This window comes from Deefgea salmonis (assembly GCF_020531905.1).
GTDB classification, from domain to species: Bacteria; Pseudomonadota; Gammaproteobacteria; order Burkholderiales; family Chitinibacteraceae; genus Deefgea; species Deefgea salmonis.
On the sequence record NZ_JAJAWG010000001.1, the window covers coordinates 173015 to 403700 of the forward strand.

The 230686-nt window shown below is 49.2% G+C and carries 198 protein-coding genes, 1 tRNA gene, 3 pseudogenes and 1 riboswitch (1 of these 203 only partly in view); of the genes and pseudogenes, 124 read left to right on the forward strand and 78 right to left on the reverse strand.

Going from position 1 to position 230686, the window contains the following annotated elements; all coding sequences use genetic code 11:
• Positions 1–104: 104 nt before the first annotated feature.
• Positions 105–2150, reverse strand: coding sequence for a methionine--tRNA ligase (metG, locus tag LG219_RS00750; RefSeq protein WP_226762643.1), 2046 nt, complete (start codon positions 2148–2150; stop codon positions 105–107).
• Positions 2151–2276: 126 nt separating this feature from the next.
• Between metG and LG219_RS00755 the strand changes: the two genes are divergently transcribed.
• The 3 genes from LG219_RS00755 (at position 2277) to typA (ending at position 9296) form a co-directional block, all read left to right on the forward strand.
• Positions 2277–6557: a PAS domain-containing hybrid sensor histidine kinase/response regulator gene (locus LG219_RS00755; protein ID WP_226762644.1), complete on the forward strand. Its 4281-nt coding sequence runs from the start codon at positions 2277–2279 to the stop codon at positions 6555–6557.
• Positions 6558–6634: 77 nt separating this feature from the next.
• The gene (locus tag LG219_RS00760; RefSeq protein WP_226762645.1) at positions 6635–7252 is read left to right on the forward strand and encodes a CoA pyrophosphatase; all 618 of its coding nucleotides are present in this window, start codon (positions 6635–6637) and stop codon (positions 7250–7252) included.
• A 235-nt stretch (positions 7253–7487) separates the two neighbouring features.
• Positions 7488–9296: a translational GTPase TypA gene (gene typA / locus LG219_RS00765; RefSeq protein ID WP_226762646.1), complete on the forward strand. Its 1809-nt coding sequence runs from the start codon at positions 7488–7490 to the stop codon at positions 9294–9296.
• A gap of 205 nt (positions 9297–9501) precedes the next feature.
• On the opposite strand, the gene trxB is transcribed toward typA, so the two are convergent.
• Positions 9502–10455 carry a thioredoxin-disulfide reductase gene (gene trxB / locus LG219_RS00770; protein WP_226762647.1) on the reverse strand — a complete coding sequence of 318 codons (954 nt, stop codon included), beginning with the start codon at positions 10453–10455 and terminating at the stop codon, positions 9502–9504.
• 253 nt (positions 10456–10708) lie between these two features.
• On the opposite strand from trxB, the gene LG219_RS00775 reads away from it, so the two are divergent.
• The 24 genes from LG219_RS00775 to LG219_RS00890 all read left to right on the forward strand — a co-directional run bounded on the left by LG219_RS00775 (position 10709) and on the right by LG219_RS00890 (position 32865).
• The gene (locus LG219_RS00775) at positions 10709–11404 is read left to right on the forward strand and encodes an ABC transporter permease (RefSeq protein WP_226762648.1); all 696 of its coding nucleotides are present in this window, start codon (positions 10709–10711) and stop codon (positions 11402–11404) included.
• Complete coding sequence (locus LG219_RS00780) at positions 11401–11967, forward strand: hypothetical protein (RefSeq protein WP_226762649.1); 567 nt, start codon at positions 11401–11403, stop codon at positions 11965–11967. Before LG219_RS00775 ends, LG219_RS00780 begins: the two co-directional genes overlap by 4 nt.
• Positions 11957–12937 carry an MlaD family protein gene (locus LG219_RS00785; RefSeq protein WP_226762650.1) on the forward strand — a complete coding sequence of 327 codons (981 nt, stop codon included), beginning with the start codon at positions 11957–11959 and terminating at the stop codon, positions 12935–12937. Before LG219_RS00780 ends, LG219_RS00785 begins: the two co-directional genes overlap by 11 nt.
• Positions 12934–13716 carry a hypothetical protein gene (locus tag LG219_RS00790; protein WP_226762651.1) on the forward strand — a complete coding sequence of 261 codons (783 nt, stop codon included), beginning with the start codon at positions 12934–12936 and terminating at the stop codon, positions 13714–13716. The genes LG219_RS00785 and LG219_RS00790 overlap by 4 nt, the downstream gene beginning before the upstream one ends.
• A 172-nt stretch (positions 13717–13888) precedes the next feature.
• Positions 13889–14614 carry a 30S ribosomal protein S2 gene (gene rpsB / locus LG219_RS00795; RefSeq protein WP_226762652.1) on the forward strand — a complete coding sequence of 242 codons (726 nt, stop codon included), beginning with the start codon at positions 13889–13891 and terminating at the stop codon, positions 14612–14614.
• 91 nt (positions 14615–14705) lie between these two features.
• Entirely contained in the window at positions 14706–15590 is an 885-nt protein-coding gene (tsf, locus tag LG219_RS00800; RefSeq protein ID WP_226763188.1) for a translation elongation factor Ts, read from the forward strand.
• An 86-nt stretch (positions 15591–15676) separates the two neighbouring features.
• Positions 15677–16396 (forward strand): UMP kinase, encoded by a 720-nt coding sequence (gene pyrH, locus LG219_RS00805; protein WP_173534352.1) that lies wholly within the window; start codon positions 15677–15679, stop codon positions 16394–16396.
• Between the two features lie 70 nt (positions 16397–16466).
• Entirely contained in the window at positions 16467–17024 is a 558-nt protein-coding gene (gene frr / locus LG219_RS00810; protein ID WP_226763189.1) for a ribosome recycling factor, read from the forward strand.
• Positions 17025–17052: 28 nt separating this feature from the next.
• Complete coding sequence (gene uppS, locus LG219_RS00815) at positions 17053–17811, forward strand: polyprenyl diphosphate synthase (protein WP_226762653.1); 759 nt, start codon at positions 17053–17055, stop codon at positions 17809–17811.
• 10 nt (positions 17812–17821) lie between these two features.
• Positions 17822–18649 carry a phosphatidate cytidylyltransferase gene (locus tag LG219_RS00820; RefSeq protein WP_226762654.1) on the forward strand — a complete coding sequence of 276 codons (828 nt, stop codon included), beginning with the start codon at positions 17822–17824 and terminating at the stop codon, positions 18647–18649.
• 18 nt (positions 18650–18667) lie between these two features.
• The gene (ispC, locus tag LG219_RS00825; protein ID WP_226762655.1) at positions 18668–19876 is read left to right on the forward strand and encodes a 1-deoxy-D-xylulose-5-phosphate reductoisomerase; all 1209 of its coding nucleotides are present in this window, start codon (positions 18668–18670) and stop codon (positions 19874–19876) included.
• Entirely contained in the window at positions 19870–21213 is a 1344-nt protein-coding gene (gene rseP, locus LG219_RS00830) for an RIP metalloprotease RseP (RefSeq protein ID WP_226762656.1), read from the forward strand. The genes ispC and rseP overlap by 7 nt, the downstream gene beginning before the upstream one ends.
• A gap of 26 nt (positions 21214–21239) precedes the next feature.
• Positions 21240–23534: an outer membrane protein assembly factor BamA gene (gene bamA / locus LG219_RS00835; protein WP_226762657.1), complete on the forward strand. Its 2295-nt coding sequence runs from the start codon at positions 21240–21242 to the stop codon at positions 23532–23534.
• Between the two features lie 13 nt (positions 23535–23547).
• Positions 23548–24033 carry an OmpH/Skp family outer membrane protein gene (locus LG219_RS00840; protein ID WP_226762658.1) on the forward strand — a complete coding sequence of 162 codons (486 nt, stop codon included), beginning with the start codon at positions 23548–23550 and terminating at the stop codon, positions 24031–24033.
• Between the two features lie 20 nt (positions 24034–24053).
• Positions 24054–25076, forward strand: coding sequence for a UDP-3-O-(3-hydroxymyristoyl)glucosamine N-acyltransferase (gene lpxD, locus LG219_RS00845; RefSeq protein WP_226762659.1), 1023 nt, complete (start codon positions 24054–24056; stop codon positions 25074–25076).
• On the forward strand, positions 25060–25542 hold the full coding sequence (gene fabZ / locus LG219_RS00850) for a 3-hydroxyacyl-ACP dehydratase FabZ (RefSeq protein ID WP_226762660.1): 483 nt from the start codon (positions 25060–25062) through the stop codon (positions 25540–25542). The genes lpxD and fabZ overlap by 17 nt, the downstream gene beginning before the upstream one ends.
• A gap of 7 nt (positions 25543–25549) precedes the next feature.
• Complete coding sequence (gene lpxA / locus LG219_RS00855; RefSeq protein ID WP_226762661.1) at positions 25550–26326, forward strand: acyl-ACP--UDP-N-acetylglucosamine O-acyltransferase; 777 nt, start codon at positions 25550–25552, stop codon at positions 26324–26326.
• Between the two features lie 5 nt (positions 26327–26331).
• On the forward strand, positions 26332–27516 hold the full coding sequence (gene lpxB, locus LG219_RS00860) for a lipid-A-disaccharide synthase (RefSeq protein ID WP_226762662.1): 1185 nt from the start codon (positions 26332–26334) through the stop codon (positions 27514–27516).
• The gene (gene rnhB, locus LG219_RS00865; protein WP_226762663.1) at positions 27510–28085 is read left to right on the forward strand and encodes a ribonuclease HII; all 576 of its coding nucleotides are present in this window, start codon (positions 27510–27512) and stop codon (positions 28083–28085) included. The genes lpxB and rnhB overlap by 7 nt, the downstream gene beginning before the upstream one ends.
• A gap of 76 nt (positions 28086–28161) precedes the next feature.
• Positions 28162–29022 (forward strand): flagellar motor stator protein MotA, encoded by an 861-nt coding sequence (gene motA, locus LG219_RS00870; RefSeq protein ID WP_226762664.1) that lies wholly within the window; start codon positions 28162–28164, stop codon positions 29020–29022.
• A 25-nt stretch (positions 29023–29047) separates the two neighbouring features.
• Complete coding sequence (motB, locus tag LG219_RS00875; protein WP_226762665.1) at positions 29048–29971, forward strand: flagellar motor protein MotB; 924 nt, start codon at positions 29048–29050, stop codon at positions 29969–29971.
• A gap of 37 nt (positions 29972–30008) precedes the next feature.
• A complete protein-coding gene (locus LG219_RS00880; RefSeq protein WP_226762666.1) occupies positions 30009–30698 on the forward strand; it encodes a class I SAM-dependent methyltransferase in 690 nt (229 codons plus the stop codon).
• Positions 30686–32083 carry a hypothetical protein gene (locus LG219_RS00885; RefSeq protein WP_226762667.1) on the forward strand — a complete coding sequence of 466 codons (1398 nt, stop codon included), beginning with the start codon at positions 30686–30688 and terminating at the stop codon, positions 32081–32083. Before LG219_RS00880 ends, LG219_RS00885 begins: the two co-directional genes overlap by 13 nt.
• 5 nt (positions 32084–32088) lie before the next feature.
• Positions 32089–32865 (forward strand): TrmH family RNA methyltransferase, encoded by a 777-nt coding sequence (locus LG219_RS00890; protein ID WP_226762668.1) that lies wholly within the window; start codon positions 32089–32091, stop codon positions 32863–32865.
• A gap of 116 nt (positions 32866–32981) precedes the next feature.
• Here LG219_RS00890 and LG219_RS00895 read toward each other — a convergent pair whose 3' ends face one another.
• Positions 32982–34691 (reverse strand): glycoside hydrolase family 18 protein, encoded by a 1710-nt coding sequence (locus LG219_RS00895; RefSeq protein WP_226762669.1) that lies wholly within the window; start codon positions 34689–34691, stop codon positions 32982–32984.
• Positions 34692–34912: 221 nt separating this feature from the next.
• On the opposite strand from LG219_RS00895, the gene LG219_RS00900 reads away from it, so the two are divergent.
• Positions 34913–35143 (forward strand): DUF2789 family protein, encoded by a 231-nt coding sequence (locus tag LG219_RS00900; RefSeq protein ID WP_226762670.1) that lies wholly within the window; start codon positions 34913–34915, stop codon positions 35141–35143.
• Positions 35144–35225: 82 nt separating this feature from the next.
• On the opposite strand, the gene LG219_RS00905 is transcribed toward LG219_RS00900, so the two are convergent.
• The 3 genes from LG219_RS00905 to LG219_RS00915 form a co-directional block, all read right to left on the reverse strand.
• Positions 35226–35978 (reverse strand): competence/damage-inducible protein A, encoded by a 753-nt coding sequence (locus LG219_RS00905; RefSeq protein WP_226762671.1) that lies wholly within the window; start codon positions 35976–35978, stop codon positions 35226–35228.
• An 83-nt stretch (positions 35979–36061) separates the two neighbouring features.
• Positions 36062–37741 carry a DUF2813 domain-containing protein gene (locus LG219_RS00910; protein ID WP_226762672.1) on the reverse strand — a complete coding sequence of 560 codons (1680 nt, stop codon included), beginning with the start codon at positions 37739–37741 and terminating at the stop codon, positions 36062–36064.
• An 81-nt stretch (positions 37742–37822) separates the two neighbouring features.
• Positions 37823–38731, reverse strand: coding sequence for a LysR family transcriptional regulator (locus LG219_RS00915; RefSeq protein ID WP_226762673.1), 909 nt, complete (start codon positions 38729–38731; stop codon positions 37823–37825).
• Positions 38732–38846: 115 nt separating this feature from the next.
• Here LG219_RS00915 and LG219_RS00920 point away from each other — a divergent pair, with 115 nt between their 5' ends.
• Together LG219_RS00920 and LG219_RS00925 are read left to right on the forward strand one after the other, a co-directional pair.
• Positions 38847–39851, forward strand: coding sequence for a YeiH family protein (locus LG219_RS00920; RefSeq protein ID WP_226762674.1), 1005 nt, complete (start codon positions 38847–38849; stop codon positions 39849–39851).
• 494 nt (positions 39852–40345) lie between these two features.
• Positions 40346–40771, forward strand: a complete 426-nt coding sequence (locus tag LG219_RS00925; RefSeq protein ID WP_226762675.1) for an ion channel — start codon at positions 40346–40348, stop codon at positions 40769–40771.
• Between the two features lie 56 nt (positions 40772–40827).
• Here LG219_RS00925 and LG219_RS00930 read toward each other — a convergent pair whose 3' ends face one another.
• From LG219_RS00930 to LG219_RS00945, 4 genes are all read right to left on the reverse strand, one after another.
• On the reverse strand, positions 40828–41520 hold the full coding sequence (locus LG219_RS00930) for an aspartate/glutamate racemase family protein (RefSeq protein WP_226762676.1): 693 nt from the start codon (positions 41518–41520) through the stop codon (positions 40828–40830).
• Positions 41521–41611: 91 nt separating this feature from the next.
• Entirely contained in the window at positions 41612–42193 is a 582-nt protein-coding gene (locus LG219_RS00935; RefSeq protein ID WP_226762677.1) for a DUF4442 domain-containing protein, read from the reverse strand.
• 65 nt (positions 42194–42258) lie between these two features.
• The gene (locus LG219_RS00940; protein WP_226762678.1) at positions 42259–42594 is read right to left on the reverse strand and encodes an antibiotic biosynthesis monooxygenase family protein; all 336 of its coding nucleotides are present in this window, start codon (positions 42592–42594) and stop codon (positions 42259–42261) included.
• Positions 42595–42682: 88 nt separating this feature from the next.
• Complete coding sequence (locus tag LG219_RS00945) at positions 42683–44515, reverse strand: ABC transporter ATP-binding protein (protein WP_226762679.1); 1833 nt, start codon at positions 44513–44515, stop codon at positions 42683–42685.
• Positions 44516–44693: 178 nt separating this feature from the next.
• Here LG219_RS00945 and LG219_RS00950 point away from each other — a divergent pair, with 178 nt between their 5' ends.
• The 4 genes from LG219_RS00950 (at position 44694) to recD (ending at position 56645) form a co-directional block, all read left to right on the forward strand.
• Complete coding sequence (locus tag LG219_RS00950; RefSeq protein WP_226762680.1) at positions 44694–47327, forward strand: DUF1631 family protein; 2634 nt, start codon at positions 44694–44696, stop codon at positions 47325–47327.
• Positions 47328–47524: 197 nt separating this feature from the next.
• A complete protein-coding gene (gene recC / locus LG219_RS00955) occupies positions 47525–51052 on the forward strand; it encodes an exodeoxyribonuclease V subunit gamma (protein ID WP_226762681.1) in 3528 nt (1175 codons plus the stop codon).
• The gene (gene recB, locus LG219_RS00960; RefSeq protein ID WP_226762682.1) at positions 51049–54819 is read left to right on the forward strand and encodes an exodeoxyribonuclease V subunit beta; all 3771 of its coding nucleotides are present in this window, start codon (positions 51049–51051) and stop codon (positions 54817–54819) included. Before recC ends, recB begins: the two co-directional genes overlap by 4 nt.
• Positions 54816–56645: an exodeoxyribonuclease V subunit alpha gene (gene recD, locus LG219_RS00965; RefSeq protein WP_226762683.1), complete on the forward strand. Its 1830-nt coding sequence runs from the start codon at positions 54816–54818 to the stop codon at positions 56643–56645. Before recB ends, recD begins: the two co-directional genes overlap by 4 nt.
• Positions 56646–56694: 49 nt before the next feature.
• On the opposite strand, the gene LG219_RS00970 is transcribed toward recD, so the two are convergent.
• Complete coding sequence (locus tag LG219_RS00970; protein WP_226762684.1) at positions 56695–57483, reverse strand: pseudouridine synthase; 789 nt, start codon at positions 57481–57483, stop codon at positions 56695–56697.
• Positions 57484–57587: 104 nt separating this feature from the next.
• On the opposite strand from LG219_RS00970, the gene LG219_RS00975 reads away from it, so the two are divergent.
• A complete protein-coding gene (locus LG219_RS00975; protein ID WP_226762685.1) occupies positions 57588–58082 on the forward strand; it encodes a hypothetical protein in 495 nt (164 codons plus the stop codon).
• Between the two features lie 122 nt (positions 58083–58204).
• On the opposite strand, the gene glnE is transcribed toward LG219_RS00975, so the two are convergent.
• The gene (gene glnE / locus LG219_RS00980; protein WP_226762686.1) at positions 58205–60889 is read right to left on the reverse strand and encodes a bifunctional [glutamate--ammonia ligase]-adenylyl-L-tyrosine phosphorylase/[glutamate--ammonia-ligase] adenylyltransferase; all 2685 of its coding nucleotides are present in this window, start codon (positions 60887–60889) and stop codon (positions 58205–58207) included.
• 244 nt (positions 60890–61133) lie between these two features.
• Here glnE and LG219_RS00985 point away from each other — a divergent pair, with 244 nt between their 5' ends.
• The 5 genes from LG219_RS00985 to LG219_RS01005 all read left to right on the forward strand — a co-directional run bounded on the left by LG219_RS00985 (position 61134) and on the right by LG219_RS01005 (position 68302).
• Positions 61134–64991, forward strand: a complete 3858-nt coding sequence (locus LG219_RS00985; protein ID WP_226762687.1) for a YhdP family protein — start codon at positions 61134–61136, stop codon at positions 64989–64991.
• A 50-nt stretch (positions 64992–65041) separates the two neighbouring features.
• Positions 65042–65887 carry a carbon-nitrogen hydrolase family protein gene (locus LG219_RS00990; protein WP_226762688.1) on the forward strand — a complete coding sequence of 282 codons (846 nt, stop codon included), beginning with the start codon at positions 65042–65044 and terminating at the stop codon, positions 65885–65887.
• Between the two features lie 200 nt (positions 65888–66087).
• A complete protein-coding gene (gene tldD / locus LG219_RS00995) occupies positions 66088–67524 on the forward strand; it encodes a metalloprotease TldD (RefSeq protein ID WP_226762689.1) in 1437 nt (478 codons plus the stop codon).
• The gene (locus LG219_RS01000) at positions 67525–67968 is read left to right on the forward strand and encodes a GNAT family N-acetyltransferase (protein ID WP_226762690.1); all 444 of its coding nucleotides are present in this window, start codon (positions 67525–67527) and stop codon (positions 67966–67968) included.
• Between the two features lie 4 nt (positions 67969–67972).
• Positions 67973–68302 carry an antibiotic biosynthesis monooxygenase family protein gene (locus LG219_RS01005; protein ID WP_226762691.1) on the forward strand — a complete coding sequence of 110 codons (330 nt, stop codon included), beginning with the start codon at positions 67973–67975 and terminating at the stop codon, positions 68300–68302.
• Here LG219_RS01005 and LG219_RS01010 read toward each other — a convergent pair.
• Positions 68299–69162, reverse strand: a complete 864-nt coding sequence (locus LG219_RS01010) for an HDOD domain-containing protein (protein ID WP_226762692.1) — start codon at positions 69160–69162, stop codon at positions 68299–68301. The two genes, LG219_RS01005 and LG219_RS01010, sit on opposite strands and share 4 nt — an antisense overlap.
• Before the next feature lie 180 nt (positions 69163–69342).
• Between LG219_RS01010 and rlmB the strand changes: the two genes are divergently transcribed.
• The gene (gene rlmB, locus LG219_RS01015; RefSeq protein ID WP_226762693.1) at positions 69343–70086 is read left to right on the forward strand and encodes a 23S rRNA (guanosine(2251)-2'-O)-methyltransferase RlmB; all 744 of its coding nucleotides are present in this window, start codon (positions 69343–69345) and stop codon (positions 70084–70086) included.
• Positions 70087–70181: 95 nt separating this feature from the next.
• On the opposite strand, the gene LG219_RS01020 is transcribed toward rlmB, so the two are convergent.
• Both LG219_RS01020 and fnr read right to left on the reverse strand, forming a co-directional pair.
• On the reverse strand, positions 70182–70868 hold the full coding sequence (locus tag LG219_RS01020) for a hypothetical protein (RefSeq protein ID WP_226762694.1): 687 nt from the start codon (positions 70866–70868) through the stop codon (positions 70182–70184).
• Positions 70869–70915: 47 nt separating this feature from the next.
• On the reverse strand, positions 70916–71662 hold the full coding sequence (gene fnr / locus LG219_RS01025; protein ID WP_173534312.1) for a fumarate/nitrate reduction transcriptional regulator Fnr: 747 nt from the start codon (positions 71660–71662) through the stop codon (positions 70916–70918).
• A 159-nt stretch (positions 71663–71821) separates the two neighbouring features.
• On the opposite strand from fnr, the gene hemN reads away from it, so the two are divergent.
• Positions 71822–73231, forward strand: coding sequence for an oxygen-independent coproporphyrinogen III oxidase (gene hemN, locus LG219_RS01030; RefSeq protein WP_226762695.1), 1410 nt, complete (start codon positions 71822–71824; stop codon positions 73229–73231).
• 16 nt (positions 73232–73247) lie between these two features.
• Positions 73248–73904 (forward strand): sulfite exporter TauE/SafE family protein, encoded by a 657-nt coding sequence (locus LG219_RS01035; RefSeq protein ID WP_226762696.1) that lies wholly within the window; start codon positions 73248–73250, stop codon positions 73902–73904.
• A 47-nt stretch (positions 73905–73951) separates the two neighbouring features.
• On the opposite strand, the gene nadB is transcribed toward LG219_RS01035, so the two are convergent.
• Positions 73952–75538: an L-aspartate oxidase gene (gene nadB, locus LG219_RS01040; protein ID WP_226762697.1), complete on the reverse strand. Its 1587-nt coding sequence runs from the start codon at positions 75536–75538 to the stop codon at positions 73952–73954.
• Between the two features lie 163 nt (positions 75539–75701).
• On the opposite strand from nadB, the gene rpoE reads away from it, so the two are divergent.
• The 14 genes from rpoE to LG219_RS01110 all read left to right on the forward strand — a co-directional run bounded on the left by rpoE (position 75702) and on the right by LG219_RS01110 (position 87235).
• Positions 75702–76304, forward strand: coding sequence for an RNA polymerase sigma factor RpoE (gene rpoE, locus LG219_RS01045; RefSeq protein WP_226763190.1), 603 nt, complete (start codon positions 75702–75704; stop codon positions 76302–76304).
• A 49-nt stretch (positions 76305–76353) separates the two neighbouring features.
• Entirely contained in the window at positions 76354–76827 is a 474-nt protein-coding gene (locus LG219_RS01050; protein WP_226762698.1) for a sigma-E factor negative regulatory protein, read from the forward strand.
• The gene (locus tag LG219_RS01055; protein ID WP_226763191.1) at positions 76827–77789 is read left to right on the forward strand and encodes a MucB/RseB C-terminal domain-containing protein; all 963 of its coding nucleotides are present in this window, start codon (positions 76827–76829) and stop codon (positions 77787–77789) included. Before LG219_RS01050 ends, LG219_RS01055 begins: the two co-directional genes overlap by 1 nt.
• Before the next feature lie 26 nt (positions 77790–77815).
• Positions 77816–78283 (forward strand): SoxR reducing system RseC family protein, encoded by a 468-nt coding sequence (locus LG219_RS01060; protein WP_226762699.1) that lies wholly within the window; start codon positions 77816–77818, stop codon positions 78281–78283.
• A gap of 64 nt (positions 78284–78347) precedes the next feature.
• Positions 78348–78587, forward strand: a complete 240-nt coding sequence (locus LG219_RS01065) for a glutaredoxin family protein (protein ID WP_226762700.1) — start codon at positions 78348–78350, stop codon at positions 78585–78587.
• Between the two features lie 86 nt (positions 78588–78673).
• Positions 78674–80467, forward strand: a complete 1794-nt coding sequence (gene lepA / locus LG219_RS01070; protein ID WP_226762701.1) for a translation elongation factor 4 — start codon at positions 78674–78676, stop codon at positions 80465–80467.
• A 30-nt stretch (positions 80468–80497) separates the two neighbouring features.
• The gene (lepB, locus tag LG219_RS01075; protein ID WP_226762702.1) at positions 80498–81457 is read left to right on the forward strand and encodes a signal peptidase I; all 960 of its coding nucleotides are present in this window, start codon (positions 80498–80500) and stop codon (positions 81455–81457) included.
• A gap of 10 nt (positions 81458–81467) precedes the next feature.
• Positions 81468–81833, forward strand: coding sequence for a DUF4845 domain-containing protein (locus LG219_RS01080; RefSeq protein WP_226762703.1), 366 nt, complete (start codon positions 81468–81470; stop codon positions 81831–81833).
• 17 nt (positions 81834–81850) lie between these two features.
• Positions 81851–82561: a ribonuclease III gene (gene rnc, locus LG219_RS01085; protein WP_226762704.1), complete on the forward strand. Its 711-nt coding sequence runs from the start codon at positions 81851–81853 to the stop codon at positions 82559–82561.
• Positions 82558–83490: a GTPase Era gene (gene era / locus LG219_RS01090; protein ID WP_226762705.1), complete on the forward strand. Its 933-nt coding sequence runs from the start codon at positions 82558–82560 to the stop codon at positions 83488–83490. Before rnc ends, era begins: the two co-directional genes overlap by 4 nt.
• 3 nt (positions 83491–83493) lie before the next feature.
• Positions 83494–84225, forward strand: a complete 732-nt coding sequence (gene recO, locus LG219_RS01095) for a DNA repair protein RecO (RefSeq protein WP_226762706.1) — start codon at positions 83494–83496, stop codon at positions 84223–84225.
• Positions 84226–84298: 73 nt separating this feature from the next.
• Positions 84299–85042: a pyridoxine 5'-phosphate synthase gene (gene pdxJ, locus LG219_RS01100; RefSeq protein ID WP_226762707.1), complete on the forward strand. Its 744-nt coding sequence runs from the start codon at positions 84299–84301 to the stop codon at positions 85040–85042.
• A gap of 71 nt (positions 85043–85113) precedes the next feature.
• Positions 85114–85473: a SpoIIAA family protein gene (locus LG219_RS01105; RefSeq protein ID WP_226762708.1), complete on the forward strand. Its 360-nt coding sequence runs from the start codon at positions 85114–85116 to the stop codon at positions 85471–85473.
• A gap of 46 nt (positions 85474–85519) precedes the next feature.
• Positions 85520–87235, forward strand: coding sequence for a cyclic-di-GMP receptor FimW-related protein (locus LG219_RS01110; RefSeq protein WP_226762709.1), 1716 nt, complete (start codon positions 85520–85522; stop codon positions 87233–87235).
• Positions 87236–87301: 66 nt separating this feature from the next.
• Here the strand turns inward: LG219_RS01110 and mog are convergent, their stop codons facing one another.
• The 3 genes from mog to yjgA are packed head-to-tail and all read right to left on the reverse strand — an operon-like array spanning position 87302 to position 89131.
• The gene (gene mog / locus LG219_RS01115; RefSeq protein WP_226762710.1) at positions 87302–87883 is read right to left on the reverse strand and encodes a molybdopterin adenylyltransferase; all 582 of its coding nucleotides are present in this window, start codon (positions 87881–87883) and stop codon (positions 87302–87304) included.
• The gene (locus LG219_RS01120; RefSeq protein ID WP_226762711.1) at positions 87880–88545 is read right to left on the reverse strand and encodes an HAD-IA family hydrolase; all 666 of its coding nucleotides are present in this window, start codon (positions 88543–88545) and stop codon (positions 87880–87882) included. The genes mog and LG219_RS01120 overlap by 4 nt, the downstream gene beginning before the upstream one ends.
• A gap of 4 nt (positions 88546–88549) precedes the next feature.
• Positions 88550–89131 (reverse strand): ribosome biogenesis factor YjgA, encoded by a 582-nt coding sequence (gene yjgA / locus LG219_RS01125; RefSeq protein WP_226762712.1) that lies wholly within the window; start codon positions 89129–89131, stop codon positions 88550–88552.
• 77 nt (positions 89132–89208) lie between these two features.
• Between yjgA and pmbA the strand changes: the two genes are divergently transcribed.
• From pmbA to LG219_RS01140, 3 genes are read left to right on the forward strand one after another with little or no spacing between them, the layout of a single operon-like run.
• Entirely contained in the window at positions 89209–90540 is a 1332-nt protein-coding gene (gene pmbA, locus LG219_RS01130; RefSeq protein WP_226762713.1) for a metalloprotease PmbA, read from the forward strand.
• Positions 90537–91163, forward strand: a complete 627-nt coding sequence (locus tag LG219_RS01135; protein ID WP_226762714.1) for a DNA-3-methyladenine glycosylase family protein — start codon at positions 90537–90539, stop codon at positions 91161–91163. Before pmbA ends, LG219_RS01135 begins: the two co-directional genes overlap by 4 nt.
• Positions 91164–91187: 24 nt before the next feature.
• Positions 91188–91649, forward strand: coding sequence for a polyhydroxyalkanoate granule-associated phasin (locus LG219_RS01140; RefSeq protein ID WP_226762715.1), 462 nt, complete (start codon positions 91188–91190; stop codon positions 91647–91649).
• Here LG219_RS01140 and LG219_RS01145 read toward each other — a convergent pair whose 3' ends face one another.
• Together LG219_RS01145 and LG219_RS01150 are read right to left on the reverse strand one after the other, a co-directional pair.
• On the reverse strand, positions 91650–92597 hold the full coding sequence (locus LG219_RS01145) for a dihydroorotate oxidase (RefSeq protein ID WP_226762716.1): 948 nt from the start codon (positions 92595–92597) through the stop codon (positions 91650–91652).
• 84 nt (positions 92598–92681) lie between these two features.
• Positions 92682–93116: a MarR family winged helix-turn-helix transcriptional regulator gene (locus LG219_RS01150; protein ID WP_226762717.1), complete on the reverse strand. Its 435-nt coding sequence runs from the start codon at positions 93114–93116 to the stop codon at positions 92682–92684.
• A 65-nt stretch (positions 93117–93181) separates the two neighbouring features.
• Between LG219_RS01150 and LG219_RS01155 the strand changes: the two genes are divergently transcribed.
• From LG219_RS01155 to LG219_RS01175, 5 genes are all read left to right on the forward strand, one after another.
• A complete protein-coding gene (locus LG219_RS01155) occupies positions 93182–94327 on the forward strand; it encodes an aminotransferase-like domain-containing protein (protein WP_226762718.1) in 1146 nt (381 codons plus the stop codon).
• A 121-nt stretch (positions 94328–94448) separates the two neighbouring features.
• A riboswitch (TPP riboswitch) is annotated at positions 94449–94594 on the forward strand.
• A gap of 30 nt (positions 94595–94624) precedes the next feature.
• On the forward strand, positions 94625–95461 hold the full coding sequence (gene thiM, locus LG219_RS01160; RefSeq protein WP_226762719.1) for a hydroxyethylthiazole kinase: 837 nt from the start codon (positions 94625–94627) through the stop codon (positions 95459–95461).
• Positions 95458–96129, forward strand: a complete 672-nt coding sequence (gene thiE / locus LG219_RS01165) for a thiamine phosphate synthase (protein ID WP_226762720.1) — start codon at positions 95458–95460, stop codon at positions 96127–96129. The genes thiM and thiE overlap by 4 nt, the downstream gene beginning before the upstream one ends.
• Positions 96126–96923 carry a bifunctional hydroxymethylpyrimidine kinase/phosphomethylpyrimidine kinase gene (thiD, locus tag LG219_RS01170; RefSeq protein ID WP_226762721.1) on the forward strand — a complete coding sequence of 266 codons (798 nt, stop codon included), beginning with the start codon at positions 96126–96128 and terminating at the stop codon, positions 96921–96923. The genes thiE and thiD overlap by 4 nt, the downstream gene beginning before the upstream one ends.
• 456 nt (positions 96924–97379) lie before the next feature.
• A complete protein-coding gene (locus LG219_RS01175; protein WP_226762722.1) occupies positions 97380–97976 on the forward strand; it encodes a PEP-CTERM sorting domain-containing protein in 597 nt (198 codons plus the stop codon).
• A gap of 344 nt (positions 97977–98320) precedes the next feature.
• On the opposite strand, the gene LG219_RS01180 is transcribed toward LG219_RS01175, so the two are convergent.
• From LG219_RS01180 to radC, 5 genes are all read right to left on the reverse strand, one after another.
• A complete protein-coding gene (locus LG219_RS01180; protein WP_226762723.1) occupies positions 98321–98656 on the reverse strand; it encodes a hypothetical protein in 336 nt (111 codons plus the stop codon).
• A 45-nt stretch (positions 98657–98701) separates the two neighbouring features.
• A complete protein-coding gene (locus LG219_RS01185; protein WP_226762724.1) occupies positions 98702–100243 on the reverse strand; it encodes a serine hydrolase domain-containing protein in 1542 nt (513 codons plus the stop codon).
• 63 nt (positions 100244–100306) lie between these two features.
• The gene (locus LG219_RS01190) at positions 100307–101311 is read right to left on the reverse strand and encodes an AraC family transcriptional regulator (protein ID WP_226762725.1); all 1005 of its coding nucleotides are present in this window, start codon (positions 101309–101311) and stop codon (positions 100307–100309) included.
• 79 nt (positions 101312–101390) lie between these two features.
• Complete coding sequence (locus LG219_RS01195; protein ID WP_226762726.1) at positions 101391–102635, reverse strand: branched-chain amino acid ABC transporter substrate-binding protein; 1245 nt, start codon at positions 102633–102635, stop codon at positions 101391–101393.
• A gap of 387 nt (positions 102636–103022) precedes the next feature.
• Positions 103023–103697 carry a RadC family protein gene (gene radC / locus LG219_RS01200; RefSeq protein WP_226762727.1) on the reverse strand — a complete coding sequence of 225 codons (675 nt, stop codon included), beginning with the start codon at positions 103695–103697 and terminating at the stop codon, positions 103023–103025.
• A gap of 50 nt (positions 103698–103747) precedes the next feature.
• Here radC and coaBC point away from each other — a divergent pair, with 50 nt between their 5' ends.
• Entirely contained in the window at positions 103748–104941 is a 1194-nt protein-coding gene (coaBC, locus tag LG219_RS01205; RefSeq protein ID WP_226762728.1) for a bifunctional phosphopantothenoylcysteine decarboxylase/phosphopantothenate--cysteine ligase CoaBC, read from the forward strand.
• Positions 104942–105086: 145 nt separating this feature from the next.
• Complete coding sequence (dut, locus tag LG219_RS01210; protein ID WP_226762729.1) at positions 105087–105536, forward strand: dUTP diphosphatase; 450 nt, start codon at positions 105087–105089, stop codon at positions 105534–105536.
• A gap of 122 nt (positions 105537–105658) precedes the next feature.
• On the opposite strand, the gene LG219_RS01215 is transcribed toward dut, so the two are convergent.
• Positions 105659–106342 carry an HAD family hydrolase gene (locus LG219_RS01215; protein WP_226762730.1) on the reverse strand — a complete coding sequence of 228 codons (684 nt, stop codon included), beginning with the start codon at positions 106340–106342 and terminating at the stop codon, positions 105659–105661.
• Between the two features lie 57 nt (positions 106343–106399).
• Between LG219_RS01215 and LG219_RS01220 the strand changes: the two genes are divergently transcribed.
• From LG219_RS01220 to LG219_RS01270, 11 genes are all read left to right on the forward strand, one after another.
• Positions 106400–106798 (forward strand): YchJ family protein, encoded by a 399-nt coding sequence (locus tag LG219_RS01220; RefSeq protein WP_226762731.1) that lies wholly within the window; start codon positions 106400–106402, stop codon positions 106796–106798.
• Positions 106798–108126 carry a leucine-rich repeat-containing protein kinase family protein gene (locus LG219_RS01225; RefSeq protein ID WP_226762732.1) on the forward strand — a complete coding sequence of 443 codons (1329 nt, stop codon included), beginning with the start codon at positions 106798–106800 and terminating at the stop codon, positions 108124–108126. Before LG219_RS01220 ends, LG219_RS01225 begins: the two co-directional genes overlap by 1 nt.
• Positions 108127–108235: 109 nt before the next feature.
• Positions 108236–108880 (forward strand): TetR/AcrR family transcriptional regulator, encoded by a 645-nt coding sequence (locus LG219_RS01230; RefSeq protein ID WP_226762733.1) that lies wholly within the window; start codon positions 108236–108238, stop codon positions 108878–108880.
• A 19-nt stretch (positions 108881–108899) separates the two neighbouring features.
• The gene (locus LG219_RS01235) at positions 108900–111356 is read left to right on the forward strand and encodes an acyl-CoA dehydrogenase (RefSeq protein ID WP_226762734.1); all 2457 of its coding nucleotides are present in this window, start codon (positions 108900–108902) and stop codon (positions 111354–111356) included.
• Between the two features lie 65 nt (positions 111357–111421).
• Complete coding sequence (locus LG219_RS01240; RefSeq protein WP_226762735.1) at positions 111422–112744, forward strand: OmpP1/FadL family transporter; 1323 nt, start codon at positions 111422–111424, stop codon at positions 112742–112744.
• Between the two features lie 87 nt (positions 112745–112831).
• Positions 112832–115222 carry a 3-hydroxyacyl-CoA dehydrogenase/enoyl-CoA hydratase family protein gene (locus tag LG219_RS01245; RefSeq protein WP_226762736.1) on the forward strand — a complete coding sequence of 797 codons (2391 nt, stop codon included), beginning with the start codon at positions 112832–112834 and terminating at the stop codon, positions 115220–115222.
• Positions 115223–115403: 181 nt separating this feature from the next.
• Complete coding sequence (locus tag LG219_RS01250) at positions 115404–116606, forward strand: acetyl-CoA C-acyltransferase (RefSeq protein ID WP_226762737.1); 1203 nt, start codon at positions 115404–115406, stop codon at positions 116604–116606.
• A 71-nt stretch (positions 116607–116677) separates the two neighbouring features.
• Complete coding sequence (locus tag LG219_RS01255; RefSeq protein WP_226762738.1) at positions 116678–117244, forward strand: chalcone isomerase family protein; 567 nt, start codon at positions 116678–116680, stop codon at positions 117242–117244.
• A 288-nt stretch (positions 117245–117532) separates the two neighbouring features.
• The gene (locus tag LG219_RS01260) at positions 117533–117751 is read left to right on the forward strand and encodes a hypothetical protein (RefSeq protein ID WP_226762739.1); all 219 of its coding nucleotides are present in this window, start codon (positions 117533–117535) and stop codon (positions 117749–117751) included.
• 234 nt (positions 117752–117985) lie between these two features.
• Positions 117986–119701, forward strand: coding sequence for an autotransporter assembly complex protein TamA (locus LG219_RS01265; protein ID WP_226762740.1), 1716 nt, complete (start codon positions 117986–117988; stop codon positions 119699–119701).
• A complete protein-coding gene (locus LG219_RS01270; protein ID WP_226762741.1) occupies positions 119698–123564 on the forward strand; it encodes a translocation/assembly module TamB domain-containing protein in 3867 nt (1288 codons plus the stop codon). Before LG219_RS01265 ends, LG219_RS01270 begins: the two co-directional genes overlap by 4 nt.
• A gap of 60 nt (positions 123565–123624) precedes the next feature.
• On the opposite strand, the gene LG219_RS01275 is transcribed toward LG219_RS01270, so the two are convergent.
• Both LG219_RS01275 and LG219_RS01280 read right to left on the reverse strand, forming a co-directional pair.
• The gene (locus LG219_RS01275) at positions 123625–124689 is read right to left on the reverse strand and encodes a type II asparaginase (protein ID WP_226762742.1); all 1065 of its coding nucleotides are present in this window, start codon (positions 124687–124689) and stop codon (positions 123625–123627) included.
• A gap of 153 nt (positions 124690–124842) precedes the next feature.
• The gene (locus LG219_RS01280; RefSeq protein WP_226762743.1) at positions 124843–125529 is read right to left on the reverse strand and encodes a ComF family protein; all 687 of its coding nucleotides are present in this window, start codon (positions 125527–125529) and stop codon (positions 124843–124845) included.
• Between the two features lie 98 nt (positions 125530–125627).
• Here LG219_RS01280 and bioB point away from each other — a divergent pair, with 98 nt between their 5' ends.
• Complete coding sequence (gene bioB, locus LG219_RS01285; protein ID WP_226762744.1) at positions 125628–126623, forward strand: biotin synthase BioB; 996 nt, start codon at positions 125628–125630, stop codon at positions 126621–126623.
• Between the two features lie 206 nt (positions 126624–126829).
• Here the strand turns inward: bioB and LG219_RS01290 are convergent, their stop codons facing one another.
• From LG219_RS01290 to LG219_RS01310, 5 genes are all read right to left on the reverse strand, one after another.
• On the reverse strand, positions 126830–127135 hold the full coding sequence (locus LG219_RS01290; protein ID WP_226762745.1) for a metal-sensitive transcriptional regulator: 306 nt from the start codon (positions 127133–127135) through the stop codon (positions 126830–126832).
• Positions 127119–127328, reverse strand: a complete 210-nt coding sequence (locus LG219_RS01295) for a heavy-metal-associated domain-containing protein (RefSeq protein WP_226762746.1) — start codon at positions 127326–127328, stop codon at positions 127119–127121. The genes LG219_RS01290 and LG219_RS01295 overlap by 17 nt, the downstream gene beginning before the upstream one ends.
• 9 nt (positions 127329–127337) lie before the next feature.
• On the reverse strand, positions 127338–129629 hold the full coding sequence (locus tag LG219_RS01300; protein ID WP_250647127.1) for a heavy metal translocating P-type ATPase: 2292 nt from the start codon (positions 129627–129629) through the stop codon (positions 127338–127340).
• A 321-nt stretch (positions 129630–129950) separates the two neighbouring features.
• Complete coding sequence (locus LG219_RS01305) at positions 129951–130277, reverse strand: RnfH family protein (RefSeq protein WP_226762748.1); 327 nt, start codon at positions 130275–130277, stop codon at positions 129951–129953.
• Positions 130278–130395: 118 nt separating this feature from the next.
• Positions 130396–130824, reverse strand: coding sequence for a type II toxin-antitoxin system RatA family toxin (locus LG219_RS01310; protein WP_226762749.1), 429 nt, complete (start codon positions 130822–130824; stop codon positions 130396–130398).
• 48 nt (positions 130825–130872) lie between these two features.
• Between LG219_RS01310 and dnaB the strand changes: the two genes are divergently transcribed.
• The 4 genes from dnaB to LG219_RS01330 all read left to right on the forward strand — a co-directional run bounded on the left by dnaB (position 130873) and on the right by LG219_RS01330 (position 135950).
• The gene (dnaB, locus tag LG219_RS01315) at positions 130873–132321 is read left to right on the forward strand and encodes a replicative DNA helicase (protein ID WP_373314787.1); all 1449 of its coding nucleotides are present in this window, start codon (positions 130873–130875) and stop codon (positions 132319–132321) included.
• A gap of 125 nt (positions 132322–132446) precedes the next feature.
• A complete protein-coding gene (locus tag LG219_RS01320; RefSeq protein WP_226762750.1) occupies positions 132447–132809 on the forward strand; it encodes a cupin domain-containing protein in 363 nt (120 codons plus the stop codon).
• Positions 132810–132814: 5 nt separating this feature from the next.
• Positions 132815–135565 (forward strand): DNA translocase FtsK, encoded by a 2751-nt coding sequence (locus LG219_RS01325; protein ID WP_284691487.1) that lies wholly within the window; start codon positions 132815–132817, stop codon positions 135563–135565.
• 67 nt (positions 135566–135632) lie between these two features.
• Positions 135633–135950 (forward strand): DUF805 domain-containing protein, encoded by a 318-nt coding sequence (locus LG219_RS01330; protein WP_226762751.1) that lies wholly within the window; start codon positions 135633–135635, stop codon positions 135948–135950.
• 58 nt (positions 135951–136008) lie between these two features.
• On the opposite strand, the gene LG219_RS01335 is transcribed toward LG219_RS01330, so the two are convergent.
• On the reverse strand, positions 136009–136974 hold the full coding sequence (locus LG219_RS01335; RefSeq protein WP_226762752.1) for an imelysin family protein: 966 nt from the start codon (positions 136972–136974) through the stop codon (positions 136009–136011).
• A 182-nt stretch (positions 136975–137156) separates the two neighbouring features.
• On the opposite strand from LG219_RS01335, the gene LG219_RS01340 reads away from it, so the two are divergent.
• From LG219_RS01340 to LG219_RS01350, 3 genes are all read left to right on the forward strand, one after another.
• Positions 137157–137528 carry a hypothetical protein gene (locus LG219_RS01340; protein WP_226762753.1) on the forward strand — a complete coding sequence of 124 codons (372 nt, stop codon included), beginning with the start codon at positions 137157–137159 and terminating at the stop codon, positions 137526–137528.
• 93 nt (positions 137529–137621) lie between these two features.
• Entirely contained in the window at positions 137622–139349 is a 1728-nt protein-coding gene (locus LG219_RS01345) for a proline--tRNA ligase (RefSeq protein WP_226762754.1), read from the forward strand.
• A gap of 243 nt (positions 139350–139592) precedes the next feature.
• Positions 139593–140210, forward strand: a complete 618-nt coding sequence (locus LG219_RS01350) for a lytic transglycosylase domain-containing protein (protein WP_226762755.1) — start codon at positions 139593–139595, stop codon at positions 140208–140210.
• 121 nt (positions 140211–140331) lie between these two features.
• On the opposite strand, the gene LG219_RS01355 is transcribed toward LG219_RS01350, so the two are convergent.
• The 3 genes from LG219_RS01355 to LG219_RS01365 form a co-directional block, all read right to left on the reverse strand.
• Positions 140332–141009: a Crp/Fnr family transcriptional regulator gene (locus tag LG219_RS01355; protein WP_226762756.1), complete on the reverse strand. Its 678-nt coding sequence runs from the start codon at positions 141007–141009 to the stop codon at positions 140332–140334.
• A 9-nt stretch (positions 141010–141018) separates the two neighbouring features.
• Complete coding sequence (xth, locus tag LG219_RS01360) at positions 141019–141786, reverse strand: exodeoxyribonuclease III (protein ID WP_226762757.1); 768 nt, start codon at positions 141784–141786, stop codon at positions 141019–141021.
• Positions 141787–142026: 240 nt separating this feature from the next.
• Complete coding sequence (locus LG219_RS01365; RefSeq protein WP_226762758.1) at positions 142027–142809, reverse strand: carbonic anhydrase; 783 nt, start codon at positions 142807–142809, stop codon at positions 142027–142029.
• Between the two features lie 240 nt (positions 142810–143049).
• Between LG219_RS01365 and LG219_RS01370 the strand changes: the two genes are divergently transcribed.
• The 8 genes from LG219_RS01370 (at position 143050) to LG219_RS01405 (ending at position 148842) form a co-directional block, all read left to right on the forward strand.
• Positions 143050–143559 (forward strand): hypothetical protein, encoded by a 510-nt coding sequence (locus LG219_RS01370; protein ID WP_226762759.1) that lies wholly within the window; start codon positions 143050–143052, stop codon positions 143557–143559.
• Complete coding sequence (locus LG219_RS01375; protein ID WP_226762760.1) at positions 143556–144236, forward strand: uracil-DNA glycosylase; 681 nt, start codon at positions 143556–143558, stop codon at positions 144234–144236. The genes LG219_RS01370 and LG219_RS01375 overlap by 4 nt, the downstream gene beginning before the upstream one ends.
• Positions 144233–145111, forward strand: a complete 879-nt coding sequence (locus LG219_RS01380; protein WP_226762761.1) for an ROK family protein — start codon at positions 144233–144235, stop codon at positions 145109–145111. Before LG219_RS01375 ends, LG219_RS01380 begins: the two co-directional genes overlap by 4 nt.
• A gap of 19 nt (positions 145112–145130) precedes the next feature.
• Positions 145131–146837 (forward strand): glycoside hydrolase family 9 protein, encoded by a 1707-nt coding sequence (locus LG219_RS01385; protein ID WP_226762762.1) that lies wholly within the window; start codon positions 145131–145133, stop codon positions 146835–146837.
• Between the two features lies 1 nt (position 146838).
• A complete protein-coding gene (gene rfaD / locus LG219_RS01390) occupies positions 146839–147840 on the forward strand; it encodes an ADP-glyceromanno-heptose 6-epimerase (RefSeq protein WP_226762763.1) in 1002 nt (333 codons plus the stop codon).
• Positions 147841–147971: 131 nt separating this feature from the next.
• Entirely contained in the window at positions 147972–148397 is a 426-nt protein-coding gene (locus tag LG219_RS01395; protein ID WP_226762764.1) for a DUF4124 domain-containing protein, read from the forward strand.
• Between the two features lie 48 nt (positions 148398–148445).
• Positions 148446–148601: a hypothetical protein gene (locus LG219_RS01400; RefSeq protein ID WP_226762765.1), complete on the forward strand. Its 156-nt coding sequence runs from the start codon at positions 148446–148448 to the stop codon at positions 148599–148601.
• A 40-nt stretch (positions 148602–148641) separates the two neighbouring features.
• The gene (locus LG219_RS01405) at positions 148642–148842 is read left to right on the forward strand and encodes a hypothetical protein (RefSeq protein WP_226762766.1); all 201 of its coding nucleotides are present in this window, start codon (positions 148642–148644) and stop codon (positions 148840–148842) included.
• Here LG219_RS01405 and LG219_RS01410 read toward each other — a convergent pair.
• The 6 genes from LG219_RS01410 to phbB form a co-directional block, all read right to left on the reverse strand.
• Positions 148809–149327, reverse strand: coding sequence for a YgjP-like metallopeptidase domain-containing protein (locus LG219_RS01410; RefSeq protein WP_226762767.1), 519 nt, complete (start codon positions 149325–149327; stop codon positions 148809–148811). The genes LG219_RS01405 and LG219_RS01410 overlap by 34 nt on opposite strands.
• 85 nt (positions 149328–149412) lie before the next feature.
• Positions 149413–149486: transfer RNA gene (locus LG219_RS01415), tRNA-Gly, on the reverse strand.
• Positions 149487–149629: 143 nt separating this feature from the next.
• Positions 149630–151024 carry an efflux transporter outer membrane subunit gene (locus LG219_RS01420; RefSeq protein ID WP_226762768.1) on the reverse strand — a complete coding sequence of 465 codons (1395 nt, stop codon included), beginning with the start codon at positions 151022–151024 and terminating at the stop codon, positions 149630–149632.
• Positions 151017–154145, reverse strand: a complete 3129-nt coding sequence (locus tag LG219_RS01425) for an efflux RND transporter permease subunit (protein WP_226762769.1) — start codon at positions 154143–154145, stop codon at positions 151017–151019. The genes LG219_RS01420 and LG219_RS01425 overlap by 8 nt, the downstream gene beginning before the upstream one ends.
• Before the next feature lie 11 nt (positions 154146–154156).
• Complete coding sequence (locus LG219_RS01430; RefSeq protein WP_226762770.1) at positions 154157–155314, reverse strand: efflux RND transporter periplasmic adaptor subunit; 1158 nt, start codon at positions 155312–155314, stop codon at positions 154157–154159.
• Positions 155315–155591: 277 nt separating this feature from the next.
• Entirely contained in the window at positions 155592–156326 is a 735-nt protein-coding gene (phbB, locus tag LG219_RS01435) for an acetoacetyl-CoA reductase (RefSeq protein WP_226762771.1), read from the reverse strand.
• Between the two features lie 585 nt (positions 156327–156911).
• Here phbB and pyrG point away from each other — a divergent pair.
• The 5 genes from pyrG (at position 156912) to LG219_RS01460 (ending at position 162932) form a co-directional block, all read left to right on the forward strand.
• A complete protein-coding gene (gene pyrG / locus LG219_RS01440; protein WP_226762772.1) occupies positions 156912–158567 on the forward strand; it encodes a CTP synthase in 1656 nt (551 codons plus the stop codon).
• 173 nt (positions 158568–158740) lie between these two features.
• The gene (gene kdsA, locus LG219_RS01445) at positions 158741–159580 is read left to right on the forward strand and encodes a 3-deoxy-8-phosphooctulonate synthase (RefSeq protein WP_226762773.1); all 840 of its coding nucleotides are present in this window, start codon (positions 158741–158743) and stop codon (positions 159578–159580) included.
• Positions 159581–159637: 57 nt separating this feature from the next.
• Positions 159638–160933 carry a phosphopyruvate hydratase gene (eno, locus tag LG219_RS01450; RefSeq protein WP_226762774.1) on the forward strand — a complete coding sequence of 432 codons (1296 nt, stop codon included), beginning with the start codon at positions 159638–159640 and terminating at the stop codon, positions 160931–160933.
• 97 nt (positions 160934–161030) lie between these two features.
• Entirely contained in the window at positions 161031–161378 is a 348-nt protein-coding gene (ftsB, locus tag LG219_RS01455) for a cell division protein FtsB (RefSeq protein ID WP_226762775.1), read from the forward strand.
• A 90-nt stretch (positions 161379–161468) separates the two neighbouring features.
• On the forward strand, positions 161469–162932 hold the full coding sequence (locus LG219_RS01460; protein ID WP_226762776.1) for an aminotransferase-like domain-containing protein: 1464 nt from the start codon (positions 161469–161471) through the stop codon (positions 162930–162932).
• A 20-nt stretch (positions 162933–162952) separates the two neighbouring features.
• On the opposite strand, the gene LG219_RS01465 is transcribed toward LG219_RS01460, so the two are convergent.
• From LG219_RS01465 to LG219_RS01480, 4 genes are all read right to left on the reverse strand, one after another.
• Positions 162953–163231: a hypothetical protein gene (locus tag LG219_RS01465; RefSeq protein WP_226762777.1), complete on the reverse strand. Its 279-nt coding sequence runs from the start codon at positions 163229–163231 to the stop codon at positions 162953–162955.
• Positions 163232–163392: 161 nt separating this feature from the next.
• Positions 163393–163659, reverse strand: coding sequence for a DUF2917 domain-containing protein (locus tag LG219_RS01470; RefSeq protein ID WP_226762778.1), 267 nt, complete (start codon positions 163657–163659; stop codon positions 163393–163395).
• Between the two features lie 114 nt (positions 163660–163773).
• Positions 163774–165633 (reverse strand): FAD-dependent 5-carboxymethylaminomethyl-2-thiouridine(34) oxidoreductase MnmC1, encoded by a 1860-nt coding sequence (gene mnmC1, locus LG219_RS01475; RefSeq protein ID WP_226762779.1) that lies wholly within the window; start codon positions 165631–165633, stop codon positions 163774–163776.
• 12 nt (positions 165634–165645) lie between these two features.
• Positions 165646–166872: an MFS transporter gene (locus LG219_RS01480; protein WP_226762780.1), complete on the reverse strand. Its 1227-nt coding sequence runs from the start codon at positions 166870–166872 to the stop codon at positions 165646–165648.
• Positions 166873–167042: 170 nt separating this feature from the next.
• Here LG219_RS01480 and LG219_RS01485 point away from each other — a divergent pair, with 170 nt between their 5' ends.
• On the forward strand, positions 167043–167360 hold the full coding sequence (locus tag LG219_RS01485; RefSeq protein ID WP_226762781.1) for an HU family DNA-binding protein: 318 nt from the start codon (positions 167043–167045) through the stop codon (positions 167358–167360).
• Between the two features lie 106 nt (positions 167361–167466).
• Here LG219_RS01485 and lysS read toward each other — a convergent pair whose 3' ends face one another.
• The 3 genes from lysS to LG219_RS01500 form a co-directional block, all read right to left on the reverse strand.
• Positions 167467–168987: a lysine--tRNA ligase gene (lysS, locus tag LG219_RS01490; RefSeq protein WP_226762782.1), complete on the reverse strand. Its 1521-nt coding sequence runs from the start codon at positions 168985–168987 to the stop codon at positions 167467–167469.
• A gap of 69 nt (positions 168988–169056) precedes the next feature.
• Entirely contained in the window at positions 169057–170160 is a 1104-nt protein-coding gene (prfB, locus tag LG219_RS01495) for a peptide chain release factor 2 (RefSeq protein WP_226762783.1), read from the reverse strand.
• A gap of 79 nt (positions 170161–170239) precedes the next feature.
• Positions 170240–174967, reverse strand: a complete 4728-nt coding sequence (locus LG219_RS01500; RefSeq protein ID WP_226762784.1) for an NAD-glutamate dehydrogenase — start codon at positions 174965–174967, stop codon at positions 170240–170242.
• A gap of 196 nt (positions 174968–175163) precedes the next feature.
• Between LG219_RS01500 and LG219_RS01505 the strand changes: the two genes are divergently transcribed.
• From LG219_RS01505 to LG219_RS01515, 3 genes are all read left to right on the forward strand, one after another.
• On the forward strand, positions 175164–177335 hold the full coding sequence (locus LG219_RS01505) for a DUF1631 family protein (RefSeq protein ID WP_226762785.1): 2172 nt from the start codon (positions 175164–175166) through the stop codon (positions 177333–177335).
• 355 nt (positions 177336–177690) lie between these two features.
• Positions 177691–179622: an ATP-binding cassette domain-containing protein gene (locus LG219_RS01510; protein WP_226762786.1), complete on the forward strand. Its 1932-nt coding sequence runs from the start codon at positions 177691–177693 to the stop codon at positions 179620–179622.
• Positions 179623–179682: 60 nt separating this feature from the next.
• Positions 179683–180168 (forward strand): retropepsin-like aspartic protease family protein, encoded by a 486-nt coding sequence (locus LG219_RS01515; protein ID WP_226762787.1) that lies wholly within the window; start codon positions 179683–179685, stop codon positions 180166–180168.
• A 127-nt stretch (positions 180169–180295) separates the two neighbouring features.
• Here the strand turns inward: LG219_RS01515 and LG219_RS01520 are convergent, their stop codons facing one another.
• The 11 genes from LG219_RS01520 to pnuC all read right to left on the reverse strand — a co-directional run bounded on the left by LG219_RS01520 (position 180296) and on the right by pnuC (position 190588).
• The gene (locus LG219_RS01520) at positions 180296–182176 is read right to left on the reverse strand and encodes an MFS transporter (protein WP_226762788.1); all 1881 of its coding nucleotides are present in this window, start codon (positions 182174–182176) and stop codon (positions 180296–180298) included.
• Positions 182177–182326: 150 nt separating this feature from the next.
• Positions 182327–183088: a flagellar brake protein gene (locus LG219_RS01525; protein ID WP_226762789.1), complete on the reverse strand. Its 762-nt coding sequence runs from the start codon at positions 183086–183088 to the stop codon at positions 182327–182329.
• 22 nt (positions 183089–183110) lie between these two features.
• Positions 183111–183677 carry an SCO family protein gene (locus tag LG219_RS01530; RefSeq protein ID WP_226762790.1) on the reverse strand — a complete coding sequence of 189 codons (567 nt, stop codon included), beginning with the start codon at positions 183675–183677 and terminating at the stop codon, positions 183111–183113.
• Positions 183678–183686: 9 nt separating this feature from the next.
• Positions 183687–184400, reverse strand: a complete 714-nt coding sequence (bioD, locus tag LG219_RS01535) for a dethiobiotin synthase (RefSeq protein ID WP_226762791.1) — start codon at positions 184398–184400, stop codon at positions 183687–183689.
• Positions 184397–185293, reverse strand: a complete 897-nt coding sequence (gene bioC, locus LG219_RS01540; protein ID WP_226762792.1) for a malonyl-ACP O-methyltransferase BioC — start codon at positions 185291–185293, stop codon at positions 184397–184399. The genes bioD and bioC overlap by 4 nt, the downstream gene beginning before the upstream one ends.
• Entirely contained in the window at positions 185290–185931 is a 642-nt protein-coding gene (locus tag LG219_RS01545) for a DedA family protein (RefSeq protein ID WP_226762793.1), read from the reverse strand. The genes bioC and LG219_RS01545 overlap by 4 nt, the downstream gene beginning before the upstream one ends.
• Before the next feature lie 165 nt (positions 185932–186096).
• Positions 186097–187032, reverse strand: coding sequence for a protein translocase subunit SecF (gene secF / locus LG219_RS01550; RefSeq protein WP_226763193.1), 936 nt, complete (start codon positions 187030–187032; stop codon positions 186097–186099).
• Between the two features lie 17 nt (positions 187033–187049).
• The gene (gene secD / locus LG219_RS01555; RefSeq protein WP_226762794.1) at positions 187050–188873 is read right to left on the reverse strand and encodes a protein translocase subunit SecD; all 1824 of its coding nucleotides are present in this window, start codon (positions 188871–188873) and stop codon (positions 187050–187052) included.
• A 45-nt stretch (positions 188874–188918) separates the two neighbouring features.
• Positions 188919–189245, reverse strand: coding sequence for a preprotein translocase subunit YajC (gene yajC / locus LG219_RS01560; RefSeq protein ID WP_173534178.1), 327 nt, complete (start codon positions 189243–189245; stop codon positions 188919–188921).
• Between the two features lie 279 nt (positions 189246–189524).
• Positions 189525–190043 (reverse strand): AAA family ATPase, encoded by a 519-nt coding sequence (locus tag LG219_RS01565; RefSeq protein ID WP_226762795.1) that lies wholly within the window; start codon positions 190041–190043, stop codon positions 189525–189527.
• On the reverse strand, positions 190040–190588 hold the full coding sequence (gene pnuC, locus LG219_RS01570) for a nicotinamide riboside transporter PnuC (RefSeq protein WP_226762796.1): 549 nt from the start codon (positions 190586–190588) through the stop codon (positions 190040–190042). Before pnuC ends, LG219_RS01565 begins: the two co-directional genes overlap by 4 nt.
• Before the next feature lie 181 nt (positions 190589–190769).
• Between pnuC and LG219_RS01575 the strand changes: the two genes are divergently transcribed.
• Positions 190770–193058, forward strand: coding sequence for an HDOD domain-containing protein (locus LG219_RS01575; protein ID WP_226762797.1), 2289 nt, complete (start codon positions 190770–190772; stop codon positions 193056–193058).
• A 94-nt stretch (positions 193059–193152) separates the two neighbouring features.
• Positions 193153–193689 (forward strand): phasin family protein, encoded by a 537-nt coding sequence (locus tag LG219_RS01580; protein ID WP_226762798.1) that lies wholly within the window; start codon positions 193153–193155, stop codon positions 193687–193689.
• A 116-nt stretch (positions 193690–193805) separates the two neighbouring features.
• On the opposite strand, the gene bamC is transcribed toward LG219_RS01580, so the two are convergent.
• Together bamC and dapA are read right to left on the reverse strand one after the other, a co-directional pair.
• Entirely contained in the window at positions 193806–194870 is a 1065-nt protein-coding gene (gene bamC, locus LG219_RS01585; RefSeq protein ID WP_226762799.1) for an NlpB/DapX family lipoprotein, read from the reverse strand.
• Positions 194871–194985: 115 nt separating this feature from the next.
• Positions 194986–195861: a 4-hydroxy-tetrahydrodipicolinate synthase gene (gene dapA, locus LG219_RS01590; RefSeq protein ID WP_226762800.1), complete on the reverse strand. Its 876-nt coding sequence runs from the start codon at positions 195859–195861 to the stop codon at positions 194986–194988.
• Between the two features lie 532 nt (positions 195862–196393).
• Between dapA and nagE the strand changes: the two genes are divergently transcribed.
• The 3 genes from nagE (at position 196394) to LG219_RS01605 (ending at position 200551) form a co-directional block, all read left to right on the forward strand.
• Positions 196394–197896 carry an N-acetylglucosamine-specific PTS transporter subunit IIBC gene (nagE, locus tag LG219_RS01595; RefSeq protein ID WP_226762801.1) on the forward strand — a complete coding sequence of 501 codons (1503 nt, stop codon included), beginning with the start codon at positions 196394–196396 and terminating at the stop codon, positions 197894–197896.
• Positions 197896–198417: a PTS sugar transporter subunit IIA gene (locus LG219_RS01600; RefSeq protein ID WP_226762802.1), complete on the forward strand. Its 522-nt coding sequence runs from the start codon at positions 197896–197898 to the stop codon at positions 198415–198417. The genes nagE and LG219_RS01600 overlap by 1 nt, the downstream gene beginning before the upstream one ends.
• 103 nt (positions 198418–198520) lie before the next feature.
• A complete protein-coding gene (locus tag LG219_RS01605; protein ID WP_226762803.1) occupies positions 198521–200551 on the forward strand; it encodes a prolyl oligopeptidase family serine peptidase in 2031 nt (676 codons plus the stop codon).
• Between the two features lie 67 nt (positions 200552–200618).
• Here the strand turns inward: LG219_RS01605 and LG219_RS01610 are convergent, their stop codons facing one another.
• The 3 genes from LG219_RS01610 to LG219_RS01620 are packed head-to-tail and all read right to left on the reverse strand — an operon-like array spanning position 200619 to position 203374.
• Positions 200619–200873: a DUF2164 domain-containing protein gene (locus tag LG219_RS01610; RefSeq protein WP_226762804.1), complete on the reverse strand. Its 255-nt coding sequence runs from the start codon at positions 200871–200873 to the stop codon at positions 200619–200621.
• A gap of 55 nt (positions 200874–200928) precedes the next feature.
• A complete protein-coding gene (locus LG219_RS01615; RefSeq protein ID WP_226762805.1) occupies positions 200929–202023 on the reverse strand; it encodes an anhydro-N-acetylmuramic acid kinase in 1095 nt (364 codons plus the stop codon).
• A 16-nt stretch (positions 202024–202039) separates the two neighbouring features.
• Entirely contained in the window at positions 202040–203374 is a 1335-nt protein-coding gene (locus LG219_RS01620; protein ID WP_226762806.1) for a M23 family metallopeptidase, read from the reverse strand.
• A 325-nt stretch (positions 203375–203699) separates the two neighbouring features.
• Between LG219_RS01620 and LG219_RS01625 the strand changes: the two genes are divergently transcribed.
• Positions 203700–204524 carry a class I SAM-dependent methyltransferase gene (locus tag LG219_RS01625; RefSeq protein ID WP_226762807.1) on the forward strand — a complete coding sequence of 275 codons (825 nt, stop codon included), beginning with the start codon at positions 203700–203702 and terminating at the stop codon, positions 204522–204524.
• A gap of 131 nt (positions 204525–204655) precedes the next feature.
• Complete coding sequence (locus LG219_RS01630) at positions 204656–205315, forward strand: hypothetical protein (RefSeq protein ID WP_226762808.1); 660 nt, start codon at positions 204656–204658, stop codon at positions 205313–205315.
• A gap of 48 nt (positions 205316–205363) precedes the next feature.
• Here the strand turns inward: LG219_RS01630 and LG219_RS01635 are convergent.
• A pseudogene (locus tag LG219_RS01635) lies at positions 205364–205963 on the reverse strand (recombinase family protein).
• A gap of 215 nt (positions 205964–206178) precedes the next feature.
• Here LG219_RS01635 and LG219_RS01640 point away from each other — a divergent pair.
• The 7 genes and pseudogenes from LG219_RS01640 to LG219_RS01670 all read left to right on the forward strand — a co-directional run.
• Positions 206179–206403: pseudogene (locus LG219_RS01640) on the forward strand (helix-turn-helix domain-containing protein); the annotation flags it as partial.
• A gap of 42 nt (positions 206404–206445) precedes the next feature.
• The gene (locus tag LG219_RS01645; protein ID WP_226763203.1) at positions 206446–206865 is read left to right on the forward strand and encodes a PAAR domain-containing protein; all 420 of its coding nucleotides are present in this window, start codon (positions 206446–206448) and stop codon (positions 206863–206865) included.
• Positions 206858–207382 (forward strand): PAAR domain-containing protein, encoded by a 525-nt coding sequence (locus tag LG219_RS01650; RefSeq protein WP_226762809.1) that lies wholly within the window; start codon positions 206858–206860, stop codon positions 207380–207382. Before LG219_RS01645 ends, LG219_RS01650 begins: the two co-directional genes overlap by 8 nt.
• The gene (locus tag LG219_RS01655) at positions 207379–207987 is read left to right on the forward strand and encodes a hypothetical protein (RefSeq protein WP_226762810.1); all 609 of its coding nucleotides are present in this window, start codon (positions 207379–207381) and stop codon (positions 207985–207987) included. Before LG219_RS01650 ends, LG219_RS01655 begins: the two co-directional genes overlap by 4 nt.
• Positions 207984–208643, forward strand: a complete 660-nt coding sequence (locus LG219_RS01660) for a hypothetical protein (protein ID WP_226762811.1) — start codon at positions 207984–207986, stop codon at positions 208641–208643. Before LG219_RS01655 ends, LG219_RS01660 begins: the two co-directional genes overlap by 4 nt.
• A 112-nt stretch (positions 208644–208755) precedes the next feature.
• Positions 208756–210329: pseudogene (locus LG219_RS01665) on the forward strand (IS3 family transposase).
• A gap of 134 nt (positions 210330–210463) precedes the next feature.
• Positions 210464–213457 carry a Tn3 family transposase gene (locus LG219_RS01670; RefSeq protein ID WP_226762812.1) on the forward strand — a complete coding sequence of 998 codons (2994 nt, stop codon included), beginning with the start codon at positions 210464–210466 and terminating at the stop codon, positions 213455–213457.
• A 301-nt stretch (positions 213458–213758) separates the two neighbouring features.
• Here the strand turns inward: LG219_RS01670 and tyrS are convergent, their stop codons facing one another.
• The 5 genes from tyrS to LG219_RS01695 all read right to left on the reverse strand — a co-directional run bounded on the left by tyrS (position 213759) and on the right by LG219_RS01695 (position 220848).
• Entirely contained in the window at positions 213759–215033 is a 1275-nt protein-coding gene (gene tyrS, locus LG219_RS01675; protein ID WP_226762813.1) for a tyrosine--tRNA ligase, read from the reverse strand.
• A gap of 64 nt (positions 215034–215097) precedes the next feature.
• The gene (lolD, locus tag LG219_RS01680; RefSeq protein WP_226762814.1) at positions 215098–215772 is read right to left on the reverse strand and encodes a lipoprotein-releasing ABC transporter ATP-binding protein LolD; all 675 of its coding nucleotides are present in this window, start codon (positions 215770–215772) and stop codon (positions 215098–215100) included.
• Positions 215765–217006, reverse strand: coding sequence for a lipoprotein-releasing ABC transporter permease subunit (locus LG219_RS01685; protein WP_373314791.1), 1242 nt, complete (start codon positions 217004–217006; stop codon positions 215765–215767). The genes lolD and LG219_RS01685 overlap by 8 nt, the downstream gene beginning before the upstream one ends.
• A 108-nt stretch (positions 217007–217114) precedes the next feature.
• The gene (adhE, locus tag LG219_RS01690) at positions 217115–219751 is read right to left on the reverse strand and encodes a bifunctional acetaldehyde-CoA/alcohol dehydrogenase (RefSeq protein ID WP_226762816.1); all 2637 of its coding nucleotides are present in this window, start codon (positions 219749–219751) and stop codon (positions 217115–217117) included.
• Between the two features lie 374 nt (positions 219752–220125).
• Positions 220126–220848 carry a hypothetical protein gene (locus tag LG219_RS01695; protein ID WP_226762817.1) on the reverse strand — a complete coding sequence of 241 codons (723 nt, stop codon included), beginning with the start codon at positions 220846–220848 and terminating at the stop codon, positions 220126–220128.
• A 185-nt stretch (positions 220849–221033) separates the two neighbouring features.
• On the opposite strand from LG219_RS01695, the gene LG219_RS01700 reads away from it, so the two are divergent.
• Both LG219_RS01700 and LG219_RS01705 read left to right on the forward strand, forming a co-directional pair.
• Positions 221034–222116 (forward strand): class I SAM-dependent methyltransferase, encoded by a 1083-nt coding sequence (locus LG219_RS01700; RefSeq protein ID WP_226762818.1) that lies wholly within the window; start codon positions 221034–221036, stop codon positions 222114–222116.
• Positions 222117–222233: 117 nt separating this feature from the next.
• On the forward strand, positions 222234–222527 hold the full coding sequence (locus LG219_RS01705) for a RepB family protein (protein WP_226762819.1): 294 nt from the start codon (positions 222234–222236) through the stop codon (positions 222525–222527).
• Here LG219_RS01705 and LG219_RS01710 read toward each other — a convergent pair.
• On the reverse strand, positions 222524–223570 hold the full coding sequence (locus LG219_RS01710) for a tRNA dihydrouridine synthase (protein WP_250647130.1): 1047 nt from the start codon (positions 223568–223570) through the stop codon (positions 222524–222526). The two genes, LG219_RS01705 and LG219_RS01710, sit on opposite strands and share 4 nt — an antisense overlap.
• Before the next feature lie 37 nt (positions 223571–223607).
• On the opposite strand from LG219_RS01710, the gene LG219_RS01715 reads away from it, so the two are divergent.
• The 5 genes from LG219_RS01715 (at position 223608) to dapD (ending at position 227806) form a co-directional block, all read left to right on the forward strand.
• Positions 223608–224195, forward strand: coding sequence for a LexA family protein (locus LG219_RS01715; RefSeq protein ID WP_226762820.1), 588 nt, complete (start codon positions 223608–223610; stop codon positions 224193–224195).
• A gap of 59 nt (positions 224196–224254) precedes the next feature.
• Positions 224255–225082 carry an NADPH-dependent 7-cyano-7-deazaguanine reductase QueF gene (gene queF / locus LG219_RS01720; protein ID WP_226762821.1) on the forward strand — a complete coding sequence of 276 codons (828 nt, stop codon included), beginning with the start codon at positions 224255–224257 and terminating at the stop codon, positions 225080–225082.
• 9 nt (positions 225083–225091) lie between these two features.
• On the forward strand, positions 225092–225616 hold the full coding sequence (gene msrA / locus LG219_RS01725; protein ID WP_226762822.1) for a peptide-methionine (S)-S-oxide reductase MsrA: 525 nt from the start codon (positions 225092–225094) through the stop codon (positions 225614–225616).
• Positions 225617–225703: 87 nt separating this feature from the next.
• A complete protein-coding gene (gene dapC, locus LG219_RS01730; RefSeq protein WP_226762823.1) occupies positions 225704–226894 on the forward strand; it encodes a succinyldiaminopimelate transaminase in 1191 nt (396 codons plus the stop codon).
• A gap of 90 nt (positions 226895–226984) precedes the next feature.
• Positions 226985–227806, forward strand: a complete 822-nt coding sequence (gene dapD / locus LG219_RS01735) for a 2,3,4,5-tetrahydropyridine-2,6-dicarboxylate N-succinyltransferase (protein ID WP_226762824.1) — start codon at positions 226985–226987, stop codon at positions 227804–227806.
• A 117-nt stretch (positions 227807–227923) separates the two neighbouring features.
• Here dapD and rpoS read toward each other — a convergent pair whose 3' ends face one another.
• The 4 genes in view from rpoS to surE are tightly spaced (at most 39 nt apart) and all read right to left on the reverse strand, a layout consistent with a single transcriptional unit that may run on beyond the window.
• Positions 227924–228883, reverse strand: coding sequence for an RNA polymerase sigma factor RpoS (rpoS, locus tag LG219_RS01740; protein ID WP_226762825.1), 960 nt, complete (start codon positions 228881–228883; stop codon positions 227924–227926).
• 7 nt (positions 228884–228890) lie between these two features.
• Positions 228891–229868, reverse strand: coding sequence for a peptidoglycan DD-metalloendopeptidase family protein (locus LG219_RS15355; protein WP_226762826.1), 978 nt, complete (start codon positions 229866–229868; stop codon positions 228891–228893).
• A 39-nt stretch (positions 229869–229907) separates the two neighbouring features.
• Positions 229908–230537 carry a protein-L-isoaspartate(D-aspartate) O-methyltransferase gene (locus LG219_RS01750; protein ID WP_226762827.1) on the reverse strand — a complete coding sequence of 210 codons (630 nt, stop codon included), beginning with the start codon at positions 230535–230537 and terminating at the stop codon, positions 229908–229910.
• Positions 230538–230557: 20 nt separating this feature from the next.
• Positions 230558–230686: the end of a 5'/3'-nucleotidase SurE gene (gene surE, locus LG219_RS01755; protein WP_226762828.1), read on the reverse strand. The gene runs 615 nt beyond the window's last position; the window shows 129 of its 744 coding nt (coding positions 616–744); the start codon falls outside the window, past its right edge; it ends in the stop codon at positions 230558–230560.

Here is a 230686-nt window from a genome sequence, read left to right on the forward strand (position 1 = left end):
CTGGCTTAAGCTCGGTTGGTCTTCGGTCGCTGTTGACATTAACGTTGGCGCGGCACAAAAAAGCCGCGCCATTGGGCGCGGCTGTTGATGCGGGTGCTGCTCGCTTATTTCACGCGCATGCCCGGTTTTGCGCCTTCGTGCGGCTCTAAGATATACAGACCGCCATCACCGCCAGCCGCCAATACCATGCCTTCTGACAAGCCAAACTTCATTTTTCTCGCCGCTAAATTGGCCACCATCACCGTGTGCTTGCCGATCAAATCTTCGGGGTTGTACGCCGATTTAATCCCTGCAAATACATTGCGTGTTTCATTACCTAGATCGAGCGTCAGTTGCAGGAGTTTTTCTGCGCCGGCAACGTGCTGCGCGTCAGCGATGCGGGCAATGCGTAAGTCCACCTTCATAAAATCATCAATGCTAATGGTTTCGCTGATGGCGGGGATTTCGTAAGCGGGCGCTGTCGGTGCTGGTGTGTCGAGCACTTGGACATTGGCTTCGATCATGGCGGCAATGTTTTTCGGGTCGATTCGCACCATCAAATGGCTATAGCTGTTAATGGTGTGATCGAGCAATAAATGCTGAGCATCCGACCATTGCAGTGGCGCGATATTCAAGAACGCTTCAACGTCATTGGCTAGCTTTGGCAATACAGGCGATAGATAAATCGTCAAAATGCGGAAGGCATTGATCAAGAAGCTACATACCGCATGCAAATTGCCACTTTGCTCTGGATGCTTGGCCATTTCCCATGGTTTAACAGTATCGACGTATTGATTAACTTCGTCGGTCAACGCCATGATTTCACGGATGGCGCGGCTGTATTCTCGTGCTTCAAACAGGCTGGCAATGCTGTCGCTCGCGCCTTGTAGTTTCTTTTGTAGCGCGACAATGGCTGGCATCAAGGCATAGGTTTCTGCTTCAAACACACCGCTGTGCAAGCGGCCGGCAAAGCGTTTACTGATAAAGCCTGCGGCGCGGCTGGCGATATTGACGTATTTACCGATCAGGTCTGAGTTCACCCGCGCAGTAAAGTCTTCGAGGTTTAAGTCAATGTCTTCGGCGGTGTTAGAGAGTTTGGCCGCGTAGTAATAGCGCAACCACTCTGGGTTCAGGTGGTCTAAGTACGATTCGGCGGTGATAAACGTGCCACGCGATTTGCTCATTTTTGCGCCGTCTACGGTCAAAAAGCCGTGGCTGTAAATGGCGGTTGGCGTGCGGTAGCCCGAGTATTCGAGCATTGCTGGCCAAAATAGCGAGTGGAAATACAAAATATCTTTGCCAATAAAATGATACAGCTCGGCGTCAGAGTCTTTGCGCCAGTAGCTATCAAAATCCAAGCCTAAGCGATCACATAAGTTTTTGTGGCTGGCCATATAGCCGACCGGCGCATCGAGCCAAACGTAAAAATACTTGCCCGGTGCATCAGGGATTTCAAAGCCGAAATACGGTGCGTCGCGGGAAATATCCCAGTCAGTCAGGCCTGATTCAAACCATTCCTGCATTTTATTGGCGGCTTCTTGCTGCAACTTGCCCGGCGTGGTGGTCCATGACTTTAAAAAGTCTTCGCATTCGCCCAGCTTGAAGAAGAAGTGTTCTGAGTCACGCAGTACCGGTGTTGCGCCTGATACGGCAGAGTATGGGTTTTTAAGCTCGGTTGGCGCATATGTTGCGCTGCATACCTCACAGTTGTCGCCGTACTGATCTTTTGCGCCGCACTTTGGGCATTCGCCTTTCACAAAGCGATCGGGCAAGAACATCTGTTTTTCTGGGTCAAATAATTGCGAAATGGTTTTTTTGGCAATTTTGTTGTTGGCTTTGAGCTTGGCGTAAATGTCGTAAGCAAAGTCGCGGTTTTCTGGACTATTGGTGCTGTAGTAATTATCAAACGCAACGTGAAAACCGGTGAAATCACGTAAATGTTCACCGTGCACGCGGGCAATTAGCGCCTCGGGTGTAATGCCTTCTTTTTCTGCGCGCAGCATGATGGGTGTGCCGTGTGTATCGTCTGCACAAACATAATGGCACTGGTGACCGCGAGATTTTTGAAAGCGAACCCAGATGTCGGTTTGGATGTATTCAACCAAGTGACCAAGGTGAATCGCGCCATTGGCGTAAGGCAGGGCAGAGGTAACGAGAATTTTTCGGGTCATGGTCGGCCAAAATATGCAAGAAAATGACCTCGATTATAACGCAGAGTCAGCAATGACGGTTTGACAGAAAAATAGAAAGGCCTCGACTATAGTATTTTCAATATCCATACAAAAACTTGTCAACCAATGTCAACAATCAAGCAAAAAATTCAGCATTTGAATGATTTTCGCTTACTGGCGGTGGTGATCGTTGGCGTGGTGCTGTCGATTTTTGTTTGGCAATTTGCTGCAATTAAGCTCAAACAGCAGACCGATATTCAATTTGAGCGGCAATCTGAGCCCTTGGTCAACGCTTTAAAACTGCGGGTACAAAGTTTGGCTTTGGGTCTGTATGGCGCACGCACCGTGCCTTTAATGGCGCATGGCGAATTAAAACCGCAGCACTTTAAGCAGTATGTGGCGCAGTTAAATTTAGATGATGTATTTCCAGGGGCGCTGGGGGTTGGTTTTATTCGCCGCGTTGAGCTGCAGGATGTGGCGGCCTTTGTGCTCGATCAGCAGCACTACCGACCTGAGTATCAATTGCGCGCCAAAGGCCCGAATGCGGGAACAAAGTATGTCATTCAATTTATTGAACCACTCCAAGGCAATGAGGTCGCGATTGGCTTGGATATTGCCAGTGAGCCGATTCGTAAGGCTGCCGCTGTCAATGCGATGAATTCGGCCGAAATGGCGATGACTGCGCCGATTCAATTGGTGCAAGCGGGTAAGAAATCGCCAGGATTTTTGATTTTGTTGCCTTATTATTTGCCATCGATGACGGGGTATGAGACTGCTGCGGTAAAGCGTCGTGCTGACTCACTCATCGGTTGGGTGTATGCGCCGGTGCTGATGTCTAAGTTGGTTGCCGGTTTAAATGATTATCAGAAAAAAACCATCAATTTTGAGGTGTATTCGGGTAAGGAGCTCAAGCCGGAGTTTTTATTGTATGACGACGATTCACACCATGAGTTAGGTGCCAGTCAACCCGAGTATCGTAATCTGCGGCGACAGGTCGAGCTGGCGCTCGGTGGTCAGACGTGGACGGTGGTGATGAGCTCAAACGATAGCTTTGCTGCGCGCTTAGAGAGCTGGTTGCCCTTGGGATTGTTGCTGTTTGGCTTGGCCATTACTGCGCTGATTGCCGCCACTTTGCTCAATGCCGCTCGGTTAAAAGAGAAGGCGCAGTCTTTGGCTGAGGCGATGTCTTTGCATGCGCGGCAACGCGAAATTCAGCTTGATGCGGTGATTGATAGCACGCCCGATGTCATTGTGACCGCGGATCAGCAAGGGACGATTTTGGGGGTGAATCGCTCAGTCACTGCGATGTTTGGTTTTGCTGCTGATGAGGTGGTGGGAAAAAACATTAAGATCTTTATGCCAGCAGATTTGGCGCTCAAGCATGATGATTTTGTGGCGCAATATCATTATCAAAATGGCGCTTCGGTCATGGGCAAGGGCCGCGAATTGTGGGCCAAACATGCAGATGGTCATTTAATTCCCATTGAGGTCAATCTGAATCAATTTCACATCGATGAAGCTACGTTTTTGGTGGCGCAAATTCGAGATGTGAGTAAACGTTTGGCGAGTGAGCAGGCCTTGCGTGCCAATCAGCGACAGTTGTCGATGATTGTTGAGGCGTCAGGCTTGGGGATTTGGGATTTAGATTTACGCACCGGAGAGTCATTTTTTGGGGGTATGTGGGGCGAGATGTTGGGTTTTGTTACTCAGGAGTTGATACCCAGCGTAGAAACTTGGAGAAGCTTATTGCATCCCGATGATTTGCCATTGGCCGAAGCTTCGTTGACCGCTCATTTGGCGGGACAATCGGTGATTTATAGTTGTGAATTAAGGATGAAAACTGCGCAAGGCACTTGGAAATGGGTGCATGCGATTGGTCGGGTGTATGAACGCGACGAGCAGGGCGCGCCGATTAAAATTGCCGGGATTCATCTGGATATTGATGCGCGTAAGCACAATGAATTGATGTTGATTGAACAAGATACGGCGTTGACGCATTTGCAGCAGCAGCTGCGCAGCGTGGTGAATTCTGCCACCGAAATTTGCATTATCGCCACCGATATTGCCGGAGAGATTCAGCTGTTTAATGTTGGTGCAGAAAAAATGCTTGGTTATTCTGCTGAATCGGTGATGGGTATTTTGACGCCCGAGGTGTTTCATGATGCGGGCGAGCTGGCGAGTCGAGCGCAAAGTATTGCCGCGCAAACCGGGCAAAGTGTGAGTGGTTTTGATGTGCTGGTGTATATGGCAAGACAGGGCGGCAGTGACACCCATGAATGGACCTATGTGTGCCAAAACGGATCGCGTTTGACGGTTAATTTAATCGTCACTGCTCGCTACGATGATGCGGGGGGATTGATTGGCTATTTAGGCGTTGCCACCGATGTGACCGAGCAAAAACACATTAATGCCGCTTTAGAATTGGCGATTGATCAGGCGGTGGCCGCCAGTCAAGCCAAAAGTGATTTTTTGGCCAATATGAGTCACGAGATTCGCACGCCGATGAATGCGGTGATTGGCTTTTCAACCTTGCTTGCGGACACCCCTTTGAACGCAGTGCAACTAGAATTTGTTGGTGCGATTCAGCAATCAGGTGATGCTTTGTTAAGTTTAATTAACGATATTTTGGATTTTTCCAAGATTGAAGCAGGGCACTTGCAGCTAGAACAAATTGAATTTGATGTGCGCTATTTGCTAGAAGGAGCTTTAGATATTGTGGCGGAAAAAGCCGCCAAACAAGCACTTGATTTGGCCTGTATTATCAATCCGAATGTGCCTTTGCGACTGATTGGCGATCCGAGTCGTTTGCGGCAGGTGGTGCTTAATTTACTCAATAATGCCATTAAATTTACTGCGCAAGGTGAGGTGGTGGCCCGTTTGGTCGCCATGCCAAATTCAAGCGCTGCGCGCTGTGTTTTACGGTTTAGCGTTAAAGATACTGGCATTGGCATGAGTGAGTCGGCGCAGGTTTCTTTGTTTCGGCCGTTTTGTCAGGCGGATGCGTCGACGACGCGCCGGTTTGGCGGGACAGGGCTGGGTTTGTCAATTTGCAAGCGCTTAATCGAAGCGATGGCGGGCGAGGTGGGTGTCGTCAGTGTGTTGGGCGAGGGGTCAGAGTTTTGGTTTGAGGTGGTTTTGCCTGTGGCCAAAATAGAAGCCCCGCCACCGAGTACTTCGCTGGCCTTACAGGGTTTGCGGGTGCTGGTTGTTGATGATTTTGCGGCCAATCGTGAGCTGATTGCTTTGCAGCTAACGTCTTTTGGTATGCTGTCCGAGTGTTTTCATTCACCCCATGAGGCGCTGGCTGTTTTGGCGCAAGCACCAACGTATTTTTCATTGGCTTTGATTGATTTGCAGTTGCCCGATCTGGATGGTTTGCAATTGGCGCGGCAAATTCAGGCTATTGTGGGCGAAACGCCATTGCCTTTGGTGTTGTTGACCTCGATGGCGGTGCCAGGACTCGCCGCAGAAGCAAAAGCGGCAGGGTATTCTGCATTTTTAACCAAGCCAGTCCGACAAACGCAATTGCTCCATGTTATTGAAGAGGCGTTGAAAATGCGGCAATTTCCTCGTGGAACGCAGCATCTGGTGACGGCGCATCATTTGGCCGAACAAATCGCGGCAAGCAGGCCTTACTTATTATTGGCCGAAGACAATCCCATTAATCAGAAGGTGGCGGTGTTGATGCTGGAAAAATTTGGCTGTCGAGTCGATGTAGTTGAAAACGGCGCATTGGCGGTCGCAGCCGTTGAGCAGCGCCGTTATGACATGGTGTTGATGGATTGTCAAATGCCTGAAATGGATGGCTTTGTGGCCACGCAAACGATTCGTGCGTTGCCGCCCGAGCAAGCGGGTGTTTATATTGTTGCGTTAACCGCGAATGCATTTCAATCGGATGTTGATCATTGTTATGCTGTGGGGATGGATGATTTTGTTGCCAAGCCGATTCATATGACTGAGATCTCATTGGCTCTACAGCGTGGTTTGGCCAAGTCAGGGCGCTTGGCGCGCCTCGATCCGCAGCAACAAGAGCCGGAGGATGATATGGACGTTGGCATTAGTTTGGAATTGCAACAAGAGTTGCTCGATATTGATCGAATGTTTAATGAACTAAAACAAGCAGTTGGTATGGATATGAAAGAAGAGTTGTTGGCTTTATTTTTTCCGACTTTGGATGAATGTATCAGCGGTTTGTCGCCTGCCATTGTGGTCGGCGATTCAGTTCAAATGGTGAGCTTGGCGCATAAACTGAAAGGCGCTGCCGCGCAGTTGGGGGCTACAAAAATGGCGACTTATTGCAAAGCGATTGAAATGGCCGCCAAAAATAATGATTTTGGGTCGGCAATGACGCAGTTTGCGTTGGTGCAGTCTTTGGGGTTGGGTTTGTCGAAGCAATTGCGGGTTTAAGTGTGGTGCTGGAGAGCTTGTTTTGCTGGGGCCATGAATGATAGGCTCAATAGCCATTAAGTTAGGAATGAATCAATATGTTGCCAGATGTTGCGCAATTACCGCACTGGCTGAGTCAGCAGTTAGCAAGCTCGTCACGGGTCAGTGGTTATGACTATCAGCATCACTCTCGGCGAACTGCCGCCGTTTTGATTCCGATTGTGTTGCATCCTGATGGGGCCACTGTGTTGTTTACCGTGAGAGCCGATCATTTGTCGCAACATGCTGGGCAAGTGAGCTTCCCTGGTGGCGCAACTGAGTCCAGTGACCCAGATCCTGTCGCGACGGCATTGCGTGAAACGGCCGAAGAAATTGGTTTGCCGGGTGATCAGGTGCAGGTGCTCGCTTGTTTGGGGGAGTATCACACTATTAGTGGTTATTGCGTGACACCCGTCGTGGGCGTTTTGCAACCGGGTTTTTCTATTTGTCCTGATCCGAATGAAGTGGCCGACGTTTTTGAGTTGCCCTTGGCCACGTTGCTAAATCGCGCTTTGTATGAAAAGCGCTGGGTGACTCGACAAGGTGTGCGTGGAGCGACACATTTTCTAGAGGTAAATCAGCGGGTGGTTTGGGGTGCTACAGCAGGTATATTGCTCAACTTCGCGCTGGAATTGATGTTGGAAGGCATACCCAAGGATATGACAATTGATTTGTAGGGTGGCTGTCGCACGCCATCTGGCTTGTGCCGGCTCGCAGGACGAGGTGTTTTTTGTGTAAGGCGGGTATTGGTAGGGCTCATACATTCGCATGCGTATGCAAATTAGTCTGCCGTTAATCGGTATTTTCCCAATAAAAATCAGCTTTACTCGCCAAAGTCATTGACGAGTTCACAGTTTTTTCATTAAGGCGTGATACAATCCGCCACTTTCGCAAATAGCCCACAGTCCAAACATGACCCGTGCACTTCGTAACGTCGCCATTATCGCTCACGTCGATCATGGTAAAACCACGCTGGTAGACCAGCTTTTACAACAAGCCGGTACTTTCCGTGCTAACCAAGCGGTTGTTGAACGCGTAATGGATTCTAACGATCTTGAAAAAGAGCGTGGGATTACCATTTTGGCGAAAAACACAGCCATCGAATACGAAGGCACGCATATCAATATCGTTGATACCCCAGGTCACGCGGACTTCGGTGGTGAAGTTGAACGTGTATTGGGTATGGTTGACGGCGTATTGCTGCTGGTTGATGCCGTTGAAGGCCCGATGCCACAAACGCGTTTCGTGACTAAAAAAGCTTTGGCTTTGGGTCTGAAGCCGATTGTTGTTATTAACAAGGTAGATCGTCCAGGCGCACGTCCGGATTGGGTTCACGACCAAGTTTTTGACTTGTTCGATAAACTCGGCGCAACTGACGAACAACTCGACTTTAAAATGATTTACGCTTCAGGTCTGAATGGCTTTGCCAAACTGACTTTGGAAGAAGAATCAGACAATATGCGTCCATTGCTGGACCTGTTGGTGGCGACTGTTCCTAGCCCTCCGGGTAACCCTGATGCGCCGTTGCAATTGCAAATTTCGGCGTTGGATTACTCTACATTTACCGGTCGCCTTGGCGTAGGTAAAGTATTGAATGGCCGCATCAAGCCAGGTCAACAAGTAGTGGTGATGAATCACGACGACCAAGTGTCTAGCGGCCGTATTAATCAAGTTTTGGGCTTTAAAGGCCTTGAGCGCGTGCCAGTTGAAGAAGCTGAAGCGGGCGATATCATTATCATCTCTGGTTTGGATGAAATCGGTATTGGCGTTACCATTTGTGACCGCGATCAACCTGTTGGCTTGCCAGTACTTGGCGTTGATGAGCCAACGTTGACCATGGACTTTATGGTGAATACATCACCACTCGCAGGGACTGAAGGCAAGTTTGTAACGAGCCGTCAAATCCGTGAGCGTCTGACTAAAGAATTGTTGGTGAACGTGGCATTGCGCGTTGAAGATACTGACAACACGGATATCTTCCGCGTTTCAGGTCGTGGCGAATTGCATTTGACCATTTTGCTCGAAAACATGCGCCGTGAAGGCTTTGAATTGGCAGTGGCAAAACCACGTGTCGTTTACAAAGACATCAACGGTGAAAAATGTGAGCCATACGAAAACTTGACCATCGACTTAGAAGATGAGCATCAAGGTGGCGTGATGGAAGAAATCGGTCGTCGCCGTGGCGAATTGACCAACATGGTTTCTGATGGTCAAGGCCGCACTCGTTTGGAATATCACGTTCCTGCGCGTGGTTTGATCGGTTTCCAAGGTGACTTCATGACCTTGACTCGCGGTACTGGTTTGATGAGTCATGTGTTTGATGATTACGCACCGGCTAAGCCAGATATGCCAGGTCGTCATAACGGCGTATTGATTTCTCAAGACAACGGCGAAGCAGTGGCTTACGCATTGTGGAAATTGGAAGATCGCGGTCGTATGTTTGTGAGCCCAGGCGACAAACTGTACGAAGGTATGGTGATCGGTATCCATAGTCGTGACAATGATTTGGTTGTGAACCCAATTAAAGGTAAGCAACTGACTAACGTTCGCTCTTCAGGTACTGATGAAGCCGTTCGTTTGACAACGCCAGTTAAAATGACTTTGGAATCAGCGGTTGAGTTTATTGATGATGATGAATTGGTTGAAATCACACCAAAAACCATTCGTATCCGTAAGCGCTTCTTGACTGATAACGAACGTCGTCGTAATAAAGTAGCCTAATTCGCGGCTTTAAACGCCAACAAAAACGCCAATCGATTGATTGGCGTTTTTTTTATGTCCAGTGTTTGCTCGTGGCAGATTTTGTATGGCTGGGCTTTGAGCGGTGTTGATGGGGTTAAAAAAAGCCACTCGAAAGAGTGGCGTTTTTGTGGGTATATTGCTCTAGGCTTTGTATATAAAGGTTTGTGGCTAAATACCCTGTATTTTATCGCAGTGATTCTAAGTATTTATCAGCATCTAATGCCGCTTGGCAGCCGCTTGCTGCCGATGTCACCGCTTGGCGATAAATATGGTCTTGCACATCACCGGCAGCAAATACGCCAGCAATGCTAGTCGCTGTCGCGCCGCCGTTACGGCCGCCTTGGGTGATGATGTAGCCCGTGTTGTCCATCTCGAGCTGACCTTTGAAGATGTCCGTGTTCGGTTTGTGGCCGATGGCAATAAACACGCCCATCAGGGTTAGATCTTTAGTCGAACCATCGACGGTCGATTTCAAGCGCGCACCGGTGACGCCTGTTGCGTCGCCCAAAACTTCGTCGAGGGTCTGATTGGTTTCAAGGGTGATTTTTCCTTCAGCCACTTTTTCCATTAGATGGTCAATCAGGATTTTTTCTGAGCGGAAGGTGTCACGGCGGTGAACTAAAGTCACGTGCTTGGCGATGTTGGATAAGTAGAGCGCTTCTTCAACGGCAGTGTTGCCGCCGCCCACTACAGCTACGTCTTGGCCGCGATAGAAGAAGCCATCGCACGTGGCGCAGGCCGAAACGCCGCGACCAGAAAATGCTTCTTCAGAAGGTAGGCCTAAATATTGGGCTGATGCGCCTGTGGCGATAATTAGTGCGTCGCAGGTGTATTCGCCGGAATCGCCCACCAAACGGATGGGTTTTTCAGTTAAGTGTGTCGTGTGAATATGATCAAATAGCATTTCGGTGCCAAAACGTTCGGCGTGCTTTTGAAAGCGCGTCATCAATTCTGGGCCTTGCACGCCGTCAAAGTCGGCGGGCCAGTTGTCGACTTCCGTGGTGGTCATGAGTTGACCGCCTTGCGCCATGCCGGTAATTAATACAGGTTTTAAATTGGCACGTGCGGCATAGACGGCGGCAGTGTAGCCTGCAGGGCCTGAACCCAAAATGAGTAAACGGTGATGTTGGCTTGCCATGTCGATTCCTTGCGGTTGGTCTAAATAATGCGGCTCAATGGGCTTGAGTGTAATGGTTTTTTAAGAAAGCTTCTAATCTAGCTTTTAAATCGGCGCCATAGCGTAAGGCTTGTTTTTTAATGTTGGGGGCGATGCTGGGTAATATCAAGTGTTGCTGTCGCTGAGGTTAATAGATGAGTCAGAGGATGAAATTGTTTACAATTGCGATTCAATTTTCTGATGGTGCATGGATCATGCAAAAAAGGAAGGCACGTTGCTGATCATCTTGAGGCGTTTTTTAAGCCATTTTCGTGCTTTGGCGCGCGCGCCAGTGCGGCGGGTGTTGTTAAAACAGATTTATTTTACTGCCAATGAGGCGGTCTGGTTGGTGGCGATTACGGGTTTTGCTTTGGGTGCCACGGTGGTGGTGCAGTTGCATGAAGAATATGGGCAAAGTCGCGATGCGGCGTTGCGGCTTTTGGGTTCTTTGAGTTTTGTTGAGTTGTCGCCCCTATTGGCGTGCTTGATGATGGTGGCGCGCTCGGCTTCGGCGATGGCGATTGAGCTGGCTTCGATGCGAATTTCGGGTGAGGTTGCCGCATTGCGGCGCATGGGGATTTCGATTGAATCTTATTTATTGCTGCCGCGAGTGTTGGGTATGACGCTGGCGGCGGTGGTTTTGGCGGGGGTGATGGCGCTCACGTCGGTGTTGGGTGGCGTATTATTTGCGACGGGTTGGGATGCCAGTTACCAGATTTTTGCTTTGGAGCGCATGCTGCGCTGGCATGAGGTGCTGATTTGCTTATTCAAAGCGGCTAGTTTTGGTTTGGTGGCCGGTGTGGTGTCGATTTATGCTGGGTTTTCGGTGCCGCTGCAGGTGTCTGAAATTCCCAAAGCCGCATCGCGGGCGGTGCTACGGGGGTTGTTGGCTTTGTTTGTATTGGATTTTTGTTGGGCGTTGGTGTTATGACGCAAGCAGTTTTAAGCGTTGATTTAAGCCTTGCATCAGGGCGTTTCTGGCTGACATTGGCTGAGCGTGACGATTTTTCCTTGGCGATTGATCGTATCACGGCAGATTTGAATCGTTCGGTGTTGAGTGCTTGTGGGGTTTTGGAGGCGAGGCCGGTTTTAATTAATAATTTGCGGGTGTGGGAAAATATCGTTTTGCCGTGTTGGTATCATGGTGCGGGCGATTTGACGGACGCCGAATTGGCGTTGCAGGCCATTTTGCAGCGGGCAGAGTTAGATGTTGCCGCGCAGTCGGCCATGCTGGCGATGCTGCCTGATCGATTGGATGTGATGCAACGTAGGTTGGTGGCTTTACTACGCTTGGCTTTGCAGGGTGCGCCAATTTGGCTGGTTGAGGCTGAATGGTGGGCGTGGTGGCATGATCCACATTGCGCTGACTGGCCTTTAGTGAAGATTTTTTTGCAACTGCCCTTGCCTCGGGTGTTACTGGTGGTCTCAACGCAGAGCGCGCCTGCGGGGTTTGAAAGCGTTACCTTGGTAAAGAGTCGGGATAATGAAGAATAAAGTGCAGTTATTAAAAGATGATGACCCTCGATTTCGTTGGCTAACTTGGCGTGTATTGCTGTTGGCGACGTGGGTGTTTATTGCTTTTGCCGTGCTGTTGGTGGTTTTGGGGCAGCGGCAAGGTTTTTTTAGTAGTAAGGAAAAAGTCCATTTTGTCGCTGAAAATGGCAGTGGTTTGACGCCGGGTATGCAGGTGCGTTTGTCTGGTTTTCGCATTGGGGTGACCGATAAAGTGAGCTTGAATGCGCAGGCGAAGGTCGATGTGACTTTATTGATTGAGCAGCAATATATGCAATGGGTGAAGGCCGATTCGATTGCGATTTTGCAGCAAGAAGGCTTGATTGGGGATCATTATATTGAGATTGCGGGCGGTTCGGCGGCCGCCCCGCGTTTGGTTGAGGGCGGGGTATTGGTGTTTGCGCCGGCGCTCGGAATTGCGGATATTGCACAAAATTTGAGTAACCGAACTTTGCCAATGATTGACTCGATGCAGCAAACCTTTGATTACCTGAATGACCCTAAGGGCGATATTCGTTTGGCGCTGGCCAATGTGCGGCAGCTGAGTGTCGAAATGCGTGAAACGCGCAAACGACTCGATCAATTATTGACTCGGGTTGATGGCGTGGTAGATGTTGAGGCGCGCAGCACCTTAAATAGTGCGGATCGCTTGTTGACGCGGGTGGATGGGGTGGCCGCAGAGTTAAATACGAAATTGTCGCCCGTGCTGATTGGAGCGGCGTCGATTGTGGTTAGTGTTGATGCGGCAGCCAAAGATGCGAGTGCGACTGCGGCTGTGATGCGACAGGCGATTGAATTATCTGCGCCTGGCTTGCCTGGGTTGGTGCGTCATTCCGATGAGCTGCTGTATGGTGGTCGGCAAACTCTGGAAGCGATCAATCAAAGTTGGCCGGTTAATACCATGTTGAAGCCTGTACCGTTGCAAGCGCCTGCGCCGGAGAGTCGGCGATGAATCGAGTTTGGATGTTTTTGTTTTGCATGGCGCTTACCGCTTGCGGTACAGTCCCTGTCGTGACTTCACCGGCACGTATAGCCGCTGAGCGCTCGCATCGTATGGCTTTGCAGTCGATACAGGATGGGCGTATTGAAAGTGCTGGGGATGAGTGGCGAAAAGCGTTGCGCGGATATCAAGCCATCGATGATTGGCGTGGGCAGGGTATGGCGCGATTGGGTTTGGCGCAGGTGAATCAGCGCGTGGGGCGCGGTGTTCAGGCTGAGCAGATTTTGATGCCGATGCTCCAAGAAAACGGTTTTTTACCTGATCAGCAAGCGCAGGCTGCTTTACAGTTGGCGCAACTGGTCTGGCGGCAAGATTTACCTCGTGCTGAGCAGTTATTGGCTCAGGCGCGCTTAAATTGCACTGCACCGTGTTTTCTAGCGGTGCAGATGGACAATTTAGCGGCACAGCTTGCACTTGCGCGAGGTGATACGTCTGCTGCGGCGCAGTTTGCCGCGCAAGCGCTTGATTTAGCAAAAGAGAGCCCTACTGAGCGCGCATTTTCGCGGCGCTTATTGGCGGAGGTGGCCTTGCTGCAGGGGCGCTGGCGTGATGCTGAGCATCAGTTGCTGCAAGCGATTGATTTAGATCGTCAAAGTGCTGAACCTATCTGGTTGCTGGATGATTACCGATTGCTATTACGGATAGGCAAGGAAAACGGCGATATTGCATTGCAAAAGCAGGCGCAGGCGCATTTAGATTCTTTGTGTGCGGCAATTGAATGTTCGCCTTGAGTCAACCTTGGATTTCCTATATAATCTTTGGCTTGCTATGTTTGTGTTGTTTTAGAATTGTCATCGTAAACACAGCTAAAATCCCGTTCGCCCTGTCAAGGGTGCGCTTCAAATGGTTTGAAGTGTCCCGTGCGAATGGAAGACCTAACCCTAAGACACATTGGAGAATTAAATGTCTGTAAGTATGCGCGATATGCTCGAAGCCGGTGTCCATTTCGGTCACCAAACTCGTTACTGGAACCCAAAAATGGGTAAGTACATCTTCGGTGCACGCAACAAGATTCACATTATCAACTTAGAAAAAACACTGCCATTGTTTGAAGACGCGATGAAATACATCCGTCAATTGTCTGCAAACAAAGGCAATGTAATGTTTGTTGGTACAAAACGTGCTGCTCGCGAAATCATCGCTGAAGAAGCAGCTCGTGCTGGCGCTCCTTTCGTTGATCACCGCTGGTTGGGTGGTATGTTGACTAACTTTAAAACAGTTAAGCAATCAATCAAACGCCTGACTGAAATGAAAGCGGTTCTGGAAAATGCTGAAGGCAGTGGCTACGGCAAGAAAGAATTGTTGATGATGAAACGTGATGTTGAAAAACTAGAGCGCTCATTAGGCGGTATTAAAGAGATGGGCGGTTTGCCTGATGCGATTTTCGTGATCGACACTGGCTATCAAAAAGGCGCGATTGTTGAAGCCATTAAATTGGGTATCCCTGTAATTGGTGTTGTTGATACCAACAACAGCCCAGAAGGTATTGACTTTGTGATTCCTGGTAACGATGATTCTTCACGTGCAATTCGTTTGTACGCTCGTGCTGCTGCTGATGCAGTACTTGAAGGTCGTAACCAAGCAACACAAGCTTTGGCTGCTGCGGTTGCCGAAGCAGCTGCTGAGTAAGTCACTCATCGCTGAAACCAAGAAAAAGGGGCGTCTGCCCCTTTTTTGTAATGTTTACCGAATAAACTGAAATCCCTATTCAGGAGAATACATAATGTCTATTACTGCAAAAATGGTTGCTGAGCTACGTGAATTAACCGGCCTTGGCATGATGGAATGTAAGAAAGCTTTGGTTGAAGTTGAGGGCGACATCAAAAAAGCAGAAGAACTATTGCGTATTAAGTCAGGGAATAAAGCCTCAAAAATGGCTGGCCGCACTGCTGCTGAAGGTGTTATCACATCGTTCATCTCTGCAGACAAAAAAGTAGGCGCGGTGGTTGAAGTTAACTGCGAAACTGACTTTGTTGCGAAAGACGATGGTTTTGTTGCCTTTGCGAAAGCCATTGCTCAAGCTGCCGCAGAATCAAATGCCGCTGATGTTGAAACTTTGTCTGCCGTTCAATTGGCAACAGGCGAAACCGTTGAAGAAGCACGTAAAGCATTGATCGCTAAACTAGGCGAAAACATGACTGTGCGTCGTTTTGCGCGCTACGAAACTGAAGGTGAGTTGTCAACGTACTTGCACGGCGCAAAAATCGGTGTGTTGGTGAACTTGATCGGTGGCGACGAAGCTTTGGGTAAAGACATCGCGATGCATATCGCAGCGGCAAAACCAAAAGCGTTGGATGCGAGCGGTGTTGATCCTGAGTTGATCGAAACTGAACGCCGTGTTGCGATCGAACGTGCGAAAGCCGATAACAAGCCAGAAGAAATGCTCACTAAGATTGCTGATGGTACTGTGAACAAATTCTTGAAAGACATTACTTTAGTCAACCAAGTGTTTATTAAAGCCGATGATGGCAAACAAACCATTGAGCAATTGCTGAAATCTAAATCAGCCACAGTAGCTGGCTTCACTATGTTTGTTGTTGGTGAAGGCATTGAGAAAAAAGTGGTAGATTACGCTGCTGAAGTTGCAGCAGCTGCACAGCTTTAAGTCTAGTCTTAGGCTTTGAAATGACGCCGCACGGTGACGTGCGGCGTTTGTACGACCACGACCACGCACTGTAAAAGGATAAATACATGAGTCAAACCACAAAATACAAACGCATTTTGTTGAAGCTCTCCGGTGAAGCCTTAATGGGTGATGATAGCTACGGCATTAACCGAGCGACGATCGACCGGATTGTGCAGGAAGTGAAAAGCGTTGTTGATTTGGGCGTTCAAGTGGCCATCGTCATCGGTGGTGGTAATATTTTTCGCGGCGTTGCGCCTGCAGCATCGGGCATGGATCGCGCTACTGCTGATTACATGGGGATGCTGGCCACCGTCATGAATGCATTGGCATTGCAAGATGCGATGAAACGTGCCGGCATTATTTCACGTGTTCAATCCGCGCTGACTATTGCTCAGGTTGCTGAGCCGTATGTTCGCGGTAAGGCTATTCAATATCTAGAAGAAAATAAAGTCGTTATTTTTGGCGCCGGTACGGGTAATCCATTTTTTACTACCGATACTGCAGCTGCGTTGCGCGGTATGGAAATGGGGGCGGATATCGTCATCAAGGCGACCAAAGTGGATGGCGTTTATACCGATGATCCTAAAAAGAATCCGGATGCCGTTCGTTATCAAACCGTGACGTTTGATGAAGTCATTGGTCGTAATTTAAAGGTCATGGATGCGACGGCATTTGCTTTGTGCCGCGATCAAAAAATGAATATTTGCGTATTAAGCATCTTTAAAGCCGGCGCATTAAAGCGTATGGTACTTGGGGAAGATGAGGGTACGCTGGTACACTGCTAAGCGTATTGATTCGCAGGGCGACGGGCGGAGCGATGTTCCGCCTGTTTTTTATTGCAGCAAGAGGTAAATGATGATTGCAGATCTAAAGAAAACCACCGAAGCCAAAATGCAAAAAACGGCTGAAAAACTACGCACGGACTTGGCTAAGGTTCGTACTGGGCGTGCTCATACGGGCTTGCTAGATCATGTACAAGTGGATTACTGGGGCAGTATGGTGCCAGTGAGTCAGGTTGCAAATGTGACACTGATTGATTCTCGTACGATTGGTGTGCAGCCGTGGGAAAAACCGATGGTGGCTAAGGTTGAAAAGGCCATTCGTGATTGTGATTTGGGCTTAAACCCAGCCTCTCAAGGTGATTTGATTCGCGTGCCGATGCCGATGCTGACTGAAGAGCGTCGTAAAGATTTAATTAAAGTCGTGCGCAACGAAACCGAAGAGGCACGGGTTGCAATGCGTAATGTACGCCGCGACGCCAATGATCAAATGAAGCGCGCACTCAAAGATAAAGACATTTCTGAAGATGACGAGCGCCGCGGTCAGGATGATGTACAAAAACTGACTGACAAATATATTGCAGAGCTCGATAAGCAGCTTGCAGATAAAGAAAAAGAACTTTTGACGGTATAAAAGTCGATTTGATTAGGCGGTAAGAAACGTGGCTTTATTCTCTCGCGAACGCGAAGAACCCAAGGTTTTAGCGGGTAAAATTCCTCAACATATTGCGGTCATTATGGATGGTAACGGGCGCTGGGCTAAACAGCGTTTGATGCCCCGTGTGTATGGCCATAAAAAAGGGGTTGATTCTTTGCGTGAGGTGATTAGCACTTGCAAAGAGTTGGGCGTGCAATGCCTGACGGTTTTTGCTTTTTCAAGCGAGAACTGGCGTCGCCCTGAGGAAGAAGTCACGTTTTTGATGGGGCTGTTTTTGCAAGTCTTGCAAACTGAAATTGAGCGAATGTATCGCAACAATATTCAATTAAAAATCATTGGTAATCGCAGTCATTTTTCGGCTGAATTATTAAAGATGATTGAAAATGCAGAAGCTAAAACGGCAGGCAATGATGGTTTAATGCTGACCATTGCGGCTGACTACGGTGGGCATTGGGATGTACTGCAAGCAACGCACCGCTTGCTGACTGAGCATCCTGAGCGAGCTTGCACGTTTTGCGAAGAAGACTTGAAGCCTTATCTGGCGATGGCTTACGCGCCTGATCCTGACCTATTTATCCGTACTGGTGGTGAGCAAAGAATAAGTAATTTCTTGCTGTGGCAATTGGCCTACACCGAACTTTATTTTACTGATTTGCCTTGGCCCGACTTTGGTCGTGAGCCTTTGCTAGATGCCATTGCATGGTATCAAGGGCGAGAACGACGCTTTGGGCGTATCAGTGAACAACTTGATGAATCAAAATAAATAATTATATATGCTGAAAACCCGTGTTTTAACTACGTTACTGTTGTTGCCGCTGGTTTTAGCAGCGCTGTTTTTATTGCCACCAATGGCTTGGACTGTGTTTTGCGCCCTCCTAATGGGTTTGGCCGCTTGGGAATGGAAAAACCTAGTCGGCATGCACGGTCGTTTCGCTTCATGTTATCCCTTGTTGACGTCGGTTTTGTTTTTGCTCTGCGTGCGTTTTGCGCCGATTCATTTTATTTATGGTTTGTTGTTAGCATCCATGCTTTTTTGGCTGTTTTTAGTGCCATTTTGGCTGAAATTTAAATGGCCTTTAAATCCAGTTGGTAACCTAAATGCCTTTAGCGGCTGGGCATTACTGATCCCGGCTGGGCTTTCTATGGTTGTCTTGCGGGGCAATGGCTGGCCATTGCTGTGCGTAATGGCGATTGCCTGGGTTGCAGATTCATTCGCGTATTTTTCTGGTAAGAAATTCGGCAAAAAAAAGTTGGCGCCCAATATTAGCCCTGGTAAAAGTTGGGAGGGGGTATATGGCGGCGCACTAGCTGTTGTATGCTATTGCCTGTTAATACCCAAGCCATTCTTATTGCTGCCAAGTTTTGTTGTTTTGCAAAGCCAAACTGCACAAATGTTTGTGTGGGCTATTTTTGCACTGGTTCTGACTGCTGCGAGCGTGATGGGGGATTTGCTTGAGTCACTATTAAAGCGGCAGCGCGGCATAAAAGACAGCAGTCATTTATTGCCAGGACATGGCGGCATTTTGGATCGTGTAGATAGTTTATTGGCGATCTTACCCATTTCTGCGGCGATTTACTTACTCCACCTTATGCCTTTGTAAAAAAGCGATTGGATAAACATGCAGCAACAAATTGTCACTATTCTCGGAGCGACTGGCAGTATCGGTAGCAGCACATTGGACGTCATTGGCCGTCATCCTGAGCGTTATCGTGTTTTTGCGCTGAGCGCAGCGACGCAAATTGATAAGTTACTTGCTGCGTGTGAAACACATCGTCCCTTGCATGCAGTTGTGCTGGATGAGCCCAGTGCCGAACGCTTAAAAAAGGGTTTAATTGCGCGTGGTTTAAGCACTGAAGTCAGTTATGGTCCTCAGGCGTTGGTGCAAATTTCAACCGCAAACGAAGTCACAACCGTGATGGCGGCCATTGTTGGCGCGGCGGGCATGTCGGCAACGCTGGCTGCGGCACAAGCAGGCAAGCGGGTCTTGCTGGCCAATAAAGAAACCTTGGTTTTAGCGGGTCAGTTATTTATGGACGCCGCGGCACGCTCCGGCAGCGTGTTGTTGCCGATTGACAGTGAGCACAATGCGATTTTTCAATCGCTCCCTCCTTTTTATCGAGAAAATCCTTATGCCTATACCTTGGCAGACGCAGGGATTGAAAAAATTCTGCTGACTGCATCCGGTGGCCCGTTTCGGACTCGTGAGCTCGATACCTTTTCGCAAATTACCGCCGCAGAAGCGGTCAAACACCCAAATTGGTCCATGGGGCGCAAAATTTCAGTTGATTCGGCCAGCATGATGAATAAAGGCCTCGAAGTGATTGAGGCGCGCTGGTTATTTAATGCCCCAGCAGAACAAATCGAAGTGGTGGTTCATCCACAAAGTGTGGTCCATTCCATGGTGCAATACCGCGATGGATCGGTGATGGCGCAATTGGGTTCGCCCGATATGCGCACGCCAATTGCTTATGGCTTGGCTTATCCCGAGCGTATTGCTGCGGGTGTGAAGGCTTTAGATTTGTTTTCAGTCGGCCGTTTGGATTTTTCTGCGCCGGACTTTGCGCGTTTTCCTTGTCTAAATTTGGCTTATGAGGCGCTTAAAACCGGTGGTGCTGCGCCTGCTGTGCTCAATGCTGCTAATGAGATTGCGGTGGCGGCCTTTTTAGAGTCGACGATTTTATTCACCCAAATTCCACATGTGATTGAAAGCACACTGAGCCAATTGGCGCAGCGGCCGGCCGGTAATATTGAAGAATTACTTGATGTTGATGCTCAGTCGCGTTGTGTTGCGCAAGAAGTGGTCTTACAGATGGGCCGTGCATGCTAACTTTATTTGCATTTATTGTTGCGATTGGTCTACTGGTATTTATCCACGAGTTCGGTCACTACTGGGCTGCAAGGCGATGCGGGGTAGGGGTATTGACTTTTTCCATTGGATTTGGTCGGCCAATTTATCAGTGGAAGCGTGGTCTAACCACTTGGCAAATCGCGTTAATTCCCTTGGGTGGCTATGTCAAAATGCTTGATGAGTCCGAAGGTGAGGTTGCGCCAGAGCTACGTCAATTTGCATTTAATACCCAGCATCCAGCAAAAAAAATGGCCATCGCCTTTGCTGGCCCTTTTGCCAATTTATTATTGGCCTCGCTAATTTATGCCGGACTTTATGCTTACGGTGTCGTGACATTAAAGCCAATGGTCGGCACTGTAGCCATAGAGAGCATTGCCGCGAAAGCGGGTTTACGCGCCGGTGATGTGCTACAGCGGGTTAACGGTGATGCGGTGCAAAGCTGGGATCAGGCGCAGGTGAGTGTATTTGGTGCCGCTAGCCAGAGTGAACTTAAACTGGATGTCGACACGCCACAGGGCGAACGATCGATGACTTTGGATTTGCGCTCATTAAGTAGTGAAGATTTTGATCAGCATATTTTAAGTCGTTTGGGTGTGTCGCCGTATGCCACGACCAATCAAATTGCCTATGTGCAGGAAAAAAGCGCGGCAGCGCGTGCTGGCCTTCAGGTGGGGGATATGGTGTTGATGCTCAATCAGCAGCCATTGAGCTCATGGTTAGAATTTCAGCGCTATATTGCGCAAAATCCAAGCCAGCCGTTTGAGTTGCAAATTCGGCGTGGCACACAAACAAAGAACTTAACCATCACACCGGATGTTGTTGATAAAGACGGAAAAAAAATTGGGCGAATCGGCGTCAGTCCCACCAATGATGCCGCTTGGTATCAAAGCATGCAGCAAACCATTCGATTGTCGCCAGTGCAAGCCTTGTTGGCAGGGGTTGAAAAAACCTATGATTTGTCGATTTTGACGGTGAAAATGTTTGGCAAAATGCTAGTCGGTGCCATTTCGCCGAAACAAATTAGTGGCCCATTGGGGATCGCTGAATTTGCTGGTCAGAGTGCGGCAATGGGCTGGGTGGCTTATCTGCAGTGTTTGGCCTTAATCAGTGTCAGCTTGGGCGTTCTTAATTTGATGCCAGTACCGATTTTGGATGGCGGTCATTTGCTGTATCATGGCTACGAATTGCTCACTGGGCGCACTATTGCTGTTTGGCTTACGGTGATTTTGCAAAAAATTGGCATTTTCTTATTGCTCATGTTAATGGCGTTGGCGTTATTTAATGACGCTCAACGCTTCTTGTTTGGCTTAGGCTAATCTCTAACCTGTTGACGAATCGACCGATGAAATTTAAACCTATGTACGTGCTGGTCGCAGCGGCGTTTGCCAGCATCAGCCTTGCTGCTCAAGCTTTTAGCCCTATTACAGTTCAGGATATCCGAGTTGAAGGTTTACAAAGAACCGACCCTGGGACTGTATTTAATTACCTCACGGTTAAAGTGGGTGATAAATTTGATGAAACTCAGGCCAGTGAAGCCATTCGCGCTTTATTTGCCACTGGTTTTTTTGATGATGTTCGTATCGAAGTCGATAAAAATGTAATCGTCATTACGGTTGAAGAGCGCCCGACAGTGGCACAAATTAATGTCAATGGCGCCAAGCTCTTAGAAAAAGAACAAGTAAAAGCGGCATTTAAAGGCCAAAATCTGGCCGAAGGACGGATTTTTCAGCAAGAGGTGTTAGATGCTGCGGTCAATGAATTAAAGCAGCAGTATTATGCCCGAGGCCGTTACTCGGTCGATGTGAAAACCACGGTGACAAAATTAGATCGTAATCGTGTCGGGGTGCAAGTTGATATTTCCGAAGGTGATGTTGCTAAAATTAAATCAATTAATTTTGTCGGCAATAAAGTTTACTCGCAAGATGATTTAATTAGCCAAATGTCACTGACTACGCCAACATGGATGACGTGGTATACCAAAACCGATCAATATTCAAAACCAAAATTTGGTGCTGATTTAGAGGCGATCAAGTCACTCTATCTGGATAACGGCTATTTAAATTTTGCGATTGAATCAACACAGGTGGCTTTGTCTGAAGATAAAGCGGATGTGTTTTTAACGATTAATTTGCGTGAAGGTGATTTATATCGTACGGGTGATATTAGTTTTGCCGGTAATTTTGATTTGCCAGAGGCAGAATTAAAAGCTTTAGTTGCGGCAGAAACCGGTGAAATCTTTTCTCGCGACACCATTAATAAAACAACGGCAGCAATTTCTGATCGCCTTGGTAAAGAAGGACATGCATTTCCGAATGTAAATGCCGTACCAACGATCGATGAAACGAAAAAAACAGTTGCATTTACTTTCTTTGTTGATCCAGGCAAGAAAACATCGGTTCGACGCGTTAATATTTATGGGAATAATTTAACCAAAGACGAAGTGCTGCGCCGTGAAGTACGCCAAATGGAGTCTGCTGAATATAATTTGGCCGACATCAAGCGAACCAAAGAGCGTTTGCAACAGCTCGATTTCTTTAGCGAAGTGAATATTGATACCCCCGTCGTACCGGAAAGTTCGGACTTGGTGGATATGAATATTAATGTGGTTGAGAAGAAAACCGGTAATTTGAATTTTGGTGTTGGTTACGGGCAGGGCGAAGGGGCGTTATTTCAGGCTTCTGTTTCTCAGGCTAACTTCTTGGGCACTGGTAAACGATTCTCTGCTGAAGTCAATACCAGTCAAGCTTCTAAAGTATTGGCATTTGGGATGAATAATCCCTACGCCACACCGGATGGTGTTTCTTTTGGGTGGACGGCTTATTTGCGTGATACCGATCCAGGTGTAATGGACTTAGGACAATATCGAACTGAATCTAAAGGGGTTGGCTTTAATTTTGGGATGCCAACGACTGAATATAATTCGATTGGTCTGGGTATTAATGCTGAGATTATGAATTTTCAAGTTACTGAAGAGTCGCCTGACTATGTACTTGACTATATTAAAGAATACGGTAAAAGCGCCGCGATTTATTCTTTAAATGCGAATTGGGCTACCGATTCTCGTGATTCTGCGGTTTTCCCAACCAAAGGCTTCTTATTTAAAAGCTCTGCTGAGTTAGGTATTCCACCTTCAGATATTAATTACTATAAATTAAACTTACAGAGCCAGTATTTTTACTCATTGCCCACGAAAAAACCATTTACATTTATGTGGAATATGGAAATGGGTTACGGTGGTTCTTATGGTGGCTCGAGTGAATATCCATTTTATAAAAACTTTTATGCCGGTGGTGTTAACTCGGTACGTGGTTATAAATCAGGTAGTTTAGGGCCGATTGATAATACTGATAACAGCATGGGTGGCTCGACGCGTTTTGTAAATAATTTTGAAATCTTTGCACCTGTTCCTGGGATGAAAGATGATAAATCAATGCGTTTGAGTGCTTTTTATGATGCCGGTAATGTTTGGGGTTATGATCAAGACATTACTTTTAGCTCAATTCAACATTCAGTTGGTGTTGGCTTTACTTGGATTTCGCCAATTGGCCCACTGAAACTCATTTATGCACATCCGATTAATCCATCAGCGACCGCAAAAACTGAATCTATTCAGTTCCAAATTGGCCAGCTATTTTAAAGAGATGATAACCATGAAGTTAATAAAATTATGGCCAATATTTTTGTTGTTCGCTGCAGCAAGTGTTTTTGCTGATACCAAAATAGGATTTGTTGATACGCAACGAATTCTACGCGAAGCATCACCAGCAGTTCGCGCTGCAAAAAAACTAGAAAAAGAATTTGAGCCGCGACGCGCTGAAATGCAAAGAGTCTCTGCTCAAGGCAAATCATTGCAACAGATTTTGGATAAAAATAATATTCCAGAAAGTGATCGTCGTATTAAAGAGCGTGAATTGATTAAGTTGAATCAAGATTTTCAGCGTATGCAGCGTGAAATCAATGAGGATTTAAATGCTCGCCGTAATGAAGAATTAGCGGGTTTACAAGAACGCGTTAATTTAGCGATTCGTACGGTCGCCGAAGGTGAAAAACTTGATTTGGTGGTTCAAGATGCGGTTTATCGTAATCCAAAAATTGATGTTACTGATAAAGTCTTGAAATTGTTGGTAGATAAATAATCGTGGTTGAAACAATTAAATTGTATAAATTATCTGTATTAATTAATGCTTTGGGTGGTGAGTTACATGGCGATGATGTAGAAATTTCCGCTATTTCATCGTTAGATTCGGCAGCTAAAGGTTGTTTGTCGTTTTGTTTAGGGAATAAATTTTTAAAGCAAGCGCAAACGTGTCAAGCTTCAGCTTTAGTGCTGAAGAAATTCGAACCTCAATTGCAGTGCTCACAAATTATTATTAAAGACCCGCAGTTATTTATTGCTCGAGCTTTGTCTTTATTGCATCCTGCCCCCAAATCTAATGGGAAAATTCATCCTTCTGCTGTGATTGCGGATGATGTCTTGATTGAGCCAAGCGCTGAAATTGGTCCTTTGGTGGTGATTGAATCGGGGGCCTGTATTGGTGGTAATACGATTATTCAAGCCGGATCGGTCATTGGTCCAAATGTTAAAATTGGCTCGCATTGCTTATTGCATGCGCGCGTTGTGGTTTATGCCGATACCGAAATTGCCGATTACGTTGAGATTCACAGTGGTGCAGTGATTGGTTCTGATGGCTTTGGCAATGCTTGGGCAGGACAGGGCTGGGAAAAAATACCTCAAATTGGTAAAGTTCAGATTGGCTCGCACGTAGAAATTGGTGCAAATACGACGATAGATCGTGGGGCTTTGGACAATACCGTGATCGCGGATGGTGTGCGTTTAGATAACCAAATCCAAGTGGCGCATAACGTCACCATCGGTGCGCATACCGCCATTGCTGCATGCACTGGCATTGCCGGCTCAACAAACATTGGCGCTAATTGCTTAATTGGTGGTGGCGTGTTGATTGCCGGTCATATTAATATTGCGGATCGGATTACTTTATTAGCGGGTAATGGCGTACCGTCTTCATTAACTGAAGCGGGGGTTTATGCCAGTGGCGTGCCCGTAATGCCCTATGCATCATGGGCGAGGAATGTATTGCAGTTTCGGCGTTTAGATGAAATGACTAAGCGTGTTAAAAAAATCGAGAAACAATGCTTAGTGAATGAATCTGAGCAGTAAGGAGAAACACATGGAACCTATTGATATTGTTGGCATCATGAAGCATTTGCCACATCGCTACCCATTTTTATTAGTGGATCGTGTTTTGGAATTAGAAAAAGGAAAATCGGTTGTTGCATTGAAAAATGTATCAATGAATGAGCCATTTTTTCAAGGTCATTTTCCTAAATATCCAGTAATGCCGGGTGTGTTAATTTTAGAAGCACTAGCACAAGCCGCAGGTATTTTAACGTTTAAAAGCATTGAACCAGCCCCGTCAGAAGATACGATTTTGTTTTACGCTGGCATTGATAATGCGCGTTTTAAGCGTCAAGTGGTTCCTGGCGATCAACTGATTTTAAAAGCTGAAATTGTGGCCAGTAAACGTGGCATTTGGAAGTACGTTGCTAAAGCCTATGTTGGCGATGAATTAGCTTGTGAAGCTGATTTAATGTGCGCTCAGCGCGAAGTTACACCTAATACTTAAGAAATATATGCCAAGAATTCATCCTACTGCGCTGGTCGATTCAAATGCTGTTCTAGCTGATGACGTGATGATTGGTCCATATTCTATTATTGGGCCCAATGTTAAATTGTCTGCAGGCACTGTAGTTGAAGCGCATTGCGTGATTGAAGGTCACACTCAAATTGGTGAAAATAATCTATTTCATTCTTTTTGCTCTGTTGGCTGTGTGCCACAAGATAAAAAATATAACGGCGAGCCCACCCAATTAACGATAGGGGATCGCAATACATTTTTTCAAAATGTGACGATTTCAGTGGGAACATCGCAAGATCGTGGTCATACCATTGTTGGTAATGACAATTGGGTTATGGCTTATGCGCATATTGCGCATGATTGTATTGTGGGCAATAACGTGATTTTGGCCAATAATGCAACCTTGGCAGGTCATGTTTCTATCGGTGATTTTGTTATTTTGGGTGGATTAACCGCGGTTCATCAATTCTGTGTCATTGGTGCGCATGCGATGGCAGGTGGTGGCTCTATTATTGTGCAAGATTTACCGCCTTTTGTGATGTGTGAAGGCAATCGGGCCAGTGCTCGTAGTATTAATATTGAAGGTTTAAAACGTCGAGGGTTTAATCCTGAAGCGATTTTGGCGGTAAAAAAAGCGTATAAAATTTTGTATCGTGAAGGCATTGCTTATAGCGATGCAATCATTCAAATTCGTGAAATGGCAAAAAATGAACCGGCTTTAGATTGTTTTGTCGATTTCTTTGATCAAGCCAAACGTGGGATTGTTCGTTAATACTTATGAACGATCAACTGTTTACCGCCACAAAAGGGCCGCGTATTGCAATTGTTGCTGGAGAAGCTTCTGGTGACTTATTGGGCGCGGCTTTAATTCAAGCATTACTTCATCTTTTTCCAACGGCACAATTTTCTGGCGTTGCGGGTCCTAAAATGTTGGCTGCCGGTGCCAAAACGATAGAACCAATGGAAACATTGTCTGTGGGTGGGATTGTTGAGGTGATTCGGCATTTACCAAACCTGCTGAAATTGAGACGCCGCTTAGTCCGTTCGATTAAAAATGAACGGCCTGATTTGTTAATTACAATCGATGCGCCTGATTTTAATATTGGATTGGCGCGTAAAGTAAAACGCTGTGGTATTCCAACCGTTCATTATGTGAGCCCTTCGGTATGGGCTTGGCGTCCAGAGCGCATTAAAGCAATTGGCAAAGCGGTATCGCATATGCTGCTTATTTTGCCATTTGAAAAAACGATTTATCAGCAAGCCAATATTCCTGCTACTTATGTTGGTCATCCTTTGGCAGATTTAATGCCTTTAGTCGATGAACAAATTAAAATGCGTGAAATATTAAATATTGGATCAACTAAAAAAGTAATCGCAGTTTTGCCGGGTAGTCGCCAGCGCGAAGTGAAAGTGATGGCGGCGATTTTTGTAAAAACCGCATTGCGATTGTCTGAAATGCAAACCGACATGGTTTTTTTAGTGCCTTTTATTACGCGCGAAACGCGGCAAATATTTGAAAGTGAAATTTGGCTACAAAATGCACAGTTACTTGATTGGCGTTTGATGTTTGGTCATTCGCATGAAGCGATGATTGCATCGGATGCTATTTTATTGGCATCAGGCACGGCGGCATTGGAGGCTATGCTGGCTAAAAAGCCAGTGGTGGTTGCATATAAAATCAGCCCTTTGACTTATAAAATAGTCAAAAGAAAGTTCTTATTGCCCTATGTCAGCTTACCCAATATTATTGCGGGTCGTTTTATTGTCCCTGAGTTTTTGCAAGATGAAGCTGAGCCCGATAATTTAGCGCAGGCATTAAATAATTATCTACTGGATAAAACCTTATCCTGTGAGTTGGCTGATGTATTTACTCAGCAGCACCAAACCTTGCAATGCAACGCTGCGGTTCGGGCTGCGGCAGCTGTGGCGCTGTTATTACCTAAAAGTGTATTAGTATGCTGATTTGCGGTGTGGATGAGGCTGGGCGGGGCCCATTGGTGGGGTCGGTCTTTGCAGGTGCCGTCATACTGCCCACTGAGCATACGATTAAAGGCCTGACTGATTCAAAAAAACTATCAGAAAAGCAGCGTGATCGTTTAGCTATTTGCATTAAGGAGCAAGCCATTGCTTGGGCGGTGGCCAGTGCAACTGCGGCTGAGGTGGATGATATTAATATTTTACAAGCCACTATGCTAGCGATGCAGCGTGCAGTGAGTGCTTTGTCTATTACGCCCAGTGAAGTCTTGGTCGATGGTAATCGATCCCCTATTTTCATGCTGCCTAGTCGGGCGATTATTAAAGGTGATGCAACTGAAGCGTGTATCTCCGCTGCTTCAATTTTGGCAAAAGTGAGCCGAGATGCCGAAGCGTATGCTTTGGATTTGCTGTATCCGCAATACGGTTTTGCTCAGCATAAGGGCTACGGAACGGCAAAACATTTGGCGGCACTGGCTCAATTTGGCCCTATTTCTGAACACCGTAGTTCATTTGCCCCCGTTCGAGCTGCATACGCGCAACGTCAGCTATTTTAAACGTTGTCGTGATCTGCTGTAACTTCTATGATGTATTGAAGTAATTTATTGTGACCGCTAACTAGGAAGCTGGCTTATGTTTGTCATTATTGGCTACATTTTTATGTGCGTCTGTATTTTGGGAGCATATGTCTGGCATGGTGGTCATTTGGCAGTATTTTGGCAGCCCTCGGAAATTATTATTATTTTCGGTGGTGCAATTGGCGGCATGATTGCGGGGTCAAGCGCGAAAGGACTGAAATTATTTACTAAAGCCCTGCCGACGATTTTCAAAGGCTCGCCATTTAATAAAGCATTTTATATGGATTTATTTGCTTGTCTTTTTGAATTACTCGCCAAAGTACGCAAAGAAGGCTTGATGTCGATTGAAGGCGATGTTGAAGATCCACACGCCAGTCCTATTTTTTCTAAATATCCAAAAATTGCCCACGATCATCATGTTACCGATTTTATCTGTGACTATTTGCGCTTAATGGTAGGCGGGAATTTAAATGCGTTTGAAATCGAAAATTTAATGGATATTGAAATCGAAGCGCATCATAACGAGGCCCATGTGGCCGCAGGCATGATGGCTAAATTGGGCGATGGTTTGCCTGCATTTGGTATTGTTGCTGCGGTGATGGGGGTGGTGCATGTAATGGGTTCTTTGCATTTGCCGCCGTCTGAATTAGGTAAATTAATTGGTGCGGCATTGGTGGGTACCTTTATGGGGATTTGGTTGGCTTATGGTTTTGTTGGGCCATTAGCCAATGTATTAGAAACCAAAATGGCTGAAGGTCATCAAGTGTTCTTAACCATTAAAGTGACATTAATTGCGAGTTTGAATGGTTATGCTCCGCAAGTTGCCGTTGAATTTGGGCGTAAAGTATTAGATTCAACTGAGCGTCCTTCGTTTAAAGAGTTAGAAGAATTTGTAAAAAACGCCAAATCTAAATAACGCAGTCCTTCAGGGTTGATAAATAATGAGCGATGATTCTCAGCGCCCGATTGTTGTAAAGAAAATTAAAAAAGGTGGCGGCGGCCATCATGGTGGAGCATGGAAAATTGCCTATGCTGACTTTGTGACGGCAATGATGGCGTTTTTTTTATTGATGTGGTTATTGGGCTCGGTCTCTAAAGGTAATTTAAAAGGCATTTCTGATTATTTTAATAACCCGTTAAAAGTCGCCAATGCGGGTGGCTCTGGATCGGGTGATGCCGACTCTTTGATTCAAGGCGGTGGCAATGACATTACCAAGCAAGCGGGGCAAGTGAATAAAGGTGCCCCACCGACGCAAACCGAAGCGGCAAAAGATAAAAAAAGACTCAGTGAATTAAAGCAAAGATTTGAAGCTTTAATGAACGACAAAATGAAACAAAACACCAATCTAGGTCAGTATAAAAATCAGATTAAATTGGATATGGTTGCCGAAGGCTTACGTATTCAGATTGTTGATGAACAAAATCGACCGATGTTTAAATCGGGTAGCTCTGAGCTTGAAGAGTATGCGCATGGTGTTTTGCAAGAAATCGCGCAATTACTCAATGAAGTGCCCAATACGGTTTCTTTAGCCGGTCACACCGACGGTACGCAATTTGCGGGCGGGGCTGCAGGGTTTACCAATTGGGAATTGTCGTCAGAGCGGGCAAATTCATCGCGTCGCGAATTGATTCTTGGTGGCTTAGATCCAGAAAAGGTGTTGCGAGTGAATGGGTTTGGCGATGTCATTCCACTGGATAAAGGCAATGTCTATAACCCAGTCAACCGTCGAATTAGTATCGTGGTACTCAATCGCGATGCGGAAACCGATATTCGTCGTCAGGCAGGGCAAAATGAAGATGCTGCTGAGCCTGCTGCAGCGGTGAAAGAAGGCTTTATCAATCCAATAAAAAAACCTACGCAGTAGTATGTCAGTCAGAACTTGGCCACAAAGTGCTATTTTTTTGCTAATTACATTAGTCTCTTTGCTATTACTTTTCCCGCTCAGCCATTTTTTTAGTCCTTTGGCCGCGACGATGGTTATTCCATTGACGGCGTTTATCGCTGCGTATGTCTTGCATGACCGTTTCTGGTGGAAATGGATGCATTTATGCTTTTTACCGCTGTTGATTGTTTGTTCTCAATTTGACATTCAATCGTATTGGTATTTGCTGGCCTTGTTGTTGTGCTGGTTTATTTTTGGCCGAGTGATGATTTCACGCGTGCCTTTGTATTTAAGTAACCGCGCCGCTTTGCAGCAGTTGCAGGGTATCGTGCCAGAGCAGGCCAATTTCTTAGATATTGGCGCAGGTACTGGCACTGTTTTGCATTATTTGGCCCAGCATCGAGCCGATTTAAACTTAAGTGGTGTGGAGTATGCAAAAGGGCCTTGGCTGTTGGGAAAAATACGGTTGCCTGCCAAGGTTGCATGGCTCAATGTGGATTACAAAAATGTCGACTTAGGCGCTTTTGAGTGTGTCTATGCTTTTTTGTCCTCAGCGGCGATGCCTGATTTATGGCAGCAAGCCGTACAGCAAATGCGCCCCGGCACTTTGTTTATTAGCAATACTTTTGTGGTTCCAGAAATTCCTGCGGATCAAGTGATCGATTTAAATGATTGGAAAGACGGTAAGCTTTTCCTATGGCGAATGTAAAATCTGCAAGTCCTGCGTGGCTGCAATTTTGGGAACGGCGCGCCATTCCTATTTTGCAAGAATCACGCAATCAACTCATGGGAATGATCCGTCGCGCGGATTTGATCCGGCCGAGCGAGGTCGCTGAAATCGTCGCGCGTGATCCTTTGCTGACTGCGCAAGTGCTCCGGATGATGAATCAACGGCAAAAAAGCACGATGTCAGCGGATGTGGTAGCAATTGAAGCTGCGATTTTGCTGATTGGGGTAACGCCATTTTTAGACCGGTTTTCTCGCGCGCAAACGGTAGAGGCTGTGATGCTGCCCGCGCATCAGGCCGAATATGGTCAACTATTAAAACGGATTTTTGAAGCGCGTTTGGCGCGGCGTTTGGCGACGGTGTTTGCCAATAAACGCTTTGATGCCAAACTCGGTGAAATTCAAGCTGCCGCTATATTAGCCAATTTATGCGAATCCCTAGCCTTGATTGCGCCGCATCTGGATGAACAAGCACCCGCGGCTTGTTTCGATGTGTTGTCTTTATTGCAGTTGTGGCAAATGCCGCCGCCGATTCTTGATTTGATCCGTGTTGACGCTGAACCGGCGACGCGCAGTGTGTTGCAGCATGCCGTAGTGCCGTTGTCTCGACAGCTCGAGCGCGGCTGGTGGCAAGATGAGATTCAGCAGCGTTTAGTCACCATCGCAGGGGTATTAAATTTTTCTTTGGAACAAGTTTGGCATGTGCTAACAGCGCAGTTGCTGGCTTTTGCGCGCAAAGAGGGTAAAAGTCAGCAGTTATATTCGCCGGCTCGATATTTAGTGATGCTGCCAGGGGATTGGCCTGCGCCAGTAAATACGGCAAAAGCGGTGGTGAGTGCCGCCGCGCTGCCAAGCAAAGACATTCTGGCCGAAAGGATGCAAGCTTTGCATTTGGCCGCCGTGCAAGGCGTGCCGACCAATCAAGTGATGGCTTTGGCGGTACGGGCTTTGGCCGATGGCTTAGGCCTGCAGCGGATTGCATTTACTTTATTGATGGCCGCCGAGAACGCATTGCGCGCGCGCTATGTACAAGGGGTTGCGCCAACGGATCCTTTGCATACTTTGCGTATTGCTTTAGAAAAACAGCATGTTTTTACCAAATTATTACAAAAGCCGCAGAGCTTTTGGCTCAATGCAGATAATTACGCCCAGTTTGCGCCGCATTTGCCGTCTGAGTTGGTCGAGCAAATTGGCGCGAAAAGCTTTTGTGCGATGTCGATTTTTGTCGGTACGCAGCCGGTGGGTTTGATTTATGCCGATTCAGGTTTAGAGGGCACGGTGAATGAATTTCATTACACGCACTTTAAACAAATATGTATTTTAGCGAGCAAGGCCTTAGCGCATAATGCGCGCCGCTCTTCAGTGTGAAACCAATGGAAATTATTACTTCGTCGCAAAACAGTCATTTCAAGCACGCCTTAAAGCTCTCGCAAAATCGACGGGAGCGCAATAAAACCCAGCAAACACTTTTGGATGGCACTCATTTATTGGCCGCATGGCTCGATGCTGGGCATGTGGTTGAAAAAATTATTGTTTCTGAGTCAGGTTATCAGCGCGCAGAAGTGCAAAGCTTGTTGGCCCGCAGTGCGTGTAATGTGCTTTGTTTGGCCAATGCGCTATTTAGCCAACTGACCGAGCTGCCCAGCGCAACCGGAGTATTAACCTTGGTCGGCATCCCTAGCGCACCACAAGCGCAGTGTGCTGGTTTGGTGTTATTGCTGGATGGCGTACAAGACCCAGGTAATGTCGGGGCGATTTTACGTACTGCACAAGCTGCAGGTGTTGAGCAGGTATGGCTCTCTAGTGCCTGTGCTGATGTCTGGTCGCCAAAGGTACTCAGGGCGGGTATGGGGGCGCAATTGGCCTTGCCGATGATTGAAAACGCCGATCTTTGCCAGCTTGCCAGCCAGTTTAAAGGCCCCATTGCCGCAACTTTGCTCGACGGCGCTATTGATTTGTATGACGCGCCACTGCAAGGTGATTTGGCTTTGGTTTTAGGCTCGGAAGGGGCGGGCGTGACCGATGCGTTGGCCGATCTCGCTACGCTTAGAATTAAAATTCCGATGCAAGCGGGAATTGAATCGCTCAACGTTGGCCATGCAGCAGCGATTTGTTTGTATGAAATTAAACGGCAGAATCGAGCCAGCTAGATCGCGCTGATCTAAACCTTGTTTGAATACCATGCGAAGCGGCGCTACATCGCGGATAACAATGTAGCGCCGTATTTAAATCAGTGAAACCGTTGGTTTAACTGAAAAACGCTGGCTTATTTTTTAATTAGCCCTTGGTAAATGGTGTCGACCAATTCCGCCTCCGCGCTGTCTTGAGAAATTTCCCACGCCATAATGCCGCCGAGTTTTTTCTTTTTCACGAAAGCTATTTTTTCTTTTAATAATTGCACGTCGTCATACACCCAAACGTCTTTACCATTCACTTTCCACACCGCACGCGTTTTTTCGTCTCGATGCACTGTGCCGGGCAAGGTTTTTAAGTAGGAGTAGGGGGCGGATCCTGCTTCGAGTGGCCCTTTGGCTTTGGCGATCGCCGGTTGATACAGGCCGTTGTTCTCTAAACTATTGACGGTCCAGCCATAGCCATAAAATGGCACGCCCAACACGATTTTGTTTGAGGGTACACCGCGGCTGAGGTATTCATCAACGGTACTATCCACTGAAACGCGATCTTTTGCCCCGCCGATTAAGGTGGCATGGTGTCCGGTGGTGGCCGACCAAGGACCGGTAAAATCATACGTCATGAGGTTGATCCAGTTTAATGACGGAATGATTTTTTCTAGCTCGATTTTTTCTGATTTTGAGCTGGCCGCAGGCGTGGCAATGGTGAGTAGCAGACCGGGGCGAACGGCGTCGATTTGTTTACGGAACTCAGCGAGTAATGCCGTGTAGTTGGGGGTGTCTTCTTCGCGAACGATATTGCCATCGTTGCCCGCTGAGGCGGGGTATTCCCAATCGATATCAAAGCCATCAAATACCCCTGCGGCAAGGCCAGGTACCACTTTGCCGGTTTGATCTGGCACATTGCCTTTGATGTAGGCGTCAACGCAAGACTTCACAAACGCTTCGCGATTGGCCGGTAGCGCCGCATCTGAAAAATGTTTCGACCACGTCCAGCCGCCTAAGCTGATCACCACTTTTAAATTCGGGTATTTTTTCTTTAATTGCTTGAGCTGGTTCCAATGACCGTATAAGCCTTTGTCGCCTTGATCGGCTAAGCCATTGAGTGTTTTATCTGCCGCTAACGGTAACCAATAATCGTCACCGGCCGTGCCTTCGCCAGCTTGATCAACGCCGACCACACAGCGATTGTTTTTCACATTACCAAAGGCGTATTCAAGGACGGTGATTTTGCCGGCTGCGCCGCTGGTTTCAAGATTCTTGACGTTAAAATCGCTGCTGTGTTTACCCCAAGAGGTAAAATACATCACCGACTGTGGGCTGCTTGGCCCAGCAACGCCGCTAGTATTTGCTTTGACTGCGCTGCTAGCACTGGCTGCAGTATTGTCGGCATCAAGGCGAATGAGTTTGAGGTTGTCAATAAAGGCATCTTTGCCTTCACCTTTGGCCGAATCCCATTGCTCCCACTTCAGATGGAAATCAAATTTAGCTTTAAATTCGATCTCATAATGCTCCCATGTTTTGCTGTCTTTCAGGCGATTGGGAAAGCCATTGGCGGTGCTGGCAATCCATTGCTCTTTGCGACCGGGTTTGCCTTCATCCAAACCGAGCGTTGCGCCGCAATTGCTGCCGCACATCCCCAAATAATCAAAAACTATTTTGTATTGGCCGGCTGGAAACTGCTTACGGCTAAAAATATCGCCAATATTCACCGGCTGATTAAAGCGTGCGGCTTTGTTTTCGGCATTGAGGGGGTCAGGCTCAATTGAGGTGTATATTGGCGAGGTTTCTTCTCCGCCCAAGCCAATCCATTGGCTTAAATCTTGGTTGAATAGGTCTTCCATCACCGGCGTTTCGGCATGGGCCAATGCGGACAGAAGCAGTAATGGTAATAGTTTTTTTTTGCATTATTTCCCCCTCAGTAAGGCAAAAAGCCAGCGCCTAGCTTACTGCAAAGGGCGAAACAGAGACCAATTTATATGCCGCAGTGTTTGATTTGTACCGACTCAAAATGAACTACAACGAGTACTGTTGTTTTGACTGTTTGATTTAGCGGAGAAACATAATGGATACCAATACACATACTTTGGCGGTGTTGTTTGCGCAATTGGGTTTGCCCACTGCGCCGCAAGAAATTGAGCAGTTTTTGGCTGCGCACCCATTGCCGCTGGGAGTACCCATCGCGCAAGCGGCGTTTTGGAGTGCCAGCCAAGCGGCTTTTTTGCGCGAGGCACTCGAGCAAGACGCGGAATGGGCTGAGTCGATTGATGCGCTGGCCAATTTACTAAGTCATTGATTGAGCAATTGATTGAGTCGTCAATCACTTGCGCATTGAATCTCTCGCGTCTTGGCCGTTTAGCATGAGCGCCCGCGTGGGCTTATTGGCTGATCGGGGCTAAAAATACATAGCCCAGTTGACTCAGTTGCTGATGTAAAAATTCAATCGCTGTTTGGCCATCGTGGGCATCACCTTGCACGCTAAACTCAATATGGGCTTGGCTGCAATGGTGGTTGCCAAAGCTAGGCAAGCTAGAAAAAGTCAGTTGCGGCCATTGCTCAACAACGGCTTGCATGATATCAATCAAATCGCCTTCTTTAGCGTCGAGCACGGTCAAGCTGCGGCGCGTGGGCATGGTGCCTGCGGTGTAGTACTGATCGAGCAGCCATTCCACCATCGGCCAAGCCATCGTCGGAAAACCGGGCAGTAAATAATGCTGGGCAATCGCTGCGCCCGCCACTTGGTTGACGGGATTGGGAATGAGGGTTGCGCCTTCTGGGAACAGCGCCATTTTAATTCGATGCGGATACGCATCGACCCCAAAGCGTTGTTCAATCAGTGCCGCCGCTTGCGGTTGCAGTTGTAATGGCACGTTCAGCGCGCTGGCCAATGCCGCGCGCGTATGATCGTCGGGCGTAGCGCCGATGCCGCCGCAGCTAATCACATGGCGCTGTTCGGCCAAGGTGCGTTGAAAGTGGGCGATCAACGTCGCCGGATCATCCGGCAAATAATGCACGCTACTTAAGGTGTGACCGCGCGCCTGCAGCCGCTGCAAAATCGCCGCAAAGTGTTGATCGACTCGCCGACCGCTTAAAATCTCATCACCAATAATCAATACAGTAAATTGCGCCATTGTGTCGTATCCATAAATAGTTGTCTGATGGGTATGTCCATGTGGCTTTTGTATTGTGTGCGCTGCATGGATATACATTGCGATTAACTGCTTTCTTCGCTTAAAGTTTGTAGGATTTGAAACATGCTTTGAAAAGCAGCCGGTATGGCTTGGCGGCCTTGGATCTCAGCGGCTTCGGCGATTTCGAGCGCCATACCCGGCTTTGAGTGATGGCGCAGCGCGCGGCTGATGGTGTCTTCGTCGCTGAGTGGCGGTTGCTGAGCCAGTGCGGCGCGATAATAGTGATTCATTTCGCCGCGCGGTGCGGCGGCTTGGCGATAGGTGTCGGCAAAGCCGTTATCCCACAAAAAATGCTCAATATCGCGGCAATCGAGCATGGTGATGTGCTGATCTTCTGGGCGACTCCCCAGCAGACTGCGGGCGCGTTTTTGGTATTTGATGCCGGCGTCGTCGCCGTCGCAAATCACATGCCAATGAATCCCCAAATGGTCGGCAAATTTAATTAACGGCGCTAAGCCCGCTTGGGCAAATTCAACGCAGCGGATGCCTTCGAGGGGAAAATTCACGCCGCAAATTCGCGCCAGTTCAGGTAGCAGCCAAAACTCGGTTTCCCCTTCAACTAACAGCCAAACTCGGGCAAACATGCTGCTGGCGCGATTGCTGCGAATATGAAAAGCGACTTTTCTCGCGTCGGACAGCGATAGCGCCTGATCGGCCAATTGATAGACGTGAACGTGGTTGCTGCGCCGTACTAAGCGGCGCAGTGCGTGCAGGGCAAAGCTGCCAAGTAAGTCGCCATTGTTGGTGGTGATGATTTTTTGTAAGGTGAGTTGTTCGATTAAACCCCAAATCATCGCCAATTGAATCGGGTGCAAATGGGTTTCGGGGTCTTCCATCACCAAAATCGGCTCGGCGTCAGCATGCAGCGGGTTTTCTCCGCGCGCGGCCAATAGTGCGCCGAGCAAAATCAGCAAGGTAACGCGGCGCGAGCTCGAGCCGGAACGATTGGCGATTTCAATTAAAGTGTCGTCGTCACGAAAATTAAGCGGCGCGGCGGCAATTTGTTCGGCCAGCCGTTGTGGCGGCTCTTTGCCTTGCAATAACTGCGCTTGTTCGTGAAATAACGCTTGCATTGCGGCCAAGCCAGCGGACAACTCTTGTGGGTGTAGTTGATGCGGCAGCGTTAAAATTCGCTCAAATACCGCCCGCACTGCGGCGCTGGCCGGTAACAGCGGGTCGTCATCGTGCGCTTGGCTGGCTAAGCGCGGATGCGTTAGCCAATCAGTGAGTTGCATATCGCGAAAACGGAGTACAGGATGCAACTCAATGATCTCAGTGGCGAGCGCGTCGCTATTGGGGTGCTCAATCTCGTTGCCATCGGCAGCCATAAAGCTGCGTCGTGCGCGAATCTCGGTGTGGCCAAAGCGCTCAGCCGCAAAGCGCAGCGCCAAGGTGGGTTTGCCGTTGGCATCCAGCCATGACAGTGCTTGCCACTGCTCGGGCATCGTGTGGGCTTGAAAAAACAAGGTAATATGCAGCCGCCGCGCAATGCTGGCGCGTGAATTGGCGATGCGATGAAAATCATCGTGGGTAAATAAAGTCGCAATCGGGGCGGGACTAGAGAGGCAACGACACAGGGCGCTAATCAGACTGGTTTTCCCCCAGTTGTTTTCACCAAACAGCGCGGTGGCACTGGCATTGAGCGCTAAATCAATTTGGCTAATACCGCGAAAATTGGTGATTTGAAGCCGAGCCAGTTGCATTGTCGATTACCGAGTCAAGAAAGGGCGTCACGTTGATGACTGCGATCATAACATGCACTTGTCAATGTTCGTCAGCTTGCATCAAGTGGCGTGTGTTGCTGCCTCTTGTTCTTGGTCAAACCATTGGTGGCACGCCAAACGTAAGCGCTCCGCGCCAGCGGTGAGTTGTTTTTCGGCGTGCCACACAATAAAAAATCGCCGCTCCAAAGCATGGTTTTTTAAGTGAATGGTGGCGAAAGTGCCTGTCGCCAATTCGCGCGTGATCGCCCGGCGCGAGCCGCAACTAATGCCCATATTCAGTCGTATTGCTTCTCGAATCGCTTCGCCACTGCCTAATTCAAGCACCACATTGATCGCCCCCAGATGCGGCAACAGCATGGTTTCTAAGCTTTGCCGAACGCCAGAGCCGGACTCGCGCAAAATCCACGCGCATTGCGCGAGTTCAGTTGGGCTGGGGGTCGTTCCCGCCAAGGGATGATCAGGATGGCAAAAAATAACCATTTCGTCTTTAAGCCAGAGCTCACACATTAAATTACTGTGGGTCAGTGGCGCTTCGATCAGGCCAATATCGGCTTTGCAATCGAGCAGCATTTTCATCACTGCGGGTGAATTGCCGATTTCAACTTCGTAGCGGGTATTGGCCACTTGCATTAAAGGCGCGAGCAGCGCCGGTAGCACATAGTTGCCGATGGTGAGACTGGCGGCGATTTTAAGTCGACTTGGCGCGCCTTGCTGGTAAACGGTTTCTAAATCGGTGGCTTGTTGCAACATATTGAGTGCACGCGGCAATAAATAGCGACCGTGCTCATTAAGCGTGACTCGGCGGCCAATGCGATCAAACAAAGTCACGCCTAAACGGCGCTCTAATTCGCCAATCGCGCCACTCATTGCCGATTGCGACAATCCCAATGCCGCGCCCGCTGCGGTAACTTGCCCCGCTTGGCTGATGGCGACAAACACTTCGAGTTCTCTCAGGGTGATTTTTAGCATAATCTTTTCTATATCGGTTTTTCCGATGATTATAGCCTGAAAAACTGGTTTTTAATGATGAAAGGGCAGGGGTAAAGTGGTGTTGTATTCAAATAAAAACACTACTGGATCTCATATGACGCTGACCAATCAAATCAAATCCTGTACCCCAGGCTTAGCTATTGTTCTGGGCTTAACGATTATCTCAACGATTGTTGGGAATGCTTTTCCGCTGATGGGTGGCGCAGTGGTTGGTATTTTGCTGGGGATTATTATTCGCAGCCGCACGACGATTGCACCGCAATTTAATGCTGGAATTCAGTTCTCATCCAAGCAAATCTTGCAGTGGTCAATTGTTGGTTTGGGCTTTAGCTTGCCGATTGCCGACGTGATTAAAACCGGCATGAGCTCGTTAGAAATCACCTTTGCTACCATTACTGCTGCGGTACTCAGTGCGATTATTTTTGGCCGCTTATTAAAAATCCCACTCAAACTGTGTGTATTAATCGGTACGGGGACCGCGATTTGTGGTGGTTCGGCGATTGCTGCGATTACCCCCGTCGTCAAGCCCGATGAGCACGATACCGCGTTCGCTTTATCAACGATTTTCTTATTTAATATTGTCGCCGTGCTGGTATTTCCTGCGATTGGCCATATGCTGGGGATGAGCGATAGTGGCTTTGGCATGTGGGCCGGCACCGCGATTAATGATACTTCGTCGGTGGTCGCCGCCGCGTATTCTTGGAGTGATAATGCCGGTGACTACGCTACGATTGTCAAGCTGACTCGTGCGATGTTGATTATTCCGGTAACGCTGATTTTTGCTTTCTTGTTTGGCATGACCCGTCGTAAAGAAACCATCAGTGAAGAAACCGAGTCAGTATGGAAAGCCGTGCCGTGGTTTATTTTGTGGTTCTTATTGGCTTCTTTGTTTGGCAGTATGTTGCCAGAATGGATGATTAAAACCGCCCAATTCATTGCCCCAGTGATGATTACGATGGCTTTGGTGGCGATTGGTTTATCGACTGATTTGGGCCGGATGCGTCAAACTGGCTGGCGTCCAGTGGCTTTGGGTTTATTAGTGTGGGTGAGTGTCGCCAGCACCAGCTTGGTGGTGCAGCATTTAACAAATCGCTGGTAGTCTTGTGACCAAATGAGTTAACTCAAAAGTATTGATTATTAGGGTATTGCGCTGTGTGCTTTTATATATAAAGCATACAAGCCAATACCCTTTTTGTTTAGGCAATGTTCAGATTACGTGTTGATAGTTTTAAGTGCCTGCGGCACGGCTGTTTACAGTCGCAGTCAGTGGCGGCCCCCTCTTTCTTTGACTCGCCAAAGAAAGAGGGGGAAAGAAAGGCGCCCCGAGCGCGCATCGGTCCCCGATGCCCTCGATCGTCGTGAGCCAAACGATATGGCTGTTTGTCTCGCTCCTCACTCGGTGAGCTTAAACGGGTTTTTAAGCCCCAGCTCGACGAGCGCGGCACAGCATCAACACCAAATCTGAATACTGCCTTTTTATTGGGTGTTTGTTGAGTTAATCCATTGCGCCTAGCGCAAGAATCGCGGAGGCGCGGCAGTCTCATGTAGACTAAGTGAAAGCCGATTGTAATTTGTCGTTTTTTGGGGGTAGAGATGATTTATTTGATCTGTGGGTTTTTACTGGTTGTCGCCACGGTATTGATTCATGTGTTGGGCATTTTTTTGATTACTTATGTTGAAAAATTCTTAATCCAGCAATTTGCCAGCTCGGTCATGGTTGAGGCAATTTTATTTGCCATCGTGACGTACTTATTGATGGTGGTGCATTTGGTATCGATCTTTCTTTGGGCTTTTGTATACGTCCAGATTGGCGCTATGCATAATTTTAGCGATGCATTTTTCTATTCGATTTCTAGTTACTCCACCGTCGGCTTTTATGCCGAAGGCCCCGCTGGGCCCATTGGCCGCTTAAGCGGCGCATTTGAATCTTGCGTGGGCATGGTGATGTTTGGCTTATCCGCGTCGTATTTGTTTGGCCTTCGCGGCAAGTTAAATGCCAATGCGCTTGCGAATAATTAAAGGGTATACGTCTGTAACTTATGTTTATAAATGATTATGAACATATACCCTTATGTTTATGATAAAGCGAATTGAGCAATGGCTTGTGCGTGGAGTTGCGCCGTGTCAAAGAGCGGCACGCTGGCATCTTCTGGTTTAACAAGCAGTGCAATTTCGGTGCAGCCTAAAATAATACCTTCAGCACCTTGGGCGACCAGCTGGGTCATGATGTCGCGATAGATTAATTGTGATTCAGGACGAATTTGTCCCAAGCAGAGCTCGTCATAAATGATGCGGTGCACGCTAGAGCGGTCGGCTTTGTTGGGTGTGAGTACCGTGAGGCCAAACTGTTCGATCAGTCGATCGCGATAAAATGCTTGTTCCATGGTGAATTGGGTACCCAATAAACCAATTTTATTGAAATGGCGCTCACGAATGGCTTCGCCGGTGGCGTCAGCGATATGAATCAACGGAATGCGAACGGCTTGGCTAACGGTAGGGGCGACTTTATGCATGGTGTTAGTACAAATGGCGATGCACTCCGCCCCCGCTATTTCGAGAGAGCGTGCTGCTTGAGCAAGCAATTCACCCGCTTGCTCCCATTGCCCACTGCTTTGTAAGGTTTTAATCTCGTGAAAATCAATGCTGTATAAAATAATTTTCGCTGAATGCAGCCCACCAAGGCGATGTTTGATGGCCTGATTGATGTGTCGATAATAGGGAATGGTCGATTCCCAGCTCATTCCGCCGATAAGTCCGATGGTTTTCATTTGAGTCCCTAAAACTAAAATCAAAAAATGTCGTGTTGATCGAGTTTGCTGTGATCAGCAAATGGCGTGGCATTTGGCTGGGTCTGTTTTTTCAATTTGGCGTTGATGAATTGAGTGTTGATTCGCCACTGGCTGCTTGCGCTAGTCGCTGGCGGCGTTCCAGTTGTTTGGCGTCGTAAGCCGATTTGTGGGCGATATACAATACGCGGTCGACTTCGGCGCAGACGTCGCCCTTGGCGTTCACCAGCGGCACGGCATAGGTACGGGTGATTTCTGGGGTGATGGCGAGTAATTGATGGATTTCAGTCAGTTCTGCTGCATCCAGTCGAAATTCGGCCGTCAGCGTGCTAAGCGCTGGACGTTTAAAGCGGATGGTGCCGCCTTTATCCCAAACCACATAATTTTCGCCCAAATTAAAATACAGCATGCTCATATAAAAAGGGTCGGTGGCGGCAAACATACTGCCGCCAAATAGGCTGCCATTGAGGTTGCGCGTTTTCCAGTTCAGCGGTAATTTCACCGTAATTTGTCGCACATCAGCGCTGATTTGGCTGACTTTGCAACCGGTGCGGCGGATCGCAGGGTAATAGTTAAAGCCGATTTTTAAGAGCGCAGCAGCCAAGCGCGGCCGAGCAAGGATGGCAAAGGCAAGTTTTTTTACTAGGGGCGACATAGTCATCCATCGGTTTGTTATTGAGTTAAACGAGTTAAACCACCATGCCGCGCGTTGATCACAGATTAAAACGCATAATCACGCTCAACTTTAGCGATGCGGGTTTTGTACTGGCTATACCACTGCGCGCGGCCCGTTTTTTGGGCTAGTTGATGCTCGCTATGGGCTTTCCAGTTTTGGATTGATGCTAAATCAGCCCAGTACGACACCGTGATACCAATGCTCGCTCGGGCAGATTCAACCCCTAAGAACCCCGGCTGGTCTTGAGCTAATGCCAGCATTTTTTCCGCCATTTCAGCGTAGCCTTGCTCGTCCTCGGTGCGCGATGAGGTGAAAATCACGGCGTAGTAAGGTGGTTTTGGCGTATTGGCATAGCTGGGGTGCTGGTTTTCAGTTGTCATGGTGCCGTCATTGCCTCGAAGTGTTAATCAGGGAAATCGTCAGTGATATGTCATATTCAGTGCGTGTTGTACCACTGACGATGCAGGTTTAATCGGCTTCTTCGCCTAAAAATCCGCCGCTTTGATGTGACCACAGTCGCGCATACAGGCCACCTTGTTCTAGCAGGCTTTGATGGTCGCCTTGCTCAACAATTCGCCCTTGGTCGAGTACGATCAAGCGATCCATCGCCGCAATGGTGGATAAACGATGGGCAATCGCCACCACCGTTTTGCCTTCCATTAAGCGGTATAAGCTGGTTTGGATCGCCGCTTCCACTTCAGAGTCGAGCGCGCTGGTGGCTTCATCGAGCAATAAAATCGGCGCGTCTTTAAGCATTACGCGGGCAATGGCAATTCTTTGGCGCTGCCCACCCGAGAGTTTGACGCCGCGCTCGCCCACATGCGCGTCATAGCCGGTACGGCCGGCTGGATCGCTTAAGTTCAGAATAAATTCATGCGCTTCGGCGCGTTTGGCGGCGGCAATCATCTCGTCATCTGTCGCGTCTGGGCGGCCGTATAAGATATTCTCGCGCACCGAGCGATGTAGGAGCGACGTGTCTTGCGTCACCATGCCAATGTGCGCACGTAAGCTGTCTTGCGCTACCTTGGCGATGTTTTGGCCGTCAATCGTAATGTGTCCAGACTGAAGGTCGTAAAAGCGCAGTAATAGATTCACTATCGTCGATTTGCCTGCCCCTGAACGACCGACTAAGCCAATTTTTTCGCCGGCGCGAATTTGTAGCGATAGCTGCTTGAGTAGCAAGCGATGCTCGTCGTAGCCAAAATCAACGTGGGCAAATTGGATTTCACCGCGTGATACAGTCAGCTGGGTAGCGTTAGCTGCGTCGTTGACTTCGTGCGGCGTGGTTAGCGTGTTGATGCCGTCTTGTACCGTGCCAATATGCTCAAATAGCGCGGCGATTTCCCACATAATCCATTGCGACATGCCGTTTAAGCGCAGTGCCATCGCCAATGAGGCCGCCACCGCGCCCGCGCTCACTTGACCATGGCTCCATAAATACAAAGCAGTGCCGGCGCTGGCAATAATCAAACACACGCTTAAGGTGTGATTGACCACCTCAAAACAACTGACTAAACGCATTTGACCATGCACGGTGTGCATAAATTCTTGCATCGCGCTGCGGGCAAACGCTGCTTCGCGGCGACCGTGCGAAAACAGCTTCACCGTTGCAATATTGGTGTAGGCATCAGTAATGCGGCCGGTCATGAGCGAGCGAGCATCGGCTTGGTTTTGTGCCGCCTTACCTAAGCGCGGAACAAAATAAAACATCGCGCCAATATACAGCAGCATCCACGACAGCAGCGGCACTAATAACCACAGATCAAAACTGCCAGCGACAGCCAGCATGGTGAAAAAATAAATCGCCACAAACACCATAATGTCGGTGACGATAAACACCGTTTCGCGCACCGCTAATGCGGTTTGCATGACTTTGGCCGAAACGCGCCCGGCAAATTCATCCTGATAAAACCGCATACTTTGACTGAGCATTTGCCGGTGAAAGTTCCAGCGCAGCAGCATCGGGAAATTGCCGGCTAAGGCTTGATGTTTCAGTAATGTTTGCAGGCCAACCAGCAGCGGGCTCAGTAATAACACGCCCGCAATCAGGCTCAGACGAAAATGCTCTTGCACCCAGAGTTGACTCGGTTCGACATGCGCCAACCAATCAACAATATGCCCCAGCAAACTATACAAAATGGCTTCAAAAGAGCCAATGATCGCGGTGCACAGCATCATGCCAAAAATCAGTGGCCGTAGCCCTTTTGTACAGCGCCATATAAATGATTTGAAATTATGGGGTAAGGTTTTGTTTTGCTGTTCTGGGTAGGGGTGAACTATATTTTCAAAAAGTCGAAACACTGAGAGTTAGCCTTGCTGACATTCGGATTAATAGATTGTACCGAATCTGACGCAAGCAGCGCGGGCTATTGTCAGTTATCATGCCTTTTTTATGCGGTTTGAGTGGAAGGATGTTGCGCCACAGATGCCCAGTTATTTCGGCCAAGCCGATTCAATTCGTTGTATGAGGGTGTGCCAGATGGATAGAAATGATTTACTCATTGCGACACGCTCGGTATTTTTGGCCCAATTTAATCAAAGAGTGCCGATGGTGCTGGCCCATTCGATTGGGCAATTATTTAATCAGGCCGATCGAGCCAGCTCAATGCTGGAGCAGCGGCGTTTGTTGGCGGCACGGCAATTGATCATGAGCCACGATCAAAAACTTGAGCAGCAATTATCGCGTCAGATTGAGCAATTATTGCATCGCAGCTTTCAAACCGCGTATAGCCATTTTCGACCGTCGTTTACCGAGGGACTCAATGCCACTTTGTCTTTGGTGGAGTCGGCGTCGTTTGAAGAAGAATTACATATTGATCAAATTACTCTGCGTTTTCGGCAAGAGGCCGAAGAAGCTATTCGTGATTTAAATATTCGAATTGCTTTATTGCTAGAGCAAGACGTGATTAAAGAGCGAGAAAATCCATTTCGCACTTATATTATTTCGCGCAGTTTTGCCAGTGCTTTAGAAGAAACGGTGGCCGAAACGGGGAGCGACAATGAATTAATTCCCGTGTTGTTGGCGCAACTCACCACGTCAATGTGCCCGCATATTGCGCCGTTGTATGCGGCATTAAATGAGCTGCTGGCCCAGCATGGCATTGCGGCGCAATTGCAATTGAAGGTCAGAAAACAAAGTGAGCCAGCGGCATTCGCTGCGGACAATCTGCTGGATCTACCGGATGAATCGCCCTCGGTATTCACGCCCGACGCGCAACACAGCGCAGCCGCATCGGGAGGCCGTGAGCCGCCGCGTGCCGCGTCACCGGCTCGTTCATCGGCGGCTTCATCAGTCGGTTCATCAGCAGGTCCGGTAGGCGCAGCGCCTTGGGGCGCGCGCTCGGAAGATCAATTTTTGGACTTTGTGCAATCTAGACCGTCTGCTTCGCAGGCTTTATCGCAAGGTGCTGCGCCAGCGAGTGCACCCAATGCTATGGCGGGTATGGGGTCTGGTGATTCTGGCGGCTCTGGCATGGTGGATTTGGCGGCGGCGCCGTTCATGGCGTCCAGTGCAGAGGCCCGCGCCAGCATGGCGCGGGCACCGTCATGGCTGAGTCATATTGGGCAAGTGGGTCGAAGTATTCAGCAATTTTTTAGTGGCCACAGCCTGCATCAAGGCGCGCAGGGGCAAGGCCCGGTGTGGGACGACGCCGCATCGCTGGAATTACGTTCGGTGAGTGCGCCGCTGAGCCAATCACTACAAAGTTTGATTGCAGTTGCCACCCCAACGGCCGACGCCATGTGGCGTGGCGACGGCCAATTGCGTAATTTGATTTTAGAGCAGCGCCAACAATTGGGTGCCAGCACCAGCGACGTCAATGAGGCGATGACCATTGATGTGGTCGCCATGTTGTTTGAATTTATTTTGCGGGATGAAAAAGTACCGGCCGAAGTGCGTGCCCAGCTGGGTCGTTTGCAGTTTTTGGTGTTAAAAATTGCGCTGCAAGATCCAAATCTATTTGCCAGAAAAAACCACCCAGCGCGCATGTTGGTCAATCGGATTGGCTCGATTTCTCTGGGGATGCAGCAAAACAGTGAAAGCGCTGCTCGGGTGAATGCCGAAATTTGCCGGATTGTGGCGATTATTTTGGCCGATGAAAGCGAAGATTTGGGCTTGTTTGTACAAATGCTCGACACGCTGGATGCGTGGGTGGCCAATGAATTGGCGCATTGCGAAAAAATGGCCAGCAGTGCGTCGCAAGTACTCGATTCTGCCAAACAGCGCACATTACATTTTGCCCGCATTACCGCGATGATCTCCGACGCCTTGTCGCCTTACACCATCGAGCCGTATTTATATGATTTTTTGGTGACGACATGGGCGCGGGTGATTGAATTGGCTGGGCGCGAAGCGCCGCATAAAGCAACACAGTATCGTTTATTGGTGCCCGATTTGATTTGGAGCTTGGCGCCTAAAGTTGATCGCGATGAATGCAAGATTTTATTGGGTTTGATTCCAACCATGATTACTACCTTGCGCGAAGGGGTGTTAACGCTCAATTGGACTGCCGAACAATTGCAAGAATTAAACTTGCATTTGGTGGATGCGCATCGCTTGGCGATGCGTGTTGGTTCTAGCCCGAGTCAGTTGTTGAATGCGGCACCGCCGCCTTTATCGGTGATGCATGAGGCTTTTGCACCGTTTGTTGACGCGGTGCAGACCCATACGGCCTCAGAGCTTGAAGCGGTGGTGTTAAATCCGCTGTTTGTTCAAGCCGAGATTGATGCTTTGGAAGAAAAACTCAATTTAATTGATCAATTGATTGAGGCGGAATTAGGGCCGCAAACATCGGCCGAAGTTGTGGTTGATGATGTTGATTTGATGGCCTGTTTAAGCCATGGCGTGGGCGTTGAGATTAATTTTGATGGCAGCGCGCGGATCGCGCAATTGAGTTGGCAAGCGCAGCATTCCGATGCGATTGTGTTGACTTGGCCCGACCAATCCGCACCAGCGGTATTGAGTTTGCGGGCGTTTCGCCGGTTATTTGCGCGTGATCGCGTGCGCTTTTTAGAGCAAGCGCCGCTGTTTGATCGAGCCATGAACCAATTACTGGCCTCGGCCGAGCAAGTGGCCAGTACCGAAGCTGCATTGCCAAACATGGCAATGGCTTAAATCAACCCAAACATGGCAATGGCCCAAACCCAAATCCAATCCCAATCCCAAGCATGGGTAGTCTCGCTGGTGCTGGCCTTAGTATTGGCGCAGCGTGACGTGCCGATTGCGGTTAAGACCTACTTTGCGACCTTTTCTGGCAACTGAAGTCAGCTTAACAAGGTAGAATAAGCCTTGCTTCTTACTTCGGTGCCCGCATGTCCAGCCGCTTGCATATCTACCAGTCCAATCGCCTTGAAAATCTGTTCGAATTATTACAAGCGCTGTATGGCGTCGCCTTGAGCGATCCGTTTGCTAGCGAAAAAATCATTGTCTCCAGTAAAGGCATGGAGCGTTGGCTGCGGTTTAAATTGGCCGATCGCGTCGGGATTTGCGCCGGGATCGACTTTCAGCTGCCGGCCAGTTTTGTCTGGTCTTTGCTCAAAGACGCATTGCCGCATTTACAAGCTGATTCGCCATATAGCGCTAGCCCGCTGGCTTGGCGCTTATTTGGCGTATTGCCAACATCGGGCGCCCGCGCCGCTAGCCCGATTGTGGCGGCGTATTTGGATGAAGGCGATGCGCGGCGGCAAATGGCGTTGGCGGGTAAATTGGCCGATGTGTTCGATCAGTATTTGGTGTTTCGCAGTCATTGGATTGCGGCGTGGGAAGCGGGGCAGTTGGTGGGCTTGGGCCCCGATGAAGCGTGGCAGGCGACGTTGTGGCGTGAAGTCAAAGCCAGTATCGACGCCGATTTTGGCGTAATGCCGCATCGTGCCGATATGTTTGTGCAGCTATTTAATGCGTGGCAAAACGAGGGTCCGAGCCGGTTGCCTGAGCGCATTACCGTGTTTGGCGTGGCCGGCATGCCGCCGGCGTATATCGACGTGCTGGGTGCGTTGGCCGAACACATCGACGTGAATTTATTTCTACTTAATCCCTGCCGCGAAGAATGGGGGGCGATTGTCAGCGCCCAAGTGATTGCGCGCCGCCAATTAGAACGCGATCAAGAAGATTTGTATCTCGACATTGGTCATCCGCTGTTGGCGTCTATGGGCAAAGCCGGGCGTGATTTTTATCGCGCGGTAACGGAGGCTTTTCCGTGGAGCGGTGGTGGTGAGCAGTGGTTGTTTTACGACCCGCTCGAGCACATTGCCACCCCCAGCTTATTGCAAACGCTGCAATCGGACGTGCTCAATCTATTCAATCGCGACACGCATAACGCCCAAGTGGTGGCAAAGAACGATCGTTCACTGACGTTTCATAACGCACATAGCGCGATGCGTGAAGTGGAAATCTTGCACGATGAAATCACCGCCATGCTGGTCAATGACGACAGTTTATTGGCCTCCGAAATTGCTGTGTTGCTGCCCGACATGGGGCCGTATGCGCCGCTGATCGAGGCGGTTTTTGGCGGTGCTAAAGCCTCGGGCGCGCCCAATATTCCGTTTAATATCGCCGACTTAACCACGCAGCAAGAATGCCCAGCGGTCGATGTATTAATGCAGTTATTGCAATTGCCGGAAAGCCGCTGCAAAGCCGATGAAATGTATGGCTTACTGGAAACGCCGCAAGTGGCGGCGCGCTTTGACATCAGTAGCGATCAATTGCTAACGATTCGGCATTGGATTGCGGCCGTCGGCATCCGCTGGGGCTTAGATGCGGCGCATCGCGCTGAGTTTGATTTGTCCGATATGGGTGCAGCCAATACCTGGCAGCTGGGTTTGGATCGATTGCTATTGGGACTGACTTTGCCCAATGCTTTAGCTGGCGACGCGGTGCCGCTATGGGGTGAGGCTTCGTTTGCTGAGGTCTCTTCTGGAGAGGAATTGTCTGAAGAGGGATTGTCTGAATGGACCGCGCTAGCGCCGTGGGATGATTTAGAAGGCTCGCAAGCGAGCTTATTGGCTAAATTAACGCGCTTTGTCGCCGCCATCGCCCAATGGCGCAGCGCACTGGCCGCACCGCGCACGCTGCTTGAATGGCGAGATGATATTTTATTGCTGCTTGAGGAATTTATTGTATTTGACGAGCACGACGAAGCTGAGCTCAAGCTGGCCGATGCGATTCGTTCGACCTTGGCCGATTTGGCGCAAGAATCGCAATTGGCCGGTTTGGTCGATGCTGTGCCGCGCGAGGTGGTTGCCGATTGGCTGCAACATCGGTTTGAAAACAGCAGCCGAGGCTCGGGCTTTATGTCGCGTGGGGTGACGTTTTGTACCATGGTGCCGATGCGCGGTTTGCCGTTTCGCGTGGTGGCGGTGTTGGGTTTGAATGAAAATGATTTTCCGCGTAATCCGCCCACGGCGGGGTTTGATTTAATTGCCCAACATCCGCGTTTAGGCGATCGCTCGCGTCGACTGGATGATCGGTATTTATTTTTAGATTTGATATTGGCGGCACGAGAAAAACTCTATTTGTCGTGGGTTGGGCGCAGCTTAAAAGACGACGCGCATTTTCCGCCTTCGGTCTTAGTGAGCGATGTGCTCGATTGTGTGGCGCAGGGGTTTTTTCTGGAAGGCGATGTCCACGCCAGTATTGAGCAACGCCGCGCGCAGCTATTGCAGCATTTAACCCGTGAGTATCCGCTGCAACCCTTTAGTCTGCAAAACTTTGCTGGCCATACCCCGGATCAAGCAGCGAACGCCATGGCGTCATTTAATCCGCTGTGGCGCAGCGCCGCCGAGCAAATTGCCCGAGCGGCGCGCCATTCTGTAGGGCTGGCGGAAGGCGACTCTGGCGCGAACGAGACCGCCGCGAGTGATGGCACCGTGAGCGAGGCCTATCCGCCCTTTGAGATGCCCACCAGTTTACGTTGGGATGAATTGGCGCAATGCTTGGCCAAGCCCGCGGCGTATTTTTTGCGGCACCGCGCGCATTTGTTTTTTCAAAATGACGCCAATGATGGCCACCTTGAAGACGATGAAGCTTTTGACTTAAAAGATTTTCGTGATTACGCCGTGCGCGAATTGGGCTTGAGGTATGGGCTTGAAGCGCATGATTTAGTATTTGCTCGGGGCAATACCCCGTTGGGTGCGCCGGGCAATCTCTTGGTTGATGAGCAATTGTTTGCCGCTTGCGCGCTGCTCGAAGCCTTGCCACGCTATCAAAGTAGCCCGGTATTGCCGCCGCAAATGGTGCAGCTCAATATCCCATTAACCGCTTGTCCTGCGGTGCAAATCACCGGCTGGTTGGATGCCTGTTATGCCGAGGGGCGGATCGTTTTAAAAAGCCAAATTTATCCGCGCGATGTGTTTCGCGCTTGGGTGGAGCATTTGGCATTGTGCGCCATGCAGCCCAGTGGCATGCAAACGGTGACGCGGTGGTTGTCACCGGAGCGGGTGTTGTACTTCGCGGCGATTGCGCCAGCGCAGGCGATGCTGCATTTGAGCGAGGTGTTGGCTTTGTATCAAGCGGCAATGCATGCGCCTTTGGTGTTTTTCCCGCATAGCGCCTTGGCTTGGGGTAAGGCGGCGGACAGTGATGCGGCGGACGATGACGCCACGCAGGCTATACGTTGGGCGGCGCTGATTAAACGTTGGTTGCCGAGTTTTAATGCCGATGGCGAGTGGCAAGAAGTGCAAAATCAATTGCTTTGGCCGCAAGATCCTTTGCAAATGTCGAGCGCCACAGCGGCGCAATGTATCCATTGGGCGGAGCGTATTGTTTTGCCGATGTTGGCGGTAGTGAAAGACCGCAGCTTGCACCTCGATTTTGCCAGTTTGCTCACAGGAGACCCAGCATGATGCCCGCGAGTAATGACAACCTTGTGTTATCGCCCAATGTCCCCGCCAAGGCAGCGAGTGTGTCGCCGATTTTTTCTCCCTTAATGGTGCACGATGTGCCGCTGGGGGGGCGAGTGCTGATTGAAGCGTCGGCCGGTACCGGCAAAACTTTTAATATCACTGGCCTGTATGCCCGCTTGATTTTAGGGGCGGGTATATCGCCAGACGAACCGGCCTATAACGCAGCCAAGGGATTACTCCCTGAGCGTATCTTGGTGGTGACGTTTACCAAGGCGGCAACGGCCGAGCTCAAAGATCGGATTCGTTTACGTTTGGCGCAATTAACGCAGACCTTTGTGGAGCAGATGCCGGTGATGGTGGGCGACGCACCAGAGCCTTTTTGTGCTGAGGTGTGGGCGCGGGTGATGGCCGAAGGTTTAGATCCCGATCCTTTATTGCGGCAATTGCGCTTGGCGCTGGCGACGCTCGATTGCGCGGCGATTTCAACGATTCATAGTTTTTGCCAGCGTTTATTGACTGAGCAAGCGTTTGAGGCGGGCTTTGATTTTGATCGGCAATTATTAGAAGACGAAAGCGAATTACTCGCCGAGATTGCCCATGATTTTTGGCGTAGTCAGGTGTATGCCGCTGATGCGGCGTGGGTGGCGTATTTACGCGAGCAAAAAATCGACGTGCCGTATTTAGAGCAATTGGCTGGCCAAGTCAAAAGCCTAGATCCGGCGTATTTCTTGCCTTTGCCTGCTTTGCCGTCGGCCACGTATCGGGACGAGCGCGCCGCGCAATATGCCGTGCAATGGCAGCAATGCCAGCATTGGTGGGATCAAGGCGAAATTGCCGCATTGCTACTGAATGCCCAAGCGGGTGGGGTTTTTTCTGGTACGTACAAGCTCAGTGATGAAAAGTGGCAAGGCTGGCTGGCGGCCACGCATCGATTGCTGCAAAGCACCACGCCGAGCGTGGCGTTATTTAAAGATTGGGAAAAATTTAGTCAAAGTCATTTACTAAAAATGACTAAAAAAGAATTTAAACCCGTTGCGCCGCAGCATGAGTTTTTTGCCGCCGCCGAGGCTTTATTGGCCAATGCCGACAGTATGGCGGCTGATTTGGCTTTGCAACTGAAATACTGGCGCTTGGATTTTGCCCGTTATGTGCGTGAGCAATTGGCGTTACGCAAAGCGCACAGCGGTAAAATGTCGTTTGACGACAGTATTACTTGCTTAGCTGCGGCGCTCGATGATCCGATTCGGGCCCAAAACTTGGTTGCAAAGGTCAGCCAAAAATACCGTGCGGCCTTGGTTGATGAGTTTCAAGATACCGATCCTTTGCAATTTAAAATTATTGATCGCTTGTTTGGCCAAGCGTTAAGCGACGGCAGTACGCCGCCGTTTTTTATGGTGGGCGATCCGAAGCAAGCCATTTACGCTTTTCGCGGCGCCGACGTGTACGCCTATTTGGGCGCGCGTGGGCAGGCTAAAGCGTGTTATTCGATTGAGACTAATTTTCGCTCTGACGCGCCGATTGTTGAATTTGTGAACGCGCTATTTGCGCCCAAAGATGCTTTTGTTGAGCAACAAATTAGTCATCCGACCATTGCCGCCAAGCAAAGTGGCGATTCCAAATGGCAATGCGCTGATGATCGCGGCGCGGTGCATGCGTTTGTGTTTGATGGATTAAATCCGGACACCGCCGAAAAAATGCTGTTGGCGGCAACCGCCGATGAAATCGCGGGCTTACTCAATGCCGCGAGCCAAGGCAAGGCCACGCTAAGTGGCGGCGCTTTAAGTCCAAAAGATATCGCGGTGTTGGTGCCAAGTCATCGACAAGCGCACGCCATGCGGCACGCTTTGGCCGCGCGCGGCGTGGCGTCGGTGATGCAAACCCGAGAAAGCGTGTTTGCTTCGAGTGAGGCGCAAGGCTTGTGCGCGATGCTGGCAGCGATTGAAGCGCCGGCGCAAACCAGCTTGTTGCGCCATGCTTTGGTCAGCTCGGTCATGGGTTTGAGCGTGGCGCAATTAATGGCCTTGCAATTGGATGATGCCGCTTGGCAGTCCGAGGTGGAAAACCTGCAAAGCTGGCGTGATGAATGGCGCAAATTTGGCTTTATGCCGATGTTTCGGCGCTGGTTGGTCGAGGCCGATATTACCAGCCGTGTCTTAAAGCAAGACGGTGGCGAGCGGCGCTTGACCAATTTATTGCATGTGGCGGAGTTGGTGCAGCATGAATCCAGATCACGCCCCAATCCGGCTTTATTGCTGGCGTGGCTTGAGCGACAAATTGCTGAGCCCAATCAGGGCGCCGAAAGCCAGCAGATGCGCTTAGAAAGCGACGCCGATCGCGTGCGTTTGGTGACGATTCATGCGTCTAAAGGTTTGGAATATCCGATTGTGTTTTGCCCGTTTGCATGGAAAGGCAAGGGGGAATTGGTGCGTAATCCACAGTGGGTGTCGTTCCACCAGCCCAATGCCGGACATGCGCTGCAAATTGACGTCGGCACCGCGCAACTGGAAGAACATCTGGCGCAAGCCGAGCATGAGGCGTATGCCGAGCAAATTCGTTTATTGTATGTGGCCGTCACTCGCGCCAAGCATCGCTTGTATTTGGCGTATCCGGCGTTTGAAAAACTGGCTTGGCAGTCGCTAGCGGGGCTGAAAAACGCACCGCTGACGCATTTATTGCGCACTGAAACGGGCGAGCCGATCGGTCAACAGCTTAAATCGCTCACGCCATCGCTGCTGAGTAGCGCCTTTGCTCGTTTGGGGGCGGTGACGGTGAGTGACTTGCCTGAGCCGACGCGCTACAGCGGCGTTGATTATGCCTTGCCTGATTTGCAGCTGACGCCGCGCTCCAAACGATTTGATTTTGCACCGTGGAGTTTGGCCGCGCCGTGGCGCTTGGCGAGTTTTACTTCGCTGACGCGCAGCCACGCGAGCGAGGCGCTGGCCGAAATCGGCACCGATTACGACGCCGATGGTGTGCAAGTGCAGCGCTTTGAAAGTGAGGCGTTGACGACGCAAATGCGCTTTTGTTTTGCGCGCGGTAGTCGCGCGGGGACTACCTTGCATGCGGTGTTGGAGCATACCGATTTTAGCCGCGCCAATGCCGCTGAGTTGGCACAAGCCGTAACGCAAGCGATGCAAAAATCAGGTCTGCCGATTCGCGATGATGCTGCACCGCAAGTCGCCGCTTGGTTATTGGAGGTATTGGCCGCGCCCATCACGCTTGAGAAGGGTGTGCTGCGCTTAAATCAATTGGCCCAGCGCCAGCGTTTAAATGAATGGTCTTTTTTATTGGGGTGTAAGTCGGTCGATATTGCGGCTTTTTGCCGTGTATTGGCGCAAGCCGAGTTTGGCGTTGAACCGCGCTTTATTGCCGCCGCGCAGCGCTTAAAACCCGAGAAATTCGTTGGTTATTTAAATGGTTTTGTTGATTTGATTTTCTTTTGGCAAGGGCAGTATTTTATTGCCGATTATAAATCCAACTTTTTGGGTGACCGCTTGAGCGATTACGATCAAGGCGCTTTGCGCGAGGTGATGAGCGACTCGCATTATTACTTGCAGTATTTGCTGTATAGCTGCGCTTGGCACCGGCATATGTTGGCGCGCTTGGGGGATGGCTATGATTATGAGCGTGATTTTGGTGGGGTGTTGTATTTGTTCATTCGGGGTATGTCGTTAGAAGCAAATGATTGTGGAGTCTGGCGGGATAAACCCCCTTTAAAACTGATTGAGGCACTCAATCGCGCTTTAGGTGAAGGAGTGGCGCAATGATCAATACCTTCACAACGACACTGCCGCCAATCGCCAACGAGACCAACACCGGTGAAAAAATCGACGTTGAAAAAATTGATTTTTCTAGCGCACTGCTGGATTTACTCCGCCGCAAGAATCCTAACGCCCCTGTCGACTTACTGGGACTGGTCACGCAATTGGCCAAGGCCAGTGAGCGCGGCGATGTCTGCGTTGATATTCCAGCGCAAACAGACTTAGCCGCATGGTTGGCCAGTGGTTTGGTGGGTGAGGCGGGTGATTTTATGCCCCTGATTGCCTCGCATCAGCGGCTGTATTTAGCGCGGTATCATGCGTATGAGTCGCGATTAGCGGCGCAATTGCGTGCCATGGCACTCGATGCACCACCCGCTCCTGATGAAGCGGCATTGGCTGCGCATGTACAGACATTTTTTGCCGAAAGCCATGAAAACCCCGATTGGCAAAAAATCGCCGTCACCGCCGCGCTGCATCAGCGTTTAAGTATTGTCAGCGGCGGTCCGGGTACGGGTAAAACCACCACCTTGATTAAGTTATTGACCTTGCTGCAAATCAGTAGCGATCGCGTGCTCAATATTGCGCTGGCCGCGCCAACCGGTAAGGCGGCGATGCGCATGCAAGCGGCAATTAGTCAGGGTAAGCAAGATTTAGCCAAAAAAGGCTTGTTGAGTGCGGCGTTGGCGGCGCAAATCCCTGATCAAGCCACGACTTTGCATCGCTTGCTGGGTAGCCAATTTAATTCGGTGCAGTTTCGCCATCATGCTGCGCGCCCCTTGGTGCTGGATGTGCTGGTGCTGGACGAAGCGTCGATGATTGATTTGGCGCTGATGAGTAAATTAGTCGATGCTTTGCCGCCGCAGGCTCGCTTGATTTTATTGGGTGATAAAGATCAACTCGCTTCGGTTGAAGCCGGTGCCGTGATGGGGGATTTATGCGAGGAAAGTGGCTTTTCACCGGACTTTGCCGCTAAATTGTCGCGTTTAACGGGGCAGGTGGTTGAACCGAGCTTTTCGGCGTCGGCCATTGGCGAACATGTGCTGACTTTGCATAAAAGCTATCGTTTTTCCGGTGTGATTGGCGAATTGGCGCGGGCGATCAATGCCGGCGATTTACGTAAAATTAGTGCGTTGTTGTTGCCTGCAACTCGCCAGCCGGCGACGCCCGCAGGGGATGAGGCCTTGATTTGGTATCCGAGTAATCCAGCGGCGAGCGGCCAAGACTTATCCGCGCCATTGCTGGCGGGCTATGCGCCATTTTTTGCTGCGGTAGCTGCCAAGGCGTCACCAAGTGATGTGTTTGCTGCGTTTGACGCGTTTCGTGTGCTAAGCCCGGTGCGCCAAGGTGCAGCCAGTGTGGCAAGGGTGAATCATTTAATTGAAGCGCAGTTGGTCAAACAAGGTTTAAGAATGAATGACCAAGTCTGGTATGCCGGTCGGCCGGTGCTGGTGCCGCAAAATCTTTACGACTTAGCGTTGTATAACGGCGATATTGGCCTGACGTTGGCGGATGAACACGGCAAGCTTTGGGTGCATTTCCCCGCGAGTGATGGCGGTACGCGCAAAGTTGCCCCTGCGCGCTTGCCAGCGGTGGAAACCGCATTTGCGATGACGGTGCATAAATCGCAAGGTTCAGAGTTTGCGCACGTATTATTGCTGTTGCCCAGTCCAAATGATGGCGGCAACCGTGTTTTAAGTCGGGAGCTGGTTTACACCGCCATTACGCGCGCGCGCCAGCAAGTGAGTTTGTGGGGTGAGGAAAGCATCATTACTAGCGCCAGCCGCAAAGGCATTACGCGGCAATCGGGTTTGGCGCAGCGCTTGCTGACTTAATTGACTATTGCGGCGTTGGGCACGAATCATCAAATTACCAATTAAACAATTAAACAAAAATTTGCCGATGTGATGTGGTGCTCGCTTGCGGTGTTTGGTAGTCGATTTGATGTGCGTCTAAAGCCGCTAAGCAGCCTATTTCTTGAATTACCCAGCTCATCTCGGCGGCGACGGGCGCAGTAATGCGCAGGGTTTCGCCACTTAGCGGGTGTTTAAACTGCATTTGAGTGCATGCCAATAGCAGGCGATTTACCCCAAAGGCTTGGGCAAAGGCCCGATTGTGCCGTCCTTTACCATAAGTGGTGTCGCCAATAATCGGGTGGCTTAGGTGTTTGAGGTGACGGCGAATTTGATGCCGACGGCCTGTGATTGGCTCGAGCGTGACGACGGCATAACGGCTGCTGGGGTATTTGTCCACGGTCCATGGCAGCTCGACACTGGCAATGCGCCGATAGTCGGTTTGGCTGGCTTGCGCGGCTTTTTCAACGATCCCGCCAAACACTTCAGCGTCGTCTTTACGGATTTCTAGCGGATGATCGATTTGGCCTTGCTCGTCCGGCCAGCCGCGCACCACGGCTAAATAATTTTTTGTTACTTGCCGTTCGGCAAACTGCATCGACAGCGCGCGGGCGCTGTCTGAATTGAGGCCAAACAATAAAACCCCCGAGGTGGCTTTGTCCAAGCGATGTGCCGGGAAAACATGCTGGCCAATTTGATCGCGCAAAAGTTGCACCGCAAAGCGCGTTTCGTAAGCGTCTAAGCTGCTGCGGTGAACCAATAAATCACTCGGTTTGTGAATGGCAACGAGCTGTTCGTCTTGGTACAAAATGGGGAGCATGGCGTTGCTTTGTAACGAGGAGTGGGAAAAGAGTCGACGTTTATGACGAACGACGTCAGTATATGCTAATGTAATGGATGTCTGTTTGTGGTTTAGGTGCGTTTATGTCGATGGTTCAGCAATTGCCGCATTATATTTGTGGTCATCATCATCCGCTTGAGGCGTATCAGCAAGCCGATGATCATTCGCAAACTTTGTGTTGGTCGGCAATGACGTTGCCTTGTCCGCACTGTTGCGCGCAAAGCGTACAAACTTTAGATTTGAACCCACAAGTTTACGTGAATTTACAGCAATTATCACCCAGCATGGCCGCCTTTGTGATTGAAGTGAGCGAGGTAAGCCAGCCTTTAGACGGTGTTTTGTCGCTCACCGGTTATGTGCAGCGTGCCGCGTCGATGGATGAGTTGCACCCCGGTGGTGACATTTTTGACGTGCCAAATGCGGTTTGGCGTAAAGAATACTGGTTTGATAATGACACTGAGCCCATGCACGTCGTGGCTTTACTCCGGCATTTAAAGCAAGAAATGCGCTGGCTAGAAACGTATTTGCCGCAAGGCGTGCGCGCGATTCATTTTGCTGATTTTGTCGGCTCGGCTTAATCGTTATTGGTCTGGTCGTTATTAGCGTAATAACAATAAAGCCCCAACGTGTGTTTGGGCTTTATTGTTTTAGGCTGGCTTTTGGGTTCGCGCTGATTGCAAACCATCATCCGTCCAAACCATTAAGCAAATAGATTATGCCAAGTGGCTTGCACCGATTGCAGGTCAGGTTCAAGTGGCGCAATCATTGCTGCCGTGAGCGGCGTACCATTTAGGCGGTTGATGTGCTGCAAGCGGCGTAGTGCGCGGTAGGCGATGCGGGCGTGCTCAGCCGCGTGACTGCTGATTAAACCATGCTGGGCGGCGGTGTCGAGTAAGGCGATATTGCCCAGATTGGCGGTGAGCGCCGGAATGGTGGCTGAATACGCCAAAATCAAAAATTGCATAATGAATTCAACATCCACAATCCCGCCACGTAAATGCTTGACGTCCACGGCGCTGGCCGGATGGGTTTCAAGGATTTTTTCACGCATTTTTTTGACTTCGGCTTTGAGCGAATCAATGTCACGTTCAAGGCAAATCACCGCATTGCGAATCAGCGTGAATTTTTGGCCGATTGCGACATCCCCAGCGCAATAGCGGGCGCGGGTGAGGGCTTGATGCTCCCAAACCCACGCTGAATTGCGCTGATATTGCTCGAAAGCATCAATACTGGAAACCAGTAGTCCCGATGTGCCATTGGGGCGTAAGCGTAAGTCAATATCGTAGAGCTGACCGGCCGAGGTCATGCTGGTGAGCCAGTTGACCACCCGTTTGGCAAAGCGCGCGTAGATCTCGCCCGCGTTGGGGTGCTCGTCCTCGTATAAAAACACCAGATCTAAGTCCGACGCGTAGCCCAATTCTTTACCCCCTAATTTGCCGTAGCCAATGATGGCAAATTGCGGTGTGTCGCGGTGGGTATTGGGCATTTCGCGCCAGACTTCTTCGATGGCCACCGATAAAATTAGGTCGGCTAAATCAGACAAATGATCCGATAGCGTTTCTAACGGCAATAAGTCGGCCAAGTCTTGCGAGACTAAGCGAAAAATCTGCGTGTGTTGAAAGTGCCGTAAGCAATCCATCTTGGCTTCGGTGTCGTCTTTGAGTTGGCGAATCTCTTGCCTGAGCTGTTCGCCCAATTTGCCCCAGTCGGGGACTTGATGTAGTAAGCGCGAATCGAGTAGTTCATCGAGCAAGATCGGGTGGCGAGTGAGGTATTCAGACACCCAAGGGCTGGCGCTATATAGTGATGCAAGCCGTTTTAACGCCTGTGGATGCTCTGCCAGTAGCGCCAAATAAGATTCTCTACGACCAATGGCTTCGAGTAAGTCAAGTAAGCGCGTGAGGGTAATGTCGGGATTGCTCACTTGGGCGGAGATGGTAATGAGTGACGGTAAGATCGCGTCTAGCCGTTGTCGGCAGCGATCGGGCATTTGCCGGTATTTGCTGCTGTCGTGTAAAGCATTGAGTCGACGTTGGATTTCGAGCGGTTTTGCAAAGCCCAGCGCGCTCAATCGGCTGGTGTCTTCGTCTAGGTATTGGTCGATGTGTGTTTCGGTGTCGTTACTATTGAGTGCGCTGTGCTCAGGTAGCGCAAAAATTTGTTCAAATTGCGCCGTGACTTGCGCGCGGTGCATGTCGAGCGTGGTTTTGAACTGTACCCAATCGCCAACGCCTTGCTTGGCAAATCCCATGCTCAGTGCCAGTCGCGCTTGGTCGTCGCTTTGTGTGGGCAGCATTTGGGTCTGCGCATCGTCTAAATACATAATTCGATGCTCGACATTGCGTAAAAACACATACGCCGCTTGTAGCTGGCTGACGATGTCCGCAGGTAGCGTGCCTTGCTGTTCCAGCTCGTTGAGGATGACTTGCGTTGGTCTTTGTTGTAATGCCTTGGTACGCCCGCCGCGGATCAGCTGGAATACTTGGCCGATAAATTCAATTTCGCGAATGCCGCCGGGGCCCAATTTGACGTTTTCAAAACGATCTTTACGCGCTACTTCACGGCGGATTTGGCTGTGCAGCTCTCGCATAGAGTGATACGCGCCGTAATCGAGGTATTTTCGATAAATAAACGGCGTGACTAAGCTCATTAAGCCGGCGGCGTCGCCACTTAAAGCGCGGCCTTTAATCCACGCGTATCGCTCCCACTCACGCCCTTGGGTGAGTAAGTAGTTTTCTAAAGCCGCAAAGCTAGTGGCCAAGGGGCCTGAGTCGCCAAAGGGGCGCAAACGCATGTCGACTCGAAATACAAACCCATCTGCTGTGGTGTCGCCAATAATGCGAATCAGTTTTTTGCCAATTTGCGCGAAGTACTCGTGATTACTGATGGGCTTAGTGCCATTGGTTTGGCCGTCTTCGGGATAGACAAAGATTAAATCAATGTCGGAAGAGACATTGAGCTCACGACCACCCAATTTACCCATGCCGACAATAATCAGTTCTTGCACCGTGCCGCTGTCTTCGCCAATCGGCAGGCCAATGCGCTCGGTGGCTTGGCTGACAAATTGCAAAGCATGGCTGAGCGCCACTTCGGCTAAGTCGCTGGTGGTGATGACCACTTCATTTAAGTCGGAGAGATGGTTGATTTCGCGGGTGATCAAACGGGCCATGACCGCTTGGCGCAAGCTGCGTAATTGTTGGCTGAGCTGCTCTTCTGTTTGCGGTGCGGGCAGTTGATCGAGCATCGCTTGGCGGCTAAAGGGCTGATCGAGGTGTAGCGTGGTGATCTCGATGAGTTGCGGATGGCGAACAAACAGATTGGTGAGGTAACGGCTATGTTGGCGTGCGGCGACAATGGCGGGATGAATGGAGGTGGTATCGGTCATAGGATCACTTTTAGGCAAATTCGCAAATTTGTATCGGGCGCTATGGGCTTATTGCTTGATATGGGCGACTTAAGGCTGCGTCTAGTGTGATGCGGGGCATAGACGGCGGCAAATCTTTACGAGAAATGCCGAGCGAAGCGAAATGCCGCTTTGGAATCAGGGTAAAATAGCGTTCTTGTGCGTAACCCTAGCATAGCCGAGCCTGTTTGGGCGCTTTCCCCTTTTTGAATTTGGACGTTTTTTAGTGCGCCGCATCAAACTTGCTTTATTTTCTCTTTCGCATAGCCTCTTTCGATGGCTAAAGCGTCTTGCGTTGGCTTTCTTGTTGTTGTTGCTGATTGTGGCGAGTGCTTGGCAGTTTTGGTTTATGCCACGACTGAATGAGTATCGGCCTTGGTTGATGACCCAGTTGACGCAGGCCACGGGTGTGCCGGTGTCTATCGGTCAAGTCAGTGGCAGCTGGCAAGCCGGGCGTCCTCAATTGATGGTGCGTGATTTTGCTGTGGGTAAAAATCGCCAAGTGCCCGATCTGCACTTCGCGGCGCTCAGTGCCATTTTGTCGATGCGTTCTTTGTTTTTAGGGCGAATTCAATTTCAAAAAATTGTGCTGCAATCGCCCTTGCTCGATATTAGTCGCTCTGTGGATGGGCGTTGGTGGATGGGGGGTGTGGTATTAAGCCAACATAGTGAAGCATCGAACGACGCGAGTATGCTCAATTGGCTATTGGCGCAAAATGAAATTGTGATTGAACAAGGGCAACTCCGCTTTAGCGATGCGCTGGGTCAATATCCCAGTTTACTGCTGAGTCAGGTGGATTTTTCTACCGATCAATTTTTAGGGACGCATCGCTTTGATTTGGCTTTAACACCGCCGGCCAGCGTGGGACCACGCATTCAATTGCAAGGACGCTTGAAAGGCGCTGATGTGGGGCAGTGGCAGCAATGGTCTGGTTGGCTCAAATTGCAATTGCCTGAAAGTAATCTCATCCAGTTTATGCCGTGGCTGAATGCCTTAATGCCTAAAGCCTTGCAACTTCAGCGTGGCGTAGGGCATTTAAATTTGCGCGTCGATTTGGCGCAAGGCCAGTTGCAGTCGGTCGAGGCCGATTTGGGCGCGCGCGATTGGCAAATGCGCGATCTAGATACGGGGACTCTGTATCAGCTGCCAAAGCTTGATGCCGTTGTCTTCTGGTCAGATACCCCCAAGGGCAAAACTTTAAAAATCAATGGTCGGCAAATTGTCTCGCCGTCTGGGGTGCTCTGTACCGCGTGTAATTTGACCTATAGCCAAACCAAGGCCGAGTCTGCTTTGCAGTTAAAGCAATGGCAGTTGGCGGGTTTAAATGCGTATTTGCCCTTATTAAAACCCTATTGGGCGCAATGGGGAGTGCCGCAATGGGGTGAGCAAGCCGCTCAAGTCGACGGGCTCATTCAAGCGGCGCAATTGAGTTGGCAAGGCTCATTGCCTACGCCAAAGGCATTGGCCGGGCGTTTTGATGTGCAAGCGCTGGTGCTGCGCCATGCGGATTTGAATCTTGGTCCGCTTAATCTGATCGGGCAGTGGCAAGACCAAGGCGGGCGGCTTGATGTGCAGGGGCGAAATACTGAATTTAATTATCCGGCGCAGTTTGTCGATCCGATGGTGCTCAACGAGCTCAGTACTCGTATAGAGTGGCAAAAAACGGCGCAAAACTGGCGTTTTGACGTGCAGGATTTTTCAATCATGAATCCGGCGATTCAGTTGAAATTAAATGCTCGCTACCAAGGGCCTAGTTCTGGCTTGGGGTCGGTGAATCTGTCGGGTGAAATTGCGCATCTTGCCGCCAATCAAGCGTATCGCTATTTGCCGCGCATTTTGGGCGACGATGTGCTGGATTGGCTGCGGCAGTCATTGTTGGCGGGTGACGCCAGTCAAGGCCGAATTGTTTGGCAGGGTGATGTGGCGGGGTTCCCATATCATAAAGGCTCGGCCGATGAGGCAAGAGGAAAGTTTGCCATTGATGCCAAAGCGGCGGATGTTACGCTGAACTATGTGCCAGGTTGGCCGGTGATTGAGCATATCAATGGTGATTTGGCGTTTGAAGGCTTGGCCATGACCATTAACGCATCGGCTGGCGAAATTTCAAAAACTCGTTTAAGTGGTGTGAGCGTTGAAATTCCGAATCTGGAGCAAGACCAGCATATTTTGGTCAGCGGTCAGGCGAGCGGGCGTACGCATGACTTTTTGTCTTTTGTCGCCAATAGTCCGGTAAAAGACAGTACCCAAGGTTTTTTAGATACCTTGGAAGCCGAGGGCGATGGCACGCTGGATTTAAAGCTCGATATGCCCATGATGCAGATTGACGACACGAAGGTGAGTGGTCGTTATCGGTTTAAGCACAATCAATTGCGCTTTGGCGGCGCGATTCCGGTACTCAATGCCGCCACTGGCGAGGTTGAGTTTTCTGAGTCGGCGATTAAAGTGCCGTATGCGCAGGCCAAAGCGCTGGGCGGTACGGTTAAATTATTGGGCTCGAACGATGTCAATGGCGCGTTGGTGCTGAATTTAACCGGTGACGCAGCAATGGGGCAGATTGCGACGGCCTATTTACCGGCGCTGCAAACGCAGATTTCGGGGCAAAGTCAGTATCAAGCGCAGCTTAGAGTCGCACCTCAGCAATTTGATTTGTCGGTCAGTAGCGATTTACAGGGCGCTAAAGTGAATCTGCCTGCGCCCTTGGGGAAAAATGCCGCGCAAACCCGCGCGCTGTCGGTCAAGGCCAGTGGCGGCGCGTTAAATCATCAATTGACTTTTTCTTTGGGTAATTTGTTATTTGGCAAAATGCAAAGTCAGCAAGCCGATGTGGCGAGCGAGCCTAAAGTGCAGATGGTGATTGGTTTAGGCAATGAAGTTCGCCCACTGCCCGAAAGCGGTGTCGTGGTCACGGGCAGTTGGCCGAAAATTGGCGTGGAGGAATGGTTGGACTTTGTTGAAAAAATGCCGTCCTCAGCGCATGTGACTGCTCGTGGCGCAGGCAGTAATGGTTTGCCGCCGTTGGTGGTGAAAGATTTAAGCTTTAAACAAGTGAATGCATGGGGTCGTTTGTTGAATGGCGTGACCCTCAGTGCTAAGCCTGTGGCGCAGAGTTGGCAATTGGATTTGGAGAGTAAAGAGCTGGCCGGAAAAATCAACTGGCACGCGGCTAATCGCCAGCTTAATGCAAAATTGAGCAAATTATGGCTGCCTTTTGCGACGGAGCAAGTCACTCATCGTCCGCTGCTGGCGCCGGTTCAAAGCAATAGTACGGTGGATGCGCCCAATGCTTGGCCGCAGCTTAATTTAGACGTTGCCGACTTACGCTATGAAAAAATCGAACTCGGTCATTTAAGTGTGATGGCTGCACCGCAAGGCGCGGCACTCAATATTGAACAATTACAACTCAAAAATAACGACGGTGATTTGAATTTAAACGGGGTTTGGTCGCAAAAAGACGGTAAGAACGTCACGCAAGGGCAGGTGCAACTGACTTCGTCGAATCTAGGCCGTTTATTGACGCGCTTTGGTTACCCGGAAGCGATGACGATGGCCCCGCTCAATTTTGGCGGCAATGTTCAATGGCAAGGCCCGCCTTGGTCGCCCAAACTCAATTCAATGCAAGGGCAGTTTAAAATTGACGTTGGCGCGGGGCAGTTTTTAAAAATTGATCCGGGCGCAGGACGGTTTTTAACGGTACTGAATTTGCAGGCGATTCCGCGGCGTTTAAAACTCGATTTTGAAGATTTAATTTCACAAGGCTTTGGCTTTGATCGAATCACCGGGGACGCCACGATGAATCAGGGCGTGGCCAAAACTAAAAACCTGACGATTGATGCGCCATCGGCCAAAGTGCGGTTTAAAGGCGACGCCAATTTTGTCGCTGGGACGCAAGATATTGTGGTGCGTATTGTGCCGGCCGTGGGTGATGCGGTGGCTTTGGGCGTGGCAGCGATTAATCCGATTGCCGGTTTGGCGACCTTTGCCGCGCAGCGCTTGTTTGATCAAAATCCACTAGGCGAATTGGTCGCCTTTGAATATCAAATCAGCGGCTCGATGCGTGATCCGCAGGTGAAAAAATTAAATTAATGGGTATGTCTTGGTAGACAACGTTCAGCCTGTCTTTTATGGCAATACCTATGAAAAACAATACGGAGGTGTCGATGAAGTCGGTTCAGGTTGGTGCAATTCAAATGATTTCCGGCCCCGTGGTGACGGACAATTTACAGCGTGCCAAACTGCTGATCGCCAAGGCCTCAGAGGCCGGCGCACAGCTGGTGCTGTTGCCCGAATATTTTGCGATGATGGGGCAAACCGATCAAGACAAATTGGCAATACAAGAAACCTTTGGCGCGGGGCCGATTCAAGATTTTCTGGCCAGTACCGCGCGTGAACACGGTATTTATCTCGTGGCCGGCACGATGGCATTGCGCTCAGAGCAGGCGGCAAAGGTTAAAAATAGCTGTCTGGTGTTTGATCCGCTCGGGCAGTGTATTGCACGCTACGACAAAATTCATTTGTTTGGTTTTGATAGTGGCATTGAGCAGTTTTGTGAAAGCAATACCATTAGCGCTGGCGATGCAGTGGTGGCGTTTGACACGCCATTTGGTCGCGTCGGTTTGGCAGTTTGTTATGATTTACGCTTTCCAGAGTTGTTTCGCCAAGTGTCCGACGTCGATATTTGGCTATTGCCAGCGGCGTTTACGGCAACCACCGGCCGCGCGCATTGGGAGGTGTTGCTGCGCGCGCGGGCGATTGAAAATCAATGCTTTGTGATTGCGGCCGATCAAGGTGGCGAACATCCAAATGGTCGAGTGACCTATGGGCATAGCATGATTATTGATCCTTGGGGGCAGGTGCTCAACTGCCTACCCAGTGGTGAAGGGCTGGTGCTGGGCGAATTAAAGGCCAGCCAAATGCAGCGGGTTCGCAGTAGCTTGCCGGCTTTGTCGCATCGAGTATTGTCATTGCCGGCAAGCGATTAACCGGCACTCGATGGGCATGTTTTTTCTTTGGTTTGAATTGCCGATCGGAAACAATGAAATTGTTCGTACTTTTTTTGGTCTTTGATGGACAATCGCGGCAACTCAATGTTGTAAAAATGTGCAGGGTTAATTTTGATTGCAAGGCCTTGCCGACTTGCTGCTCCATACAACTTAAACACCCTAATTAAAAGTGAAATCCAATGACCGTTTTTGCCTTAGCTGAACAGCAATTACTAACCCCATTTAATTTGGATGAGGCGGCGCTCAGCCAAGTTTTTAGCGACATCATGACGCACAATATTGATTACGCCGATTTGTACTTTCAGTACAGCCGCTCTGAAGCGTGGAGTTTGGATGAAGGGATTGTGAAGTCAGGCAGCTTTAGCATTGACCAAGGTGTGGGCGTGCGGGCGATTCAAGGCGAAAAAACGGCGTTTGCGTATTCTGACGACATCAGTTTGCCGGCACTGACGCAAGCGGCGTACGCCACTCGGGCTATTGGGCGGCAAGGAGGTGAGGGTATTGCTCGCCATGTCACAAAACATAAAGCGCGTCAGCTCTATACCCCAACAGATCCTATTGCTAGTTTGAACGAAGCGGCCAAAGTGGCGATGTTGGAAAAACTCGAGCAATTGGCGCGCAGTCTTGATCCGCGCGTGGTGCAGGTGATGGCGAGCTTGGCCAGTGAATACGAGTTGGTGTATGTCGCGCGTCACGATGGCCATCGTGCGGCGGATGTGCGCCCAATGGTGCGCTTGTCGATCAATGTCATTGTCGAAGCCAATGGCAAGCGTGAACAAGGTAGCGCTGGTGGTGGTGGTCGTTTTGATTACGGCTATTTTACCGATATGGTGTTGCTCGATTACGCCAAAAAAGCGGTGGATCAAGCGGTGCTCAATTTGGATGCTAGACCGGCTCCGGCGGGTGAAATGACGGTGGTGTTAGGCAATGGCTGGCCGGGTATTTTGCTGCACGAAGCGATTGGCCATGGTTTAGAGGGCGACTTTAATCGCAAAGGCAGCTCGGCCTTTGCGGGCAAAATCGGTCAGCGCGTTGCAGCGCCAGGCGTAACGGTGGTGGATGACGGCACGATTGGTGATCGCCGTGGTTCGCTCAATGTCGATGATGAAGGCAATCCAACCCAGCGCACGGTGTTAATTGAAGACGGTATTTTACAGGGCTATCTACAAGACAGTCTCAATGCGCGTTTGATGGGTCAGCCGGTGACCGGTAATGGCCGTCGTGAAAGCTACGCGCACATCACCATGCCCCGCATGACTAATACCTTGATGGAAAACGGCGATAAAGATCCGCAAGAAATTATTGCGTCGATTAAACGTGGTTTGTATGCGGTGAACTTCGGTGGTGGTCAGGTGGATATCACCAGCGGCAAATTTGTGTTTTCTGCGGCTGAAGCGTGGTGGGTGGAAGACGGCAAAATGCTGTATCCGGTGAAGGGCGCCACGCTGATTGGTAATGGCCCAGATGTACTGACTAAAGTATCGATGTTGGGTAACGATTTGTCGCTCGATCCCGGTGTGGGGACGTGTGGTAAAGATGGGCAAAGCGTCCCCGTCGGCGTGGGACAACCCACGATGCGAATTGATGGCGGCTTAACGGTGGGTGGTACGGGCTAAATGGCGTTAGTGGTTAGAAAAATCTTGGCCAGCGAGTACTCGCTGGCCGCTGCGGTGGTGCAAACGACTTTTGCGCATTTGGCCGTGCACTATCAGCCGCCTGCTGGGGTGGCGACGTTTGCCCGCTTGTCGACTGCTGATGAAATTGCCAGTCGTGATGCGCGGCACTCGGTGACGTATGTCGCTTTGATTCAAGAGGTGATTATCGGCGTATTGCAAGTTCGATCATTGCAGCATATTGCCATGCTGTTTGTGCTGCCAGAAATGCAAAGTCGCGGTGTTGGCCGCGCTTTACTGAAAGCGGCCGAGCAAGAGGCACCACTGCAAACAGTGAGTGCCAGCGTCAATAGTGTGATGGCGTATATGCGCTACGGCTTTATGCCCTGCGGCGCCGACCAAGTTAGCCCGTCTGGGATTCGTTTTGTACCGATGCAAAAAGGATGAAGTTTTGATCTACTCAGCCACTTTTATTTTTGATACCAAACAATTTGACGCTGAATTTCATCAGCTCGACCAGCAGATTGCTCAGGCGGCCAAAGAAACAGAAGGCTATTTGGGCGAGGAGGTTTGGCAAAGTGCGGAAGGTGGGCGGATTTGCAATGTGTATTACTGGGCTTCAGACGCAGGCCTGAAAGCGTTGATGCAGCACCCTTTGCATTTGGCGGCAAAGGCGAGGTATTCCGAATGGTTGTCAGGTTACCAAGTTATTATTTCGCAGGTGTTGAGAAGTTATGGTGATTCGACAATCAATCATCCTTGTGCCGTTGGTTCGGTTTAAAATACCCCCAACATCTCTTGGTAAGCTTCGTTCATTTCATGGCTTAAATCGGTGTATTGCGGGTCATTGAGCTCGGTCGGTATAAAGGGCTCGGGTAGGTCTTGTTTGTTGATTTCATCGAGCCCGCCGGCAAATAAATTGGCGACATAGATTACATCGGTCAGTCGTCTTAATTGGGTGGTCGGAGGGCGTGGTAAGTCGTTGTCTCTGACTGCGTCGATGATGTCTTCGGGTAGCGATAAGGTGTCAAGCAGTACGGTGCCGATGCTGTCGTGCCATTGTGCGACTAAATATTCGACAGTTTTGGGCCTTTCGAGTAGTTCTGGGTTTCTGCCTGCGCGATCGAGCATAAAAAAAGCGCCTAGGTCGTGGACTAAACCGGCTAAAAAAGCGAGATCTGGATTGAGGCGCGGCGCGAGTTGTTTGCACAGTACTCGTGCAATGACGGCGGTTTTTAGGCTGTGTTGCCACCACAGTTTTGATTGCGCTTCAAAAGGGGCTAGTTGCGCCGAGCGTGAAAGTTGATCCATTGCGCAGGCCAGTGCTGCGGAGCGTGCAACCCCCAAACCAAGCCGAGTGACTGCGTTTTCAATGTTTACAATGGTCCGTCCCGATGGATTGTAGCTCACAGAGTTGGCCAGCTTGAGTAGCTTGGTGGTGATGAGGGGGTCTTTTTCTACTTCGTGCGCAATTTTTTGGATCGAGGCGTTGGGGTCTTTCATCGCCGCGCCAATTTGGATTGAAGCGTCAAAGCAAACTGGAAAAATTGTATTGCCATCGAGTTCTTTGGCGATGTCCTCTAGCATTGCGAGGTATTGGTCTCTGAGCTCGGTGCTCGATTTGTTTTCAGTGGCTGTCATGGTCATGGCATGCTGAAACTATGTGGTTGTGGTGGTTGCTTAAGAATAGTAGGTATTTAACTGAATAAAGTCTTTGTTGCTAAAAAAATAAGCGCTTTCTCACGCGAATAATGGCTTATTTACAGTCTTTTTTATGTAAACACCGTAAAATCGCGGATTGTCGCTTTTTAAGGAGTGCGTATGTCGCAAAATAAAATAATTCATGGGTTTCATGCCGTCACTTCGCGCTTGCGGCGTTTTCCGGATTCGGTGCTTGAAGTTTACGTTAATAGTGAGCGCAGCGATCCACGGATGAAAGATTTGCTGAAGACCGTGAAATTGCAAGAAGTGAAGTTGGTTCAGGTTGATGGCGCGCGTTTGGATGGGATTGCCGGTCATGTGCGTCACCAAGGTGTTGCGGCACTGATTGATACTGAAAAAAGCTATTTGTCGATTGAAGATGTGTTGGATGATTTGGATGAGCCGCCATTTTTATTGATTTTAGATGGCATTACCGATCCGCATAATTTGGGTGCTTGTCTTCGTGTGGCCGATGCCATGGGCATACATGCGGTGATTGCCCCCAAAGACAAGTGCGTTGGTGTCACGGCGACGGTGTCTAAGGTGGCGTGTGGCGCAGCTGAAGTCGTGCCGTATGTGATGGTGACGAATTTGGCGCGAACGATTCGTGATTTAAAAGAGCGTGGGATTTGGATTGTCGGTACAGCAGCCGATGGCCAATGCGATTTGTTCCATTACGGCCAAACTGGCCCGATTGCTTGGGTGTTGGGCAATGAGGGCGAAGGCATGCGCCGCTTGACGCGTGAGTTGTGCGATAGCTTGGTCTCGATTCCAATGTATGGTTCGGTCGAAAGTTTGAATGTCTCGGTGGCCGCAGGGATTGTATTGTCTGAAAGCCGTCGTCAGCGCGTAATGGAAAAATAATCGTCGCGATTGGATTGTTGGCGGTTACCGCGAATGATTTTATGGGTATTGCAATGCAGGCTTGATTTAATAAGCACTACATTGCAATACCCATTTTATTTTTTGATTGGCGCGATGGTGTCTTCAGGTTGAAAAGGCAGCAGCATGATGAGTTTGGCCAGTTGATGTGCCGGTGAGAGACGGGTTTCGCTCCACGGCCCAAAGTATTGGCGTTGCTGTGGATGGTAGGGCGTAAACGTTTGCTCTGGATGGCGTTGCAAAAATGCAGTTGCGAGCTGTCGCATCTGTTGGCATTGCTGCGCTTGTGCTTGCGTTTGTTTGGCCAGATTGGCGATCAATTCGGCATGGGTGAGTTGTTGCTGCGTGAAGTGGCGCTGGGTGTTTTGCCAAAAGGGTAGAAAATCATGTGACTCGGTGCTTGAGCCAAGCAGTATTTGCCAGACTTGAGCGGCAAAGTAGGCTGCACCGACGTCGCCGATATGGAGCCAACCCTGTGCGGTTGGTGCGAGTGTATCGAGCAAAGGGGCGCTGCGCTGCAGGGCGCTGATTGAGCCTGCGGCCGCTAAAATAAAACCATGTTCTGGTGCTTGTGGTGTCGGTAGTGCCAGACATTCTATGCCGGTCGTTGCTGCTGACGGATCGGCGGTACTCGTGGTGATAATAGCCAGCGATGTAGGGTGGTGGTCGCTGCCGTGGTTCAGTTGGTAGCGAATGCCTGAATGACTCAGCCGATGAGCAATCAGGGCTTGCAGTGGTTGAGGCGCGACGATGGTGTAATTCATTGCGGCTCCATTGGGCTGCCGTAATTGGTTGGACAGCCCGTATTCACTTATTCGCCTTGGCAATTGCTCAGCAGTTTTTTCAAGCTATCGCCGTCGATAATTTCAATTAAGCGATTTTGAACTTTGATAAACCCTTGATCTTGGAATTTAGATAAGGTCCGGCTGACCGTTTCCAGTTTGAGTCCTAGATAGCTGCCGATTTCTTCGCGTGTCATCCGTAGATGAAAGCTGGTCGATGAGTAACCACGAATGGCAAAGCGTTGCGATAGATTGAGCAAAAATGCGGCCAGGCGCTCTTCTGCTTTCATATTGCCCAGTAACAACATCACGCCATGGTCGCGAACGATTTCTCGGCTCATTACTTTATATAAGTGGCGCTGTAAGAGTGGTACATCACCAGCTAATTCTTCAATTTCGCCAAAGGGGAGTTCACACACTTCACTGTCTTCGAGAGCAATCGCGTCGCAAGTATGAAAATCAGAACTAATGGCATCCATCCCCATTAATTCGCCCGACATATGAAAACCCGTGACTTGTTCGCGGCCGTCTTCAGAGATGACGCTGGCTTTAAAAAAGCCCACGCGGATGGCAAACAGTGATTTAAACGGTTCGCCAGCACGATAAAGGGCTTCGCCGCGTTTGATGGGTCGAGCTTGCGTGATAATGGCATCGAGCTCTTGCATTTCTTCGGGGTTCAGTCCGATTGGGAGGCAAAGTTCACGCAAGCTGCAGTTAGAGCATGATTGGCGAAGGTGGCGAGGAGTCAGTTCGCGGATTTGAATGTTTTGAATCATATAAGGCTCGATGTACGCTTGAATGATAATTTCAGCCGCTGTTGTAAAGCAAAAGCAGCTATCTATAAAGAGGGATGTTATATTTTATCTGATCTAGATCAATCTTTATTCTACAAGTCCATCTTATCCTGCGACTAAAGCAATGTTACTGGGAAAGTCATGATCTCGAAAAAAATAAACATTATTGCGCCAGCTATTGATTTCGATCGTGAGTTAATTGTGCGCTACGATGGCAAAGGTCCTCGATATACTTCTTATCCGACGGCGGACCGATTTGTGGCTGGACTGAGTCAAGAGGTGCATTCGACTTGCTTAAGTCAGCGCATGCCCGGTGCTTTGTCCATGCCTTTGTCATTGTACTTCCATTTGCCGTTCTGTAATACGATATGTTACTACTGCGGTTGCAATAAAATAATCACCAAAGACCAGTCTAAAGCGGATGAATATCTCGATTATCTCACGCAAGAGGTAAAGATGTATGGTGATTTATTGCCGAATCGGCCCAAGGTAAGTCAGTTGCATTTAGGTGGCGGCACGCCGACGTTTTTGTCTCATGCGCAGTTGCAGCGCTTAATGGATGTGGTTAGTACCCATTTTACTTTGCTAGAAAACGGTGAGTATTCAATCGAGATTGACCCGCGCAAAGTTGGTGAAGCGACGATTCAACACTTGGCCAATCTGGGCTTTAATCGAATGAGTGTCGGCATCCAAGATTTCAATCCCGAGGTGCAGGTTGCGGTCAATCGCGTTCAGTCTGAGGCCGAAACGCGCACGGTGATTGAAGCGGCGAGACAGTATGGCTTTCGCTCGGTGAGTGTGGATTTGATTTATGGTTTGCCTAAACAAACGGCGGCATCGCTGGCCGAAACAATTGATCGGGTATTGCTGCTCAAGCCTGATCGTATTGCGCTTTATAATTACGCGCATTTGCCTGAACGATTTATGCCGCAGCGCCGCATCAATGCCGATGAGTTGCCGTCGGCAGAAGTAAAACTCGATATTTTGCAAAATTCCATCGAGCAATTAACGCAGGCTGGGTATGTTCTAATTGGTATGGATCACTTTGCGCTGCCGAATGACGATCTGGCTGTTGCGCAGCGTCGTGGCCGCTTGCAGCGTAATTTCCAAGGTTATTCAACGCATGCCGATTGTGATTTGCTGGCGTTTGGCGTGTCTTCGATTGGTAAAGTCGGTGCAAGCTATTACCAGAATGTAAAAACATTAGAAGCATATTACGCCAAGTTGTCAGTAAATGAATTTCCGATTGAGCGTGGCCTAACCATGAATCGGGATGATGCACTGCGCCGCGCGGTGATTCAGGCTTTGATGTGTCAGTTTGAGCTGTTCTTTCAGACGTTTGAAGCCAGTTATATGATTGATTTTGTCGACTACTTTGCCGAAGAGCTTGAATTACTGAAGCCTTTAATCGCTGATGGCTTGTTGGTGTTGGAGGCAGACTCTATCGTGGTGACGCCGAAAGGGCGGATGTTGATTCGTTCGATTGCGATGGTGTTTGATGCGTATTTACGGACAAAAGCGACTAAAGCAAGGTATTCTCAGCTGATTTAATCGTGTGTGACGCGGTATGCTTGAATTAGATTGGCTGGCTTTGTTTTTAGCAGGTTTACTCGGTGGCGGTCATTGTGCGGGGATGTGCGGTGGCATTGTCGCCGCGTTTAGTGCCAATTTACCCAAAGGCCCAAGGTGGATGTACGACTTGGGCTTTAATTTTGGCCGTTTAGCAGGGTATGTCGCTGTAGGTGCCATATTGGGTGGCGTTGCGAGCTTTACTGCCCTTGGTCAGCTGCAATTATTAAAATCGATATTGTTTATATTGGCCAATATATTGCTCATTGTTTTGGGTTTATATATTGCAGGTTGGTCATTGTGGCTCACTCGGGTTGAGAAAATAGGCCGGCCGCTTTGGCGGGTGATTCAACCGATTTTACGGCGTTTTTTACCCATTCGTTCAGTCTGGCACACCCCCTTAATTGGCTTTTTATGGGGCTGGATTCCTTGTGGTTTAGTTTATACCGCCAGCTTGGCCGCACTATCAACGGCATCGGCACTCAAGGGCGGGGCGGTGATGTTGGCATTTGGCTTGGGGACACTGCCCAATTTGTTGTTGATGGGCTTGTTTGCTGCGCGCTTTTTGCGAATATTAAATTATCCCGGTGTTCGCCCCAGCTTTGGTATGGTGATTATGGGCTTTGGGGTGTATCGACTATTGAGTTTGATTTGAGTTTTGGGTTTAAAAAAGAGCGCCGCAGTGAGTGCGGCGCTTTTTTTTTATTTTTTGATGGGCTTGGGGGTAAGTATGGTCGGTTTGGCTTGCAGGCTCATGTTCGGGTAGTCGCGACTGTAATGAAGGCCGCGACTTTCTTTTCGGGCCATTGCGCAGCGAACGATGAGTTCGGCGGTAATGACCAGATTGCGTAACTCAATTAAGTCGTTTGAAACGCGAAAATTGCGATAAAACTCGTGAATTTCGCTCTTGAGTAGTTCAATCCGGTGAAGCGCGCGCTCAAGTCGTTTGGTGGTGCGTACGATGCCAACGTAATCCCACATAAAGCGCCGCAGTTCGTCCCAATTGTGCGAAATGACCACTTCTTCGTCAGGGTCGGTGACCCGACTTTCATCCCATTCGGCCACGTGGGGTAGTGTGCGTGGTGTTTGTTTTAAAATATGCGCCGCCGCCGATTTGCCCAGCACCATGCACTCGAGTAGTGAGTTGGATGCCAATCGATTGGCGCCATGTAGCCCAGTGCAGGCGACCTCGCCGACGCCATAAAGACCGGCTACGTCAGTCTGGCCATCAAGGTTGGTGACCAAACCGCCGCACGTGTAGTGCGCGGCGGGGACGACGGGGATGGGTGCTTTGGTGATGTCGATGCCCAGCTCAAGGCAGCGTAGATAGATATTCGGGAAGTGCTCTTTAACAAATGCGGCGGGCTTATAGGAAATGTCTAAATAAACGCAGTCAAAACCGCCTTTTTTCATTTCAAAGTCAATGGCGCGCGCCACGATGTCTCGAGGTGCTAGTTCCGCACGTTCATCATGATTGGGCATAAATCGCGTGCCATCCGGTAGGCGCAAGATGCCGCCTTCTCCGCGCACGGCTTCGGTGATCAAAAATGATTTGGCGTGGGGGTGGTACAAGCAGGTTGGGTGAAATTGAATGAATTCCATGTTGGCTACGCGGCAACCAGCGCGCCAGCCCATGGCGATGCCGTCACCCGTGGCGACATCGGGGTTGGTGGTGTACAGATAAACTTTGCCAGCGCCGCCCGTGGCAAGGACGGTGTGCTGCGCGAGGATGGTTTCCACTTGGTCGGCGATTTTGTTGTAAACGTAAGCGCCAATGCAGCGATTTTCTGCTGATTTGTCCGTGATTAAATCGACGGCGATATGTTCTTCAAGGACGGTAATATTGGGGTGTGCAGCTACTTTGATGGCCAAGGTATCAATCACTGCTGCACCTGTCGCGTCGGCGGCATGAATGATTCGGCGGTGACTATGTCCGCCTTCTCTGGTGAGGTGAAAGCCATGGTAGCTGATTTGGCCTTCGTCATCTTTGGTGAAGGGAACGCCCATTTCGATGAGCCAGTCGATGGCTTCTTTGGAGTTTTCGATGATGAATCGAGTGGCGTCAAGATCGCACAAGCCGGCACCTGCCACTTGGGTGTCGTTGATGTGTAGCTCGCTACTATCAGAGCCATCGAGCACGGCAGCGATGCCACCTTGTGCCCAGCCGCTGCCGCCATCGCGCAAAGCACGTTTGGTGATGAGTCCCACTTTTAGTTGGTCGGCGAGTTGAAGTGCGATGGTCATCCCGCCCAGCCCGCTACCCAGAATCAATACATCAAATGTGCGCATGGTGATTTAATTTAGAAAAATGGATGGGCAAATATTAACAGAGCAAACGATCTCTGGTGTGGCTTACAGTCATCCTGCTTGTAATTTTCAAACCGAACCCAATATTAGAAAATTGACCTGTAATAAATGCAATTAACTGTGGGAGTTTTTACCCTTGCTTAAAATCAGTGAGCGCGATTTAGATCATGAATTGGTCTTGCGGGCGCAAAATGGCGACCAGCGTGCTTTTGAACTGTTGGTTGTCAAGTATCAGCGACGCATTGTGCGACTCTTGTCGAGAATGATTCGTGATCAAAATGAAATTGAAGACGTGACCCAAGAGGCTTTTATTAAAGCCTATCGTGCCTTGCCGTCTTTTCGCGGCGAAAGTGCGTTTTATACTTGGCTGTATCGCATTGCGATTAATACCGCAAAAAATTACCTATCGACCTTGGGTCGCCGGCCGATTTTGTCGGCTGAATATGAAGATGAGGACGGCGATACGGTTGATGCGGCTGCATTAGTACCAGACTTTCATACGCCAGAGACTGAACTATCCAATAAGCAGATTGTCTCTACAGTCAATGAGGCGGTCGATGCTTTGCCTGATGAATTGCGCGAGGCGATTACTTTGCGCGAGATGGATGGGATGAGTTATGACGAAATCGCTTTGGCGATGGATTGTCCGATAGGGACTGTGCGTTCGCGTATTTTTCGAGCGCGTGAAGCAATTGCCAATCGCTTGCGTCCTTTGCTGGGCGATGTGGGTAAAGATAAGCGCTGGTAGCCATATCGGGCGTGGCGTACAGCGGCGGTTAGAGACAGGGGTTAGTGGTATGAGTGAAAAAATTTCAGCCTTAATGGATTGCGAAGTTGCACCGCAAGATGTGGTGGCCGTCGTTGATGCATTGCTCGCTTCGGCGGAGCAGCAAGCGCAGTGGCATCGTTGGCATTTGGCACGAGATGCGATTGGGCAGCCGCATTTGGCCGTGTCGCCTGATTTTATGCAAAAATTTTCCGCCAAGTTGGCGCAAGAGCCGGTAGTGATTGCACCTCGGCGCTTGCGTGTGCCTCAATCTCGTTGGTTGCCGTTGGCTGCAGTTGCTTCTGTGGTTTTTGTCGGCTTGGTGGCCTGGCAGTATGCATTACCCACGGTGTTGCCTGCGGATCTATTGGCACAACAAAAAACCATTGAATTAAAGTCTGCTGAGATTAGTCCTTATTTGGCGGCGCATCGGGATGGCTTTTCAAATCCTTTGGCCTCTGAGCAATTTGCGCAGGCCCATTTTGAAGTTGGAGAGCAGCATTGATGGTGGCGAAAGTGTATTGCCGAGTAATGGTTTTATTGGGGTGTTTGTGTGCCTTTAGCGCGCAAGCTATGCCTTTGGATAAGGGCGAGGCGCAGCGTGTGTTGGCGCGCTCAGCATCGGCGGCTGAGGCAGTGGTTTACGCGGGAAATTATATTTATCAATCCGGTGAGAATATTGCTAATTATAAAATCAGCCATATTGTCGAAAATGGTGTGGCAGCAGAACACCGTGAATTATTAGATGGTGAGCCGCGTGAGTATTTGCGAATCGGGGACAAAGTTAGCATGTATCCGGCTCAGGACTATGCGGTGCAATTGGATCGTCGCTATACCTCTAAATTATTTCCAAATCACTTGCCGGATGATGTGGGTGAGTTGCTCCATTCTTATGGCGTATCGAAAGTGGGGCGTGAGCGCGTGGTTGGCCGAGAAGCGACGATTTATCAGCTTGATCCATTGGATGCTTATCGCTATCCACAACGTTTTTGGGTCGACGATGAAAGTGGTTTGATTTTAAAATGGCTGATGATGGGGATGCGCCAAGAAATGGTGCAGTCGTTTAGTTTTACCCAAATTCAGGTGGGCGGAAAAATTGAACGTAAATTGCTAAAGCCGATTCATCCTTTGCGTAGCGTTCAAGTGAATGACGGTGCCGTGCTCGATGTTGCGGAGGATAAAAAATGGCGGATCAAGCCCATTGTGCCTGGCTTTAAGCTGGTTAAAAAGAGCACTCGAAGCTTGCCGCATAAGTCGCGAGAAGTTGTTCATTATTTGTATAGCGATGGTGCGGTGACTTTGTCGGTGTTTGTTGAGCCGATGAATGCCAATATTCCGCTGGGTTTGGCGCATCAAGGTGCGATTCATTTGTATGCGCGCCAAGTCGATCAGTATTTATTGAGTTGCTTGGGTGAGGTGCCTGCCGCAACGGTGGAGCGTTTTGCCAAAGCGTATACGTTACGTTGATTTGAGAATAAGGTTGAAATCTCCGCATGATCATCACTGAAGCACAAGTTGAGCGCTGTGAAGGTGGGCAGGCATGGGTCAAAATTCGCCCCCGCAGTCCTTGTGGCAACTGTGATCCAAAATATGGCTGCAAATCGGTAGCAATTACGCGTTTGTTTGGTCAGGGGCAAGAGAGTTACCCTGTGCAAAATCAATTGGGCGCAAAGGCCAGTGACTGGGTGAGGGTGGCGGTGGATGATGGTGTGCTGCTGCAAAGTGCGCTTTGGGGCTATGGTTTGCCATTAATGCTGTTGCTATTGAGCGCCGCATTGGCTGTGGTGATCGCGCCGGCGGCTTGGTCAGAGCTCGCCTCTTTGTTGGGAGCTGTACTGGGTTTTATCCTGGCTTTTGGCGTGTTGCGTTGGCGCAATGCCAAAATGCATGCATTTCAACCGCGAGTGATCGAGATTCTGTCTGCCACATCGGGCTCGACGATGTGTGCGGGACGTCAGTGACCGTCGTTTTTCATTGTTTATTGTTTATTATTTGAATTTGGCGCAGTGGCGCGCGTAAGGGTTTATGAAATTAAAATTATATGGCCGCGCTTATTGCGGTCTGTGTACGCAGATGCAGGCGCAATTGTTGGCGCAAGCTGCGGGACGATTTGAATTGGAATGGGTCGATATCGATGATGTGGATGAATTGGAGGAAAAATACGGTGAGTGGGTGCCAGTATTGCTCGATTCGGAGGGCGTTGAAATCTGCCATTACCACCTTGATCAACAGGCTTTGGATGCCAGCCTGGCAAAAATCAGTTAAAATAAGCGGTTATCGCTAGTATGGGCACGCGCAGCGTGCCTTTTTCTATTCGCAAATTGTGTAACAGCTTAGTGGCTGCGGGACTCATGGATCACATTCGTAATTTCTCTATTATCGCGCACATCGATCACGGTAAAAGTACCTTGGCCGATCGTTTTATTCAATTTTGTGGTGGCTTGGAAATGCGTGAGATGAGCGCCCAAGTGCTTGATTCCATGGATATTGAAAAAGAGCGTGGCATTACCATTAAAGCGCAAACTGCCTCTTTGAATTACAAGGCACGTGACGGCAAAATATACAATCTCAATTTGATTGATACCCCGGGTCACGTTGACTTTAGCTATGAAGTGAGTCGCTCTTTGGCCGCCTGTGAAGGTGCTCTGCTCGTGGTCGACGCTTCTCAAGGCGTTGAGGCACAAACCGTAGCGAACTGCTATACCGCGCTTGAACTCGGTGTGGAAGTACGTACGGTGCTCAATAAAATTGACTTGCCTGCCGCCGATCCAGATCGAGTAGCGCAAGAAGTCGAAGATATTATTGGCATTGAGGCGGTGAACGCAGTTCATGCTTCGGCCAAGTCAGGTATTGGTATCGAAGACATTCTGGAAGAGGTCGTCAACAAGATACCCTGCCCGAAAGGCGATCCTGATGGTCCATTAAAAGCGCTGATTATTGACTCATGGTTTGATAATTATGTTGGCGTGATCATGCTGGTTCGCGTGATTGATGGCGAAATTCGTCCGAAAGACAAAATTTTATTTATGTCGACTAAAGCGCAGCACTTGTGTGAACAAGTTGGCGTATTTACACCTAAATCAGTGCAGCGTAATGCACTTCGCGCCGGTGAAGTTGGTTTTATCATCGCTGGGATTAAAGAAATTGCCAGTGCCAAAGTGGGTGACACCATCACCACCGTTAAAAATCCAGCGACGGTCGCTTTGCCCGGGTTTAAGGATGTCAAATCACAAGTTTTTGCCGGACTTTATCCAGTAGAAAGCCATGATTATGAAAAACTGCGCGATAGCTTAGAAAAACTGCAGCTCAATGATGCCTCTTTGCATTATGAACCCGAGGTTTCACAAGCTTTGGGCTTTGGTTTTCGTTGTGGTTTCTTGGGTCTCTTGCATTTAGAAATTGTGCAAGAACGCTTAGAGCGTGAATTTGATATGGATTTGATTACGACTGCGCCGAGCGTGGTCTTTGAGTTGGTACTCAAAGGCGGCGAAGTGGTACAAATCGAAAATCCATCCAAACTGCCTGATCCATCAAAATTTGATGAAGTGCGTGAGCCGATTATTACCGCAACGATTTTAGTGCCACAAGATTACGTGGGTCCGGTAATGACTTTGTGTAATCAAAAGCGCGGCATGCAAATCAATATGCAGTATATGGGCCGGCAAGTGATGTTGACCTATGAAATGCCAATGGCCGAAGTGGTGATGGATTTCTTTGATAAATTGAAATCGGTCAGTCGTGGCTATGCCTCGCTGGATTATGATTTTAAAGAATTCCGCGTTGGAGATTTAGTGAAGTTGGATGTGCTGGTCAATAGCGAGCGCGTCGATGCACTCAGTTTGATTGTTCACCGCAGCACGAGCCAATATCGCGGTCGTGAATTGGTTTCCAAAATGCGCGAACTGATTCCACGACAAATGTTTGATATCGCAATTCAAGCCGCAATTGGTAGTCATATTATTGCCCGTGAAACGGTTAAAGCGGTACGAAAAGACGTATTGGCAAAATGCTATGGTGGCGATGTGTCACGAAAACGCAAATTGCTAGATAAACAAAAAGCCGGTAAAAAACGCATGAAGCAAGTGGGGAACGTTGAAATTCCGCAAGAAGCGTTCTTAGCGATTTTACAAGTTAGCGACAAATAAACCATCCACTTCGTGTAAAAGGAACAGTCAATGAATTGGCTCGTAATTGGTATTCTTTCTTTAGTGTTAGGCCCTGTGTTGATTTTGGCAGGGGCCAAGCACGAACGAAAAAATAATGAACCACCTCAGCTGGTGCAATACGGCTATTTATTGGCTGTTGTTGGCTTGTTCATTTTGCTAGTGCAATTTTTTAGTATTAGTGCCGCTATGTTGATTTTTGTTGTGCTGACCGGAGTGGTCTGGGCAATGGATAAATTGGTTTGGGGCAAAACCCGTGGCGATCAACAAGTTGCAGATTGGGTGGAATATGCGCGTGGATTTTTCCCAGTTATTTTGGCAGTGTTTGTATTGCGCTCATTTATTGTTGAACCGTTTCAAATTCCATCGTCTTCAATGCGTCCGGGTTTGGTTGTTGGAGATTTTATTTTAGTGAATAAATTTGCTTACGGACTGCGACTGCCTATTTTGAATAAAGTGGTCGTGCCTGTCGGTGAACCTCAACACGGGGATGTGATGGTTTTTGACTATCCAAATAATCCAAAAATTCAATACATTAAGCGTGTTATTGGTTTGCCGGGCGATGTTGTTGAGTATCAAGGAAAGAAATTAACGGTTAATGGGCAAGTCGTAAAAACGACGGCTGATGGTGAGCATCAATACGTTGAAAATGGCGTTTATTTAGTCAATAACCAACAATTTATTGAGCAACAAGGCGGCAAGCAATATAAAACATTAAATATGGCTGAGGTGCCAGCGCTCAATTTACGTGAAGTGGGTGACTTCCCATTTAGAGAAAATTGTAGCTATGATGAGTCAGGATTTAAGTGCACCGTGCCTGAGGGGCAATACTTTACAATGGGCGATAATCGAGATCACAGCGCCGACAGTCGTTACTGGGGTTTTGTTCCGAGTGATCACATTGTAGGTAAAGCTTTTTTTGTTTGGATGAATTTTAAACATTTTGATCGTATTGGTACTGCTATTAAATAGGGGTGTGGCAATGAAAAAGCAATCAGGGCTGTCTTTTTTTGGTTTTATTATTGTCGCGATGGCGGTAGCCATGGCATTGATTGTTGGCTTTAAAGTGGTGCCAACGTATACCCAATTTTTCTCGATACAAAATACGGTCCAAAAATTAGCAAAAAATAGTGCCGGACAAAGTCCAGATGCGATTCGTGAGTCTTTTGATAAAGATGCCGCAATCGGTTATATCTCTGATGTGACCGGTAAAGATTTGTCGATTACCCAAGTGGGTGGTGTAACGACAATCGCAGCTAATTATGAAAAGGTTGTACCCTTAGTCGCTAATGTGAGTCTTTTGTTTGATTTTCAAATTGAGCAGTCTTCCGGCACGAGTGTTCAATAATTTGAGGGATATTTAATTTGTCAGTCGTCTTACCCGCCGAGCGTTTACAAAAAACGCTCGGTTATGTTTTTTCTGAACCTAAACTACTTAAGCAAGCATTGACGCATCGTAGTTTCTCATCGAAACACAATGAGCGGCTTGAGTTTGTTGGTGATGGTATTTTGAACTCTATTGTGGCTCGCAGCCTGTATTTTGCATTCCCACAATTGAGTGAGGGCGATTTGTCGCGATTACGTGCGCATTTTGTTCGGCAAGAATCGCTGGCGGTCATTGCCAGTGAGTTGCAATTGGGTGATTACCTTTCTCTTGGTGAAGGTGAACTCAAAAGTGGCGGGCATCGTCGGCCAAGTATTCTAGCCGATGCCCTTGAGGCGATCTTGGGCGCGATTTGGCTCGATGGCGGATTTCAGGCGGTAGAAGCCGTGTTGAATCAGTTGTTTGCTGCGCGTATTGCTGCAGTCAATCCTGAAGAAGCAATGAAAGATCCAAAAACTTCATTGCAAGAGTGGTTGCAAGCTCGCAAAGTGGAATTGCCTAGCTATGTGATTGAGCGGCAACAGGGTGATTCGCCTGACCAGATTTTTGAAGTCAGTTGCACCATTGCTGAATTAAAAGTCAGCGCAAAAGCAGAGGGGACGAGCCGGCGAGCCGCAGAGCAGCTTGCTGCTGGCGAAGTACTTCATCAATTGCGTGAGCAATTTCCAGGCAAAAAGGTTGTACGAAAATGAATATTTTAAAGCATGAAGAGAGTACCGCAGTGGATGGTTTTCGTTGTGGTTTTGTTGCCATTGTGGGGCAGCCTAACGTCGGCAAGTCGACGCTAATGAACCATTTGATTGGTCAGAAATTAAGTATTACTTCACGTAAAGCACAAACGACACGCCACCGAATCACGGGAATTTTAACCTCTGAAACCGCGCAGTTTGTCTTTGTAGATACGCCTGGATTTCAAAAACGGTTTAGAAATGCGCTCAATCAAGCGATGAATCGCAGTGTGACGACGACGCTCGCTGATGTTGATGCGATTTTGTTTGTAGTTGAAGCTGGGCGATTTGGACCGGCAGATCAAGCTGTGCTTGAGTTATTGCCGAAAGATCGCCCAGTCATTTTGGTGATTAATAAAGTCGATATGTTGCCGAATAAGTCGGCGTTATTCCCGTTTATTGAAGAGGTCGCTCAGAGCTTTAATTTTGCCGCGATTGTGCCGGTTTCAGCGCAAAAAGGCTTGAAATTAGATGTCTTAGTATCGGCGATCGAACCACTGTTGCCAGAATCTGTGCCGATGTTTGGTGAAGATCAGATTACTGACCGAAACGAGCGATTTTTAGCTTCGGAAATTATTCGTGAGAAAATTTTCCGTATGATGGGCGAAGAGTTACCTTATGTGATGGCGGTAGAAATCGAAAAATTCGAAGAAGAAACGCTGGCTGATGGCCGTGAACTGCGTCGAATTTATGCGGCAATTTTGGTGGATAGAGAAAATCAAAAACCAATTTTAATTGGTAAAAATGGCGCTAAATTAAAGAAAATCGCCACCGATGCCCGTATTGATATGGAAAAATTGTTTGATGCCAAAGTGCATTTGGAAGTTTGGGTTAAAGTAAAAAGTGGTTGGGCTGATGACACTCGCTTGGTACGTCAATTTGGCTACGAATAAAGCATGACGCGATCGTCAAGCAAGCTGCGGGTTAATTTGCAGCCTGCTGTTGTGCTTCACCAGTATGCGTACCGTGAAACGAGCCGCTTACTGGATGTGTTTACTCGCGATCATGGTCGTTTAACGCTCTATGCACGTGGCGTACAACGACCGGGGTCGCAAATTCGCAGTGTTTTGCTTGGTTTTCAACCGCTGTTATTGTCGTGGTTTGGTGGCGGGGAGTTAAAAACACTGCATGCCGCGCAATGGCAGCCGGGTTTGCCCCAGTTGAGTGGCTTGCCACTATTGTGCGGTTTTTATATGAACGAGCTATTGCAGCGTTTATGTCCTAAAGAAGAGGCCAATCCCGCCTTATTTACCGCCTATTTTTCTGCGATTCAAGCTTTAGCTCAACTCGGTAGCGATCGCCTTACTGTTGAACCCATTTTACGTTTGTTTGAACGGCAATTACTTGATAATTTGGGATATGGTATTGATTGGCAGCATATCGCTCGATCGGATCAACCACTCAATTTGCGTGAGTGTTATGAGTTTCATTATGGCGTTGGTTTAGTGCCAAGCCAAAGTGACATAGCTTGTCCCGCTTCGCTTGTTTTGGCATTCGCTGCGGGGGATTTTTCTGACCCGCACGTTTTACCATGGGCAAAAATGTGGATGCGTCAATCGATTGCTGCAGTACTGGGTGATTCCGTATTGCACACACGACAATTGCTGATTGATTTGCAGAAGTTATAATGGGGTATGCTTTACTAGCGCATACTATTGCTATGTTGCTGACTTATACCTTAATAACAGGATTAATTTGCACATGTCTCATTCTATTTTACTCGGCGTTAATATTGACCATGTTGCAACGGTACGCAATGCACGTGGTACGCTTTATCCACAGCCTGTTTTGGCTGCACAGCTGGCCGAACAGGCGGGTGCTGATTTAATTACCTTACATTTACGTGAAGACCGCCGCCACATTCGTGATGAAGACGTGCGTCTAGTTCGTGCGGTATTGCAAACACGCATGAATTTAGAAATGGCATTAACAGAAGAAATGTTGGCGCATGCTTTAGATATTCAGCCACAAGACGTTTGCTTGGTGCCTGAGCATCGAGCTGAGGTGACCACCGAAGGTGGTCTGGATTTGATAGCCAATCCAGTGCATTGCGGCCGATACATTCAGTCTTTACAAGATGCAGGGATTCGCACTTCAATTTTTATTGATCCGGATCACGCGCAAATTAAACTGGCGCATGAGTTGGGTGCCCCTGTGGTAGAAATTCATACCGGCCGTTATGCCGATGCTAGAAATAGAGTTGAGCAGCAGCGTGAGTTAGTGCGTGTTAAAGAAGCTGCTGCTTATGCCGCTTCTTTAGGCTTGGTGGTCAATGCTGGACACGGTCTGCATTATCACAATGTCCAAGCTATTGCTGCTATTGCCGAAATTGAAGAGCTTAATATTGGCCATGCTTTAATTTCACATTCAATTTTTGTGGGTTTAAAGACTGCAATTGTTGAAATGAAGGCGTTAATGCAAGCTGCACGTTGCGGCCAATCGTGAGCTTGAAAATGCCTAGCTGAATTTTTAGGTGACCTGTTTTACCTTTGTTATTCATCCTCGAGGGGATAGCCATGATTAGTATTTCACACGAAGCTAAATATACGCATGCAGTGGTATTTGAACAATTTACGCTGCAAGACTATAAAGAGTTCGAAGATAATGTCTTGTATGACATTCGTTTTCATGGAGCAGCTCGACTTTTACTCGATTTGAGATTAATGGATGGCTACACCATCGATATGGCACTTGAAGAAATTCGGTTTTCAAAGAAAAACCGACAAAACTTCGATCGAGTGGCCGTGGTGAGTGATGATCAGTGGGTGGTGTGGTCCGTGTGGTTGAATCAAGCTATTTCTGAGTCTGAAATAAAAGTATTTGCAGATATTGCGAGTGCACAGCAGTGGCTTGAATATATTAATATTGCCGCTTAAATGTCGTATTTAATCTGTACGACAAAACTGCAGTTTGGATATAAATATGCTTGATCGAATTAGCTCTCTTTTTTCGCGTGACAAATCACCGTTAGCTAACCAAAAAATGGCGCAGCAATGGTGTAAGCAAATCTTGCAATTAGATCCTGCGTCTCGTTGCAATAAAGTGCATGAATTGGTCACAGATTTTATTGCGGCTGCGGATAAGGTGTCGCTTGAGCGTTTGCAAGCTTTGATGTTGATCGATGAGCAAGTCCAAGAAGCATTTGATGCGGTGTGTTATCAGTACGTTTCTAATCCGCGCATGTCTAAAGAGATGGAGCAGCAGCTGTGGAAGTCGGTGGTGAGTTTTGCGACGGATATGGTGGATTCATATCAGCGATTTGTTCAGGCTGATGGCAGTGAAAGTCAACAGCAGTCATTTGATTTGTTGATGCCGATTGTTCTGGCGCGCAGTTTGCGTTATCTCGCGATTCAAGCGAAATGGCATTATTTCCGCTTTGAAAAAGTACCGCCTAAATTGTGGCTGCAAGCCCATCAGATGTATCGCTTATCTGAAATTGGCGGCTTTGATTGTAATTCATTCTCTCTATATCCAACTAGCAAGGATGAGGTTTCATCCTGCGCTGATGAATATATTCAAATGCTCATGCTCAATACCTTGTCGAATAATAACTTATCGGTTCGCCAAATCGATATGATTGACGCTTGGCTTGAACGATGGTCTAAATTCATTCAAATCGGGCGAAAATATCAAGATACGCAACATCATTTTTGCGTTAATCTACAAGAGGCGCAAGGCCCACAAAAAATAAATAACGATTTATTGGGTGAGCCTTATCGCTATTGGGGATTGAATGATTTAATTGGACATATTCAAGAAACGCTCGGCAAGCTTATGACGGGCTCTAGTTACGCTTCTTTGGGTTTAAATTCCGATTCGCGTGGCGCTACGGTGAGTGATTTACTCAAGCATCTGGATGTATTTTGGACCATGTGCATGCGTAATAGTCAGGTAAAACGCAGTGCCAGACAAAAAGTAACCAAATCGGCCGACGTGATTTATGGTTTGGATCGTATTTGTCGATATGTAAAATTAGATAATGATAAATTTAATCGTCAGGGGGCTGAGTCTAAAGGAACGGTAGATTATGATGAAATCATGGATATGCGTTTGTATGGATTTGTTTCGTCAAGAACGAAAGAAAAATTAGCTGCAAATCCGTATAGCTTTACGAGTAATGCCAAACAAGAAATAGATTGGCATAGTTGGGCAATTGATAATGAAAGTGCTGATGGCTTTGGCGCTACTTTGCGTTTTTCTGAAAATGAATGGATACGGCCTAGCTTATTATTGGCTTCACGAGAAAGTAACGAAGCCAATTGGCGAATCGGTATTTTGCGGCGCATTGCCCGATTGAGCGATGATGAAGTTTCGGTCGGCGTGCAAATTATTAGTGTAACACCGGTGATGGTCGGCATGAAGTCAGAGCAAAAAGACCGAGTTGAAACCATTACCGTTGCCGATTTAAATTTTACTGCAGGACTTGAATTACCCAATGTTCGTACTGCACTGTATGTGTCTCATCAAGTGAATGGCAGTAGTGTTAATACTTTGATTATGAATTTGGCCGATTATGGTTTAGATAAAGTGTATCAAGTGAATGCACGCGATAAAAAGTTCTCGGTAAGCCTCGGTGCAGTTTTGGAAAAAGGAGTGGATTGGGCTTGGGTTACGGTGAATGTATTGCGACAAGCATAAATAATTAACAGCAGAATAAAAAATGGCGTGAATTTCACGCCATTTTTGCATTTAAATCGATTTGAATTAACTACGAATTGCCGATTTAGGTCGAAATGATTTGACGACTTTGGGGTCGGTTTCTATATACGGTCCGTTGAGCAATTGTATGCAATAAGGGATGGCGGAAAAAATACCAGAAACCAATGACTGCCCATGCTCGTCTTTTAAGCCTTCGAGTGTTTCTTTGATCGATTTGGGTTGCCCGGGCAAATTTAATATTAAGCTGTTGCCACGAATCACTGCAGTTTGTCGCGATAAAATTGCAGTAGGAACAAACTGCAGGCTGATTTGTCGCATTTGCTCGCCAAATCCGGGCATTTCCTTATCCATCACTGCGCGGGTTGCTTCGGGTGTGACATCGCGTTTGGCAGGGCCCGTGCCGCCCGTGGTGAGTACCAGTTGGCATTGGGCTAAATCAACCAGCTCAATTAAGGTCTGCTCGATGTGCGCTTGTTCATCGGCGATGAGTCGTGTTTCTAAAGTAAAAGGGGTGGTGAGTGCTTGCGCCAACCACTCACCCAGTGCTGGAATGCCTTGATCTTCATAGACGCCGCGGCTTGCACGGTCAGAAATGGAAACCAATCCGATTTTGAAGTCGATGCTCATGCTTGAATACGCACAGTCAGGCCAGATGGCATGTGATCTACTTTGATGCGCGTAAAGTCGCAGGTTTGGTATTGCGCTAAACCGGTTGAGTCTGCGCCTGCCGCGTGGGTGATCGCAATCACCGTTGCGCCAGCACAATGCGCGGAACGAATCCCTGCTGCGGCATCTTCAAAGGCGATGCAATCTGTTGCTGGCAATTGCAATAAGCTCGCGCCTTGCAAGTAAGGGTCAGGGTTGGGCTTGCCGAGTGTGACGTCTTCGGCGCCAATTAAATGCTTTGGCGTAGGCAAACCGACAAAGGCGAGCTTGGCCAGTGCAAGTTGGCGCGGTGCAGATGTCACTACGGCCCATTGTTCAGGGTTTAAAGCTTCGAGAAAAGCTTTCGCCCCCGCAATGGCAACGTTGCCCTCAAGGCTTTGCAATTCTTCGGCAATGAGTCGCGCTGTTTCAGCTTTGGCGTCTAAATGCGGTGCAACCAGCGCAATGGTTTCTTCGCCACGACGGCCATGCATTACTTTTAGAATGGCCGAAAAATCAATTTGTTGACGATCAGCCCAGTTGCGCCAGATTTTTTCAATGCAAAGCGTCGAATCAATCAAGGTGCCATCCATATCAAATAGAAAACCTTGGGCAGAAAGCGTTGGGGCTGAGTCGACTGACATAAATTTAATCCTCGTTGGGGGCTGCAGGGGCTTCTTCTGGATCTTGGTAGCCAGTGGCTGGTTCTTTAATAAATGATTTCATTAATTGAAATAATTCTCGAAATGCTTTAGGTGGTACGTGTTTGCCCGCTTCTTGCTGTTGGCGCTCTTTTTGTGAATTACGAATCAGTTGTCGCAGGTGCTGAATATCAACTTCAGGATAATCGGCGATAAAGCCTTCAACGGCTTTTACATCGGTGAGCATTTTTTCACGTAAACGTTCAATTTGGTGTAGCCAAATATTGTGCGTGTTTGAAATGCCTTTTTGCGCATCCAGAAACGCATAAATTGGCGCTGGATCGATATTTCGCATCAATTTGCCGATATACTGCTTCTGGCGAGCAGTGGCACCATTGGCCGTGATTTTTCGACCTTCTTTGACTGCATCCAAAATGGTTTCAGGCAGGTTCAAAGGGGCGAGTTGTTTTGGCGTATATTCCAGCAAAGTCGCGCCCAATTCTTGCAACGCGAGAGCGTCACGCTTGGCTTGCGACTTGCTGATGATGCCAACGGGTTCATCGCTGTCGTATTGATTTAGGTTGGTCATGGTGTCAAGAGCTTATGCAAAAGCAGTATGATACCAAACGAAACCCTGTTACTGATTGTTCTTCTGGGAAAACTTCTGTGTCTGAATTTAGTTTTAGTGAACAAAACCTGCGTGATTTAGCCGCACAAGTGCTACAAGAAGCGCAAAAACAAGGCGCAACGGCGTGCGACGTCGAGGTTTCCGAAGGCGCAGGCCAAAATGTGTCAACGCGTTTGGACGAAATCGAGACGATTGAATACAACCGAGATAAAGGTGTGAATGTTACCGTTTATCTGGGGCAGCAAAAAGCGCATGCCAGTAGTAGCGACTTTTCGAGTGCCGCCTTAGCTGAAACTGTCAACAAAGCATTAAGTATTGCCAAATACACCGCTGCGGATGAATTTGCCGGTCAGGCTGATCCGGCGCGCTTGTGTACCCACTTTCCCGATTTGGATTTATACCATCCTTGGCCTTTGGCGGTTGAAGGCGCTATTGAGTTGGCGCGCGAGTGTGAAGCTGCGGCGCGGGGCGTGGATGCACGAATTAATAACTCCGATGGCGCCACGGTGTCGACTTCGGGTTCGCGCTGGGTGTATGCCAATTCCTTGGGTTTTATGGGCACGGGTACCAGTACGCGCTACAGTATTTCTGCGGCAGTGATTGCCGAAGATGAAAGCGGCATGCAGCGCGATTATTGGTATAGCTCGGCGCGCGCTGAGGCCGATTTAGATTCGGCCAAACGAATTGGTCAACGCGCCGGTGAGCGCACGATTCGTCGCTTGGGTGCGCGGCGGCTAAAAACTGGCGAGTATCCAGTGTTGTTTGAAGCGCCTGTGGCCAGCTCTTTGATCGGACATTGGATTGCTGCGGTGAGCGGCGCAAGTTTGTATCGAAAATCGAGCTTTTTAGTCGATAGCCTAGGCAAATCGGTGTTTTCGCCGTGCGTAACGATTACTGAAGATCCATTTTTAAAGCGCGGCTTTGCCAGTGGTGCTTTTGATGCCGAAGGCGTGGCTACCGTGGCGCGCACTGTGGTGGATGCGGGTGTGCAGCAGGGGTATTTCCTTGGGAGCTACTCAGCGCGTAAGCTAGGGATGAATACCACCGGTAATGCCGGTGGCCCACATAATCTATTGGTAGCGCCCACCATCGATGCGGCCAGTTTATTGGGCTTGATGGGAACGGGCTTATTGGTCACCGAATTGCTCGGTCATGGCACCAATATGGTGACTGGGGATTATTCGCGCGGCGCAGCTGGATTTTGGGTTGAAAATGGCGTGATTCAATATCCGGTCGAAGAAATCACTATTGCGGGTAATTTGCGCGAGATGTATCAGCAAATTATTGCGGTAGGCGATGATGGCTTGCGCTCGAGTAGTCGCCATGTTGGCTCGATTTTGATCGAAAAAATGACCGTGGCCGGTGAATGACCTCGCAGCTTCCCACTTACTGGCAACAAGCTTGCGGGCATTTAGCGGCGCAAGATCCGGTGATGGCTAAGCTGATTGCGGCGTATCCGGCGGTGAGCCTGCAAAGCCGAGGTGATGTTTTTCATACCTTGGCCAGAGCGATTGTTGGGCAGCAAATCTCGGTTAAAGCCGCTGATACAGTCTGGGCCAGACTCACTGCGGCGTTGGGGGATGTGTCCAGCGCCGCCGTGTTGCGGCAAGATCGAGACGCACTACGCGCCTGTGGCTTGTCCGCCAGAAAGGTCGAGTATCTGAGTGATTTGGCCGTGCATCATCAAGCTGGGCGCTTAGACCCGACTGTGTGGCTCGATTGGGAGGATGAGGCGATTATTCAAGCATTGATCGCCATTCGCGGAATAGGGCGCTGGTCGGCCGAAATGTTTTTATTGTTTTATTTATTGCGCCCTAATGTGTTGCCGCTGGCCGATATCGGTTTGATTAAAGCCATTGCACTGCATTATCACGCAGGTGAGCGTTTGCCGCGTGCGGCGCTGATTGAGCTTGCCGCCGCGTGGCAGCCGTGGTGTAGTGTGGCAACGTGGTATCTGTGGCGCAGTTTAGATCCTGTGCCGGTTGAGTATTAATGCTTTTCTTTGATAAGAAACGATATGTCCCAATTAACGCAAGACCCTTTTGCTACATGGCATGAGTTGGCGCAAAAAACCCAAGAGATGTGGCTAGATTCGGCCTTTGTATTTTCACAGCGCACACAAATGCTCGCGCAAGTGGGGATGAATCCGAGCGCGGCCGACCAAGCTGAAATCACGCAAATGGGGGTAGAAAAGCTTGAGGCAGTCGGTGAGTCGTCTTTGGCGGCATGGCAGCAGATTGGTGTGATGCAGCAGGCTTTATGGTCGAGGGCTTTGCAGCAAAATCAAGCCGCCATCGCGATGTTGACGGCCAGTATGGCTTCACCGCAGGCGGCGTTGGCGGCGCAGCAACAGTATTCAAACCAATTATTAAACCCAGAGCCATTTACACAAGCCAGCGCCGATATGGCACATGCCATTCTGCATCCAGTGCATAAACGCACCACTGAAAATGCAGAACGGCTCAGAGAGAACGATTAATTACAAGGTTTTGAGCTTGCCATGAAACTGTGACAAGCTTGAATAGCCTTTCTTTTCCATGATTTCGCTAAGCTCAGCTTTCACTCGGGCAAAAATACCAGGGCCTTCTTCGTATAGCGCCGTGCCCATTTGCACTAAAGTCGCACCCGCCAAAATGTGCATAAAAGCTTCTTGACCAGATTTCACACCACCACAACCGATAATGGCTTTTTCTGGGCAGCGGCGATAAAACGCATTCACATTGGCCAGTGCCGTCGGCAGCACATAGTCGCCACCCAAGCCACCAAAGCCATCTTTGGGTTTGATGATGACCGATTCACTGTCAATATCAATCGCCAGCGCATTCCCAATTGAATTAATACAAGTCACAAAAGCAACGGTTGGGTAGCGATTTAAAATCGCGGCCGCTTCGTCAAAATGCGCGATGTCAAAATACGGTGGCAATTTAACACCTAAAGAGCGCTGTCCGTAGCCAGAGGTCACTTCGGCCAATAAAGTATCCATGGCATCAAAATCATAACCCAGCTGTGCTTTACCCGGTACATTCGGGCACGATAAATTGATTTCTAAAATCGCCGGTGTCACCGCGTCTTTTAGGCCGTCGATCATCGCTAAATTGTCATCGAGCGTGAGACCGGAAATCGAAATAAATAAAGGCTTGCTCTCATAATCATGGCGCTCGGTATAGCGCAAATAATAAGCAAAGCCTTCGTTGGGTAGACCCATCGAATTAATACTGCCCCACGGCTTATCCCCGTTGAGAACGCGGTAACGCGGCTCGGGATTGCCATCGCGCGGCTGTAAGGTGCAGCTTTTGGTCACCATGGCACCCGCTTCGGATTCTTGCAATGCTTCGAGTTGTGAACCCACGCTGCACCAAACCCCTGAGGCATTCATCAAAGGGTTGTTCAAGGGTAAATCTAAAAATGTTGTAGCTAAATTGGGCATGAGAATGGCTCCCTAAAGACGATTAAATTCATCTTAGCGGCTAGAACGCAAGGGGAATGTGAGCCTAATCAACAAAAGCTTGTTTTAAGATTTTGATGTAATTTGTTGGCTTAGCGTTGACATCATTTGCCGCCATGCCGTTGTCACCTCGGCACCGAGCTCTGATTCAATGCGTAACAGTAGTTCGCGTTGCGGGCTGGTGAGCTCATGTTCTAATTGCTGGCCAAGTGGGGTCAAATATAGGTTTTTTACGCGTTTGTCATGGTCGCCACTTTGACTGGTAATCAATTGCGCCGTTTGTAAGGCTTTGAGTGGGCCGTGCAAGGCTTGTTTGCTTACACCTAATTTGCTTAGTAATTGATGAATGGCTACGCCAGGATGTCTGGCGACAAAATACAACACTCGGTGATGAACGCGTCCCCATTGCCGTTCGGCAAGCAATGCGTCCGCTTGCGCGGTAAAGGCACGGTAGCCATAAAACAAGAGTTCAATATCGGCTTCAATTTTTTGGTCAATCATATTGACTTAATTTTCCTTGATGGGCATGATTTAGGTCTACTTAATTGACCTATATGGCGTATCTTATGCTAGCTAGAAGAATTGAACGTTTAACTTCGTCATTGGTTCGCGATATTTTAGCGGTCGCGCAACAGCCTGGGGTGATTTCATTTGCCGGTGGCTTGCCGGCCAGCGAAGCCTTGTTGTCGCTGGATTTAGCCGCATTGCCTGCCGATGTGGTCAAGAGTGCCTTGCAATATGGCCCGAGTGAAGGCGAGCCGCAGTTGCGTGAGTTGATCGCTCAGCGAATGCAAGCTATCGGTTTGGATTGCCGCGCCGAGCAAGTTTTGATTCTAAATGGCTCGCAACAAGGGATTGATCTTGTTAGCAAATTAATGATCGACGAAGGCACGCTGGTCTTGGTCGAAGAGCCAGCGTATTTGGCCGCTTTACAGTCCTTCCGTTTATTGGGGGCGGACTTACGCACTTTGCCGATTGCCGATGGCGTTGATTTGGCAGCGTTGGCCGAGCGCTTGCCAGAAGTGACCATGGCGTATTTAACGCCGACGTTTCAAAATCCGTCGGGCTATTGCTATAGCCAAACGGAACGGAAAGCGGTAGCGGAGCTGCTCGATACCCATGGTACGTGTTTGTTTGAGGACGACCCCTATCGCGAGCTAGCGTACGATACCCCTGCACCCGCGCCCTTGGTGAGTCATTTAACATCGGCGCCTTGGGTGTATCAAGGCTCGTTCAGCAAAACCTTAGCGCCGGGCTTACGCTTGGGCTATTTGATTGCACATCCAGATTTAATGCCGCATTTAGTGCGCTTAAAGCAAGCGGCTGATTTGCATAGCAATCGTTTAAGTCAATTGATTGTGACGCAGATATTGGCGAATGATCAGCTCGATCCGCATTTAGCCGCCGTATTGCCGCTGTATCGACAACGCCGTGATGCGATGGCCAAGGCGTTGGCAACGCATTTAAGCCCTTATGCCACGTGGTCCTTACCGAGTGGCGGTTTGTTTTTTTGGGTGAAACTCAACACAGTCGATGACACTTTAGCGCTGATGCGCGCCGCTTTAGCGCAAAAATTGGCGATTATGCCGGGCGTGGCATTTATGGCGTCAAATCAAGATGATGGGGCGATTCGCCTCAATTTTAGTCATGCCAATCCCGAGCAAATTGACGCCGGAATTGCGCGCTTAGCGCAGATCTTGCGGGATTTTTGAGCCGAGATTGGACTTGGCACGGATAGCGGACTTGGGTTGACGGTCAGCCATTTCAGACCGATTGGTGAGTCAAAAAGTTTGATCTAGTGCCGCACCGCGCCTGCGCTGAGACGGTACAATAGCCACAGACTCGGGGTGCCGTGAGGGTCTGTTGATGTTTGGTTTGCTAACAGGGAAATCCAACGTCAGCAGGTCGAGACCGGCTGAGAGAAACCCGTTGTACCTGATCCAGATCATACTGGCGTAGGGATGTCTGCTGCGACTTGGCGACTTCCTGCGCTTTACAAGGAAATCGCGATGTCTCAAGTTGATCTTACAATTGCTGAACTGCCATTTCATTTAGTTGCCGATGAGCTAGAACGCTTACGCGCTAATACCCCCCTAGTGCATGTGCTGACCAACGAGGTTGTACAATGCTTTACTGCCAATACCCTACTTGCCATTGGCGCTTCGCCAGCGATGATTGTGGCCGAAGCAGAGGTCGCTGATTTTGCGGCGATTGCCGATGCGCTGCTGATCAATATCGGCACCGTTTACCCAGCCCGACTCCAAGCGATGAACTTAGCGATTGATGCCGCTAACGCCGCAGCCACGCCGTGGGTGCTCGATCCGGTGGCGGTTGGCGTATTGCAATACCGCCGCGATGCAGCGCTTGCGATGTTGGCTAAAAAACCAGCGGCAATTCGCGGCAATGGCTCAGAGATTTTGGCTTTGGCCGCCGCATTGGCTTTAAATGCTGAGGCGACGACGGGCGGGAAAGGCGTTGATAGCACGATGAGCTCAATGTCAGCACTCAGCGCCGCGCAGCAATTGGCGCGCGCCACTGGCGCGATTGTTGCCGTGACGGGTGCGACCGATTACATCACCGATGGCGAGCAAACATGGGCGGTGCCGTGGGGCCACCCAATGATGACGCGCGTGGTGGGAACGGGTTGTGCGTTGTCGGCCGTGGTGGCGGCCTTTTTGGCCGACGCGCCCAATCGACTCAATGCCGTGGCCGCAGCCTGCGCGGTGATGGCGATTGCTGGCGAGCGAGCGGTAGAGTGCTCTGATGGTCCGGGGACATTTGTTGCGCCATTTTTAGACGCTTTACACGTAATTCATCCAGTGCAATTACGGAGCTATAGCCAATGACGACGACAGCGAATCCCATCGATTTAAGTTTGTATTTAGTGCTCGACCCGGATTTGTGTGGTGGATTGGACGAAATGGTCAGCACAGCGAAAATCGCCGCGCAAAACGGCGCCACCGTAGTGCAATTGCGCGCGCCGCAATGGAAAAAACGCCAGTGGTTGTTGGCCGCTCAGGATTTAAAAGCCGCGCTGGCCCCCTACAATGTGCCACTGATTATTAACGATCAGCTCGATATTGCGCTGGCGATGGATGCCGATGGGGTGCATGTTGGCCAACAAGATCTGCCCGCTAGTGAAGTACGGCGATTATTGGGGCCAAATAAAATCGTTGGTTTATCAACCAATGGCTTGGCGCAATTTCATGAGGCCGAAGCGATGTATCAGGCTGGCATCATTGATTATGTTGGGGTTGGGCCGGTATACCCTACAGGAACGAAAAAAGATGCGTCGCCGGTGATCGCGGTGGACGAAATCGCCGCCATGCTGCAAAACCGCATTTTACCAGCGGTCGCCATTGGCGGCATTCAGGCAGGGAAAGTGGCCCACTTGATGGCGCAGGGCTTTGATGGCGTTGCCGTGGTCTCGGCGATTTGCGGCCAAGCCGATGTCGCTGGCGCAACGCAAGGCCTCTTGGCTGAAATTCATGCCGCAAAGGGAGGCACGAAATGACCATTCATACTTTAACCATTGCCGGCTCAGACTCTGGCGGCGGCGCAGGGATACAGGCCGATTTAAAGACTTTTTCCGCGCTCGGCACTTACGGCATGAGCGTGATTACCGCGCTCACCGCCCAAAACACCCAAGGCGTGCACGGCGTACAGGTGGTCTCCCCGGAGTTTATCGCCGCGCAATGCGATGCGGTGTTCAGCGATATTCGCGTTGATGCCGTCAAAATGGGCATGCTCGCCAATGCGGCGACGATTGCCGTGGTGGCCGAACGCTTGGCGCATTACCAACCACCCATTATGGTGCTCGATACGGTGATGATTGCAAAAGGCGGTCATGCGCTGCTTGATCCTGCAGCAGTAAATGCGCTGCGCGAGCAATTGTTGCCGATGGCCAGCATTATTACGCCGAATTTACCCGAAGCGGCGGCATTGCTCGGCTGTGCTGAAGCGCAATCAGAAGCGCAAATGCGATCACAAGGCCACGCATTAATCGCGGCTGGTGCGCAAGCGGTGTTGATGAAGGGCGGGCACTTAGGCGGTGAATCTTGCCCCGATTGGTTGATTACCCCCAATGATGAAGTCTGCTTCCCCGCAGCGCGCATTGCCACACGGCATACCCATGGTACCGGCTGCACCTTGTCAGCGGCGCTTACCGCGCTGCGCCCGCAATGTGCTGATTGGCCGGAAACAGTTGCTAAAGCCAAGTCATGGTTGTTGCTGGCGATTGCACAAGCCGAACGCCTCGAAGTCGGCCACGGCATTGGTCCGGTGCATCATTTTCATCAGTGGTGGTAAAACGGCGCGTTTATTGATCGGCATCCGCGCTTGGATGCGAACTTGAGCGCCTGCGCATGATTAAAACCGCTGCTGATTGGTCGCTGCCGGCTGGTTGCGAAAGCATTGTTGGTCTGCAGTCCCTGCTGCGGTCAACAGAGATTTCGCCGGCCAGCCCTCGGTGGTGGATGCCGTTTGGATGTGGCTATGAAAAAGAATGGGCCTAAAGCAGGCCCAGTATGTTGATGTAAGTCGTCGATCTAAGTTGGCCAGAAAACCTTACTAGTTGTCGCGACAAAGTCCATCACCATGCCATCCAATTAAATTTAAACCATGACAATCTTTCATTAAAATAACAAATTCTTTCCATAAAAATACAAATAACAAACACAAGCATAAGTTAAAGTATGTGTGCAGCATTTTCCCTAGTAGAATTTACTTGCCGAAAGGCATTCAAAACAAAACATAGGGATAATAATGAAACTCAAGCACTTAGCATTTGCAATCACTGCAGCATTAGCCGTATCAAGCGCACAAGCAGCCATCGTTGATATTGATTTTACGAGTTATGCCAATGGCACTGCATTTAGCACGCAGATTCCATATGTAACGTTTAGCTTACAAGGTACAGGTTCAACGGCTGGCTCTCCCGTGATTAACAGCTTATCTTGGCCAGGAAAAGGTTTAAGCAACAGCGCCTCTGGCGAATACCCTACGGCATCAATTTTGGATATCAAATTTGATGGCTTAGCGAATAACGTCAATTTTAAATTTAACAACTATGGTTCGTCTTCTTCAGGTCGAGGCCATACGTTTTACACCGCATTCAATCAATTAGGCGCAGCAATTGAAACTGGATTTGTGGGTGCCGGTGGTAGCTTTTCGCTCGCCTCGACTGGCATTGCTGGACTTCAATTCAACAATGGCACAACCGGCTCTAATAGCTGGTTATTTGCCGTGAATACATTGCAAGCCAATGTCGCCCCAGTCCCAGAGCCAGAAACTTACGCTTTGATGGGGATGGGTTTGTTGGGTTTGATGGCGGCGCGGCGTCGTAAAGCTAAACAAGCTTAATTTGATTGATTTAAGCAGCATGAAAATGGCACCTTGGGTGCCATTTTTTATGATTTAAGCCAACTCAAAAAATCACTACAACTGAAACCTCGGCCAACACGGTGGCGCTAGCGCCCAGATCCATGAGCTTCCCTGCGGCGCGCATTGCTACACGGCAGCGCATGATAAAAACCGCTGCCGATTGGACGGTGTCGCTTCGCTGCGAAAGCACTGTCAGTCTGCAGTCCCTGTTGCTACCAACAGGGACCTCGCGGGTAAGCCTATTCTGGCGAATGGCATTTTGATACAGGTATGGAAAAGAATTGGGCTCAAGCAGACCTAGTTTGTCGATTTTAGTCAGCGATCTAAGTTGGCCAGAAAATAAATGCCGCACACAGTGCGATGCAGCAAAAACCCACAAAATAGCCGAGCGCATGGTTAAAGATGAAAAATTTTCGCCATGTATTGCTCTCTATACGTTTCCAGCCGCCATGTTTGGCCGCATACCTAACCCCATGCATAAAGCCCCCCATAGCTTCTTGATCGTGCATATACAGCTCAAGTCGAGGCGGTAGGGCGTCGCCGTAGTTTTCTTTCAAATAGGTATACAGCGCATGGCTGCACAGCAGGTAAAGAAAACCACCGCCCAGTGTGCCAACGACTAGAAACGGCAAGCTGTAATTAAGGAAAAACTCACGCATTCTGGGTCTCCGAATAGGACTCATTGATCTGATTGGTCGAAACGCTTAACGAATATTACCTTGGCTAGCGATTGAGTCATTCATGTTCAGTAGGGTGGCTTTATTGCCCTTGAATTTGATTTTGAAACTCAATCCCCATGTTTCATCTAAATCTATCGACTCTACTTGTAACGTCTGCTTGTCCAGCCATTGCGCACGTGTGGCACGCATTGATTCTGTACTGGATTTTTGCAATGGATCATCAACGTGGGGTCGTGGTTCGCTGTGCCAAGCGGCTCCTAGACGGGCTTGAACTTTGAAGGGCGACTCACTCCATTTGCGTGGTGACATGCGGATTGCAACGACATCCTGATTAAATTCAAACTGCAGTTGGCTGAGATAGTGACTTGGGTTATTGATATCGATTTTGCGGTTATGGATGATTTTTTCTAGTGGCGAACGCAGCTTTGACGTCGGCGTTGGGGTGGCGAGCTGCGTGATTTTTTCTTGTAATGCAGCTAAAGCGATTGGGTTTTCAGCGCGCTGATCTTTAAGTTTCAAATAGTATTCGCGCAGTGCACTAAATCCAAAGCTGAAATTGTTGCCATTGTTGCGAGAAGTCATGACCATCGTGATATCGTCTTGTGGAAAAACGGCAATAATTTGCCCGCCATAACCTTGGGCGCTATACCATTCGCGATTTTGTCCTACCCACCATTGCGCGCCATAGTAATGAGAGCCTGAAGTGATATTTAACATTGGCGCTGTGGCGTATTGCACCCAGCTAGCGGGCAAGATTTGCGCCCCTTGCCAAACGCCATTTTGCCGATACAGTTCACCGAGTTTCAGCATATCGAGCGGCATGATATAAAGCCCGCGCCCACCACCAAGATGGCCTTGTTGGTCACTATTGATCCAGCGCGTATTGCTAATGCCGAGTGGTTTAAACAAACGTTGTTCTGCGTAATCGGCCAATGAACTACCGAGCGCAGCTTCACCCAAAACGCCGAGCAAATCTGATCCACCGCTGTTGTAGTTAAAATTATTGACCTGATCAGGCTCAAGAGAGCGATTGAGTACAAACTTCACGATATCGATATCGGGTTGTCGTTTTAGCTCACCAAAATCACCAAAATTATCACTACGCCACTCTTGCCACAACAATCCTGACTTCATACCCAGCAATTGCTCAACAGTAATCAGTTTGGCATTTGGCAAGTCGGCGTATTGCGGCAAGATATCGGCGACGGTGTCGGTTAGTTTGAGCTTGCCGTCGTTAATCAACATGCCAATCAAGGTCGCCATAAAGCTTTTGGTGACTGAATTCACTTGATGCGGGATGTCGGCATGAAAGGGCGCAACATAGGCTTCGAGCACCACCTTGCCATGGCGCGCGATAATGATGCTTTCCATATCAAAGCCGGGTGTTTGCAAGTAGTTGAGCATTTTGGTGAGCTGGGCTGAGTCGAGTCCGACCGATTCTGGCGTCGCCGTTTTAAATTGCGCTAAAGTAGGTTCTAGCACTTGTGGAGTGAGTAAGTCGCTGCTTGCGGCTTGACTCAAGCCAAGGCTCAGCGCGATGGCGATGCTAATCATACGATATTGCATAATTATCCTTGGGTATTGGCTTGAGCCAGTTATTGATTAAGGTTTACAGTTAAATACGTCGTGTTATTTCGCTTGCCGTTGCTTTACGGGGATACAGAGCTGATAAGTAAATTTTGTCGTTGCAAGCAGTGTCTCTTGTGGGTCTTTAATTGGCCCAAGCGTATGGCCGGGGCGTTTTTCGTCCAATTCCCATTTGCTGCGTGGCAAGTGGTAGCCAAACACGTACTCGGCCAGAATCATCGAATCGGCGACGGTGCCGCAAAAGTCGACGACTAGATAGTGCCCCGCTGCAATGTCGGCGACGAGGATGTTGCGTTCCGCTTTAAAGTTGGCATCAACCAGCAAGCCGACGGCGTATTCGCAGCGCCGATGGTCGGTGACGTTGGGGTTGTCCATCATCCGTGAAACCAAGCGGCTGTTCGCATTCGTTAAGCCGTGTGCTTGCCCCCATTGCGCTACGCGTTGCCAAAGCGTAAACATTTGTTCGAGCGCAACGCCATTTTGCCAAAAATACACCCAACGATAACTCGGCATTTTTTCGAATTTAAGCGCTGAAATTTGCCTTGGCAATTCGCCGTTTCTGGCCGCTTCCAGTGCGACTTGAAGCTGTGTATCGGGTATTGATTCTATGGGTTTATCTGTATGGGATACTTTGCAATTCTTGCTATCTTGCAAGATATTTTCATTATTCTTGTGAGATTGCTGACGCCAGTTATAGCTTAAACCGTCTAAAGTCCATTGCTCGCCTTTACGCCAGTCGCTGGCGGTCATGCCAAAGTGCGTGCGAAATGCGCGGGAAAACAAGGCTTGCGACTTAAAGCCACAATCAAGTGCAATTTGCTGCATGGGAAAGGGGGGATTAATCAGCAGCAAATTGGCGGCGCGCTCAATGCGGATCCGGCGTAGATAGTTGTTGGGGGTCTCTTGCTGAATCGCGGTAAAAACACGGTGAAAATGATAGGGTGAAAAATGCGCGGCTTGGGCTAAATCAGCGAGGACGATGTGTTGATCGAAGTGGCTGTGAATGTATTGCAGGGCTAAATGAATGCGCTTAACGTAGTCGTCCATATTTGGCGATGGCGGTTTTTATTTGGGGTGAACAATAAAAAAGGGAAGCAGATGCTTCCCTTTTTTTAAGTAAGGCTAATTATTTAGCAGGTGCTGGCGCCGATGCCGTGGCGGATGCCGCTGCTGCTGGAGCACCGCCGCCGACGACTTCAACGATTTCCCACTTGCCATTTTTAACCACATAAACCCCGATGGCACCATTTTTAACGTCGCCTTTTTCGTCAAAAGTGATAGTGCTCGTCAAACCTGGGTATTCCATGGTTTTTAAAACTGGCAAGTATTTCGCTGGGTTGGCAGAGCCGGCTTTTTGCATAGCAGCGACCATCATTTTGGTGGCGTCATAGCAATATGGCGCGTAAAGCTGAACTTCTACGCCAAATTTATTTTTGAATTTTTCTTTAAATTCTTTACCGCCTGGCATGTCTTCCAAAGATTTGCCTGGGCTAGAGGCGTAAGTGCCTTCGGCATCGGTACCGGCCAATTTGATAAATTCGCCAGTTTGGGTGCCGTCAGCACTCATTACGGTGGCTGGGATGCCGAGTTTTTTGCTTTGTTTTTTCAACGGTGCGGCTTGTGCGTCCATGCCACCGTAGAAAATCAAATCAGGTTTCGCGCCTTTGATATTGGTCAGAATGGCGTTGAAGTCTGTTTCTTGGTTAGTGGTGAATTCACGTTTCACGATTTCAGCGCCAGCGGCTTTAGCCGCTTTTTCAAATTCGTCGGCTAAGCCTTGGCCGTAGGCGGTGCGATCGTCAATGATGGCGATTTTTTTGGCTTTGAGTTTTTTAACCGCAAAGTCACCGAGTACCACGCCTTGCTGTGCATCATTGGCCATTACGCGAAATGCGGTTGGGAAGCCTTGTGCGGTGTAAGCAACGGCTGTGGATGATGGCGAGATTTGTACAATGCCAGCATCGTTATAAATTTTTGACGCTGGAATGGTCGTGCCTGAGTTCAAGTGACCGATCACGCCGCTGACTTTTTGGTCAACAAAGCGTTGCGCGACGGTGGTGGCGGTTTTTGGGTCGGCTTGGTCATCTTCGGATACCAATTCGAGCTTCATTTTTTTGCCAGCAATGTCCACGCCGCCAGCGGCGTTGATTTCGTCGATGGCCATTTGCACGCCATGTTCGTTGTCTTTACCCAAGTGGGCGATATTGCCGGTCATTGGCGAGGCTTGGCCAATTTTGATGATGTCGGTCACCACTTCAACCGTAACAGGTGCAGATGCTGGGGCGCTGGCCGTGTCGGCCGGTTGTTGTTTGCCGCAGGCAGTAATCGACAAAATGGCGGCAGCGATGAGGCTGAGGCGAGCGATGGTCATCGTGAATCTCCGAGATTGGGCGTTGTTATTAATTACGGTTGTTTGGGTACTATTGCCATTTAAAGGCAATCAATCTTGCTTTCGCAATCAGCGACTAGAAATCAGTGTTTTCCTGTATCTAGACCGCAACAGTTCTTACTAAAAATCAACATGACAGTTTGTTTGGTGTGGCTTGGGTCGGGCCGATGGCTGCGCCATTGACCGCAATCGGCCAGATGTACGGCGGTGCGTGGCTTTGGCGGTGGCTCGTCGGTGTCGATTTAAAATCGCAACTGCTTGCTGTTTTTGCCAATAGGCGCGCTGATTTTTTAAAATGACTGTTTGAAAGTATGTTGCATTTTTGCTACGAACGCGGCAGAAAGGGCGTTGTTCTGCGGCGGTGGGTGCTTATAAATGGCCGAGCTCGGCCAAGGACACCACGCGGTGGGCGGCGACGATAAAGTGATCGAGTAGTTTGATATCCAGCAGCGCTAAAGCATGTTGCAATTGGCTGGTGAGTAAAATATCAGCAGGTGAGGGTTCGGCGTGGCCTGAAGGGTGATTGTGCGCGACGATCAGCGCAGCGGCATTGAGTTCTAACGCCCGCCGCGCCAGCTCTCTGGGGTAAACGCGGGTTTCGCTGAGCGTGCCTTTAAATAAAGTCTCGGCGGCAATCAGCTTGTGGCTGTTGTCTAAAAATAAGCCATGAAATTCTTCATGATTGAGGCCACGCAGTCGCAGCTTTAAAAAATCCCGCACCGCACTGGGGCTGCTCAGCGTATCGCGCGCTTTGAGCTCTTCGCACAGCGCGCGGCGGCTCATTTCGAGTACCGCTTGCAATTGAGCATATTTGGCGTCGCCAATGCCGTTAATGTGCGCAAAATCATCGAGCTTGGCTTGAAATAAAGCTTGTAATGAGCCGAAATGCTGCAGCAAATCACGCGCTAAATCGACGGCGCTTTTGCCGGCAATCCCGACGCGTAAAAAAATCGCCAGTAATTCAGCGTCATTGAGTGCCACTGCGCCATGGCGGAGTAATTTTTCCCGTGGACGAGAATCTGCGGGCCAATCGGTGATAGACATCGGCGTTTCTTGGTAAACTTCGGATATTCGCTATAGCAGAGGCTTACATTGTGAGTCATAAAAAAATTGTATTGGGCATTACCGGCGGCGTTGCCGCGTATAAATCGGCTGAATTAACCCGGCTGTTGGTGAAGGCGGGATATCAAGTCCACGTGGTGATGACCGAGGCGGCAACGCATTTTGTTGGCGCAGTGACGTTTCAAGCATTGTCAGGCCATCCGGTGTTTGTGGATCAGTGGGATGCGAGGATGCCCAATAATATGGCGCACATTGATTTAACCCGTGGCGCGGCGGCGGTGTTGATTGCGCCGGCATCGGCCGATATGTTGGCCAAAATCGCGCAAGGGCATTGTGATGATTTATTGTCGACCTTGGTTGCTGCGCGGACTTGCCCCTTGCTCGTTGCGCCAGCAATGAATAAGCAAATGTGGGAAAACGCCCCCAATCAGCGCAATGTGGCGCAATTGCGTGCCGATGGCGTGGCGATTTTGGGCCCAGGCGCCGGTGAGCAAGCGTGCGGCGAGGTCGGTGATGGCCGGATGCTGGAAGCGGCGCAAATTTTTGAATTACTCGAAGCCAGTCTGCAGCCGAAACGTTTACTCGGAAAACGGGTGCTCCTCACCGCAGGGCCAACTTTTGAGCGCATTGACGCGGTGCGCGGCATTACCAATAGCAGCTCAGGCAAAATGGGCTACGCGATTGCGCGTGCAGCGTATGAGGCGGGTGCTGAAGTGGTGCTGGTGTCGGGTGAAACGGCGTTGCCAACACCGATCGGTACGCGGCGCATTAATGTGTTGAGCGCGCAGCAAATGCTCACTGCGGTTGAGGCTGAGGTGGCTGCGGCGGATATCTTTATTGCCGTTGCCGCTGTGGCCGATTATTACGTGCTCAATCCGTCGGAGCAAAAAATTAAAAAAGACGCGCATATTTTAACGCTAGAGCTCGCGCCCAATCCGGACATCTTGGCCAATATGACCGCCAAAGCCAATCCGCCATTTTGCGTCGGTTTTGCCGCTGAATCAGAAAATCTATTGGAATACGCCGAAGCCAAACGTAAACGTAAAAAACTGCCGTTATTGGCGGCCAATTTAGTGCAGACGGCGATGGGGCAAGATGATAATGAAATTGTGCTGCTGGATGACAGCGGTGAAACGCGGTTAGCGCGCGCCCCTAAAATCGATATTGCGCGCAAACTGATTGCGCATATCGCCCGTTTGTACGACGCAGCGCAATTAGAAAAATAAAACCGGGTTTTACCGGCTTAAAATTGACTCAGTTGGGAGCTTGTCACCGATTTGGCTCAATCGACTCAGGGTTTGCTGGCTTTGCTCAGGCAGATGCCAACAGACCCTAGGTCATTATTTAATTTAAATGTTTTTAGGAAATACTATGACCACGATCGATGTAAAAATTTTAGACGAACGCTTAAAAGATAATTTGCCGGCCTATGCCACAGCAGGTGCCGCAGGATTGGATTTGCGCGCTTGTTTGACTGCGCCGATCGAATTAGCTCCCGGCGCAACCACCTTGGTGCCGACGGGCATGGCTTTGCATTTGGATGATGCCGGTTTAGCGGCGATGATTTTGCCGCGCTCAGGCTTGGGGCATAAGCATGGCATCGTGTTGGGTAATTTGGTGGGTCTGATTGACTCTGATTACCAAGGGCAAATTTTTGTGTCGGTTTGGAATCGAGGCAATACCACATTTACGATCCAACCTTTAGAGCGCATCGCGCAATTGGTCATCGTGCCCGTGGTGCAAGTGGGCTTTAATATCGTCGATGAATTTGCTGTCAGTGATCGCGGCGAAGGCGGCTTTGGTAGTACCGGCAAGCATTAAGCACCGCTGAACTTAAGGGTGGCTATGGTTGGGTATGTCGCTATAGCGTATATTTAAAATGGCTTTGAAGCCAATACCCATTTTAAAAATCGCACCGTGGTTTCGGTGCGATTTTTTTTGCTTTATCGCTGGGCTTGGCTTTGTTCGAGTATTTGCTTGGCGGTCAGTAGTGAATCCACCATTTCAATGCCCAGTGCTTGGGTTTGCGCGCTGGCTGGGAGTAGATCGGGCACCATGATTACACGGCATCCGGCGGCGTGGCCGGCTTGTGCGCCAAAATTAGAATCTTCAAACACCACGCAATTGGCAACTGGTACGCCCAGTTGGGCGATCACTTTGAGGTAAATGTCAGGGGCGGGTTTGGGGTGGGTGATTTCATCGCCGCAAACGGCAAATTGAAAGTAAGGCCATAAACCGCTAATGGAGAGGTGATGATTCGCCATGGCGCGTTTCGTTGAGGTGGCAACCGCGCAGACAATAGCGTGTTGTTTTAAAAAATCGAGTAATTCGATCACGCCGGGCCGCAAATTGATCGTTTCATGACTGCGGGCAAGGTAGATTTCATGCGTTGCCGCGCGCAATTGAGCGACTGGAAAATGCGGCCCGAGTGCAGCGTGCAAATACGCTTCGGTTTTCGATGAATGCATGCCAATCATGCCCAGCGGGATCTCGGCGGCAATGGAGTGGCCTAATTGTTCGGCAGCATCATGCCAGCAGCTTAAGGCCATCCGCTCACTGTCAATCAATAAACCGTCCATATCAAAGATGGCCGCCGCAATTTTATTGGGGTTGGTGTTTATTTTCATTGCCTTATTTTCGATTTATTTCAACAATACGCCAGTTTACTCGCCTTGAATTGATTTATGACTCTGAAAATGACCGTTTCCGCCCAATCGATTTGCCCTTGTGGCTTACCTGCAACCTATGGCCGTTGCTGTGGCCGCTATCATGCTGGCCTTGCTGCGCCAACGCCAGAAAGCTTGATGCGTTCGCGCTATAGCGCCTATGTGCTTGAATTGGCAGATTATTTAAATGCCACGTGGCATGCTTCAACCCGTCCGGATGATTTGGGTCTGGCTGAAGATGCGGCGGTAAAGTGGCAAAGTTTAAAAGTGAGTTTTGCTGCTGAGCAAGGCGATGAGGGCGAAGTGAGCTTTGTCGCTCGCTACAAAGTCGGCACGGTGGCGTACCGCTTGAGCGAGCACAGCCGTTTTGTTCGCGAAGATGGGCGCTGGTTTTACCTTGATGGTGAAGTGATTTAATGTTCGCGGGATTGAATACCTTGGCGCAATTAAAGGCCGGTGCTTTGCAAGGCTGTACCCGCTTAGATCTTAGCTGTGGTTTGACGGAGTTTCCGCGCGAGATTTTTGCTCTGGCCGATAGTCTTAAAATCCTCAATCTATCGGGTAATCAGCTCTCGAGCTTGCCGGATGATTTGCCACGGCTGCGGCATTTAGCAGTGATTTTTTGTTCTGAAAATTGCTTTACTGAGCTCCCTGCGGTATTGGGGCAATGCCCGTCGCTGACAATGATTGGCTTTAAATCCAATCAAATTGCACATGTCGCCGCCGAAGCATTTCCGCCGCATTTGCGCTGGTTGACTCTAACGGACAATCAAATTACTGAACTGCCTAGCTCGATTGGGCGCTGTCAGCAACTTGAAAAATTAATGTTGGCAGGCAATCGCTTGTCCGCACTGCCCGCTGCGCTGGCGCAATGCCAGCAATTGGCATTGATTCGGCTGGCGGCCAATCAACTGACGGCGTTTCCCGAATGCCTATTGCAGTTACCGCGCTTGGCGTGGTTGGCGATTGGGGGTAATCCATTCAATGCCGCGTTCGAACTGAACGAGATCGCTGATGTGGTGAGCGTGAATGCGGCCGACGTGACGCTAGGGCGGCAGCTCGGCGCAGGGGCGTCGGGCACCATCTATCAAGCGCAATGGCATCTCGCAGAGCCGCGTGCAGTCGCCGTTAAGATTTTTAAAGGTGCAGTCACCAGCGACGGTTGGCCGCACACTGAAATGGCAGTGTGCCGCGCTGCCGGTGAACACCCGCATTTGATTGGGGCTTTGGCGCAATTGAACGGGCATGCAGCGGGACTGAGCTTGATCATGCCTTTGATTTCAGCCGAGTTGAGTGTGTTGGCCGCGCCACCGAGTTTAAGTACGTGCATTGCCGATGTGTATGCCAGCGATTTACGCCTGACTTGGCGCGCAGCTTTGTTGTTAGCGCATGGCATTGCCGATGCGGCGCGGCATTTACACCAGCGTGGCATTTTGCACGGTGATTTATATGCGCATAATATTTTGTATCACCCCGATGGCCGAACTTATTTGGGCGACTTTGGCGCGGCATCGTTTTATCCGCCAGATGCAGCGTGGGCAGCGGCGCTAGAGCAGATTGAAATCCGTGCTTTTGGCCATTTATTGGCTGAACTATTGGCGCGAATCGATTGGCCAGATGACCATGACGATGTGCGGCTTGACTTGCTGCACTGGCAAAAAAGATGTGTTGATTCTGCGAGTGCGACGCAGACGACATTTGCTGATTTGCAGCAAGGAGTGTGGCGAATTTTGCAAAACAACTAGGTATCTTCCCTAGATTGCTGTGACAGGCTTGACAGATGTAGTGGCTCGATTTAATTTTCAAACAGTTGTTTGAAGTTGATGCAAGTCAAGTTATTACATGGGGTCTGGCATGGAAACGGGGAAGGCACTAGAAACATCATTACGCATCTTAAATGCTGCAGAAATCTTGTTTGTTGAGCATGGTTTTTCTGGCACGTCGATGCGGCAAATCACTGGCACGGCACAGGTCAATATTGCTGCAGTGAATTATTATTTCGGCTCTAAAGAAGGCTTGTTTCAAGCCGTTTTTGAACGCCGAGCCGAGCCTTTTGCTCGCCTTTCTCTCGACAAAATCAATCAACTCACCAGCAGTAAAAATAACTTTACCGCCACCGAAGTTGCCGAAGCCTTTGTGTCGGCGGCGATGGAAATGGGCAGTAATCCAGCGCATGGCGGGCTGATTTTCGTCAAGCTGCTGGCGCGTAGTTATGTTGAACCCAATCCAGTCTTAAAAGAAAAATTGCCACAACGCTATGGCGAGCTAACGCGTCGTTATCTTGATGCGTTGGGGCAGGCTTTGCCGCATTTATCTAGTCAAGAAGTGAGTTGGCGTTTTCACTTTATGACCAGCGCCATGTTCAACGCATTCGCTGGCAATAATGTGATGCGCTTATTTATGTCCCAGTCTTTGGTCAATGCCCGTGATCCGCAGTTAGTTGCACAGATGTTATTGCCTTTTATTGCTGCAGGCTTAAATAGCCCTGCAGCCGTTTAGTCGCCACTTGGAGTTAATCATGTCAATTGTTATCTGCATTTTTGCAGTTGTGGCTTTACTCGGGGTACTTGCTTATTCCCGCGCGCCACTATGGTGGAGTTCTTTGCTGATTTTGATTGGGGCAGGCTATGCTTTTTATCAGCAAAATTTAAACCCGATCGTGCTGGGTATCTTGATCGCGCTGTTGATTATCGTGAACTTCAAGCCAATACGTCGCGCTTTAATTACTGGGCCATTGTTTGGTATTTTCCGCAAAATCACTCCGCCGATGTCACAGACCGAGCAAGAAGCGGTTGATGCCGGTACGGTCTGGTGGGATCGCGATTTGTTCTCGGGTAAGCCTGATTTTGACAAATTGCATCAGTATGCCAAACCGACATTAACGGCTGAAGAAGAGGCGTTTTTAAACGGCCCAACTGAAACCTTGTGCGCGATGCTCAATGATTGGGAAATCACGCAAAAAGACAAAGATTTGTCGCCAGAAGCTTGGGATTTCATTAAGAAAAACGGCTTTTTGGGCATGATCATTAAAAAGAAATTCGGCGGTAAAGAATTTAGTAATTATGCGCATGCTCGCGTGGTGACTAAAATCGCGACCCGTTCCGGTTCGGCCGCAGTAACGGTGATGGTGCCTAATTCACTCGGCCCGGGTGAGTTGCTGCAGCATTATGGAACTGAAGCCCAAAAGAATTATTACTTGCCACGCTTGGCCGTCGGTGAAGAGATTCCCTGCTTTGCCTTGACTAGCCCAGAAGCCGGCTCTGACGCTGGTGGCATTCCTGACTTTGGTATCGTGACTCGCGGCAGCTACACCGATCCGCGCACTGGCGTCGCTCATGACAACGTGCTTGGTATTCGCTTGACATGGGAAAAACGCTATATCACCTTGGGGCCAGTTGCGACCATCTTGGGTTTGGCGTTCAAGCTTTACGATCCTGATCATTTATTGGGCAGCAAAGAAGACATAGGCATTACTTGCGCTTTGATTCCAACCGAGCACAAAGGCGTTGAAATCGGTCGTCGCCATTATCCAGGTACTAGCGCGTTCCAAAATGGCCCGAACTGGGGTAAGGACGTGTTTATCCCGATGGATTGGGTGATCGGTGGCCAAGATTACGTTGGTAAAGGCTGGAAGATGTTGGTTGAGTGTTTGTCAGTCGGCCGCTGCATTTCATTGCCAGCGATGTCGGTTGCCACTGGTATGTTGTCGTCGTATACCACTGGCGCTTACGCTCGTATTCGTAGCCAGTTTGGCTTGTCAATTGGTCGCTTTGAAGGGGTGGATGAAGCACTGGGCCGTATTGGTGGCTTTACCTATCAGATGGATGCCGCGCAACGTTTGGCGTTGACGGGGCTCGATTCGGGCGAAAAACCATCGGTGATTTCCGGAATCTTGAAATACCACAATACTGAAAAAATGCGCAAAACGCTGAATGACGCGATGGATGTGCATGCGGGTAAAGCGGTATGTATTGGGCCACGTAACTATCTGGCTCTGGGTTATCACGCTATACCGGTTGCCATTACGGTTGAAGGCGCCAATATTCTGACGCGCAGCATGATTATCTTTGGTCAAGGTGCAATCCGTAGCCATCCGTTTGTACTGCGTGAACTCAAAGCGGCAATGAATAAGGATTTACCTGCTTTTGATGACGCCGTAATCAGCCACATTGGTTTTGCAATATCTAATTTGGTGCGTAGCTGCTGGCTGGGTTTAACTGGTGCGCGTTTTGTCAGCGTGCCGGTGTCAGGTCCAACTGCTCAGCATTATCGCGACATCGTTCGTTTCTCATCGGCATTTGCTTTCTTGGCCGATATGGGGATGGCAACGTTGGGTGGTAGCCTCAAATTTAAAGAGAAACTATCGGCGCGTTTGGGCGATATGTTGTCAAATTTATACATCGCCACTGCCGCATTGAAGAAATTTAACGATGATGGCCAGCCAGTAGAAGATCGTCCTTTGGTACGTTGGGCGGTGGAAACTGCGCTCTACGATTGTCAGGAAGCAATGAATGGCTTCTTGGCGAATCACCCGAATCGGGCCTTGTCATGGTGCGTGCGTAAGTTAGTGTTCCCTTGCGGCATGACCATGCGCCAGCCTGCAGACACGGTTGGTACTGACATTGCCCGTAGCTTGATGGAGCCTTCTGCATCGCGTGATCGCTTGGTGCAATTTATGTATCGCTCTAGCGACGAAACCGATTCGATTGGCGTTTTGGAGCATGCATTGAAAGCGGTGATTGCGACCGAAGCCGTCGAGAACAAATTGCGCCGTGCTCAGCGCGAAGGGAAGTTAAAAGCAATTGTGGCTCAGGCTCGCTTACAAGAGGCCTTGAATCAAGGATTGATTACTGCAGAAGAACACGCTGCCGTGGTGCGTGCTCGTCGTCTCAAGCGGGAAGTGATTATGGTGGATGATTTTGATGCACAGTTAATGCATGCAGATTCTGAGGCCATTCACCGAGTGATTGTGTAATATAAGAGTAAGCTAATAAAAGCTTACATTGTATGTGGTGCAATAAAACCCTTGGAGATATAAAAATGAAGATGCTTGTGCGTTCAATAAAAGTGATCGGTGCAACTAGTTTGTTTCTCAGCTCTGCCTCAGTTTTGGCTTCGGGCTACCACTTCGGTACCCAAAGTGCGAGTAATCAGGGGGTGGCCAATTCTGGCGCCGCCGAAGTCATGGACGCTTCAACCATTTTCTACAATCCAGCCGGTATGAGCCGTCTTGAGGGCACGCAAGTGACGGGTGTGCTCAATGTGGTGATTCCTAAGGGTGAGTACACCAATACCAAAACTACAACCATCACCGGCAAACCGGTAACGGGTGGCAATGGCGGTAGTTTTGGTCAAACCACCGCAGTGCCGCATCTGTATGCCACCTACCAAGTCAATGACAAGGTCAATGTCGGGGTTGGGGTGTTTGTACCGTTTGGCTCGCACACTGATTACGAAGCCGGCTGGGTAGGTCGCTATCAAGCTTTAGAGAGCAAAATTGAAACGATCAATGTCAATCCATCGATCTCGTACAAAGTGAACGACACGGTCGCTCTGGGTGCTGGTGTCAGTGTGCAGTATATTAATGGTCAAATTAGCAAGGCTTTAGATTTAGGTACGGCAACGAGAAACCCAGCGTTTTTTGGTAATTCGGCGTTTGATGGCAAGTCTGAAGTGAAAGGCAATGACATTGGCTACGGCTTTAACTTGGGTGCTTTGTTTAATATCAGTCAAGACACTCGAGTGGGCATGGCGTATCGCTCAAAAATCAAACATACCTTGGATGGCGATTTAACCTTCACCGTACCGAGCGCGCTGCAATCGACGGTGGGTAAATCAGCAGCGTTACAAAATCGCGACGCGACGTTAGCGGTAGAAACGCCAGAATCATTCTCGATCAATGGCTTTCACCAATTTAACCCTGAGTGGGCGATGACGGCTGATTACACCTGGACTGGGCATTCTCGCTTTGACGAAATCCGCATCAAATCACCGGGTAATGCCGATTCGGTCACGGTAACGCGCTGGCGCGATACCAGCCGTTATTCAGTCGGGGGGATTTATACGCCGAATCAAACTTGGACTTTCCGTGCCGGTTTAGCGTATGACCAATCACCTGAAGCCAATGATGCCGAGCGCATTGCCAGTATTCCCGATAGCGACCGAATTTGGTATGCCTTGGGTGCTCGTTACAATATTGACAAAAATAACGCGATTGACCTTGCGGCAATTTATGTTCATCTAAAAAGCTCAACCATCAATCGTAAAGCTTTAGATCCAAGTGAAGCCTCGGGTGGCTCAATGAACGGCAATTACAGCGTTAATTCAGTGACCTTGGGTATGCAATATAACTATCGTTTCTAAGTCAGATTGCGCCCAAAGCGTGAGTTTTGGGCGCAAGAAGAAAATCTAACCGAATAGCTGCAGGGCTGGCCTGCGAAGAGAGTGATTATGAGTGTAAGTTTGACAATGCCAATTCGCAAAGTGGCAGTTTTAGGGGCAGGCGTGATGGGCGCGCAAATTGCAGCGCATCTCTCCAATGCTGGTATTGATACCGTCTTGTTTGATTTGCCAGCAGCTACTGGCAATCCCAATGCGATATCACTCAAAGCTTTAGATAATCTTAAAAAATTAAAACCAGCGCCATTGATGTCTGCCAGCCGGATTGATGGCATTGTGCCAGCCAATTACGGCAGCGATTTGGCTTTATTGGCCGATTGCGACTTGGTGATTGAAGCCATTGCTGAGCGTTTGGATTGGAAGGCCGATTTATACGCCAAAATCGCACCGCATTTGGCCGCGCATGCGATTTTAGCCAGTAATACCTCAGGTTTATCGATTGAAGCTTTGGCGGCGAATGTACCTGCTGCGCTGCAATCGCGTTTTTGCGGCATTCATTTCTTTAATCCGCCACGCTATATGTATCTGGTTGAACTCATTGCCACGAAAGGCTGCCAGCCCGATACCCTAGATGCACTCGAAACATTCCTCACGCTGCGCTTAGGTAAAGGCGTGGTTCGCGCCAAAGATAGCCCGAATTTTATCGCCAACCGAATTGGTGTGTTCTCGATGCTAGCAACGATTGAGCACGCTAAAAACTTCGGCATTCGTTTTGACGTGGTCGATGATTTAACCGGGCCACGCTTGGGTCGGCCAAAATCAGCGACATTCCGCACCGCCGACGTGGTGGGCTTAGATACCTTTGCTCACGTGGTTAAAACCATGACCGATACATTGCAAGCCGATCCATGGCATGCCTTGTTCAAATCACCCGAATGGCTAGAGCAACTGATCGCAGCTGGCGCTTTAGGGCAAAAAACCCGTCAAGGTATTTTTAAGAAGGTCGGTAAAGACGTGTTGATGCTGGATCCGAGCACGGGTCAATACATCGCGGGTGGTCAAAAAGCGTCCGATGAAGTGAAGGCGTTGCTGAAAAATACTGATTTTGCCGCCAAAGTGGCGTCACTGCGCGCGTCTAACTTGCCAGAAGCACAATTTTTGTGGGCTTGCCTGCGGGACGTTTGGCATTACATCGCTGTGCAACTGGAACACATTGCCGACAATGCCCGCGATGTTGATTTTGCTATTCGTTGGGGCTTTGGCTGGGAACAAGGTCCGTTCGAAATGTGGCAAGCTGCAGGTTGGCAAACCATTGCTGCCGCGATTAATGAAGACATCGCTGCGGGCAAAACCTTGTCGAGCACGCCATTGCCAGCTTGGGTGATGGCGCGCGATGGCGTACATACACCAGCAGGTTCACTCAATGCGGTAACGCAAGAGTTGGTTGGTCGTTCAACCTTGCCGGTGTACGAGCGTCAATTGTATCCACCGACCGTGTTGGGCGAAGCTGAACCTAATTTTGGCGACACCATTTACGAAAACGACAGTGTGCGGATGTGGATGCCACCGAGCAATCTAACCACGGCTGGCGTGCCAGTATTGAGCTTTAAAACCAAGGCGCATTGCGTGGGTGCCAATGTATTGGCCGGTATCCAAGAGTCCATCAAGATTGCCGAGCAATACCACCCCGGTTTGGTGATTTGGCACGCTACAGCACCGTTTTCAGTCGGCGCAGATTTGATGAGTATGGGCCCAGCGTTTATGAGTGGCGATTTTGCTGCACTCGAACGGATGGTGTTTGAATTTCAAAAAACCTCGCAAGCGATTAAATACGCCAAAGTGCCGGTAGTGGGCGCTGCGCAAGGTTACGCTTTTGGTGGCGGTTGTGAATTCTTAATGCATTGCGCTCGTGTTGTCGCGCATGTTGAAACCTATATTGGCTTGGTTGAAGTTGGTGTCGGTCTGTTGCCAGCCGGTGGTGGTTGTAAAGAGTTTGCACTGCGCGCTTCGCGTTTAGCCCGTAACGGCAATATTTTGGAAGTGCTCAAAGATTATTACCTCGCAATGGCCATGGCCAAAGTCGGTACCAGTGCTGAAGAAGGCCAGCAAATTGGCTACCTAAAAGAATCTGACGTGATTGTGATGAATGCCAACGAGTTGCTGTTTGTGGCGCAAGCGCAAGTCACTGCGATGGCGGCCACCGGCTACCGTCCGCCAGTACGTCCGAAAGCCTTCGCGGTTGCCGGTCGCTCAGGCGCAGCAACCATTCGTGCGCAATTGGTCAATATGCTTGAAGGCGGCTTTATTAGTAAGTATGACTTCCATATTGGCGTACAAATTGCCGAAATCGTCTGCGGTGGCGACGTCGATGCCGGCACTTTGGTCGACGAAGATTGGATCTTGAAATTAGAGCGTGAACGCTTTATGGGCTTGCTGCAAAAAGGCAAAACCCAAGAACGAATCATGCACATGATTGAATTTAATAAACCACTGAGAAATTGATCGTTGTCGTACCGTGCACAGCGCATGTGCCGGTACGACAAGGCGATCGCCGTTCGTGAACGGTTCACGACTGGCCGTTGGCCAACTGATCGCAAATTAAAAAACCAAACTTGAATCCACGGTCAAAAGAGCGGTTATGCCGGTGGTGGATGCAGGTTTTGCCAAATTTTAGGAATTCAAAATGAGCAAACAGATTCAAGAAGCTTATATTGTTGCCGCAGTGCGCACGCCAGTGGGCAAAGCGCCGCGCGGCATGCTTAAGGGCGTTCGCCCGGATGATTTATTGGCGCATGTATTGAAAGCGGCGATGGCGCAAGTACCGTCGCTCGATCCGGCTTTGGTGTCCGATGTGGTGGCCGGTTGCGCCATGCCAGAAGGCGAGCAAGGGATGAATGTGGCGCGGATTGGTGCGCTACTGGCTGGTCTGCCGAATACCGTGGGCGGCATTACGATTAATCGTTTTTGCTCGTCGGGTATTAATGCCGTGGCGTTGGCGGCCGACAAAATTCGTTTGGGCGAAGCCGATGTGATGATTGCGGCGGGTACGGAATCGATGTCGATGGTGCCAATGGGTGGCAATAAATTATCTTTGGGCGCGAGTATTTTTGACACCGATGAAAACGTCGCCATTGCGTATGGCATGGGTTTGACTGCGGAAAAAGTGGCGCAGCAATGGCAGGTGAGTCGTGAAGATCAAGACGCTTTTGCCGTTGAATCGCACCGCCGTGCTTTGGCGGCGATTGCTGAGGGTAAATTTAGCGCCGAAATCGCACCGATTGAGGTGACGTATCGCATTCCGAATTTGGCGACCGGTGAAGTGGAATTGATCAACAAAACCTTGCTCAATGACGAAGGCCCGCGCGCTGACACTAGCTTGGAAGGTCTGGCTAAACTGAAAACCGTCTTTGCCGCCAAAGGCAGTGTGACTGCCGGTAATAGCTCGCAAATGTCCGACGGTGCTGCGGCGTTGATTTTGGTGTCAGAAAAAATCCTCAAAGAATTTAATCTCACGCCATTGGCTAAGTACGTTTCGTTTGCGGTGAAAGGCGTGCCACCCGCGATTATGGGGATTGGTCCGAAAGAGGCGATTCCTGCCGCTTTAAAACAAGCCGGTTTGAATTTGTCTGATTTGGCTTGGATTGAACTCAATGAAGCATTTGCCGCGCAAGCGCTGGCCGTGAGCCGTGATTTGAGTTTGGATATGTCGATTGTCAATCCACATGGTGGTGCTATTGCTTTGGGCCATCCTTTGGGCGCAACGGGTGCGATTCGTGCCGCAACGGCGATTCATGGTTTGCGCGGTCAAGGCAAATCAGGCTATGCCATGGTGACGATGTGTATCGGCACTGGTATGGGTGCTGCTGGTATTTTGCAAGTTTTATAAGCGTTTCATTTTGAAATTCAATGCATCTAAAGCCCGCTGAGTTGAAAGCGGGCTTTTTTTTGGAGAACGTTATGAAAAAACAAATCTCAGTAATGGCTTTGGCGGTGTGCTTAGCTCATCCGGCGTATGCACTGGAAATGGCGGGCGTGAACTTGCCAGAGAAAGTCAGTGTGGCCGAAACGCCCTTGGTGTTAAACGGCGCGGGGATCCGCAAAAAAATGGTTTTTGACGTGTATGTGGCCGCTTTATATACCGCAGCCAAAAGCAATGACGCCAATGCCATTATTAATGCGGCTACGCCAAGACGGATTCAGTTGGATATGTTGCGTAATGTGGAGTCAGCGGCTTTATACAATGCTTTGCTCGAAGGCTTGCAAGACAACCTCAGTGCGGCTCAATTGAAAGCGCTCGCGCCCAAGGTCGCTGAGCTAGAGAAAATCTTTACCGAAATCAAGGTCGCCAATAAGGGCGACGTGATTGTGTTGGATTTTTTGCCGGGCAAAGGTGTCAAGGTATTGGTGCGTGGGCAGGTGGCGGGGATGGTTGCGGGTGATGCGATTGCCAGCGCGATGCTGTCGATCTGGTTGGGTAAATCACCGGTCAGTGAGAGTTTAAAGGCCGCCTTATTAAAAGCATAAAAAGCTGGCTGTGTTGTTGAGCCGCGTTGTATTGCTTTGCTGAACAAAAGAGGGCAATCGGCGGCGTTTGTGATCACAACGGAACCAGTATTGAGTACGCAGCCCCGACCGGATTTAGGTTGGGGTTTTTTCTTCAGGCTTACTTTGTTTTTAGTTGTTTGTAATATTTTTTCAAAGATAAATGTAGTAATGCTACATTTTAGTTGTTGCTATTTGTTTGTTTGTTACAGGCTAAGTTATTGATAATTATGGAGTATGATCTTATTTTTGTACTTGTAGTTGTTTTAATTGTTCGATAAGTACGTAATTAAAGTACAAAAACACTTGCATGGTCTGGGTAGTTTTGTTAAAGTACGTACATCGAAAGAAACACAGCAAGGCCGGTTGGTGCAACCGGATAACTTAAGGAGAAACACCATGCGTGGCTTACTCAAAATGATCAAAAACTTTGAATTTCAGCAACAATTGCTGGTTAAGTCTTACGGCTGGAAATTGACTCAGCGCTAAGCACCGATTTCATGTAGTAACCGTAGTACCCGCAGCGAAAGTTGCGTTATCGACTCCATCCTCCTGTGCCCGGCTTTGACTTGTGTTTTATTACACAGGACAAGTCGGGATTTTTTTGTTTATCGCACGATAATGCAGCTAACTTGCTTGAGTTTGGGTAAAGTAGCATTTTGCGTGAATCATGGTTTTGTCTTGTTCAATTCATCTCCCCTCTATGCGCTTGGCGCTGGTTTAATGGCTTTTTCTTCCTTACTGATTGCCGCAGAAGCGCCGTTTACTTATCGTGTGGTGCTCAATGCGGATGCTCGTGTCGCCAGTCTGCTGGAGCAATATCTAGAGATCTTCAAGCTAAAAGACAGTCCACGTAATTCGTCCGAGCAATTGAGCCGCTCTTTGGAATTCTTACCCAAGTCGGTCGCCGATCTGCTGGCCACTGAAGGTTATTTCAACACCAAAACGGTGTCAGAAATGAAAGTGGAGCAGGGTAGAACCGTGGTTTATATCACGGTCGATTTGGGCAAGCCGGTGATTATTCATGATGCAAAACTCAACGTCACCGGTGAAGTGCTGGAGAATTTACCGCGTTTAGACATGCTAAAGTCACGCTTTGAAACCCGTAGCGATGAATTAATCGGTGAGAAATTTACGCAAAATGAGTGGGACGATTTAAAAAAACGCACGTTAGCGTCGTTTATGGCCCGCGACTATCCGGCATCGGTGATGAGCTTGAGTGAGGCCATCATTGATCCGGAATTAAAAACGGCGCAATTGAATATCTCGATGGACAGTGGACCAGCGTATGTTTATGGCCCAGTACAGATTCACGGCCTGAGCCGTTACCCCGAAAAACTGGTTCGTGATTTAGTCGATTTGCAAGCAGGCGCGCCGTATCGACGTAATCAGCTGCTCAATTTGCAAACTGAACTGCAAAATTTACCGCATTTTGCCTCGGCGCTGGTGGATGTCTCGCTGCCGTCGAGCCCGCCGTATATCGCACCTGTGCAGATTGACGTGCAAGAGTCGCCACTGAATAAAGTCATCACTAATTTGGGGTACAGCACCAATACGGGCGCGCAAGCTGGGGTGGATTATCGCTATTTAAATCTGTTTGATCGGGGCTGGATTTTTAATTCCAAGCTGGAAATCAAACAAAAAGAGCAGCTGTTTGATATTGCCGTGGCCATTCCCAAAATGCCCAGTGGCTGGGAGCATAACGGTTATATCAATTATGCCAGCTCCGACATTGAAGGCTTGCAGTCCGATAATTATCGAATTGGCGTATCGCGTAATTGGATTGAGCGTAAGCAAGAGCATTATATTTCATTGCAATATTTGGCGGAGCATCGACAAATTAGCAATGGCAGTAGCGATCGTCCGCATTCATTGACCTTAAATTACAAGTCAATTATTCGAGATTTAGATAGCTTAAAAGATCCACGCAATGGTTATTTATTGCACACCGAAATCGGTGGGGCTTCTGAGCGGGTTATGAGTGACGTGAGCTTTGTGCGCGCTTATGGCAACGCCATTCACTACAACAAGATTGGCCAAGAAGGCATTTTGGCTTTACGTTTGGAGCTGGGGCAAACGTTTACCCGTAGTGCGGTTGGCGTACCGACCGAGTGGCTGTTTCGCGCTGGCGGCATGGGCTCAGTGCGCGGTTATGATTATCAATCTTTAGGGGTGGATATTGATGGCGCGGTTGCCCCAGGGCGTGTTTTGGCGACGTCGTCGATTGAATATCAACATTTGGTTTACAAAGATTGGCGCGCGGCTATTTTTTATGATTATGGTGGCGCCGGCGCCGATTGGGGCACTTTGAATCCAGTCCGTGGCACGGGAATTGGTGCGCGCTGGCTCAGTCCAGTTGGCCAAATCGGCGCGGATATTGCCTATGGTATCGATAAATCTCAACTTCGCTTTCAATTTGCGATGGGTCTTGCGTTTTGAATCCCGATTTAATCCCTGAAGAAGTGCCGACGGCGGCGCCGGTGGCTGCAGCTAAACCGGTCAAAAGTGTATTTCGGCGTGTGGTTCGCGGCGTTTTTTGGAGCGTGCTGGGCAGTATGACGCTGCTGGTCGCACTATGCGCTGGGCTGCTGTTTGCGCTGGATTCCGATTATGGTCGAGCGCGTTTGGTAGAGATGATCAATCGCAGCGGCATGGTGTCAATCCAGTCTTTGCAAGGCTCATTTTGGTCGCGATTGGAAGTGAATCATTTAAAGGTGGACACTACCAGCGCGTTAATTCAGCTGGATCATGGGGTATTGGACTGGAGCCCTTATTCATTATTGCTTAGAAAGCTATACATCAATGAATTACGCCTAGGTACTTTGCAGGTAGAAACCAAACCATCCCCACCAATGGCCAAGCCCAGCCCGGTGCCAGAAAGCTTTACTTTACCGCTCAGTTTACAAATCCTTGAACTGCAGATTGCCCAGTTGCAAATCAGCGGCGCGCCAACATTGCGCCAAATTCAAGCGGGATTTGACAGCAATGGCAAAGAGCATCGCATTACGATCAGCCAATTGCATGCCCCGCAAGGCACGCTGAGCGCGGCGCTGAATGTATCAGGCAAGTCGCCATTTCGTACTGCGGGTTCTTTTGTTTTAGCCGGACAGCTTGAAGCGCAAGAGCTGACCGCCGTTGGACAAGTGCTGGGTGATTTGCGTGCGTTGGCGGTGAAGGCGGATTTAAAGTCGGCGGCAGTGCGCGCGAATGTCGACGTTAAACTCGATGTGTTTGCGGCGCATGCGTATCAAATTTTGCAGCATGGCCAAATTGAGCTAAAGCAATTTAATCCGGCCGCGTGGAGTTCGGCCGCCCCTCAAGCCAAAATCGACGCAGATTTACACGTTGAATCGAGCGGGGGCGGCGTGGCGATGAATTTGCAGTTCAAAAACCATCAGCTCGGCACTTTAGATCTGCACGGTTTGCCGTTGGCGTCATTGACGGCGCAATTGCAGTTGACGGGCAATGATTTGCAGGTCAAGCAGTTGGCGATGGCATTTGGCGGGCAAGGGCGATTGAGCGCCACAGGCGGTATTCTCAATGAAGTGCTCGATCTGAATCTGGCATTGCAAGACATCGATCCGGCGCAATTTTGGTCACCGCAAGCGGCCAGCAAAATGAGTGGGCAAATTCACGTCCAAGGCCCGTGGCGCGCGCCTAATGTGCAAGGCGAAATCAAAGATCAGCGCTTAAAAACCGCGCTCAAGCTCGATTTAGGCTGGATAAAGCCAGCTGAGCAGCGGCGAATTGCCGTGCGCCAATTGGATTTGCAGCGTGGTAGCAGTCAATTGGCCGCCAAAGGGGAGTTAAATTTACAAGCACCGTTTGATTTTGCTTTAACGGCGCAATTGCAGCAATTTAATCCGGCCGAATATATTGCGGCATCGCCAGCCGGGCGAATTAATAGCCAAATTAAAGCCAGTGGCCAGATTGAGCCAACGCTGCGTCTGGATGTTGACTATCAGCTGTTAAATAGCCTTTACAATCAGCAGGCTTTGTCCGGATCGGGTCAGCTCAAACTGGATAACGATCGTTTGAAAATCCCGCAACTGTGGTTGGCCTTAGGCAAAAATCGCCTCGATTTGAATGGTGTACTCGGAAAGAATAACGACCAGCTCAATTATCAAATTGATTTTCCTGAACTACAGGTGTTAGGTAAGGGTTTCTCTGGCGTGGTGACTGGTAAAGGTCAGCTCTCCGGTTCAATGCAGCAAGCCAATGTGCAAGGCACACTGAATGTGAAGCAGCTCAATACGCCGTGGGCGCTGGAAGTCGGCAGTGCTGATTTGTTCGCCAATGTGCAGTCCGACTTAAAAGGGCCGATTGAGCTGCGTTTGGCCATCAATCAGTTGGCGATGCCAGGACTACAAATTGCCAACGCCAATGTGTTAATCAACGGGCGTCAAGACCAGCACACGGTAACGCTGACGGCCAAAGGCAACAAAGATCAGCATGAGCTGGCTTTGGATGTGTTACTCAAAGGTGGCTTGAATGCCAGTCGAGTCTGGCAAGGACAAATTGAGCGTTTGAACGGGATGGCTTGGCTGCCTTTTCAGTTGCAAAACGCCGCGTCTTTATCGCTGGCGAGCGATCAATTGCGTTTATCTGGCGCAAATTTGCAAGTAGGGCGCAGTGTGATTGATATTGGCCGCTTTGATTGGCGCAATGGTGCGATCAATACCCAAGGCCAGATTAAGCAGCTGCAGGTGAGCGATTTGCTAAATTTACTCGACAATACGGCAATACAAAGCGATTTGATTTTGGCGGGGCAATGGGATTTAACACAGTCGGCACCTGCGGCGCCGGTGAATGGCCGCTTTGAGCTAGCTCGTCAGCAAGGAGATGTAGTTTGGCGAGGTCATGATGGCCTGCGGCCCTTTTTGTTAGATGCTTTGGCGCTCAAAGGGGCGATCAATCAAAATCAATTGAATGTGAATGGCCAGTTAAGCAGTCCTCGTTATGGCAAGGTGGGATTGACCGCCAGCGGCTTGCTTGACGCGGCGCAGTGGCAGGTTTCTGAGTTGCAAGCGATGAAAGTCGCGTTGGTCGGCGATTTGCCAGATTTGAAAGTCTTTTCGCCGTTTGTGGGGGATGGCGTGGTGTTGGGTGGTCGGGCGCATTTGGATGTAACTCGCGTCGCGTTGGGGGATAAAGTGAGCTTGGCGGGGCAAATTAAAGGCACGGGTTTGCTGTATAAAGATGCCGGTTTGGGGGTACATTTACGCGAGGGCGTGGTGGATATCGGTTTGGATGGCCAGCAAATTACGCTAAAAACCATGAAGTTTAACGGCAGTGGCAGTGGGCTGATTGAAGGCTCGGGCCGGGTGGATTTAAAAGACAGTGCGCAACCTGATATCACCATTCAATTGGCGGCCAAGAAATTCACTTTAATTAGCAAGGCCGATATGCTGTTGGTGATTTCAGGACAAGGTACCTTGGCGATGCACGACGGCGCTTTGGCTGTCAACGGGCAGTTTGTTGCTGATGAAGGCGACATTCAGTTTGTTTCTAATGATGTGCCGCATTTGTCGTCGGACGTGGTGGTCTTGGGCGCTACGCCGAAAAAAGTCCAAAAAGCGATGTCGGCCAGTGTTGAAATTGGCGTTGATTTGGGTAAGAACTTTCGCTTTCGCGGTTATGGGCTCGACGCTGAGTTGATTGGGCAACTGCGTCTTAAAGCCAGCGGCAATCAAGCCTTGAGCGCGCATGGTACGGTGAGTGTTGAAGAAGGTGAATATAAGGCATACGGACAAAAACTTGAGATTGAGCGCGGGGTGTTGTCATTTATTGGGCCGCTGGATAATCCAGGCTTAGATATTTTGGCGGTGCGAACCAATCTCGCGGTTGAAGCTGGGGTGAAAGTGCAAGGTTCAGCGTATTCGCCACGGGTGACTTTGTATTCTGACCCAAATGTGCCGGACTCGGAAAAACTCTCGTGGCTGCTCTTTGGTCATGGCTCTGAAAACATGGAAAAAGCCGATGGGGCTTTGATTTTGCAAGTTTTAAATGCCATGGCCAGTAATAACAATGGTCAAGGCTTAACCGATCAATTGTTTGGTGCCGTGGGGATTGATGAAGTGGGTTACAACACGGTGCGCGAAAAAGACGGCAGTACTACACAAGTGGTTTCGGTGAGTAAGCAATTGGCCAAAAATTTACGCGTGTCGCTGGATAAAAGCTTTAATGGCTTGCGTGATGCGGTACGGTTTACTTGGCAGTTATCCAGAAATTGGGCCGTGGTCTCACGCATCGGGGTGGATGAGAGCTCGCTCAATGTCGATTACACATGGCAGTTTGATTGAGTGATTAACAGGATGTTGCATGACTTAAAATAGGCACGGCTTTTTGCCGTGCCTTTGGTATTAGTAGGTGTAGAACATGCGTTGAATTTCTTGACTGTCTTTGGTTTTGGTGAGCGCCAGCATTAACAAAATACGCGCTTTTTGCGGTGAGAGTGTATCGGCGACGGTAAAATCGGTTTTATCGTCATCATTTTCACCATTGCGAATCGTCGGGCCATTGCTAATGCGGGATGAACGATTGATGTGGATGCCTTTTTGGCGTAGCTCAGTGAGTCGCGCTCGAACGGGGGCGGCTAAGCTGCCATTGCCGGTGCCGGCGTAAACAATCCCCACATCCCCCGCAGCGGCAAAGGCATCAATCGCCAAAGTATTGGCGTTGGCGGAACCATAAGCGATATTCACCGCTGGCAGACTATCAAGTTTTGAAACATCAAACTCGGTATTGCTCGTGTGTTTACGGGTGCTGGTACGGTAAAAATTAGGTTTGCCAGACACGATATAACCCAAGCTGCCCAGTTCAGGCGAGCGGAAGGTATTGGTGGTCATCGTATTGGTTTTCACGACGTCGCGTGCGCCTTGGATTTCATCATTGAGCGCAACCAATACCCCTTGGCCGATGGCTTCTTTGCTGCCAGCGAGTGCCACGGCATTGTATAGATTGATCGGGCCATCAGCGCTGATGGCCGTTGCTGGGCGCATGGCACCGACGATCACCACCGGTTTATTGCTTTTAACCACCAGATTTAAAAAGTATGCCGTTTCTTCAATGGTGTCGGTGCCGTGGGTAATCACCACACCATCAACGTCTTTGCGTTTGAGGGTTTCATTGACCTTTTTGGCTAGTTTTAACCAATGATCATTGGTCATGCTTTCGCTGGCAATTTGAAACACCTGCTCGCCACTTACATCGGCCACTTTGCTCAGTTCAGGCACCGCAGCAATCAACGCGTCAACGCCAATCTTGGCTGCGGTATAGCCCACTGTGGTGGTGCTGGTATTGCCCGTACCGGCAATGGTGCCGCCCGTAGCCAGAATCACGACTTTGGGTTTTTCGGCAGCGATGGCCGTCGCGGCGATTAAGCCGCTGAGCGCGAGCAAGGTTGTGGCTTTTATTGCAATATTCATGGGTTTCTCCGGTGGTGTTGACTGCGCCGTTTTTGTGTGTGGCTGAGATTGGCGTTGAGTGCAGATCATCTCGGATAAACCGCTGGTTACGGTATTGTGACAAATGCTGATGGGGTAAGCACTAGTGGCGAAACAGATTAGCGAAATCGCTTATTAAGGGGTGCGAGCCACCACCCAAGCGAACACTTCACTGGCACCGGCAGTTTTGAGGGCTTTGGCGGCGGCATGCATGCTGGCTCCGCTGGTCATCACATCGTCAATTAGCGCGATACGAAGACCATGCATCGGGGTGTGGCAAACAAAGGCGTTGCGCATATTGCGCCAGCGCGCGTTGGCGCTTAAGCGTGCTTGATGTTCGGTGTTTTTATTGCGGCATAAATGCCCGATATCGAGTGGCAGTTGTAAGCGTTTGGCAATGGGTCTGGCGATTTCAAGCGCTTGGTTAAATCCGCGTTCTTTGAGTCGTTCCGGATGCAAAGGGAGTGGGATAATCAGGTCTGGGCGCTGGGTATGGACAAGTGCAGTGGCCAGAGCGTCACCCAGTGGCGGCAGTAACGACCAACGTCCGGCAAACTTGGCCGCCTGAATCAAGCTGGCAATTGGATCGGCGTATAAAAAGGCGGCGATGGTGGCATCAAATTCGGGCGGTGTTTTGCTGCATGCGCCGCAAAGCAGCCCTTGGGTGGATTGCCGCGCGCAGCACGGGCAACTTTGTGCTGGTTGTGGGCGGACTAAGGAGGCAAAACAAGCTAGGCATACCGCGTCTTGACTACTTGCTGCGCACAGTAGGCACTGCGTTGGGCTGATGTAGTTCAAAAAATGTTCGAATAAATTTGACAACTCAGCGCCTCGTTTGGACAATGCAATTGATGTCGTTGGCCGACGGTGGCTTTTAGCCGTGGCACTATCAGTATTAAAATTATTTGGATAAATAGCGAATGAATTGTTCCAGCTCAGCAACACAAACCATCGAATTTAAGCGCGCCACACCGCATCCGGAGCAAGCGTTATGGTCAGAGGACGCCGTCGCTCAATTGTTTGCGTTGCCGTTTAATGATTTGCTGTTTCAAGCACAAACGGTACACCGACAAAATTTTGACGCTAATCGGGTGCAGTTATCGACGTTGTTGTCGGTTAAAACCGGCGGTTGCTCAGAAGATTGTGGCTATTGCTCACAATCGGCGCGCCACGATACCGGATTAGAAACCGAAAAACTGATGGACGCCGATGAAGTGATCGCCAAAGCGGCGATTGCCAAAGAAAATGGTTCGTCGCGGTTTTGCATGGGCGCAGCATGGCGTGGCCCGAAAAACAAAGATTTGGCTGAAGTTAAAAAAATGATCGCCGGCGTGAAAGCGCTCGGTTTAGAAACCTGTGCCACGTTTGGCATGCTTAAAGACGGTCAAGCAGAGCAGTTACGCGAGGCGGGTTTGGATTATTACAATCACAATCTGGATACCTCAGAAGCCAAATATGGCGAAATCGTCACCACCCACAGCTATGCCGATCGTTTAGATACCTTGGGTAAAGCGCGTCAAGCCGGTTTGAATGTGTGCTCAGGCGGGATTGTTGGCTTGGGCGAAACGCGATTGGATCGTGCCGGTTTGGTGGCGCAATTGGCTAATCTTGATCCGCAGCCCGATTCAGTGCCAATCAATAATCTGGTGCAAATTGATGGCACGCCACTTGATGGCTCAGAACCAGTGGATTGGACTGAGTTTGTTCGTACCATTGCCGTAGCGCGCATTACGATGCCTAAGGCGTATGTGCGTTTGTCGGCCGGTCGTCAGCAAATGCCAGAAGCCATGCAAGCACTGTGCTTTTTGGCCGGTGCGAATTCGATTTTTTACGGCGATAAACTGTTAACCACCGGTAATCCCGATGTCGAAGGCGATCGAACCTTGTTCCGTAAACTAAATCTGCAGCCGCTGTAAGTGGCCTCTAGGTTGCGGCGCTGAGTTGCGCCGCAAAAAAATAAAGGGTATTGCTTGGTAGTCATGATCATTCATGCACTACAAAGCAATACCCTTATTACTTAGGTCTGTTGACGTTTGGTTCTCCGCCGCGCAAACGCGGCTGGCAAACCAAACGTCTACAGACTCTAGCGCCACCGTGATTGCGGCGAGATCGACTCTAGTGTTTAACCGCGCACCTTTTTGACCACTTGCATCAATTGCGCCGCAGCTTCGTCACCTTGACCGCTTTTCAGCGCTTGGGCGATGCAGTCTTGGGTTTGTTGTTCAAGCAAAATCAGACCTAAAGCATCCAGTGCCGAGCGGGCTGCTGCCACTTGGTTGAGGATGTCGCCGCTGTATTTTTCTTCTTCGACCATGCGGGTGATGCCCGAAACTTGGCCGACGATGCGGTTAAGTCGCTTGATCAGTAAGTCGCGATTAGGGCGCGGCAACTGGGTTTTGTCTTGCGTCTTTTTAATGCTTGATGTCATATCCGGCTTCCTCGATGGCTGATTCCAGTGCGGCGCGACTGGTTTGTTGGGCGTCGAACACAATATGTGCCGCGCCTGGGTTGAGTGTGACATTGGCCGACTGCACCCCTGTCACGGCTTGCAGAACACGCGTTACGCCAGCAGTGCAGCCGCCGCACGTCATGCCGTCAATTTGAATATCAATGATTTCCATCGCAACTCCTTAGCTTTTCCAGCGTTTTAATAACAATGCATTACTGACCACCGAAATCGACGACATCGCCATTGCGGCACCGGCAACGATGGGGTTGAGTAGCCCTAAGGCGGCAACAGGAATACCTAAGGCATTGTAAATAAAGGCAAAAAATAAATTTTGTCTGATTTTTCGGATCGTGGCTTTCGATAAGCTAATGGCCGCCGCAATATGCGCAATGTCGTTATGCATCAGGGTGATATCAGCGGTTTCAATCGCCACGCTAGCACCGCTTTGCATCGCAAAACTCACATTCGCTGCTGCTAAAGCAGGTGCATCATTAATACCATCACCCGCCATGGCCACATGCCGGCCTTGGGCTTGCAACTGTGTGATCAGTGCCGCTTTGTCTTTGGGGCTCATCTGTGCTTGAAACGTTGTGATGCCGAGCTCGTTGGCAATCGCTGCCGCCGTGGCCGGGTTGTCACCCGTTAACATAATAATGTTGATGCCGGCAAGTTGTAAGGATTTGACGGCGGCTTTTGCATCAGCGCGTGGCGTGTCTTTTAGGCCGATAAAGCCTTGCAATTGATCATTTTTAGCCAGTGCGATCACGGTTTGTCCGGCTTGCGTCATGGCCTCAAGTTGCGTTTTTTGCGCGTTATTGAGTGGCGTGACCCAGTCTGGGCGACCGACTTTAACTTGATCGTTGTTGATCTGCGCCGACATGCCAAGGCCGACTTCGGTGTGAATCTCGCTGGCGGTCAGTAAAGGCAGTTGCCGAGTTTGCGCTTCGCTGATAAGGGCGTGCGCCAAAGGATGTTGCGAATGGGCTTCAATGCTGGCCGCTTGTAAAATCAAATCCGATTCAGTGCCATTGAATAAATGGATTTGACTGACCTTGGGCTTGCCTTCGGTGAGTGTGCCGGTTTTGTCGACGATCAAGGTGTCGATCTGGCTAGCCAACTCCAAGGCACTGGCATTGCGAAACAATAAGCCATTTTTGGCGCCCAGCCCGACGCCGACCATAATCGCGGTTGGGGTTGCTAAACCCAGCGCGCACGGGCAGGCAATGACTAATACCGCAATGGCGTGAATTAAGGCCGTACTGGAGTCGTGTAATACCAGCCAAGTGGCAACAAAAGTGAGCAGGGCAATACCCAGTACCACCGGCACAAAAATAGCGGCGATTTGATCGGCCAAACGTTGAATCGGCGCTTTACTGCCTTGGGCTTGGCGCACCATACGAATAATGGCGGCCAACTGGGTTTCAGCCCCAATGCTGTTGGCCTGAATCGTAATGCTGCCTTGGCTGCTGCGCGTACCCGCAAACACTGTGTCACCAATGGTTTTGCTGGCAGGGATGGATTCTCCGGTCAGCATGGCTTCATCAACCGCAATGCTGCCACTCAGAATCACGCCATCGACGGCAATGCTTTCACCATCGCGCACCATTAAGGTGTCGCCACGTTGAATGCTCGATATCGGTAGTTCTTGCCATTGCCCGTCGCGCTCAACTTTGGCGGTTTGCGGCTGCAGCGCCAGCAGTTCGCTAATGGCGCTGGCGGTTTTGTGTTTGGCGCGGCTTTCCAGCCATTTCCCCAGCATCACTAAAGTAATAATTGCCGCGCTGGCTTCAAAATACAGATCATGTCGCCCGGCATACCAAGCCCAGCAGCTATACAGCCACGCCATCGACGTGCCGAGCGCGACCAACACATCCATATTGGCGGCACCACCGCGCAGCGCAAAATAAGCGCCGCGATAAAACCGCAGCCCAGGAATAAATTGCACCATGCTGGCGAGCACAAATTGCACCGCAAAAGGCAAGATGCCGTGCTGGCCAAACAGCATGCCGCCCATTTCAATTAAAAAGGGCAGGGTGCAGACGATGGCAATGATAAACAGCCAAGGTGTTTCGGTCGGAGTTGCGGTATTGATGGATGTGCTTGGGCTGGAAAACCCCGCTTTTTCAATCGCCGCTTTGACCATAGTTAAATCAATCAGGCCACGTGGGGCGCTGATTTGGGCGGTTTCATTGGCAAAATTAACTTGGGCGCTTAAATTGGGCAGTCGATTGAGAACTTTCTCTAGCCGCAGCGCGCAAGCGCTACACGTCATTCCTTCGATGGGGAGTTCAACTTGCTGGCGCGGCACTTGGTAGCCAGCGTGTTCAATCGCTTGAATAATGGGGGCGATTTGAATGCTGGGATTGCTGCTATTAATTTGCGCCGTTTCGCTGGCAAAGTTGACGCTCGCTTGAAGTCCTTCTAAGCGATTGAGTACCTTTTCAATCCGCTGAGCGCAGGCAGAGCAAGTCATGCCCTCGATGGGTATATCGATGGAAGTGTTGCTGGCTATTGGGTTCAGGGCTTGACTCATGGGGGTATAGTAGGCTGGATATGACATACCCGCAAGGGGTATATCGCCACCGCTCAGCCCTTAACTGGCAAGGATAGTCAGCTTGGTGTGACTTGGATTTTGGCGAGAAAACGGCTGCCAATGCGCGACTTTATTCGGTTTTTAGCCCATTGCATTCAACTCGGTTTCACTTGCGCTCACCGCACTGGCCTGCCCATGTTTAAGTAAAAACTGCAGCGCAGTTGCGACACCTTGATTCAATCGTGTGCGCTCGTTTTGGGCTTATTGCACGAGTGATTCAGCGTCGCCGCCGCCTTTTTTCATAACCTTGCCTGCTTGCGCCCGTTGCCGGCGGACTTCTTTCGGGTCGGCAATCAGTGGGCGATAGATTTCAACACGATCTTTATGCCGCAGCACGGTGTCGAGCTTGACGGCTTTAGCAAAAATGCCGATTTTTTGTTGGCTTAAATCGATTTCGGGAAACTCAAGCAATAAACCTGATTGTTCGATGGCCTGCTGTGCGGTGCAGCCAACGGGTACTTTAATGCTGAGTAGTTTTTGTTTTTTTGCCGTGGCATAAACCACTTCAACGGTGATGAGTTCACTCATGGCTGTCTTTGTGTTGTGTTCTAAATACAGGTTAAGGCGATTGCCCTGCACGTTAGTGTCTAATGGGTATTGCGCTCGGGCTTAGGCTGTGAGCGCTTTAGCAGCAAATACCTCTGGATTAACCATATTTTCGATCGGCCTCTTTAACAAAAGCATCAACAAAGGTTGAGGTGATTTTGCCAAAAACTGGGCCGATGATGGCGTCCAAAGCCCGATTGGAAAACTCATAATCGAGAGAAAATTCGATTTTGCAGGCGTCTTCCATCAGCGGCGTAAAGCGCCAAACACCGGTGAGCGCCTTAAATGGTCCGTCGACAAAATGCATCACGATTTGGTTTTCGGTTTTGGTGTCACGGGTGCGAAAAAACGTACTGACTTTTAAAAATTCGATTTTGATGGTGACATCTAAGATTTCGGCTGAGCGTTCGTGCACTTCCACGCCGCCGCACCACGGCAAAAATCGTGGGTAATCTTCCACACGATCGACTAAATCGAACATTTCTTGGGCGGAATGGGAGACAAGAACTGATTTGCGTAAACACTGCATGGCTTTGAAGGGGTAAAATAGCGAACTAATCTACCCTGTGATTGAGAAATGACTGATTATCCTGACCAAGTGAACGAGATGCAAGCGAGCTATCGCGCTAATTCGCATGCTGATGATGAAACTGCGGTATATCGGATTCCGCCACACTCGGTTGAAGCGGAGCAATCGGTGCTCGGTGGTTTGATGCTCGACAATCAGGCGTTTGATAAAATCGCCGATATTATTGGCGATCAAGATTTCTACCGCGAAGACCATCGCCGCATCTATCAAGCCATTATTAAATTGGTTGAGCACAATCGCCCAGCCGATGTGATTACGGTGAAAGAGTCGCTCGATACCACCAATGATTTGACGTATGTCGGTGGACTCGCCTATCTAGGCTCCTTGGTACAAAATACCCCCTCGGCCGCCAATATTCGTCGTTACGCCGAAATCGTGCGCGAAAAGTCAGTGATGCGCCAGTTGGCCAGCGTCGCGACCGAAATCGCCGATGCGACGTTTTTCCCCAATGGGCGGGACGCCAAGCAATTGCTGGACGAGGCCGAGTCGCGTGTGTTTATGATTGCCGAGCAATCACAAAAAGGCAGTCAAGGCTTTTTTGCGATGCCACCGATTTTGAAAGAAATCGTCGAGCGCATCGATTACTTATATCAACAAGACAATCCATCTGAAATCACCGGCACGGCGACCGGCTTTATCGATCTGGATAAAATGACCTCCGGCCTGCAAGGTGGTGATTTGATTATTGTTGCCGGTCGTCCGTCGATGGGTAAAACCGCGTTTTCGATCAATATTGCGGAAAACGTCGCCATTGATAGTAAATTGCCAGTGGCGATTTTCTCGATGGAAATGGGCGCGGCGCAATTGGGGATGCGGATGGTCGGCTCGGTCGGCAAGATCGACATGCATAAGCTCAAAACCGGTAAGTTTGAAGACGACGATTGGCTGCGTCTTACGCATGCCGTTGGTAAACTCTCTGAAGCGCCAATTTTTATTGAAGAAACCGGCGCGCTAACAGCGCTGGATATTCGCACCAAATCACGGCGCTTAGCGCGGCAATGCGGCGGCCAGCTAGGGCTGATTGTGATTGACTATTTGCAATTGATGGCAGGGCGTTCGGGGGCAAAAGATCAAAACCGTGCGACCGAGCTCGGCGAGATTTCACGGTCGCTCAAAGGTCTGGCGCGCGAGCTTAAATGTCCGATTATTGCGCTGTCGCAGTTAAGCCGTTCGGTGGAGCAACGGACTGACAAACGCCCAATGATGTCCGATTTGCGTGAATCGGGCGCGATTGAGCAAGATGCTGACTTGATTATGTTTTTGTATCGCGACGAATATTACAACCCAGATAGTCAATTTAAAGGCATTGCGGAATGCATTTTGGGTAAACACCGCAATGGCCCAACTGGCAAAATTCCACTGGTATTCCAAGGGATGCATTCACGCTTTGATAATGCGCTGATGCGGCCGGATGGTTGGTCGAGCGATTTGGAATAACAATTTGGAATAACTGTTTGCTGCGACACGGGTTTGATGCCGCTATGGCAGATTTGTTGCATATCGCAGTGTTTGGTACTGCCGTTTTGCTGTGATGTATGTGTTTTACTGAGTTTGGGGAGCGGGTGTTGATTACTCATTTTAATGTGCCGGTACTGCCGACGTTTGATCAGCCAAGGGCGGATCGCTTGTTAACGGGCAATCCGCAGCGCACCACTTGGTCGCACTACACCAGTGCCGACCGTCAATTGTCCTGTGGTATTTGGGCGTGTGATGTCGGCTCGTGGCGAATTGCTTTTGCGGCAGACAAAGAAGAGTTTTTTTGCGTGATTGAAGGCGAAGTATGTTTGTGGGATCAGAACGATCAGGGTGTGGTTGTTAAAGCGGGCGAGGCTGCGGTGATTCCGGCGGGGTTTGTCGGGCGTTTTGAGGTAATCCATCCTGTGCGTAAATATTTTGTTGTTTTAGACCGTTCGGTTGTTGTTTAGAAAAAATGAAAAAAATTAAAAATTTGTTTACCCGTTTAAATAATCAACTTGATGGTGATATGGATGATGCAGCGCGGCAAGCGGCGATAGCGCGGGCGCGCGCTGAGCCCGAGCAGGACGAGGCTGACAGGCCGGGCATGGATCGATTGTTTGAATTGCCGCTGTCGCCGGTGGTGAATGTCGCCAGCAAAGGCATCGCAGGGCTGCGCAGTGCCGTCAGCAAAATCAAAGGTTTGGCGCATCGAGAGGCGGATGAATCCGAGGTTCACTCATTGGCGGAACGCACAGAGCCAGCGCTTGATCCTTTATTGAGTTCAGTTCATGTAGCGCCTACGCGGCTGAATCGGGCGGAGCCGGTTGCCGCGTCACGCGCAGTGGCCGAGTCGCGTTACACGTCATCCCCCGAGCACGTTGCTGCCACTGGGGCTCGATCACCGGCGCCGCAATCGGCCGTTGCCCCGACACTTCAGTCGACGACGAAGTCTGTGCCCATCGCGGCGCTTCAATCTACGGCATCACCCGTGGCTCAAGCGATGGCTTCGCAGCCTGCTCAACTCTCGCCAATGCCACGCCGGAAAGAGTTGCCGACCATCGGTTTGGAACAAATTCAGCATAACTTAGCGTTAAGTCAGCGCAAATTAGCGGCTGAAGGGGCGAAGATGCCCAGCAAAACAGCGCCTGAAGTACTGCCGATTATTGATGTCGCTGAAATCCGTAGCCGCTTGCAAGAAATCCATGCCAAACCTGAACCGGCGGCACCCGCTCGACGTCAGAGTATCAGCCGCGTGGCTAAGTTAGATAAAGACGGCGGCGGCCAGTCAAGTTTAGCGCCAACCAAGAGTAAGCCTCCGTTAGCACCGCCGACCTTGTTACGAAGAGCTGAGGGTATTGAGGCGCAGCCTTTGTCTAATAAGCCCAAGGTTGATATACCCTCGGCATCTATATCTACATCCGCAGCGAAAAGCAGCATTCGTGTCGAGACAAGCGCGCTAGCGTTAACGCCTGAGCCGGTACTCGATGCGTCGTTACTTGCCGCCCCGATTTTGCCGCCGGTGGATCACCGCTTTAGCCGCGCGCAAGTACCTGTGCCTAGCGACGCGCCTGAATTGCCACCGGCAGCGCCGGTATTGATTGCGGCTACGCCCGCTGTGACTGCGCCGCCCAATCCAGTGGTCGTGCCGCCGGTGGTGCGGCCCACGCACTTTTTGCGCCCCGATGAGTTTGGTGCCGCCCAAGTTGCGCCTAAGCCCAATGCCGCGTGGGGCGCGTGCGAAAATGGGTTGTGCTTGCCGCTGGATTTGTTGCGCCCGCCGTTGGTCAGTGCCCAAACCGTAACGCAAGACGATTTGCTTGAACGCAGCATTTTGATTGAAGAAAAACTCACCGAATTTAAAGTCAAAGTCAGCGTGCTTGATGCGTATGCGGGCCCGGTGATTACCCGTTTTGAGGTCGAGCCCGCGATGGGCGTGCGCGGCGCGCAAGTGGTCAATTTGGCCAAAGATTTGGCGCGCTCATTGGGCGTAGCCGCCGTGCGGGTGGTCGAGACGATTCCGGGTAAAACCTGTATGGGTTTGGAATTGCCGAACCCAACCCGGCAAATGATTCGCTTGTCCGAGATTTTGTCGGCGCCCGAGTACCATCAGCAAGTGTCGCCGATTACCATTGCGCTGGGTAAAGACATTGCCGGTTTACCCGTTGCGACCGATCTGGCCAAAACGCCGCATATGCTGGTGGCGGGAACCACCGGCTCGGGTAAATCGGTCGGTGTGAATGCGATGATTTTGTCGATTTTATTTAAAGCCACGCCCGATGAAGTGCGCTTTATTATGATCGACCCCAAAATGCTGGAATTGTCGATTTATGAAGGCATTCCGCATTTGCTGGCACCGGTGGTGACCGATATGAAACTGGCCGCCAATGCACTCAATTGGTGTGTGGGCGAGATGGAAAAACGTTACCGGCTGTTGAGTGCACTCGGCGTGCGTAATTTGGCGGGCTTTAATCAGAAAGTCGCAGATGCCGCCGCCAAGGGTCGCAAACTGACCAATCCATTTTCATTAACGCCGGACGATCCCGAGCCGCTGGAACATCTACCTTTGATTGTGGTGGTGGTGGATGAATTTGCCGACTTGATGATGGTGGCAGGTAAGAAAATCGAAGAATTAATCGCCCGTTTGGCGCAAAAAGCCCGCGCAGCGGGGATTCATTTGATTTTGGCGACGCAACGCCCATCGGTCGATGTGATTACCGGCTTAATTAAAGCCAATATTCCAACGCGCTTGGCGTTTCAGGTGTCGAGCAAAATCGACAGTCGAACCATTCTCGATCAAATGGGCGCAGAAGCCTTGCTGGGGCAGGGCGACATGTTGTTCTTGCCGCCCGGTAGCGGCTATCCAACGCGGATTCATGGCGCTTTTGTCGATGATGCCGAAGTGCATTGTGTCGTTGAATACTTAAAGCAACTTGGCGAACCCAATTATGTTGAAGGCGTATTGCATCCAGTAGCCGGAGAAGACAATGGCGTGAGTGGCTGGTCTAGCGGCGCAGAGGGCGAAGAGGCCGATCCTTTATACGACGAGGCGGTTGCCTTGGTGCTAAAAAGTCGCCGTGCTTCGATTTCTGGCGTGCAACGACAAATGCGAATTGGCTACAACCGTGCCGCACGCTTAATCGAGCAAATGGAAGCGGCGGGTTTGGTGAGTGCCATGGAGACCAGCGGCAACCGGACGGTTTTAGCGCCACCTTTGGCGGAGTAGCTGATTCACTCCGACCTTTTAAACTAGATCGTGTTTTGTGTTGCTGTTTTACATTGAGGGGAAAATCATGAGATTTGAAGATTCAATTCGCGTCTGTTTTAGTAAGTACGCAGACTTTAAAGGGCGTGCGGTCCGTTCTGAATATTGGTGGTGGCTGTTGTTTACGGTCTTGGCGGGCGCGGTGCTGAGCATGGCGGGTGAAACCATTTCCGGGATTTTTTCCTTGCTGACACTGCTGCCAACTTTGGCCGTCGGTGCTCGCCGATTGCATGACATTAATCGCAGTGGCTGGTGGCAATTGATTTGGTTCTTGCCGATTATTGGCTGGATTTTATTGCTGTATTGGTTTGCCAGTGAAGGGGTTGAGCCGAATCGTTTTGATTGATTCAAACTCGACACCGGTTGGTATGACAATTGGGCCAGCAATATGCTGGCCCAATTGTTTAGTTGCGACGCAGTGCTGTGGCCACGTCGCTGCGTAAGGTGTTATTCAATAATTGAGCGGCAACCCTAATTTGCTTGGCGTTGCGCTCGCTGGCATGCCGAGTCAATTGTTGGCCCGCTTGCTGCAATATGCTGAGCTGCTTTTGTGTTTTTAACCATTGGCTTTGATGTTGGCGCGACAATAAATAATCATCGAGGCCGATGCCATTTGCGCCGGTGATGAGTGCGCTAAGTCCGGCAATATTGGCGTTCACTTCTTGGGCGATATGTGAGTTGGCGCTATTGGGTAGTTTGAAGCTTGCCAAGCGCTGACTGCCAGCTTCAAGCGCGTTCAAATATTCGTTCATCAATTGCCCAGGGTAAGAGATATCGTAAGCCGCACCCCGAATCAAACCCTGCCATTCGTACTGTAATATAGTGACTTGTCTCGATATGGTTTTTGCTTGCCAGTTGGTGTAAGCGCACATTGAATCTTGTTGTAGCAAAGTCAGCGGTGTATCGCTAAATAGGACGCTCGCAATGACCGGCAGTCCTAAGTTGCCGTCGGGGAGCTGCGAGCCATAATAATGCGCTTCACCGTCAGTCATCGGGTGGCTGGGCATGGTTTGGCTTTGCCGGGCGAGCTCGGTGGTGCTTTGGGCGGGTATTTCAAATAGCCGCATCGTCGGCGGTTGTTTGCTAGGCCCCAGAGGGGCAATGCTAATTTGCTGCCAAGCGCTGAAGGTGTTGAGGTAGGCTTGTTGTGCTCGTTGTAAATTAGTGTCGCTGACCTGTTGGCACAGCGCAGTCATCGCTTGGTTTAACTCACCGCTCGCAGTTTGTAGCTGCGCAATGTGTGGTGTGATGACATTTTGCATGATTGACAGCGTCAATTCGGGTGCCGTCACCCTCGTTGTTGTCGGCGTATTTGCCGCCAGCGCGCTACCCAGCCATGTACAAATCAAGAGCAAAGCGTATTTTTTCATGGTCAACCTCCTTTTTATGGCGCATTGATATCACAAGGCGGCTCTTATTGTCAGTCAGTTTGATGTGTTGCTGAACTTTAATCGGTGGCGCGCTTTGGCAATGTTGCTTTTTTTACTGACGAAACGGTGATGGCTTGTATAATCTGCGACTTGTTTAATGAATTGATTGATGGATGCAAAGCATGAGCTTTTATTTTCGCCCAGATGATGTGCCTGAGTTGCAAGGTCTAACGCGCTGGGATCAGCGGGTGTTACTGCGCGGCACGTTTATTAAAGAGCGTGCGATGTCGACCATCGTTTTGTTGATGGCGGTGTTAGGTAGTGTGCAATTTGTGATTAATCCATTGCTTGAGCAATACGCGCCCACGATTCGTGCCGATAATCTGTTTTATGCAGCGATTTTAGTCGGCTGGCTGTTGCTACTGATGTGGGCACGTGATGCCATCATGATGAATGTGTTGCGTCCTAAGTTGGCGCTTAAGCGTGCCGAAATGAAGGCGGCCGAGATTGCGCAATTAGAAGCGGCAAGGGCTAGCGAGCAAGCCGAGGCTTAACGGGGATTTGCGGCGAGGATGCCGCGCTATGGATTGGGATCGCGGACCTTCGCGGCCAATTTTATTTGATTTATTTTTCGGAATTATTTTCTTATGCGTACTTCGCAACTGTTTATTTCTACCAAAAAAGAAGCGCCCGCTGAAGCCGAATTGCTTTCGCACAAATTGATGTTGCGCGCGGGTTTAATTAAGCGTTTGGGCTCGGGGTTATATACGTGGATGCCGCTGGGTTTGCGCGTATTGCGTAAGGTTGAAGCGGTGGTTCGTTCAGAAATGAATGCCGCTGGCGCACAAGAGCTGTTGATGCCTGCGGTGCAGCCAAAAGAGCTGTGGGAAGAAACCGGTCGTTGGGACGTGTTTGGTCCACAAATGCTCAAGATCACCGATCGCCACGAGCGCCAATTTTGTTTTGGCCCAACGCACGAAGAAGTGATTACCGACATCGCCCGCAGCGAGTTGCGCTCGTACAAGCAATTACCGGCTAATTTTTATCAAGTGCAAACCAAGTTCCGTGATGAGATCCGCCCACGTTTTGGCGTGATGCGGGCGCGTGAATTTATGATGAAAGATGCGTATTCATTCCATGCGTCTTTTGAATCGTTGCAACAAACGTATGACGTGATGTACGGCGCTTACTCTAAGGTGTTTACCCGTTTGGGCCTGCAGTTCCGTGCGGTTGCGGCGGATACCGGTGCCATTGGTGGCTCGGGCTCGCACGAGTTTCATGTGCTGGCCGATGCCGGCGAAGATTTGCTAGCGTACTGCCCAACGTCCGATTATGCGGCGAACGTTGAGTTGGCTGAAGCCATTATGCCCGATTCGCCGAGTGCATTACGCGCCGCCGCGACGCAGGCGATGACGGATGTGGATACACCAAAGCAAACTGCGTGTGCCGATGTGGCCGCCTTGCTCGGTGTTGGCGTAGAGCGCACCGTAAAAGCCATCGCGCTGGTGACCGTTGCCGGTGAATTTGTATTGGCACTGCTGCGTGGTGACCACAATCTGAATGAAGTGAAAATCGCCAAGCTCGAAGGTATGGCAGATTTCCGATTTGCTTCTGATGATGAAATCCGCGCTGCGCTATTGTGCCCACCGGGGTTTATCGGCCCAGTTGGTATCAATGCCGATATCCGCGTGATCGCCGATTTGACGGTTGCAGCAATGAGCGACTTTATTTGCGGCGCAAACAAGCCAAAATTTCACTTGTCCGGCGTGAACTTTGGCCGTGATTTGCCAGAACCGCACATCGTGGCTGATATTCGCAATGTGGTGAATGGCGACGTGTGTCCAGATGGCAAGGGCGGCGTGCTGGAATTGTGCCGTGGTATTGAAGTGGGGCATATTTTCCAATTGCGCACGAAGTATTCAGAAGCCATGAATTGCGTGTTTGTGACCGAACAAAATACCCAGCAAGCGATGGAAATGGGTTGCTATGGTATCGGCGTATCGCGCATTGTTGCTGCAGCGATTGAACAAAACCACGATGCCAAAGGCATTATTTGGCCGGCGGCGATGGCACCATTTAGTGTGGCGGTCGTGGCGGTGGGTTATCACAAGTCAGAAGCGGTGAAAGCGGCTGCGGATCAGTTGTACGCACAGCTGGTTGCGGCTGGGGTCGATGTCTTGCTGGATGATCGCAATGAGCGGCCGGGTTCGATGTTTGCCGATATGGAGTTGATTGGTATTCCACATCGCGTCACCATTGGCGATAAAGCCTTGGCTGAAGGCATGGTTGAATACGTGGCACGCCGCGAAGGTGAAATGAAAAAAATCGCACTGAGCGAAGCGCTGGCGTGGATTCAAGCGCAGACGAAAATCTAAGCGGCGATTGCTGTGCGGCCGGCAGTTTGGCCGGCCTTTGGTATGGCTTATTTTAATTTGCAGTTCTTGTTGTCTAATCTCCTTGTCTCGCATGGCTTATTTAATGCACTGACTTGAGATTGGATGCTTGGCCATCAAGTTGGCTGTGAATGCTGACTTGTTGGGTATGTGTCTGTAGGCTATGTATTAATTGCTCTACATGCATATACCCATTATTTTTATTTTTCGGTGAAGGGGTTGCACGTGAAGTACGGCGCATTGCTGGTGACTGGTTTGCTCTGTTGGCCTTTACTGGCGTGGGCTGGCGCGCAAAGAGAAGAGACTTTGTCGTCATCAGTGCAAACGACATTGCAACGCTCAATTAGCGACCGAATGGAACCGCGCTTAATTTTTGCTAACCCTGCAGACGCCGAAGTTTGGCTGTCAGCCATGTCGGAACGACTCAAAAAGCGAATTCCAGATGAGTTTGTTCGCCGCAAATTATTGACAGCGATTCACTATGAAGCTACGCGTGCGGGGCTTGATCCGCAGTTGGTGATGGGTTTGATTCATGTTGAGAGCGGCTTTAATCGTTATGCGGTGAGTGTGGTGGGGGCGCGTGGCTTAATGCAAGTAATGCCATTTTGGCAGCGCAGCATTGGCAGTGCCGAGCATAATCTGTTTGATATGAATACCAATTTGCGTTACGGCTGTACCATTTTGCGGCATTATTTGGATCGAGAAAACGGTGATTATTTCCGTGCCTTGGGCCGTTATAACGGCAGTTTAGGTAAAGCGGAATATCCTAATTTAGTGCATGGCGCGTGGAAGAATGGCTATGACTGGCAAATCCCAAGCAATGGTCTGGTGGCGCAAAAATAAATGAGTTTGAATTAAAAAAGCGGCGTCATGATGACGCCGCTTTTTTTCGTTCCGTAAAAGTGTGTGGCTGGTGGTTAGCCACAATGGCGGTCTGGGCAAGCCAAAAACAATCGAGCGCCCCTTAATGCGAGTGGGGCAATTGATCGATTTGAATGATTTGGATAAAGCCGCTTTTCATTTTAAGAAACCCAGCTTCTTCCCAGTGACTGAGTTGCTTATTGACGCTTTCTCGTGATGCGCCGACAAAATTGGCTAAATCTTGTTGGGTCATTTTTAAATCAATCCGTACGCCATCAGCATTGGCTTGGCCGTAGTTATGCGCCAATTGACGTAGTATTTTCGCTAGTCGCAGGGGCAAAGGCAGAAAGAGCGTGTCTTGTACTAAATCGTTGGCGCTTCTGAGTCGTTCGCACAGTGTGGTGATCAATGAGCGCATCACATGCGGGTGGTGATCAAGGTATTGATCGACTGCGCTGCGCTGCAGGACTAAAAGTTCACCATCTTCTAGCGCTTCGACGCTGGCATTGCGCGGCGCACCATCGAGCATGGCGAGCTCGCCAAAGACTTCGCCGCCTTCTAAAATCGCCAGCGTGATTTCACGGCCTTCTTCATTGCTGCGGGTGACTTTTAAGCGGCCGTGAATCACGGCAAACATTTCATCGCCGCAAACGCCTTGGGCGACGATGATTTGTTTGGCTTTAACGTGTCGGGTTTGGGCTTGCTGCGCTAAATTATCCAGCTCAGTCGGCGTGAGCTCACAAAATAAGCTGCTGCCGGATAGTAATTTGGCTTTGTTCATGATGATCTCTTAGCTGAGTGTGGCAATAACCGGCGTATGGTCCGATGGCCGCTCATTTTTGCGCGGTTCAATGTCGATTTCACAGGCGGTGCACTGGGCCGCGAGCGCTGGCGAGAGCAAAATATGGTCAATACGCAGCCCGGCATTTTTTTTGAATGAAAATCCGCGGTAATCCCACCAGCTAAATGTTTTTTCAGGCTGATCAAATAGCCGAAAACTGTCGACCAAACCCAGTTGCAGCCATTGCGCGAACATATCGCGCTCTTGCGGGGATACCAAATTGCCACCTTGCCACTTGGTGATGTCGTGTACGTCGCGATCTTCAGGGGCGATATTGTAGTCTCCCAGTAGGGCCAATTTGGGATGCAGTGCCATTTGCTCAATTAAAAATGCTTTCATTGCGGCGAGCCATGCCATTTTGTAAGGGAATTTTTCCGAATCTAAAGCTTGCCCGTTGGGAATGTAGGCGCCGATGAGGCGGACGCCCGCTACCGTCGCCGTAATAACGCGTTTTTGCGCGTCGGGGTATTCGGGAAGGTTAATGATGATGTCGGTAATCGGTTCGCGCGCGATGATGGCCACGCCGTTATAGGTTTTTTGCCCGGCAAATTCGACAAAGAATCCCGCGCTTTCGATTTCTTCTTTGGGAAAAACCGGATCATCCATTTTGGTTTCTTGCAAGCAAAGTGCAGTAACGTCAGGATTTGCTGTGAGCCAGTCTAAAACCTGCGGCAAGCGAACCTTGAGTGAATTGACGTTCCAAGTTGCAATTTTCATTGTAAGGCGATTCCTAAATAATCTGTTGAGCGTGAAGGGTGCGGTATTTTCACATAGTTTCATCACTCCGTGACGAAGCAAAAGCGTTCTTGCCTTGATGTTTTGCCTTGTCATGCTCGGGGTATGGCTTAAGGCTGCAGCGTCTTGAAATACAACGTTTGCGCGAGCGCTAATACTTAGGGCTCGATTGAGCGTTGGTGTGCTCTTTGCGCTCAATCGTTACGATTGTCATTATTCGGATTAATTGCTTTCTAGAATCGCGCGTTGTTGTAGCGATTGAATTGGCCGCGCGTTCATGGGGAACTCACGCTCAAAGCGGGCGATTTGTGCGGCAGAGAGCGTTTGCGGTGTTTTTAATACTAACCAACGAACCCCTTCGCTGCATGGTGGTGTCGTGAGCGAGCCCATAAAGGTCCAGTATTGACGATTGCTGGGGAGTAAGTCGTTGATGTTATAGCGAATGTCGTCGTAGCTGCGCGTTTCATTGGGGTTTTGGGGGAATTTATCCCAAAATTGCGCCAGCATGGCTTGGGCGTTGCTGCCTTGATTGAGCAGTACGGCGATGACCGCTAACTGCCCAGCCTCATTTTTATGGACTAAATGCGCCACCATCGGGTAGCGTTGACCGCCAACGGCTTCTTCGCTGGGGGTGTGAAAATGAAATTGCAGTAATTGGTAGCGGTCATTGCCAATGACTAAAAAACTACCCGGGTCATAATTGAGTTGGATGGTGTGGCCGTTATTTTGAATATTGGTTTTTGAATCGCGGTACTGAAATTGCAATGGTTCTAATTCATGGCTATACACTTCGCTAATGTTAATCGGCGATTGCTGTTTACCATCGCGGCATAAATTAAATTCCGATTTCATATCGCCCCAGTGACTCGGGCCTGTTTCACCTTCGTAACTCCAGTGTGATGGATCGTGTTTGGCTTTGTGGGGCTTCTCATTGGCGGGTGTCACATTGGCGGTCAATACTACGAAGGCCAAGGCGATGGCGAGGGTATTTGTTCTTCTCAACATTGCAGTGCTCCAGATATTTAGATTTTTTTATACAAAAATGGATGGACGGTGTCGCATTGGCTGTTGGTTCATTAAGTACAATCAGGCGATTTAACGATAGAAGTATTTTGATTTCGATATTAAATGCAATGGCTATATTTTTATTAGCATACAAAGCTTGCGTTTGTTTTGCGCTGTTTGGTATTCATTGGCATAGTTCACGCTATAATCGCCTGATTATTGATTGTATCAAAGTGGCGCATGCGATTATCTCCATTTGATGGCCCTTGTTTGTTATGCGAGACGATGCCCTTGGCTTGGTCTGTGCCGGGGGATGCGGGCAACGATTGGGAAATGAGTCGTTATTTACAGGTGTTGGCTGACTTTGAATTACCGCGTGATGTACTCGATGATACGCAAACACTACAAGCAGTAAAGGCTGATTTAACCTTGCTGTGGCTGGCTAGAACGTTGAAAACGCCGCTGCCTAGTGACGTTGAGGTGGTGATGGGTTTAGAGTCGGTCGCTTGGTGTAGTGATGTACCTTTGCCAATTGGGCAGCAGGGGGTCGTTACATTTTGTTTATCAAAAGATTTTCCGATGTTATTAAAATTTAAAGCGCAAATTAAACAATGTATTTTTCAATCGTTTAGCTATGTTATTTATGCCGATTGGTTGCCAATGCGGGGTGTTTTGTTGGATAGCTTTGAGAAAACGGTATTTCGTTATCATCGGCGGTATATTCAACAAATACGTGAGCAACAACAATGAATTTGGATTCAGCCATTCCAGTGCCTTGGCAGTTGGCATTATCGGGAATTTGTCAAAGCGCTCAAATTGAGCAATTAACGCAATTTTTAACGCAAGAAATGGCGCAGGATAAACTGATTTATCCCGCGCAAGCCGATTGGTTTCGCGCTTTGGCCTTGCTGGCGCCAGAGCAGGTCAAAGTGGTGATTTTGGGGCAAGACCCTTATCACGGTCATGGTGAAGCGCATGGGTTGGCGTTTTCGGTTCCTTTTGGTGTAAAAACGCCGCCATCTTTACGCAATATCTGGCAAGAACTAGCGAGAGATTTAGGAATTACCCCAGCACAGCATGGCAATCTAACTGGCTGGGCCAAGCAAGGCGTGTTGCTGCTCAATACGTCGTTAACCGTAGAGGCCGATCGCGCAGGGTCACACGCTAAAAAAGGTTGGGAGGCGTTGACTGATGCGGTGATTTCGCACTTGGCGCAAACGCAAACTGGTTTGGTTTTTGTGCTTTGGGGTGCGCATGCGCAAAAAAAACGTCATCTGATTGGCGATTCGCATTGCATTTTAAGTGCGGCCCATCCGTCGCCATTGTCGGCTTATCGCGGATTTATTGGCTGCGGGCATTTTTCAAGTGCCAACGCGTATTTGTTGAGTCAGGGCAAGGGTGAAATTGATTGGAGTCAGGCAGAATGAATATATTGTCGTTTGATGTGGGCGGCACGCAAATTAAATACGGCATTGTGACGCAAGATGGCGAGGTTTTAACCGCCGTCGTGGTTGATACGCCAAAACAAGCCGGTGGTGCCGGCTTAATCGAATGCTTGTGTGAATTAGTTCGGCATATGCAGCAGCAACATCAAATCGAAGGGATTGCAATCAGCACTTTTGGCTTGGTTGATGTTGATAGTGGGCTAATCTTGGGGGCGGCCGAAGCGGTGCCAGGTTACGCGGGCGTGTCGCCTAAGGCGGCTTTAAGTCAAGAATTTGGCCTGCCAGTCAGTATTGATAACGATGTCAATTGCGTCGCTTTGGCCGAAGGCTGGCGCGGTGCGGCTCAAGGGGTTGCGCATTATATTGCGGTGGCCATTGGAACGGGAATTGGCGGTGGCATTGTGCTGAACCATCAAATTTATCGCGGGCATCGCGCGGCGGCGGGTGAATGGGGTTATATGAAAATCGACGGCCTGATTTGGGAAGATCACGCGTCGATGCGCGGCTTGTTGGCTGCCGCCAATGCCGTAGACCCTAACGCATTTACCGATGGGCGTGCTGTTTTTGCAGCCTACGACGCCCAAGTGCCACTCATAGTGCCTGTGGTACAAGATTGGTTTAAGTTGTTGGCGCGAGGCATTGCGAATTTAATTTATGCGCTCAATCCCGAGCGCGTGGTGATTGGCGGTGGAGTGAGTGCCCGTGGGGCAGTTTTTCTTGACGAATTGAATGCGGCAATCAATGCGCAATTATTGCCTGATTTTCAGGGGATGACCGAAGTGGTCTTGGCTAGCGCTGGCAATCATGCGGGCATGATTGGCGCGGCTCGAAACTGGTTGCAAACCAATAAATATTAAAAAGCCAAAGGATTGTATTGTGAATTTTTTATTTAATCATCTTGGGTTTGCCCCCAGCGCCGATAAAATTGCTTTGATTGAAGCACCGGTGGATCAGCTGGCTGGCAAAACATTTACCGTGTTTGATGCCAATACCCGTCATGCGGTGTTGCGTGGTGCAATTACAGCGCAAGGCACTGTAGCAAAGTGGAAAGGCTGGCATTTTTGGTCGGCTGATTTCTCAGCGTTAACCACCGTTGGTGAGTACTTTGTGGTGGTTGATGATGTGCATCCGCCGTTGGTTTCGCATCGTTTTGCCATTGCCGAGGGTTTATTCGCAGGGCAAATGTTATCCGATTTGGTTCACTACATCAAAGGGCAGCGCTGCACTGGGATTTACAATCAAGCGGATTTGTCTCGCCCTAAGTGGGGCTCGGAAGAGCGTCGTGATGTCAGTGGCGGTTGGTATGATGCCTCAGGTGATTGTTCAAAATATTTATCGCATTTGGCTTTTTCGCAATATATGAATCCTCAGCAAACGCCACAAGTGGTGTGGAATTTGATTGATGGTTACTCACGCTTGCCCGCGCAGTTGAAATGGTTTGACGAGCGAATGGTCGATGAAGCGTTGCATGGCGCTGACTTTTTAGTTCGTATGCAAGATCCCGCCGGTTACTTCTATATGACGGTGTTTGATCAGTGGAGCAAAGACGAAAATCGGCGTGATATTTGTGAGTACAAAACCCAGAAAGGGGATAAATACGCCAGTTATCAAGCCGCTTTCCGACAAGGTGGCGGCATGGCAATTGCGGCATTGGCCCGTGCGTCACAATTGTCTCGGGATGGCGAGAGCTTTGGCCGGGCGGATTATTTACTCGCCGCGAGTCGTGGTTTTGCACACTTAGAAGCGAATAACTTAGCCTATTTAGACGATCAAACCGAAAACATCATTGATGATTATTGTGCATTATTGGCCGCATCTGAATTGTGGGATGTGACCGCCGATGGGGTGTATTTGGCTGCAGCCGAGCGCCGTGTGCAGCAAATTTTGGCACGGCAGCAGCCAGAAGGTTGGTTCCGAGCCGATGAACTCGGTGTGCGAAGTTATTTTCATGCGGCTGAAGCGGGCTTGCTGTATATCGCCTTGTTGCGTTTTATTGAAGTTGCGCCAGAGTCAACATGGCTCGACTCAATCCGCGTTGCGTTGCGCTTGGCGTATGCGTTTGAGATTAAAATTACTTATGCAGACGTAAATAATCCATTTGGGTATCCGCGTCAATATGTTAAACATAATGGCTTAGCGGGCAATACCCAGTTCTTTATTCCGCACCAAAATGAATCAGGGTATTGGTGGCAGGGTGAGAACGCACGGTTGGCTTCAATCATTGCCGCAGCGGCTCAGGCGCAATGTTTGTTTGCTGATGATGCGGTATTTGCTGCGCAAATTGCTAAATATGGACAGTCAGCGCTCGATTGGATTTTAGGGGCCAATCCTTATGATGCATGTATGTTGCAAGGTTGGGGCCGCAATAATCCGCGTTATGAACCCGGGTTTTATAATGCGCCGGGTGGTGTGTGTAATGGGATTACCAGTGGCTTTGACGACGAGGCCGATATCGACTTTAAAACGGCAGAAGTGGCCACCATGGCCAATAGCTGGCGCTGGACCGAGCAATGGATGCCGCATGGGGCCTGGCTGTTTTTGGCGCTGTGCTGCCGAGTGAAAAACGAATCAAAAGAGGTGTGAAATGAGTATTGTTGTGACGGGTGCTGCAGGCTTTATTGGTTCGAATATTATTAAAGCGCTCAATGAGCGTGGTGAATTCGATATTATTGCCGTTGATAATTTAACGCGTGGCGATAAATTTAAAAACTTAGTTGATTTAAAAATTGCCCATTATTTAGATAAAAATGACTTTATCGAAGAATTGGCCGCAGGCGCTTTTGATGGTGCCATTAGTGCCATTATTCATCAAGGTGCATGTTCGGACACAATGGAACATAACGGAAAGTATATGATGGATAATAACTATCAATATACTTTGGCATTGTTTGACTGGTGCCAATCAGAGCAAGTGCAATTTCTTTATGCTTCATCTGCTGCAACTTATGGCAATGGGGATAATGGTTTTATTGAAACGCCTGACTGTGAAAGTCCACTCAATGTTTATGGCTATTCAAAATTGCTGTTTGATCAAGTATTGCGTGAGCGTATTGCCAATGGTGAAATAACCGCGCAAGTTGCCGGTTTCCGTTATTTTAATGTGTATGGTTCACGAGAATGGCATAAAGAAAGAATGGCCTCCGTGGCTTTTCATCATTTTAATCAGTATCAGGCAACTGGAAAGGTGAAGTTATTTGGTGAGTACGGCGGTTATCCTGCTGGCGGGCATACCCGTGATTTTGTTTCTGTTGAAGATGTGGTTAAAGTGAACCTCTGGTTTTTAGATAATCCAGAAGTGTGCGGCATTTACAATGTCGGCACCGGGCATTCACAGCCATTTAATGATATCGCGATTACGGCGGTCAATACTTGCCGTGAGCTTGCTGGCTTGCCTGTGCTGAGTTTGGAAGAATTGTTGGCGCAGAGCATCTTGGAGTACACCGAATTTCCTGATGCATTAAAAGGGAAATATCAGTGTTTTACTGAGGCAGATTTAACCTTGCTGCGTGAAGCTGGCTATGCTGAGAAATTTTTAACCGTGCAAGAAGGTGTGCGTCGCTATATACAAGCATTGTTGCGGACTTAAATTGTTTGTTAGGCGAATAAAACGCACATAATGTGTGCGCTAGGTTTTAATTGTGCAGGTTTGGCCCAATGTAATGGGTGGTTTGAGTCCTTTGTCGCTTTGATCGCGTCATAATGAGTTGAGGTTAAATAATGCGTGGTGTGGTGCTGTTATTGTGCGTTTTAAGTCTTGGGGCTCAGGCTGAAGTTTATAAATGGAAGGATGATTCAGGTAAGGTGGTTTATTCGGATCAGCCGCCACCGGCATCGAAAGCCAAGGTCCAGCCATTGGGGTTTAAAGAGACGATTGTGATTACTGAAGTGGTTAAGCCGGTCCCTGCATCTGCCGTAGCGATCAAAGCGTCGGCATCAGCGGTTTTGCCATCGCCCGTTACGACTAAGCCGGCAAAAGACGAGCAGGCTTGCGCTGCAGCAGAAAAGCGATTGGCTTTTTTGAAAGGGGCCAAGCTATTTAAGCAAGTGAGTAACCAAAATGGGGATATGGAATACTTGCCTTACAAACAAAAAGAGCAAGAGATCGCCGAAAAAACAGTTTTTATTGAAAAGAACTGTCGCTAATGCCAACTGGTGTGTTTTTATGATTGTTGTTTTATTTTTGAGTTTAAAATGAATTTAATTAAAAGTATTACCCATCTTTTTTCAAAAAAGTCTAAATTAAAAGACAGCGAAGCTCAGCTTCTTGCTGATAGCTTGCCAAAATCGGTTGAGCTCAATGTGCCCAATAGCAAGGCTAAGCGCCGTAAACAAAAACGTGGTTATTAATTTAACCGCTATTTTTAAAGTACAGGAGTGGATTTAAAAATTGAATTCAGCAGCAGATTTATTCAACACTGAGACTTGGCATATTCTGAAGCAAGAACAAGAGCGCTCGAATAGTCAGCGCATTGCTCGCCAAAGAAAGAAGCGTGAGTTAATGGAATCTTTACAAGCGCAGTTGGCCGCCGCAGGTATTTCTATGGATGAATTTATTCAGGCGTCGATGGGGTCTGCGAGTGATGCTTGATGCTCTAGGTGCGTAAGGTAAAGGCGCAAATCAAATTCAAGCTGCATATATTGTGGCTCAATATGTTGGCATAGCTGATAAAAGGCTTTGTTATGTTCTTTGATTTTAAGATGTGCCAACTCATGCGTTGTAATCATTTTTAAAAATTCTGGCGGTGTATTTTTAAATAGATTTGCAATGCGAATTTCATGCTTGGCTTTGAGTTTATTTCCCTGAATGCGAGAGATTTGTGTGTGCGTGCCCAGTGCATGTTGAATGTCTTTGATTTTGCTATCGAAAATGACTTTCGAAATGGCAGGCGCATTTTTTAAATATTCATTTTTAATTGAAAGTGTATAGTCATACAGCATTTTATCAGTTTGAATGGAATGCCGATGCGGATAACGCTGAGCGAGTAGTGTGCCGAGTTGTTGCTCAGCAATCAGGGTAATGACGCGTTGCTGAATATGCTCAGGATATGCAGTTAGATATTTTAAGGGTTTCATTGTCGACTTCGCACGACGCTGTCGTGATTTTGAAATGTAATAAAAAAGCCAAAGTGCAAATGCGCTTTGGCTTTTTTATTACATATGGAGCGGGCGATGAGAATCGAACTCACGGCTCTAGCTTGGGAAGCTAGGGTATTACCATTATACGACGCCCGCAGAATTGTTTAATTATATCAGAAACTGCATTTCAAATGTGAATGAATTTCAGTATTTTTATTCATAAAGAAAGGCGTGGAAACGAGTCATATTTATTTGCAGTAAAAGCCAATCATTGCGATTGGCTTTTACTGGTTTTCTAATTACTTCGCTGCTTGTGTTTTTGACCAGCCACCACCAAGCGCTTTATACAGCTCAACTCGGGCATTGATTTGATTGCGTTGTGCCTTCACCAAATTCAATTGCGTGTTGAATAAACTACGTTGCGCATCAAGGACTTCCAGATAGCTTGAATAACCATTGTCGTATCGCAATGTGGCTAATTTAAGCTGCTGTTTTAATGCGCTGACCTGAGTTTGTTCAAAACCTGTTTTAGCTTGTACTGTTTGATTCACAATTAAGCTAGATCGGGTTTCAGCAAATGCAGTTTGAATCGCCAATTGATATTGCGCTACGGCTTGTTTTTCTTGTGCTTTCGCTTGATCAATTTGCGCTGCGGTTAGGCCGCCATTAAATAGTGGCATGGCTAAATCACCCGCAAAAGACCAGCCTCGAGTACCTTGATTAAATAAGGTGTCTAGGCTGTTACTTTGTACGCCAAGCAAGCCCGTGAGCGAGATACGTGGGAAGTAAGCTGCACGTGCCACTTGTACTCGGGCGCGTGTCGCTAACAAATTAGCTTCTGCTTGGGCGATGTCTGGGCGTTGCAATAATAACTCTGAACTCAATTGATCTGGAATCTCATTATCAATTTGCAGTTCAGAGATTGATTTGCCACGTTCAATGCCTTGATCCATCATGGCGCGAGGGGACTGCCCGACCAAGACGCTGAGTGCGCTTTCTAGTCGAGCGATGGCCTCTTTAAAGTCAGGCAAGTTACTTCGCGCATTGGCGAGCTCAACTTCTGCTTGTTTCACATCTAACTCTGATGTGACGCCGCCACGATAGCGTTTTTGTTGCAAGTCATACGCTTCAAAGCGTGACTGTACCGTGTGCTTAGTGATTTCTAGCTGAGCATCTAATGCGCGCAGATTGAAGTAGTTTTGCGTCACTTCGGTGGTGAGCGCCAAGATAGCGGCATCACGATTGTACTCAAACGCCATCAGGTCTTGTTGCGCTGCAGTGGCGGTGTTTCGTACCCGTCCCCAGAAGTCAATTTCCCAAGAGGCTTGGCCTGCAAGCTGGAAGTTGTTGCTAGGTGGCAAATCAAGGGTGCTGCTGTTTTGCGATGCTTGTGACCGTGCGCCGCGACCACTCAGGTCGATTCGTGGCAATTTGGCTGAATCTGCAATCCCGAGCCGAGCCCGGGCTTCATCAACTTTAGCGGTGACTAAAGCCAAGTTTTGGCTATTTTCTAGCGCTGTCGTGACCAATTGATTTAAAACTGGATCATTAAATTGAGTCCACCAGTTTTTTTCTACGGTCACCTTGGCTTCCATTGCGGTAGGTAGCTCAGTTTTTGGTAGTACATTGTCTGGCGTGAACGCGCAGCCGGTAAAGGCGAGGGCGACGCTGAGGGAAAGAATGGTTTTAAGCATGATTCTCTCCTTCTGGTTTTGATTTTTTCTCGGTCATTTGCATGATGAGACGGAAAAAGAGTGGGATAAAGAAAATGGCAATAAATGTGGCCGCTAACATACCACCAATCACCGGTACACCCAATGCAAAACGACTGCCTGAACCTGCACCGCTGGATGTTACCAGTGGTACGCAACCTAAGATAAAGGCCAGTGAGGTCATCACAATCGGCCTAAATCGCAGACGAGCTGCCTCTAGTGCCGCATTGAGTAGCGTTTCACCTTCTTCGTATTTCATGATGGCAAATTCAACGATCAGGATCGCATTTTTCGCCGCCAAACCCACCAAGGTGATTAAGCCCACTTGGAAGTAGACGTTATTGGTTTGACCGGTTAGATAGACCGCCAACAGAGCACCAAACAAAGCAAATGGCACGGCGGTAATGACCGCAAATGGCAAGCTCCAACGTTCGTATTGCGCAGCTAGAATCAAGAACACCATCAAAATACCCATTAAGAAGGCTGTGGCTGCAGTGCCACTTGATGCTTGCTCTTGATAGGCCGAGCCGGTCCATTCTAGTTTGTAGTCCGTGGTGCCCATTTCAGCTTCCACTTCTTCTAGCGCTTTAATCGCTTGGCCAGAGCTCACACCTTGCGCTGGTGTTGCCATGATTTTTGCCGCTTGGAATACATTAAAGCGTTCAACCAATTCAGGACCCATTGATGTTTTAACGTGAACCAAACTCGTTAGCGGGATCATTGTGCCTTTGTCCGAACGCACATAGACGTTACGAATGTCGTCTGGGCGAGCACGGAAATCGGCCTCTGATTGCAATTGAACGCGGTAAGTACGGCCAAACTGGTTAAAGTCATTGACATAAACCTGACCAAAAGTGGCCGACATCGCATCAAAAACTTGGTTGACGTTTACGCCAAGTGCTTTGGCTTTTTCTCGATCAAGATCAAGATAAATTTGCGGTACATTGGCACGGAATGTGGTTGAAACACTCGCAAATTCGGGGCGTTTTTTAGCTTGCGCCACAAATTCATTCACTGCAGCCGAGAAGGTGGCAATGTCACCAGTACCACGATTTTGATAGTAACCCTCAATACCGCCAGTCGTTGACATGCCGCTAATTGGAGGGGGATTAAAGGTGGCTGCAAAGCCGTCTTTAATGCCCATATACGCCATACCTTGGAAGGTGTTGGCTAGATCAAATGAGCTATCGCCTTTGCCTTGTCGTTGCGACCAGTCTTTGAGGGTAACGAAAGAAACACCACCGCTGCTAATGACGGCACCAGAGAGCAGGTCGAAACCAGCAAATGAAACGACATTCTCGACGTTTTTATTGCTCATCAGCATTTTGTCAAAGCTGGCGCTGGTGGCTTCGGTGCGATTGAGTGAGGCGGCATCAGGCAGCATCACCGCGCTAAGCAAATAGCCTTGGTCTTCATCGGGTACTAAAGAACTTGGCACGTGTTTGAGTAAAACAAACATTGAAACCAAAATGCCAGCGAAGATTAAAAAGGCAATGCCAACTCGGCGATTTAGAAATGACACACCGCTAACATACCCATTGGTGACTTGGTCGAAGTGTCGATTAAAGGCTTTAAAGAATCGATTCGGCTCGTGGTGCGTATTTTTGAGCATGATCGCGCACAGTGCTGGCGTGAGTGTAAGGGCCACGATGCCGGAGATCACGACTGAAATCGCAATGGTGACGGCAAACTGCTGATACATCACGCCCGTCATACCACCCATAAAGGCGACCGGTAAGAATACGGCACACAACACCAAAACAATCGCCACAACGGGGCCAGATACTTCTTCCATGGCTTTGATTGAGGCTTCTTTGGCTGAGCACTTGGTTTCGCTCATGATCCGTTCGACGTTTTCCAGTACCACAATCGCATCGTCAACCACAATACCAATGGCTAGCACCAAACCAAAGAGCGTCAATAAGTTGATCGAGAAACCAAAAGCTAGCATCCCGGCAAAAGTACCAATCAATGAGATTGGCACGGCAATACACGGAATGAGTGTTGCTCTAAAGTTTTGTAAAAATAGATACACCACCAAAAACACCAATACGATGGCTTCAGCTAGCGTATGGACAACTTCTTCAATCGAGATTTTGACGAATGTTGTGGTGTCGTATGGGATTGAGTATTCAATGCCTTCGGGGAAACGTTTTTTAATCTCATCCATTTTCTTGGTGATGGCATCAGCAACCCCAATTGCATTGGCGCCCGGTTGTAGGTAAATCCCCATTGCAACTGCGGCTTTACCATTAATGCGGGCTTTTAGATCGTAATCTTTGCCGCCGATTTCAACCCGAGCAACGTCTTTCAGTCGTATTGTTGCACCATCTGCTGTTGAGCGAACAATGATGTTGTTGAACTCTTCGACTGATTTAAGCCGACCTTGCGCGTTGACAGTATAAGTAAAGTCAATGGCTTCTGTGGTTGGTTGTGCACCAATTTTACCGGCTGAAAATTGCGCGTTTTGTTCTCGGATCGCGCCGATTACATCGTTTGGCGTTAAGCTGAGCTGGGCTAAACGATCGGGACGCAACCAGACACGCATTGCATAATCGGTGCCGCCAAACATGGTTAAATCGCCAACGCCAGGGATACGTTTTAACTCATCAACAATATTGAGTAGCGCGTAATTCGATAAATACGTTGTATCGTATCGACCGTTCGGTGAGTTGATTGCAATGACGTTCAAGATCGACGTTGATTTTTTTTTCACCGTCACACCTTGGCGCTTTACCTCTTCAGGTAATTGCGCCATGGCAGCAGAAACGCGATTGTTCACGTTAATGGTGGCTTGGTCAGGATCAGTACCAATCGCGAAGTAAACGTTCATATTCATCTGGCCGTTTGAGGCGGAGCCAGACTGCACATAAAGCATTTTTTCTACACCATTGATTTGTTGCTCCAGTGGTGCTGCGACTGTTTGTGCAATGACCTCAGGCGTCGCGCCCGGGAAAAACGCAGTCACTGAAACAACTGGTGGTGTAATACCAGGGTATTGCTCAATCGGTAACGATTTCATCCCAGCAAGGCCAAGGATCACGATGATGATCGATATCACGCTGGCAAAAATGGGGCGTTCAATAAAAAATTTAGAAAACATGCGGACTCCGATTATTTGCTGATCGTAGCAGGTGAACTAGCAGCAATAGGCTTCACAATAGAGCCAGGAGGCGCTTTCATGTGACCTTCGACAATCACTTTGTCGCCAGGATTTAAACCCGTTTTGATGACCACTTGACCTTGGTAGATAGAGCCCAGTGTGACCGGTTTAGGCACGACTTTATTGTCTTTATCCACGGTCATTACGATGTGGTCAGCTTGAGACTGCATTACGGCGCGTTCTGGCACCAAAATTGCATTTTTACGCGTCCCAAGGTCGAGTGTTACGCGAACGAATTGACCAGGCAGTAGCTCGCCTTTAGGGTTGCTAAAAATAGCGCGGGCGCGAATTGTGCCGGTTTTAGGGTCAACTCGATTGTCGGAAAAGTTGATTTTGCCGACTTGGCTATATTGGCTGCCATCAGCGAGCTTTAATTTTGCAAAGACTTCTTTGCCGGGTTTTAGGTCAACCGAGCCGCTGTGTTGGGCTGCGCTAAGTTCTTGTTTGTCTTGCTCGGAGTACGAAAAATTGACATACAGCGGATCAAGCTGCGAAATGGTCGTGAGCTTGCCTGAATCGCCTGTGGCGGTAATTAAGCTACCTTCCGATTGAACCAATTTGCTGGTTGTTCCTGAAATTGGTGCGGTAACTTTGGTGTAGCCTAGATTAAGCTCGGCTTGTCTAACACGAGCTTGCGCGGCGCTATTGCTGGCTACGGCAGTATTGTAGGCGGCATTAGCATCGTCAAAGTCTTTGCGGCTCACTGCGTTTTCTTTAAACAGAGGGACAATGCGGTCACGGTCTGCGCGTGCCTTTTCAAGTTTAGCAACTTCTTGCGATAAGATACCTTTGGCTTGGTCTAACTCTGCTTTGTAAGGTTCTGGGTCAATTTCAAACAAAACTTGGCCAGCTTGAACAATTTGTCCTTCAACATACGTTCTTTTTAATAAAATGCCATTCACGCGCGCGCGCACATCCACATCGCGATAGCCTGCCGTTTCTCCTACCATCTCTGAAGTCAATGGGACATTAGATGGCTTTGCTTCAATGACAGAAACTGGGGCGGGTGGGCGTTCTTTTTTTTCTGGCGCTTTGTCGCACGCCGCTAATGCCGAAACGATGAGTAGGCTGACCGATATTCTTCGAAATGTCGTCGTGGTGTGGTGCATGCAAAGCACTCCAAATGAATTTAAATTGTCTGGGGATTAAAAGAAATATTGCATCTATTTGATTGTATGAAGAGATCAACTTGCGCAAAATGTCGCGTAGTTTAACAGCTTAGGTGAAGCTGATGAGCCCTTAAAATTTTGTAATTGTACACAATTGCGGATGCCTCACCTATATCGCCGACACCTTTGCGTTTAGAAATGTGCGCAATAAATAAACAAAAAACCGGTCATGCAATGACCGGTTTGAAATCGAAAAAATCAATCATAAATATGATATTTAACAGGTGTGCTGCCCGCCATTGATTGCAAGGTTGGCGCCGGTCATAAATCCAGCAAGATCAGATGCTAGGTAGCTAATTAAACCGGCAATTTCTTCAGGAAGACCCAGGCGGCAAACAGGAATATTGGCGATAATTTTGTTTCGAACATCCTCCGGCACGGCCATCACCATTTCAGTGGCAATGTAACCGGGTGAGACGGTGTTGACGGTGACGCCTTTTTTTGCCACTTCTTGTGCTAGTGCCATGCTAAAACCGTGCATCCCCGCTTTAGCTGCCGAGTAATTGGTTTGTCCAAACTGACCTTTTTGGCCATTAATTGATGAGATATTGATGACACGTCCCCAGCCACGATCGGCCATGCCGTCAACAAACTGTTTGGAAATATTAAATACAGAGTTGAGATTGGTGCCGATTACCATGTCCCAGTCCGTTTTACTTAGTTTTTTAAAAGAGGCATCCCGTGTAATGCCCGCATTATTCACTAGAACGTCGACTTGGCCCAATTCATGGGTGATTTTTTCTGCCAGGGCGGTGCATGCCGCATAATCAGTGACGTCGCACTCATAGGCGTGAAAATGATAGCCAGCAGCCTGATTGTCCGATAGCCAACTTGCTTCTTTGCCTGGTTTTGAATAGGTCGTTACCACATGAAAGCCGTCATCGGCGAGTTTTCGACAAATTGCCGTGCCAATGCCACCCATACCGCCTGTTACTAGTGCAACCTTTGTCATACGCAAATATTTCCTAGAGAGTGATGTGCTTGGATTCTTGTGTGGGTGGTCATTGTTTTGCTTGCCACCTTTCAAAGGTTATCATGTAATGTTAATTATTCGTAAGCAAAAGCTGGTACTCATTTGAAATAATGACAATTTTGAGACAGCGCCCGTCTGGCAAAGCGAACACGGTCGATTGCAGTGTCTTTTTTTAGGCTGCGGCGAGAGTAGGCTGATGTGCTGTGCCGTCGTCATGCTGTTGGTGGGTTGATTTACCGGTGCTCAATGGGGGCATGATAAAAAAGTTAGGGCTGTGTGTGGTGAAATGATGGTGTAAAGACGATGGATTTATGCTTTTGAAATTACACTGCTTGTAGTAGGGGTTTTAAGCGATGGCTGCGAAGATTTTTTTATTGCGTCCGTTGAAGTGCCCTGTAGGCCCATTAAAGCGCATTTTTGCTCTGTTTTTTACGTGCTTGGTCGGCTTTGACCAAGCTTTTAAATAGCAAAAATAGTCGCGTTCAGGTTTTTTTGTTCTTGTCCAGAATTGAGGGGGCGCTGTTGTTCAGGTAGAATAGGGGATTCAAACTTGTGCGCACCAACATGACCAAGTACATATTCGTAACCGGTGGCGTTGTTTCTTCCTTAGGTAAGGGCATCGCCGCCGCATCTCTCGCGTCGATTTTAGAATCACGCGGTCTTAATGTCACCATGATGAAGCTTGATCCATATATCAATGTGGATCCTGGCACGATGAGCCCAATGCAGCATGGCGAAGTCTTTGTTACCGAAGACGGCGCAGAAACTGACTTAGACTTGGGTCACTACGAGCGTTTTATTACCGCTAAAATGAAAAAGCGCAATAATTTTACCACGGGTCAAATTTATGACTCGGTGATTAAAAAAGAGCGTCGCGGTGAATACCTTGGTAAAACCGTCCAAGTTATTCCACATATTACCGATGAAATTCGCCATTTTATTAGCCTAGGCGCAGAAGGTGCTGAAATCGCGGTGATTGAAGTGGGTGGAACGGTCGGCGACATTGAGTCGCTGCCATTTCTTGAGGCGATTCGTCAGATGGGCGTTTTGCTGGGTAAAGACAATACCTGTTTCGTACATTTGTCTTACGTACCTTATATCGCCGCTGCGGGTGAAATCAAAACCAAGCCAACCCAACATAGTGTTAAAGAATTGCGCGAAATCGGCATTATGCCGGATGTGTTAATTTGCCGTGCTGACCGGATGGTGCCAGACGAAGAGCGCCGTAAAATTGCTTTGTTTACGAACGTTCAAGAAAAAGCGGTTATTTCTTGTCCTGATGTGGATTCTATTTACAAAATACCGCGTGTTTTGTCTGAGCAAGGTATTGATGAAATCATCTGCAAGCAATTCAATCTGCAGTTGCCTGCCGCTGATTTGTCAGTTTGGGATAAGATTGTCGCTGCAGTTCAAAGCCCACAGCAGACCGTTAATATCGCCATGGTTGGTAAGTATGTTGATTTAACCGAGTCGTATAAGTCGCTGATCGAAGCATTACGGCATGCTGGTTTGCATACCCACTCAGAAGTCAAAATCCACTTTGTAGATTCTGAATCGCTAGAAACAGAAGGCGCTGAGTGCTTGCGTGACATGGATGCCATTTTGGTGCCTGGTGGCTTTGGCAAGCGTGGTGTAGAAGGCAAAATTGTTGCCGTTCGTTTTGCGCGCGAAAACAATATCCCATATATGGGGATTTGTTTGGGGATGCAAATTGCGCTGATTGAATATGCTCGCGATGTAGCAGGCATGGCGGGTGCCAATTCCACTGAGTTTGATTTGGCAACGCAATACCCCGTGGTGGCTTTAATTGATGAGTGGGTTAATCATGATGGCCAAGTAGAAAAGCGTGATGAAAACTCGGACATGGGTGGCACGATGCGACTGGGCTCGCAAGAATGCCGTCTTGAAGAGGGTACTTTGGCGGCAAGAATTTATGGCGGATCTTCAGCGATTGAACGTCACCGTCATCGTTACGAAGTCAATAATTACTATTTGGCGCGTTTGGAAGCGGCTGGCTTAAAAATCAGTGGTAAGTCAATGGGGGCTGAAGCCTTGGTTGAAACCATCGAACTGCCAAATCACCGTTGGTTCTTTGCTTGCCAGTTCCACCCAGAATTTACTTCGACGCCGCGTGATGGTCACCCACTGTTTATTTCTTATGTGCAAGCGGCAATTGCCTATGCCAAAGAAAATGGACGTGAAGGCTTGAGCTGCAAATAAGCAAATAAGTATTTGTAATGCTGCTCGTGTTGTCGTTTGGAAGGCCTCGATTGATTGTGAATGGGTCGAGGTGCTTCCAAATATTTGATGTGTATTTGTGTATTGCTCTAATGGGTATTGGCTGCTAGCCTATATTAAATCATATTTAGAGCGGTATACCCGAGGAGGTTGGCGTGAAGTTATGTGGCTTTGATGTGGGTATTGAGCATCCTTTTTTTCTCATTGCCGGTCCTTGTGTGATTGAAAGTGAACAACTTGCAATCGATACTGCCGGTTATTTAAAAGAACTCACTACTGAGTTAAACATCCCATTTATCTATAAATCTAGCTTCGACAAAGCCAATCGTTCATCTGGTAAATCGTTTCGGGGTTTGGGGATTGAAGAAGGTTTGCGAATTCTTTCGGAAGTGAAGCGTCAGCTAGGCGTGCCTGTTCTGACTGATATTCATACCGAAGCTGAAGCTGCCATTGCGGCGCAAGTAGTGGATGTATTGCAAACGCCTGCTTTTTTAGCGCGCCAAACTGACTTTATTCATGCGGTGTGCGCCACTGGCAAACCAGTAAATATCAAAAAGGGGCAGTTTATGGCCCCTTGGGATATGAAAAACGTGGTCGAAAAAGCCAAAGAAGCCAATGGCGGCCTCGACAATATTATGGTTTGTGATCGCGGCACTTCTTTTGGCTATAACACCTTGGTGAGTGATATGCGCGGCCTAGCCATTATGCGCGATACGCAATGCCCAGTGGTGTTTGATGCCACCCATTCGGTGCAGCAACCCGGTGGTTTGGGTGATAAATCTGGCGGTCAACGTGAATTTGTTCCGGTATTGGCCCGCGCGGCAATCGCCTCTGGTGTGGCCGGTGTCTTTATGGAAACGCATCCTGACCCATGTAAAGCCATGTCCGATGGTCCGAATGTCATGCCAATCGCGAGAATGAAGGAATTGCTGATCGTCCTCAAAGACATTGACCGTGCAGTTAAGGCACACTCCTTTATTGAGCATACATTGTAAAATGTTGTGTAATTTTTTCGCAGTATTAATTCAACCGTTTTAAGGGGTATAGAACCGATGAGCGCAATCGTTGAAGTGATCGCACGTGAAATCTTAGATTCACGTGGCAATCCAACCGTAGAAGCCGATGTACTTCTAGAATCAGGTGTAATGGGCCGTGCCGCAGTGCCGTCTGGTGCGTCAACGGGGGAGCGTGAAGCGCTTGAGTTACGCGATGGCGATAAAGCACGTTACTTAGGTAAAGGCGTATTGAAAGCTGTTGAAAACATCAATACTGAAATCTGCGAAGCCATCATCGGCCTTGATGCTGCAGATCAAGCCTTTATCGACAAAACCATGATCGATTTGGACGGCACTGAAGACAAGCGTAATTTAGGTGCAAATGCAATCTTGGCCGTTTCTATGGCAGTTGCAAAAGCCGCAGCAGAAGAAGCCGGTTTGCCGTTGTATCGTTACATCGGTGGTTCAGGCCCGATGGCTTTGCCAGTACCAATGATGAACGTGATTAACGGTGGTGAGCACGCATCAAACAGCTTGGATTTCCAAGAATTGATGATTGTTCCTGTTGGCGCGCCAACATTCCGTGAGGCAATGCGTTACGGTGCAGAAGTTTTCCATAACTTGAAAAAAATCTTGCACGACAAAGGCATGCCAACTCAAGTCGGTGACGAAGGTGGTTTTGCACCTGACGTTGCAGGCCCTGAAGAAGCGCTAGACATGTTGATGGCAGCGATTGAAAAAGCAGGTTACAAAGCTGGTACTGATTTCCGTATCGCTTTGGATTGCGCTGCTTCTGAATACTTTGATAAAGCCACTGGCAATTATGTATTCAAAAAATCAGGCAATCGCACTTTCACTTCGGTGGAAATGGTTGACTACCTTGAAAGCCTCGTTAACAAATACCCAATCATTTCGATCGAAGATGGTATGGGCGAGCGCGATTGGGACGGCTGGAAAGTATTGACGGATCGTTTGGGCCAACGCGTTCAATTGGTTGGTGATGATCTTTTTGTTACCAATACCAAAATTTTGGCAGAAGGCATCAAGCGCGGCATTTGCAATTCAATCTTGATTAAAGTAAACCAAATCGGTTCTTTGACTGAGACCTTGGCTGCAGTTGATTTGGCGAAACGTCATGGCTACACCTCAGTTATGAGCCATCGTTCAGGCGAAACAGAAGATGCAACGATTGCTGATTTGGCGGTTGCAACGAACTGCATGCAAATTAAAACCGGCTCATTAAGCCGTTCTGATCGTGTTGCCAAATACAACCAAATCTTGCGTATTGAAGAAGAGTTGGGTGATGCAGCTGTGTACCCAGGTATCGGTGCATTTTATCAGTTGAAAGGTTAAGCCTTTATATTGGTAATTATTTCGACGTAAATTAACGTCTGTAGTAAGATGTAAAACCGGAGCCTAGCTCCGGTTTTATTTTGTCACGAAGGTTTGTATGCGCATACTGGCAATTTTTTTTGCGATTGTTATCGCTGCTTTACAGTGGCCGCTGTGGGTTGGCAAAGGAAGCTGGTTGCGAGTTTGGCAGCTGGATTCTCAGTTAAGCCAGCATCGAGAAAGCAATACCAAACTGAAAGAGCGCAATGAAGCGCTTGAGGCCGAAGTGCAGGATTTAAAAAATGGCACTGATGCGATTGAAGAGCGTGCTCGTAATGAATTGGGGATGATTCGGCAGGGCGAAGTCTTTTTCCAGGTACTCGATCAGTCGCCCGTTAATATCAGCGCAATCAAACCCTCTATCAGCAATACAGCCGCATCGAAGTCGTCAACTAAAGCCTATTGATCCGGTACACTATTTTTGATACAGCAAAAAATGTAAAACTGTTTTTATTCTAAGCGCTCAGCTATAGTGTCTTGACCATAGGGGGCCGAGATGAATGACCTGACATTGCTGGATCAATCGCAGCGTAAAAAATCAGAAACACTGTACTTTCAATTGGCCGAAGAGCTAGCACAAGCGATTCATGCTGGTTTATTGCGAGCCGGTGAAAAACTACCTTCCATTCGAAAGTTATCTTCAGAGCGTCATTTAAGTCTTTCAACCATTATGGAAGCTTATCGAGAGCTAGAAGATCGTGGTTTGGTTGAGGCGCGGCCACAGTCTGGCTTTTATGTTCGTGCCATTCGCCATCTCGCATCTCCCGAGCTGACTAAACCACCGCAGCGTCCCTCGCATGTTGTCATTGATCCGCTGTTAACCCCTAGCGTTTTGGCGCGAATTAATACCTTGAAAGTCGACTTTGGTTTGGCCATTTTATCGCCCAAATTATTCCCAAATCAGCAAATTCAGCGCATTTTGTCACAAGTGACGCGTAATGACCCCGATATGATTGCAGATTATGGCGAGCCATTGGGTGATATTCAGTTACGGCGACAAATTGCACGCCGCTCTTTAACATGGGGTGGGCAAATTGAAGCGGATGATGTCTTGATTACCCATGGCGCAATTGAAGGGCTAAATCTGTGCCTGCGTGCGGTTACCAAGCCCGGTGACGTGGTCGCGATTGAGTCGCCGGCGTACTTTGGTTTATTGCAAATTCTAGAAAGTTTTAAATTAAAAGCGTTGGAAATTCCGACGCATCCAAAAACAGGGATTTCAATTGAGGCCTTAGAATTGGCCTCAAGAAATGGGGCCGTGACGGCATGTGTTTTATTGCCAAATTACTCCAATCCTTGTGGCAGTTTAATGCCCGATGAAAATAAAAAAAGATTGGTTGAGTTATTAGAGCAAAGAAATATCCCTTTAATTGAAGATGATATTTATGGTGAATTTTGCTACCAAGGCGATCGCCCACGCCCTGCAAAAGCCTATGACCAAACTGGCAATGTGATGCTGATTGCGTCATTTACTAAATTACTAGCGCCTGCTTTTCGCATTGGTTGGGTATTTGGTGGCCGTTGGCAAAAACAAATTGAGCAACTGAAATTCATTAATACCTACTCAACGTCATTGGTATTGCAAAGAACGATCGCTCATTTTTTAGAAAGTGGTGGTTATGATCATCATTTAAGACGCTTGCGTAAACATTGTGCTGAGCAGGTTAACGATGCGGTCGATGCCATTCAACGGTTTTTTCCTACCGATACGCGTTTGCATGTACCGCAAGGCGGATATGTTTTATGGCTGGAGCTCAATGAAAAAGTAGATACGTTGCAATTATTGCAGCAGGCATTACCTGAAGGCATTAGTTTTACACCGGGGGTGATGTTTTCGCCGAGCCGAAGTTATCGGCATTGCTTGCGTATTTGCTGTGGCGAACCTTGGACAGTGAAGCATGAAAAAGCCATCGAACGGCTAGGTCAGATGGCTCAAGGTTATATCAATCAGTCTGTTTAGTGCATGGTTAGGTTGACGTATTAGTACGCAGTCATTTGTACTGAGGCGTCATTGACTTTGTTTTCTGCGGCTTCATGTTTTTGCATCACATTGAGGCAGCTTTGTGCTTCATTGGATTGAACTTCGATGCAGCGCGCAGAATAGGCCATTAAACAGGGCTCGATTTGCTGGCTTTCATCAACCCAAAGCACAGTAGATCGCTCACCACAGGCTGTGGCCAGAATGCGGTTAACATCGAGAATATTGTCAATGATTTGTGCATGACTGCTGACGGATGTGAATCCGAACAGCAGTGTCATCAGAAGCCATTTTCCGCGCATAGCCCACCTCCCGTGGCGGACGGCGCTTCGATTGAAGTGCAACGATCAGCCTGTCTTCACTATCGGCAGGCTGATCTTTGATTGGCAATCTTAGGTTTCTTAAGCGTTCAGAATGGCAGATTAACGGTTAATTCTATCGCTTACTGAACGAGAGCGGCTGTCGGCATCGCCTTGTTGGTGACTTGGCTCGTGCTGGCTGTGGCCTTGGACTGCACTCGATAACGGCAATCTTGTAACGCTTCGATCACGATTAAATCACCGCTATGCACAAAATATTTTTGCCCCCGTTCGAGCACGACATCTTGCCCATCATGGCTAAGCCAAAGCTGACCGGCCTCGCAATGTATCCAACTGTGTTTGGCTTGGAAGGCGCTGACTTGGGTGCGACTTAGTGGCATGGTTGGCATGATGAAGCCCTCAAAACGGTTTGGGATGAGATCCACTATACGTCGATTTCACTCCGCTGCTCAGAGGCAAACTGTCTGCAAGTTGAGCATTCAATTGCGATGATTTTGCGACTGTTATGCTCGATTTGAGGGCTTTCTGCATTCTTTCGCTGAGTCGTGTGCCTTTTTACGTAGCTCACGCACAGCAAATCGTGCTGGATCGATCGCCGCGACCAGGCTGCGCTCAATCGCTAACGGTTCTTGATTGAGTTGGCAGGCCAACATCTCGGCGATCAAAACATGCCATGTTATGCCGCGCGCGCCCAGACCCAATAGGCCGTATAAGCCGGGTTGACGTGGAATTTGAAATAGCTGGTCAACGGAATGCAGGATGTTGTTTCGCTGTGGGATTTGCCCTGCCAAAGGCAGACGATCCGATGAGTTGGGGCGAAAACATAGCCGAGTTTCAACCGGTTTACTGGTCATGACCGGGGCACCGATAAGCCGACTTAAATCGTCGATGTTTTGTTGTTCAGCCTGCTGTGGATGCTGCGCGTCAACCAAGCTGGCGCCAGCGCACCGCCAACCGGCCAATGCGGGGGTTAAATAACTTTGCCCTGATAGACTGAACGTATTCACGGGAAGATCGTCGCGCCACACTTTGGAGACGCTGCGCAAGCTCGCAGTGAGCGGCAATTGGGCGTCAGGAATCAGGCGAATCGCATCCGTTGCGTTGGCTAAAATTAATGTTTTACTCGAGGCGATCAGTTGCTGCTCCGCATCGTAAAGATGCCAGCATTGATCAATTAATCTAATTTGATTTACATGGGTATTGAGCTGAAGCTCAATGAAATCAGGGTATTGATTAATATACCCATTGCAAATACTGTAGGGATTAGCCCACATTCCTTCAGGAAACCACCAGCCGCCAAATTCGCAGTCGATCGCGAGTTGGGTTAGGCATTGCTGCCGATCTAGCCAGCGAACCATCTGATGGTGTTGCGGTTGCTCGGTGCTAATCAATTGCATCAACGTTGCCGCAGCCTGATCTTTGGCCAATTGCAGGTGCCCATCGACGCCAAAATCAATCCTTAGACCTTGCTGGCTCAGTTGCATTAGTTTTTGTTGTGTCGTGGCAAAGCCCGCGCGTGACAGGCGGGCTTGGAAGTTATCATCGCGGCTTAATGTCGGATGACAAAGACCAATATGATTGCCTGAAGCTTGACTGGCAATGTCCGCTTGTGCGTCGATCAGTTTGACTTGCCAGCCGCGTGCAGCGAGCTGGTTGGCCATGGCGCAGCCCGCCATGCCGGCACCAATGATGATGGCTTCTGGCTCGACGGGTGTTGCGTGGCTTGATTGGCGATGTTGACGCGTTGTGGCCACCCAAAAATCGTCCATGGATGGTGGTGGCAATATAAAGCCAGCTTGCGCTAAATGCTGGCGGTGTGGCGGGTGATTGCATTGTCCGATCAGCACGCTATGAGCGGTGACTAGACGGCGCAATTGCTTGCAGTGCATTAGTGTTAGCGACGCGGGTGTCGCTAAATTTAGGTAAATCAGATCGATTGGCCCGCTGATTTCGCTGAGCTGCGCATAATCGCCAAATACAAGGGTGAGGCTGATTTGCCCTTGTGCTAAATGCAGTCGATGAAATCCCGTTTGCCAGCGCGGCCAGATTGCCTGTAATTGATCAATCAATGCAGCAAATTCGGGGTATTGCTGGGCGATGGCCTGTAGCTGATCGACTTGAAATTCGCAGGGGATCAAGCTTAAAAAGTGCAGTCGTTCGGTGGTCGGGCGCGTGTTTATCCAGTGCTGACACGTGGCCAAGAATACGGCAGCTTGCGCCCAATCGAGGCAGAGAATAGATCGCTTCGCCGGGGTCTGAATGGCAAGATTACGAAGTAATGCCGCCTGCGCTTGGTGTAGCGAGGACTGAAATTTAGATTGCCATTCAGGGCTTGCCTTAATAAAATATGCGCCTTCTTGCATTGATGTACTCAATTAATCCGCTTGTTCGCCAAGCGGGCCACGTAAAAAATAGCGTCTGGCGCTAATCGCACAAGTGCCCATGATTAAGCAGACGACGATAAATCCTCGATTACCCCACAGCTCATGGCCGATTTTGGCGGCCTCAATCGCGATAGAGAAAATCACCATCATAATAATGCCCAGCATGGCAGAAACCGTGCCTTTGCTTTGGTCGCTGGCAAACAAGGCCAATCTAAATTGTGCTGCATTGATAATACCAATCCCAATGGCAGCGATAGAGAGTGACGCAATCAGCCATTGCCAATCCATTGGCGATTTAAATAACCACAGCAGCATCGTTAGGCCGACCATTAGCGGTATGGAGCCTAACTTGATAATGCGGTAAATCGGTAAGCTGGTCACAACTTTGGCCAAAATAAGATTGCCTAAAATCAAGCCAGCAAACACCGGTGTTTGCCAGTAGCCATAGGCAATGGTGGGTAATTGTGCGTCTTGCATCAAAATTACCGGCGCTAAAGCGATCCAAGCTAACAAAGGCGCAGAGGTGCAGCCGATAGAGATTGCGCCCGCCAAGAAGCGACGATTGCTCAGCACTGCCGCGTAGTCTTGCCGCAGGCGATCAATACGCAATGGCGAGTCAATTTTGGGCGAGGTTTCTGGCATAAAGCGCCAGAGGCCCATTGCTGAAAAGCTGGCGACGATGGCAACAAAAATAAAAATCCAATACCAACTGGCCACTTGCAATACCAGCGCACCCGCTAAAGGGCCGATCAGTGGTGCAATCAGCGCCACATTGGCCATTAAAGCGGTGACGCGAATGGCCGTCGCCTCAGCGAAGCTTTCTTGGATTGCGGCATAGCCGACTGCGCCAATAAAGCACATGCCAGTGCCTTGTAAAAAGCGGCAAAACAAGAACCAACTGTAAGACTCTGAAAAGACAATCGCGATGCAGGCCGCGATAAATAGCAGTACTCCAGCCAACATCACTGGACGGCGGCCAATTCGATCTGAAAGTGGGCCCAGTAGCCATTGCAGGCTAGCACCGCCTAATAGGCAAATCGACATTGCCGATGGAATATGAATTGGATCAATTGCAAATGATTTAACGATGATGGGCATTGCCGGCAAAATCATATCGTTTGAAATGTAGGTTGCGAATTCAAACAAGACTAAGGCAAGTGGAAATAAAAGCGTTAATAGCGTGATGCTACGAATTGGCGGGTTGCTGCTTGTGCTCATGTCATCTCTCTGTGTGACATTCGCATTTTCCTCGAATTGTTATTTAAAAGCGAGGTGAATAGTGCATTTTGCATAAATGGAATTCTATGCGCAAAGCTAAAGCATATTTTCTTGGGCTGCGGCATAATGGCTGATCTATTCTATGCGCTGCGCCCATTAAAAGGTCTTTTATGAATAAAACTGAATTGATTGCGATTGTCCATAACTTAGTAGCGATTGATCATCCTGAAGTTTCAAAAAAAGCGGTTGCAGCCACAATCGAGACTTTGTCTGAGGTTATTTTGGCGACTGTCAGTGGTGGTGGCGAAGTGGTTTTGCCTAACGTGGCTAAAGTCGCGTTAAAATCGCGCGATGCACGGGTCGGGCGTAACCCGCGTACCGGTGAAGCGGTGCAGATTCCAGCGAAGCGGGTGCTTAAATTTACCGCAGCAAAAGCGCTTAAAGACGCTGTAGCCCAGCAAGATCAGGCGCAAGAAAAATCACTTTAAAATAAAATTTTTAAAAAATAAAACCGGCCATGGCCGGTTTTATTTTGTCAGTATTGCCCGCTAGACTTTAATTTAAAAGGGCTGGCGGGCAATACGGTCTATTGGCTTAGTCTTCGCGGCGCATCTGTGGAAACAAAATCACATCGCGAATACTTGGCGCATTGGTTAGCAACATAACCAGGCGGTCAATGCCAATCCCGCAGCCGCCTGTTGGGGCTAAGCCATGCTCCAGCGCGCGAACATAATCGGCGTCGTAGTGCATCGCTTCGTCGTCACCCTTGTCTTTGAGGTCAACTTGAGCTTGGAAGCGTGCGGCTTGGTCTTCAGGGTCGTTCAACTCTGAGTAACCGTTGGCGTGTTCACGGCCAACGATGAATAATTCAAAGCGCTCAGTCAGTCCCGCTTGCGTGTCTGATGCGCGCGCCAGCGGCGAAACTTCAGCAGGGTAGTCAACGATAAAGGTCGGCTCCCACAGTTTGCTTTCGGTGTTTTCTTCAAACAAACTCAATTGCAAGCCGCCAATGCCCGCCGTCAGTACCGGTTTGCCGCCAAGACGCGCAATTTCGGTTTTGAGGAAGTCCGCGTCATTCAATTGTGCGTCAGTGTATTCTGGGTTGTAGTGCTGGATGGCTTGGGCAATGGTAAAGCGGGTAAATGGTTTGGATAAATCAACCGGTTTGCCTTGGTATTCAATCATCGTGCCGCCACAGACTTCTTTGGCGCAGGCGCGAATGATGCCTTCGGCCATTTCCATCATACGTTGGTAGTCGGCGTACGCTTCGTAGAATTCGATCATGGTGAATTCTGGATTGTGGCGTGTGCTCATGCCTTCATTGCGGAACGAGCGGTTGATTTCAAATACCCGATCTAAGCCGCCAACAACCAGGCGTTTGAGGTAGAGCTCGGGTGCGATACGCAAATATAAAGGCATATCTAGCGCATTATGATGCGTCACAAATGGCTTGGCCGTTGCGCCACCAGGAATCGAATGCATCATTGGCGTTTCGACTTCGAGGTAGTCCTCGTGTACCATGAATTCACGCAAGCGCTGGATGATTTTTGAGCGTTTGATGAATGTGCTGCGGCTATGATCGTTGGTAATCAGATCAAGATGGCGCTGGCGATAAATTTGTTCTTGATCGGCCATGCCGTGGTGTTTGTCTGGCAGTGGGCGCAATGATTTAGTCAATAGGCGCAATTCAGTCACGTGGACCGATAGCTCGCCGGTTTTGGTTTTCATCAGTGTGCCGCGTGCAGCAACGATGTCGCCCAAATCCCAAGTTTTGAAGTCGTCATACACGGCTTCGCCGACGCTTTCTTTGCTGATGTAAAACTGGATGCGACCAGTGCTGTCTTGAATGGTGGCAAAACTGGCTTTGCCCATTACCCGCTTGAGCATCATACGGCCAGCTACGGCAACCATCACGGCTTGTGACTCAAGGTCGGCTTTTTCGAGTGCATTGTATTGGTCGTGCAGCGGGCCAGAGAGGTGTTCGCGCTTAAAATCGTTGGGAAAAGCAATACCTTTGGCGCGAATGGCGGCCAGCTTGGCGCGGCGTTCTAGGATAATTTGATTTTCATCGACCGCCACTTCGACGGCTTGGCTTGTAACTTGATTTTCACTCATCGTTTTTCCACTCAATACACTTAATGACATCAGGGAGCGAATGATCGCTCCCTGCTTGGGTACTAAAAATTAAACGCCTTGTTTGAGGCTGGCTGCAATAAAGTTGTCAAGATCACCGTCCATGACGCCTTTGATATTGCCCACTTCGAAGCTGGTGCGTAAATCTTTGATGCGGCTTTGATCAAACACGTAAGAACGAATTTGATGCCCCCAGCCGATGTCAGATTTGGTCGCCTCGAGTGATTGCTGTGCTTCCATGCGTTTACGTAGCTCAAGCTCAAACAACTTGGCCCGTAACATTTTCCACGCCTCATCACGGTTTTTATGCTGTGATCGATCGTTTTGGCATTGCACGACGGTATTGGTCGGGATGTGCGTTAAACGAACGGCCGAATCGGTTTTGTTAATATGCTGACCGCCAGCGCCTGAGGCGCGATAGGTGTCGGTGCGCACGTCAGACGGGTTGATGTCAATTTCAAAACTGTCATCCACTTCTGGGTATACAAATACCGAGGCAAATGAGGTGTGGCGACGGTTGTTTGAGTCGTATGGCGAGCAGCGAACCAGACGATGTACGCCGGTTTCGGTGCGTAAAAAGCCATAGGCATAATCGCCCGTCAGTTTGATGGTGGCTTGGCTGATGCCGACGATGTCGCCATCGGACTGCTCCATCACTTCAACGGTAAAGCCTTTGCGCTCGCCATAGCGAACATACATCCGCAATAGCATGCCAGCCCAGTCTTGCGCTTCGGTGCCGCCAGCGCCAGATTGAATATCAATAAAGCAAGGATTTGGATCCATTGGGTTATTGAACATCCGGCGAAACTCGAGCTTGGCGACTTCGGCCTCAAGTAAGGCGTATTCTTGCGCGATCACTTCGGCGGTGCCAAAGTCGCTTTCTTCTTTGGCCATTTCAAACAGCTCAAGCGAATCGTTGACACCATCGGCGACACGATCCAAAACCAGAACGATGTCCTCTAGGGCTTTTCGTTCTCGGCCGACTTCTTGGGATTTTTTAGGGTCATTCCAGGTTTCTGGCGCCTCAGAAAGTCGAACGACTTCTTCGAGTCGATCGACTTTGCCGGGGTAGTCAAGATAGCGCTTAAGTTCGTCTGCGCGTACGCCTAGCTCTTTGAGCTGGTTTTCAATCTGATTAAGCTGTTCCGCTTCCATGCGATAGAATCCGCGTTTGCTATTGCAAAACCGTGAATTATATCAGTCTGTGCGCCTTCGCAGTAGCGGAAATGCATAACTAAACCTCGCTAAGTGCAGTTTTAACGATTAATCGGTGGCGTAGCTCGCGCAGTGCCGCTGAAATCATCGCCAAATCGGGGGTGGCGGCCCGTAGTTCGGTAAACATAGCGCCAACTCGTTCTCGGGCGTTACTGTTTTGCGCTAGCCAATCGCTCAGATTGTCGGGGCTTTGTTGCCATGCTTGCATAAATAGCTCTTTGTGTAGGCGTTGCAAATCATCCCGCACCGCCAAGCGAGCCAGTGTTTGCCAGCGACTTTCGCGTGGCAATTGCTCGATGGCGAGCGCCAACCATTTGAGCTCGAGCGCTTCGCCGAGTGCCAAATACATGCGCATGTGCTCGGCCAATTGCCCGGAGTCATTGCTGCACTGACTGAGTTCAAGCAAAGATTGCGCCTCTTGGATCGCCAGCACCTTCATCGCCAATCCGGTGCTCACGCCCGTGGTTTGCCACTGCAGTGCTTGCGTTTGGTGGCTTGGACTGCTGGCCAACCAAAGTGGCAGCTGGGGTAGGGCCAATGCCGCGCAAGTTCGCATGTGATCGACCGCCGGTTTGCTTAAGGTTTGCTGTAGTAGCCAGCGCGCCACGCGTTCGGTTTGACGGCGAACTTGGAGTAGCAGGGTGTTTTGACCTTCGCTGCTGCATTGATCGGCGTTTTGTTCGATTTCAAGTGCCAGCGCCTCACTGTCGAGCAAGCTTTCGGCGGCGATTAAAGCGTCGACAATATCGCTGCAACTGCGCTCAGTTTCTTCTTGCAAGCGATAAACCGAGTTGGTGCCAAAGCGATTGACAATGTGATTGGTCAGCACAGTGGCAATAATTTCACGCCGTAAAGGATGCAAAGACAATTGTGCCGTAAAAGAATCACGCAAACGACTTGGGAAGTATTGGCTGAGTAACTGATCCCATTTGCTGGCGTCAATTAATGACTCGTCGAGCAGGTTTTGTTTAATGACAATCTTGGCATAGGCCATTAATACTGCAATTTCAGGGCGAGAGAGTCCAAGCCCGAGTGTTTGCCGCTCAATCAGTTGATTGTTGCTCGGTAGATATTCAATGCGGCGTGAGAGCTTGCCCGCCGCCTCCATCGACTGCATTAAGCGCAGATGAACTGAAGCCAACGACAGCGATTGCGAAAACTCCAGCGAGATGGCGAGGGTTTGCAATTCATTGTCACGCAATACCATATGACCGACTTCGTCAGTCATGCTGGCGAGCACTTCATTGCGCTGCTTGAGTGTTAAATCACCATCAGCAACGATGCGGCCCAACAGGATCTTGATATTTACTTCATGGTCAGAGCAATCCACACCCGCAGAGTTATCAATGGCGTCGGTATGAATTCGTCCACCATTGAGGGCGTATTCAATGCGGCCCAGTTGCGTAAAGCCAAGGTTCCCACCTTCGGCAATCACCTTGCAACGTAAGTCGCGGCCATCGACGCGGACGGCGTCGTTGTTTTTGTCGTTCACGTCAGCGTGGGTTTGCGCGCTCGATTTTACATAAGTGCCGATGCCGCCGTTGTAGAGCAAATCGACCGGCGCTTTGAGTAGCGCTTGAATCAGTTGATCGGGCTCAAGTTCGCTGTCTTCAATCTGCAGTAGGTGACGTATTTGCTCAGAGACCTTGATTTTTTTCAGGCTGCGCGCATATACCCCGCCACCCTCTGAAATTAATGCCGGATTGTAATCAGCCCATGAAGAGCGCGGCAGTGCATACATGCGTGCGCGCTCGGCAAACGCGATCGCGGTATTGGGTTGCGGGTCGAGGAAAATATGGCGGTGATCAAAGGCGGCAATTAACTGGATCGTGGGTGTGCGCAGCAAGCCATTGCCAAATACATCGCCCGACATGTCGCCAATACCAACGGCGGTGAACGGGTCTGTATTGGTGTCGATGCCCATTTCGCGGAAGCTGCGCTCGACAGAAATCCATGCGCCTCGGGCGGTAATGCCCATTTTTTTATGGTCGTAACCGACCGAGCCGCCGGAGGCAAACGCGTCGTCCAGCCAGAAGTTATATTCTTGCGAGATGGCGTTGGCGATGTCTGAAAAAGTGGCCGTACCTTTGTCGGCAGCCACCACCAAGTAAGGATCGTCGCCATCGCGGCGCAAGACATCGGCCGGTGGAATAACTTGTCCGTTAATAAAGTTATCAGTTAAATCCAGCAAGCCACGGATAAAGGTTTGATAGCAGGCCACGCCGCTAGCGAGCAAAGCTTCGCGCTCAAGGGGTGGGTTTTTAACGATAAAACCCCCTTTGGAGCCCACTGGCACAATCACGGTGTTTTTTACCATTTGTGCTTTTACTAGGCCGAGCACTTCAGTGCGGAAGTCTTCGCGACGATCTGACCAGCGCAAACCGCCACGTGCTACTTTACCGCCGCGTAGATGCACGCCTTCAACTTGCGGTGAGTACACAAAAATCTCATACAGTGGCACCGGCTGCGGCATCATCGGCATTTGGCCAGAGGCAATTTTGAGCGATAAGTAAGCTTTGTTGCCGTTGTCTTGATAAAAATTAGTCCGCAACGTGGCTTGAATGGCCGATAGTAGGCCGCTAATGATTTTTTCATCATCAATATTGGGCATGGCGCGCGCCGCTTGCGCGATTTCTTCGATTACGATGTCAGCCACAGCGGGCTCGGCCTGTTGTGGGTGGTGTAATAATTCAAAAGCGTGTACCAATTGTCGGGCTTGTGTGCCGTAGCGCAATAAACAATCGGCAATCGTATCCATGTCGTACTTGAGCGCAACTTGTTTTAAAAAGCGCGAATAAGCGCGCAAAATCAGTACGTCGCGCCAAGCTAAGCCGTTATGCAGAATCAGTTGATTGAGTTTGTCGTTTTCGGCCGCGCCTTTGGATAGGGCGATAAATGCAGCCAAAAACCGTAGCCGTTGCTCGGCCGATTCAAGCGACGCTTGTGCGGGCAGACGAATGCCGATATCGACAATCCATGCCGCCTGCGCTTCAAAGTGAATGGTGTAGGGGCGCTCATCGAGAATGCGCACACCAAGACTTTCGAGTAACGGCAAAAAGTCTGACAATTCAATGGCTTGATGTTGATAGAGTTTTAAGCGCCAGACCATTTCGTCCAGCGCGCTACCTGGGGTGAGTGTGGCGACCAGTTGCTGGGTTTGCAGTGCTCGCTCGAGGGCTTCCACGTCGTGGATTGCAACTCGGGCCGAAAAATCAGCGCAGTAAGCGGCAGGAAATGCATTTAAGTATTTCTGCAGCAGCGTGCCGCCTTTTTCTTCGCCAAAGCTTTGGATTAATTGCTGATGCAGACCATCTTGCCAGCGCTGTGCGAGGTGTTCGATTTCGACTTCAATGGCTTTGGCGTCGTACTGAGTATCGCTGGTGGCTGAGCGGCGAACAATGTAATGAATTCGAGCTAGCGGGTTGTCGCTCAATAACACATTAAATTCAGTCGCACTGCCGTTGAGGTGTTGCATTAAGAGATTGCCGATTTTAATGCGAACGTCGGTGCTGTAATTGTCGCGCGGCACAAAGACCATGACCGAGACGTAACGTCGATATATGTCATCTCTAAAAAACGCCCGCACGCGATTTCTTTCGTGCAAATTCACCACGCCATTGGCGATACGCGCCAATTCAGCGGCCTCAATTTCGATGAGTTCGTCGCGCGGATAGGTGTCGAGCACATTGAGCAAGGCTTTGCCGCGATAGCCGGTCAGCTCGGCACCGCAAAGCGCCATGGCACGATCGATTTTTTGCCGCAAAATTGGGATTTGACGCGGCGGTGCGGTATAGGCGCTGGCCGAATACAGGCCCACAATGCGTAATTCACCGATTAATTGCCCCGCAGCGTTCACGTTGCGCAGCAATACCGTATCTAAATACACCGGACGATGGACGATGGAGCGATGGTCCGACTTGGTGAGCATTAATAATCGCTCGGGGGCGTAAGCGATTTGGCGTAAATCGGGCGAAAGCCCGGTCCAAACGTGGGACGGGGCGGCCAGTCCGTTGTCGCGCAGCAGGCCTTTGCCCGAATGCGGAACCACATTGAGTGACTCGTCATTAAATTGGTAGTCGCGCAAACCTAAGAAAACAAAGTGCCCGGACAGTAGCCATTCCAGATAAGCAACGGTTTCAGTCACAACAGCGCGAGGCAGTGGCGGTGGATCGCTGCGCAACTGTTCGAGCGCCGCCATCACACGATCGGTCATGGCGGGCCAGTCGGCAACGGAGGTGGCGATACTATCGAGCGCTTGGTTGATCTCTTGTTCGATATGCGCCATGTCGGCCGCATCGCTGATGCGGTTGATTTCAAAGTGCATCCATGATTCGGCGCAGCCTTGTGGGTCGAGCCGGCTGATTCGGCCCTCTGCGTCGCGCAAAACTTTAAAAACCGGATGTATAACGCTGTGCGCGGTGTATTTTAAGCGGGTCAGAACAATACCTACCGAATCAACCAAAAACGGCATGTCGTCTTGAACGATTTCAATGACGGTGTGCGGGCATTGCCAGCCATGCTCGCTTAAGTTGGGATTGTAAACGCGGACGAGGCGTTGCTGTGGCAAGCGCACCGCAGCCATACGCCAGTGGGCCAGTAGTGCGCCGCCTAAATCTTCGGTCGCACGGGCTTGTAAATCATCTTCAGGTACGTTGGCATAATATTGCTGTAGCGCCACGGCAATATCGCCTGCGGTGTGTTCGGTAGCCCATGTTTGGAGGGCTTGCAAAGGCGTGATTGTGCTCATTTTGACTGGGGCCTATCGACTGGATGCAGGCCTCCACTGTAGACGCTGTTGATGATCCTTCCAACAAGGGTTACCACCTATTTAATGGCTTAATTGCTTTGGTGACAGAGATCTAAGGTGTTGAAGTAATGAACGTTTGAATAAAAGACGCAATTAAAATGACTGACGGGTAATAGTTCTATATCATAGAATTCTAATGTGTGCATTGTTCGCCGCCAACTCAGAGGCCGTAGTTATGAGCCAAGCTTGCTCTATTCTTGCTAATCCAATCGCAGCGGGCATGACCGCATCGGTCGAGGTCGACCCCATGCTGCTCATGTGCCGTGATCTGGCGCTCAACATGTTGAGCCAGTCCATGGATGGTTTTTTTGAGCGACTAGAAGAGACTTATTTTGAACTGGCCGACACCACGTTTGATCGCAAGTTGCGCGATGACTATTTCGCCGCCCGAGAAGCAACGCACCAGAAGCGCGATGTGCTGGCGGCGCAATTTAAGCATCATTTTTTGTCGGGCTTTAATGATCGGATGCGCACAACATCGCGTCTTGATACGTCAGAAACGAGAAGCCCTTTTTATCGGGTTCAAGCCAATTTGGATCAATTGAGTTTGGTGGCCAATGAAGAGTACGAAGAAAACCTCTCCGCCGATTTGGTCGTAAAGGCGTTTAAACATACCGGCGGCGCGGCGCTCACCGAACTTGAACAGCGATTTGCCGGTTTAATGCCTACGCAGGCGGATGGTGCGATTAATCCGCTGTCGCCAGAGGCCATTTGCGACGCGTTTATGCAGGCGTGCAAACAGCTTGAAACGGGGATTGACGCGCGCTTAGTGGCGCTCAAAGCCTTTGAAAATGAACTATCGAGCCAAGTGGCCGACGTGTATCGGCATGTCAATCAATACTTAATTACGCAAAATGTTGATCGAGTCATGCCAAACTCGATCAAGCGTCAAACCCATGCAGCATCGGCAATTGGGCCGCAAGCCAATGTCGACGTAGCGAGTGCCATCACCTCGAGCGTAGCTGCGCCAGTGTCGTTGACGGCACACTTGGCACCGTCGGCACAAACAGCGGTACAACATAGCGAGGCAGATGCCGCGCCGAGTTGGATGTCGGTTTTGGATGTACTGCAACACAAGCCGCCGGTGGCCAGTGCCTTCAATGGTGCCGATGAAGCAGTCTTTGAGCGTAATCTGTTAGGCGTATTGCGGCATTCTGCTTGGGCCAAAAACCTAGCGCAAATGGATGCCATGACACTAGAGCTCATCGCTTTATTGTTTGAACGCATGTTCGATGATGCGCGACTGTCGGTCTCGGTAAAGGGCTTGATTGCGCGGCTGCAAATTCCAATTTTAAAAGTGGCGATGCTGGACGCTGGTTTTTTTGCCAATAAAAAACACAGTGCGCGGGTTTTGCTCGATACCTTGGCCGAGATTACGCTCGACGAGCCCGATATGCGGGCTGGCGATGCGCGTTATGATCAAATTGCGGTGATCGTGACGCAAATTGGCCAGCAATTTACTGATGATGTTGTCGTTTTTGATCAAGCGCTTGCCGCACTAAGCGCATTGCAAGATGCTGAAGCGGCAGCACTTGAGGTTGCTCTGCAAAGCAATGCGCAAGCTTTACTGCAAAACGAGATGGCCGAACTGGCCACCGCCACCAGTGAGGCCTTGGTGCAGTCGCGGCTAAGCCAGCCAGAGGTGCCGACCTTGGTGCGTGATTTTTTAGCGCAATACTGGTCCCTCGCTTTGGCGGGGCGCTTTGGTATTGTCGGTGAAAGTGCGCCAGAGTTTATCGCGGCGCTAAAAACCATGGACGATTTGATTTGGAGTGTTCAAGCCAAGCAAGGGGCAGATGAGCGTTTTGCCTTGGTCAATGTGTTGCCCAGCATGCTTAAGTCGTTAGAAGACATCGCTCGCGAGCAGGGCATGAGCGATGCCGCAGCCAAGGATTTTTTTGCCGAATTAGTGCATTGCCATGCCGCAGCGATTCGTAATGGTTTGCGCCCAGCCGTGGCGCCCGTTGCTACGCCTCCCGAGCTGATTTTGCCGTCGATCGATAATGAGGCCGCCAAAGAAAATAAAGCGGCCTTGCCGTGTGCGTCTTTACCGCCGCACAGTGCCTTTCCGGTTCGGGGTGAGTGGGTGGAATGGCTTGGCGAGCAAGACGTGGTTTTACGTTTACGGTTGTCGTGGATTAGCCCGAAGGCGACACGGTATTTGTTTACCAATCGGCATGGCGGCAATAGTCAGGCTTTTTTACACGCCGAGTTGCTTGAGGCGCTCAGTAGTGGCCGAATTCGCCGTATCCAAACGGGCAATAGTTTGATGGATCAAGCTTTGAATGAATTTAAAGCAGCAATTTAAATAATGTCGCTCGACTAAATTACGCTCGCAGGATCGGTTGTTTGTGCGGTAAAAGCGCGCCAGCGGCGGGAAAGCCAACGTCCACCGAGCTGGCGATTTTGACGCTTTGTTGTTTTGCGGTGGCGTGTTTGCTTTATGCGCCCGCTAGGGCGGTACGGTATGATTGCAGTCACTTACGTCACCCTGAGGTGGCGGTTATTTATTGTCCAGTACGCTGATTTGCCGTGTTGACAGGCATCGATTGCGGCGATCTTCGCGTCAGATGCATTCAAGTGGCATTATTTTTCAGTAAACTGGGTAATTTTCCTGGTCGCAAAGGCAATCAAGGCGGCTAGCTCTGTTAGAATCTTGCCCCATGATCAGACTTAAAACACTCACACTCCGTCGCGGCACCAAGGTGCTCCTTAATCGTGTCGAACTCACACTACAACCGGGCTCAAAAACCGGGGTAGTTGGAGCCAATGGCGCGGGTAAATCCAGTTTTTTTGCCTTATTGCGTGATGAAATTCATGCCGATGAAGGCGATTTAGAAATGCCACCTCGGGTGGCGATTGCGCATGTGGCGCAAGAAACCCCAGCTTTGCCCTGCTCGGCGCTTGATTACGTGCTGGATGGCGATATTGAACTGCGTAAAATCGAAGCCGAAATTGCCGCGATTACTTACGACGCCGATGATGACGGCATGGCGCATGGTGAGCTATTTGCTCGCCTTGAAGCCATTGACGGCTATACCGCGCAAGCGCGCGCGGCCAAATTATTGGCCGGTTTGGGTTTTTCTTTAGAAGAAAATTCACGCCCAGTATCGAGTTTTTCTGGTGGTTGGCGGATGCGTTTGAATTTGGCACAAGCGTTAATGTGTCGCTCAGACCTGTTGCTGCTCGATGAACCCACCAATCACTTGGATTTAGAAACCGTGGTTTGGCTGGAAGAATGGCTCAAAACCTACCCAGGCATGCTGTTGATTATTTCGCATGACCGAGATTTCTTAGACAGCACCATCAAGCAAATTTTGCACGTTGATAACGCGCAACTCACGGTTTACACCGGTACTTACGAAGATTTTGAAAATCAATGTGCTGAGCGCTTAGCGCAGCAATCACAAGCTTTTGACAAGCAACAACGGCAAATCGCCCATTTAGAAAGCTTTATTACCCGCTTTAAAGCCAAGGCCAGTAAAGCCAAGCAGGCGCAAAGTCGGGTAAAAGCCTTGGAAAAGATGGAAAAAATCGCTGCTGCGCATGTGGATTCGCCGTTTAATTTCTCGTTCCGCGAGCCCGATTCAAGCCCAAATCCTTTGGTGCATCTCGAAATGGCGTCGGCAGGTTACAGCGCCGAGCATCCGATCTTATCGGGCATTAATCTGAGCGTCGATAACTCAGCGCGCTTGGGTTTACTCGGGGTGAATGGTGCGGGTAAATCAACCTTTATCCGATCTCTGGCGGGTGAGCAAGACTTGCTGTCGGGGATTCGTACCGAAGGCAAAGGACTGAAAATTGGTTACTTTGCCCAGCATCAGCTGGAATATCTGCGCATCGACGAGTCGCCGCTGTGGCATATGCAAAAAATCGACCCGAATACGCGTGAACAAGAGCATCGCAATTTCTTGGGCGGGTTTAATTTCCACGGCGCGATGGCGCTTAATCCGATTGCACCCTTCTCTGGCGGTGAAAAAGCGCGTTTGGCCTTGGCTTTGCTGATTTGGCAAAAACCGAATCTATTGCTGCTCGATGAGCCAACCAATCACTTGGACATCGAAATGCGTGAGGCGCTGACGTTTGCGCTGCAAGATTTTGACGGCGCTTTGATTGTCGTTTCGCATGATCGACACATCTTGCGCGCCACAGTTGATGATTTTTGGTTGATTGAAGACGGTAAAGTTCAGCCTTTTGATGGCGATTTGGACGATTACACGCGTTACAGCCAAGAAAAACGCAGCAGTGACAAATCCGCCGTGGTGGCAGCAGCGAGTGCAACCAGCAATAGCACTGCGCCAACGGTGAATCGCAAAGAGCAAAAACGCCTCGAAGCTGAAGCACGGCAAAAATTAGCCAATGCGCGCAAACCGCTAGAAAAAGATTTGGCGCGAATTGAAGCTGAAATGGCCAGAATTAGCGCCGAGCAAGCCACCATCACCAGTACTTTGGCCGATGAAACCTTGTATTTGCCTGAGCGTAAAGACGCGTTGCAAAAAATATTGGCCAGCGAAATCAAGCTCAAAGAGAAACTCGCCGAGCGAGAGCTCGCTTGGGTGAGTGTGAGCGAAGAAATCGACAATCTGTCAGTGTGATGATGTATTGCCCGCTAGACTAATTTCTTGTTGGTCTAGCGGGCAATATCCAAAGGTATTATGCGATCGAATTGGGCTATTTTCTGGGTTTGGGCGCTGGTATTGGCGTTGATTTATTGGGTATTTAGTGGCTTTATCGCTCAGCAATATCAGCCAAAAATGCAGATTATCCAAACTGGCAATGCCGCTGAGCTCACTTTGCAGCGAGCCAGAGACGGCCATTTTCGCATCAACGGCCAGATCAATGGTGCGGCGGTCACGCTATTGCTCGATACCGGTGCGACATCGATTACGCTGAGTGAGCGCTTGGCGACACGGCTTAATTTGCCACGCGGCGAATCGTTTATTGCGCGCACCGCCAATGGCGAAGTGGCAGGTTACGAATCTAGGTTGAACGAATTAAGTTTTGGTCCGTATCGCTTTGAAAACGTTCGAGTCGGAGTGCTGCCCAATTTAGGCGATGAAGTCTTACTGGGGATGAATATTATTCGACACTTTGACATTCGCACGCAAGACCAGCAAATGCATTTAAAACTGATCAATTAAAATTGATGGATCGTGAATAAAAAATAGGCCGCTGAGATAGCGGCCTATTTTTTATTTTATCAAGGTAAATTGTTTCGTTTACTGCGGGCCGTGATGCTCGGAATTTAGACCGAACAATACTGCGTGCTTATTGCCAATCACCACGCAATACATGGGTTTCTTGCTCGAGATTGAGTCGGGTAACCGACTCTGGTGCAATGGGTTGGCCAACGACTAATCCGATTTTAGAGAAAATGCCGCGTGGCATTTTGAGCATGGCTGCGCCGTCTTTACGACTAAAAAAACTGCCCCATAAACCTTGTAGCGCCATTGGAATCACCGGCACGGGTGTAGTTTTAATGATTTGCTCAATGCCGGGCATAAAGCGATTAATTTTGCCATTGCTGGTAATTCGGCCTTCGGGAAAAATGGCAACAATTTCGCCATCGGCCAGTGCTTGGGCAATTTGAGTGAACGCAATGTCTTTCATTTGGGTGCTTTCTTTGCTGGGCGCAATGGGAATGGCATTGGCGGTGCGGCAAATGAAATTCATAATCGGTAAATTATAAATTCGATGATCCATCACAAAACGAACCGGACGCCGAATTGCGCCAGCGAGAATCATCGCATCCATGAAACTAACGTGATTGCAGGTTAAAACCACGGCACCCTGCTCGGGAATGTTTTCCATGCCCGTTTTTTTGATTCGATATAAGGTATGGGTCAAAATCCACACCATAAAACGCATTAAAAACTCGGGGATTAAAGTGTAAATATATATCGCGACAAAGATATTTAAAATACCCGCCAGTAATAATAATTGCGACACACTCAAACCGGCTTCAAGCAGGGCAATACTCATTGCTGCTGCAACGACCATAAATAATGAATTTAAAATATTATTGGCTGCAATTGCGCGCGAGGTAAATTCATGCTCGGTACGAATTTGAATCAGTGCATATAAAGGCACAATAAAAAATCCGCCAAAAACACCAATTAATAAAATATCAATAATAATTCGCCAGCTCGACAGCCCAGTTAAAAAGCTGTAGGCGGTATACGTGGCAGGGGTGAGATTTTGGCTGGCAAAAAATAAATCAATGGCAAATACCGAGAGGCCAATTGAACCAAATGGAACTAATCCAAGCTCCACCGCTGAATCGGATAGTTTTTCACACAGTAGCGAACCCATGGCAACACCGAGTGAAAATAGCGTCATTAATAATGTATATACCGAGGCATCGCCATGTAAGGTTTCTTTGGCGAAATTAGGAAATTGCGTTAAATAAATAGAGCCAAAAAACCAAAACCAAGAGATGCCCAGCAAACTATTAAAAACGGTTTTATTTTTGCGGGTATGTGAAATGATTTTTGCCGTTTCAGTAAATATATTCCAGCCAATTTTTAAATCGGGCGCGGTGGGTGGAGCCGCAGGCATGGCGCGGCTGCAAAAGTAGCCCATAATGGCAAAGCCAAGACAGGCGACAATAATATAAATTTCACCGTAAGGCTGCTGCTGAATAATCAAGGTACCCGCAATTTGTCCAAGTAAAATAGCTACAAAAGTGCCCATTTCGATCAGACCATTACCGCCTAAAATTTCGTTTTGTTTTAAATATTGTGGCAAGACCGAATATTTTAATGGCCCAAAAAAAGCCGAATGAATGCCCATTAAAAATAAACAGCCCATCAAAATCGCTGCGTTATGCCAAATAAATCCTAGGCCAGCGAGCAGCATGATGATAATTTCTAAGCCTTTAATCCAACGGGCTAATAGTGCCTTGTCATATTTCTCTGCCAGTTGACCGGCCAACGTCGAGAACAGAAAGAAAGGTAAGATAAAAATCCCAGCGGCCATATTAATTAGCACCGCACTATTGAGCCCCGCAGTGGATAGTCCATAAAATGCAATTAGAACCAAAAATGCATTTTTAAATAAATTATCATTAAATGCGCCGGTAAACTGAGTAAGAAATAAGGGAAGAAAACGCTTCTGACTCATTAAGTCAAACTGATTGGGCTTGTGCATGATGATCCACAAAAGACAACAAAAAAATTGATTGCAATGCGCAATCGATTAAGGCGAGATGCGCGTCGGCTTTGGCAATAAGCAAGAACCAAATTGTGCAAGGGCCGGCTCAATTAGCGGGTAATAAAAAACAACTTAAATCGGCTAAAGCTAGCCAATCAATGCTTTACGTTCGCGCTCTAAATTGGCGAGTAAACGCTGCAAGCTGTTTTCGATGGGGCGTGGCAAATCAACAAAACGAACGCCCAATAGCCAGCGTACTTTACCATCGGCCATCGTCACCGCGTGCGTAGAGCGAATCTCAACGTCTACTTTTGCAAAACCTGCGCTGGCTAAATCAAAATTGACTTGATGTAAAACTAAACCCGATGGAAATCCATCCTTGGGCTCATCTTTAAGCCAAATACCCGCGCCACCTAAAGAAATGTCATGTAGCTCAAGGTGCATTTTTTGCGCGGTAGGTAAATTTAATTCGCAACTTAATGGATTGGTGATGGGGGTGAGTAGGCGGAAGAATTCTCGGCGCTGCAATTTAATCAAATCGCTGGGGAATTGAATCGTAAATGCAGGTTTGCCTTCAAATTGACAGCGTTTGGCATGACCAACTGAAAATTGAATTTTGACGTTATCGAGTGCGGTAACAAACAAGATTTTGGTGACTTGAGTCAGTGCGGTATTACTGGGTTCATGCCCACCAACATCAATAATAAATTGCTGTGCTTTGGTGTCTACATTGAGTACCCGAGACAACATCATGTCTCGTCCAGCATTAAAATATAGCGCTAAATTGGCATTGCTTTGCGCTAAGCTGCGTAATACAAAAGCAATTTCCATAATGGCCGTAATACGAAAGGGCGCTATATCTTCTTGCTCAGCAATTGGGGCAATGCCGCCATTAACTTCATCTGACATCGTATATCCTGTATTGATTTTTTTATTCTGCCAATAGTAAATCTAAATCATGGGCAAATACAGCTGCGCCTGCGCCATAATTAACCATCACTCGGGTATTTCCTTGTGAGTCGATTAAATAACTACCTGCGGTATGATCCATAGTATAGCTATCGCCTTGCGTTTGCTTTTGATAAATGATCCGATATTTTTGTGCAATGTCGGCCAATTGCGCGGCATTACCACGCAAGCCCAAGAATCGAGTATCAAATGCCGGTACATAAGCAGCAAGAACTTGTTGGCTGTCTCTTGCTGGATCGACCGTAACAAATAAAACTTGAACCCGATCGGATTTGTCGCCCAGCATGTGCATTGCGGATTTTAATTCAGACAGTGTGGTGGGACAGACTTCTGGGCATTGGGTGAAGCCAAAAAATAACACGGTGACTTTGCCTTTGAAATCTGGCAATGACCGTGATTTGCCGTGGTGGTCGATAAGTGTAAAGTCGCCGCCAATTGGACCATTACTGATGTCGGCGCCCTTAAATTCGGGTTTGCTACAGCCACCCAGTAAGATTAACAACAAGGTCATCAGCATTATTTTTTTCATGGCGACTTTTTATCGGCGTTTAATTAAATCGGGGCGTGAATTAATTGGTTCAAGCTGCGCGATTGCGGCTGGCGAAATCGCCGCATTGAATGCTTCTGGGCAATAGGTTAGTTCAGCCAATAACGGCGCAGCAAGGTGCTGCTTTAAATAGGCCAAATTGTCGTCATAACGCGCAAATTGCGGATCAACCGGATTGGCGATCCAACCGGCAAGACTTAATCCTTGTTGCATAATGGCGTTTGCCGTCAACATGGCATGATTTAAGCAGCCAAGGCGCATGCCAACGACCATGATGACGGGGGCGTTGAGCAGCCCCGCCAAGTCAGAAATAGTTTCTTTGGCTGAGAGCGGCGCAAACCATCCGCCTGCGCCTTCGATAATGACGCGATCGGCAATGTTTGTCAGCTGCTGCGCACAATTTTTAAGGTGTTGTAAGTCAATGACAACACCTGCCTCTTGGGCGGCAATGTGGGGTGAGATCGCCGGCTCAAACAAATACGGGCTACACAGTGCCGCAGGCGCTTGGATATTGCTGGCGGCTCGATGCATTGCTACATCCGTATTGATGAGTATATCGCCAGACCTGATGCAGCCTGAGGCCGCTGGCTTCATACCCACGGTTTTAAAACCAGCGTTTACAAAGCCGCGAATCAGTTGCGCGCTGGCAACGGTTTTGCCAACGTCGGTGTCGGTGCCGGTAACAAAAAATAGTTTGCCGCTCATGTTAAAGGCGTTCTTGGACGAAAATTGATAATTTGGCTGCCATCTGGCCGCGCATTGTTTTTTGGCGTGGGTTTAAACGCATGGCCATACACGACTTCATAGGTGCACGGTAGTACGCCATCACGGCGAAATGCTTCGTATTGCGCTTGGATTTTTAGCCATGCCGCTTTGCCCAGTAAGCCATTGGGCCGGCCATCCATTTTGTTGCTGGCGCCAATGTGCTTTAAATCTTGCATCACGTCTTTGACTTTGGCATAGGTCATGGTGATGTACTCCATGTCCATTACCGGCATCGTCAAACCATGTTTGACCAGCGCATCGCCTAAATCATGCATATCGATAAACTGATTCACATGCTGATGACCATCAATGCCAGCAAATGCACTACGTAATTCTTTGAGCGTGTCTGGCCCTAGGGTGGCAAAAATAATCACGCCGCCGGGCTTTAAGATGCGATTAAATTCTTTAAACGCGGCATCGGGCGTATTGCACCATTGCAACGTTAAGCTCGACCAAATCAAATCGACAGACTCATCGGCCAGCGGAATGTGTTCAATATCAGCGCAAATCGAGTTGGTTTTGTTTTTGTCAAAGACCGATAGCCATTGCTTGAGGGTGCTGGTTTTGGCTTGCGACGCTTTGAGCATATTGAGCGCTAAATCAAGTTCAATATACTGGGCATCACTAAAACGCTGGCGTAAGAATGAGCGAGCATGACCGGTGCCGCTGCCGGCATCAAGAATGACTTTGGGGGCCAGATTAATGACGGCAAGGCGATCAAATAAACGCTCAACGACTTCTCTTTGCAATACCGCCGCCGCATCGTAGCTGCTGGCGGCTTTATCAAATGCGCTGCGAATTCGGTCTTTCTGATTGTAAAACGTTTCGTTCATGTCGGCGCCTTCGCCATTTTGTGTTTCACGATTTCAATCATGCCCGGCAAGATTGAAACAAAAATAATCCCTAAGATAATTGCGCTGAGGTTTTTTTGAATGATTTCTATGCCGCCTAATAAGTAACCGGCGTAGAGCAGTGAGCCAACCCAAGCGGCGGCGCCGATCACGTTATAGGCAAAAAATTTCCGGTACGTCATTGCCGCCATGCCAGCAACAAACGGTGCAAAGGTGCGCACAATGGGTACAAAGCGCGCAATGATGATGGTTTTTCCACCGTATTTTTCAAAAAAATCATGCGTTTTGCTGAGGTACTCTGGGCGGAATATTTTTGAATTGGGATTGGCAAATAGGCGATGGCCAAAGTATTTACCAATGGTGTAATTGGTCGCATCCCCTAGCACCGCAGCAATAAACAGCAGCGCAACTAAGAGATGGACATTCATTGTGCCACTCGCAGCAATCATTCCAGCAACAAAGAGTAAGGAATCACCGGGTAAAAATGGCGTGACAACCAAACCGGTTTCACAAAAAATCACCGCAAATAAAATGGCATAAATCCAAACACCATACAGGGCGACCCATTGCGCCAGATAGACATCCAGATGCAAGAAAATATTGATGAGATTAAAGTCCATGCAGGGCTCCGGGGTAAGTCGTAGTCAATGTCGATACAAGTCGTAGCAAGTACGGATCCAGTGACGATACGGTAAAGCGACACAACGACGCAATAAAGCGGCCAATGGCGCAAGAAAAACGCCGACGAAGCTTCGTCGGCGCTGATTGTATGCGATTGAAGGCGCTTAAACTACGGCTTCTTCTTTCACTTTGACCGGTTTGATCATATTGTCGCGGGTGATGCCAAACATCAGCAACAGTGGCGATGCCACAAGGACTGATGAATAAATCCCAAACACGATACCGATGGTAAGGGCCATGGCAAAGCCATGCAGCGCCGCGCCACCAAACAACAGCATGGACAACACCATGCACTCGGTTGAGCCGTGGGTAATGATGGTACGGCTAATCGTGGCGGTAATGGCGTTGTCGATGACAGCAGGTACTGACTTGCCACGCAAAGCCGGTTGGCGGAAGTTTTCACGAATCCGGTCAAACACCACCACCGATTCATTTACCGAATAGCCTAATACCGCCAAGATCCCGGCCAATACCGTGAGGTTAAACTCCCACTGAAACAGCGCAAAGCAGCCCAGAATAATCACCACGTCATGCATGTTGGCGATCACGGCCGATACTGCAAAACGCCATTCAAAACGCATCGCCAAGTAAGAAATAATCCCCAAGCACACCAAAATAAGCGCAGTTAAACCATGCGTAAATAGCTCGTCGCCAACGGATGGTCCGATAAATTCGACCTTACGCAATTCCACATCACTACGACTTTTTTGTAGCGCGGTGAGTACTTCATTAGAAAGCTGAGCGCTGTTTTTGTCTTTAATGTTCGGTAAGCGCAGCATGACATCGGTGGTGGTGCCCATCGATTGCACTTGCGCTTCGCCGTACTTTAAAGCATCCACTTGATGGCGAATCTCGCTGAGATTGGCGGCTTTTTGGTAGCGTAATTCCATGACGGTACCGCCAGTAAATTCGATACCAAAATTTAAGCCTTTAGCGACCAAGAAAAATACCGCCAATACAAAGGTCGCCAGTGAAATCGCCGTCGTGAGCTTGCCGTAGCTCATAAATGGGATGTCACGTTTTACATGAAAAAATTCAATCATTTTTCGCTCCCGCCTTAGACTGCTAACGTGTTCACACGACGGTTGCCGTAGATGAGGTTGATCATGGCGCGTGATACAAAGACTGCGCTATACATTGAAGTCAAAATCCCGATGCAATGCACCCAAGCAAAACCACGAATCGCACCCGAACCAAAAATCAATAGCGCTAAACCAGCGATCAAGGTGGTGATGTTTGAATCCAAAATCGTCGCAAACGCATGGTCATAACCGTTTTTGATCGCCAATTGTGGTGTTGCGCCATTGCGTAACTCTTCACGCACCCGCTCATTAATCAAGACGTTGGCATCAATCGCCATCCCCAAGGTCAAGGCAATCGCCGCAATCCCCGGTAATGTCAGTGTTACGCCAAGTAAGGACAGCAAGGCGAGTAAGAACAACAGGTTGGCGCCCAGCGACAGGGTAGAGACCACCCCAAATACGCGGTAATAGAACATCATAAATACGGCAATCGCAAGGAAACCATATAGCGTTGAGTTAAAACCCTTGCTGATGTTTTCTTTACCCAATGAAGGACCGATGGTGCGCTCTTCAACGATATTCATCGGTGCTGCTAACGAACCGGCGCGCAGTAGCAATGCGGTGTCATTGGCTTCAGCAACGCCCATCGAGCCCGAAATCTGCACGCGACCGCCACCAATCTCACCACGAACGACTGGTGCGGTAACCACTTCGCCTTTGCCTTTTTCAACCAAGATCATTGCGACGCGTTTGCCAATGTTGTCGCGGGTTAATACTTTGAAAATCGCTGCGCCGGTTGAATCTAAGCCCAGATGCACTGCAGGCTCGTTTTTGTCATCAAAACCCGCTTGCGCGTCGTTGATGTTTTCACCGGTGAGTTCAACTTCTTTTTTCAACAAGATCGGCACATTACGACCATCAGCACGGCGCTCACTCATCAGCTCGTAACCCGCTGGCACGTTGCCATTAATGGCTTCGGTCAGCAGTGCTTGATCGTCTGCCACCATGCGTACTTCGAGGGTGGCAGTGCGGCCAAGAATGTCTTTGGCTTTGGCGGTGTCTTGCACGCCAGGCAATTGCACGACAATGCGGCCTTCACCTTGCTGTTGAATCACGGGTTCTGCGACGCCCAATTCATTCACCCGATTGTGTAGCGTGGTGATGTTTTGTAATACGGCGTCATTTTTAAGCTTGGTAATCTCTGCCGTTGGATAGGTGATGACGAGTTTGTAACTGCCATTTTCGGCAATATCTTGAACTTTTAGATTGCCCAAGATTTTACGCACCGCCAAATTGGCGGCTTTAAGTGTCGCTTCGTCGCGCAGTTGCACTTCAACGCGATCACGTTCGCGGCTCACTTTGCCGTAACGGATTTTTTTGTCTTTGAGTTCGCGGCGAACGTCGCCTGCGGTTTTTTCTAGGGCTTTATCTACCGCCGCTTTCATGTCCACTTCGAGTAAGAAGTGTACGCCGCCGCGTAAATCCAGACCCAGTACCATCGGCTTGGCGTGTAGCTTAGTCAGCCAAACTGGCGTGTCTGAAATTAAATTTAACGCCACGATATAGTCGTCGCCCAAGGCCGCTTGGATCGCATCTTTGGCTTTGAGTTGAGCGTCGGTATCTTTAAAGCGAACTTTAACTGAGGTGCCTTCGAAATAGCTGTCAACTGGCGTGACATTGATCGCTTTTAAGATGGTGTCGGCACGTGCCACCATGGTATTGCTGACTTTAATCGTTGCACGGGCGCTAGAGATTTGTAGCGCAGGGCTTTCACCGTAGAAATTAGGAATCGTGTAAATCGCTGCAATCAGAATCGACGCAACAATAAGAAGGTACTTCCAAAGAGGATAGCGGTTCATGCTTGGGCCCCAACAAATACGGCAGCAAGGCTGCCGTATCATTGATTATTTATTGTTTTTTAGGGTGCCTTTTTCCAGGCGCTGACCGATGGCCGCACGCTGAACTAAGATCTCAACATTGTCTGACAATTCAAGCGTAACAAATTGGTCGTTTAATTTAACGATCTTACCAACGACACCACCGGTGGTGATGACTTCGTCATTTTTTTGCAGTGCTTCGAGCATGGCACGAAGTTCTTTTGCTTTTTTCTGTTGTGGGCGAATCATTAAAAACCAGAAAATCGCAAAAATAGCGATCATTGGCAAAAATGACATAAAGCTTGCTTCTGCGCCTGGCGCAGCAGCATTAGCGAAAGCAGGTGCAATCAACATATGGGTTCCAGTGTGTAAGCCAAACAAAGGCGGACTATTCTAGCGGGTGTCGCCGCTAAAATCCACCGCTCTGCATTTTATAGGCGGCATTCATCATGACTAAGCTGGGGTAACAAAGTTCTGCGCTGGGTCATAAAGTTCACTGGAAGTTGCTGTTTTGGGGCTAAAAAAGAGCGTGTGTCGTGATTGCCGCGCATCGTCAACAAAGCCCTTTGGCATTCTGTGCAAAATACCAACTGTATATTGCAGTATATTCCGGTGGCTTTTATGCCTCAAAGGCTACAGAACAATACCCATCGTGCTTAATTGTTGTCGTGCACAGGCGAGTCTTTGCTTGCCATGACCAGTCACGATCCGAAACGGGGTGCTACCCGCGCTTAAGTGCTGTAAGTAAATGTCAAATAACGCGGCGCGATTTTCTGGGTTTTCCCGCAATGGATCGGGTTGCCACGGCAAATCGGGCGCGCACAGCAATATGCCGTGATAGCTCACACTCGATTCCAATTGCGCGATCTCTATCGGGCAGTGGCCAAATTTCACTTGCGCCCAAATCCGGCACACCAAAGGTGAAGTGTCGCAAATTAAATGCGCATACTCGGTAGCCATCGCGTTTTCTTGCTGGTATTGCGTTTGCGCGATGCTGATCACATCGTGGATGTCGTAATGTTGATGCGGGTGTATTGCGAAATATTCTCGAGCATATTCAGCGACATAGCCGCATTGAAAATAATCTGCCAAGGCTTTGCCGAGCGTCGATTTGCCACAAGATTCAGGGCCAACAATGGCAATGCGCATCATGCTTTTTTGTGCCAATTAAGCCAGCCGGTGATGGCTAAAACGGTCAAGATAAGATACAGCACCGCCGTAAGATGCAAATCTTTATACCAATAAATGCCGGCTGAAATGATGTCGAGCACAATCCAATACAGCCAGTTTTCGATTTTTTTACGGGCTTGCATCCACTGTGCAATTAATCCAAAAATAAAAATACTGGAATCCAAATAAGGCACGTCAGTGGGCAAAAATTGCACTTGAAATTGCGCCACCAGCAATAGCAGGGCAATACCAATGATATTGATGTAAAGCCATTCTTTGCCACTTAAACGCTCGACTTTAAAGTCATCATGATGGGTTTGGCTCCGCCAATGATAAAAACCATAGGCGGCAATACCGGCGTAGACCAATTGCAGTAAGCTTTCGCCATATAAATTGGCGTTTAAAAATAAATACACATACAGCAAACTGGCGATCATTTGCAAAGGCCATGTTAAACGGTGCTGGCGTGTAGCTAAATAAATGGCCAATAAACTAATTACAAAGCCAATAATTTCAATCGTACTCATTCAATTTACCGGTTAATGCATTGCGTCGTGAATGCGTGGTGCAGGAAGTGGCGCGGCCAGGATTTAAAACATTGTTTTGCTCATTACAGTGCGAAATACTGAAAATCAACAGACGAGCACCCGAGCGCAGCGTTTTTTAGGCCGCAGACTATATTGAATAGAGAAAAAAAGGAAGCCAGAAATGAAAAGCTTTGCCAGTGGCCGCTTTATCGTTGAAAAAAAATTAGGGCAGGGCCAGCACGGCTTAGTTTATTTGGTCAACGATACCCAGCAGCAGCGACGTGTTGCACTGAAGGTGCTGCATAGTCACGCAATTGATCAGCTGCAAGCGGCCCAAGTCTTATGTCAATTCAAGCACCCCAATCGAGTAAATCTGTACGAAATCGTGGAAGACCAAGGCCATCCTTGTGCTGTTTTTGAATATGTAGAAGGCCAGACGATGGTTGCGTATGTGCAATCGACGGGTCCTGTCGCGCCCGTTGTTGCTGTGCAATGGCTGTCACAGCTGCTAGGTGGTGTGATTGCCGCGGCACAGCAGGGCGTAAATGCCGCCGCCAGTGCGTTACATAACGTATTTTTAACCACCAATGGCCAAGTGAAGTTAATGGATTTTGCCATTAGTCCCGGTGTTTTTTATGCTGAGGCGGCTTTGCGCGCTGAAATGACAGCTCGCCGTGCTGAGGGGCCAACAACGCTGGTTTTTGCTTATGGCCTGATGTTGTATCAAATGTTATGTGCTCAAGGCTTAAGCCAAGACGCAATGCCTGAGTTAGTGGCGAGCATTGATCGCGGTGTGGTGCCGTCAACGTACAATGCTGCGATTGATCCGCAATTAGATCATTTATTGATGATGGCGCTATGCGAGGGTGAAACGCCGGCGTTTGCCGATGTAGCGGCCTTGCACGCGGCACTCACCGCATGGCTACTCAGTAGCGAGCATCAGCCTGCCGCACAGCGCAATAGCACCTTGGACTTTTTGCTACGACGCATGCGGCATACCGCCGACTTTCCATCACTATCGCAAACCATTAGTGCCATTAATAAGCTCAACGATGTTGAAGGTGAGCGATTGCAAAATCTGTCCAGTGTGATTTTGCAGGATTTTTCTTTAACCAATAAATTACTCAAGATGGTCAATTCTGCCAATTATGCTCAATTTGGTGGCTCAATTAGTACGATTTCTCGAGCGATTGTGATTTTAGGCTTTGATACAGTACGTCACTTGGCGATTACTTTATTGTTGTTTGAGCACATGCAAAACAAAGGGCAGGCCGAACGTTTGCGTGAGGCGGTATTGCAAAGCTTTTTTGGTGGTATTTTAGCACGCGAACTGGGCTTAAAAAGTGCGTGGCGAGATGTTGAGGAGTTGCTGATTTGTGGCGTGTTTCAGCATTTAGGCCGATTACTCACCTTGTATTATTTTCATGAAGAAAGTTTGGAAATCAATAAGCGCGAAGCGCAGTATCAAGAAAGTGAGTCCGTGGCGGCAGAAGCGGTACTGGGGATTACATTTCAAGAACTGGCCGCGGCAGTGATGCAGTTTTGGCATTTCCCCGAGCGGATCACGCAAAGCCTGCATCCATTGCCCAATGCGCGGTATGCGCCGCAAACGCAAGCGGAGCGTTTGCGAGTATTTGCTAATCTATCGGTCGATTTATTGCCCTTAGTGGGCTTGACGGGGAAGGCGTCAACGACGTATTTACGGCAAATCATTCAGCGCTATGCGGGAGCCGTAGCATGGAAAGACAGCGCTTATCATGAGGTGTTGCGCTCGGCCGCTCAGCAATACTTGTCTTATTTGTCGATTCTGGGGGTCGATATCCAAGGTAGTGTATTTGCCCGCAGCATTAAGAAACTTGTGGCTCACAGCGATATACCTGCAGAAGACGCAGAAATAGAGGGGATGCAAGCGGCAGCGAATCGCCTGCAAGCGACAGCACCGGCGCTGAGTATGGCCGCAAACTTGGCCGCAGGAGTGCAAGATATCACCAATACTTTGGTGGGCGAATTTAAATTAAACGATGTGCTGCGCATGATATTAGAAACCATGTACCGCAGCGTGGGCTTTGAGCGTGTTTTGTTTTGTACCCGAGACAGCAAGTTAGCTGCGATGGTAGCGCGATTTGGTTTTGGCGCTGATATTGATCAGATTTTGCCGCAATTTCAATTTAAATTAGAGCCAGCCATCGATCTCTTTCAGTGGGTTTTGGCGCAGCAAGCGGATGTGTTAGTCGAAGACATTAATGCAAAAAACATTGCTGAACGCATTCCGCCTTGGTATCGGGCGCTATTACCCGCTCAAACTTTGATTGTATTTCCTTTGGTGCTAGATAAAAAAACCATTGGTTTATTTTACGGTGATCAGCGTGAGGCGCAATCGTTGGTGATTACGCCTGAGCAATTAAATTTGTTAAAAACGCTGCGCAATCAAGCGGTGTTGGCTATCAAACAAAAGCAACTCAGTGGCTAATGCTGCACTGCACAAATAAAACTTGACATTCAGTGGCTGCCAGCTAAAAATGTCAATTGATGCAGTGCACAATTTAACCATCTGGAGAATCTACATGTTTAATGCTCAACAACAGTTTGCTGACCTTGGCCAAGCTCAACTAGAAAAATCTTTACGTTTAACTAATATCGCTTTAAGTGGCGCTGAGCGTTTGTTTCAATTGCAAATGGGTATTGCACGTGATTTGTTGACTGAAAACGCAAATACGGCAAAAGCTTTGTCGGGTGTTAAATCAATTCAAGAATTGGTTGAACTACAAAAAGGCTTGGCGCAACCGAATGTTGAGAAAAGCATCGCTGTTGCGCGTACCGTGTATGAAGCTGCGAGCAGCACGCAAGCTGAATTGAATAAATTGGTTGAAGAGCAAGTGCTTGAATTCAATAAAAACCTCGTAACAAGCTTGGACAAAGCTGTGGCACAAACGCCTGCAGCAAGTCCAGCCGTTGCTGCAATGAAAAAAGCAGTTGAAAGCGCAACTAGCGCTTACGATGCCATCAATAAAACCAGCCAACGCATTGTGACTAACCTTACTGATGCCACGGTTGCTGCTGTAGAAACCAGCGCTAAAACAGTGGCTCACGCTGCGAAGTAATCTTGTTTTAGGCATAAAAAAAATCGACCTTCGGGTCGATTTTTTTATGCTGATTGCTTCGGCGATGTATTGGCAACATGAGCGCAATGGCCCGTATTGCCAATATACCGAACTCTTTATTTCAATTGCTGCAATAAATCTTGCAAGATTTGTTTGCTATTGGCATCGCTCTCGCCGCCATTGAGGGGCTTGGCGATGATGCGCGTGCGATCAAGCTCTTGTTTAAGTTGAACTTGATATTGCTGCATCGGCGTTTCTTTTGGATTTTCTTTGCTGCGCCAAAATGCCAAGCTACCTAAATAATCGCTTCCTTTTTCTTTCGAAATATTCGCAGCAGCACGTTGCACAATAAATGTACCGTCGTTGCGATTACGATCTTCAACGGTGTAACCAATTCGATCAAAGGCCAAACCCACACGGCGCCATGCTCGATCATAAGTGTCTTTAAGTTCGAGCTGATTGCCAGCAGGGTTGAGTGTTGCTCGTGATGGAAGCGTGGTCGCCGTTTGCATCGCCGTTACCGCTTGCTCTTTGCTCATGCCAAATTGCTGTAGCATCAACTTCAGCATTTCAGTATCAAGTTCAGGGTCTGAAGGTCTTGGCGTCCAGATGGTTTTGCCACCGCCGCCTGCGGCAGAGACTTTGGCCTCTTCTGAACCATCAGCAAACACTTCACGCATGCCACGGTGTGTCACGTAGATTTCAACCGTGCCCGGCTCAATGCCGCGCTCGATGCGGGTACGATAGCGATCAAGCTCGCCGGTCGAGATAAAGCTATCTGCAACTTTACGTAACAAGTTAGTCACAAAGTCGCCCGGTAAGGCCGCACGATTTTCTAGCCAATCGGTCTCCATAACGCCAGTTTGCTCATTGTCTTGCGTGAGCAAAAAGCCATGGCTAAGCCAAAACTCACGTAATTCCGGCCAAACTTTCGCGGGATCACCTTTGACGACTAACCAGCGTGCGCCATTGGCTTGCATGATTTTGGCGTTTTCATAGATCGGCAGAACACTAGCCGTATCGCTACTGGTTTTGTGGCTTTGCGCTTCATTGGCCAGTACTGCGCTCTTTGGCACGACATAGTTGTTATTCACATTCACCGCGGTTAAATCCGGCGGTACTTCGAGTGAGTTTTTGGCTAAATTGTCGCTGCCACCACGATAATCAACTTTGCTTTGCATCAGCAGTTGATCTGTAGAGCAGCCCATTAGGCTCCCAATCATGAATGCGCTTGATAGATATAGAGCTAATTTCTTTTGCTGCATGTTTGTATCCGTAAATGTGGACGACACAAAGTTATAAAGCACCCGCCTGAACCAGCGCTTGGCGCACTATACTCTGAGCGCTCTCTGTAAGGCGAGTTAATGGCAAACGAATCCCTTCTGGCACTCGCCCCATTGTTTCCAGCGCCCATTTGACTGGGATTGGATTGGCTTCGACAAATAAATGTTTATGCAGGCCTTGCAGGCGATCATTGATGTCTTTGGCAGTTTTAATATCGCCGACTAATGCCGCCGCGCACAGCTCATGCATCGCTTTAGGGGCCACATTGGCAGTCACTGAAATGGTGCCGTGTCCGCCGAGCAAAATAAACGGCAAGGTTGATGCATCGTCGCCACTATAAAAAGCAAAATCTTTGGGGGCGCGCAGCATTAAATCGGCGGCGCGTTCCATATTGCCGGTCGCATCTTTAATGCCGACGATATTGGGTAACAGAGCCAATTGCAATGCCGTATCGTTCGATAAGTCACACACGGTGCGCCCTGGCACGTTATACAGCAAGGTTGGCAAGGCGGTATTTTCTGCGATGGCTTTGAAGTGCAAATACAATCCATGCTGCGATGGCTTGTTGTAATAGGGGACGACACTTAAGCCGTAATTAGCACCCACTGACAAAGCGCGTTGCGAGAGGTGAATGGCTTCGCGGGTTGAATTCGCTCCGGTGCCGGCAATGACTGGGACCCGACCCGCCGCTTGCTCGACGACCACTTTAACAATCTCAATATGTTCATCCACTGAGACCGTGGGTGACTCTCCTGTTGTGCCAACGGCAACCAAACCGTCAGTGCCTTGTTCAATATGCCAATCGACCAGCTTTCTAAGCGCTGAAAAATTGATTTGACCATCCGCATCCATCGGAGTGACTAATGCAACTAGGCTTCCTGTGAGCATGAGCAAATTTTACCAGTGAGCAAAAGGGGATCATTCTAACCGAAGCAATTCACTCACGAAACCGACTTATTCCATTCAAGGCATGAAATGTTGGTGTTTTTGATGCGGATGGAATTTTATTTGCCTTAACTTACCTCTTTATATGTAAATATTTGTAACAAATGTTAAAGAAGTTGCAAATGCCATTGAGCTTGTTGAGCAAACTCAACAATATGGCAAAACTTGTAGCAGAGAATGAGTTTGGGTTTTGGTTGTTATGGAAAAAGTATCGACAAAGATCGAAACCATTCATGCGATTATGCCGAATCAATGGCAGGGTAAGTCGTCTAATGTCCTTCGTATTGACACAAAACGAATTTAGTTTGCGATTGAAATTGACTCGGTGCAGTGTATTTTTTAGTCAATTTTTTGATTGGTAAATACATCGGCGTATGAATAAGTTCAACTTGTTTCTTCTACGAGCGAATAACACTGCATGCAGTTTATGGTGCAGATCACCATTTTGGTGAACATGTATAAAAGGGGATGCGTCGTGAATATTTTAGGTTATTTACAAAAAATCGGCCGTGCGCTGATGGTGCCGGTGGCTACTTTGCCAGCCGCCGCAATTATGATGGGTATCGGCTACTGGCTTGATCCAAACGGCTGGGGCGCGGATAGCGCCACTGCAGCCTTTTTGATCAAGGCCGGTGCTGCGATTATCGACAATATGTCGATCTTGTTCGCAGTCGGTGTTGCATACGGGATGTCAAAAGATAAAGACGGTGCTGCGGCACTGGCCGGTTTGGTCGGTTACTACGTTTTGACAACCCTGTTGTCGCCAGGCGCGGTATCGCAAATCGAAGGCATTGCACTCAAAGACGTGCCTGCCGCTTTTGGTAAAATCAATAACCAATTTATCGGTATCTTAACGGGTGTGATCGCGGCTGAAATTTACAACCGCTTTAGCCAAGTTGAGTTGCACAAAGCATTGGCCTTCTTCAGTGGCCGTCGCTGCGTGCCAATCATCACTTCGTTTGTGATGATTGTTGTTGCCTTTATCTTGATGGCGATTTGGCCAGTGATTTACAACGGCTTGGTTAACTTCGGTATGAGCATTAAAGATATGGGCCCAACAGGTGCTGGTATCTATGCCTTCTTTAACCGTTTATTGATTCCAGTTGGCTTGCATCACGCCCTGAACTCAGTGTTTTGGTTTGACGTTGCCGGCATTAACGATATCCCTAACTTCTTGGGCGGTGCTAAATCTATCGCTGAAGGCAAAGCGGTTATCGGTGTGACGGGTATCTACCAAGCGGGTTTCTTCCCAATCATGATGTTTGGCTTGCCAGGCGCGGCATTGGCGATTTACCACACTGCCAAACCTGAAAACAAAGCTCGCGTTGCATCAATCATGATCGCCGCTGGTTTTGCTTCATTCTTTACTGGTGTAACTGAACCGCTTGAATTCTCATTCATGTTCGTAGCACCTGTATTGTATGTATTGCACGCGTTCTTGACGGGTGTATCGGTTTACATCGCCGCAAGCATGCAATGGATTGCCGGTTTTGGCTTTAGTGCCGGTTTGGTAGATATGGTCTTGTCTTCGCGCAATCCATTGGCCAAAGACTGGTACATGTTGCTAGGTCAAGGTGCAGTCTTCTTTGCAGTGTATTACTTCGCTTTCCGCGCAGCGATCACGGCCATGAATTTGAAAACACCAGGTCGTGAAGACGACATTATCGAAGAAATCGCAACCCCAGAATCTGCTGCGGCCTCTGCTGCTGTTGCTTCGGGTAGCACGGCCGAATTGGCCATGGCGTATGTGACTGTGGTTGGCGGCGCAAGCAATGTAACTAACGTAGATGCCTGCATCACGCGCTTGCGTTTGTCAGTGGTTGACGCTGATTTGGTCAATGAAGCGGCTGCAAAGAAATTAGGCGCCAGTGGCGTGATTAAATTGAACAAACAAAGTGTGCAAATCATTGTTGGCCCTAAAGCTGAATTGATTGCCGATGCTTTGCGGATTCAGTTGGCGTCATCAACAAAAAAGTAATGGAAGTTGCGCCTGCTGCTGCACCTGCAGCGGCGAGCGTAACACCCGTAGTCAATCGCAATGAAACGATCCTATTGGCACCGATGTCCGGTGAAGTGATTGCGATCGAAGCAGTACCTGATGCGGCATTTGCCAGTAAAGCGGTGGGCGAAGGTGTTGCCATCCGTCCTACAGGCAATATCGTCGTAGCGCCTTGTGATGGTGAATTGGTGAAGATTTTTAATACCAATCACGCCTTTGCTTTGGTAACGGATTCAGGCGCTGAATTGATCGTGCATATTGGGATCGAAACAGTGAAGTTAGGCGGACAAGGTTTTACCCGTCTCGCACAGCAAGGCGCACGTGTTAAAGCGGGCGACCCTGTTTTGGAATTGGATCTTGATTATTTAGCAGCCCATGCTGCGTCGATCATTAGTCCAGTGATTTTGTCCAACGCCGATCAGTTCCAAGCACTAGAAAGTGTGGCGAGCGGTTCGGTTGAGGCAGGCAAAACAGTGCTGTACACCTTCAAAGCCAAGTAATTAGTTGGTACGCAAAAAAGCCACGAGCCTGCTCGTGGCTTTTTTGCGTTGAAAGCTAGCGCCATTGGCGTATATTGACGCGCTTCACGTCAAGTTGCCGCCTATGCCACACTCAGATCCTTTTGAATTTCTTGAAGACCACGATCAAGCGCAAAGCTGGATTGCGGCGCAAAACCAACGCTGCCGCGCGGCCATCGATGCCGATCCAAGATTTACTGTCATGACTGAGCAAATCTTGCAATTGAGCCAAAGCCAGCAGCAAATCCCGTATTTTGCCCAGCATGGTGACTGGCTATATCATTTTTACCAATGCAGCACCCAGCCGCGCGGCGTTTATCGTCGAACGACATTGGCGTCGTACCAAAGCCCCGACCCGCAATGGCACATTGTGTTTGACTTAGACCAATTGGCTGCGCATGAAGGGGTTGAATGGCAGCTAGCAGGGATTTCGCACTGCATTTTACAAGCCAATTTGTGCCTTATTAGCTTGAGCATCAGCGGCTCAGACGGGCATGTTTGCCGTGAATACGATGTTGAACAACAGTGTTTTGTTGAAAATGGCTTTCAATTGCCGTTTGGTAAAAATGTGATCCATTGGCGTGACGCCAATAGTGTTTTTGTGGCTCCCGCATGGGATGAGAGCCAACTGACGCAAGCGGGCTTGCCGTGTGAGGTGTGGCTACTGCAGCGCGGGCAAGATTGGGATGACGCCGATAACTTAGTGGTGCTACCAGAAACATCACTCAGAGCGCAAGCATGGCGATTTTTAGATGGTGACCTGACCGCATTTGATGTGATCGAAGCCGCGCACAGCCTCGATCAAAAAGCCTATTACCATTTGGATGATGACTTGCAATTGCAGCACTTGCCACTGCCGTTGCGTTGCGAAATTTTGGCGTATAGCCATGGTGACCTCATCGTTAAATTAGCCAGCCATTGGTCGCGACAAGGGCAGGATTACCCCGTGGGCGCATTGCTGGCGGTGGCGTGCGATGCAAAAACCGCAAGACTGGGGCGAATTCAGCTACTGATTGCACCCACGGCGCAGCAAAGCATTCAAAGCATTGAGGCGACTTTAAATGGCCTCATGGTGTTGATGCTCGATTGCGTTAAAAGTCGGATGATTGGCTTGGTTTGGCAGCAAGGACAGTGGCTGCAGCAACACCATCCTTTGCCATGTGATGGCGTGATTGAGTTGGTCGATCAACCGTGGCAAACCGATGTGGTGTATTACAACTACAGCAATTTTTTGCACCCAGCCTCGCTGTATCGTTACGACTTAATGTGCCGGCAAGCGCCAGAATTATTGCGCCAGCAATGTCCCGCTTTTGATACCCAGCCTTTCGTGCAACAGCAACGCTTTGCTAGCGCCAAAGACGGCACGCCGATTCCTTACTTTATTGTGCACCATCAGTCCATCGTCTTGGACGGACAGACGCCGACTTTGTTGTATGGTTACGGCGGCTTTGAGCAGTCTTTGCTGCCGTACTACGTTGACCATCTTGGGCCGCAATGGTTGGCTAAAGGCGGGGCGTTTGTAGTGGCCAATATTCGTGGCGGCGGCGAGTTTGGCCCGGCTTGGCATCAAGCGGCGCAAGGCGCTGCGCGGCAAGTGAGTTTTGATGACTTTATGGCCGTTGCTGACGACTTGATTGCGCAAGGATTTACCTCTTCGCGCCGACTGGCGATTCAAGGTGGTAGCCATGGCGGTCTGCTGGTCGGCGCTTGTTTGACGCAGCGCCCTGAATTATTTCAAGCCGTGATTTGTGAAGCGCCGTTGCTCGATATGATGCGCTACACCGAGCTGGGCGCAGGGGCGAGTTGGCTGACTGAATATGGTGATCCGGCGATGGCCGAGGAGCGTGCCGTTTTGGCGGCGTATTCGCCGTACCAGCATATTGCACCCGCCAGCTTACAGCGTTATCCCGCCGTATTGTTGACCTGCGCCAGCCATGATGATCGTGTTCATCCGGCGCACGCAAGAAAAATGGCCGCCAAATTGCTCGATCTAGGACATGACGCGTGGTTTTTTGAGTCGGGGCAAGGCGGGCACCGATACGGTTACTCTGCGAGCGACACCGCTCAAGCGCTCAGTCGCGCCTTGGTGTTTTTACGCCAACAACTGATGGATTAGGCTTTCTTCATGGGTATATCAACCTAAGCTATGTTTGATATAGCTTAGGTTGATATACCCACTAAGATTACTTTTTCTTGTGCCAGTAGCTCGTTGTAACTTCAAAGCAATACTCAGGCAGTGCTTCTACTTGCTGCGCAAGATGGTTTTGCGCATCACGAATCGCTTGGTTATAGATGTGCGGGCCGATCTCGCGCAGCACAAAGTCCAGCATGAATGCCGCTTGTAGCTCGCCAATGTCGGTGTCGATCTCTTCTCGGCAGTAGCGTTGGATGGCTTGCTGTAATTGTGGCTGTAGCGATTTATCGATTTTAATGCTCATATGCTGTGGTGTATTTGAGTTGATTGGTCGTGTCAGTGTTTTGATTTCGCTGAACTTAATTTGGCCAGATGGCCCCCAAAATGCGCGGGCCTTGTGCGCCGGTGACTGCGGGCAAATTGGCGCTCTGACCGGTGATGCAACGCTCGGCTAACCATGCAAAAGCAAATGCTTCAACCCAATCGGGATGAATACCCACGCTGGCGGAGCTGCTGACCGGGCAGGGGAGTTGCTCGGCCAGTAAACGCATCAACTGCTGATTATGCGCGCCGCCACCACAGACTAATACTTCATCTGGCGTGCCTTGGCTTAAAATCGCTTGGCTGATGCTGTTGGCGGTCAGGGCGCATAAAGTCGCTTGCACGTCTGCAGGTTTGTCATTGCGGCCTGCCAAGTGCTGATCTAGCCATGCCTGATGAAATAAATCACGGCCCGTGCTTTTGGGGGCGCTAAGTGCAAAAAATGGCTCGGTGAGCATGTCTGCCAGTAGATCGGGCAAAATTTGACCGCTGGCAGCCCAAGCGCCATCGGCGTCGTAATGCGCGCCTAAATGCTGATGAATCCACCCATCCATCAATACATTGCCCGGGCCGCTATCAAAGCCGCTAACCGGTTGGTGTTGGCCTAGCCAACTTAAATTGGCAATGCCACCAATATTGAGGATCACTCGATTTTGATTTGGACTGGCAAATAAAGCATGATGAAAAGCCGGCACCAACGGCGCACCTTGCCCGCCCGCCGCGACATCCCGAGAACGAAAATCACCGACCACGGTGATGCCAGTATGTTCAGCCAGCAAAGCATGGTTGCCGATTTGTAGCGTATACCCCAGCTCGGGTCGATGACGAATGGTTTGGCCGTGATTGCCAATCGCTTGGATGTCACTGGCTTGATACGGTGTGGTTTGCAATAAAGCTTTGACCACCTCGGCGCACGCTAGGCTGTGCGCATTGGCAGCGAGTTGCGCCAAATGAATTTCATCGTGTGCAGGGCTTTGTAATTGCAATAATTGCGCCCGCAATACCGAGGGCAATGGCGCGCCCAAGCTGGCCAACAGTTGCGGTGGGCTGGACGCCATATCCACTAAGACGGCATCAATGCCGTCCAAGCTGGTTCCTGTCATAAGCCCAATGTAAAGGTGACGCTGCGCCATTGCTATTTCCTGTCAATTAATCCAATTTGGCTAATTCTACCTTGCTCAGTAGCGCCAGTTGTTGCTTTGTGCGCAAGACATGCGGTTTAAATTGGGCCAATTGCGTGGCATTGAGCGGTTTGCTATTGGGTAGATTTAAGGTTAATGGGTCGACCTGCGTGCCTTTAACTTTAAATTCATAATGCAAATGCGGCCCAGTTACGCGGCCGGTGCGACCCACTGCGCCAATCACATCGCCCTTTTTAATGTTTTGTCCGGCTTTTAGGTCTTTGGCAAATGCCGATAAATGCGCGTACAGCGTGCTGTATTGGTCGCCATGCTTGATTTCAATAAACTTACCGTAGCCGCCATCTTGTGTGACTCGGCTCACTATGCCATCCGCCGCGCTATACACCGGCGTGCCTGTCGGTGCTGCGTAATCAACGCCTTTGTGCGACTTCCACTTAAACAATACCGGATGAAAGCGGCGGGAAAATCCTGAGCTAATACGCGAAAACTTGACTGGGTTAGCTAAAAAACTTTGCCCCGAAGTTTCGCCGTTTTGATCAAAATAAGCGCCTTCAATGCCTGCGCCCGCAAACCAAAAGACCTCGTGTGTTTGGCCGTTATTGGTAAATTGCGCGGCTAAAATTCGACCGGTGCGTAAATCTTCACCGCCGCTTTTTTCTACCTCATAAATTACCGAAAAATGATCGCCAGCTTTAAGACTATTGTGGAAATCGATTTTTTGATCAAAAGCCTCAATCAGTTGCTGCGCAATTTCATCGGGTAAGCCAATGGCGTCGGTCGCCCCGTAAAAAGAGCTGCTGATGGTGCCGGATTTTTGCTGCGTGTATTTCTCTGCGATTGCCGGTGCAATTTGAGTGCGCAGTTGCTCGCCATCTCGAATCAATTGGATTAACTCACCGGCTTTGTTGAGGTAACTCATTTGCAATAAGCGCCCATCAGCGGTGGTTTGTGCGCGAATTAAGCGGCCAGCCGACAATTCATACAGTACGCGCGCGGCCGGGTCGGTGCGGATAAACTCCCACGCTTGGCTGTCGTTAATCGACAATTTATTAAATAATTTACCCAGCCCGTCACCGGTCTGAATGATTTCTTCTCGCCAGAATGGGGTGTCGCTCTGCGCTGAAATGAGGGTGGGGGTGGCGAGTTGTTGCGTGACTTGGCGCACATTGACCTGCTCACGCGGGCCGTATTCAACTACGCCGTAGGCGGTTACCATTAAGCTCAGCGGTAAAAACACCGCTGCGGTCAACCAGGCTAAATGTCTTTTTTGCCAAGATGCTTGCGTCGAAAGCGCACGAGTGGCGCGCACCTTGGTGAATGATTGCGGTAAAATCCGTTGCATAAAATTCCTAATCCAAACCGCATGCGTGCTAAAACACGCCGATCATGATTGAAGTAACACGTCATTGCGCCACAAGGCGCAAGCCAGAATGGGTTGCGATTGACGGTGATTTTTAAGTCAAAAAAAATCACGCCACCAAATAGACTGCGAGGTCAATTTTTAGTTCGCTACTGTAGCATTGAAACCCATTTCGGCCATTGGCACTTCTTGCGAGTGTAAATAGTCACGCGGCCACTTGAATTAAATTGATACGTATCAGACGCTACCGAGCAAGATGGTTTGCTTGTAGCGCAATACCCAAAGCATTATTTAGATAGGATTTAATATGAACGCCATTCCAGAAATTCGCGCTGGCCAATCGATTGAGCTATTAAAAGCGCTGCATATTCTCACGCGCGATGGCAAACTCAACCAAGACAGTCGACGTAAGCTCAAACAGGTTTACCACTTGTTTAACTTTATTGAGCCCTTGCTCAAGTCAACGCTGGCCGATCATGAAAATGTCACCTTGGTTGACCATGGCGCGGGCAAGTCTTACTTGGGCTTTATTATTTATGATTTGTTTTTTAAAGATAAGCCGGCAGGGCATATTTACGGCACGGAATTTCGTTCTGAGCTGGTGCAAAAATCCCGTGAATTGGCGACTTTGTGCGGCTTTGAACGCATGACGTTCTTGGATATGCTGGTTGAACAAGCCGCTGCCGCCAAAGAAATGCCAGCACAAATCGACATCGTCACCGCGCTACATGCTTGTGATACCGCTACCGATGACGCCATTAAATTCGGCCTAGAAAAAAACGCCCGCCACATGGTGCTGGTGCCTTGCTGCCAAGCTGAAGTCGCTAGCGTGCTGCGCAAACACAAAAGCAAAGCCTTGGCCAGCACACCGCTGGCGGAAATGTGGCGTCACCCCATCCATACTCGCGAATTTGGCAGTCAGCTAACCAATGTACTGCGCTGCTTGCAGCTACAAGCCAACGGCTATCAAGTCACCGTGACGGAACTGGTCGGCTGGGAACACTCGATGAAAAACGAGTTGATCATTGCCAGCCAAAGCAAAGACGCTCCGCGCAAAGCAGCCCGAGAAAAAATCGCACAGATTTTAGCCGAAACCAATTTAGGCGATATGACGGGGCGATTTTTGTACTAAGGTGTGGCGCAACGCTACTTAATGACGATGGGTTGATCGAGTGAGTTGCAGTCGCTTATCAGCCCGAACTCAGTCGATGGTCTGCGTCTTTTGCGGCGCTGCCCATTATTCCATGCCGCAAAGGGCGTTCAATGCTGGATTTGATTCGATTTTTATACACCCAACGCATCACTGGTTTCGCTGTGCCCAATTCGCCCCATTTTGATAACGACGCATCCAGCGCATGGTTTGAGCAAAAATTAATCGCCGCCACACATTATCTAGAGTTTGGCTCGGGTGGCTCGACGTACTTGGCTGCCAAGCTAAATAAATCCTTTGTGTGTATCGACTCGGATCGTTTTTTTCTTAAAGCAGTTCGGCAAAAAATCACCGCAGATGGCTTGTTCAATCCTGCTGAGCAGACTTATTTGCCGAGGCAAATAGGCTTTAGTCGCGAGTGGAGCCGGCCCGTGCTATGGCGCGGCATCGGCAAGGCGCGCCAAGCGCAATTTGCTCGATATTCCGACTTTCCTGTTGAATCACTCAGCAACCATCGCCAGCCTGATTTAATTCTGATCGATGGTCGATTTCGAGTGGCCTGCGCGCTCAAGGCGATTCGAGCTTTGCAGGCGCAATCAAGCTGGACTTTAGTCGTCGATGACTACGTTGGTCGACCTGAGTATGAAGTGATTGCAGAATTTGCCGAGTTAGATTGCCTAGTGGGGCGAATGGCGGTGTTTTGCTCAAAAACCACACGCACGACAGCTGAATTAGAGCGTGCGATTCAAACCTATGCGCTTGATTTTAGATAAAGGGGTTTAGGGAGTAATGGAACCAAAAACCAACGTAAGTCTAAATCATTAGCAAATAGACAATAATTTCTTCCCATCTTCACGCAGCTCACCCAGAGGTGATACATGCCGGTACAGTGTCTGACGTGTAATTCCTAGTTCTTTACACAAGTCGTTTACCTTGGTTTCTGGTTGACCCATGGCAGCCATGGCTAAACGTAGTTTTGCGGCTGTCATTTTATATTTGGCGCCGCCTTTACGGCCACGGGCTCGGGCAGAAGCTAAGCCCGCCTTGGTGCGCTCTGAAATAAGCTCCCGTTCAAACTCAGCCAGCGCAGCAAAAATACCAAACACTAATTTTCCGCTGGCCGTGGTGGTATCAATATCAGCGCCGTGGCCAGTCAGTACCTTGAAACCGATGCCACGCTGATTCAGATCATGCACGGTGTTAACCAGGTGATGCAGATTGCGTCCCAATCAGTCGAGTTTCCACACCATCAGCGTATCGCCATTCCGCAAGGCTTTCAGGCAAGCAGTTAAACCAGGACGATCTTCCTTTTTGCCAGAAACATGGTCTTCATACAGTTGCGTGGCATCTACGCCCGCGACGGTGAGCGCATCGCGTTGCAGGTCAGTCGCTTGAGAGCCATCATCCTTAGATGCCCGCATATAGCCAATCAGTATATCCAAATCCTTGTCACATAGATGGTCGATTATGTGACAGTGTGCGCTAGGATTTTTTGATGGTCAAAAAATGTAACATATCCGGTTATATAAACTATGTCTTACAAAAGCATAAATTCCCTATTTATGTGACACTTTGCGAAAAGTGTTTTGTGTCGGCCACCACACTAGATCTATGCGTTTTATGGCATAGTGATTAGATGAAAAGAAAGCCCCCTACACAAATAACCGAAAAACCCACTTACGACACGCCGAGTGAGCGAGTTCGTACGGCCGTAATCAGCAAGATTAGGGCCCTGCTGGCAACTAATACTTGGACCCAGCAAGAGGCCGCCCATTTTTGTGGGCTGAGCCAACCCCGTATCAGCGATTTGTGTCGTGGTAACACGGATCGTTTTTCTCTTGATGCCTTGGTTGATATCGCTGCAACCCTTGAGCTGCAATCCAAGCGTTTAGAAGGAAGTGCAATGCAAGAAAATGTAGATGAAGGACAACGCATGGCAGATGAATTCCTTGCGAAGCTGGCTGCCAAGCCCGTTAAAGCACGTTACCCACTAGCTACAGATCACTCGACAACCGAACGTGGTGGCAAGATTATCGCTACCAGCGGGATGTTTCTACGAGAAACCCGCATTGGTTTGGTCGGTGACACGGTACGTTATCCGGATGGCAGAGAAACACGAATCATCAGTGGCGCAGGTGTTGCCATGGTATTCGGTGTCCAATCTGCCGCTGTAGTTGGCAGCTTGCTCGCCAATGGCGACACCATCACGGGGCCAATCCATAACGACGCGATGATTATTCAATATGCCGATGAGCCGCCAATCGAAGGTCTACTTGACCCGACCTTTGCACCTAAACCATATCAAGGCGAAAACCGTGGCTGAGCGCGCAATTATTCGCATTGGTGACCCAACCTCACATGGCGGCACCGTGTTGGAAGGTTTTTCGACACTTAATGTTTACGGCAAAAACGCCGCAGGCATTGGTCATAAAGGGCATTGCCCTAAATGCAAAACGACCTTCACCATCATCGCTGGGGCGAGCAATTACGCCTTCATGGGCAAAAATGTCGCGGTTGAAGGGATGTTGACTTCATGTGGTGCAGTATTGATTGCCACGCAAGGGCAGGCTACGGTTGATAACACTCCGGGCGGCTCGAGCAGTGTAGTCGCCGCAGGCATGGCCACAGCTGCCGTGGCGGCATCAACATCAGTGGCCAACGACGACTATGAATATTTCTATACGGTCGAGCGTGATGATGGCTCGCCGATCAAGCTGGCCTATCGTGTGGACAACGGTGATGAAAAGCTCCATGAAGGTGAAATTTGCGGAGAGGGCAATACGGCAGCATTCCCGATGGATAACTCCGGTGAACCAACTTTCTGGATTCCAATGATATGAGTCTCGACGCACAAACAAGAAAACTGGCAGCAATCGCCTACGGGGAAGCATCTGGCGCCAATGATCCGAATGAAATTGGCGGTATTGCTTGGGCTGTAGCGAACCGGGCGAGAGCTTGGGGCGGAAAAACAATTGATGGGCTGTTAGCCGCTGACCCTAACTATACCTACGCAGTCAAAGACGGTAATCAGCGATACGCCAAACTCATGAAGGCCAGCGAGGATGCAATCTCCGCTGACAAAGGCATGTCACTGGCTGTCGATTGCGCAAAGAGCGCTTTGGCCAATGCGAGCAAGGACCCATCAAACGGTGCGTTCTGGTGGGATGGTTTGGATTTTAAGACCAACTTCGATAATCACCCCAAAGTGAAGGATGGCTTCCATATTGCGGATCCAAGTCACAACATTTTTGATGTAAAAGATGTGAGCCATCCTACAACGATTTACTGGAAGGTCAGGGATAAGAAAACTGGGAAAGAAGTGAACTCGAAGGTTCGTGGCTCATTTCAATTTGTGTGGGTGTCAACCGCAGCTTACGGGAAGACAATTTTCTGGACGCATGACGCAGATTATCTTATCGCTACAGGAGGAAAGGCGTACCGATGAAAATCTTACCTATAGTCGCTATATGTTTGCCACTGGTTGTACAGGCTGAAGATGTTTTTCATGGATATGAAGCCTATTACAGCACATTGCCAGCGCGCTTGTTTCTGGGTGAAAGGCATGATTTACAGCTTGATAGTATTACGGAGAGCAATGACTTAGCCTATGCCTGGCAAGGCAGTGAGGCTGGGGCGCAGCATAGTGCGACACTTAGGGGTGGTCGTATTAAAGTTGATGGTAAGTTCTTGAAAAATCGATCAGTGAAGGCTTTTCCTGGCGAAGTTGTGGATGCAGGTGACCTTGGTCGCGGCTCAAGCGTTTTTTTTGCAAAGGGCTGGGCATGCTTGGAGGGTGTAGCTCCGTCGGCGTCTGGTACGGCGGTAAGACATAAATCTGTTTACCTGATACAACTCGACAAGCAGCATCCTAAGGCTTGGAAATTAGCCAGCCTCTTTGCCTCCTGCTCCAACATCCGCAAGAATATGGATGCAATCACATTTGATAAGGCAGAGTATCTTTATCAAGAAGGGAGTGATACGCCCACTGGTATTGCCTTTACTGAGTATGCGATCCAAGGGAATGGCTTCGTGCAAGTAGGAAACGAGCGAAAGGCATCCTTTGTTGAGGCTGGCAATGTATACAAGTTTTCTCTCAAATGAGACGTGCATAATTTGGCTGTAACGGTAATGTGTTACGCGTTCCGCATCCCCCTATGTCAGACTAGTTGTCGCCTCTGAATTTTCATTGGCTTGAAAAAACAGAGGCTTCAACATGCAAAAAATCACGTATTCTGACGACTTTAAACAGCAGGCTTTGAGCAAAGTTTATCAACGCCAAGGTCGCACGATTGAACCGGTAACTCAGGAACTTAATCTTTCTAAATTTACCCTGAAGGGCTGGATGGCTGCCGCTAAGAAAACACAAATTCCAACGCCGATTGAGCGCGCGAAACGACCTGAAGATTGGTCGATTGAGGAACGCCTTTTGGCTCTGCAACAGAGTCATGGCTTACCTGAAATTGAGCTCAATGCGTGGTGCCGTCAGCAGGGTTTGTTTCCCCATCATTTAAGTCAGTGGCGAGCGGAATTTTGTACTCCGCCAGCCATTCAAAACAGTAAAGTCGATGCTCAGTCGATGCGTGAGCTGAAGAAAGCCAATCAACAGTTGCAGCGTGAATTGAACCGCAAAGACAAGGCATTGGCGGAGGCTGCGGCGCTGCTGATTTTGCAAAAAAAGTTCAATGCCTACCTGGAGGGCGCGGACGAATGACGGCGCTGGCCGAGCGCCAGCTTTGCCTTGATTTGCTGCAAGAGGCCATTTTGGCAGGGGCTCGACAGACGTTGGCTTGCGCTATTCTCGGCTTCAATATCCGCACGATTCAGCGCTGGACTGACGGTGATACGGTGATGATTGATCAGCGTCCATTGCAGAAGACAGTGCCCGTCCACAAGTTGACTTTAGCCGAGCGAGCGACTGTTTTGGCGGTGGCTAATTCCGCCGAATTTGCGCATTTACCACCGAGCCAGATAGTCCCTCGATTAGCCGATCAGCAACGTTATATTGCTTCAGAATCAACGTTCTATCGGGTGCTGCGCGCAGCGGATCAACTCCAACATCGTCGCGCCGAGCGTCCGGCGCAAGTGCGCAGTAAACCGAAGGCCTTGTGCGCCATCGCACCGAATCAATTGTATAGCTGGGACATCACTTACTTGGCGAGCACGATTCAGGGAAAGTATTTTTACCTGTATATATTTCTCGATATATTCAGCCGAAAAATCATCGGCTGGCAGGTATACGCAGAAGAAAGCAGTCAAAACGCCAGCGACATGATGCAAGACATTTGCCGACGTGAACGCATCACTCGCGATCAGGTGGTATTGCACTCGGATAATGGCAGCTCAATGAAGGGCTCGACGATGCTGGCAACGCTGCAATATTTAGGCGTAGCGGCGTCATTTAGCCGACCGGCAGTGAGCAATGACAACCCATACTCCGAGTCTTTATTTAAAACGCTGAAATACCGCCCCATGCAGTTGCCCAAGCCATTTGAAGATTTACTGGCGGCACGGCAATGGGCGACGCAAGTGGTGCATTGGTACAACGAAGAGCATCGTCATAGCAGCATAAAATACGTCACGCCGACCGAGCGCCATGCTGGCGAAGATCAGGCGTTGTTGGCGCAACGAATTGCCGTTTATGAAGCGGCGCGAGCTAAGAATCCACGGCGGTGGTCAAGCAAAACGCGCAACTGGGAAAGGACGAAAATTGTGCATTTGAATCCAGAAAAGCTATCCGATACAGAGGTCTTACTTGTAAGGGAAAAAATGGCGCAAAAGATGGCATAGGATTTAACGATTGAGGCGACAACTAGTTTGACAATTACCGGCATCACCATTATGCGCGGCGGCGGATTACTTTAACGCACTCAAGTAAAACGGACGTGTATCCCTTCACCTTTATTGCACAGAGGCAGTAAGCGATGCCCGTTGGTTTTCTAACTCAAGAACAACGCGATGGCTTTGGCCAGTATGTCGGCTCACCCAGTCGCGAAGAGTTGGAGCGTTATTTTTATCTGAGCGATGAAGATCGTGAAGTCATCCAAAAATTACGGGGTGATCACTCAAGATTAGGCTATGCCATTTTGTTGAGCACCGTGCGTTTTATTGGCGGTTTTCCCGACAAACCCATGACGGTTCCACTAGAAGTTCAGCATGTTTTGATGCGTCAACTATCAATTGCAGAACCTGACTGCCTACTGCGCTATAGCGATCATCGCCGCTGGATACATGCTTCCGACATTCAACAACGTTACGGCTATAGCCACTTTACCGACCATAACGTTGGTTTTCGTTTGAGCCGATGGTTATATGCGCTCTGCTGGACAGGGACCGATCGTCCCAGTGTGCTGTTTGAGCGAGCAACAACCTGGCTGCTAACCCACAAAGTACTTTTGCCAGGTGTTTCCCAGCTTGAGCGGTTCGTTGCCCAACTTCGTAGTCGGGTTGAGGAACGTCTTTGGCACACGCTGGGGCGTAGCGTGACCGAACAACAACGCCAGCTGCTATTAAAACTGCTGGCTGTTGAGGAGGGTAATCGCGGCTCACGATTAGATCAGCTACGTTCCGGCCCTGTCATGGTTAGCGGCCCTTCGCTGGTGAAAGCGCTACTCCGGCTCGATGATGTCCGTGGTTTCGGTATTACTCTGCCAGCCGCAGCACATATTCCGCCGAGCCGAATTGCGGCTTTGGCTCGCTTTGCCAATACAGCCAAAGTGACGGCCATTAACCGATTACCCCCGGCAAGGCAGTTGGCCACACTGGTGGCTTTCGCCGTTTGCCTTGAAGCGACCGCCCACGACGATGCACTGGAAGTACTGGAAGCCTTGCTGCGCGACATTTTCAGCAATGCTGAAAAAGCGGATAAAAAAGCACGTCTGCGCACGCTGAAAGATTTGGATCGATCAGCAGCCACGCTGGCCGCTGCCTGCAAAATGGTACTGGATGCCTCCATCGCTGACGGTACATTGCGAAATGAATTATTCGCCAGCCTGCCCCGAGCGGAATTAGAAAAAGCCTTGGAAGAAGTCAACGCGCTGATTCGCCCTGCGAATGATGTTTTTCTTCATGCGTTGGAAGAACGGTATCGTGGTGTTCGCCGTTTCTTGCCGGATTTATTGGCACGATTACATTTCGGTGCCAATCCAACAGGCGAAGCCGTCGTTGCCGGTCTGGAATGGCTGCATAAAAACCTGAAGCGCAAACAAGCCGAAAGCGATGCACCACAAGATGTAGTGGCTAAGTCTTGGAAAAAGCACATATTTGGTAAAGATGGTGAACTGGATATGCGCGCCTATGTATTTTGTGTACTGGATGAGCTACGCACGGCCTTGCGCCGTCGGGATGTGTATGTCTCGCCAAGTTGGCGCTACGCCGACCCACGCCTTGGTTTGCTCGACGGTGCGGAATGGTTGGCAGCACGCCCCATTGTGTGCCGATCACTAGGGTTGACCATCGAGGCCAAGCCCACGTTGGATGCACTCACCGCAGAACTGGATGCAACTTGGCTGACGGTTGCAAAACGCTTGCCAGAAAATTCGGCCATTCAGCTGACCGAAACCGAGGAAGGAAAAACCGAATTATCACTTGGGGCGTTAGACAAGCTGGACGAACCACCGTCTTTATTGCAACTGCGTGCCGCAGTCGCTGATTTGATGCCGCGTGTCGATCTGCCGGAGATTTTGCTGGAGGTTGCTGCACGAACAGGTTTTACCAGTGCCTTTGCGCATGTTTCTGAACGTAATGCCCGTGCCGATAACTTTGCCACCAGCTTATGCGCGGTATTATTGGGCGATGCTTGTAATACCGGGCTGGAGCCCTTGATTCGAGCAGACATACCGGCCTTACGGCGTGATCGGCTGTCTTGGGTAAGCCAAAACTACATTCGTGACGACACCTTGGCTGCTGCCAATGCCATTTTGGTTTCAATGCAAAGCCAACTTGAATTGGCGCAAGCGTGGGGTGGTGGTGAAGTCGCTTCTGCCGATGGCATGCGCTTTGTCGTACCGGTGCGCACCGTTCATTCAGGCCCCAATCCAAAATATTTTGGTTCTGGTCGAGGCGTGACTTGGTACAACATGATTTCAGATCAGTTTTCAGGGCTGAACGCCATCACAGTGCCAGGTACGCTACGCGACAGTTTGGTACTGCTGGCCGTGGTGCTAGAACAGCAAACCGAATTACAGCCCACCCAAATTATGACCGACACCGGCGCTTATAGCGATGTGGTTTTTGGTTTGTTTCGCTTGCTGGGCTACCACTTCAGCCCACGGTTGGCCGATGTCGGCGGTACCCGATTCTGGCGCTCAAGGCCGGATGCCGATTATGGCCAACTGAACGGGCTGGCTAAACAGTCGGTCAAACTGGAGTTAATTACCGAGCATTGGGATGATTTGCTACGGTTAGCCGGTTCGTTAAAGCTTGGCCGCATTCCGGCCACTGGCATTATGCGCACCTTGCAAACTGGGGATAGGCCAACCCGCCTGGCGCAAGCTCTGGCCGAATTTGGCCGGCTGGAAAAAACGCTGCACATGCTGACCTACATTGATGATGAATCAAAACGCCGCGCAACGTTAACCCAACTTAATCGAGGAGAAAGCCGACATAGTTTGGCGCGTGCTGTTTTTCATGGGAAACGGGGTGAACTGCGCCAGCGTTATCGTGAAGGCCAAGAAGATCAACTGAGTACGCTGGGTTTGGTGGTCAATATGATTGTGTTGTGGAATACGATTTACATGACGGCAGCGCTGAAGCAGCTCAAAGGACAAGGCTACCCGATTCTGGATGCAGACGTCGCACGGCTATCGCCGCTGGGCTGGGAGCATATCAATATGCTGGGGCGGTATTCATTTTTGGTGCCGGATGAAGTCGCCAGAGGCGAGCTTCGACCACTCAGAAATCCAGCTGACGACCTGTAAATAAAGCCAATTAGGGCTTACGTTGGTTTTTGGTTCCATTGCTCCCTAAACCCCATAAACACGAGTGTGTCGCGCGAAGCGTTGCGCACCCTAACCAACAAAAATATTACGCCTTGAATCGCCACGAACAGAGCGTGAGCCGCGATGTAAAACCAAGCGGCAACAGACTCTAGGGGTGCTCTCTCGCGCTGACTTCAGGGCAAAATCTCTCATTTAAACTTCGCATCTTCGTAATCAGAAAATCAATATGTATTGCCATGCAGCGCTTGTAAAATGCCGTCTACATGGCAATACCCAGCAATTACAGCCAAACCACTAGTGCATGATTTTTCTTGCCACGACGAAGGAGGGTGTAATGGCCGAATTTGTAATCGGCTTCGGTAATTGTCGCGGTTAAATCAGTGATTTTTGCGCCGTTGACAATCGCTGCGCCGCTTTCAATAAAGCCACGAGCTTGGCTTTTTGACGTTGCGAGCTCAGTCGCGGCCAAGACATCAATCAAACCATTGGCGTCGCGCGCCAGCTCGAATGTTGGTAAGCCATCGAGTGCCAGTTGCTCAAAATCAAGCTCGGTGAGGGCGTTTTGGTCTTCAGCAAACAGACTTTGGCTAATGCGCTCAGCAGCGATCACCGCGTCTTTGCCGTGAACGAGTTCAGTCACTTGTTCGGCCAAGATGCGTTGGGCTTCGGGTTTTTTGCCGGACGCTAAATCGGTCGCTTCAATCGCCGCGATTTCATCCACGCTTAGGAAAGTGAAGTAGCGCAGGAATTTGTATGCGTCGGCATCTGCAGTCGAAAGCCAGAATTGGTAGAACTTGTACGGTGAGGTTTTTTTGCGATCGAGCCAAATGGTGCCGCTTTCGGTTTTGCCAAATTTGGTGCCGTCAGACTTGGTCACCAAAGGCATGGTCAGGCCATGTACGGATTGTTGGCGCATACGGCGCGTTAAATCAGTGCCGGCCGTGATATTGCCCCATTGATCTGAGCCGCCGATTTGCAATTGGCAGCCGTATTGTTCATTGAGCACGACAAAATCGTAACCTTGCAGCAGGCTGTAGGTGAATTCGGTAAACGAAATGCCGTCGCCGTCGCGGTTAATTCGTTGTTTTACTGATTCTTTGTTAATCATATTGTTAACAGAGAAGTGTTTGCCGATGTCGCGCAAGAACGCCAAGATGTCCATCTTGGCGTACCAGTCATGATTGTTGGCCATGATGGCGGCGTTATTGCCTTCGAAATTTAAAAACGGTGAAACTTGGCTGCGGATTTTGCCTACCCAGCCTTCGATGACGTCCAGTGTATTGAGCTTGCGCTCGGCGGCTTTAAACGATGGGTCGCCAATCATGCCGGTAGCGCCGCCAACCAAGGCGATGGGTTTGTGACCAGCTTGTTGGAAACGCTTTAGTACCAAAATAGGCACCAAGCTACCGATGTGCAGACTGTCTGCGGTCGGGTCAAAGCCGCAATACAGGGTGATGGCTTGTTCACTCATGAGTTTGCCAAGTGCAGCGGCGTCGGTTTGTTGGGCGATGAGGCCGCGCTGTTCTAAGTCAGCCAATAAATCAAATTGAGTCATTTGTTTTCCTTCTTAATCACAATAATAATGGGTATGTACTGCAAAGCATTGTCTTTCACTGTTGCTAGCTCAATACCCCAAAGTCTAAACGCAGCGCGCGATCACAGCGCGCGGCCAAATCAGTGTCGTGCGTCACGATCACAAAGCCAGTGCCACTGTCGCGAGCCAGTTCCAGCATTAAGTCAAACACCACGTCGGCATTTTTACGATCCAAATTGCCGGTCGGCTCATCCGCCAATACGCAGGCTGGGTTCGTGACCAGCGCCCGCGCAATGGCAGCGCGTTGACGCTCGCCGCCCGATAATTCGCTCGGTTTGTGCTGGCTGCGATGACCTAGGCCGACTTTGTCGAGCATGGCTTGTGCTTGCGCTAAGGCGGTAGCTTTATTCATTCGGCGAATCAGTAATGGCATCGCGACGTTTTCTGCAGCGGTAAATTCGGGCAGCAAATGGTGGAACTGATACACAAAGCCCAGCTGATGATTCCGCAACAATCCACGCTCGGTTTCGTTGAGCAAAAATGGATCTTGCTCTAGCAGGCGAACTTCGCCGCTAGTGGGTGAGTCAAGCGCGCCAAGGCAGTGTAGTAGGGTGGATTTGCCCGAGCCCGAAGCGCCAACAATCGCCACGATTTCGCCGCGACTGAGCTCGAAATTTACCGCGCTTAATACCGGCGTTTGCAGTTGGCCAGAAAGATAGGTTTTGCTGAGATTTTTTGCTGAAAGAATGATGTTACTCATAGCGTAGCGCCTCCGCCGGATTAACACGCGATGCACGCCAGCTTGGGTAAAGCGTTGCCAGTAGTGCCAGTAATAATGAAATGACACCGATGCTAATTACATCGTTGGCGATGATTTTGGATGGCAACTCGGTAATTAAATACACGTCAGCCGACAGAATCTGCGCGCCAATGATTTTTTCAATAAAGGGGACGATGGTGCCAATATTGGCGGCGACCAATACGCCACCCGCGACGCCCGCCGCAGTGCCAATAAATCCCGAGATCGCACCGTTAACCAAAAATATTTTCATAATCGAAGCAGGGGACGCACCCAGTGTGCGCAAGATGGCAATGTCTGCTTGTTTGTCGGTGACCAGCATCACCAAGGTCGAAACGAGGTTAAATGCGGCAACGGCGACAATCAACGTCAAGATAATAAACATCATGCGTTTTTCGATTTCAACGGCGCGAAAATACGTTGGATTTTCTTGACTCCAGTCGGCAATAATCAGCTCAGGTAAGGTACGATTGATTTCTCGAGCCACTTCACGGGCTTTAAATAAGTCGTCGATTTTAAGTCGTACACCACTGACTGCATCGCCGGTGCGATACAGTTTTTGCGCGTCAACCAAGTGAATCATCGCCAAATTGGCGTCGTACGGGTAGTAGTCAGCTTTGAAAATGCCGCCAACGGTAAATTGCCGCATGCGCGGGAGTAGGCCAGCGGGGGTGACTTGTCCTTGCGGGGTAATCAGGGTGACTTTGTCGCCCACGCCCACGCCAAGCTCTTGCGCTAAGGCCCAGCCCAGCACCACATTAAATCGACCTTGTTGCAAGGTATCTAGTCGGCCACTAACGATTTTGTCGGCCAATTCGCTGACTTTAGGCTCGAGCTCTGGGCTGATGCCGCGCACCAATACGCCTTTGACTTGGCTGCCGTTGGTAAATAAGCCTTGCCCCATTACGTAGGGCGCAGCGCCTTTGACGTGCGAGTTTTGAGCGCTGATCTGTGCTGCCGCGTGCCAGTCTTGCAGACTATTGTCGGGACTAGAGATGGTGATGTGCGAAGTCATGCCAAGCATGCGATTACGGACCTCTTCTTGAAACCCGTTCATGACCGACAACACAATAATCAATGCCGCAACGCCAAGGGCAATCCCTAGAATTGAGACCAACGATATAAACGAAATGAAGCCATTGCGCCGCTTGGCGCGGGTGTAGCGAAGGCCAATTAATAATTCATACATGCACAAGCGACCGGTTTTTTGGTGTGGGTGGGCAGTTTACCATGTGGATGCATAATCCTCCGACAGCAAAAAGCCCGCTTTTGCGGGCTTTTTAAGGTTAGAGCAAATTATTTTTTATTTGCTGGCTTTGACTTCGGCAACTACGCCATATGTTTCTTTGTAAGCGCGGCCATAGAAGCTGTCGATAAGAACTTGCTTGAGTTCGCTAATCAATGGGAAGCGTGGGTTAGCGCCGGTACATTGGTCATCAAACGCTTCTTCCGCAATACGGTCAACGCGCGCCATAAAGTCAGCTTCGTTCACGCCTGCCTCTTTGATCGACATTGGAATGTTCAACACTTGTTTGAGTTCATCCACCCAAGCAATCAAGTTTTCCAATTTTTGGTCATCATTTTTGCCAGCAAGACCCAAATGCTCAGCGATATCAGCATAACGGCACTTGGCTTGCGGACGATCGTATTGGCTAAATGCAGTTTGTTTCGTCGGAATGTCCACCGCATTGTAACGAATCACGTTGCTGATCAACAAAGCGTTGGCTAAACCGTGCGCCAGGTGGAATTCAGCACCCAATTTGTGCGCCATTGAGTGACAAACACCCAAGAAAGCATTGGCAAATGACATGCCGGCGATCGTTGCCGCATTGTGAACTTGCTCACGCGCCTTAGGGTCGTTCGCGCCATTGATGTATGACGATGGCAGGTATTGCTTGAGTAATTTGAGCGCTTGCAGGGCATGCGGATCAGAGAACTCGTTGGCCAATACCGATACGTACGCTTCCAGTGCATGCGTTACCGCATCAATACCACCAAAAGCAGTCAACGATTTTGGCATATTCATCACCAAGTTTGAATCGATGATGGCCATGTTTGGCGTGAGTTCGTAATCGGCGATTGGGTATTTCATGCCAGTTACTTCATCGGTTACCACTGCAAATGGCGTTACTTCTGAGCCAGTGCCTGAAGTGGTTGGGATGGCAATCAATTCAGCTTTAATGCCCATTTTTGGGAAGGTGTAAATGCGTTTACGGATGTCCATAAAGCGCAGCGCCAAATCTTCAAAATGAACTTCTGGGTGCTCGTACATGACCCACATGATTTTTGCTGCATCCATTGGCGAGCCGCCACCGAGTGCAATAATGACATCCGGTTTGAAGTTATTGAGCATCGCCACGCCTTTGCGAACAACGGCCAAGGTTGGGTCGGCCTCTACTTCGTGGAATACTTCAACTTCGAGGCCTTGTTGTTTTAGTACGCGGATGGTTTCATCACACATGCCGTTATTGAACAAGAAATGATCGGTAACGATGGCTGCGCGTTTTTTGCTGCCGCCCAATTCTTTCAGTGCAATCGACAAGCTGCCACGACGGAAGTAAATGCTTTTTGGAAGTTTGTGCCACAACATGTTTTCAGCTCGCTTCGCAACAGTTTTCTTGTTGAGTAAATGTTTTGGTCCCACGTTTTCTGAGATCGAATTGCCGCCCCATGAGCCACAACCCAAAGTCAGCGATGGCGCTAATTTAAAGTTGTACAGGTCACCAATACCGCCTTGTGATGAAGGCGTGTTGATCAAGATGCGGGCGGTTTTCATTTTGTCGCCAAAATAAGCGATGCGTTCAGTTTGCAAATCTTGATCGGTATAGAGCGATGAAGTGTGACCAATGCCGCCCAAAGCCACCAAAGCTTCGGCTTTGGATACTGCGTCAAAAAAGTCTTTGGCGCGATACATGGCCAAAGTAGGGGAGAGCTTCTCGTGTGCGAATTCTTCTTCCTCGCCAACCGAAGTCACTTCACCGATCAATACTTTGGTGTATGCAGGTACTTTAATGCCGGCCATGTCCGCAATTTTGATGGCGGATTGACCCACGATGTTGGCGTTTAAGCCGCCATTCACCAAGATCACTTTGCGAACCGCTTCGGTTTCTTTTTTGCTTAAGATGTAGCCGCCGTTTTGGTTAAAGCGTTCTTTAACTTGTTCGTAGATGCTGTCTACAACAATGACTGACTGTTCTGAAGCACAAACCACACCGTTGTCGAATGTTTTTGACATTAAGATGGAAGCTACTGCACGTTTGATGTCGGCAGTTTCATCAATAACCACTGGGGTATTGCCCGCACCGACACCAATGGCGGGCTTGCCAGAGCTATACGCTGCTTTCACCATGCCGGGGCCGCCGGTCGCCAAGATTAAGTTCAGATCTGGGTGTTTCATTAGGTGGTTTGACAATTCAACCGTAGGTTCGTCGATCCAGCCAATAATGTCACGCGGCGCACCAGCGGCAACAGCCGCTTCGAGCACGATGCGTGCGGCAGCGCAAGTCGATTTACGTGCGCGTGGGTGTGGGCTAAATACGATACCGTTGCGGGTTTTCAAAGAAATCAAAGCTTTGAAAATCGCGGTAGACGTTGGATTGGTCGTTGGTACGATGCCGCAAATAATACCGATTGGCTCGGCAATCGTCATGGTGCCGAAAGCATCGTCGGTAGACAGGATGCCGCAAGTCTTTTCGTCTTTGTAGGCATTGTAAATATATTCAGAGGCAAAGTGATTCTTGATTACTTTGTCTTCAACAATCCCCATGCCAGTTTCTGCAACGGCCATTTTAGACAGTGGCAAACGCGCATCTGCAGCAGCCAAGGCAGCGACACGGAAGATTTCGTCGACTTGCTCTTGTGAGTACGTGGCAAAAAGTTGCTGAGCTTTTTTAACCCGAGCGACCAGTGCATCAAGTTCTTGTACATTAGTAACTGTCATGAGGATCTCCGTATATTTCAGTGAGTGTTGGTATTTCTATAAATTATGCACTGATTTTAATTACCAGGCAGTAAAGCTTTGCCGCATTAATTTTGTATATCGAGCAACTAAACCAACTCAACAAAACAACATATAGCTTGCTGCGGCAGGAATATCTATGCCGCTAGAGTAAACGCCTATTGGCAGCACATATTTGATATATGTCATGTTTTCTGCTTTGCCTCTGCTTATATTCGCATAATGTATATTATGTAAAGTAAAGTAGTGATGACTATCCAGAGTCGCATAAGCGTTGGGTTTGTTGTTTTTTGTCGTGTATTCCTTTGTTGGTACGTACCTTGTAATTGCTCACTCAACTCCCCTTCGTGGGCAAATTAAGCATCAAAACAATCGTTGTGCCAGATTTGGCTTAGGTGTCTATATTCATCGCGCAAGTATTGCGTTGAATTCGCGCGTTGCTGTTCGCGAATTCGTTCGCGAGTAGCTGCAATATTTTTACAGTGCGGTGAGTCGCGCTTTGATTCGTGATTGATTCGCGCAATCGCTGGGCTGTAGGGTTCGGGCGATGTATTGTCTGCGCTGGCTTGAAATGCGTCGGCGCTAGAATGCTGCAATTGAGCTTGGGTTAAGACCTTGATCGGCGTTAAGCCGTCATCTGAACAATTACTTGCTTGATAAACAATGCGGCCTTCGGCAGAAAGACATTTCACCACTTGCGCCGAGTTTGCGGATTCTGACGGGTAACCGTTGGTCACTATTGTGCGATCAGATGGATTCGCGTACTGAATTTCCAATGTCGAGTCTGAATCTTGTGTATTTTCAGTGTAAGCATTTAAGGCTTTGCGATTGGCGGCGATGATTTTACGGTTAGCGTCATCAATTGCCTCGCCCTTTTGTGCTTGCTCGGCCAGATATTTTGCGTCGTCACGAATGAACTCAATCTTATTGCCGTCGATTAAAAATGTGTAGTGCGGCAAAGCACCCGCGCGATAAGCACCAAACAACACCGCACTCAATATGCAGAAAAATACAGCCAGCGGTAAAGTTCGACTGGGTTTGATTGCCTCGTCATCCATTCTGTCATCGGTGTAGTTCATTGTTGGTTTGCCTATCAAAGAGAAATGCGATTTCGCCATAGCCTTACATAAATACGCAGGGATGGCCACCGCCAATCAAAGGGTTGGTGGGTTGTGGCGCAGCGATGCGGCAGGTTTTATGTTGAGCTGTTAGAATTGCACCTCGAACAAGATCGTTTGATTTATAGCTTTTAAAAGAAAACTTAATGTCTACTGATTTACTGTCTTTCGCGTCGTTTGATGCGCTCAATTTACAACGCTACCCTGCTAAACACGCGAAAGACTTACAGGCGTGGGATGCGGCGGATTCTTATTTGGCGGGCTTTCTGGAAAAAGACGCTGCACTGGTGTTGCTTAATGATGGTTTTGGCGCGTTACACGCGATGGCGATTCAGTGTGGGGTTGCTGCTGTTTTTCATATTAATGATTCGTGGTGTTCGCGGCATGCGATCGAACACAACACCCGCGCAGATTGGATTGATTATGTCGACCAAAGCGTGACTTGCGCCATGGTGAAGCTGCCCAAGTCGCTGTCGATGCTTGAGGCGCAGCTGCTACAGTTGGCCAATGGCTTGGTTGCGCCGATAACGATTTACTTCTCTGGTATGCAAAAGCACGTTAGTAATGGGCATTTAGCACTCATTAAAAAATACTGTGACGATGTTGAATACTTGCCAACGGTGCGCAAGGCCCGTATGTATCGGGCTTGTCTGCGACCCAGCAAGGAGAAGCTATTGCCTTATAGTCAGCAGGTATCTGAGCTTGGCTTGGTGTTGCAGAATGTGGCGGGTGTTTTTGCTGAGCAAAAGATAGATATTGGATCGCGATTTTTTATTGAGCATTTTTCGCAGCTGCCCTCAGTCAAAACAGTGGCCGATGTCGGTTGCGGCAATGGTCTGCTGTCTTTGGCTTATCATCGACGCCATCCGGATGCTGCCTTGTATTTATACGATGAATCCAAGGCGGCTATTGAGTCAGCAAGATTGAGTTTTGAGCGCAATTGCCCGCAGGCTGTGGTGCAAATTGTGCATGGTGATGGTTTGGCGAATGTGACGCAGTCATTTGATTTGATTTTAATTAACCCCCCTTTTCATCAGCAAAATACCATTACCACCGACATCGCAGTCAGTATGTTTACGCAAGCCAAGCGATGCATGCATGCCGACACTGAATTATGGGTGGTCGCGAATCGCCACTTGGATTATCAGGCGGATCTAAAAAAGCAGTTTCGCCGAGTGAGCGTCATGGCACAAAATGCAAAGTTTGTGATTTTAAAAGTGATGCGTTAGGAGTTGGTGTTGCAGGTGGTAATTTTTTAGTTAAAGCCAATCTAAGGTCGTCACCTATTGTCTGAATGTACGTTCTGCAGGATAATAGAGCGCCATAAATTCGCGACATGTCACACTATGAAGCACCCTAGCGATCAGCATACGCTTGAACTCCCTGAAATTCCTTTGTTAAAGAAACGCGGTCGTCCAGCAATCCATGGTAAGCCGATGAGTGCCGCCGAGCGAAAGCGCCGCTCGCGCTCGATGCAGGTCGGCCGCGCTACGCGCGATCACAATCAGCGTTTGCCTAAAGCGCTCTCGGTCGAAATTGACGCGAGTTTGCATCAACGTCTAAAACGATATTGCGAAGCCAATTGCATGACGCAGATCGAAGCTTTAGAGCAATTAATTCAAACTTTGCCCGAGGTTTAGTCGACAATTCGCACGAGCGCCGGGCAGGCCTGCTCGAGCTCTTCGGGTAAATTCAAAGTGCGAATTTGCTGAAATAAAGCCTCAGCTTCTGGGTAATGCTTACGTAGATAGTTGAGCCACTGCTTGACCCTGCCGGCCTGATATTTTGGGTAGCAATGCGTTAAAACTTGCTGCCAGAACACCAAAAACAACGGCTGCAATTCTAGCCAGCTTAGTGCGCGCCCCAGTTTGGCTTCTAAAGCCAGACCTGGATTGGCGACAATGCCCCGCCCCAGCATGATGTCGTCGCACCCTGAGACTTGTTGACAACGTTTAAAGTCTGCCAACGTCCATATTTCGCCATTCGCTACGACAGGGATGGCGACATTTGCTTTGATGGCTGCAATCCATTCCCAGTAAGCAGGCGGTTTATAGCCATCGGTTTTTGTACGGGCATGAACCACAACTTCGGCGGCACCGGCGCTGGCAATCGCTTGAGCACAATCAATCGCTTGGGATGTATCTTCATAGCCAAGGCGCATTTTGGCGGTTACAGGAATATACCCCGGCGTAGCTTGGCGAACCGCATTCACAATTTGATATATCACTTCCGGTTCTTTTAATAAAATAGCGCCGCCGCGATGCCGGTTGACGGTTTTGGCTGGGCAGCCGAAATTTAAATCAATACCGTATGGCTTGAGTTCCGCCAGCTTGGCGGCATTTTCTGCTAGGCATTGTGCGTCTGAGCCCAAAAGTTGCACACGCACCGGTACGCCGCTGTGGGTATGGCTCTGGGTGCTGAGTTCGGGGGCAATTCTTTGAAAGGTACGGTGCGGCAATACGCTGCCACTAACACGAACGAACTCAGTGACGCAGAGATCGATCCCGCCAGCGCGAGTCAAAACGTCGCGTAGTACACAGTCCAACAGCCCTTCCATGGGCGCTAATAAAATCCGCACGGCAAACTCAAGCAATAAAATAAAGTGCCATTGTAATCGACTGCCGCCCTGCTTGTGTACGCTAGTTACACGCCCTTCTGGCTTGACATTAGAACGAACGTTCAATACGCTATAGGGATATATCGAAACTAAGAGGTGCCCGATGGCCAACCCCAATCGTGATGCAGAATATCTGGGTAAACTGCAAGACTATTACGCGGATTATCGCAATATCCCCTCGTATTCGGCCATTGGCGAGCTATTAGGCATGGCCTCAAAATCGGCAGTGTCCGCATTGGTTAAGCGCTTGACGTTGGCGGGCTTTATTGAGGTTACGCCAGACAAGCGCTTGGCGCCCACTAAGCGTTTTTTTGAGCGCGAATTAGCGGATTTTAACTTGCCAGCTGGTTTGCCCGCTGCGGCCAATGACGCGATGAGCGAAGCTATTTCACTGGATGAATTTTTGATGCCCCGCCCGGCGTCGTCCATTTTGGTGAAAATCAAAGGCGACTCAATGATGGAGGCCGGCATTTTTGATGGTGATATTGCCGTGGTCGAAAAGCGCCATGCCGCCTTAGTGGGTGATATTGTTGTGGCCATTGTTGATAATGAATACACGCTAAAAGAACTGGGCAAAGACAAATCGGGTTACTTCTTGATTCCGCACAATGCCGATTACAGCATCATTCGCCCAGAAGCGAGTTTGGAAATTTTTGGGGTGATGGTCGGTTTGGTGCGTAAATACCGATAAAATGCCGCTTCAGATCAGTTAGTGACAAAGACCATTTAACCTATCTTGGATGCAAAGCAATGAGTGATGTGCAACTTTCACCGCTAGGCAAAGCCAGCGAATACATTACAGAGTACGACTCGAGTTTATTATTTCCGATTGCTCGAGAACAAAAACGCTTAGAAATCGGTATTGCTGCAGACCTGCCTTTCTTTGGTACTGATATTTGGAATGCCTATGAGCTCTCTTGGCTAAATGCCAAGGGTAAGCCACAGGTGGCGATTGCCAGTTTTTATATTCCAGCCAACAGCCCAAATATTATTGAATCTAAATCGTTTAAATTGTATTTAAATAGCTTTAATCAGACGAAAGTTGATGGCTTTACTCAATTGAGCGAATTGCTGCAAAAAGACATTTCGGCGGGTGTTGGCGCCCCAATTCAGGTGAAGTTAATTGAACCGGCCTTATTTGCACAGCAAAAAATGGCCGAGCTCAGCGGCTACAATATTGATAATTTAGATCTAGATGTTGCGCTGTACGCTCCGCAACCGGGCATTTTGCACTGTGAAAATACACATGCCACGACCACTGAAACGCTGACTTCGGACTTGTTAAAGTCAAATTGCCTCGTTACGGGTCAACCTGACTGGGCTAGCGTGCAAATTCAATATACTGGCCGGGCAATTAATCGCGAAAGTTTGTTGCGCTATTTAATCTCGTTTCGTAATCACAATGAATTTCACGAGCAATGTGTAGAGCGGATTTTTGTTGATATCATGCGCGATTGTGCACCGCTGAAATTGGCAGTTTATGCCCGCTATACGCGACGTGGTGGTTTGGATATTAATCCATTTAGAACCAATTTTAATGCCGCTCAACCCAGCAATGCGAGAACGGCGCGTCAATAAGGGGCGGTTATGCGTGAAACAATCACTTTGGCTGGTGGGTGCTTTTGGTGTTTAGAGGCGGTGTTTCAGCAAGTGCGCGGCGTTGAGTCTGTCGTTTCAGGCTATATGGGGGGGTATGTCGATCAACCTGAATATGGGCAAGTTTGTGAAGGGCATACTGGTCATGCAGAAGTTGTGCAGATTGTGTTTGATTCGAGTGTGATTACTACTGCCGAATTGCTCGACATCTTTTTTGCCATCCATGATCCGTACACGCTTAATCGCCAAGGCAATGATGTCGGCACTCAGTACCGCTCGGCTATTTTTGCGAGCAATCCAGAGCAACTGATTGCAGCAGAAAACAAAATTGCTGCGCTTGCGCAGCAAAGTGCTGACGCTATTGTGACGCAGGTCCTGATGGCTGCTGAATTTTGGCCTGCCGAGATAGATCACCATAATTATTATCGCTTGCACTCAAACCAGCCGTATTGTCGGGCAATTATCGAGCCCAAGCTAAAGAAGTTTATGCGCGATTTTGTAGAGAAAGTGCGCTAAGCCTTGTTTTTACTGCTTCTTGCGTGGCGCAGGCGCTGCGTAAGAGGTTATAATTACCGTCTTCCCTAACTGCCTAAGAGCCGCGCAATGTCGCCGCGACTAAACTTACTTCAGCCCTACCCGTTCCAAAAATTACGTCAACGCTTTGCTGCTTTGACGCCAAATCAGGATTTAAAGCCGATCAATTTGTCCATTGGTGAGCCTAAACATGCCGCGCCAGAATTGATTAAAACGGCGCTAATTGACAATCTGTCCGGTCTGTCGAGCTACCCAGCGACCTTGGGCTCAGATGATTTGCGCAGCAGTATTAGTGAGTGGCTTGCGCGTCGATATGGTATCGCTGCGCCCAATCCACTGACTGAGGTTTTGCCAGTAAATGGCAGTCGTGAGGCATTGTTTGCTTTTGTTCAGGCTGTTGTTGATCCCACGCGTGAGCGCCCTGTCGTGCTGTCGCCCAATCCGTTTTATCAAATTTATGAAGGCGCCGCATTGTTGGCTGGCGCGGAACCTTGGTTTGTCAATTGCACCGCATCGCAGCGATTTCAGCCTGATTGGGGGAGTGTTCCAGAAACAGTGTGGGCTCGAACACAGGTGGTATTTACTTGCTCTCCGGGCAACCCAACCGGAGCAGTAGCATCACTGAATGATTGGCAGCGTTTATTTGCTTTGTCCGATCAATATGGTTTTGTGATTGCGTCTGACGAATGCTATTCAGAAATTTATTTCGGCAATAACAAGCCGCTCGGCGGACTTGAAGCAGCTCGTTTACTAGGCCGAGATTACACGCGGCTCGTTGTTTTTTCTTCTTTATCCAAACGCTCAAATGTGCCGGGTATGCGCTCAGGCTTTGTTGCTGGCGACGCTAAAATTTTGGCGCAATTTTTATTGTATCGAACGTATCACGGCTGTGCCATGAGCCCAATGGTTATGGCCGCCAGTGCTGCGGCTTGGCGTGATGAAACGCATGTAATCGAAAATCGTCAACTGTATGCCGAAAAATTTGCCGCTGTAACCGGCATTTTGCAAACAGTGCTCGACCTGACTCTGCCGGATGCGGCCTTCTATCTGTGGGCTAAGGTGCCAATGGATGATGAAGCTTTTGCTGCCGGTTTGTATGAGCAGCAGCATGTCACTGTTTTGCCGGGCTCTTATTTGGCACGTGAAGCGCATGGTGTGAATCCGGGACTCGGTTACATTCGAATTGCACTGGTCGCCCCGCTAGATGAGTGCATTACTGCTGCGAATCGTATTGTGAATTACTGTAAGACATTAAAGTAATCTACGCCCTGACGCCCTTCGTTCTGTGGTGTTTGCTGCGTAAATTTAAGATACATTTCTATTGATCTGCCAACCCGAGGAATACTCAAGATGAATCATTTGCAAGCCATTATTGAAACTGCATTCGAAAACCGTGCTGATATTACGCCGAGCAATGTCTCTACTGATTTGCGTGTTGCAGTCAATGAAGTGATCGCCGCTTTAGATCAAGGACAGCTTCGTGTGGCAGAAAAAATTGACGGGCATTGGCTGACCCATCAATGGATTAAAAAAGCAGTTTTGCTTTCATTTCGCATTAACGACAACGTGGTTTTAGACGGTGGGTGCACGCAGTTTTTTGATAAAGTGCCGAGTAAATTTGCCGACTATACCGAAGAAGATTTTCGTGCGGGCGGTTTTCGCGTCGTACCGAATGCCATTGCTCGCAAAGGCGCTTACATTGGCAAAAACGTCGTACTGATGCCGTCTTACGTCAATATTGGTGCTTTTGTTGACGAAGGCACCATGGTGGACACTTGGGCAACGGTGGGTTCGTGCGCGCAGATTGGTAAAAACGTTCATCTTTCTGGCGGCGTAGGTATTGGTGGTGTGCTTGAGCCATTGCAAGCGGGCCCGACTATTATCGAAGACAATTGCTTTATCGGTGCGCGCTCAGAAGTGGTTGAAGGCGTGATCGTTGAAGAAGGCTCGGTTATTTCAATGGGCGTTTACATTGGGCAATCAACGCGCATTTACGATCGTGAAACTGGCGAAGTCACTTATGGCCGCATCCCTGCGGGTTCGGTGGTGGTTTCGGGTAATTTACCGTCTGCCGATGGTAAATACAGCTTGTATTGCGCGGTGATTGTCAAGAAAGTCGATGCTAAAACACGCTCAAAAGTGGGGATTAACGAGTTGTTGCGCGGCATCTAATTTGGTTTGTTGTGAATAAAAATCCCCGATTCAGCGGCGCTGTTCGGGGATTTTTTATTGAACTCAATGCGAGGTATGGTTTGGATCGTTTGACTTGAAATGAATTGGCGTGATTATTTAGAGGACAACATCACGGGCTACGCCATAGCGGCGCAAAATACGGCGCAATTGATCGAGTGCTTCGATTTGAATTTGCCGAACGCGCTCTCGCGTTAAGTTAAGATTGGCAGCCAAATCTTCTAAGGTGCAGATTTCATAGCCATTGAGTCCGTAGCGACGCTCGATCACCATCCGCTGCTTGTCGTTGAGTTGCTTGAGCCACTCTTTGACGTAACGCTCGACTTCGGCATTTTGCAAGATGGCTTCAGGCCCATCATGTTGCTCATCAGGGATCGATTCGCCAATCGAAAGCATGGGATCGATATCCAGTGGTGCGTCTAATGAGGCAACACGTTCATTTAAACTCATGACTCGGCGCACTTCTTCGACATTTTTGCCGACTAAATGCGCAATGTCTTCAATGGCTGGTTCGTGGCCTAAACTGGCTTCAAGATGTCGCTGCGCACGTAAATAAACATTCAATTCTTTAATTACATGCACCGGTAGTCGAATGGTGCGCGATTGATTCATGATCGATCGCTCGATGCTCTGACGAATCCACCATGTCGCGTAGGTAGAGAAACGAAATCCACGCTCTGGATCGAATTTTTCTAAAGCGTGCATCAATCCAATATTGCCTTCCTCGATCAAGTCCAGCAAAGTCATACCACGGTTGATGTAGTGCTTGGCGATATTCACGACCAAGCGTAAGTTGTGTTCGATCATTTTCTGTCGCGCAGAGAAATCACCCTGTACGACGCGGCGTGATAGCGCGCGCTCTTCGTCAGGGGTGAGTAATTTACTTTGCCCGATCTCGTTGAGATAGATTTGCGTTACATCACCCGTGCTTTCGGCGGTGTAACGGTCGGTTTCTTCTTTGGCTTCGGTATCGACTTCAGCATCATCGGAATCTGCCTCGATGAGTTCATCATCTTCGTCAGCAAGATCTTCTTCTAAAATATCGATTTGATCGCTCATACAGCCTCTAATTCAACTTGATGTAGTTGCTCGGATCGACCGACTTACCAAACTTGCGTAATTCGAAGTGCAGCTTGACCTGATCGCTATCGCTGTTCCCCATTTCGGCGATTTTTTCGCCTTTTTTTACTAGATCATTTTCTTTGACGAGTAGTTTGCTGTTATGTGCGTAGGCAGACAAAAAGCCATCACTGTGCTGAATAATGAGCATTTTGCCGTAGCCCTTCAATCCAGAGCCGGCGTAAACAACCTTGCCACTCCCTGACGCAACTATAGATTGCCCCATTTGCCCCTTGATATCAATGCCTTTGCTTTCTGCGGTAAAGCTTGAGCTTACCTTGCCCGCCGTAGGTGGTGCCCAGATGCCGCTAGTGGTGTTACTTTCGCTCGAATTTAAGTCCACTGCAGCACCTGATTTCTCTACGTTTGCTGCCTTTGAGGCCGACGAAGGTGTACTGGCTGGTTTGGTCGTTGCTGGTTTGCTTGGGCTTGGAATATTTTGTTGTTTTGCAACAACAGCTTGACCCTCAGCGCGTATGGCAATGGCACTTGCGGTTTGGTTAGAATATGGCTCTTTAATGGCGCGAGGGTATTGCTGAGTACTGGCTGATTTGATTGGTAAGGCACTGGTTGTCGTGCCATCGGCGAGCAAAGGTCTGACCTCAACGCCCGATGAGGTGACTGTCGAATTGGCAGGGCCAAGACGTAAAACCTGGCCAATCCGAAGACCATTTACATCTTCAATTTGATTCCATGCGACTAGATCTTTGTAAGTAACTCCATTTTCAAGTGCGATGCGATAAAGACCATCACCCGCTTTGACGGTATAAGTGTTGATGGCGTTTGGGCTAGGTATCACGACAGGGCTTGGCACAGCAACCGGCGTATGACTGCGATCAACAATCGGCGCGGGTGGATTGGGCGTGCTAGAGCAGGCACATAAGACGAGGGTTGAAAAAACAGCGCTAAATCGAATTGCACTCACGCGCGTTCTCCTTTTGTTTGGGTAAATTTGGGCGATTGATTACGAAATTCCGGATAGCAATGGGACAAATTTAACTTTTTCCAGTCGAGTTTCTGTAAAGCCTTCGTCGAGTCGCTCAATCATTCTTAATTCTTGATCAATATCGCCAACGGGGAATACTAAACGCCCCCCAATATTGAGTTGGTCCATGAGGTGTTCTGGCACAATGGGCGCTGCGGCAGTAATAATAATGGCGTCAAACGGTCCAAGTTCGGGCAGACCGTTACTGCCATCGGCATGACGCAAACGCGCATTATGCACGCCCAGCGTATTAAGTCGATCGCGGGTATTACGCACTAGGCCAGCAATTCGCTCAATGCTATGCACTGTTTTGAAGATTTTAGCCAGAATGGCAGTTTGATAGCCGCAACCAGTGCCGATTTCCAATACTTTATTGTGCTCAGGTACGGCAAAGAGCAGTTCTGACATTCTGGCAACGATATAGGGCTGAGAAATCGTTTGCGCAAAGCCAATTGGTAAAGAGAAATCATCATAAGCTTTGTGTGCTAAGGCCTCGTCGACAAAAGCGTGCCTCGGGATTTGTCCCATGATGGTGAGGATGCTTTCGTTGCAAATCCCTTGAGCACGTAGGCGTTCTATCATCCGTGTTCGGGTGCGAATGGAGGTCATGCCACTACCTTGCTGCAGCATTATGCATTTACCCACTGAGTCATAAAATCAATTTGTTGATGGGCTGTTAAATCAATAGACAGCGGTGTAATTGACACGTAACCATTCGCAACAGCGTCAAAATCAGTGCCACTGCTGGCATCGGCGAC

Excerpts from the sequence above, each read along its gene's own strand:
- metG (WP_226762643.1), bottom strand. The coding sequence starts at position 2,150 with ATGACCCGAAAAATTCTCGTTACCTCTGCCCTGCCTTACGCCAATGGC.
- LG219_RS00755 (WP_226762644.1), top strand. The coding sequence starts at position 2,277 with ATGTCAACAATCAAGCAAAAAATTCAGCATTTGAATGATTTTCGCTTA.
- LG219_RS00760 (WP_226762645.1), top strand. The coding sequence starts at position 6,635 with ATGTTGCCAGATGTTGCGCAATTACCGCACTGGCTGAGTCAGCAGTTA.
- typA (WP_226762646.1), top strand. The coding sequence starts at position 7,488 with ATGACCCGTGCACTTCGTAACGTCGCCATTATCGCTCACGTCGATCAT.
- trxB (WP_226762647.1), bottom strand. The coding sequence starts at position 10,455 with ATGGCAAGCCAACATCACCGTTTACTCATTTTGGGTTCAGGCCCTGCA.
- LG219_RS00780 (WP_226762649.1), top strand. The coding sequence starts at position 11,401 with ATGACGCAAGCAGTTTTAAGCGTTGATTTAAGCCTTGCATCAGGGCGT.
- LG219_RS00785 (WP_226762650.1), top strand. The coding sequence starts at position 11,957 with ATGAAGAATAAAGTGCAGTTATTAAAAGATGATGACCCTCGATTTCGT.
- LG219_RS00790 (WP_226762651.1), top strand. The coding sequence starts at position 12,934 with ATGAATCGAGTTTGGATGTTTTTGTTTTGCATGGCGCTTACCGCTTGC.
- rpsB (WP_226762652.1), top strand. The coding sequence starts at position 13,889 with ATGTCTGTAAGTATGCGCGATATGCTCGAAGCCGGTGTCCATTTCGGT.
- pyrH (WP_173534352.1), top strand. The coding sequence starts at position 15,677 with ATGAGTCAAACCACAAAATACAAACGCATTTTGTTGAAGCTCTCCGGT.
- frr (WP_226763189.1), top strand. The coding sequence starts at position 16,467 with ATGATTGCAGATCTAAAGAAAACCACCGAAGCCAAAATGCAAAAAACG.
- LG219_RS00820 (WP_226762654.1), top strand. The coding sequence starts at position 17,822 with ATGCTGAAAACCCGTGTTTTAACTACGTTACTGTTGTTGCCGCTGGTT.
- ispC (WP_226762655.1), top strand. The coding sequence starts at position 18,668 with ATGCAGCAACAAATTGTCACTATTCTCGGAGCGACTGGCAGTATCGGT.
- rseP (WP_226762656.1), top strand. The coding sequence starts at position 19,870 with ATGCTAACTTTATTTGCATTTATTGTTGCGATTGGTCTACTGGTATTT.
- bamA (WP_226762657.1), top strand. The coding sequence starts at position 21,240 with ATGAAATTTAAACCTATGTACGTGCTGGTCGCAGCGGCGTTTGCCAGC.
- LG219_RS00840 (WP_226762658.1), top strand. The coding sequence starts at position 23,548 with ATGAAGTTAATAAAATTATGGCCAATATTTTTGTTGTTCGCTGCAGCA.
- fabZ (WP_226762660.1), top strand. The coding sequence starts at position 25,060 with ATGAATCTGAGCAGTAAGGAGAAACACATGGAACCTATTGATATTGTT.
- lpxA (WP_226762661.1), top strand. The coding sequence starts at position 25,550 with ATGCCAAGAATTCATCCTACTGCGCTGGTCGATTCAAATGCTGTTCTA.
- lpxB (WP_226762662.1), top strand. The coding sequence starts at position 26,332 with ATGAACGATCAACTGTTTACCGCCACAAAAGGGCCGCGTATTGCAATT.
- rnhB (WP_226762663.1), top strand. The coding sequence starts at position 27,510 with ATGCTGATTTGCGGTGTGGATGAGGCTGGGCGGGGCCCATTGGTGGGG.
- motA (WP_226762664.1), top strand. The coding sequence starts at position 28,162 with ATGTTTGTCATTATTGGCTACATTTTTATGTGCGTCTGTATTTTGGGA.
- motB (WP_226762665.1), top strand. The coding sequence starts at position 29,048 with ATGAGCGATGATTCTCAGCGCCCGATTGTTGTAAAGAAAATTAAAAAA.
- LG219_RS00885 (WP_226762667.1), top strand. The coding sequence starts at position 30,686 with ATGGCGAATGTAAAATCTGCAAGTCCTGCGTGGCTGCAATTTTGGGAA.
- LG219_RS00890 (WP_226762668.1), top strand. The coding sequence starts at position 32,089 with ATGGAAATTATTACTTCGTCGCAAAACAGTCATTTCAAGCACGCCTTA.
- LG219_RS00895 (WP_226762669.1), bottom strand. The coding sequence starts at position 34,691 with ATGGAAGACCTATTCAACCAAGATTTAAGCCAATGGATTGGCTTGGGC.
- LG219_RS00900 (WP_226762670.1), top strand. The coding sequence starts at position 34,913 with ATGGATACCAATACACATACTTTGGCGGTGTTGTTTGCGCAATTGGGT.
- LG219_RS00905 (WP_226762671.1), bottom strand. The coding sequence starts at position 35,978 with ATGGCGCAATTTACTGTATTGATTATTGGTGATGAGATTTTAAGCGGT.
- LG219_RS00910 (WP_226762672.1), bottom strand. The coding sequence starts at position 37,741 with ATGCAACTGGCTCGGCTTCAAATCACCAATTTTCGCGGTATTAGCCAA.
- LG219_RS00915 (WP_226762673.1), bottom strand. The coding sequence starts at position 38,731 with ATGCTAAAAATCACCCTGAGAGAACTCGAAGTGTTTGTCGCCATCAGC.
- LG219_RS00920 (WP_226762674.1), top strand. The coding sequence starts at position 38,847 with ATGACGCTGACCAATCAAATCAAATCCTGTACCCCAGGCTTAGCTATT.
- LG219_RS00925 (WP_226762675.1), top strand. The coding sequence starts at position 40,346 with ATGATTTATTTGATCTGTGGGTTTTTACTGGTTGTCGCCACGGTATTG.
- LG219_RS00930 (WP_226762676.1), bottom strand. The coding sequence starts at position 41,520 with ATGAAAACCATCGGACTTATCGGCGGAATGAGCTGGGAATCGACCATT.
- LG219_RS00935 (WP_226762677.1), bottom strand. The coding sequence starts at position 42,193 with ATGTCGCCCCTAGTAAAAAAACTTGCCTTTGCCATCCTTGCTCGGCCG.
- LG219_RS00940 (WP_226762678.1), bottom strand. The coding sequence starts at position 42,594 with ATGACAACTGAAAACCAGCACCCCAGCTATGCCAATACGCCAAAACCA.
- LG219_RS00950 (WP_226762680.1), top strand. The coding sequence starts at position 44,694 with ATGGATAGAAATGATTTACTCATTGCGACACGCTCGGTATTTTTGGCC.
- recC (WP_226762681.1), top strand. The coding sequence starts at position 47,525 with ATGTCCAGCCGCTTGCATATCTACCAGTCCAATCGCCTTGAAAATCTG.
- recB (WP_226762682.1), top strand. The coding sequence starts at position 51,049 with ATGATGCCCGCGAGTAATGACAACCTTGTGTTATCGCCCAATGTCCCC.
- recD (WP_226762683.1), top strand. The coding sequence starts at position 54,816 with ATGATCAATACCTTCACAACGACACTGCCGCCAATCGCCAACGAGACC.
- LG219_RS00970 (WP_226762684.1), bottom strand. The coding sequence starts at position 57,483 with ATGCTCCCCATTTTGTACCAAGACGAACAGCTCGTTGCCATTCACAAA.
- LG219_RS00975 (WP_226762685.1), top strand. The coding sequence starts at position 57,588 with ATGTCGATGGTTCAGCAATTGCCGCATTATATTTGTGGTCATCATCAT.
- glnE (WP_226762686.1), bottom strand. The coding sequence starts at position 60,889 with ATGACCGATACCACCTCCATTCATCCCGCCATTGTCGCCGCACGCCAA.
- LG219_RS00990 (WP_226762688.1), top strand. The coding sequence starts at position 65,042 with ATGAAAAACAATACGGAGGTGTCGATGAAGTCGGTTCAGGTTGGTGCA.
- tldD (WP_226762689.1), top strand. The coding sequence starts at position 66,088 with ATGACCGTTTTTGCCTTAGCTGAACAGCAATTACTAACCCCATTTAAT.
- LG219_RS01000 (WP_226762690.1), top strand. The coding sequence starts at position 67,525 with ATGGCGTTAGTGGTTAGAAAAATCTTGGCCAGCGAGTACTCGCTGGCC.
- LG219_RS01010 (WP_226762692.1), bottom strand. The coding sequence starts at position 69,162 with ATGACAGCCACTGAAAACAAATCGAGCACCGAGCTCAGAGACCAATAC.
- rlmB (WP_226762693.1), top strand. The coding sequence starts at position 69,343 with ATGTCGCAAAATAAAATAATTCATGGGTTTCATGCCGTCACTTCGCGC.
- LG219_RS01020 (WP_226762694.1), bottom strand. The coding sequence starts at position 70,868 with ATGAATTACACCATCGTCGCGCCTCAACCACTGCAAGCCCTGATTGCT.
- fnr (WP_173534312.1), bottom strand. The coding sequence starts at position 71,662 with ATGATTCAAAACATTCAAATCCGCGAACTGACTCCTCGCCACCTTCGC.
- hemN (WP_226762695.1), top strand. The coding sequence starts at position 71,822 with ATGATCTCGAAAAAAATAAACATTATTGCGCCAGCTATTGATTTCGAT.
- LG219_RS01035 (WP_226762696.1), top strand. The coding sequence starts at position 73,248 with ATGCTTGAATTAGATTGGCTGGCTTTGTTTTTAGCAGGTTTACTCGGT.
- nadB (WP_226762697.1), bottom strand. The coding sequence starts at position 75,538 with ATGCGCACATTTGATGTATTGATTCTGGGTAGCGGGCTGGGCGGGATG.
- LG219_RS01050 (WP_226762698.1), top strand. The coding sequence starts at position 76,354 with ATGAGTGAAAAAATTTCAGCCTTAATGGATTGCGAAGTTGCACCGCAA.
- LG219_RS01055 (WP_226763191.1), top strand. The coding sequence starts at position 76,827 with ATGGTGGCGAAAGTGTATTGCCGAGTAATGGTTTTATTGGGGTGTTTG.
- LG219_RS01060 (WP_226762699.1), top strand. The coding sequence starts at position 77,816 with ATGATCATCACTGAAGCACAAGTTGAGCGCTGTGAAGGTGGGCAGGCA.
- LG219_RS01065 (WP_226762700.1), top strand. The coding sequence starts at position 78,348 with ATGAAATTAAAATTATATGGCCGCGCTTATTGCGGTCTGTGTACGCAG.
- lepA (WP_226762701.1), top strand. The coding sequence starts at position 78,674 with ATGGATCACATTCGTAATTTCTCTATTATCGCGCACATCGATCACGGT.
- lepB (WP_226762702.1), top strand. The coding sequence starts at position 80,498 with ATGAATTGGCTCGTAATTGGTATTCTTTCTTTAGTGTTAGGCCCTGTG.
- LG219_RS01080 (WP_226762703.1), top strand. The coding sequence starts at position 81,468 with ATGAAAAAGCAATCAGGGCTGTCTTTTTTTGGTTTTATTATTGTCGCG.
- era (WP_226762705.1), top strand. The coding sequence starts at position 82,558 with ATGAATATTTTAAAGCATGAAGAGAGTACCGCAGTGGATGGTTTTCGT.
- recO (WP_226762706.1), top strand. The coding sequence starts at position 83,494 with ATGACGCGATCGTCAAGCAAGCTGCGGGTTAATTTGCAGCCTGCTGTT.
- pdxJ (WP_226762707.1), top strand. The coding sequence starts at position 84,299 with ATGTCTCATTCTATTTTACTCGGCGTTAATATTGACCATGTTGCAACG.
- LG219_RS01105 (WP_226762708.1), top strand. The coding sequence starts at position 85,114 with ATGATTAGTATTTCACACGAAGCTAAATATACGCATGCAGTGGTATTT.
- LG219_RS01110 (WP_226762709.1), top strand. The coding sequence starts at position 85,520 with ATGCTTGATCGAATTAGCTCTCTTTTTTCGCGTGACAAATCACCGTTA.
- mog (WP_226762710.1), bottom strand. The coding sequence starts at position 87,883 with ATGAGCATCGACTTCAAAATCGGATTGGTTTCCATTTCTGACCGTGCA.
- LG219_RS01120 (WP_226762711.1), bottom strand. The coding sequence starts at position 88,545 with ATGTCAGTCGACTCAGCCCCAACGCTTTCTGCCCAAGGTTTTCTATTT.
- yjgA (WP_226762712.1), bottom strand. The coding sequence starts at position 89,131 with ATGACCAACCTAAATCAATACGACAGCGATGAACCCGTTGGCATCATC.
- LG219_RS01135 (WP_226762714.1), top strand. The coding sequence starts at position 90,537 with ATGACCTCGCAGCTTCCCACTTACTGGCAACAAGCTTGCGGGCATTTA.
- LG219_RS01140 (WP_226762715.1), top strand. The coding sequence starts at position 91,188 with ATGTCCCAATTAACGCAAGACCCTTTTGCTACATGGCATGAGTTGGCG.
- LG219_RS01145 (WP_226762716.1), bottom strand. The coding sequence starts at position 92,597 with ATGCCCAATTTAGCTACAACATTTTTAGATTTACCCTTGAACAACCCT.
- LG219_RS01150 (WP_226762717.1), bottom strand. The coding sequence starts at position 93,116 with ATGATTGACCAAAAAATTGAAGCCGATATTGAACTCTTGTTTTATGGC.
- LG219_RS01155 (WP_226762718.1), top strand. The coding sequence starts at position 93,182 with ATGCTAGCTAGAAGAATTGAACGTTTAACTTCGTCATTGGTTCGCGAT.
- thiM (WP_226762719.1), top strand. The coding sequence starts at position 94,625 with ATGTCTCAAGTTGATCTTACAATTGCTGAACTGCCATTTCATTTAGTT.
- thiE (WP_226762720.1), top strand. The coding sequence starts at position 95,458 with ATGACGACGACAGCGAATCCCATCGATTTAAGTTTGTATTTAGTGCTC.
- thiD (WP_226762721.1), top strand. The coding sequence starts at position 96,126 with ATGACCATTCATACTTTAACCATTGCCGGCTCAGACTCTGGCGGCGGC.
- LG219_RS01175 (WP_226762722.1), top strand. The coding sequence starts at position 97,380 with ATGAAACTCAAGCACTTAGCATTTGCAATCACTGCAGCATTAGCCGTA.
- LG219_RS01180 (WP_226762723.1), bottom strand. The coding sequence starts at position 98,656 with ATGCGTGAGTTTTTCCTTAATTACAGCTTGCCGTTTCTAGTCGTTGGC.
- LG219_RS01185 (WP_226762724.1), bottom strand. The coding sequence starts at position 100,243 with ATGCAATATCGTATGATTAGCATCGCCATCGCGCTGAGCCTTGGCTTG.
- LG219_RS01190 (WP_226762725.1), bottom strand. The coding sequence starts at position 101,311 with ATGGACGACTACGTTAAGCGCATTCATTTAGCCCTGCAATACATTCAC.
- LG219_RS01195 (WP_226762726.1), bottom strand. The coding sequence starts at position 102,635 with ATGACCATCGCTCGCCTCAGCCTCATCGCTGCCGCCATTTTGTCGATT.
- radC (WP_226762727.1), bottom strand. The coding sequence starts at position 103,697 with ATGTCTATCACCGATTGGCCCGCAGATTCTCGTCCACGGGAAAAATTA.
- dut (WP_226762729.1), top strand. The coding sequence starts at position 105,087 with ATGACCACGATCGATGTAAAAATTTTAGACGAACGCTTAAAAGATAAT.
- LG219_RS01215 (WP_226762730.1), bottom strand. The coding sequence starts at position 106,342 with ATGAAAATAAACACCAACCCCAATAAAATTGCGGCGGCCATCTTTGAT.
- LG219_RS01220 (WP_226762731.1), top strand. The coding sequence starts at position 106,400 with ATGACTCTGAAAATGACCGTTTCCGCCCAATCGATTTGCCCTTGTGGC.
- LG219_RS01225 (WP_226762732.1), top strand. The coding sequence starts at position 106,798 with ATGTTCGCGGGATTGAATACCTTGGCGCAATTAAAGGCCGGTGCTTTG.
- LG219_RS01230 (WP_226762733.1), top strand. The coding sequence starts at position 108,236 with ATGGAAACGGGGAAGGCACTAGAAACATCATTACGCATCTTAAATGCT.
- LG219_RS01235 (WP_226762734.1), top strand. The coding sequence starts at position 108,900 with ATGTCAATTGTTATCTGCATTTTTGCAGTTGTGGCTTTACTCGGGGTA.
- LG219_RS01240 (WP_226762735.1), top strand. The coding sequence starts at position 111,422 with ATGAAGATGCTTGTGCGTTCAATAAAAGTGATCGGTGCAACTAGTTTG.
- LG219_RS01245 (WP_226762736.1), top strand. The coding sequence starts at position 112,832 with ATGAGTGTAAGTTTGACAATGCCAATTCGCAAAGTGGCAGTTTTAGGG.
- LG219_RS01250 (WP_226762737.1), top strand. The coding sequence starts at position 115,404 with ATGAGCAAACAGATTCAAGAAGCTTATATTGTTGCCGCAGTGCGCACG.
- LG219_RS01255 (WP_226762738.1), top strand. The coding sequence starts at position 116,678 with ATGAAAAAACAAATCTCAGTAATGGCTTTGGCGGTGTGCTTAGCTCAT.
- LG219_RS01265 (WP_226762740.1), top strand. The coding sequence starts at position 117,986 with ATGGCTTTTTCTTCCTTACTGATTGCCGCAGAAGCGCCGTTTACTTAT.
- LG219_RS01275 (WP_226762742.1), bottom strand. The coding sequence starts at position 124,689 with ATGAATATTGCAATAAAAGCCACAACCTTGCTCGCGCTCAGCGGCTTA.
- bioB (WP_226762744.1), top strand. The coding sequence starts at position 125,628 with ATGAATTGTTCCAGCTCAGCAACACAAACCATCGAATTTAAGCGCGCC.
- LG219_RS01290 (WP_226762745.1), bottom strand. The coding sequence starts at position 127,135 with ATGACATCAAGCATTAAAAAGACGCAAGACAAAACCCAGTTGCCGCGC.
- LG219_RS01295 (WP_226762746.1), bottom strand. The coding sequence starts at position 127,328 with ATGGAAATCATTGATATTCAAATTGACGGCATGACGTGCGGCGGCTGC.
- LG219_RS01300 (WP_250647127.1), bottom strand. The coding sequence starts at position 129,629 with ATGACTTGCTCTGCCTGCGCTCAGCGGATTGAAAAGGTACTCAATCGC.
- LG219_RS01305 (WP_226762748.1), bottom strand. The coding sequence starts at position 130,277 with ATGAGTGAACTCATCACCGTTGAAGTGGTTTATGCCACGGCAAAAAAA.
- LG219_RS01310 (WP_226762749.1), bottom strand. The coding sequence starts at position 130,824 with ATGCAGTGTTTACGCAAATCAGTTCTTGTCTCCCATTCCGCCCAAGAA.
- dnaB (WP_373314787.1), top strand. The coding sequence starts at position 130,873 with ATGACTGATTATCCTGACCAAGTGAACGAGATGCAAGCGAGCTATCGC.
- LG219_RS01325 (WP_284691487.1), top strand. The coding sequence starts at position 132,815 with ATGAAAAAAATTAAAAATTTGTTTACCCGTTTAAATAATCAACTTGAT.
- LG219_RS01330 (WP_226762751.1), top strand. The coding sequence starts at position 135,633 with ATGAGATTTGAAGATTCAATTCGCGTCTGTTTTAGTAAGTACGCAGAC.
- LG219_RS01335 (WP_226762752.1), bottom strand. The coding sequence starts at position 136,974 with ATGAAAAAATACGCTTTGCTCTTGATTTGTACATGGCTGGGTAGCGCG.
- LG219_RS01340 (WP_226762753.1), top strand. The coding sequence starts at position 137,157 with ATGAGCTTTTATTTTCGCCCAGATGATGTGCCTGAGTTGCAAGGTCTA.
- LG219_RS01345 (WP_226762754.1), top strand. The coding sequence starts at position 137,622 with ATGCGTACTTCGCAACTGTTTATTTCTACCAAAAAAGAAGCGCCCGCT.
- LG219_RS01355 (WP_226762756.1), bottom strand. The coding sequence starts at position 141,009 with ATGAACAAAGCCAAATTACTATCCGGCAGCAGCTTATTTTGTGAGCTC.
- xth (WP_226762757.1), bottom strand. The coding sequence starts at position 141,786 with ATGAAAATTGCAACTTGGAACGTCAATTCACTCAAGGTTCGCTTGCCG.
- LG219_RS01365 (WP_226762758.1), bottom strand. The coding sequence starts at position 142,809 with ATGTTGAGAAGAACAAATACCCTCGCCATCGCCTTGGCCTTCGTAGTA.
- LG219_RS01370 (WP_226762759.1), top strand. The coding sequence starts at position 143,050 with ATGCGATTATCTCCATTTGATGGCCCTTGTTTGTTATGCGAGACGATG.
- LG219_RS01375 (WP_226762760.1), top strand. The coding sequence starts at position 143,556 with ATGAATTTGGATTCAGCCATTCCAGTGCCTTGGCAGTTGGCATTATCG.
- LG219_RS01380 (WP_226762761.1), top strand. The coding sequence starts at position 144,233 with ATGAATATATTGTCGTTTGATGTGGGCGGCACGCAAATTAAATACGGC.
- rfaD (WP_226762763.1), top strand. The coding sequence starts at position 146,839 with ATGAGTATTGTTGTGACGGGTGCTGCAGGCTTTATTGGTTCGAATATT.
- LG219_RS01395 (WP_226762764.1), top strand. The coding sequence starts at position 147,972 with ATGCGTGGTGTGGTGCTGTTATTGTGCGTTTTAAGTCTTGGGGCTCAG.
- LG219_RS01400 (WP_226762765.1), top strand. The coding sequence starts at position 148,446 with ATGAATTTAATTAAAAGTATTACCCATCTTTTTTCAAAAAAGTCTAAA.
- LG219_RS01410 (WP_226762767.1), bottom strand. The coding sequence starts at position 149,327 with ATGAAACCCTTAAAATATCTAACTGCATATCCTGAGCATATTCAGCAA.
- LG219_RS01420 (WP_226762768.1), bottom strand. The coding sequence starts at position 151,024 with ATGCTTAAAACCATTCTTTCCCTCAGCGTCGCCCTCGCCTTTACCGGC.
- LG219_RS01425 (WP_226762769.1), bottom strand. The coding sequence starts at position 154,145 with ATGTTTTCTAAATTTTTTATTGAACGCCCCATTTTTGCCAGCGTGATA.
- LG219_RS01430 (WP_226762770.1), bottom strand. The coding sequence starts at position 155,314 with ATGCACCACACCACGACGACATTTCGAAGAATATCGGTCAGCCTACTC.
- phbB (WP_226762771.1), bottom strand. The coding sequence starts at position 156,326 with ATGACAAAGGTTGCACTAGTAACAGGCGGTATGGGTGGCATTGGCACG.
- pyrG (WP_226762772.1), top strand. The coding sequence starts at position 156,912 with ATGACCAAGTACATATTCGTAACCGGTGGCGTTGTTTCTTCCTTAGGT.
- eno (WP_226762774.1), top strand. The coding sequence starts at position 159,638 with ATGAGCGCAATCGTTGAAGTGATCGCACGTGAAATCTTAGATTCACGT.
- ftsB (WP_226762775.1), top strand. The coding sequence starts at position 161,031 with ATGCGCATACTGGCAATTTTTTTTGCGATTGTTATCGCTGCTTTACAG.
- LG219_RS01460 (WP_226762776.1), top strand. The coding sequence starts at position 161,469 with ATGAATGACCTGACATTGCTGGATCAATCGCAGCGTAAAAAATCAGAA.
- LG219_RS01465 (WP_226762777.1), bottom strand. The coding sequence starts at position 163,231 with ATGACACTGCTGTTCGGATTCACATCCGTCAGCAGTCATGCACAAATC.
- LG219_RS01470 (WP_226762778.1), bottom strand. The coding sequence starts at position 163,659 with ATGCCAACCATGCCACTAAGTCGCACCCAAGTCAGCGCCTTCCAAGCC.
- mnmC1 (WP_226762779.1), bottom strand. The coding sequence starts at position 165,633 with ATGCAAGAAGGCGCATATTTTATTAAGGCAAGCCCTGAATGGCAATCT.
- LG219_RS01480 (WP_226762780.1), bottom strand. The coding sequence starts at position 166,872 with ATGAGCACAAGCAGCAACCCGCCAATTCGTAGCATCACGCTATTAACG.
- LG219_RS01485 (WP_226762781.1), top strand. The coding sequence starts at position 167,043 with ATGAATAAAACTGAATTGATTGCGATTGTCCATAACTTAGTAGCGATT.
- lysS (WP_226762782.1), bottom strand. The coding sequence starts at position 168,987 with ATGAGTGAAAATCAAGTTACAAGCCAAGCCGTCGAAGTGGCGGTCGAT.
- prfB (WP_226762783.1), bottom strand. The coding sequence starts at position 170,160 with ATGGAAGCGGAACAGCTTAATCAGATTGAAAACCAGCTCAAAGAGCTA.
- LG219_RS01500 (WP_226762784.1), bottom strand. The coding sequence starts at position 174,967 with ATGAGCACAATCACGCCTTTGCAAGCCCTCCAAACATGGGCTACCGAA.
- LG219_RS01505 (WP_226762785.1), top strand. The coding sequence starts at position 175,164 with ATGTGTGCATTGTTCGCCGCCAACTCAGAGGCCGTAGTTATGAGCCAA.
- LG219_RS01510 (WP_226762786.1), top strand. The coding sequence starts at position 177,691 with ATGATCAGACTTAAAACACTCACACTCCGTCGCGGCACCAAGGTGCTC.
- LG219_RS01515 (WP_226762787.1), top strand. The coding sequence starts at position 179,683 with ATGCGATCGAATTGGGCTATTTTCTGGGTTTGGGCGCTGGTATTGGCG.
- LG219_RS01520 (WP_226762788.1), bottom strand. The coding sequence starts at position 182,176 with ATGCACAAGCCCAATCAGTTTGACTTAATGAGTCAGAAGCGTTTTCTT.
- LG219_RS01525 (WP_226762789.1), bottom strand. The coding sequence starts at position 183,088 with ATGTCAGATGAAGTTAATGGCGGCATTGCCCCAATTGCTGAGCAAGAA.
- LG219_RS01530 (WP_226762790.1), bottom strand. The coding sequence starts at position 183,677 with ATGAAAAAAATAATGCTGATGACCTTGTTGTTAATCTTACTGGGTGGC.
- bioD (WP_226762791.1), bottom strand. The coding sequence starts at position 184,400 with ATGAGCGGCAAACTATTTTTTGTTACCGGCACCGACACCGACGTTGGC.
- bioC (WP_226762792.1), bottom strand. The coding sequence starts at position 185,293 with ATGAACGAAACGTTTTACAATCAGAAAGACCGAATTCGCAGCGCATTT.
- LG219_RS01545 (WP_226762793.1), bottom strand. The coding sequence starts at position 185,931 with ATGGACTTTAATCTCATCAATATTTTCTTGCATCTGGATGTCTATCTG.
- secD (WP_226762794.1), bottom strand. The coding sequence starts at position 188,873 with ATGAACCGCTATCCTCTTTGGAAGTACCTTCTTATTGTTGCGTCGATT.
- yajC (WP_173534178.1), bottom strand. The coding sequence starts at position 189,245 with ATGTTGATTGCACCTGCTTTCGCTAATGCTGCTGCGCCAGGCGCAGAA.
- LG219_RS01565 (WP_226762795.1), bottom strand. The coding sequence starts at position 190,043 with ATGATGCGCATTGCCATTGTTGGCCCTGAATCTTGTGGCAAATCGACG.
- pnuC (WP_226762796.1), bottom strand. The coding sequence starts at position 190,588 with ATGAGTACGATTGAAATTATTGGCTTTGTAATTAGTTTATTGGCCATT.
- LG219_RS01575 (WP_226762797.1), top strand. The coding sequence starts at position 190,770 with ATGAAAAGCTTTGCCAGTGGCCGCTTTATCGTTGAAAAAAAATTAGGG.
- LG219_RS01580 (WP_226762798.1), top strand. The coding sequence starts at position 193,153 with ATGTTTAATGCTCAACAACAGTTTGCTGACCTTGGCCAAGCTCAACTA.
- bamC (WP_226762799.1), bottom strand. The coding sequence starts at position 194,870 with ATGCAAAGCAAAGTTGATTATCGTGGTGGCAGCGACAATTTAGCCAAA.
- dapA (WP_226762800.1), bottom strand. The coding sequence starts at position 195,861 with ATGCTCACAGGAAGCCTAGTTGCATTAGTCACTCCGATGGATGCGGAT.
- LG219_RS01600 (WP_226762802.1), top strand. The coding sequence starts at position 197,896 with ATGGAAGTTGCGCCTGCTGCTGCACCTGCAGCGGCGAGCGTAACACCC.
- LG219_RS01605 (WP_226762803.1), top strand. The coding sequence starts at position 198,521 with ATGCCACACTCAGATCCTTTTGAATTTCTTGAAGACCACGATCAAGCG.
- LG219_RS01610 (WP_226762804.1), bottom strand. The coding sequence starts at position 200,873 with ATGAGCATTAAAATCGATAAATCGCTACAGCCACAATTACAGCAAGCC.
- LG219_RS01615 (WP_226762805.1), bottom strand. The coding sequence starts at position 202,023 with ATGGCGCAGCGTCACCTTTACATTGGGCTTATGACAGGAACCAGCTTG.
- LG219_RS01620 (WP_226762806.1), bottom strand. The coding sequence starts at position 203,374 with ATGCAACGGATTTTACCGCAATCATTCACCAAGGTGCGCGCCACTCGT.
- LG219_RS01625 (WP_226762807.1), top strand. The coding sequence starts at position 203,700 with ATGAACGCCATTCCAGAAATTCGCGCTGGCCAATCGATTGAGCTATTA.
- LG219_RS01630 (WP_226762808.1), top strand. The coding sequence starts at position 204,656 with ATGCTGGATTTGATTCGATTTTTATACACCCAACGCATCACTGGTTTC.
- LG219_RS01645 (WP_226763203.1), top strand. The coding sequence starts at position 206,446 with ATGCAAGAAAATGTAGATGAAGGACAACGCATGGCAGATGAATTCCTT.
- LG219_RS01655 (WP_226762810.1), top strand. The coding sequence starts at position 207,379 with ATGAGTCTCGACGCACAAACAAGAAAACTGGCAGCAATCGCCTACGGG.
- LG219_RS01660 (WP_226762811.1), top strand. The coding sequence starts at position 207,984 with ATGAAAATCTTACCTATAGTCGCTATATGTTTGCCACTGGTTGTACAG.
- LG219_RS01670 (WP_226762812.1), top strand. The coding sequence starts at position 210,464 with ATGCCCGTTGGTTTTCTAACTCAAGAACAACGCGATGGCTTTGGCCAG.
- tyrS (WP_226762813.1), bottom strand. The coding sequence starts at position 215,033 with ATGACTCAATTTGATTTATTGGCTGACTTAGAACAGCGCGGCCTCATC.
- lolD (WP_226762814.1), bottom strand. The coding sequence starts at position 215,772 with ATGAGTAACATCATTCTTTCAGCAAAAAATCTCAGCAAAACCTATCTT.
- adhE (WP_226762816.1), bottom strand. The coding sequence starts at position 219,751 with ATGACAGTTACTAATGTACAAGAACTTGATGCACTGGTCGCTCGGGTT.
- LG219_RS01695 (WP_226762817.1), bottom strand. The coding sequence starts at position 220,848 with ATGAACTACACCGATGACAGAATGGATGACGAGGCAATCAAACCCAGT.
- LG219_RS01700 (WP_226762818.1), top strand. The coding sequence starts at position 221,034 with ATGTCTACTGATTTACTGTCTTTCGCGTCGTTTGATGCGCTCAATTTA.
- LG219_RS01705 (WP_226762819.1), top strand. The coding sequence starts at position 222,234 with ATGAAGCACCCTAGCGATCAGCATACGCTTGAACTCCCTGAAATTCCT.
- LG219_RS01715 (WP_226762820.1), top strand. The coding sequence starts at position 223,608 with ATGGCCAACCCCAATCGTGATGCAGAATATCTGGGTAAACTGCAAGAC.
- queF (WP_226762821.1), top strand. The coding sequence starts at position 224,255 with ATGAGTGATGTGCAACTTTCACCGCTAGGCAAAGCCAGCGAATACATT.
- msrA (WP_226762822.1), top strand. The coding sequence starts at position 225,092 with ATGCGTGAAACAATCACTTTGGCTGGTGGGTGCTTTTGGTGTTTAGAG.
- dapC (WP_226762823.1), top strand. The coding sequence starts at position 225,704 with ATGTCGCCGCGACTAAACTTACTTCAGCCCTACCCGTTCCAAAAATTA.
- dapD (WP_226762824.1), top strand. The coding sequence starts at position 226,985 with ATGAATCATTTGCAAGCCATTATTGAAACTGCATTCGAAAACCGTGCT.
- rpoS (WP_226762825.1), bottom strand. The coding sequence starts at position 228,883 with ATGAGCGATCAAATCGATATTTTAGAAGAAGATCTTGCTGACGAAGAT.
- LG219_RS01750 (WP_226762827.1), bottom strand. The coding sequence starts at position 230,537 with ATGACCTCCATTCGCACCCGAACACGGATGATAGAACGCCTACGTGCT.